A 193,288-nucleotide genomic window follows, 5' to 3' on the forward strand; every position below is an offset into this window, starting at 1 on the left:
CACCCGCACCGTCGCGCTGCACCATGCACACCGTCCGCACGAGGCGCTCGCCAGCCTGGCCCACGTCGCTCGCCTGCGCCCGACCAGCGCCGAAACCGCCGACCTCGGCCGCTTCATCCGCACCCCGCTGCGTTCCAGCGCGACCGTCGGCGCAGCCTACAGCGCCGGCTCCGACGACGTCAGCCTGCGCCGCTTCGGCGCGCGCGGGGAATACGTGATCAATCCGGACACGCGCCTGTTCGGCGGCGGCGACCGGCAGTGGCTGCACGCCGACGCCGGCAGCGGCTTCGAAAAACCGGGCGGCGGCACCACACTCGGCTATAACCGGGCCTGGCTGGGCGTTCAGCACCGGCTGTCGCCCATGCTGTCGATCGACGGCCAGGTCGGCCACGGCCGCACCGAAGGCGACGGCAATTTCATCTACCAGGTCGGGGCGGACCTGCAGCCCGCGGACGAACTCGCCCTGCGCGTGTCGCGCCGGCAGGACCTGCACACGGTGTCGCCGCGCGCCGCCGCGCTCGGCATCGAGCGGCGCGCCAACACCCTCGACGCGAACTGGACCCCCGACCTGCGCCATACTGTCGCCGCCCGCCTCGCCTACGACACCTTCTCCGACGGCAACGACCGCTGGGAAGCCCAGCTCGGTCCGCGCCGCGCGTTCGTGCGCAGCCAGCGTTTCAATCTGGACCTCGGCATCAGCGGTGTCTGGTTCGGCTACGACCGCGACCCCGGCAATGGCTACTACGCGCCGTCGCGTTACCAGCGCTATGCGCTGACCGCCTTTACCTACTGGAAGCTCAGCGACGACGACGGCATCAGCGTGGCGTTCGGTATCGGCCCCTACAAGGACAACACCATGGGCGGCTACCGTACTGGCGGCGACATTTCGGCCGAGGGCTTCTTCGGGATCTACCGCGACTGGTATCTCAACGTGAAAGCGGCGTATTCCGACTACGGTGGCGGCTATACCGGTGCCTACCGCTCGCACCTGTTCGAATTGAACCTGACGCGCCGGTTCTGACCCGGGCGGGGTCGGGGTTGAATCCATCTGAATATATGGTGCCGGGAGGGGGACTCGAACCCCCACACTGTTACCAGCGGCGGATTTTGAATCCGCTGCGTCTACCGATTCCGCCATCCCGGCAAAGGGGCCGCACACGAACGCGTGCGGCGACAGAAGCCGCGCATTATCGCCGAATCGGCCAGCCTGCCGCAAGGCGGAAGCTATAATCGCGCCCCATGCGCGTCGCTGACTTCGACTTCGAACTGCCTCCCGAACTGATTGCCCAGTTTCCCACCGCCGAGCGCGGCGGCAGCCGGCTGCTGCACGTCGACGCTGCGGGTGCGCTGCACGACCGCCGCTTTGCCGATCTGCCCACCCTGCTGCGGCCGGATGACCTGCTGGTCATGAACGACACGCGCGTGATCAAGGCGCGGCTGTTCGGCGCCAAGGATTCCGGCGGCAAGGTGGAGCTTCTGGTGGAGCGGGTGACCGGCGAATTCGAGGCGCTGGCCTTCATCCGCGCGAGCCATGCGCCGAAGCCGGGGTCGCGCATCCTGCTAGGCGAAGACTGCGTCCTCGACGTGCTGGCGCGACAGGACGATCTGACGCTGCTGCGTTTTGCGCAGCCGGTGCTCGACGTGCTCGACCGGCTTGGCCGACTGCCGCTGCCGCCCTATATCGACCATGTGCCGACTGCCGCCGACGAGGCGCGCTACCAGACTGTGTACGCCAACGAACCCGGCGCGGTGGCGGCGCCCACGGCCGGCCTGCACTTCGACGACGCGATGCTCGACACGCTGCGCGCGCAAGGCATCCGCACCGCGCGTGTCACGCTGCACGTCGGCGCCGGCACCTTCCAGCCGGTGCGAGTGGACGACGTCGCCGAGCACAAAATGCACAGCGAGCGCTACACGATTCCGCAGGCGACGGTCGACGCGATCGCCGAGACGCGCACCCGCGGCGGCCGCGTCGTGGCGGTGGGCACGACCAGCCTCCGCGCCTTGGAGGCGGCGGCGCGCCATGGCAGCCTGCGCGCCGGCTCGGACGAAACCGACATCTTCATCACGCCCGGCTATGCGTTCAAGGTCATCGACGCGCTGATCACCAACTTCCATCTGCCGAAATCCACGCTCTTGATGCTGGTCTCCGCTTTTGCAGGCACGGACACCATCCGCGCGGCCTACGCCCACGCCATCGCCGAGCGCTATCGCTTCTTCAGCTACGGTGACGCGATGTTTTTAGAAAAGTCTGCTCCCGCATGAAATTCGACCTCCTTACCACCGATGGCGGCGCGCGCCGCGGCCAGCTTCACCTCGCGCACGGCACCGTGCAGACGCCGGTGTTCATGCCGGTCGGCACCTATGGCACGGTGAAGGCAATGGCGCCCTATGAACTCGTCGAAACGGGGTTCGAGATGGTGCTGTCCAACACCTTCCACCTGTGGCTGCGCCCGGGACTGGAAGTGATCGAAAAATTCGGCGGGCTGCACCGCTTCATGGGCTGGGACAAACCCATCCTCACCGACTCGGGCGGCTTCCAGGTGTTCAGCCTCGGCAAGTTGCGCAAGATCACCGAGGAAGGCGTGAAGTTCGCTTCACCAATCAACGGCGACAAGCTGTTCCTGACACCGGAAATCTCGATGCAGATCCAGCGCACGCTGAATTCCGACATCGTGATGATCTTCGACGAATGCACGCCCTACCCCGCCACCGAGCGCGAGGCGGCCGATTCGATGCGGATGAGCCTGCGCTGGGCCGAGCGCTCCAAGGCGGCGCATGCCGGTAATCCCAACGCGCTGTATGGCATCGTGCAGGGCGGCATGTTCGAGGATCTGCGCGACGAATCCGCGCGCGAACTGATCGGCATGGAGTTCGACGGCTATGCGATCGGCGGACTGAGCGTGGGCGAGCCGAAGGAGGACATGAAGCGCATCCTCGCCCACACCGCGCCACAACTGCCGGCCGACAAGCCGCGCTATTTGATGGGCGTCGGCACGCCGTCCGACCTGGTTGCGGCGGTGGCCCAAGGCATCGACCAGTTCGACTGCGTACTGCCGACGCGCAACGCGCGCCACGGGATCCTCTTCACCCGGCGCGGCGAAATGCGCATCCGCAACGCACGCTGGAAAACCGACACCGCCCCGATCGACAACGCCTGCGACTGCCACACCTGCACGCATTTTTCCCGCGCCTACGTGCACCATCTGATCCGCGCCAACGAAATCCTGGGCGCGCGGCTGGCGACGATCCACAACCTGCACTATTACCACCGCTTGATGGCCGGCATGCGCGCCGCGATCGAGGCCCACCGCTTTGCCGATTTTGTGGCCGAATTCCACGCCATGCAGGCGCAGGGATGGTGACCTGACCCCATCCCTTCTGCGTGGAGCTTCGTGTGTAGAATGGCGCCGCGGAGTCTCGATTACATAACAAGAACACGCACACCCAGGGAGAGACCATGACACCTACCAAGCACTATCCGATGCAGTTCACCGGTCGCGGCGGCGAGTATTTCGTCATCTGGATCGTCAACATCGCGCTCACGCTCGTCACCCTCGGCATCTATTCCGCCTGGGCCAAGGTGCGCACGCTGCGCTGGTTCTACGGCCACACGCTGCTCGACAACCAGGCGTTTTCCTACCTCGCCTCGCCGATCCAGATTCTGAAGGGCCGGCTGATCGCGCTGGCCGCGCTGGTGACGTATTACGCCGCCACCTATTTCGCGCCGATGCTGGCGGGGCTGTTTCTGCTGGCCCTGCTGATCGTGATGCCGTGGATCGTGGTGATGAGCCTGCGCTTTCGCGCACGGATGAGCGCCTACCGCGGCCTGCGCTTCGATTTCACCGGCCGGCTGGGCGAGGCCGCGGTGATCTACGTGCTGCTGCCGCTGCTGATGCTGCCTACGCTCGGTCTGATCTTGCCTTACATGGCCTATCGCCAGGTCCGCTTTATCGCCAGCAACACGGTGTACGGGCAAACCGCCGCGCGCTACCAGGGCACGCTGAAGCCGTTCTGGGGTGTCTACCTGCTGGCCTTTGTGTTGATGCTGCTGCCGCTTGCGGTAGTCGCCTACGGCTTCTTCCAGCTTTTTCAGCTGAAGACCGCCGGGATACCGGCAGAAGCGGCAGGCGCTGGTGTCGCAGGCAGCATCGGCCTCGGCATGCTGTTCTTCTACCTGATGCTGCCGGTCGTCGGTGCCATGATCATGGCGCGCACGGCCAATCTGTTCTACAACGGCACGGCGCTGGGGCCGGTGGGCTTCCAGTCCAGCCAGCGCGCACGCAGCCTGGTCTGGATTTATCTCAGCAACCTGATCCTGATCGCACTCACGCTGGGCCTCTTCATCCCCTGGGCCAAGGTGCGGCTGGCGCGCTATCGTGCGGACCGGCTCACCGTCACCGGCCCGGACGATCTGGGGCTGTTCATCGCCGGCCAGCATCAGACCAGCACCGCCACCGGTTCCGAAATGGCCGACCTGTTCGACCTCAATATCGGGCTGACGTGACGCGCTTTTCGGGCGATCTGTTCGACGGCGTCACTTCGCGCGCGCACCCGGTCACCGCCTGGATCGAGGCCGGCCGGCTGCATATCGAGGGCGACGGCATTGCGCTGACCTTGCCGCTCGACGCCATCGGCCTCGCACCGCCGGTGGGCGCCGCGCGCGGCGTGGTGCACCTGCCCGACGCGCGCGAACTGCACAGTACCGACCTGGCCGCGCTCGCCGCGCTGGCGCAGGCGCTGCCCTCACGCGACCCGGAACGCTGGGCGCGGCGCCTCGAAAGCCGGCTGGGCTATGCGCTGGCCGCGCTGCTCGTCTCGGTCCTCGTTATGTTCGCCGGGCTGCGCTGGGGCGTGCCGGCGGCGGCGCAGCTGGCCGCGCACACCCTGCCGGCCGGGCTGGACAGCCGTATCGGCAGGGAATCACTGGCGCTGATGGAAAAAATCAGCTTCCAGCCCAGCGCGCTGCCGGCCGCGCGCCAGCAGGCGCTGGCGCAGCAACTGGCTGCGCGCTGCCGCCAGCAGGCTTGCCCGCCTTACCGGCTGCTGTTTCGCCACAGCCCGATGTTTGGCGCCAACGCCCTGACGCTGCCGGGCGGCACCGTGGTGGTGACCGACGCCCTGGTCGACCTGGCACAGCACGACGAGGAAATCCTCGCCGTCCTCGCCCACGAGCTGGGCCATGTGCAGCACCGCCACAGTTTGCGGCTGGCACTGCAAGGCATCGGCGCCGGGGCCATCCTGGTGGCCGTCACCGGCGACATCGGCAGCGTCACCGACCTGGCCGCCGGTCTGCCCAGCCTGCTGCTGCAAAGCGGCTATTCGCGCGACATGGAGCGCGAGGCCGACGCCTACGCGCTGGCCTGGCTGAATGCCGCCTGTATCCCGCCGCAGCGCTTTGCCGATCTGCTCGGCCGGCTCGACAAAAAATCCTCCGGCACCCCCAGCCTGCTCGGCAGCCATCCCGGCACGCAGGAGCGGACCGGGCCTTTCCAGGTCGCCGGCGACTGTACCTGAGCCATCACGCCGGCATGCTAGAATCGTCTGGTTTTTGACTCTACGCCCGCCACCATGATTTCGCTCGCTCACGCCCAAACCGCCGCTGCCGCCACCCCAGGCATCACCGACTTCCTGCCGCTCATCATCATCTTCATCCTGTTCTGGTTCATGCTCATCCGTCCGCAGATGAAGCGTGCCAAGGAACAGCGCAAGATGTTGGGCGAACTGCAAAAAGGCGACGAAGTCGTCACCGCCAGTGGCCAGGTCGGCAAGATCGCCAAGCTGGGCGATCAATACGTGGCACTGGAAATCGCCGACGGCGTCACCACCCACGTGCAAAAACAATCGATCCAGACTCTGCTGCCCAAGGGCACCATCAAGGGCCTGTGACCACGAGGGAATAGGAACTAGGATCTAGGGGCTAGGGTTTTGCTGCCTCATGCTTGCAATACCCAGCCCTCTGTCCCCCGAATTCCCTAGCCCCTAACTCCTAACTCCTAGCCCCTAACAATGAACCGCTTCCCGCTCTGGAAATACATACTCATCGGCTTCACGCTGGTGGTCGCCTTCCTGTACACGCTGCCGAACTTTTTCGGCGAAGTGCCTGCGGTACAGGTGTCGCCGGTGCGTACCACCGAACAGGCCGACCCCGCCCTGCTGGCGCGCATGGAAGGCTTGCTGCGAGACGCCAATGTGGCATATGGCGGCATCGAGATGGCGGGCAACAGCATCAAGGCGCGCTTCGCCAGCACCGACCTGCAGATCAAGGCCAAGGACGTGCTGGAGAAAGGTCTCGGCGAGCGTTACACGGTGGCGCTGAACCTGGTGTCCGCCTCGCCGGCCTGGCTGAGCTCGATCAACGCACTGCCGATGTATCTCGGCCTCGACTTGCGCGGTGGCGTGCATTTCCTGCTTGAGGTGGACATGGCGGCAGCGCTGGAAAAATCCGCCATCCGCTACCAGAACGATTTCCGCAGCGAGCTGCGCAGCGCCAAGATCCGCTACAGCCGCATCAGCCGCGAAGGCAATGCGGTGAGCGTGCATTTCGCCACCCGCGACCAGCGCGACGCGGCCGTCGACAAGCTGGGCTCACTGTTCGGCGACCTCACCTTCGCCACGGCGGACCAGGACGAAAGCTTCAGCCTGACCGCGCGTCTCAAGCCGGAAGCCGAAACCCAGGTGCAGTCTTTTGCGCTGCAGCAGAACATCACCACGCTCCGCAACCGCGTCAACGAACTCGGTGTCGCCGAGCCGGTGATCACGCAGCAGGGCGCCAGCCGCGTCGTGGTGCAGCTGCCGGGCGTGCAGGACACCGCCAAGGCAAAGGACATCCTCGGCCGCACCGCCACGCTGGAAATCCGCATGGTCGACGAACTGGCCGACCCCGCCGCGCTGGAACGGGGCCAGGCGCCGTTCGGCACCGACATCGTGGCCAGCCGCGACGGTGGCCTGATCGCGGTGAAGAAGGACGTGGTGCTGACCGGCGATTCGATCACCAACGCCGCCCCCGGCTTTGACCAGACCAGCGCGCAGGCGGCGGTCCACATCAACCTCGACGGCAAGGGCGCGCGCATCTTCAAGGACGTGACGCGCGAAAACGTCAACAAGCGCATGGCCATCCTGCTGATCGAGAAAGGCCGTGCCGAAGCCATCACCGCGCCGGTCATCCGCGAGGAAATCGGCGGCGGCCGGGTGCAGATCACCGGCATGGAAACCGCGCAGGAAGCGTCCGACGTGGCGCTGTTGTTGCGCGCCGGTGCGCTCGCCGCGCCGATGCAGATTATCGAGGAGCGCACCGTCGGTCCCAGCATGGGCGCCGAGAACATCGAAAAGGGCTTCAACGCCAACATCTGGGGCTTCTTCGCTGTGGTGATCTTCATGGTCATCTACTACCGCGTGTTCGGCCTGTTCTCGTCGATTGCGCTCGCCATCAACGGCTTCTTCCTGATCGCGCTGCTGTCGATGATGCAGGCGACGCTGACCCTGCCCGGCATGGCGGCGATTGCGCTGACGCTGGGCATGGCGATCGACGCCAACGTGCTGATCAACGAACGCATTCGAGAAGAATTGCGCAACGGCGCCACCCCGCAGGCGGCGATCAGCGCCGGCTACGATCGCGCCTGGGGCACCATTCTGGATGCCAACATCACCACCCTGATCGCCGGCATTTCGCTGTTCTGGCTCGGCTCGGGCCCGGTGCGCGGCTTTGCGGTGGTGTTGTGCCTGGGCATTCTCACTTCGATGTTCAGTGCCGTGACGGTGTCGCGCGCGATGGCCAACCTCACGTACGGCCGCCAGGCGCGCCTGACGAAACTCTCGATTTAAGGCCTCACCATGCTTGAACTCTTCCCCTTCAGGAAAACCATCCCCTTCATGAGCTGGGGAAAGGCGACCACCGCCATTTCCCTGCTCACCTTCCTGTTCTCGGTATGGGCGCTGTGGGATCGTGGCCTCAACCTCGGTGTCGACTTCACCGGCGGCACCGTGATTGAAGTCAGCTACCCCCAGGCCGCCAACCTGCCGGCGATTCGTGCCGCGCTGGAAAAAACCGGCCTGCCAGAAATCTCGGTGCAAAATTTTGGCACCAGTCACGACGTATTGATCCGCCTGCCGGTCCGCGGCGACGCTACTGCCGCGCAGACCAGCAACCAGGTGATGGCCGCATTGACGGCAGCCGACGCCAGCGTGGAACTGCGGCGCATCGACTTCGTCGGCCCGCAGGTCGGCGAGGAACTCTACGACAGCGGTGCCCTCGCCTTGCTGGTGGTGTCTTTCGGCATCATGGCTTATCTGGCGATCCGTTTCGAATGGCGCTTCGCCGTGGCCGGCATGCTCGCCAACCTGCACGACATCGTCATCATCCTCGGCGTGTTTGCCTTCTTCCAGTGGGAGTTCACGCTCACCGTGCTAGCCGGCGTGCTGGCGGTGCTGGGCTACTCGGTCAACGAGTCAGTGGTGATCTTCGACCGCATCCGCGAAAACATCCGCAAGATGCGCGGTGAAACCATCCCCCACATCATTGATGACGCCATTACCCGCACCATGAGCCGCACCATCATCACCCACGGCTCGACCCAGATCATGGTGCTGTCGATGCTGTTCTTCGGCGGCGAAGCGCTGCACAACTTCGCGCTGGCGCTCACCATCGGCATCATGTTCGGCATCTATTCGTCGGTTCTGGTCGCCAGCCCCCTGCTGCTGATGTTCGGCGTCAAGCGCGAACACTTCATCAAACCGGTGGAGAAGAAGGAAGAGGCAGTCGTTTAGTCAGGGATCAGGATTCAGGGGCCAGGGATCAGGGATTTTTGTGCTCCGCACCTATTCTCATCACCTACGCGGCGAAGCCGCTCATCCCCTGAATCCCGAATCCTGAATCCTGACCCCTAAAAACCATGCTCCACGACGCCATTCAATTCATCGTAGAAACCGTCGGTGCCTGGGGCTACACCGGGATTTTCCTGATGATGGCGCTGGAGTCGAGCTTCTTCCCCTTCCCCAGCGAAGTGGTGATGATTCCGGCGGGCTACCTCGCCTACAAGGGCGAGATGAACCTGTGGCTGGCCATCCTCTCAGGCATCGGCGGCAGCCTTGCGGGGGCGCTTTTCAACTACTGGCTGGCGCTGAAACTCGGCCGACCCTTCCTGCTGCGCTACGGCAAATACGTGCTGTTCAAGGAACACTCGCTGCAACGAATGGAAGACTTCTTCGCGCGCCACGGCCACATCTCCACTTTCACTGGGCGGCTGATTCCCGCGGTGCGGCAGTACATCTCGCTGCCCGCCGGCCTCGCGCGCATGAATCTCGCCGTCTTCAGCTTTTACACCAGTCTCGGCGCCGGCATCTGGGTCACGATCCTCGCCGTCCTCGGCTACACCATCGGCCACAACGAAGCCGCCCTCCGCGACAACCTGAAGCTGATCACGCTCATCACCCTGGGCGCGGTCGCGGTGATCATCCTGCTCTACGTACGCATCAAGCTGAAGAAAAAAATCATACGCTGACCACGTCTGGGATCGCTGCGGCGTGCCCCAGAGCGGACACCGCGCGGCCAAACGAATCTCGGTGAGGTTGACCCATGCGGGTCAGGACCGCGCTCATGGGAGAGCTTCGAGCGCGGTCTGGCCTTATGGCTTGCGTGTGGCGATCAGGCTCGCGATGACGCTGGCGCCGATCAGCACTGAGACGACCACAAGCGAGATCACCACCGGCAGGTGAATCCAGGGCGCGATCAGCATCTTGGTGCCGATGAAGGTGAGTACCATGGCAAAGCCATATTTCAGCAGATGGAAGCGGTCCGCCACATCGGCGAGCAGGAAATGCAGCGCCCGCAGACCCAGGATGGCGAAGATGTTGGACGTGAAGACAATGAACGGGTCGGTGGTGATGGCGAAAATAGCCGGGATGGAATCCACTGCGAACACCACGTCTGACACCTCGATCAGGATCAGCACCAGGAACAGCGGCTGAAATAGCGCACGCCGTCCTTCACCACGGTAAATTTCTCGCCGTGATAGTCCTTGTGGATTCTCAGATGCCGGTGCGCGAGCCTGAGCACCGGGTTTTTTTCCAGGTCCGGCGCCTTCTCCGCCATGACCAGCATGCGGATGCCGGTAACGACCGGGAATACGCCGAATAGATGGAGTACCCTCTGACTGAGCCCGGCCAGGGCGGCGATGATTCTGTAAATTCGCACGGCGTTGTCCAGCCCAGGCCGGCGGCCGCGAAGTTTGAACTTGCTACAGCGCGTTGCTCACAGAGGTTTTCAGGCAAAATGCCGGCTTCACCACACCAGAGTCGCGTGCCCACGGGCAAGGGGCGACTTGCATATGGACATAGCGTTACTCCTGTTCCTCATTCTGCTCAACGGCGTTTTCGCCATGTCGGAAATCGCCGTGGTGTCCTCGCGCAAGGCCCGCCTGCAGCGGCTGGCGGACGACGGCAGCCCCGGGGCGCACTCGGCGCTGGCCCTCCACGCCGACCCTTCGACTTTCCTCTCCACCATTCAGGTAGGCATCACCTCCATCGGGATTCTCAGCGGCGCCATCGGCGAAGCCGCGCTGGCCGACCCTCTGGCGGTCTGGCTGGCGCAGTTCACCCTGTTCGAACCCTATGCCCGCGGCATCGCGCTCACGATCGTGGTATTCGGCCTGACCTATTTTGCCGTTGTAGTCGGCGAACTGGTTCCCAAACGTCTGGCCCTGCTGGCACCGGAAGGCACCGCCTCGCTGATCGCACGGCCCATGAACATGTTGTCGCGCCTCACGCGGCCCGTGGTGTGGCTGCTGTCGGCGTCCTCCAGTGTGCTGTTGCGCATGATGGGCGCACGCCGCAAGGAAGAGCCGCCGGTGACCGACGATGAAATCAACGTGCTGATGGGCCAGGGCGCCGAAGCCGGGGTATTCCATCAAAGCGAACAGGAGATCGTTTTCAATGTGTTGCGCCTGGACGAGCAGCGCCTCGGCGCGATCATGACCCATCGCACCGATATTTATCTGATCGATCTCGACGATCCGGAAGACGAGATCCGCCATCTGATTGCAGAAAGTCCCTATGAGCGCATTGTGGTCTGCCGCGACGGTCTCGACCATGTCGCCGGGATCCTGCGCACGTCCGACCTGCTCAAGCCCGCGCTGACCGGCGGCCCGCTGAATATCGAAGCCGCCTTGCGCGCGCCCCTGTATGTGCCGGATAGCGTCAGCACCACCCAACTGCTCGAAAGCTTTCGCAAGGCGCGCATGCAGTTCGCGCTGATCGTTGATGAATACGGTGATCTGGAAGGCCTGGTGACCTTAACCGACGTGCTGACCTCCATCGTGGGTGATTTACCTTCCTACGATTCGCCCGACGAGCAGGACGTGGTCGAACGCGAAGATGGTTCCTGGCTCGTGGATGGCAGCGTGACCATCGAACGGCTCAAGTCGGTCCTGGAGTTCGACGATGAACTGCCGGGCGAGGAAGAGAATGCGTTCAACACCCTGGGCGGGTTCGTCATGCACATGCTGGGACATATCCCAGCCGTGGCCGATCATTTCGAATGGGAAGATTGGCGTTTCGAAGTGATGGACATGGACCGGAACCGGGTGGACAAGATGCTGATCGCGCGCCTCGCAGCGGCTCAGAATTCGGCGGAGGCCAAATCATGACGGCGGCCGTCGAGCTTCGCTAAGCGCCGATCAGCCAACTCCGCCGGCTGGGTGCGCAGCACGCCAACATCCTGCCGGCAGTTTACCCGGAGGCCGCTTCCACCATCAGCCGCTTCATCTCCGCCACCGCCTCTTTCATGCCGACGAACAGCGCCTGCGCGACGATCGCGTGGCCGATGTTGAGCTCGTGGATCCCGGGTAGCGCGGCGATCGGCTGGACGTTGTGATAAGTGAGGCCGTGGCCGGCGTTGACGGTGAGGCCCAGACTGCGGCCGTAAGCGACGGCGGTGCGGATACGCTCGAACTCGACGATGCGGGCAGCATCGGTTTCAGCGTCGGCGTAGGCGCCGGTGTGGATTTCGACCACCGGCGCGCCGGCCGCGAGCGCGGCGTCGAGCTGCGCGAAGTCGGGGTCGATGAAGAGCGAGACGCGGATGCCGGCCCCGGCGAGACGCTTGCAGGCGTCGGCGATTTTCGGCGCCTGGCCTTTGACGTCGAGCCCGCCTTCGGTGGTGAGTTCCTCGCGCTTTTCTGGCACCAGGCAGACGTCCTGCGGCCGGGTGGCGAGGGCGATGTCGAGCATCTCCCCGGTCACCGCCATTTCGAGGTTCATCTTGGTCTTCAGCACCTGGCGCAGGATCGCAACGTCGGCGTCCTGGATGTGGCGACGGTCTTCGCGCAGATGCAGCGTGATCGAATCGGCACCGGCGGTTTCCGCCAGCAGCGCGGCTTCCACCGGGCTGGGATAGCGGGTCTTGCGCACCTGGCGCAGGGTGGCGATGTGGTCGATGTTGACGCCGAGATAAATGCTCATTCCATTTCCAAATTAAAAAGATCGCGAAGGTGAGCCGCAGACAGTACGAACAGTACGGCAAGGCGAAACCGACAAAGAGATTTTTGATTTGGGGATGGAATCATGGATTCAGTTCTGTAAGTTCGCGTAACAGCTGGCGAGTATAAAGCGGCTTGGCGCCGAGGGTGTGGTTGATCAGGCTGCGCATCAGGGCCTTGGCTTCGGCCAGCGTGGCGGCCATCTCGAAGCGGTCGGCGGCCAGATCGATCAGGGTCTGGCCCGAGACCGGACAACCCGGCTGGCCGATGGCACGTAACGCACCCCGTTCGGGCTGGAATACATAGCGGCCGGCGGGATCAATCGGCGCACCGCTGTCCGCCTCGATATCGAAGGTGGCGCCATAGCCGATTTCGGACAGCAGGTTTTTTTCGAAGCGGCGCAATATCCGCTCGAAATACGTGGCGCGTTCGAAATCGGTGGCGCCGGTCTCGCCCGCCAGCAGGTCGAGGGTGGCGACGTAGCGGTCGTACAGCAGTTCGTGCGCGTCGCCGCGCGCCATCAGGCGCAGCAGCAGCTCATTGAGATAAAACCCGCACATCAGCGCGCGCCCCTGCGGCGGGGTCAGTCCACCCAGCCATTCGGCGCCATGCAGGGTTTTCAGATCGGATTTGCCGAACCACGACAGCGAGAGCGGGGTGAACGGCTGCATCAGCCCGCGCAGCGCGGAGGCGGGACGCCGCGCGCCGCGCGCGATCAGCGACACGCGGCCGTGGCCGCGGGTGAAGACTTCTGCCACCACGCTGGTTTCCTTGAACGGATAGGTGTGGAGGATGAAGCCGGGTTCGTTGTTGATGCGAGCGTCGCCGGACATGCTTTAGGGATCCACGAAGTGGACGGACCACACCTCAGTCGATTCCCAGCGACTTCAGCATGCGCACGTCGTCGGCCCAGCCGCCCTTTACCTTGACCCAGACTTCCAGGTAGACCTTGCTGTCGAATGCACGCTCCATGTCGAGCCGAGCCTGGGTGGAGATGGTCTTGAGTTTTTCACCACCTTTGCCGATCAGTATCGGCTTGTGGCTGTCACGGTCGACCAGGATGGTGGCGAAGATGCGGCGCAGATTGCCTTCTTCCTCGAATTTGTCGATCTGGACAGCGACCGCGTAGGGAATTTCCTCGCCGCACAGACGGAACACCTTCTCGCGGATCAGTTCGGCCGCGAGCTGGCGTTCGGTCTGGTCGGTGACGTCGTCTTCCTCGAACAGCGGCGCGTTTTCCGGCAGGTGGGTTTGCAGGGTTTTCAGCAGCTCGTCGAGGTTGCTGCCCTGCTTGGCCGACACGGGAACGATCTCGGTGAAGCCATGGGCCGCCGAAACTTCCTGCAGATACGCCATCAGCTCGCCGCGGTCCTTGACCTGGTCGATCTTGTTCACCACCAGGATCAGCGGGCGATCCTTGGGCAACAGCTCCATCACCTGACGGTCTTCCTTCTTCAGGCGGCCCGCTTCGACCAGCATCATCACCAGGTCGGTGTCCGACAGGGTTTCGCGCACGCGCTTGTTCATCGCGCGGTTCATGGTGCTGGCGTGGCGCGTCTGGAAGCCTGGCGTGTCGACAAACACGAACTGCGCTTCGTCGGTGGTGTGGATGCCCATCACCCGGTGGCGCGTGGTTTGCGCCTTGCGCGAAGTAATGCTGACCTTCTGCCCGACGATGCGGTTGAGCAGCGTCGACTTGCCGACGTTGGGGCGGCCGACAATGGCGATGAGGCCACACTTGAACTGGCTCATATTGATAGTTGGCTCATTTTTGCAATGCGGCGCACGCCTGGCGTGCGGCCTCCTGTTCGGCGGCGCGGCGGCTCTTGCCGATGCCGCGCGTATTGAGTGCGGGCTTCGCCAGCACGCACTCGACGATAAAGCTCTGGTCGTGCGCTTCGCCCTGGGTGTCGACCAGCCGGTAGTCCGGTAGCGGCAAGCGGCGCGACTGCAGGATTTCCTGCAATTGCGTCTTCGGGTCCTTGCCCGAGGCGGAGGGGTCGATTTGCGCCACCAGCGGGTCGAACAGGCCGCGCACCACGCGTTGCGCGGCGTCGAAGCCGGCGTCGAGAAAAACCGCGCCGAACAGCGATTCGAGCGCGTCGGCCAGGATCGAGGGGCGGCGGAAGCCGCCGCTCTTGAGTTCGCCCTCACCCAGGCGCAGGCTCTCGCCCAGCTTCAGTTCAACCGCGATGTCGGCCAGGGTTTCCTGCCGCACCAGGTTGGCGCGCAGGCGCGACAGGCTGCCTTCCGGCAAATCGGGAAACGCGTCGTACAACGCGCGTGCAACCGAGCAGTTGAGCACCGAGTCGCCCAGAAATTCGAGCCGCTCGTTGTTCAGCGCAGCGTAGCTGCGGTGCGTCAGCGCCTGGGTCAAGAGCTCGGGGCGGGTGAAGGTATAGCCCAGCGCCTGCTGCAGGCGCTGGTTCAGCAGGGCATTATTCAATCCGGGGGGGCGCGGCGTTGGGGTCGGAGCTGGCGCTGAAGTCGACCACCAGGCTGACATTGCCGACCAGCTTGGTGCGGAAAGCGTAATCGGCGGAAATCACCGGAACACCGCCGCGACGGTCGATGCTGAGGTCCTCCGGCTTGACCTCGGTGACATAGGCCACGCCGGCACGGCGTGAAAAATCGTTGCGGATTTCAGCATTGCTTTTCGATCTGAGATCGGATTCCTGCCCCATCGTCGACAGGACCTTCTTCACCGAGAAGAATTCGATATAGGCCGGGACCAGTTTCATCGCCAACATGGCCAGCATGATCGCGATCACGGCAAAGAACAGGAAACCGATCATGGAAACGCCGCGCTGTCTGGATTGGATGGTGCGTGCAAAGTTCATGCTGTCTCCTTATCGAATGGTGTTGCCGATGCGTCCGAAATCGTCGAAGTTCATCCAGATGAAAAAGGCCTTGCCGACGATGTTCTGGTCCGGGACGAAGCCCCAGTAACGGCTGTCGTTGCTGGCGTCGCGGTTGTCGCCCATCGTGAAGTAATGGCCCGCCGGCACCTTGCAGGCAAAACCCTCACCTTCGGCATTGTATGAGCAGTTTTCACGGTAGGGGAAGTCCATCACCTGGGGCGGGTATACCGAGGGCTTGCCCGGCTCGGCCATCATGGTGTGGCCGACGCCATTGAGGTGTTCCTGGTAGACCATCGCGGTGACATAGCTGAGGCCGTTGCCGACGTAGCTGTAGGTGCCGGCATTGTCGAGCCGGACCGGCTGGCCGTTGACGCTGAGCTTCTTGTCGCGGTATTCGATCAGGTCGCCCGGCACGCCAATGACCCGCTTGATGTAGTCCAGCCCCGGGTCGGCCGGGTAGCGGAACACCATGACGTCGCCGCGCGCCGGGCTGTTCAGCTCGACCACTTTCTTGTTGATGACCGGCAGGCGGATGCCGTAGGTGTACTTGTTGACCAGGATGAAGTCCCCGATCAGCAGCGTCGGCATCATCGAGCCTGACGGAATCTTGAACGGCTCGACCAGGAAGGAGCGCAGGCCGAACACGATCAGGATGACCGGGAAGAAGCTCTTGGCGTATTCGACCAGCAAGGGTTCGCGGACATCCTTGTCGCGGAAGCGCCGGAACACCAGCACGTCGAGCAGCCAAATGCCGCCGGTGACGACCAGCGCAATGAAAAGGATGAGGGCAAAGTTCATGGTTACTTGTCCGAGACTTGGAGGATCGCAAGAAAGGCTTCCTGCGGGATTTCGACGTTGCCGACCTGCTTCATGCGACGCTTGCCGGCTTTCTGCTTTTCCAGCAGCTTTTTCTTGCGGGTGATATCGCCGCCGTAGCACTTGGCGAGCACGTTCTTGCGCAACGCCTTGACGTTCTCGCGCGCGATGATGTTGGCGCCGATCGCCGCCTGCACCGCGACATCGAACATCTGGCGCGGGATCAGTTCGCGCATCTTGGAGGCGAGCTCGCGTCCGCGGTACACGCTGGTGGCACGGTGCACGATCAGCGATAGCGCGTCGACCTTCTCGTTGTTGACCAGGATGTCGAGCTTGACCAGGTCGCCGGCGCGGTACTCCTTGAATTCGTAGTCGAGCGAGGCGTAGCCGCGGCTGGTCGACTTCAGCTTGTCGAAGAAGTCCATCACCACTTCGTTCATCGGCAGGTCGTAGCGCAACATGACCTGGCGGCCGTGGTACTGCATGTCGAGCTGCATACCACGCTTCTGATTGCACAGCGTGATGACGTTGCCGACGAATTCTTCCGGAACGAAAATCGTCGCGGTAATGATGGGCTCACGGATTTCCTCGATCTTCGACAGTTCGGGCAGCTTGAACGGGTTCTCGACGTTGATCAGCGTCCCGTCCTTCATCAGCACCTCGTACACCACCGTCGGCGCGGTGGTGATCAGGTCCATGTCGTACTCGCGCTCCAGCCGCTCCTGCACGATGTCCATGTGCAACAGCCCGAGGAAGCCGCAGCGGAAGCCGAAGCCCAGCGCTTGCGACACCTCGGGCTCGAACTGCAGCGCCGCGTCGTTCAGCTGCAGCTTGGTCAGCGCATCCCGCAGGTTCTCGAAATCGTGCGACTCGACCGGATAGAGGCCGGCAAACACCTGCGACTGCACTTTCTTGAAGCCCGGCAGCGCCTCGCTGGCGGGGCGGTCGAGCAGCGTGATGGTGTCGCCCACCTGCGCCGCCTTGAGTTCCTTGATGCCGGCGATCACAAAACCCACCTCGCCCGCCGACAGCTGCGGCCGATCGACCGATTTCGGCGTAAACACGCCGACATGCTCGGTCAGGTGCTGCGCGCCGCTGGCCATGAAACGGATCTTGTCCTTGGGTTTCAGCACGCCGTCGACCACCCGCACCAGCATCACGACGCCGACGTAGTTGTCGAACCACGAGTCGATGATCAAGGCCTTCAGCGGCGCACTTTCGTCACCGCGCGGCGGCGGCACCTGTTTCACCACCACTTCGAGGATTTCGGGGATGCCGATGCCGGACTTGGCCGAGGCGCGCACCGCGTCGGTCGCGTCGAGCCCGACAATGTCCTCGATTTCCTCCGCGACCCGGTCCGGGTCGGCCGCCGGCAGGTCGATCTTGTTCAGTACCGGAATGACCTCGACGCCAAGGTCGATCGCGGTGTAGCAGTTGGCCACGGTCTGCGCTTCCACCCCCTGCGAGGCGTCGACCACCAGGAGCGCACCTTCGCAGGCAGAGAGCGAGCGGCTGACTTCGTAGGAGAAGTCGACGTGGCCGGGCGTGTCGATCAGGTTCAGGCGGTAGATCTTGCCATCCTGCGCCTTGTAGGTCAGCGCGGCGGTCTGCGCCTTGATGGTGATGCCGCGCTCCTTCTCCAGGTCCATCGAGTCGAGCACCTGCGCTTCCATCTCGCGCTCGGACAGGCCGCCGCAAAACTGGATCAGGCGGTCGGCGAGCGTGGACTTGCCGTGGTCGATATGGGCAATGATGGAGAAATTGCGGATCAGGTTCTGGGACACAGCAAAACGGGCACGCTTCCGTGCCCGGTCAGGGATTCGATAAGACCCCGAATTTTAACGGATTTTGCTGTCAGCTGGGTCCTGAATTCCGGTGCAGCCAATCGCGTAGCGCCGGCAGGTTGAGCTCGTGGCGGCAGATTTCGACGTCAGCGTCGAACAACAGCGGCACATCCCAGCCATAGCGGGCCTTGAGCGCCGGATCGGCATCCACATCCACCGCCTGCAGGCGATGGCCACCCGCCTCGGCCAACGGCCGCACCGCATCGGCCATGTCCTCGCACAGCGGGCAGCCCGCCCGGGTATAGAACGTGAGGGTTCTACTCACCCGAAATTTTCAGCGGGATATACAGCGAGCCCTCGCCACGCCGCACCAGGATGGCCGCACTCTTGCCCTTGGGCACCGCCGCGATGGCCTTGCGGAAGGTCTCGACCGTGGCAACCTTGCCATTGTTGACCGCCAGGATCACGTCGCCGACGCGGATGCCCGCGCGCGCAGCGTCGCCGGTCACCTCTTCCACCAGCAGGCCGTGATCGATCCTGAGCTCGCGCCGCTGTTCGGGCGTCAGTTCGGACAGCGCCAGCCCGCCGCGTGAATAGGTCTTGCCGGCCTTGCCGGCGACCTCCTCTTCGCCCGGCAACTCCTGCAGTTCCACCGTGACGGTCTGCATCTTGCCTTTGCGCCAGACCTGCAGCGGAATCTTCGTCCCGGGCTTGGTCACGCCGACCATGCGCGGCAGGTCGCCGGAATTCTCCACCGGGCGGCCGCCGAACTGGAGGATCACGTCGGAGGCCTGCAGACCGGCACGCGCAGCCGGGCCGTCGGCCTGCACCTGCGACACCAGCGCACCGCGCGGGCGATCCAGCCCGAAGGACTCGGCCAGATCGGCCGTCACTTCCTGGATCACCACGCCCAGCCAGCCGCGTGACACCTTGCCGCCGGCTTTCAGTTGCTCGACCACTTCCATCGCCACGTCGATCGGAATCGCGAACGAGACGCCCTGGTAGCCGCCGCTGCGGCTGTAGATCTGCGAATTGATGCCGACTACTTCGCCGCGCATGTTGAACAGCGGTCCGCCCGAGTTGCCGGGGTTGATCGGCACGTCGGTCTGGATATAGGGCACATAGCTTTCCGACGGCAGCGAGCGGCCCTTGGCTGAGACGATGCCGGCGGTGACCGAATTTTCGAAGCCGAACGGTGAACCGATCGCCGCCACCGCCTCGCCGACGCGCAGTTTGGCGGGGTCGCCCAGTTTGACCCGGGGCAGATTGCTGGCGGTGATCTTGATCACGGCCACGTCGGTCCGGCTGTCGGCGCCGATCACCTTGGCGCTGAACGTGCGCTTGTCGATCAGCTTGACCTCGACCTCGTCGGCGCCGCGCACCACGTGGGCGTTGGTCAGGATATAACCGTCGTTGCTGACGATGAAGCCCGAGCCGGCGCCGCGCGCGGGGATTTCCTGCGCGGGTCCGCGCGCGCCGGGCGCACCGGGTATACCCGGGAAAAAGCGGCGGAAGAACTCCTGCATCTCTTCGTCATTGGGCACGGCAAACGGGAAATTCTCTGCGCCGCGCTTGACCAGCTTGGTGGTACTGATGTTGACCACCGCCGGGCCATGCTGCTCGACCAGGTCGGCCACATCCATCACCTCACGGGCCGACGCCGGCGCCGACAGCGCAAACACCAGCACGGTCGTAGCCAAAGCTGTTCTCATCATGATCATCCTTTCCTCATGTGAATCGTGTTGTCGTTTTCGCGCCGCAGCACCACCGGCCGCGCCGCACGTCCGCCCCGGGCGATGAGCCAGGCCACCGCGCCGCCGATCAGCAGACCGCCGAGCGCCGCGGCGTCGCCGGGCACAAGGGCCTGCGCCAGCAAGGCGCCCGCAAGCATCAGGCCCAGCGGCAGGCCATAGGCACGCGCGGCACTCCGGAGCACACTGCCGCGCGCGATGCCGATCACGACGCGGTCGCCCGGGGACAGGGACAGGTCGCAATCGACCAGAAACTGACGGGGTTTGCGCTGGAACAGTTCGGCGATGCGGCGCGAGGCGCATCCATGGCCGCCGCAAGTGCCGCAGCCCGAGGGCTCGACCGCACGCACCCAGATGCCGTCGGCGGCACTTCTGACGACTTCGGCGGTTTGTTCCAGCATGGATGGACTGCCTATTTCTGCTTCACCGAGTTGCCGGCCTCGATCAGGGCCATGCTCGGCACTTCGCCCAGAGTGGTTACGGTATAACCATCGACCTCACGCGCATAGACGCCGATCACCCCTTCGGCCGACAGCCCCTGCAAGCGTTGCGCTTGGGGGTCGATCGGTTCGATGAACATCGACAGCACGCTCAGGCCATCGGTAAAGACCAGATGGGTTACCGGGGCAGCCTTGCCCGGCAGCGAACGCTTCGCTTCCTGCACCCGTGCATAACCCGGCGGTGGCGTCACGTTCCAGGTGCTTTCGGCCGCCTGGTCGAGGCTGGCCTTCTGGATCAGCTTGCCCTTCAGGTCATTGCGGAAGAGCTGGACATCGGGGACCTTGCCGATCTGGATTTCGGAAAAGACATACATCGACACCACGGTGCCGCTCTCGTTGACCATCCGTGACTTGAGCGGCAGGCCGGTCCGTTTGTCCAACCACAGGTTGTAGGCATGGCGGTAGCCGTCGCGCGGCTGCAGCGTTACCACCTGGCACAGCCGTCCCGCCACGCGCTCGGTACCACCGAGCCGGGCGTCGTAATGATCGAGCAGGCTGGCCGGTTGCGCGGGCAGCAGGGCCGGGAAGAAGCGGCGCAGCGTATTGCGTTCCAGCCGCACGTTCTTGCCGTCCGGCAGATGGCAGTACACGTCGTTGTTGACGCGCAGGAACTGGCGCGGTGCGCCGTCCAGCACCTCGACCTTTTCCAGTTCGCCGTTGGCATCGGTACGGTGCATGACCCGCAACACCTCGACATGCTCGCCGTGGTGATAGACATATACGCCACTGTAGTTCTGCTGTTTGGCGGCGGCGACGGCCCGGTTGAGCCATTCAAGCGCGGCCGTATCGGCACGCGCCACGCCTGAGGCCAGCATCAGCCCGGCAAATCCGAACGCCCACCGCCCCATCCAGCCGCCCGACAGCGCCTGCATCAGCGGGGCTCCGCGGAAACCGCCATCACACGCTGGTAGGGCGACGCCACCGCCATCGGGGCGAATTCCTGGTGCACCACCATATAGGCCGCATAGCGGGCGTCGTCGCGCGCTTCATCCGCCGCCAGCACCGCCGGCTGGAAGCCCGGCGCCACCGCCAGCGGCGCGGTGACCGGTGCCTCCGACATCAGGCCGGTCAGGGAAACCATGCCCCATACCGCCAGCGAGGCAAACGAGGCCACGGCCACGCGCTGTGGCCACACGCTGCGACGCGGCGCGAGCACGGTCGGTTCGTCCGCCAGCTGTGCCGAGAAGCGTGACATGAAGTCATCCTGCAGCGGCGCCACACCGCGCATCAGGTCGCCGACCAGATGGTAGTCTGACCAGGTCTGGCGCAGACTGCTGTCCTGCTTCAGGGCCGCCATGCAGGCTTCGGTCTCGGTTTGTGTCGTCTCGCCGTCGAGCGCAGCAGACAACATCTGCAGACCGTCGTCAGGTTGAACCGGGGAATGGGGGTCGGGTTTGCGAAGCGCTGACATGATTACCACCTTTTATCCAGACTGGTGCCCAGCATCGGGCGAATTTTTTCCGCAATGGCCTCGCGCGCACGAAAAATCCGCGAGCGCACGGTACCGATCGGACATTCCATCATCTGCGCGATTTCTTCGTAGCTCATGCCTTCGATTTCGCGCAGCGTGATGGCTGTCCGTAACTCCTCGGGCAGCGCGTCGACCGCCTCGTTGACTGCTTTGGCGATCTGCTTGCTCTGGAGTTCCGCTTCCGGCGTCGCGATATCGCGCAGCAGGTCGCCTTCTTCATAATTCTCCGCGTCTTCCGCCTGCACGTCGCTCGACACTGGCTGGCGCTTGTGCGCCACCAGATAGTTCTTCGCTGTGTTGACGGCAATTCGATACAGCCAGGTGTAGAACGCACTCTCGCCACGAAAGCCGGGCAACGCACGATAGGCCTTGATGAACGCTTCCTGCGTAATGTCTTCCACCTCCGCCGCATCGCGCACCATGCGCGACAGCAGCCGCCCGAGCTTGCGGTGATATTTGATCACCAACAGCTCGAACGCACGTTTGTCGCCCTGTTGGGCGCGTTCGACCAATACCTGATCCAGTTCGCGGTCCGACATAACTCCCTGCAGCTTCTTATTGATTGTCGAAAGTATACGTGACCGCAACTTCCTGGCTATGGGAGCCAGCCCCGGACAAAAAGTTCACCCGGGGGCGGCCCCGGATGAGCGCACTATATTCGGGCCTGCTATTATCGCCGGCGACCATGCACAGACACGACGTCCTCATCCTCGGCAGCGGCCTCGCCGCGCTGACCACCGCGCTCAGGCTTGCCGACCAGCGCCGCGTCGCCATCGTCACCAAGCGCGAGATGACCGATGGCGCCAGCGACTGGGCGCAGGGCGGCATCGCGGCGGCGGTCGACAGCGGCGATTCGATCGAGGCCCACGTCCACGACACCCTGGTTGCCGGCGCCGGCCTGTGCGACGAGGCCGTCACCCGCCTGGTGGCCAGCCGCGCGAGCGAGATGATCGCCTGGCTGACCGCCAGCGGCGTCACTTTCACCCCCGATCCTCAGGCGCCCGGCGGCCTGCATCTGGCGCGCGAAGGCGGGCATTCCCGCCGCCGGGTGGTGCACGCGGCCGATGCCACCGGCCATGCGGTGCAGACCAGCCTGCTCGACCGGGTGCGCGCCCACCCCAATATCGACACCTTCGAGCAGCACGTCGCCATCGACCTCATTACCGGCAAGCGCGCCGGCGGCAAGGCACGGCAGATTCACGGCGCCTATGCGTTGAACAAGGGCAGCGGCGAGGTCGAGACCTTCGCCGCCGGCCACACCGTGCTCGCCACCGGCGGCGCCGGCAAGGTCTACCTCTACACCACCAACCCGGACACCTCAACCGGCGACGGCATCGCGATGGCGTGGCGCGCCGGCTGCCGCGTGGCCAACCTGGAGTTCGTGCAGTTCCACCCGACCTGCCTGTACCACCCGCACGCCAAGTCCTTCCTGATCAGCGAAGCGGTGCGCGGCGAAGGCGGCCACCTGCTGCTGCCCGACGGCAGCCGCTTCATGCAATACCACGACCCGCGCGCCGAACTCGCGCCGCGCGACGTGGTAGCGCGTGCGATCGACTTCGAAATGAAAAAGCGCGGTATCGACTGCGTCTATCTCGACATCAGCCACAAGCCGGCCGACTTCATTCGCGAGCATTTCCCGACCATCCACCGCCGCTGCCTCGAGCTGGGCATCGACATCACCACGCAGCCGATTCCGGTGGTGCCGGCCGCGCACTACACCTGCGGCGGCGTGGTCACCGATCTGAACGCACGCACCGACCTGTGCAACCTGCATGCGGTGGGCGAGGTCACGTTTACCGGCCTGCACGGTGCCAACCGGCTGGCGTCGAACTCGCTGCTCGAATGCCTGGTGTTCGGCCACGCTGCCGCCGCCGACATCCTCGCCACCCCGCCTGCGCCGTCGCTCGATCTGCCGGACTGGGACGCCTCGCGCGTCACCGATCCGGATGAGGAAGTGGTGATCTCGCACAACTGGGACGAGCTGCGCCGCTTCATGTGGGACTACGTCGGCATCGTGCGCACCAACAAGCGGCTGACCCGGGCGGCGCACCGCATCCGTCTGCTGCGCGCCGAAATCGACGAGTTCTACCGCCATTTTCGCGTCAGCAACGACCTGATCGAGCTGCGCAACCTGGTGCTCAGCGCCGACCTGATCATCCGCAGCGCGCAGTTGCGGCAGGAAAGCCGTGGACTGCACTACAGCCGCGACTACCCCGACACGCTGCCGATCGCCGGCAACACCGTGCTCAACCCGCACCCGGGGCTGTTGTGTCCGAGCGTGTGTGGCGCGCCCAGCGAAGCGACACCCTGAGGCGCCGCAGGTCGTCGGCCGGCGCGCTGTCCGGCAGCAGGGTGCGCGTCCGCACCGCGCCGTCGTCGTCCCGATAACGCAGGACGATCAGCGCCGGTGACACAAAACTGTCGCCCAGCACCGCCATCGCCCGCCATTCGCCTGCCGCGTCCTGACATTGCAGTTCGCCGTCCGCGCCGATCCGCAGGCGGATGACGGGTGCGGCACGGCGTGCCGAGCCCACCGCCAGCCCAATTACCCCCGCGCCCAGCGCCAGTTGCCAGCCTGCCGGCAGCGCCGCCAGGCCCACGGCCAAGAGCGCAAGCGCGGCCATACCCGTCTGCAACCACCCCAGTCGCCGTGAGGGTTTGAGCTCAATCTCGCGCATCAGCGTGTACACTTTTGGGCTTCATCGCAGCCTCTCTAACTGGACCGTATCGTGATCGAATCCTGGAAAACCTTTCTGCAATCGCAAGGCGCGGTCATCGACCACGCCACCGTGCTGAATTATGGCGACGCGGCCGCCGAACGCGCCGCCGCGGCCAGCGGCACTATTGTCGCGGATCTGTCGCAACTTGGCGTCATCGCGTTTCGCGGCGAGGAAGCCGCCACCTTCCTGCAGGGCCAGCTGACCAACGACGTGCGCAGCCTGCACGCCGATGCCGCGCAGTGGAACGGCTACTGCAGCCCCAAGGGGCGTCTGCTCGGCAACTTCCTGCTGTGGCGTCAGGGTGAGGACTATTGCCTGCAGTTGTCGGGCGACATCCTGCCCAGCGTGCTGAAGCGCCTGTCCATGTTCATCCTGCGCGCCAAGGTGCAGGGCCGCGACGCCAGCGACGAAAGCGTGCGTCTGGTGGTGGCCGGCAAGCAGGCGTTGGCAGCGGTCAGCGACGCGATGGGCGTGATGCCGGACGCAGCGATGCGCTCAGCCGCTGGCGAAGCCGGCCAGGTCATCCGCGTCGGTGACGACAAGTTCGTGCTGGCGATCGTCCCCGAGCGCGCCGCTGCGGTGTGGCAGACGCTGCGGCAGACGGCCACCCCGGTCGGCGCCCCGGTGTGGGACTGGCTCAGGCTCAACGCCGGCATTCCGATGATCGTCGCCGCCACCCAGGAGCAGTTCGTGCCGCAGATGGTCAACCTCGAAGTCATCGGCGGCGTCAGCTTCCAGAAGGGCTGCTACCCTGGCCAGGAAATCGTCGCGCGCAGCCAGTACCTGGGCAAGCTCAAGCGGCGCATGTTCCTCGCACACGTGGATGCCGAGGCCGCGCCGGGCGACAGTCTGTACAGCGCCGACATCGAAGGCCAGGCCACCGGCACCGTGGTCAACGCTGCGCCGGCGCCGGCCGGCGGCTTTGACGTGCTGGCGGTGGCGCAGGTCGAGAGCGCGAAGTCGCATACCCTGCACCTGAAAACCGCCGACGGCGCCGCGCTGCAGCTGAAGCCTCTGCCCTACGCGCTGCCCGAATAGGTGACGTCGGCCTACGTCTACTACCGCATTGACCCAGCGCAGACCATGCTGGCCGCCGCGCGGATCGATGCGCTGCTGGCCGTGATGGCGGCGCACTGCAACGCGCCCCCGCGGCGGCTGCAGCGCTGCGACGACGCGTCGACCTGGATGGAAGTGTATGAAGGCATTGCCGACAGGGCGGCGTTTGCCGCGGCCCTAGATGCCGCGGCGGCAGCGCAGGACTGCGCGGCTTTCATTCAGGGCGAGCGTCGCCTGGAGTGTTTTGCCGCAGCCGCTTCCACGCCATGACATTCCAGCCATGAAAAAGCCGGGGGAGTCCGGCTTTTTCATGCCCACCCTGCCTGTTTCCGGATCATGACCCGCTTGGTTTTCAGGCGCGGGCGTCCTATAAAAAAAGCCCTTCACGCTGGAGACTGCCATGCTGGACATCAACAAAATGATGGCACAGGCGCATGCCGATCCCGCGATGCGCGGCCACCTCGTCGAGCTGGATCACTGGACGGAACAACAGGCCATTGAAATGGCCCGTGCCGACGGTCTGGAGCTGACCGACGCGCACCTTGGCATGATCCGCTATCTGCGCGACTGCTATGCTGACCACGGCGGCACGATCAATGCGCGCATGCTGATGCAGTCGCTGGAAACGGAGTTCGCCGGCATGGGCGGGCACCGTTTTCTGTACACGCTGTTCCCGCACGGGCCGATCGCCCAGGCCAGCCGCTATGCCGGGCTGCCGATGCCGCCGGGCACCCGCGACCCCTCGTTCGGCACCACCCACTGACCGCGTCTAGTCGGTCTCTACGACCGGCACCCGCGCCGCCAGCGCGCACAGCAGTTCATAGCTGCTGGTGCCGGCGGCCGCAGCCACCGCGTCCACCGGCACACCGTCACCCCACAGCACCACCGGACTTCCAACCCCGGCGTCCGCGCATTCGCTCAGATCCACACACAGCATGTCCATCGACACCCGTCCGAGGGTTTGACTGGGGCGGCCATCGACGCGCACCGGCGTGCCTGTCGGTGCGTGGCGCGGGTAGCCGTCCGCATAGCCGCAGGCGACGACGCCGACCCGCATCGTGCGCTCGGCCCGGAACAGCTGACCATAGCCCACGCCCTCGCCCGGCTGCACGGTCTGCACGCTGATGATTTCCGACTGCAGCGTCATCGCCGGGCGCAAGCCCAGCGTCTCGGCCGGCACGTCGGCAAACGGCGAGGCACCATACAGCATGATGCCCGGCCGTACCCAGGCGCCACAGCTGGCCGGATGGCGCAGCAGCGCCGCCGAATTGGCGCTGCTCCACGGCAGGCCGTGGCCGGCCAGCTCGCGCAGGAAAGGCTGCAGTTGCCAGTCCACCCCGGCAGCTTCGTCCGCTTGGGCAAAGTGCGTCATCAGCATGACGCCCGCTACGCCGGGCAGGCTTTGGACCCGCGCAACGATGGCCGCATGGTCGGCCAGCGGAAAGCCGAGCCGGTGCATACCGCTGTCGAACTTGAGAAAGACCCGAATCGGACGCGCGGGCGGCTGCTGGGCCAGCCAGTCGAGCTGCCCCGCATGGTGCAGCACGGGCCACAGGTCGAGTTCGGCGCAGGTGGCAATTTCGTCCGCGCCGAACATGCCCTCCAGCAGCAGGATGGGCTGTTCCACGCCCATCAGCCGCAGGTTGGCCGCCTCCTCCAGCGTCAGCACGGCAAAGCCATCGGCCGCAGCCAGCGCACGCCGCGCACGCGACAGCCCGTGGCCATAGGCATTGGCCTTGACCACGGCGAACACGTGCGCCTCGCCTGCGTGCGCGCGCGCCACGCGCAGGTTGTGCGCCATCGCGCCAATGGAGATTCGCGCCTGGATGGGCCGCATGGGCAGGGCTTAGTACGAGCCTGGCTGGGCCAGGGATTCGAAGCGCGTGTATTCGCCGATGAAGGCCAGGCGCACGGTGCCGATGGGACCGTTACGCTGCTTGCTGATGATGATTTCGGCCGTGCCCTTGTCCTGCGTGTCGGGGTTGTAGACCTCGTCGCGGTAGATGAACAGGATGACGTCGGCATCCTGCTCGATGGCGCCGGATTCACGCAGGTCGGACATCACCGGACGCTTGTTGGGACGCTGTTCCAGGCCGCGGTTCAACTGCGACAGCGCGACCACCGGCACGTGCAGTTCCTTGGCCAGACCTTTCAAGGCACGCGAGATCTCGGAAATTTCAGTGGCGCGGTTTTCGCCCGAACTGCTGGCCGACATCAACTGGATGTAGTCAATCACGATGAGGCCGAGCTTGCCGCACTGGCGCATCAGCCGGCGCGCGCGGGCGCGCAGTTCGAGCACGTTAAGCCCGGGGGTTTCATCGATGAAGACCGGCGCGTCGTTGAGCTTGCCCAGTGCGTAGGTCAGGCGTTGCCAGTCGTCCTCGCCCAGTTTGCCGGTGCGCAGGCGGTGCTGATCGAGCTTGCCAACCGAACCGATCATCCGCATCACCAGCTGGGCGCCACCCATTTCCATCGAGAACACCGCGACCGGCAGGCCGGTATCAAGCGCGACGTTTTCGGCCATGTTGAGCGAGAACGCGGTCTTGCCCATCGACGGCCGGCCTGCGACGATGACGAGGTCTCCCGGCTGCAGGCCCGAGGTCTTCTGGTCGAGGTCGTGGAAGCCGGTGGGCACGCCCGTGATGCCGGAATCGTTGTCACGGTGATACAGCTCGTCGATGCGCTCGACCACTTCCTTCAACAGCGGCTTGATTTCAGTGAAGCCCGCCTGCCCGCGGCTGCCGGATTCGGCGATCTCGAACACCTTGGCTTCGGCCTCGTCGAGCAGCTGCGAGGCGCTGCGCCCGGCCGGCGAATAGGCGGTGTCGGCAATCCCGGTGGCGACGTCGGCCAGCCGGCGCATCACCGAGCGCTCGCGCACGATTTCGGCATAGCGGCGGATGTTGGCCGCCGACGGCGTATTGCTCGCCAGTGCGACGATATAGGCCAGGCCGCCGACGCCTTCGAGCTGGCCCATCGACTGCAGCGCCTCGGAGACCGTCACCGCGTCCGCCGGGCGGTTTTCGGCAATCTGTCGCACAATCGCGCGCAGAATCTGGCGATGGTCCTGGCGATAGAAATCGCTTTCCGCCACCACATCGCCGATACGGTCCCACGCGCTGTTGTCCAGCAGCAGGCCGCCCAGCACGGCCTGTTCGGCTTCGAGCGAATGCGGCGGCAGGCGCATCTGCGCAAGCTGGGGATCGGTTTGGGTGTTGAGCGGGTGGATAGCGGCCATGGCGGGATTCTAGTCCTGCACTCCCCTGCTACCAAGGGATAAGCTTGTGGATAATGACTGTACAGACGGGTATAAAAAAGGGAGCCGCGAGGCTCCCTTTTCATTGCGGCAGCGGAACGGCTTACTGCTCGCCAGCCACCATCACCGTGATATTGGCCACGGCATCATGGTGCAGACCCAGGACCACCGGATATTCGCCAATGGCCTTGAATGGGCCATCGGGCAGACGAACATCTGCCTTCGCCACGTCATGGCCCTGCGCCTTCAGCGCATCGGCAATGTCGGCGTTGGTGATCGAGCCGAACAGGCGACCGTCGACACCGGCCTTCTGGCGGATCGTCACGCTTGTGCCTTCCAGCTTTTCGGCGCGACGCTGGGCGTCGGCCAGCTTTTCGGCGGCAACGCGCTCCAGCTCGGCCTTCTGCGCTGCGAACGCTTCCATGTTGGCTTGCGTAGCGCGACGCGCACGGCCGGTGGGGATCAGAAAGTTGCGGGCATAGCCGTCTTTCACCTTGACCACGTCACCCAGATTGCCCAGGTTGACGACTTTGTCCATCAGAATGATTTGCATGGTCGTCTCCTTTTAATGCAGGTCGGTGTAGGGCATCAGCGCCAGGAAGCGCGCGCGCTTGATGGCGGTGGAGAGCTGGCGCTGGTAATGCGCCTTGGTGCCGGTGATGCGGGCCGGGATGATGCGGCCGTTTTCGGCGATGAATTCCTTCAGCACGTCGACATCCTTGTAGTCGACCTCAACCACCTTCTCGGCGGTGAAGCGACAGAACTTGCGACGCTTGAAGAGACCCCGGTTGCCGCTGTCGCGACCGCCTTTTTTGGCGAACTTGCCGCCGGATTTGCCACCCATGGGACGTGCCATGATTTATTCCTTTTCGATTCGATTCAATATCAATATCAGTTGCCGGCTGTTCACGCTGCGTCGGTTCAACGCGCCTTCCAGTTTGACCTGTGTTCCGGTGGCCAGCTGTGCCAGTTGGGCGGCAAGCGATCCACTCGCCTGCACCGTCAACTCGCATTCAACCTGCCGGGCCTGCGTGGCGACTGTCTGGCTGCTGCGATGGTGAATCACCGCTTCGGCAATCGGCACGCCGGCCGGACTGTAACGCACAGGATCAACCTGGATGAGGACTCCGCTGATGAGCAGCCTATTCAAACTCGGCACTCATTCAACCCGGCACTCACTCAGGCTGCAGCAGGCGCCTCGGCAGCCACTTCCGGCTTGGCGCCTTCGGGCTTGGCACTGTCCAGCATGTCGCGCGACTTTTCTTCCTTCATCATCGGCGAGGCCGTGGTCACGGCGTCGTCGCGCTTGACGGTCAGATGACGCAGCACGGCATCGTTGAACTTGAAGCCATGCTCGAGCTCGTCCAGCGCTTCCTGGTCGCACTCGATGTTCATCAGAACGTAGTGGGCCTTGTGGACCTTCTGGATCGGGTAGGCCATCTGGCGGCGGCCCCAGTCTTCCAAACGGTGGACGCTGCCGCCGCGCGTGGTGATATTGCTTTTGTAACGCTCGATCATCGCGGGCACCTGCTCGCTCTGATCGGGATGGACGATAAATACGATTTCGTAATGCCGCATCAAGTTTCCTTTCGGTTCAGCCCCCCGCTGCGGTGCGGTGGAGCAAGGTGGATATCGACCCCAGCCGCAAAGCCGGGGCCAAAAAACAATCCCCGGCAAACCGGGGACTGCAAATCATACGCTTTTTGCCTGACAAATCAAGCTGGTTGCCGCCCCACGGCGTCGGCTCACATCACGCAATCGACGAAATATTTGGACTTGCCGTCGACCACGTCCTCGACCAGGCCGTGCACATCGGTTTCGAAGCCGGGGAAGCGCTCGTTGAATTCGCGGGTGAACTGCAGGTAGCGCACGATGGTGCTGTTGAAGCGCTCACCCGGAATCAGCAGCGGAATGCCCGGCGGATAAGGCGTCACCAGCATCGCGGTGATACGGCCTTCAAGCTTGTCGATCTCGACCCGCTCGATTTCGCGGTGCGCCATCTTGGCGAAGGCGTCGGCCGGTTTCATCGCCGGTGCCATTTCCGACAAATACATCTCGGTCGTCAAACGCGCGACGTCGTTGGCCTTGTAGATGGCGTGGATCTGGTCGCACAGGTCCTTCAGGCCGGTTTTTTCGTAGCGCGGATGCTTCTCGATGAATTCGGGCAGCACGCGCCACAACGGCTGGTTCTCGTCGTAGTCGGCCTTGAACTGCTGCAGCGCGGTGACCAGCGTGTTCCAGCGCCCCTTGGTGATGCCGATGGTGAACATGATGAAAAAGGAATACAGTCCGGTCTTTTCCACAATGACGCCGTGCTCGGCCAGGTATTTGGTGACGATCGCCGCCGGCAGGCCCCAGTCGGCGAACGCGCCGTCCATGTCCAGCCCCGGGGTGATGACCGTGGCCTTGATCGGGTCGAGCAGGTTGAAACCGGGCGCGAGGTTGCCGAACTCGTGCCAGCGCTCGCCGGCCGCGAGCATCCAGTCCTCGCGATCGCCCACGCCCTCCTCGGCCAGCTTCTGCGGGCCCCACACCTTGAACCACCAGGAGTCGCCGAATTCCTCGTCGACCTTGCGCATGGCACGGCGGAAATCGAGCGCTTCCTTGATCGATTCCTCGACCAGCGCGGGGCCGCCGGGCGGCTCCATCATCGCCGCCGCCACATCGCACGAGGCGATGATCGCGTACTGCGGCGAAGTCGAGGTGTGCATCAGATAGGCCTCGTTGAAGCGGGTGAAATCGAGCTTGCGCGTCTCCGAGTCCTGCACCAGGATCTGCGAGGCCTGCGAGAGACCGGCCAGCAGCTTGTGCGTCGATTGGGTCGCGAACACCAGCGCATCCTTGGCGCGCGGGCGATCCTTGCCGATGGCGTGCATGCCGCGATAGAAATCATGGAAGGTCGCGTGCGGCAGCCAGGCTTCGTCAAAATGCAGGGTATCGATGTAGTCGCCCAGCAGCTCCTTGATCATATCGACGTTGTAGAGGATGCCGTCGTAGGTCGACTGGGTGATGGTGAGGATGCGCGGCTTGCGCTTCACGTCCTTGGCGAACGGATGCGCGGCGATCTTCTTCTCGATGTTTTCCGGCCGGAACTCGTCCAGCGGAATCGGCCCGATGATGCCGTAGTGGTTGCGCGTCGGCGTCAGGAAAATCGGAATCGCGCCGCACATGATGATCGCGTGCAGGATCGACTTGTGGCAGTTGCGGTCGACCACGACGATGTCGCCCGGCGCGACGGTGGCATGCCACACCATCTTGTTAGACGACGAGGTACCGTTGGTGACGAAGAACAGGTGGTCGCAGTTGAAGATGCGCGCCGCATTGCGCTCCGACGCGCCCACCGGACCGGTGTGGTCGAGCAACTGGCCGAGTTCGTCGACCGCATTGCAGACGTCGGCACGCAGCAGGTTCTCGCCGAAGAACTGGTGGAACATCTGGCCGATCGGCGACTTCAGAAAGGCCACGCCGCCGGAGTGGCCGGGGCAGTGCCAGGAATACGAGCCGTCTGCCGCGTAATGGGTCAGCGCGCGGAAGAACGGCGGCACCAGCGAATCGAGGTAGGCGCGCGCCTCGCGGCCGATATAGCGGGCGAGAAATTCCGGCGTGTCTTCCAGCATGTGGATGAAGCCGTTCAGCTCACGCAGGATGTCGTTCGGGATATGCCGCGCGGTGCGGGTTTCGCCGTGCAGGAAGATCGGGATCTCGGCGTTGCGGAAGCGCACTTCCTCAACGAAAGCGCGCAGCTTTTGCAGCGCCTTGCTCGTATCCTCGTCGCTGCCCGCCAGTTCCTCGTCGTCGATCGACAGCACGAAGGCCGAGGCACGCGCCTGCTGCTGAGCGAATGAAGTCAGGTCGCCGAAGTTGGTGACGCCCAGCACCTCCATGCCTTCCTTTTCGATCGCCTCGGCGAGCGTGCGGATGCCCAGCCCCGAAGCGTTCTCGGAACGGAAGTCTTCGTCAATGATGACAACGGGAAAACGGAAGCGCATGGCGGCTCCTGAGGCTGAGCGTGGGAAAAACGCGGATTGTACGTCGACCGGGAGACGGTGGCGTTAAATTTTAGGCAGGGTCACGCCGATCTGGCCCTGGTATTTGCCGCCGCGGTCGCGGTATGAGATTTCGCACACTTCGTCGGACTCGAGAAACAGCATCTGCGCCACGCCTTCGTTGGCGTAGATCCGCGCCGGAAGCGGCGTGGTGTTGGAAAACTCCAGCGTCACGTGGCCTTCCCACTCGGGTTCCAGCGGGGTCACGTTGACGATGATGCCGCAGCGCGCGTAGGTGCTTTTGCCAAGGCAGATGGTCAGCACATTGCGCGGAATGCGGAAATATTCCACGGTGCGCGCCAGCGCAAAGGAATTCGGCGGGATGATGCAGGAATCGCCCTTCACCTCGACGAAGGAGTTCGGGTCGAATGCCTTGGGGTCGACGATGGTCGAGTTGATGTTGGTAAACAGCTTGAATTCGTCAGCACAGCGCACGTCGTAGCCGTAGCTCGACGTGCCGTACGACACGATGGAGCGGCCGTTGGCCTGTTTGATCTGCCCCGGTTCGAACGGCTCGATCATGTTCTGCTCAGCCGCCATGCGGCGGATCCATCGGTCGGACTTGATGCTCATCAGGTATTGGAAATGACGATGTTGGGGAATTTGTTGGAATGATCCACCGCGGTTTCGCCAATCTTGACTGCCACCCGGCGCGCGATCTGCTTGTAGATGTCCGTCACGCGGCCATCCGGATCGGACACCACCGAGGGCTTGCCGGAATCGGTGTCGGCACGGATCGCGCCGTCGAGCGGCAGCGCGCCGAGAAACTCGACGTTGTAGTCCTTGCACATGCGCTCGCCGCCGCCTTCGCCAAAGATGCGTTCTTCATGGCCGCAGTTCGAGCAGATATGCAGGCTCATGTTCTCGACCACGCCGATGATGGGGATGCCGACCTTCTCGAACATCTTGAGACCCTTGCGCGCGTCGATCAGCGCGATGTCCTGCGGCGTGGTGACGATCACCGCGCCGGTCACCGGCACACGTTGCGCCAGCGTCAACTGGATGTCGCCGGTACCCGGCGGCAGGTCCACTACCAGGTAGTCGAGCTCGCTCCAGTTGGTGTTGTTGAGCAGCTGCTCCAGCGCCTGCGTGACCATCGGGCCACGCCACACCATCGGGGTTTCGACGTCAATCAGGAAGCCGATCGACATCGCCTGGATGCCGTGGCCGATCAGCGGCTCGAGATTCTTGCCGTCGGTCGATTCGGGCTTGTCGGTGATGCCGAGCATGGTCGGCTGCGACGGGCCATAAATGTCGGCGTCCAGCATGCCGACGCGCGCGCCTTCGGCGGCCAGCGCCAGCGCCAGGTTGACGGCAGTGGTGGACTTGCCGACGCCACCCTTGCCAGACGCGACGGCGATGATGTTCTTGACGTTGGGGATCAGCTTGACACCGCGCTGCACGCTGTGCGAGACGATCTTGAAGCTGACGTTGGCGGTGGCGGCGGTGACGCCGTCGATGCCTTTCAGCGCGGTCTCGACTTGTTGCTTGATGGCGTCGAGCTGGCTCTGCGCCGGGTAGCTCAGCAGGATGTCGACCGACACGGCACCGCCGTCGATCTTGATGTTGCGAGCGGATTTGGTCGAGACGTAATCCTTGTGCGTGTTGGGGTCGACCAACGCTTTCAGTGCGGTTTGCACCTGAAGTTCAGAAACGGCCATGGTTGCTCCAGCAGGTTGATTGGCAATCGCGCATTTTAACGAAGTCTGGCGCTTTTCGCGAACGCCGGGACAAGAAAAGACGCGGGTTTCCATGCAATTTGCAGGGCTATTTGCCCGGGCCCGGGACAGGCCCGGCAGGCAGCCCTTATCGAAGGTCGGTGTGATGACCCACCAGCACCGCCTCGGGTACGCGCAGGCGAATCGCTGCAACCAGTTCGCTGATCGCGCCCGGGCGTGGACGTAGCGAGACCCAGAGCAGGTTCAACTTCAGGTTGAGGTCGGCAAACACCACATCCTGATGCAGCGACAGCACCGTCTGGATCTCGTGCGAAGTGCGCTCGATCTCGGTCGACGGCCGCGAGCGCAGGCGTGGGATCAGCATCATGAAGTCCGTCAGCAAATGTCCGCTGGCATCGTGCGTGGGCGCCAGCTGCCACAACGGCACACCGGGTGCCGCGCCAGCGGTCAGCGTGGTCGAAGCATGAATGCGGATCTTCATCACGCCTCCCGCAGTCCGGATTCAGGTTTTCAAGCGCAGGTCGGCCAGTCCGCTACGCCGCTCGCACTGGAGCCGCGTGCGTTGCCGGATGGACTGCCCATCCTTGTGCAGATAGCGTTCAAGCTCTTCGAGCGCCAGTCGGTAGACCTCGCGCTTGAAGTCGACCACCGCCTCCATCGACACCCAGTACTCGTTCCAGCGCCAGGCGTCGAACTCGGGGTGACCGCTGGCGCGCAGCGACACATCGCAGTCGCGCCCGGTGAGCCGCAGCAAAAACCAGATCTGCTTCTGGCCGCGATACAGGCCACGGCTGTCGCGTCGCGTCCAGTGCGCGGGCACGTCGTAGCGCAGCCATTCGCGCGTGCGCCCAAGAATTCGCACATGCGCGGGTTGCAGGCCCACTTCTTCTTCCAGTTCCCGGAACATGGCCTGTTCCGGCGTTTCCCCCGCATTGATTCCGCCCTGAGGAAACTGCCAGGCGTGCTGGTTGACGCGCTTTCCCCAGAAGACCTGGTTGTGCGCGTTGCACAATATAATGCCTACGTTCGGGCGGTACCCTTCTCGGTCGATCATGGCCGCCACCATCAATAAAGTTCGATTGCCTGCATTCTTTCACACCCACTGGAAATTGCAAACCTGCCGTGGCCAGAAATCTTCTGTTAAGCATTGTTTTAATTAATTTTTTGTCGGGGTGTTCGAGTCTGATGACGGCCGAGCGGCCGGATCATGTGCTGGCGGAAATCCATGAATTCGGCACCACCGCCCTCGCCTACACCACGGATGGGCAGCGTTTCATCAGCGGAGGCTTCCTGGGCGACATCCGGGTGTGGGATGCCGTCACCCGAACACCGCGCGCCGAAATGCAAGGCCACCGTCGCGCCGTGCGCGCCCTCCTGCCCCTGCCCTCCGGCGATTTTGTCAGCGGCAGCGACGATGGCCGGCTGATCCTGTGGCATAACGGCCGCATCCAGGCGCAGCATGATGGCGCCGCCGTGACGGCGCTGGCGCTGTTTCAGGGCCAGGTGGTCAGCGGCCATGCCGACGGCCGCGTGCTGATCTGGTCTCAGAACACGCTGGACCCGCTGCGTGAACTTGCGCTGGACACCGGCGTGGTCGCGCTCAGCGCGCACGGCGCCTACCTGGCGGTCGGACTCGAGGACCGCATCCTGGTGCTGGATGCGATATTGACACCACGCCAAACCCTGGCCACTCCGCACGCGCCGCACGACCTGCAATTCAGCCCGGACGGCCGCATGCTGGCGGCCGGCAGCTGGTTTCGCCTGAGCGTGTGGGATGTGGTGAGCGGCAGCCGGCGTTCCATTCCGACCGAGCACAATGGCTTGCTGACCTCGCTTGCCTTCAGCCCGGACGGCCGCCATCTGGCCACGCTGGGCCGTCACACCGATTCCGCGATCCGCGTCCTCGACACCACCAATTTCAGCATGGTGAAACGCTATCAGGCACACGCTTTGTGCGGCGCGGTCATTCGCTTCAGTCCCGATGGGCGTACGCTGGCCTCCGGCTCGGACGATGAAAGCGTGCGCCTGCACCGCCTCGACAAGGCGCCTTATTCCAGCAGCGGCGCGATGCCCTCCGCCCACTGAAAGGTGTGCGCAAAGGCGCGCAGATCAAGCCCCCAGCGCTTCGATATATCTGCCAGCTGCGGCCGCGCGGCATCGAGCCGCGCGGGGCCGCCCGGCTCGGCAAACGCAAACACGATGACATTGGTCTTGTCCTGCACCGAGATCCAGCCGACCTCGCCGTCGAAGGCGCGCGTCAGCCGCGCAAAATACTCGGCAAAGTCGCTGTCGCGGCCCCACAGGTTCACCACCAGCACGCCGCCCGGCTTCAGCACGCGTCGGCAGGCGGTATAGAAAGTCTGCGTCGCAAGTTCGGCAACCTGATTGCCGGCATCGAAGCCATCGAGCAGGATGACGTCGGCGCTGCCGGGATGCTGCCGCACATACAGCGCGCCGTCGGCCTCGATCACGTCGAGGGTGGCGTCGTCCGGCGGCAGGTCGAAATGGGTGCGCGCGGCGGCAATCACCCGCGGGTCGATTTCCACCGCGGTGATATGCGTCTGCGGGCGCTGCTTGCGGATGTATTTGGCGAGCGAGCCGCCGCCGAGGCCGATCATCAGCACGTTCTGCGGCGCCGAATTGAAAAGCAGGAAGCCCATCATCGCGCGAGTGTAGGCCAGTTCCAGGTCCCACGGCCGCGACACCCGCATCCGGCTCTGGATCGCCTGGCTACCCAGGTGCAGCGTGCGCACCCCGCGTTCCTCGGTCACTTCCAGCCCGTCGTCGGCTGCCCGGCGTTTACCAAATTTCAGGCGCATTGCCATTTCACTCCAAAATCGAGCGCGAAAGATTACCTGTCCGCACGCTAAAATGCGCGTTTTCGTCCCGATTATTCCACCATGCGCGCCAGCCAGTTTTTCATTTCCACCACCAAGGAAGCCCCGTCCGAAGCCGAACTCGTCAGCCACCAGCTGATGCTGCGCGCCGGCCTGATCAAGCGCCTGGGCTCCGGACTCTACACCTGGATGCCGCTGGGCCTGCGGGTGCTGCGCCGGGTCGAGGCCGTGGTGCGCGAGGAAATGAACCGCGCCGGTGCGATCGAACTGCTGATGCCAGCGGTGCAGCCGGCTGAACTGTGGCAGGAAACCGGGCGCTGGGCGGTGTTCGGCCCGCAGATGCTGAAAATCAAGGACCGCCACCAGCGCGACTTCTGCTTCGGCCCGACCCACGAGGAAGTCATCACCGACGTGGCGCGCCGAGAAATCAAGAGCTACCGCCAGCTGCCGCTGAACTTTTATCAGATCCAGATGAAATTCCGCGACGAGATCCGGCCGCGCTTCGGCGTCATGCGCGCGCGCGAATTCCTGATGAAGGACGCCTATTCCTTCCACGCCAGCCGTGACAGCCTGGCCGACACCTACCAGACCATGTACGACGCCTATGGGCGTATTTTCAGCCGGCTGGGGCTGACTTTCCGCCCGGTGGCGGCCGATACCGGCGCCATCGGCGGCTCCGCCTCGCACGAATTCCACGTGCTGGCCGACTCCGGCGAGGACCTGATCGCCTACTGCCCGGATTCCGGCTACGCCGCCAACGTCGAGCTGGCCGAGGCGCTCGCCCCCGCGACGCCGCGCGCCGCGCCGCAGGAAACCCTGCGCGAGGTGGACACGCCGAAGCAGACCACCTGCGAGGATGTCGCCGCCCTGCTGGATATTCCACTCGAACGCACCGTCAAGCTCATCGCCGTGATGGCCGGCGACGCGCTGGTCGTCCTGCTGCTGCGCGGCGACCACATGCTGAACGAAGTCAAGCTCGGCAAGCTCGACGGCCTGGCCGATTTCCGCCTGGCGAATGAAGCCGAAATCCGCGCCGCCTTCGACTGCCCGCCCGGCTTCCTCGGACCGGTCGGGATCGACCGCGCCAAAATCCGGGTGATCGCCGACCGCGCGGTCGCCGCGATGAGCGATTTCGTCTGCGGCGCCAACAAGCCCAAGCTGCATCTGGCCGGGGTGAATTTCGGCCGCGACCTGCAGGAACCGGATGTTGTGGCCGATATAAGGAATGTCAGCCCGGGCGATCCCAGCCCGGACGGCCACGGCACCCTGTTACTGTGCCGCGGCATCGAGGTCGGCCACGTGTTCCAGCTCGGCAACAAGTATTCCCAGGCGATGAACGCCACCTACCTGGACGAAGCGGGCAAGACGCAGGCGCTGGAAATGGGCTGCTACGGCATCGGCGTGTCGCGCATCGTGGCCTCGGCCATCGAGCAGAACCACGACGAACGCGGCATCATCTGGCCGGCGACGATGGCACCGTTCTTGCTTGTAATTGTGGCAATCGGATACGGCAAGAGCGAAATGGTTAAAACGGCCGCTGATACGTTGTATGCTGAACTTTCTGCCGCCGGGGTCGACGTCCTGCTGGACGACCGCGACGAACGCCCCGGCGTGATGTTCGCCGACGCCGAGCTGATCGGCATTCCGCACCGCGTGACGGTCGGCGAACGCGGCCTCAAGGACGGCGAGATCGAATACCAGCCGCGCCGGGCCCCAGCCGGACAAAGCGGCGACGCGCAAAAGATCGCGCTGGCCGGCGCAACGCAATTTTTGAAAGGTTTGCTGGAAAACTGACATGAACACACGCACGCACATCGGTCTTTTGCTCGCCGCCCTGCTGCTGGCCCTGCCTGTTCAGGCGGGTAACCAGCGCGAGGAAGCAATGTCGGCCAACGTGCGTGCCTCGCTGCAGCGGGCGCTGGCCGACAACGCGGTCACCCGCACTGCGTTCCGCAATGTCGCCGATGAAGCGGCCTGGCTGAAGGACATGTCGCGCCGGCTCGCCAAGCGCATGCCCGATGAAGCCGAGCGGCTGGAATTTCTGACCACCCTGCACTGGGAAGCCGCGCGCGCCGGGGTCGATCCGCAACTGATGCTGGGCCTGATCCAGGTCGAAAGCGGCTTCCGCAAATATGCGGTGTCGCCGGTGGGCGCACGCGGCTACACGCAGGTGATGCCGTTCTGGGTCAAGACCATCGGCAGTCCCGACCACAACCTATTCCAGCTGCGCACCAATCTGCGCTATGGCGCGCTGATCCTGCGCCACTATATCGACATCGAGCGCGGCGACCTCTACCGCGCACTGGGCCGCTACAACGGCAGCCTGGGCCGCCCGGAATACCCCAACCTGGTGGTCGGCGCCTGGAAGCGCCACTGGGACTACACCCCCAGCACCAAATCGGCCGACGCCACCGCCGCACCCCGCAGCTGACTCGCCGGCCGGGCGCGCGCCCGCCGGAACCTACTTGCCTTTCTCGCCCAGTCGCCCATCTTTAAAGAAGGCGCGGCATTCTGCCATGCGCATTTTTAGGAAGCCCCCCATGAAAACGCCTGTTCTCACGCTGCTTGCCCTGGTTGCCCTGGCAGGGGTGGCCGGCTGCGAAACCCAACCCCGGTATGGCGAAGTGCGCGTATACGATCGCGATCTCGACGTGCGCGTGGTGTTCTCGGACCACGACCGCCGGATCCTGCGCGACTATTACCGGGTCGACTACCGCGCGCTGCCGCCCGGTCTCGCCAAAAAAGGCAAGGTGCCGCCCGGCCATGCGCTGCGGGCACGCCAGCCGCTGCCGCCCGATGCCTACTGGCACTATCTTCCCCAGAACGTGGAACGGCAGTTGAGTCGTATGCCGGATGGCTACGTGCGCGTGATCGTCGGTTCCAGCATCGCGATCATGAATGTGCGGACCCGTGTCATTTTCGATGTGATCGAGAACGTCCACGACTGAACGCCATAGTTTTTTGTCGAGAACTCATCCGTGCGTCGTCCGTTCAACAGGTTTGCGGCACTGATGCGCTGAGCGTGTGTCGATAAACCGCGTCTATTGGTCGGTCTGCCCCTTGTCCCGGTTGGCACGAACCCTGCAGAAGTAAAAGCGGGGTACCTACGTGCCACCCAACGATACTTAGGAGGCGACCATGGAAATGACCATGCATTTGTCCCGGACGGCCAAGGGACAGGAGGAAATCTTCAACCACGGCCATACCCTGCGACCCAAGCAGCGGCAGATTCTGTTCAGTCTCGGCAACGGCATTTCGTTCGCCGAACTGCGCAGCAAGCTGCCCAACTGCGCTGAACTGGAAAGCATGGTGAACGACCTGTTGCAAAGCGGTTTCATCCAGGCCCTGCGCGATATGGCGTCAGGCACCGGAAAACCGGCTGTCGCGCCGGCCGCATCCGCTGCACCAGGCTTTGCAGCGCCGATGAACAGCGCGCTGGCAGACTGCCGCAGCTATGTGCTGGACTTCATGTCGGCACTGGTGGGCACCAAGTCACCCGCTTACCGGCAGATGAGCGAAGTGCAAGACATCGACGGATTCAATGCCGTGCTGCCGACGTGCCGCAGGGTGGTGGCCGCGGTGGCGTCACCCCACCAGGCGGCTGAAATGGAAGCGGAAGTCGCCCGGCGCCTCGGGCGATGAACCACGCGTGACGGCACGCCGCCGTGGCGGCGTGCCGTTCAGGGCGTGCCGTTGCTCAGGATCACCAGCGTTCTGGGCTGGCATTCCGCGGTCACCACCGTACCGGGCCCGCCCGGCACCGCGCTAACCACGCCGGCAAACGGCGCTTTCAGCTCGGCATCATTGAGATTCTTTTGCGCAATCGTGCGCCGCGCCATCGCGGACGCCAGCGCGGCTTTCGCCCGCGTGTGGCGCAGCGTGGCGGCTTCGAGCTCGCTGGTCGACGACACAGTGCGGTTGAACAACTCCTCCGCCCGCTCGAATTCGCGCTTGGCATCTTCCTCATCGGCATCCGCGCGCGCATGCTCCGCGTTCGCCTCGTCGAGCAGGGCCTGCAGCACGGTCCTGTCGAGGCGCAGCAGCACCGCCCCTTTCTTCACGCGTTGCCCGGGCTTCACCAGCACCTGTTCGACCACGCCGGATACCCGGGTGGTGAGTTCGACCCGTTCCGCCGCCTGGAGCGGACCAACCGCCCCCACGCAAACTCCGGCCAGTGCGATCGCCACGATGCCTTGCTTCATTGCTGTGCTCCCTGCTGTGCTTCCTTAACAAAGGGCGGCAGGCTGCCGCCGGACAATGCTTCCAGCCGGGCCAGCGCCAGCGCCAGCCGGTATTCCATCTGCGTGCGCCGCAACTGCGCCGCCTGGGTTTCCGCCATGCTGCTGCCCAGCGTGGTTTTCAGTTCGAGCTCGTACTCGGCGCGTGCGCGTTCCAGCGCCCAGTCGCGATATTCCACCTGCTTGTCGGCCGCCGTGATGCCGCTGTCACGCAACCACTGAATCTCCTGCAGGGTGTCGAGCAGGGTGTCGGCCAGATCGAGCCTGAGTTTTTCCAGTTCGGCGGCGCGACGGTCCTTCTGCGCGAGCTCGCGCGCCACCCGCGCATCCACGCGCGCGCCCTGATAGAGGGGGATATTGAAGACCAGCCCGGCGCTCAGTTCATCGCGGGTGGTCGATTCGCGGCTGTAGCCGCCGCCGATCACTTCGGCATCCAGCACCGGATTGCGCTCGGCGCGTATCGACGCGAGCCGCGCATCCGCCGCCGCCAGCTGCGCCTGCAGGATCTGTACACGCGGATTGTGCTGCATCACCCACGGCAGCAAGGTATCGTAGTCGGGCACCGGCCGCGCGTTGCCCGGCAGCGCCGGCACCGCAAGTTCGGTCGGCAGCGTGTCGGGGCGATGGATGGCGTGCGCAAGCTTCTGGCGGGCGCTGCGCATGCGCTGCTGGCTGGCATTGCGGCGTTCGCGCCAGTCCTGGAAGAAGGCCTCCAGCCGCAGCAGCTCGGGGCGGCTTCCGACCCCCAGCTCAAAGCGCTCGCGCGCCTTGTCCCAGTCGAGAAAGGCCACCGTCATGAACTCGTTTTCGGCGACGTATTGCTGGTCGGCGAGCAGCACATCGAAGTAACGCGCCATGATGTCGATGCGACGCAGGCTTTCGACATTGAGCAATGCCGCCTGGCGTGCAGCGATTTCCTGGTCGGCGGCGACAACGGCCTGGCCGGTTCGGCCGAAATCCAGCAAGGGCTTGCGGGCGACGATACGGCCGACGTTGTCGGGTTTCCAGTCGCCGTCCGGGCGCCGTCCGGTGCGCACGGCGCCATCCAGAAACAGGCTGAAATCCTGCCGGCTGGACGCAAGTTCGCGGTCGGCGCGCGACAGCGCCAGATCGCTTTCGGCCAGGCGCCGGTCAGGGTGGGCGGCTGACACCGTCGCCAGCGCTTCGTCCAGCGTCAGACGCGCCGCGCCCGCCGGGGCGGACAGGGCGCACGCCAGCACCACGCTCCAGGCGACGCGCCTCATTTACCTTGCTTGTATTTGATGAAGGGCTGGGTGGCATAGGCGCCTTCGCTGACATAGCGGCCCAGCAACAGGAACTCGGCCTTGTCCTTGACCGGCCCGGTATGACGCGCCAACACCTTGCCGTCGAGATCGAAGAACATCATTACCGGCGTGGCGCGCACGCGGTGGCCAAAGGCGAATGCCTTTTCGGTGGTGACCTTGCCCTGAAAATCGGTGAGTTCGGTATCGCCGTTGACGTCGATCGGGTAGAGCAGGAATTTCGCGCGGAAATCGTCCTGCACCTCGGCCTGGTTGAGGATGGTGGTTTTCATGCGCTCGCAGAACGGACATTCGTCCATTTCGAAGAACAGGAAAATGCCTTTCTTCCCTTGTTTCTTCGCTTCCTGCAAATCGGCCTGCAGGTCGCCGAACTTGGGCTGGAAGAAATGGGTCATCGGGTCGCGCGTTTCCGCCCAGGCGGGCACGGACAGCAGCAGGAACAGTGCAATCAAGAACGAGCGCATGGGTTCTCCTCGGTAAGCAGATTATTTCTTCGGGCGGGGGGCCTTGGCGATATAGCTTTCCACCGCAGCCCGCGTGATCGCCCCCACCTGCTGGGCAACCATTTTACCCTCCGGGTTATACAAATAGGTGGTCGGCAGGCCCTGCATCGGGCCGATCTGGCTCACCACCTTGGCATTGCCCAACACGATCGGGTAATTAACGAGCAGCCCTTCGGCAAAATCGATCACCTGCTTGGGATCGCGATAATCCAACGCCACGCCGATGACCACGAGATTGTTTTTCTTGTCCTCGTGCAGGGCGATCAGGTCGGGAATTTCCTCCAGGCAAGGCGGGCACCAGGTTGCCCAGTAGTTCACCAGCACCCACTTGCCCTTGTAGCCGGACAGCGTGTGGACCTTGCCCTTGGTATCGGTCACCCTGAAATCGGCCGCCTGCGCCCACGTCACCGTCAAGGCCAACAGCAGCCCGGCCAGCCACATCGGATAAACTTGCCTACCTTGTTCTATCTGCATTGGTTTTTTCCATTATGAAAGCATTCCGCACTGAGAAAGACTCGCTCGGCGAGGTCCAGGTTCCCGCAACCGCGTGGTATGGCGCACAGACCGTGCGTGCCGTGGCCAATTTTCCCATTTCGGGACGTCTTCCGGATAAGGATTTCGTACTAGCGCACGTGCGCATCAAACTCGCCGCCGCACACGCCAACTGCCAGCCGGGCTGGCTGCCTGAAGAAAAACGCGACGCCATCGCCGCCGCCTGCGAAAAAATCCTCGCCGGCGAATACAGTGACCAGTTCGTGGTCGACCGCTTTCAGGCCGGCGCCGGCACCAGCCACAACATGAACAGCAACGAGGTGATCGCCAACCTCGCCAACGTCGCACTCGTCGGCGAAAAGGGCACGTACAAGCCGATCAACCCCAACGACGACGTCAACATGGGGCAGTCGACCAACGACACCATCCCCACCGCGATCCGGCTGGCCGTGCTGGCCAAGCTGCCGCGCCTGACCGCTGCCGTGCATGCGATGGCGTCGGAATTCTCGCGGCTGGCCGAACGCGAAAAAGACACGGTGAAATCCGGCCGTACCCATTTGCAGGACGCCGTGCCGACCACGCTGGGGCAGGAGTTCGCCGGCTATGCGTGGACCCTGACACGCTGCGCGTCGAGCCTCGACGCGGTGCGGCCGGCACTGTGCGAAATCGGGCTCGGCGGCTCGGCCGCCGGCACCGGCCTCAACACCTCGCCCGATTACCCGGCACGCGCCGCCGCCGAACTCGCCAAGCTCACCGGCGAACCGATCAAGGTCGGCCAGCTGGTCGCGCAGATGCAGTCGATGAACGACCTCGCGCGGCTGTCCGGCGAGATCCGCAACCTCGCGCTCGAACTCACCCGCATTTCCAACGACCTGCGCCTGTTGGCTTCGGGCCCACGCACCGGTCTTGGCGAAATCCAGTTGCCGCCGGTGCAGCCGGGCTCTTCCATCATGCCCGGCAAGGTCAATCCGGTGATGTTCGAAATGCTGAATCAGGTCTGCTTTCAGGTACTGGGGCAGGACGCCGCCGTGTCCTACATGGTTCAGGCCGGACAGATGGAACTCAACGTGATGATGCCGGCGTTAGGCAGCGCGCTGTTCGACGCGATGGACTGGCTGACCAACGCGATGAACGCCGCCACCGAGAAGAATCTCAAGGGCATTGTCGTCAACCGCGAACGCTGTGCCTTCTTCATCCACCAGAGCGTCGCGCTCGCCACCCTGCTCAACACGCAGATCGGCTACAACCAGGCCGCCGGAGTCGCCAAGGAATCGGAAAAGTCCGGCCGCCCGGTGCGCGACATCGTCGCCGAACGCGGCCTGATGAGCGCCGGCGATTTCGACGCGCTGGTGTTGCAGGCGGCGCATGGCGTGGGGAGCGGGGGTGGCGCGGGTTAAGGCTATTGGGCGAGCAAAAGGCAAGCCCCAACCGCACGGTGTCCTTGCTGACTACTGAAATGAAAAAAGCGCAGTCCCCTGCGCTTTTTTGTTGGTGGTCAGTAATTCAAGACCGCGCTTGTTTACGGCGGCGGCGCGTAACCATTGCCCCAACTAGGCCCAAGCCAGACAACATCATGCCGTAGGTGGAAGCCTCAGGCACAGTGGTGACGGTGCCTTCCAGCACCCACTGAGTAGTAAAGGCAGAGTAACTAAGCGAAGGGTCGTCAGCCGACGTTATGTCATGGCTGAATGACATACGATAGGCATAGGTGTTGGCGCCCGTCTTGATGAGGTTCTGCACAACCGGAGCGACATCGGGCGACAGAGCGAAGTTGAGAAATCCGCCGTAGTAACCAGCCCATTCCATGTCTGTAATGATCAGATCAGCGCCATTAAGAACCGTACCGATTGCTGCCGCATCAGCCGCAGCGCTGGTGGCCCAGGTGATATCGCCCGACCCCGCCACGACGGCACCGCCGACAACTTTCGCATTGAAAGGCTGGAAAGGAGCACCGCCGAATATAAACCCGGTAGTAAATTCCAGGGGCGCGCCGCCAGCCATGTTGATAAAGCCGCCGTTCAGGTCGCCCGACCACAGGCTGGAACCACTATAAGTACCCAGATCGATCGGGCTCTGGCTGAAACGGAAAGCCCCCGACTTACCGTCAGTACCCACGGTGTCATCGCCCAAAGCAGCGGTACCTGCATTGTTGATAGTGTCAGCAATTTGCACACTTGCCACAGTCAATGCATAAGCGCAATTTGTGGCCATCGCCAGCGTGACTGCAACGGCAATTTTTGATTTATTGAATTTCATTTTTCCACCCTCCCTATCAAAGATGATTAAACAACATGACTCCGCAAGGTGTTTGTTATAGAGAAAATTTATAGCATACAAGTTTGTGCATCGCATCATTCGAATGCCTTAGCGAACCTAGACGACACCCTATGCAACCGGTGGGATAATGCCCGCCTTTACCAGACACACACACGCCATGCCAATCCAGTGGTTCCCCGGTCACATGACCACCGCGCGCAAGAAAGCCGCGGAGACGATGGCGCAGATCGACGTGGTGGTCGAGGTGCTCGACGCGCGCCTGCCGGAAGCCGGCAGCAACCCGATGATCCACGAGCTGCGCCTGCATCGCCAGCGCTCGTGCCTCAAGCTTTTGAACAAGGCCGATCTGGCCGACCCCGAGGCGACCCGTGCCTGGCTCGACTACTTCAATAAGCAGCCCGGCGTGCTGGCGGTGGCGATCTCGGCCAAGAAAGCATCCGACGTGGCGAAGCTGCCGGCGCTGGCGCAAAAGCTGGCGCCACACCGCGACGACACCTTCAAGCCGCTGCGGCTGATGATCATGGGCATTCCCAACGTCGGCAAATCGACGCTGATGAACACCTGGGTCAAGCGCCGTGTCGCGGCGGTTGGCGACGAACCCGCCGTGACCAAGTCGCAGCAGCGCATCAACCTGTCGCCGCGGCTGATCCTGGTCGACACGCCGGGCATGACCTGGCCGAAGATCGAGCACGATGCCGACGGCTTCATGCTGGCGGCGAGCCACGCGATCGGCCGCAACGCGGTGATCGACGAGGAAGTGGCGGTGTTTCTGGCGGGCATCCTGCTTGAACGCTACCCGGCGCTGCTGAAGGCACGTTATGGATTTTCGCTCGAAGGGCTGGATGCCACCGGGGTACTGGAAGCGGTGGCAAAAAAACGCGGCTGCATTTTGAAGGGCCGCAGCGGCGAACTCGATCTGGAAAAAGCCGCGATGATCCTGTTGACCGACTATCGCAGCGGCACGCTCGGCCGCATCAGCCTGGAAACCCCGGCGACGCGCCAGGCGATGCTGGCGTCCGCTGCAGGCAAACCCGGCAAAACCGACAGGGCTCAGCTGGACGCGGCCGAGTAATCAGGCGCCGCGCCACGCGGCGACATCGAGCCAGGCGACGGTTTCCGCTTTTCCGTGCACCGCACTCACCGGCAGCCGCTCACCGTGTTGCCAGCGCACCAGCGCTGCGTGCTTGCTCGCGCCGGTGATCACGAACCAGAGCCTGGCGCTGCGTTTCAGGCGTGCCGCCGACAGGCTCACGCGCTCGGAAGGCGGCTTGGGCGCGTCGTACACGGCAAGCACATCCGGGCTTTCCGGCTGCGTGCCCCAATCGTGTCCGGGAAACAGGCTCGCAGTGTGGCCATCCTCGCCCATCCCGAGCAGCACGACGTCAAAATCAGCGACACGCTCGAGCCAATCCGCATAGACCGCTGCGGCTTCAGCCGCGCCGTACTCGGCGGGCATCGGCCAGCGCTGCGCTTCCGGAATGGCCGACTTCCCAAGCCAGGCGGCCTCGGCCATGGCGCTGTTGCGCTCGGGGTGGTCGGCAGCCAGGCAGCGTTCGTCGCCATACCACACGTGCCAGGCGGCATCGCCGACGCCACGGCGCGCAAGTTCGGCGTACAGCGCGCGCGGCGTACTGCCGCCCGCCAGTACAAGGTGAAACGCACCCCGCGCCGCGATGGCGGCAGCGGCTTCGGCGCACAGCGCGTCGGCGAGTGCCCGCACCAGCGCGTCGCTGTCCATGAAAATCCGTGTCTGCACCCGCGTCACAGTTCGTTGCGCCAGATCTGGTCGTCGTTGTCGAACAGGCGATTGGCATCCGCCGAGCCCCAGCTGCCGGCGGGATAGGTCGGGATGTATTCGCGCTCGACCGCCCAGTGCTTGAGGATGGGATCGACCACCCGCCACGCCCATTCGATTTCGTCGAAGCGCAGGAACAGCGATCGGTCGCCTTCGATGACGTCGAGCAGCAGCGTCTCGTAGGCGTCGAGCGTCTGCTCGTCGGTCTTCAGAAAACTCGCGTTCATCTGCATCAGCCGCGTGTCCATGTCGAGGCCGGGCTGCTTGACGTGGATTTCCATGCGCATCGATTCGTCCGGCTGGATCGACAGCAGGATCCAGTTGGGGTCGATCGTCTCGAGCGGGGTTTCGCGGAACAGCTGCTGCGGCGGATGGCGGAAACGGATCGCGATCATCGAGGTCTGGTGCGGCATGCGCTTGCCAGTGCGTAGATAGAACGGCACGCCACGCCAGCGCCAGTTGTCGATGTAGAACTTGGCCGCGACAAAGGTTTCGGTGATGGAATTCGGCTCGACATCCTCTTCCTGCTGGTAACCCACCACGGGTTTTCCGGCGATGGTGCCGCGGGTGTATTGCGCGCGCAGTGCATGCGCGTGCACCGCACGCTTGGCAATCGGCCGGATCGAGCGCAGCACTTTCACTTTCTCGTCCTGCAACGCGTCGGCCTCGAGCGCGGCGGGCGGTTCCATTGCGACCACGGTCAGCAACTGCATCAGGTGGTTCTGCAGCATGTCGCGCAGCGCGCCGGCATGATCGTAATAATCGGCGCGGTTCTCGATGCCGATCGATTCGGCCACGGTGATCTGCACGTGATCGATGAAATTGCGGTTCCACAAAGGCTCGATCAGCGTGTTGGCGAAGCGGAAGACGAGCAGGTTCTGCACCGTTTCCTTACCGAGAAAGTGATCGATGCGGTAGACCTGTTCTTCGTCGAAATGCTGGTGCAGCAGGCGATTGAGCATCTGTGCCGACTCAAGATCCTCGCCAAAGGGCTTTTCGATCACCACGCGGTTCAGGCCACGCGGCTTGTTGAGTCCGGCGGCTTCGAGGTTCTGGATCACCGCGCCGAATTCCGCCGGCTTGATGGCGAGATAAAACACCGCGCTCGAACATGCCGACTCGGGCGGCAGCCGTTCGGCCAGCGCCTGGTAGGAGGCAGGGACGTTGAGGTCGCCCTTGAAATAGCTGAAGCGCGCGATGAAGCGCTCGAACACCGGCGTGTCGAGCGAGCCCTTGATCTTGTCCTTGAGGACTTCGCGCATGTGCTCGCGCCAGGCTTCCGTCGTCCAGTCACGCCGCGAAAACGCGATGATCGTCAGCGACTCAGCCAGACGCGAAGCCGCTTCCAGGTGATACAACGCGGGCAGGAGCTTGTTGGACGCGAGGTTGCCGGTCGCACCGAAAATCACGAACGAACACGGCAGATTGTCGGTTGCCGCGTTTTTTCCCAGATTCATCTCAGGCCTCCTTGACGGCGTGGCCGCCAAAGCCCTGGCGCATTTTCGCCAGCATTTTGTTCGCGTAATCGCCTTTGCCCTGGCTGGCAAAACGCATCATCAGGGACAGTGTCATGACCGGCGCAGGGATGCCCTGTTCGATGGCTTCCAGTGCGGTCCAGCGGCCTTCGCCGGAGTCGCCGACAAAGGGCTGAATAGTCTCGAGCGTCTGGTCCTGCTTTAGGAAGTCCGCCGACAAGTCCAGCAGCCACGATTGCACCACGCTGCTGTGGCGCCACAGTTCGGCAATGTTGCTGACATCCAGCTCGAACCCGGGCTTGTTTTTCATCAACGCGAAGCCTTCTGCCAGCGCCTGCATCATGCCGTATTCGATTCCGTTGTGGACCATCTTGACGAAATGCCCGGAACCGACCATCCCGCAATGCAGCCAGCCGCGGTCTTCAGCGGGTGCGAGCTTTTCCATATAGGGCTTGAGCCGGGTCGCGGCCTCCTCGCTTGCGCCGAACATCAGGCAGTAACCGTTTTCCAGCCCCCACACGCCCCCGGACACCCCGACGTCGGAAAACTCGATCTGACGTTCAGCCAGCCAGGCGGTACGACGCTGCACATCCTTGTAAAACGAGTTGCCGCCATCCACCACCAGATCGCCCGGCGCCAGCATCGGCCGCAAGGTTTGCAGCGCGGCCTCCGTTGCATCGCCGGCAGGCAGCATCAACCACACGATGCGCGGCGTGGCGAGTGCATCGACCAGCGCCTGCAAGCTGTCACAGGCAAGATGACCTGTTTCTTCAGACAGCTCTTGCGTCACATCAAAACTGCGGTTGAACAGCGCAATCTGCGCGCCCTTGCGTGCCAGGCGCCGCGCCATATTGCCGCCCATGCGACCCAGTCCGACGATGCCAAATTCCATGCTTGACTCCTTATATTGTGTTTAGGATGTAGGGATGACCGGCGCAGCAATCGTGCCAGCAATGAACCCATGATAGAACGTGAGAATGAAGGGTGCGTGGTGCAAAGCGTGCGCCCTATCGGTGCACCCTGCACGCTAATCAGGCCAACAAACCCGGGAACAGCTTGCCCAGACCGGTTGCGATCATCTCGACCGAAATCGCCGCGATGATCAGGCCCATCAGGCGGGTGACGACGTGAATGCCCGTTTTTCCGAGCCGGCGCGCGATCATCGGCGCGGCGCGAAACGCCAGCCACACCGACAGCGCCACCAGCGCCACCGGGATCAGCAGCAGGCCCTGGTGCAATACATCGCCCTGCGCCGCGCCGGCCGCGACGATGACATGGGTGATTGCGCCCGGCCCGGCCAGCAGCGGAATGCCGAGCGGCACCACACCGACCGCGTCCTTTTCCTCGGCTTCCACGGCCTCGTCCTGCGTCTGTCGCTGCGGGCTGACGTGGGCCTGCACCATCGACAATGCCAGTAGCAACAGCAGCAGCCCGCCCGCCACCGTGAAGGCCTCGAGGCGAATGCCGAAAAACGCCAGCATGGGCTCGCCGAGAAATGTGAACAGCGTCAGCACGCCCAGTACGGTCAGCGCGGCAATCCGCGCCGCAGCGCGGCTTTGTGCCAGGCTGTAGCCCTGGGTGGCGAGGAGGAAAATCGGAATGACGCCGACCGGGTCGACGATGGCAAACAGCGCGAAGGCCGCCTTGACGAGTTCGAGGATGTCCATGCGCACATCATAGCCGCATGGCAGCGCGAATCAGGTGCGGCGGAACACCAGATCCCATACGCCATGCCCGAGGCGGAGGCCGCGCTGCTCGAACTTGGTCAGCGGACGGGTATCGGGGCGCGGCGCGTAATCCATCACGGTATTTTCCAGCAGCGGCTCGGCAACCAGCACCGCGAGCATCTGCTCGGCGTAGTCCTGCCAGTCGGTGGCGAGGTGGACATAGCCGCCGGCTTGCAGACGGCTCGCCAGCAGGCTCACCAGCGGCGGCTGGATCAGCCGGCGCTTGTGGTGGCGCTTCTTGTGCCAGGGGTCGGGAAAGAAGATGTGGATGCCGGCGAGGCTGGCAGGCGCCAGCATGCGGGTCAGCACCTCGACCGCGTCGTGTTGGATCACACGCACGTTGGTGAGCCCGCGCTCGCCGAGCTGCTTCAGCAGCGCGCCCACGCCTGGCGTATGCACTTCGACGCCGAGGTAGTCGTTTTCGGGATGGGCCGCGGCGATCTCGGCCAGGCCCTCGCCCATGCCGAAGCCGATTTCGAGAATGCGCGGCGCCGGGTTTGAATTTGACCCAGCACGGCCGAACGCCGCATCGAGATCAAGCACGGTGGACTGATACGGCAGCATGAACTGCGGCCCGAGTTCGGCCAGCGCACGCGCCTGGCCGGAGCCGACGCGACCGGCGCGCAGCACATAGGAACGGATGCGCGGATGCGCGCCGGTTTCAGTCGTCATGATTTATTTGGCCGCCTTAATTTTTACTGGTAATGAGGCCGCCGGTGGGCGAACTCGGGCTGGCCTGGTAAACCTTCTTCGGCATGCGGCCGGCGAGGAAAGCTTCGCGACCGGCCTCCACCGCCTTCTTCATCGCCGAGGCCATCAGCACCGGATTGCCGGCGCCGGCAATCGCGGTATTCATCAGCACCGCATCGCAGCCGAGCTCCATCGCAATGGTCGCGTCGCTCGCGGTACCGACGCCGGCGTCGACGATCACCGGCACCGAGAGGCGGTCGATGATGATTTGCAGGTTCCACGGATTGAGGATGCCCATGCCGGAGCCGATCAGGCTCGCCAGCGGCATCACCTCGACGCAGCCGATGTCTTCCAGCTGCTTGGCCACGATCGGGTCGTCCGACGTGTAGACCATCACCTGGAAGCCATCCTTCACCAGCACCTCGGCTGCCCGCACGGTTTCAGCCACGTTGGGATACAGCGATTCGGCGTCGCCCAGCACTTCGAGCTTGACCAAAGAATGTCCATCCAGCAGCTCGCGCGCCAGGCGCAGCGTGCGGATCGCGTCGTCGGCCGTGTAGCAGCCCGCGGTGTTGGGCAGGTAGGTGTATTTCGACGGCGGCAGCGCATCGAGCAGGCTGGGTTGGCCGGCGTCCTGGCCGATGTTGGTGCGGCGGATCGCGACGGTGACGATTTCCGCACCCGAGGCTTCGACCGCGAGGCGGGTCTGTTCGAAGTCCTTGTACTTGCCGGTGCCTACCAGCAGGCGGGAGGCATAGGATTTATCGGCGATGATGAGTGGTTCCATATTCAAAGGGGCCAGGAGCTGGGATCTAGGGGCTAGGGGAAAACCGGATCAGCCGCCGCCGACCGCGACGACGATCTCGAGGCGGTCGCCACTGGCAAGCGGCGTGTCGGCATGCTGGCTGCGCGGTACGATTTCACCGTTTTTTTCGATGGCGATGCGTTTCCCCGCCAGATCCAGCGACTCGATCAGTTGGGCAAGGGTGAGCGGTGCAGGGAAGACGCGGGTTTCGCCGTTGATGGCCAGTTCAATCACAACTTCTATCCGGGCATGAGTTTCAGTATGATGCCGAATTCTACCCTGAAGGGCGCAGCGATCGGGCGGGCGTCGTATAGTGGCATTACCTGAGCTTCCCAAGCTCATGAGGAGGGTTCGATTCCCTTCGCCCGCTCCAGTAAACGCAAGACGCGCCTACGCGCGGCACCCGTGTTATCCGACCCTTGTAGCGCACAACCCATGAACACTCCCTCAGCGTCGCCTGCTCCGGCCGAACTGCTGCACGAAACCGACGCACGCATGGCCCAGGCGCTGGAAAACTTCTTTCAGCGCAGCCACGGGCCGATTCAGGATGCCATTCTGCGCGTCATTTCGACCCGGATCACGCCGGAAGCACTCACCGCCGGGCAAGTCTGCCTGGACTGGATCAACGCCTATCCGGAAACGCTCTCCGCCGCCTTTGCCGAGCAGTTCCGTCACCATCTCGAACATCCCGACACGTTTGCACAGACCCAGGACCCCTATCCGGCCGAGCTGCAACTGGTCGACGATGAAGCGCTGCGCCGCCAGCTGGCTGCGGACAAAATCGCCACCCAGCTGACCGAAAACCTGCGTGCCGACATGCTGCTGCTGTTCGGCCGCATGCAGTCGCTGCGGCGGGCTGCGCTGGAAGACGAGACGCAGGCCAATGCCTATGGACCCCAGCCCGTGGTGCGTGCGCTGTCGCATGCCCTGGACACGCTCGACCTCGACACCGCAGCCGGCACGCTGCTTTTGCAGTGTGCACGCGTACCGCTGCAGGACACGCTGAAGCAGACCTACGCCGCAATCAGCCAGTTTCTGGCCGCGCAGGACATTCCCGTCCTGCCGGTCGAGCACATTTTGCCGGCGGCGGCGCCCCGAAAAACGGAAGCTGACGCGGGTCATGACATCCTGGCGCACATCCAGTCCGTCGCTGCGCACGCAACAGCCGGTGGCAGTGGCGCCGCTATGGGAAATGGCGCCGGCGCCGCAGGGATGGCGTCCCGGCCCCTGCTCGACCGCCTGACAGACTGGCCCATCCGTCAGGCGGTCGACCTGGTGACCGACGCGCCGGCACGCCTGCTGCGCCAGCTGCAGAGCGAAGCCCGCAAGGCCGGCACCGGCGCATTCGACCTCGCCGTGCTGGATGCCGTGGCCGGTCTGTTCGATTTCATCCTCGACGACCCGGATGTCTCGCCGCGCTACAAAGCCGCGATTGCGCACCTGCAGATCCCGGCGCTGCGGGTCGCCCTGGTCGCGACCGATTTCTTCAGTGACGACCAGCATCCGGCACGCCAGCTGATCGACCTGACGGGTGCGTTTTCACGGCGCTTTCCCGAGCATGCGCCATCGCACGACGATGCGCTCGGGCAGGTCGAGTCCGCCTGTGCCGCCATCCTCGGCGACCCGGGTCATCCGGTGGATGCGTTTGCCCGCGCCCACCGCGCGCTCGCCGCTTGGCTGGGAGACGAGGAGGCGCGAGCCGAGGCCCGTCTTGCGGCCGAAGTCGCCCAGCTGGAACATATCGAGCGCCAGGAACTGGGCACGCTGCTGGCGCTGGAAAACTTGCAGGACCTGACCGCACGCTATCCCGCGCCGGAATCGGTATTGCGGCGCCTAGAGGCAGCCTGGGTGTCGCACATGGCCGCGCTGTACATGGCCGAATCGGGTGAGGGACCGGCTTGGCGCATAGCCTGCTCGACACTGCTGCAGCTGTTTCAGAGCCTGCAGCCGCCGGACACCGACACGCTGCGCGAATCCCGTCTGCAATCGATTCCACGCATCAACGCGGCCCTGCGCGAAGGGCTGCTGGCGCAAGGTGCCGAGCCGGCGCAATTGAAAAACTTTTTCAGCGCCATCACCGCCACCCAGGAAGCCTGGATCCGCCCTGCGGTGGGACAGCGCGAAGCCACGACCAGCTGTTTCACACCGCGGCAGGTCACGCCCGAGCAGATCGAATCGCTCGCCCGCCAGCGGGAAGACACGCCCGACGACGACGCCCTGCACCAGGCGCAACAGTTGCTGGAAGGTGACTGGGTGGATTTTTCCCCGCCCTATGAAGGCCTGCCGACGGCGCGCGTGGCCTGGGTCGGGGTGCGTGGCTATCTGCTGTTTTGCGACAGTGAGGGCGAGCAGCGCTTTTCCTTCGATTGCGAGCGTCTCGCAGCCGAAATTCGCGCCGGCAGGGCCTCAATTCCGGAGCACTCACTTACCCGAAAAGCCTTTCTGCGTCTGAAGTCCAGCATGGAATCCGTCCCAGACTGAAATATGCCGCGGGCACCGCTCAAGTTTTTTTTCTCAGGGCCGATAGAACAGTTGTGCGGTTGAGTGTCGATTTTCCGGCACGATCGCCGACTACCGAACAGGGCAAACCCGCCGCGAGGCGGGGACGCAAAGTTACCGGTCTCTACCCCTGATGCTGGGCGGCCGAGACAGCGGGACCGCCGGCAGAGCCTCTGTCATGCGCAGCACCCCGTTCCCACGTCGGCCAACCCGCGATACCGCGAGGTGATTCCCATGGAGCGCGAGATGCCAGAAAATTCAGTCGTAGTGAACCTCAACCAGTTTGAGCGTTCCCGCCGTACGCAGCTTTCCGCGGAAATCCTGGCGACCCTGCACGGTTGCCGCGACCTGCTGATCGAAGGCGCTGCCCGCGTGCTGACCCGCCATGCCGAAGGCATGGAAAACGCACTGCTGTCCATGGCCGACCGCTCACCGCTGCTGGAGACGCGCAACAGCTACTACGACGCCCAGCGCGTACTCAACCGACAGGCCAATGAATTGCTCAGCGCCTGCAAGGACGCCTACTGCAAGGGCTTCGACGATTTTGCCCACAACCGCGAGACCCCTGCTGCTGCGGATTCGTTGCTCGAACTGTCGCTGGTGGACGATCACGACTTCGAAATCACCCTCGCAGTCGACAAGGCCACTTCACGCATGCGCTTCAACTGCGCCGAAGAACTGGTCGCACTGGATGCCCGCATCGCGCACCTGCTGGGCCGCTCCGATCTTGCCGAGAACGAAAATCCGCTCGGCCCGCGCGCCCTGTGTCAGGCGCTGCTGGACGGCATCACCCGCATGCAGCTGGACCAGAACGTTCGCGTCGTCCTGCTGAACCAGTTCGATCTGGTGCTGACCACCGAACTCGCGCACATCTATCAGTCCATCAACACGCACCTGATCGATCGCGGCATCAAGCCCGACCTCAAGGTCGGTGCGAAAAGCCGCGGCCAATCCGCCGCGGCCTCCCAGTCCGGTGCAGGCGGCACGGCACAGTCGCTCGCCGGCCAGCCTGCCAATGACCTGTTCAAGCTGTTCGAGCAACTGGCACACGGCACAGGCACAGGCACAGGCACAGGTAGCGGGGGCGGTATGGTGGGCGGGGGCGGAGGGGCGGGCGGCATGGCCGCGGGAGGAATGCCCGGCTTCAGCCTGGTCGATTCGCTCGGTCAGTTGCAATCCGGCTCGGCCATGATGCTGCCCGGCGGGGTGCGCTACGAGTTGCCCCTGCTGGAAGCGGCCACGATGCAGAACGTGCTCCGCAACCTGCAGCAGAGCCCGGTCATGCAGGCCGCCAGCCCGCTCGATGCCGTGCTGGTGGACGCGGTGGCCATGCTGTTCGACGTGGTATTCGACGAGAACAGCATCCCGGATCACCTCAAGGCGCAAATCGGACGCTTGCAGATCCCGGTCCTGAAGGCCGCGATGCTGGATCGCAACTTCTTCCTGCAGCCGAACCACCCGGTCCGCCGGATGCTCGACGCGATCGCCAAGCTGTCCGTCCACCTGCCCGACAACGAAGCCGGCCATGCCCGCCTGGAAGCGATCTCGCACGTGATCACCCGGGTTCTCGACTCCTTCGAAAAGGACATCGCCGTCTTCGGTGATGCCGCGAAGGAGCTCGAAGCCATGGGCGCCGAGCTGGAAGAAACCCTGGAAGAGACGATCGATGTCAGCCTGCAGGAGGACATCGCCCAGATCAAGCAGGCCGAGCGCGCCGAACTCGCGCCGGTGATCGTGCATGACTTCATCAACCGCGCGCTCAAGGAACAACCGGTGGACGAGATCGTGCGTGAATTCCTGCGGCGCGACTGGGCCCAGCTGCTGACCATGGACTTCGTCAATGAAGGCGAACAGGGCGCGCATTTCAACAGTCATGTCGAAACCATGCGCGAGCTGGTGTGGAGCGTACAGCCCAAGTCGGACATGGATGCGCGGCTGATGCTGGTACGCATTCTCCCGGGACTGCTGAAGCGCCTGCGCGAAGGTGTCACGGAAATCGACCTGCCTCAAAAACTCAGCGACCGCTTCTTCGCCACGCTGGTAATTCTGCACGCCAACGCGGTGCGTCCCAATGCCCAGCCGGTGCCGCTGCCGGAGATCACGCCCGAGGAAATCGGCGAATACACCACCCCGCTTGCTGCCGAAGTCGCCGCCCCCGCCGCCGAGGTCGAACCTGCCGCACCCGAAGTTGAGGACGAATTCACGATGCGCGCGCGCGAACTCAACAAGGGCGACTGGGTGGAATTCCACTACGACGACGGCACCTTCCGCTGGGCACGCCTCGGCTGGGCCAGCAGCATCAAGAGCACCTACCTGTTCTCGGACCAGGACGGCATGAACAGCTTCTCCATCAGCGTGAACCGCCTGGCCAGCAAGCTGCGCAGTGGTGAAGCAGTGATCGTGGAACGCAAGTCCATCACCGAGTCTGCGTTCGGCAAGCTGGTCAACCTGTTCCGCCAGAAGCTCGGCCACGCCTGACGAGCGCCCGCGGGCAGCACCGCCGCGCCATTGATTCACCCCTTCACCCCGGTTACCCTGCCGGGGTGAATTCATTTGCATCCCGCATCGTCCGCTGGCAACGGCAGCACGGCCGCCACGCCCTGCCCTGGCAGCACGCGGTAGTCGACGCTGGCGGGCAGGCCACGCGCGACCCCTACCGCATCTGGCTGTCGGAAATCATGCTGCAGCAGACCCAGGTCGCTACGGTCATTCCCTACTTCGAACGCTTTGTCGCGCGCTTTCCCGATCTGCACCGCCTGGCTGCCGCGCATGAGGACGCAGTGCTCGCGCTGTGGAGTGGACTCGGCTACTACAGCCGTGCACGCAACCTGCATGCCGCCGCGCGCGTCATCGTTTCAGCGCATGGCGGAGAATTTCCGGCCGCCCCCGGACAAATCGCGCAACTGCCCGGCATCGGCCGTTCGACCGCCGCCGCCATTGCCGCGCTGGCGTTCGGCCAGCGCGCCGCGATTCTCGACGGCAACGTCAAGCGGGTGCTGGCGCGTCACGGCGGCGTTGCTGGCTGGGCTGGAGACAAGAAAGTCGAGACCGCGCTGTGGCAACTGGCGGAATCGCATCTGCCGCACACCGCCATCGAGGCGTACACGCAGGGCATGATGGACCTCGGCGCGCTCGTCTGCCGACGCAGCCAGCCAGCCTGTTCAAGCTGCCCGGTGCGCACGGATTGCATCGCGTTCACGCAGCAGCGAACCACCGAACTGCCCACGCCCCGTCCGCGAAAAACCCTGCCCGAAAGACAGGTCCAGATGCTGATACTGCTCGACCGCGGCGAACTGATGCTGGAAAAGCGCCCGTCGCGCGGCGTATGGGGTGGCATGTGGAGCCTGCCCGAACTCGCCATGGAAGACGACCCCGCCCGCCACTGCCGCGACCGTTTTGGTTTCACTGCGCAGTCGCAGCAGGCCTGGCCGCAACTCAGCCACAGCTTCACCCATTTCAAGCTGCATATCCTGCCGGTGCGGATGGAGCTTGCGCCGCGTCGCACGACGCTGCCCGGGCAGATCTGGCTGACGCCGGCCGACGCGCTCGATGCCGCCCTGCCGGCGCCGGTGCGCACGCTGGTGAGTCGGCTTGAATACGCCTGATCGCATCCACACGCAGCGACGCGCATGAAAACCGGACATACAAATACGAGCCTGGCTGATTTCGGATGGGGTGCTATACCTAGCCTAAGCGAAGCTTTCCCAGGAAAAGCCATGAACCCCGGTACCGCTATTTTCGACCCCGACGGTTTTCTGATCGACCCCGCCATGTGGAGCGAGAGCCTTGCCGGCCAGGTCGCGCTGAATGACGGACTCGGACAACTCAATCAAGAACAGCTGACCCTGCTGCACACCTTGCGGCGCGCCTATGCGCGACACGGCAGTGTCACCGCGCTAAGCCATGTCTGCCATCTGGCCGGACACAGTGCCGACTGCATGCAGCATCTGTTTCCAGGCGCGCGCGAGGCGTGGCGGATTGCAGGGCTGCCCAATCCGGGCGAGGAAGCCAAGGCGTATCTGTAAGCCCGCCCGCCGCGGTCAATCCAGCGGCGTATCGATGTAGGCCCTGCCCTGCGGACACCCTGAGTTGTAATGCCGCACACCCGCCCGGGTGTAGGCGATCGGCTGTCCCGGCGCGCCGGTTGCCGGATCGCGCTCAAAGTAAATCCGCACTTCGCGCAGCATCGGCCGACGCTTGGCGGGGTCGGGGGTACGCGGCGTTCTGCAGTCGAAACTTACCGCATCCTTCAGTGCCGGATCGGCTTTGGCCAGGGTTTCTCGCAGAAGGGCCAGGCTGACTTCGCGTCCCGAGTGTCGCGCAATTTCGCCGCCGATGGCGCGGTTGACGCGTTCGGCCAACGCCGCCGACGCAGCAAAGTAGCCGGCCTCGTCGAGCCCCGAACAGCTGCCGTGCTTGGCCCACTGGTAGCGGTCCAGGCAATCGGCCGCGGCCGGCATCGTGCGCGCCAGTTGCGCACGTGTGGCCGCCGGCAGCCTGAGCGGCGGCAGGCTGCAGAACGCGCCGCGCGTCTCGCCGCCACACCAGGCGGGATGTTTGCGGTCGAGACGATTCGGCCACAGCCCGTGCAGGGTCAGCGGCATCGCGATAAAACCGGCTTCGGACAGCGCCCGGCATTGCGCATAGCCCTGCTTGCGCTGCGGCGCGTCCTCACAGAATGCCGGCGCCACCGCGAGCGCCAGCAGGTAATAGTCGTAATCGACGCGTGCCGGCTCGGCGCAGCCGGCCAACGGCGTCAGCAACAGTGCTGCCAGCCATCCTTTCCATTGCATGTTCAGTCCCCCCCGTACAGCCCGATCGTGCCATAAACCGGGGGCCGCGACGCTGCCGGATTCCGGTAAAATCGGTGTTTTCCATTCGTTAAGAGATTTTTCACCATGTCCATGGCCGACCGCGATGGCGTCATCTGGTACGACGGCAAGCTCGTACCCTGGCGCGACGCCACCACCCACGTCCTCACCCATACCCTGCACTACGGCATGGGCGTCTTCGAGGGCGTGCGCGCCTACAAGGCCGAACAGGGCACGGCGATCTTCCGCTTGCAGGAACACACCGACCGGCTGTTCCGCTCCGCCCACATCCTCGGCATGAAACTGCCGTTCGACAAGGCGACGATTTCCGAAGCGCAGCGCACCGTGGTGCGCGAAAACAAGCTCGAATCCGGCTACCTGCGCCCGATGGCTTTCTACGGTGCGGAAGCGATGGGCATTTCGGCCAAGAACCTGTCGGTACACATCATCGTCGCCGCCTGGCCGTGGGGCGCGTATCTGGGGCAGGAAGCACTGGACAATGGCATCCGCGTCAAGACCAGCTCGTTCTCCCGCCACCACGTCAACATCACCATGTGCAAGGCCAAGGCCAACGGCAACTACATGAACTCCATCCTCGCGCACAAGGAAGCCGAGATGGACGGCTACGACGAGGCACTCTTGCTCGACGTCGACGGCTTTGTCGCCGAAGGCTCGGGCGAAAACGTGTTCATCATCCGAAACGGCAAGCTCTACACGCCCGACCTGACCAGCGCGCTCGAAGGCATCACCCGCGACACCATCGTGCAGCTGGCCGGTGAAATCGGCCTGCAGGTGGTCGAGAAGCGCATCACCCGCGACGAGGTGTATTCCGCCGACGAGGCCTTCTTCACCGGCACCGCGGCCGAAGTGACGCCGATCCGCGAGCTCGACAACCGCGCGATCGGCGAAGGCACGCGGGGCCCGCTCACGGCCAAATTGCAGGCGATGTATTTCGACTGCGTGCATGGCCGCGCCGCAGCCCACACCGACTGGCTCACCCCGGTCAAGTAAGCGAGACCCGCATGAGCGAACGGCCCGACAACACCCAGCGCGTCATCGAAGTCAACGAAGGCGATCTGCCCCTGCACTGCCCGATGCCGCAGCACGCCGACTGGAATGCGCACCCGCGCGTCTACCTGCCGATCGAATCGCGCGGCGATGCGCTGTGCCCGTATTGCGGCACGCTCTATCGGCTGAAGGGCAAGCCCAGCGGCAGGCATCACTGACCCCCCAGGCCCCGAGCGGGCCGAGTGGATCCACGACATTGCCTGCCCCGCGAAATGCGGGGCCCTTCAACCCACGCAAGCGCCAAGTCCGAATACTCCATGTCTGAACCCGCCACGTCCGCGCCCGCCTTTCCCACACCCGAAGCTGCAGAAGCCGCGTTCTATGCCGCTTTCGAGGCGCGCTCGCTCGACGCCATGATGGCGGTCTGGGGCGACGACGACAGCATTGCCTGCATCCATCCGATGGCCGCGCCGTTGAACGGACGCGCCGCCGTGTCCCTCGGCTGGCACAGCATGTTCGAAGCGGCCGAGCAGTTTCGCGTGCAGGTCGAACTCGCGCATGCGCTGCGCGCGACAGACCAGGTGATCCGCATCGTTCGCGAACACCTGATCATCGGTCAGGAAACCGAGCCGCGCCCGCCGATCCTGGCGACCAATGTCTATCGCAGGGACGCCGACGGCTGGCGCATGGTGCTGCACCATGCCTCGCCGCTCCACGTCGGTGGCACGCCGCCGGCGCGCACCCCGCCCGTCGTGCTGCATTGAGCAGCCGTTGACGCACGCCGCCGCCCCCGCCGACTACCGCGCGCCCGCCTGGCTGCCCGGCGGCAACCTGCAGACCATCTACGCCAACCTGTTGATCCGCGTCCCGCAAGTCGCCTACCGGCGCGAGCGACTGGAATTGCCGGATGGCGATTTCCTCGACTTCGACTGGGCCGACGGCGCGCCCAACACCCCGCAGGACGCCGATCCACTGCGCACCGAAATGCGTGGGACAGCTACCCCCGTGGTGGTGCTGATCCACGGTCTGGAGGGCAGTGCCAAAAGCCACTACGCGCGCGGCCTCATGTCCCATGTCGGCACGCGCGGCTGGCACGGCGTGGTGGCGCATTTTCGCGGCTGCTCGGGCGAAGACAACCGGCTGCCGCGCGCCTATTTCGCCGGCGACAGCGAAGACGTCAAACGCATGCTGCGTCACGTCAAGTCCCGCCATCCCGACGCGCCGCTGTATGCCGTTGGCGTCTCGCTCGGCGGCAACGCGCTGCTGAGATGGCTGGGCGAACAGGGCGATGCCGCGTGCGCGCTGGTCGACCGCGCAGCCGGCGTGTCCGCGCCGCTCGATCTGACGGCGGCCGGCAGCGTGCTTGACCGCGGTTTCAATCGCCGCTTCTACACTGCACGCTTTCTTTACACGCTGCGGGCCAAGTCCTTGCGCAAGGCCGCGCGCTTTCCCGGTCTGCTGGATGCGAAGGCCATCGCAGCGGCCACCACCTTCCGCGAATTCGACACCCTGGTCACCGCGCGGCTGCATGGATTCCGCGATGCCGACGATTACTGGCTCAAGGTCTCGTCCAAGCCCGTACTCAAATCCATCGCCGTGCCCACCCTCGTCCTCAATGCGAAAAACGACCCCTTCCTGCCGGCGTGGGCCTTGCCGACCGCGGCCGACGTCTCGCCCGCCGTGACCCTCGACCAGCCCGATACGGGCGGCCATGTCGGCTTTCCGTCCGGACCCTTCCCGGGCCGCCTCGACTGGCTGTCGCAACGGCTGTTGCAGCACTTCTCCATCCAGCACGGTTAGAATCCGGACATCACATACAGGGAGTACGTTGTGGAATACCCCAAGGAAATTTTCAAGGCCTACGATATCCGTGGCATCGTCGGCAAGACCTTCACCGCCGAGATCGTCGAGGCCATCGGCCACGCCATCGGCTCCGAAGCCGTCGCACGCGGACAGAAGGAAATCTGTATCGGCCGTGACGGCCGCCTGTCCGGACCCGACATGGCTGCGGCACTCGCGCGCGGCATCCAGAAGGCCGGCATCGGCGTGGTCGACCTTGGCATGGTTGCCACCCCGATGACCTATTTCGCGGCGTATCAACTGAACACCAACAGCGCGGTGATGGTCACCGGCAGCCACAACCCGCCCGACTACAACGGCCTGAAAATGGTGCTCGGCGGCGAAACCCTGTCGGGAGACACCATCCAGAAGCTGCGCGAGCGACTGCTCAACAACGACCTCGCGCATGGCAACGGTGGCTACCGCAAGCATGACATCGCCGGCGAATACCTCACCCGCATCGTCTCCGACGTCAAGCTCACGCGTCCGATGAAAATCATCGTCGACTGCGGCAACGGCGTGGCCGGCGCGTTCGCACCCAAGCTGTATCGCGACATGGGCTGCCAGGTCGAGGAATTGTTCTGCGAAGTGGACGGCAACTTCCCCAATCACCATCCCGACCCCTCGCAGCCGAAGAACCTGCAGGACCTGATCGCCGCGCTGAAAACCAGCGACGCCGAAATCGGCCTGGCCTTCGATGGCGACGGTGACCGTCTCGGCGTCGTCACCAAGGACGGCAGCATCATCTTCCCCGACCGCCAGCTGATGCTGTTCGCCGACGACGTGCTCTCTCGCAACCCCGGCGCCGAAATCATTTTCGACGTCAAGTCGACGCGCAAGCTGTTCGGCTGGATTCGCGAGCGCGGCGGCCGCCCGCTGTTGTGGAAGACCGGCCACAGCTTCATCAAGGCGAAGATGAAGGAGACCGGCGCATTGTTGGCGGGCGAAATGTCCGGCCACGTGTTCTTCAAGGAACGCTGGTTCGGCTTCGACGACGGCCTCTATGCCGGCGCGCGCCTGCTCGAATACCTGTCCAAACAGGCCGACATCAACGCCACCCTGCACGGCCTGCCCGACACGCTCAACACGCCCGAGCTCAACATCAAGATGGCCGAGGGCGAGCATTACACGCTGATGGATACGCTGCAGAAAAACGCGCGCTTTCCCGACGCGCAGGAAATCATCACGCTCGACGGCTTGCGCGTCGAATACGCCGACGGCTTCGGGCTTGCGCGCCCGTCCAACACCACGCCGGTGATCGTGCTGCGCTTCGAGGCCGACACCGCCGAGGCGCTGGAACGCATCCAGGCCGACTTCCGCCGCGTGATCCACCAGTCCGCACCCGAGCTCAAGCTGCCGTTCTGAGCGTCATGAGCGAGGCGCCGCGCAGCCTGCATGTGATCGGGGGCAAGGGCCTGGGGGGTGCGGAAGGCTTCTTCATCCGCCTGGTGAATGCGCTGGCGCGCCGCGGCGAACCCGTCGCCGCCGTCACAGTGGGCAGTGGCGCAATCGCCCGCGCAATCGATCCGGCCGTGCGTCATTACCACGCGCCTATGCTCGGCAGCTGGGACCTGTACTCGCGCTGGAAAATCAATCGCTGCATCGCCGACTTCCGACCCGACGTGGTGCAGACCTACATGGGCCGCGCGACCCGTATCGTGCGCCTGCCCCGTGGGCGCGCACCGGTGCATCTGGCGCGCCTGGGCGGCTTCTACAATCTCAAGGGCTACCGCCACGCCCACGCCTGGGTGGGCAACACGCGCGGGATACACGACTATCTGTTAGCGCGTGGTCTGCCTGCCGGGCAGGTCCATCAGATCGGCAACTTCGTGGATGCCCCGCCGCGTCTTGAATCATCCGCGCTCGACGTGCTGCGCGAGCAACTGGGTTTGCACGGCTGCCGCATCGTTCTCGGCCTGGGCCGCCTGCACGTCAACAAGGGCTGGGCCGATCTGCTGCGGGCGTTTGCGCGCCTGCCTGCCGCACTCGATACCGAACCGCTACATCTTCTGATGGTGGGTGACGGTCCATTGCGCAGGGAACTGGAAGCCCTGTCCGCCGAACTCGGCATCGCCGCGCGCGTTCACTGGGCCGGCTGGAAGCACGATCCGGCGCCCTACTACCAGCTGGCCGATGTCTTTGTCTGCGCTTCGGTGCACGAGCCACTCGGCAATGTCATCCTGGAGGCCTGGGCGAACCGCGCGCTGGTGGTATCGACCCGCGCCCAGGGGCCGCAGGAGCTGATGCAGGATGGCGTGAATGGCCTGCTGGCGCCGCTCGCCGATGCAGCCGGGCTGGCGGCGGTCCTGCAGCATGCGCTGGCGCTCGATGCCGGGCAACGCGAACGCCTGATCGAAGCGGGCGCCGACGAAGTGGAGCGCCGCTATTCCGAAACCGCGATCGTATCCGCCTACACGGCCCTGTACGCGCGCCTGAGAAACGCCGTTCGCGCCGCTTAGTCCACCGGCAGCGGCGCCGGCCGGTGCAGCAGAAAGCCCTGCACGTAATCCAGCCCCATCGCTTTGAGGCAAGCCAGCTCTTCCTCGGTCTCGACCTGTTCAGCGATGGTCTGTTTACCCAGTTCCTGCCCCAGCGTGTGCATCGCTTTGACGATTGCGAGTTTTTCGCGGTCGAGATTCATGCCGCGCACGAATTCGCCGTCGATCTTGAGGCTGGTAACCGGCAGACGTTTCAGGTAGCCGAACGAAGACTGGCCTTTGCCGAAATCGTCCAGCGCAAACTGGATGCCGTGCGCCTGCAGCGTCAGGATCAGCCGCTCGCAGGCATCCAGGCTGTCGATCGCCGCGGTCTCGGTGACCTCGAAGCTGATCCGCGCGGGGTCGAAGTGGTACTGGCCGATCTGGTCGAGAATGAACTCGGCCGTGCCGGGGTCGCTGAGGCTGCGACCGGACAGGTTGATCGCGTAGTGGGCTTCGTCATCAGGATGGGTATCGAGGTAGGCAAAGAAGTTGCGGATGACCCAGCGGTCGAAGCTGGGCGCCAGCCCGTAGCGCTCGGCGGCCGGCAGGAACTCGCCCGGTGAAATGATGGTGCCGTCCTCGCCGCGCAGACGCAACAGGATTTCATAATGCTGCGTCGTGACGGCAGAGGACAGCGCCACTTTCAGCTGGCGATACAGCACGAAGCGGTGCGCTTCGAATGCCTTGGTGATCGCGCCCACCCACTGCATTTCGTCGTTGATTTTCTGCAGCGCGGGGTGCGCCTCCTCGTATACCTGGATCGCGCCGCCGCCAAACGACTTGGCGTGATAGCAGGCAGTATCCGCCTGCGCCAGTATCTCGCCGATGTCGGTCATGCTGCTGTTCAGCTCAGTCACGCCGAAGCTCACCCCCAGCCGGAACACCTTGTCTTCCCATTCGAAACGGAAACGGGCGATTTCGTCCCGTAGCGCCTGGATATGCTCGAGCGCCTGCGGCAGGCTGACATCGACGAATAGCAGGCCGAATTCGTCGCCGCCCAGCCGCGCCAGATAATGGTTCGCGTTTTCCGTACGGTGCACCATCAGCGCCGCCAGCCGCTGCAGCAGCGCGTCGCCCGCACGGTGGCCGCAGGTGTCGTTGACCAGCTTGAAGCGATCGAGATCGATGTAGCAGAAAATGAAACGCTGCACTTTGTGTTGCACTGCGTTCAGTGCGCAGGCCAGCCGTTCCTCCATCGCCCGCCGGTTCCACAGTCCGGTCAGATGATCGCGTTCGGCCTGCCAGGCCAGCCGCTGCATCAGACCGCGCCGTTCGCTCTCGTCCTGGAACACCAGCACACCGCCCTGCACCTTGCCGTCGGCGGAGCGAATCGGCGCGGCGGAATCGCTGATCGCGATGGTCACGCCGTCGCGGCGGCGTATCACCGCATGGTTTCCCAGGGCGACCACGGTGTTGCGCTCAAGCGCCTGCTCCAGCGGATTCTGGACGGGTTCGCCGCTGCTCTCGTCGATCAGCGGCAGCACATCGCCCACCCGACGGCCCCGCGCCTGCTGGCTGCTGAAGCCGGTCAACGTTTCCGCGGTGGGGTTGAGAAACTCGATCAGGCCGTCGGCATCGGTCACCACAACGGCATCGCCGATCGATTCGATAGTCACGCGCAGGCGTTCCTTTTCCACCAGCAGGTCCGCATGTTTGCGCTCGAGGGCGCTGATCAGGCGGCTCACATGGTCGGCCATGTGGTTGAAGGCCAGCTTGGTCTCGCACACTTCGGGCGGCGAGCTGTAGGCCAGGCTGACGCGCGCGCTGAAATCGCCGCTTTCGATGACGCGCGCGGTCTCGCGCAAGGCATACAGGCCGCGCAGGCTCACTCGCAGATGCCAGTGCAGCAGCAGCATGATGCCGACCAGACTGCCAATGGCCAGCAGGGTGAAGCGCGCCGCCAGCACCCACAGTTCCTGCAGCGTGGGGCCGGCATCGAGCTCGACGCCCAGCGCGCCGTAGGTCGACCCGCCGATCACCAGATCGGACTGCGCGTGCGGCGCATGAATGGCCAGCAGCGCGGCAAACCAGGCCGGATGCGCCGTAGGTTCTGCCGGTACGCGCGTCTCCAGCGTGACTTTTGGCGACTCGAAGCGCACAGCGTGAACATGTGCCGTGTGCGCGCGCGCCTTGATCACCTGCTCGATGGCCGGGTAATCACGCAACAGCACATGATCCTGAATCGCCGCCATCATCGCGCCCAGTTCGCGTTCGGCACCGCCATCCAGATTCTGTTGTGCGCGCTGCACCAGCGGCACGCCCAGCACCGCCAGCGTCGCCAGATACATCGCCAGCACAAGAACGAATACCGCCCCCAGGATGCGCGCCTGCAGGCTATAGCGCGCACTGCGCGCTACCTGCGGCTCACTCATTGACCGGCACCTGGGTTCGTTTGAAAAACACCCGGTAATTGCGATAGTCCGCGTCGTCCGCCGCGACGAATCCCCGCCCGTGTGCCAGGCCGAGCGACTGCGCCGCCCGTTGCAGCACGCGCTGACCCTCCGGGTCCTGCGTCATGCCGACGAAGGCCTGGCGGACCTTGTCGCCGTCGGCTGCGCTGATGCGAGGCGATGCCATCACGGCCAGATCGAAGTAGGGTTCCGATTCCGCCAGCACCCGGTATTTCAGCTGGCGGCGCTGGGCAAAGTCCGCCATCACCTGATGGTTCACGCCGGCAGCGGCCACTCGGCCGGACATGAGCTGTCCCATCGCGGCTTCCTGGTTGCCGGAGAACTCTGGCGTCACCTGCACTCCGGCGCGCAGCAGCATGTCCATCGGCACATAAAAACCCGCGAAGGCATAGGGATTGGCAAAGCTCACCGGCTTTCCGGCCAGGTCCTGTAGCGTGCGGACCGGCGAATCCTCGAGCACCACCAACTGCCCCCGAATGCCTTCGGAATCCTGCCGCGCCAGTACCCGCCAGCCCAGCTGATCGCGCTTCGGCGTGAACAGGTGATTGGTGTAGGCGAAATCCAGCCTGCCTGCTACCACCCGGTCGGTCGTTTCGTTGGCAGTGCGGCCGATATGCAATTCGAGCGACACGCCCGAGCGGGCGGACACATAGTTCAATATGGGATTCCAGTATGCCGCGGTCGCCTGCAGGCTGCGCTGATTGAGTACGCCAAAGGCGTAGGGAGCGGCACTCGCAAGCGGGGCCGCCGTGCCCAGCACGAGCGCCAGGCACAACCAGATTCTCCTCATGGTGGCTCCGTGTAGTTTGTTTGGTATGTAGGGAGGCATTGTTTTTATGCCGGGAGTGTACCGTGACGCCCCGCTGTTTTCCAAGCGTCACTGCCCGTTTCTCCCTGTTCCCGGGTCCCCGCGCATGCGCGGATCGGCATCCGCTCGGCGTTGCGCATACGGGCTAGAATTCAGCTTCTCCTCCACTTTGCTGCCAGGGATCATCATCGACTGCCTGCTCTTTCGCGACTCGACCTACCAGGCGATTGAATTCGAAGACATCAGCGACCATGTCGGCCAGCCTGATCGTTTTGTCTGGGTCGAACTCAAATCCCCCGATACCCACACCATCACGCGTCTGGGCGACGAACTCGGCCTGCATGCGCTGGCGCTGGAAGATGCCATCTCCATCCATCAACGTTCCAAGCTCGAGGAATACGACAAACACGTTTTCATCGCCACGCGCACCGTACAGATGTGGGAATCGCGGATGGAACTCGGCGAGACGCACCTGTTTGTCGGCAGCAATTACGTCATCGCCATCCGCCACGACAACGGCGCGAGTTACCAGCGGGTGGTCGACCGTCTGCAGCGCCGTCCCGGCGGCGTCCAGGCGGCCACGCCGTACGCGCTGTATCTGGTGCTCGACCTCATCGTCGACCTGTTCAGGCCGGTGATCGAAAGCATGCAGGATCGCTTCCAGTTTCTCGAAAGCCAGCTGATGGGCGGGGAACAGTCCGGCCGCGAAATCCTGGAGCGGCTGTACGAAATGAAACGCGACCTGACCTTGTTGCGCGACGTCGCCGAACCGATGCAGGACATCACCCAGGACCTGATCCGCCTGCATCCCGCGCTGTCCCCCAAGGAACTCAGGGCGTACTACCGCGACATCCACGACCATGCGGTGCGTGTGTCGGCTGCGATCGATCGCCTGCGGATGTCGGCCTCGGACGCGATGCAGTTCCATCTCGCCTCGCTGTCGCTGAAGCAGAACGAATCGGTGCAGAAGCTGGCCGGCTGGGGTGCGCTGCTAGCGCTGCCCACGGTGGTGTTCAGCCTGTATGGAATGAACTTCGAATTCATGCCGGAACTGGAATGGCCTTGGGCCTACCCGACCCTGCTGCTGACCACCGGTGCAGCGATGCTGGTGCTGTATCGGCGGCTGAAACGGCGTGGCTGGCTCTAGTGTCGAAATAACTTACTTGCGCACGGCCCGCGCGTAACGGACGCGCGTGCCGGCCACCTCGTCGCGGTCGAGCCACACCACATGCAGCGCACCGCCGGCATCCAGCGCGGCCACCGGGTCGGAGTGCGCGCCCGGGCCATGCGCCGACGGAACGGTAAAGTCGTCGCCAAACGCCTCTCCATTCCATTCGGACAGCCACACGTCCGGCGTGCCGTCGCGGGCGTCGTCCCACAACACCACCAGACGGCCGCTGGCGTCGCTGACGACCCCTGCATGCCATTGCGCCATGTTGTCGCCGAAATTGTCCTGCACCCGGATGTTCTTGCCGAAGCGACGCGTGCCGGGGTCGAATGCGGCAAAGACGTCATAGCCGGACAGGAAATCACGCTTGTCGAGCCACACCGCGACGACGCCCCGTTCGCCCCAGGGCGCCAGCGTCGGTCGCATCGCGCCGGTGCCTGCGCCCAGTCCATCCACACTACCGCTGCGGTGATCGGTCAGCCGCGCAGGTGCCGCAAAGCTGCGGCCGTCGCTGCTGTGACTCACCATCGGCACAGTATGGCGATAGCGACGGTCCTCCCACGCCACCGTCAGGGTGCCATCGCCCGCCACCGCCAGCGCCGGCCAGCCCTGTTCGTCGATCGGCTGCGCCGCTTCGACCGGTTGAACCGACTTCACGGAGAGCGTGTCACCCCGCAGCGCCAGATTGGCGACGACGATGCGCTTGAAGCGGCCCGCCTGCTCGGCCCAGGCTGCATACATGGCATTGCCACGGCCGCCCAGCGTCACCTGCGCCGCGGCGGCCTTCGACAGATGCAGCGGCGTGCCGCCGGGCAGCAGCTGCACCTGTATCACGCCGGCCTCTTCCCACGCCGCCACAAAGCGGCCGCCGCCGAGCGCCAGCACTACCGGCTCATAGCATTCCTTTTGGCTCAACTGGATTTCGGGCTGGAATTGCGCCGCCGTGGCGGGCTTCAGTGCCAGATAGCACTGCGGGCTGCCGCTGCGGTTGTCTTCCCACACCACGCCGACAGTGTCGCCCGAGACAGCAATGCCCTGGCGGTTGGCCGACTCGATATGCGGGAAAATCGCTGCGCCCTGCGCCGAGTTGACCGTCAGCGGCGCGCTCCATTCCCACGTGGCGTGCGCCGGCCACGCCAGCACCGCCAGCAGCAGCGCTGCCGCCCTCACGATTTGCTGCCCAGGAATTCGAGCAGAGTCTTCTGCTTGTAATGCCCGCCCCGCACGTAGCTGTCGTAATCCTGGAAATCCTTCACTGTCTTGAAGCCGGGCGCCTGGAAAATCTTCTCGCCCTGCGGCGTCAGGTAGACGAACAGCGGCGTGGCGAAAGCCTGCAGCCGCACACCCAGCTCCGCCTCGGTGATGCGCTCGCCGGAAGGCAGCGTCAGCCGCTTGCCCGACTCGGCATCGACATACACCAGCGCATAGTTGTCGCTGTACAGCTTTTTCAGTCCGGCGTCGGAGAAGGTTTTCTTGTTGGTGTGGTCGCACCACGCGCAGCCGTAGCGCCCGAAGTACAGAAAGATCGGTTTGCCGCTTGCCTTCGCAGCTTTCAGACCGGCGTCGAAGTCGACAAACGGATAGCCCTTCGGCGGATCGGCCAGGGCCGTGCCCGCCCACAACAAGCTCGCGGCCAGCAGGGTTTGAATCAGTTTCATGTGCATGTCTCCAGTCAGCTGCTTCTCATTCTGATAAATTGGGCCATTCGTGCAAGCCCATTTTCCAACTACTTTTCCGAACATATGAACTATGACACCGTTCGCATCGGCCTGGTTTCGATCAGCGACCGCGCCAGCACAGGTATATACGAGGACAAGGGCCTGCCGGCGCTCGAAGCCTGGTTCGGCGAAGTTCTGGCCAATCCCGTGACGTTCGTCAGCCGGCTGATTCCCGACGAGCAGGCGCAGATCGAGGCGACGCTGATCGAACTGGCCGACGCCGAGCACTGTTCGCTGATCCTCACCACCGGCGGAACCGGCCCGGCGCCGCGCGATGTCACGCCCGAGGCGACGCTGGCGGTGGCGCACAAGGTGCTGCCCGGCTTCGGCGAGCAGATGCGCGCGGTGTCGCTGCAATACGTGCCGACCGCGATCCTGTCGCGCCAGGTCGGCGTCACCCGCGGCGCCAGCCTGATTCTCAATCTTCCGGGCCAGCCCAAGGCGATCAAGGAAACGCTCGACGGCATTTTCGCTGCCGTGCCCTATTGCATCGACCTCATAGGCGGGCCCTATCTCGAAGCGCTGCCCGGCACGATCGCCGTGTTCCGCCCCAAATCCGCGCTGAGGATCCGCACATGAGCGCGATCATCGACGCCGTTGCACGGGCCCTGCGCGATCTGTTCAGCCTGCGCGTGCTGTGGGTCGTGGTGTGGCCGATGCTGGTGGCGATCCTGCTGTGGCTGGTATTGGGGGTAACGTTCTGGAGCACCTTCTCCGGCTGGCTCACGCAGGGGCTCGACGCGATCGGCATCCAGACCTGGCTGGCCGAGATCGAGCCGGTGTGGATCGCGAACGGCATCCAGCTGCTGCTGCACCTGATGCTGTTCGTGCCGGCGGTGATGCTGACCGCGCTCGTCATTACCGCGCTGTTCGGCATGCCTGCTCTGATCCGCGTGGTGGCCGAGCGCGACTATCCCGACCTCGGCCGCGAAAACGGCGGTGGCATGATCGGCAGCGTGTGGAATGCGGGCATCGCGATCATCGTGTTCATCGTGTTGTGGGTGGTGACCCTGCCGCTGTGGCTGATCGGGGTCGGCGTCCTCGTACCCTTCGTGGCCGCCGCCTACCTGAACCAGCGCCTGTTCCGCTACGACGCCATCGCAGAACACGCCAGCGCCGATGAAATGCAGCGGCTGTTCAAGCAGGAACGCGGGGGCTGGTGGGGACTGGGCGTGCTGACAGGACTGCTGCAGTTCGTCCCGTTGCTTAACCTGCTGGCGCCGGTCATCGCCGCGCTGGCCTTCATCCATTTCGGCCTTGCGCGCCTGGCGCGGCTACGCGCCGTTTAAATTCAGCGCGGTTACGCGCCGTTTAATTCAGCGCGGCTGCGCGGTTTAATCGCCCCCACCAAAACGCCGGCGGAAGCCTTCGTCGAAATTGAGTTCGTGGGCGGTCATCGAACCGATCACGCATTCCTCAAGACTCGGCGGCATCACCAGCCGTCCGGCGGCATTCACCAGCCGCCCCGCCATGATTTCAGCTGCGCGGCGCGGCATCAGCTGCGGCAACTCGGGATCGGCATAACCCTGTGGATAGACCGGCCGGCCTTCGGCATCGTATTTGTCGGTCGCCCCCAGCGTATGCAGCAACTCGTGCGCAATGACGATGTTGTTCTGCCGCGTTTGCCGCGGGTCGGCAAACGCGTGCACCACGCCGATCAGGCCTTTCTGCAGCCCCAGCGAATGTTCCAGCGCCACGCCATCCTGCGGCGCGTGATACAGCACGAACAGTTTGACCGTTCCCAGCTGCGGCAACAGCTGGCCCGATTGTTGGTATACCCACCAGCGCAGCTGCAGGCTCCAGTAAATGGTTTTCAGCACGCTGCCGTCGCGCGGCGGCGCGGGCGGCTGCTCATCCAGCGCCGGCAACAGCGTCAACTGCATCGCGGGCGACAGCTTCAATCCGTAGCGCGCTGCCTCACGTTCCAGAAACGCATTGATGTCGTCGAAATCGCTTTCATGCAAGGTGCGAATTGTCTCGGCTGCCTGCTGCGAGCCATCGCCGTTGATCGGGATCACAGCCACATCCAGCGGTGCGCGCCAGCTGCGTACCAGCGACTGTTCCAGCCAGGTCAAACTCACAGCGGCGGCCAGCACGCCCAGCAGGAGCAGGATGCGAATTCGGCGAAAAGTCATGGCTATCCGGCGGCGAAGAAAGGGGTGCGTCATTATCGTCGAGGCGGGCAGCGACTTGAAAGGACGCCGGACAGGGCCAGTAGGACCAAAGTCCACTATTTCAAGTGTGATACCCGGCGTATGGTGAGCCCGTAAAGCTGCCCACAGGGCAGTGCTCCACTGACGAAGCTTGCGCCAACCGACTTGCTGAATGATGGAAGAATCCGGGAGATTTGATAATTTTTCGCTGCTCGGTGGCCCGCTTCACCGGCTGGGGCACCGCGTGGGCCTGGTCCGCGACGAAACCAACACCGTCAGGTTGGGGCTGGCGCTCGGCGTGATTCCCTGGCTCATCCTGATGGTGCTGGCACTCATCGAGGGCGCTGGTCATCAGATATTTTCCCCCTCGGTGATCGGCGTACATGCGCGCCTGCTGCTGGCCATTCCCCTGTTCTTCCTGTGCGAATCGCTGCTGGCCCCGAGATTGGACATGTTTGTCCGCACGATTATCCGTTCCGAAGTCGTGCCTCTCCATGCGCAACCAGCCCTGGAAGCCGAGATCGCCCGCATCCATCGATGGAAGGATTCCTGGGTGCCGGATACGGTGAGTTTGCTGGCAGCCATCGTGTTTTCGGTGTTCGCCTCGCAGCTACACATTTCCGGCACGACAGCCGCCTACGACCCGAGCCGCGCCGCGCCCGAGATGATGCTGGCGGCCCAGTGGTATCTGATCGTCTGTCTGACCCTGTTCCGCTTCCTGATGCTTCGCTGGCTCTGGCGGCTGGGCCTCTGGTGTTTTTTCCTCTGGCGCGTATCCAGACTCGATCTTCAGCTCACGCCGACCCATCCCGATGGAACCGCCGGCCTCGGCTACCTGGAAGTGGTGCATGCGCATTTCACGCCCTTGATCCTGGCGATCTCGCTGGTTCAGGCCGCCATGCTGGCGGAGGAACTGTCCAGTGGCATGGCGAGTTTCGAAGCCATTTACCCCGCTTTCGCGCTAGTTCTGATGGCCGTCGCAGTGCTGTTCCTCGGCCCCATGTTCATTCTCACGCCCAGGCTCTGGGCCAGCCGGGTGAAGGGCCTGAGCGACTACATGGTGTTCGGCTCGAGTTACGTGAATGGCTTCAACAGCAAATGGCTGGGCAAGGGCGAGCCCGACCGGGAACCCCTGCTGGGCACATCCGACCTGCAGTCCCTGGCCGATCTGGGCAACAGCATCAGTGTTGTCAGAGAGATGCGCGTCGTTCCGATCAGCCTGTTTTTAGTGAAGGACTATGTGCTCGTTGCGCTGCTGCCATTTCTGCCGCTGCTCCTGTTCAAGTATCCGGTTGCCGATCTGGCCGAGAAGTTCTTCGCGAGATTGACCGGTTTATGAGCGCAGTAGCAAGCAGACTTGCTGCAGCGTGCGATCGGGAGCGCCCCGGCCGGGAATGCGTACGCAATCCCGTTTGTTCAAACATTCCAACAGGAGGTTTTCATGGGTACCCAGACGCCGGAATCGCCTGAGCAAGTAACGAAAGAGCAAACCGACCTCGGCGACGGGCATGCCGTTCAGGTCAAGGTCACGACCAAGGTCGTGAAGTCGTCCAGCGAACTGGCGGCAGACCGGACCGACCTCGCGACGGGACGCACCCTGATGGCCATGGACCGCTCCCTGATGGCGTGGATCCGGACCTCGCTTTCCATGATCAGTTTCGGTTTCACCATCTACAAGGTCCTTCAGGGTTTTCAGGAAAGCGGAGACGTCATCCCGCATGGCTACAGCCCCCGCACGGTCGGCCTGTTCCTGACCGGGCTGGGCACGGTCGCGATGGTGGCCGGCACCGTCGAGTATTTCGAGCGGCTCAAAATCCTCCGCGAATATCACACCGTCAAAACCTGGCGGGCCAGCCTCGTCATGGCCGTGATCATGTCCGCCGTGGGCCTGTTAGTGTTTCTGAGCATCATCGCCAAGCTGCTCTGAACATGGCTGTGGAATCTGGCGCGATCATCGAAACCGGCTTGGCGGCGCTGCTGTTCGCCGCCACCTTCCTGGTAGGCGGTCGCGTTCATCCCTTCCGCTCGCTGGTGCGCGACCGCCGTAGCGTCGTGTCCTTCGGCGCCGGCATGTCCGCCGCCTACGTGTTCGTGCATCTGCTGCCGGAATTGAGCGAGGTGCGTCACCACTTTGTAGAATCGGTCGATGCGCCCCTGCGCTTCGAGGGTATGGGTGTCTACTTTCTCGCACTGGTCGGATTCCTGGTGTTCTACGGCCTCGACCACCTGCGTGCGCAGTTGCGCAAACCGCTCGCAGGCGAACATTCCGCGCTGAGCTTCAGGCTGCATGTCGGCGGCTTTGCCGCGTATGCCGGGCTGGTGTCCTACCTGCTCGTGAACAGCCTGGGCGAAACGTCGACCTCCACCGCTCTGTATGCGGTCGCGATCGCCTTCCATTTTCTGTCGGTGGAGTACGCCCTGCGGCGCGAATACGGCGCTGCGTTCGAACGCTCCGGACGCTTCGTGCTCGCCGGCATGTCCATCCTCGGCTGGGCCGTCGGGCTGCTGTTCGCGATGCCGCCCTATGTCCTGGCCTTGCTCGTCGCCTTCCTCTCGGGGGCCATCATCATGAACAGCCTCATCATGGAATTGCCCTCCGATCAGGACGGGCGCTTTCTGCCATTCGTCGCCGGCGGAGTCGCGTACGGCTTGCTTTTGTTGCCATTGAGTTGAAAGGGAGAGTTAGAGATGGAAGAAATCTGGATGCGTATCGTGGAGAATCTCAATGACCGGGTCAGCGGACCGATGAAGTTCCGGCTGCTGCTGCAGCCGGCCATGGCCGCATTCTTTGCCGTCCGTTCGGGATTGCTGGATGCCAGGACGGGCAAGCCTCCCTATTTCTGGTCCCTCGTGACCGATCCGGCCCATCGGACCGACATGCTCAAGGACGGCTGGAAGAGCGTCAGCAAGGTCTTCCTCATCGCGCTGGCGCTCGATGTCATCTACCAGGTCATCGTGCTCAAGTTCGTGTATCCGGGCGAGGCGATCTTCGTCGCGTTCGTGCTGGCGATCCTGCCCTACCTGATCCTGCGCGGCCTGGTCACGCGCATTGCCCGCAAGAAATGAATTCAGCGGCGCAACAATGGAACCTGCGCACGACATAAGCAGCATGCCTGGAAGAATCCCCGTCGCCAGCTGGCTGTTCGCCTACCGGCGCGACTGGCTGCGCGCCGATGTCATCGCCGGCCTCACCGTCGCGGCCGTGGTGATCCCCAAGGCGATGGCCTATGCCGTCATCGCCGGCCTGTCGGTCGAGGTGGGCCTGTACACCGCGCTGGCCGCGATGTGCGTCTATCCGCTGCTGGGCAGTTCGCGCCCATTGAGCGTCACCACCACTTCCGCCATCGCGATGCTGGTGGCGGCGCAAATCGCGGCCTCCGTCGCGCAAACCGGCGCCGCGCCTACTGAGGTGGCCGCCACCCTCGCCCTGCTGGTGGGCGGTTTCCTGATCCTGGCTAGAGTGCTGCGGCTGGGATTTCTGGCGAATTTCATTTCGCTGCCGGTACTGGTCGGTTTCGAGGCTGGCGTCGGCGTCGTCATCATCATCGGGCAATTGAAATCGGTGCTGGGCATCCATCTCACGAGCATGACGACCATCGACATTCTGCTGGAGCTGCCCGGAAAACTTTCCGAGGCGCATGGGACGACGATGTTGGTGGCGCTCGCCGGTCTCGCGCTATTGCTCGCCTTGCCACGCGTCTTCCCCCGGTTGTCCGCGCCGCTGGCATGGGTGGCCCTGAGCATCGCAGCTTCTGCGGCTTTCGGTCTCGATGCGCTGGGCGTCAAATCGGTAGGCAGCGTACCGCCCGGCTTGCCCGCGCTGGTCTTGCCCGACGTATCGCTCGCCGCGCAGTTGTGGCCGGCGGCGCTGGGCATCGCGCTGATGTCGTTTACCGAATCGGTCGCGGCGGCGCGCACCTTCTGCCAGCGCAACGACCCGCCGATCAACGCCAACCGGGAACTGCTCGCACTGGGCGCGGCGAACGTGGCATCGGCCATGGTGGGCGGGCTGCCCGCCGGCGGCGGCGCGTCGCAGACGGCCGTTGCCGACGGGGCGGGCGCGCGCAGCCAGATGGCGCAATGGGTCAACGCAGCCGTGGTGGTGCTGTGCCTGCTGCTGCTTTCGCGCGTAATCGGCTTGCTGCCGCAGGCGGCCCTGGGCGCGCTGATCCTGGTCGCGTCCCTCTCGATGATCAAGCCGCAAGCCTTCCGCGCCATCGCCCGGGTTCGCCGCCTCGAACTCACGTGGGCGCTGGCGACGCTGGCCGGCGTCGTCTTCATCGGCACGCTCGAAGGCATCCTGATCGCGGTGGCGATCTCCATCCTGACGCTCTTCTATCAGGCGAATCATCCGCCGGTGTACGCCATTGCCTACAACCGTGCGAAGGACATTTTCCGCCGGGTGGGCGAGCATGCGGACGACGAGACCTTTCCCGGCTTGCTGATGCTGCGCGCCGAGGGCCGCCTGACCTTTGCCAACGCCGCCAACGCAGGGGACAAGATGAAGGCGCTGGTGGCGGAAACCGCGCCCAAGGTGATCGTGCTGGAATGCAGCGCGATCCCGGACATCGAATACACCGCACTGACCATGCTGACCGAAGCCGAGCAGACCCTGCGTGCGCGTGGCATCAGCCTGTGGCTGGCCGGCGTCAATCCCGACCTGCTGAAAACCCTCTCGCGCTCGCCACTTGGGGCGGCGCTGGGACACGAGCGCATGTTCTTCAACCTGCACAAGGTGCTGGAAGCCTGGCAGGTGCAATCCGCTACTGCACTGAAAGAAGCTCGTCATGTATGAAAACATGACCATCCTGGCGCTGTTCGTGTTCGTCTACAGCCTGGTGGGCGGGCGCCTCGCCAGGTCTCCGATCAGCGGCGCGATTATCTTCACCGCCTTCGGCCTGGCGCTTGGCCCGCTGGGTTTCGGGTTCCTCAAGCTGAACGCTGACACCGAGCAGATCCGCCTGCTGGCCGAACTGACGCTTGCCCTTGTCCTGTTTACCGACGCCGCCAACTCGAATCTTGGCGTGCTCAGAACCCACGCCAGCCTGCCCCTCCGGCTGCTGCTGATCGGGCTGCCGCTGACCCTGCTGCTCGGTTTCGGCGTCGGCGTGCTCGTGTTCGATGGCCTGACCCTGCTGGAGCTGGCCATCCTCGCGGTCATGCTGGCGCCGACCGACGCCGCGCTGGGCAAGGCGGTGGTCACGAACAAATCCGTCCCCGCCGGCATTCGCGAGGGCCTGAATCAGGAAAGCGGCCTGAACGACGGCATCTGCGTGCCGGTCCTGCTCCTGCTGCTCGCCGTGGCCGTGCATCCGGGCGCGGGCGGCGTTTCCGGAATGGCGCTCGAACTGGTCGCCAGCCAGATCGGGATCGGCATGGTCGTCGGCCTCGCCCTGACCCTGTTCGGCGCCTGGCTGTTCAGGCTATGCAAGCGGCGGGAATGGATCAGCGACAGCTGGCGCCAGGTTGCCGTTCCAGCGCTGGCAGTTGCCTGCTTTGCCTTGGCACAATGGTTCGAGGGCAGCGGTTTCATCGCCGCCTTCTCCGGCGGACTCCTGTTCGGCTGGCTGGCGAAGCATCAAAAGCACACGCTCCTGCTCGCCGCCGAAGGCACCGGCGATACGCTGGCGCTGATCACCTGGGTCGTCTTCGGTGCGGTCGTGATCGCCCGCGCGATCGACCACATCACCTGGGAGATCGTGCTTTATGCCGTGCTCAGCCTCACCTTGATCCGCATGCTGCCGGTTTTCCTGGTGCTTCCCGGCCTCGGCCTCAGTGCAAACGAGAAACTCTTCGTCGGGTGGTTCGGCCCGCGAGGGCTCGCCAGCATCGTGTTCGGCGTGATCGTGCTGGAAGCGCACCTGCCCGGTGGAACGACACTTGTCGCCACCGTGGTCTGCACCATCCTGCTCAGCATCGTCGCCCACGGACTCAGCGCGGGACCGCTTGCGGCAGTCCTCAAGAGGAAATCCTGATGGATAAACTGTCAACCCGGGAGAGCGTGCCCGCGAAAAAGCCTGTTGGCGCCAACCGGGCAGCCACGAAGAAACTGGCCTCGGCACTGCGCATCCTCACCATTCCGCTGGTGATGGTGTTCTATCTTGCCGTTTTGGTTTACAACCTGCACGAAAGCGATCGTCGCTCCCTGACATTAAAGCAGGACAGCCCCGCCGCCGATGCCGTGCATGTGAGCCTCAAGATCGTGAACCTGGATGTCGCTCGCGGAGAAATCACCGCACGCATGCGGATACGCCTGACAGGAAAAATCGCGAAGGACGAGTTCACCCCGGCCGTAAACGTGCGCTTTCTGGTCAACGCGTTCCAGGGCCCGCAGCGCTTCGATCTGGAACGGGGCGAACGCGTGAGCCCGCTCACGGTGGTGTTTCCCCTTGTGGGGGAGCCAAGCCTGTATCCGTTCGACACCCATGAGGCCATCCTCGCATTCGTAGCCACGAAGCCTGGCCAGGTAGCGCCGCCGCCGCCCGCGCCACCTCCCGCTTCTGAAAAACCCACCTCCCTCTTCGAGCGACTGAAGAAGGCTGGCGAAAGGGAAACCGGCGAAACGCCGCCGAGCCAGGTCAAGCTCGTCGGCAAAAGCGAACTGGCAAGCCGTACGCAGCTACCGGTGTCCTTCGACCTGTCCGCGTCCATTCCCGGTTTCAAGTTCGACGGGGAAGTCATTGAAACCGGTCAGGAGCAGGTGACAGGCATTCAATTGAAGCTGAGGCGCGCCAACAACGTGATCGTCGCCTCGCTGGGCATCCAGCTGATGATGATCCTGCTGGCACTGAGCATGCTGGCCATGGTGCTGTTTGGAACGATGAAGGGCAAGGGGTCTGCCATCGATCCGCTTTACATCGCACCGGTCCTCATCTTCGGCTTGCCCGCGCTACGCGATACACAACCTGGCGTCCCGCCGCTGGGCGCATTCAGCGATTACCTGTCCTACCTCTGGGCCGAAGCCATCGTCGCCGGGTGCACCATCATTGCCATCTGGACCTGGATCGCCCGGCACCGCTCGGACAACGAGCCGCCGGCCCCCGATCTGGAAACATCAAATGGAAAGAAAACGCCCCCAGGCACTTAAGCGTGGCGCCGGCAATGTGGATACTCCCTTTCAAAAGGCCCAAGGAGCAATCATGCGCACCCTCTCCATGAAACCCGTCAAGCTGCTGGGCACCCTGGCCGTGCTGGCATTGTCCGGCTGCGTTAGTGTGCCCCCCGAGCGGATCACCACGGATCGCATGGATTACGGACAGGTGATCGCGGAATCCTGGAAACGTCAGACCCTGCTCAACGTGGTGCGGCTGCATTACGCCGACGTGCCGGTGTTCCTCGACGTGGGATCGATCATCAACAGCTACTCCTTCGCCGGCAAGGCAAGCGCGTCGGCAGAGCTTCCGAGTCGGGCCGACCCGAACGTGTTCAATCTTGGCACCGAGCGGACCTGGTCCAACACGCCGACCGTGACCTATCAGCCGCTGATGGGCGATCGCTTCACCCGGTCCCTGCTACAGCCGGTGCCGCCGGCGTCCGTGTTCCAGTTGATGCAGGGCGGCTGGTCAGTGGACCTCGTGCTGCGAACCGTGGTCAGCTCGATCAATGGTCTGCACAACAATTCGGTGGGAGTGGGCGCCGACCCCCGGTTCAACGAGCTGGTCGACACGCTGTCGCGCATCCAGCGGACAGGCGGTCTGGGCATTCGGGTCGAGCCGAGAGCAGGCGGCAGCGCCGTCGTCATCGTGCTGCCCCGGAGCGACGCCAGCCCCGCGCTGATCGAGGACAGCCGCCGCGTGCAGCAACTGCTCGGACTGGAAGGCAACGGCAGCGAATTCGAGATCGCCTATGGCCTGCACCCGCGCAGCGGCAGCGAAGTGGCCATGCTCAGCCGATCGATGCTGGAACTCATGCTGGAACTCGGTTTCGGCATCGAGGTGCCCGAGGCGCACGTCAAGGCCGGTCGCGTGATTCCCGGTCGCCGTCAAGCGGACAGCGCGACCTATACCCCGCTCACGCGCATCCGTTCGGGTGCCGAGGCGCCGGCCGACGCCTACGTCGCAGTGCCCTACCGCGGCCACTGGTACTGGATCGACGACAGCGACGTCGCCAGCAAGAGCACCTTCACCTTCCTGCTGATCCTGTTCTCGCTCGCCGAAACCGGCCAGAGCGCAGCCGCCCCGGTCGTGACGGTGCCGTCGCGGTGACGCGGGCCGCTCGACGCCAGCCCTCAACCCCTTTTTGCCCAAATAGGCCCTACGCATGCAAACACCCCTGACGCCTTACCATCTTCTCGCCAAGCCCGCGGGTGCAGCGTGCAACCTGGGCTGCCAGTACTGCTTCTTCCTGTCCAAGGAAAACCTTTACACGGGCGAGAGCCACCTGATGGACGAGGCCACGCTGGAGACCTACATCAGGCAGCTGATGGAATCGTCGCCCGGCCCGCAGGTCGACGTCGCCTGGCAGGGCGGCGAGCCCATGCTGCGCGGCCTGAATTTCTACAAGCGCTCGGTGCAACTGGCTGAAAAATACCGCAAGCCGCATCAGCGCATCCTCCACACCCTGCAGACCAACGGCACGCTGATCACCGACGAGTGGGCAGCCTTCTTCAAGCAGAACAACTACCTCGTCGGACTCAGCATCGACGGGCCGCGCGCCATGCACGACGCCTACCGCGTCAGCAAGAAAGGCGAAGGCAGCTTCGACGACGTGATCCGCGGCTGGACCTGCCTGAAGCAGCACCAGGTCGACGTCAACATCCTCTGCACCGTCAACGCCGCCAACGCCGACCATCCGCTCGAGGTGTACCGCTTCTTTCGCGACGAGCTGCAGGCGGAATACATCCAGCTCATTCCCATCGTCGAGCGCGCCACCGTCGAGACGATCGGGTTCGCCAACCAGGGCTGGGGCGGCCTGAAGGGAACGGACCGTCCGCTGTACAAGCAGGAAGGGAATCTGGTCACCGGACGCACGGTGACGGCCGAGCAATTCGGCCAATTTCTCATCGGCATCTTCGACGAATGGGTGCAGCGCGACGTCGGCAGGATCTATGTCACGACCTTTGACGTGGCGCTGGGCAGCTGGCTGGGCCAGCACAATGCTTGCATCGTGGCGCCCACCTGCGGGAATGCCCTGGTGCTGGAGCACAACGGCGACGTGTATTCCTGCGACCACTTCGTCGAGCCGGACTACCGGCTCGGCAACATCAGGGACACGCCGCTGCAGGCGCTGGTCGCCTCGGAAAAACAGCGACGCTTCGGGCAAAACAAGTATGACACGCTGCCCAAATATTGCAGGGAATGCCCGGTGCTGTTCGCCTGCTACGGCGAATGCCCACGCAACCGCTTCATCAGGACGCCGGACGGCGAGGACGGCCTCAATTACCTGTGCGCCGGCTACAAAGCGTTCTTTACCCACATCGATACGCCGATGAAGACGATGGCCGACCTGCTCCGCCAAGGTCGCTACGCCGACGAGATCATGCAGCAACCGGACATCGCCTGAGCTGACCCGCTTCGGCTGCCCGCCGCCGGATCGCCCATGAGACCAAAGTCCAATAGAGACTGACTGGCCAGGCTCCTAACATGACCTAATGTGAAACCGCCCAGCCGGTTTTTAGCGTTTGTCAGCAAACCATGACACAGGAGCCTGAGACATGAGCACCGAAGACAAGAAACACCGTTCCCATCTCCCCATGCGCAACACCACACCGGCACGCTTCGTTCCGTACGACGCCAAGGATCCGGACATGAAGACGACGCCGATCGATCAGCTGCGGCCACCGGCGGGCGCGCCCAATGTGCTCGTTATCCTGATCGACGACTGCGGCTTCGGCGCGCCCAGCGCCTTCGGTGGCCCTTGCGCCACGCCGGTGGCGGAAAAACTGGCGGCGGGCGGACTCAAATACAACCGCTTCCACACCACGGCGATCTGCTCGGCGACGCGCCAGGCGCTGCTGACCGGGCGCAACCACCACAACGCCGGCATGGCCGGCATCACCGAGATCGCCACCGGCCAGCCGGGCTACTCTTCGGTGCTGCCCAATACCATGTCACCGCTGGCGAAGACGCTCAAGCTGAACGGCTACAACACCGCCCAGTTCGGCAAGTGCCATGAGGTGCCGGTGTGGCAGTCCAGCCCGGTCGGGCCGTTCGACCAGTGGCCCACCGGCGGCGGCGGCTTCGAGTACTTCTACGGCTTCATCGGCGGCGAGGCGCACCAGTGGTACCCCTCGCTATACGAAGGCACCACGCCGATCGAGGCACCGAAGTCGCCCGAAGAGGGCTACCACCTGATGGAGGACATGACCGACAAGGCGATCGGCTGGATCTCCCAGCAGAAGTCGCTCGCACCGGACAAGCCCTTCTTCGCCTACTTCGCGCCCGGCGCCACCCACGCGCCGCACCACGTGCCCAAGGAATGGGCCGACAAGTACAAGGGCAAGTTCGACGCCGGCTGGGACAAGTTGCGCGAGGAGACCTTCGCCCGCCAGAAGAAGCTGGGCGTGATCCCGGCCGATTGCGAACTCACCCCGCGTCCCAAGGACGTCCCCGGCTGGGACGACATGCCGGAGGAGTTCAAACCGGTGCTGCGCCGGCAGATGGAGGTCTACGCGGGCTTCCTGGAGTTCACCGACCACCACGTGGGGCGGCTCATCGAGACGCTCGACAGCATGGGCCTGACCGACGACACGCTGATCTACTACATCATCGGCGACAACGGTGCGTCCGCCGAGGGTTCGTTCAACGGCTGCTACAACGAGATGAGCTACTTCAACGGCCTGCAGTCGCTCGAGACGGCCGAGTACCTCACGGAGCGGATCGACAAGCTCGGCGGACCCGAGTCGTACAACCACTTCGCCGTGGGCTGGGCGCACGCGCTGAACACCCCCTACCAGTGGACCAAGCAGGTCGCCTCGCACTTCGGCGGCACGCGCAACGGCACCATCGTCCACTGGCCCAAGGGCATCAAGGCCAAGGGCGAGCTGCGCACCCAGTTCGCCCACGTCATCGACGTTGCGCCCACCATTCTTGAGGCAGCGGGCATTCCCGAGCCGGTCGCGGTCGACGGCATCCAGCAGGATCCGATCGACGGCGTCAGCATGCTTCCCACGTTCAACGACGCCAAGGCGCCGGAACACCGCGAGACGCAGTACTTCGAGGTCATGGGCAACCGCGCGATCTACCACAAGGGCTGGACCGCGGTGACCAAGCACTACACGCCGTGGATCCCGGACAAGAAGCCCGCGCTCGACGACGACGTCTGGGAGCTCTACGACACCAGCAAGGACTGGACCCAGGCGAAGGACCTGTCGAAGGAGATGCCGGACAAGCTGCGCGAAATGCAGCGGCTGTTCCTCATCGAGGCGACGCGCTACAAGGTGCTGCCGCTCGATGACCGGATGTTCGAGAAAATCAACCCGGACACCGCCGGCCGCCCCACGCTGATCAAGGGCAAGACCCAGCTCCTGGCCGGCGGCATGGGCCACCTGTCGGAGAACTGCGTCCTCAGCATCAAGAACAAGTCGCACTCGGTAACCGCCCAGATCGTGGTGCCGCAGGGCGGCGCCGAGGGCGTCATCATCGCCCAGGGCGCCGACATCGGCGGCTGGAGCCTCTACGCCCTGGGCGGCAAGGTTCGGTACTGCTACAACTGGGGCGGCTTCAAGCACTTCATCATCGAAGGCGCGACCAAGCTGGCGCCGGGCGAGCATCAGGTGCGCATGGAATTCGCCTATGCCGGCGGCGGCCTCGGCAAGGGCGGCAAGGTGACGCTGTACCTGGACGGCCAGAAGGACGGCGAGGGCGAGGTCGGCGCGACGCTGGCGATGATCTTCTCCGCCGACGACGGCTGCGACGTCGGCAAGGACGGCGGCTCGGCGGTCTCGCCCGACTACAAGCCCGGCGACAATGCGTTCAACGGCAAGGTCAAGGGCGTGCAGCTCTCGATCGCCGAGGACGACGGCAAGCACGTGGTCGACCCCGCCGACGCGATCCGCATGGCGATGGCGCGGCAGTGAATGCGCCAGTGCCGGCAGCCGCAACCGGGCTGCCGGTACACGACGCCCTCAAAGCGACTCAACCCAAAGGAATCCCATGAAACACCCCATGGCTTCGGCCTCTGTCCTCGTCCTCGCGCTGCTTCTGTCTGCCTGCGCCACGCAGGGGGATCAAGCCCGGACCGACACGTCTTCGTCACAACAGGCTGCTCCGAATACGCAGGGCGATGCTGCAGCGACGGTGACCGTCAGCCAAGTGACCGCCACGGTGGAAGCCGTCGACCTGGCGACCCGGATGGTGACGCTTGCCCGGCCGGATGGTAAAAGCGTCGTCGTGCAGGCGGGCGAACAGGTCAGGAATCTCGCGCAGGTCAAGGTCGGCGACAAGGTGACGGTCGAATACTACGAAGGGCTTGCCGCTGAAATCGCGCCGCCTGGCGCCGCGCTGGATGAAGTGGAAGTGACCGGCGTCGTGGCCAGGTCGCCGCGGGGTGAGCGCCCGGCCGGCACCGTGGGCGAGGCGATCAAGGCAACGGTCGTCATCGAATATGTCGACACCCTGCGCAACGTGGTCCACTTCACGGGCCCGCTCGGCAAGACGCGCATCGTCAAGGTCGTGCAGCCGCAATTTAGGGCGATGCTGAAGACGCTGAAACCCGGCGACCAGGTCACCCTGACCTATTTCGAGGCCGTGGCGGTCAACGTCCGGCCGGCGAGCGACTGATGCCTGCCCCGCGGGCAATCAGCCCGTTGCCGCGACGACTCATCTGATTTTCTGGATCACCTCATGAACACGATACGAAATCTGCTCGCCTGGAGCATGCTGGCCGCGATGGCCGGCTGCAGCACTGTGCCCGAGGCGAACGCGCCGCCCGCCGAACTCGCGATCGCGCAGTCCTGGAGCGGTGACTATCCCGTTGCCGAACTGAAGCTGCTGCCGGAAGGGCAACAGCAGTCCACGGCAGGCTATCTGGGCAGCGCCGCAGCCTTCGCATCCGTCTGGGCTGCCTTCAGGCCGGGCGAGGCCGTCCCGGCGGTGAATTTCCACAAGCAGATGGTGGTCTTCCACCGCAATGTGAGTTTCTACAACCGCACCCGCATCTTCAAGGTCACGCTCAAGGAAGGGGTCGCGGACGTGCTGGCCGCCGAGACGATGTCGGCCATCCCCGTCACGGACAAGGTGGCGATGGCGATGGCGTTGATTCCGCGCGCCGGCGTACAGTCCATCCAGGCCGGCACGGTGCGCATCCCGGTGCGCACGGAATAGCGGAATGCTGGAACGACGCCCTGCCATGCCGCCCCGATAGGACCAAAGTCTAATTTTTCTTCTGCCCTGCACGACGTATCGTTACCCAAGTAGCTGAACGTTCACACTCAGGAGAAGAACATGAAAAAAGCAGTCAGGCTCGTATCCATGGGCGCTTTGCTGGCCTCATTCGCATTGACTTCAGCCGGCACTGCACTGGCGGAGGACTCTGGCTATCTCGGTGATTACGCCGCATTGAAAGAGGTCAAGGATGCAGCGGGCGACAAAGTGATGCGCTACGTGAACCCCAAGCTCAAGCCCGGGACGTATCAGGCCGTGATGATCGACCCGACCCAGTACTACCCCGCCCCCAAACCCAGCGCGCAAATCAGTTCGCATGCGCTCACCGATATCAGCAATTATCTGGACAAGGGGCTGCGCGACAAGCTCGGCGCAAAGCTCACGATCGTGTCCGAGCCGGGGCCGGGCGTGCTCCGGATACGGCCCGCGATCACGGCGGTCGCCCCGAAGACCGTCGGACTGAAACCCTATCAGGTCATACCTATTGCATTCGTGGTGTCGTCGGTGAAGGGACGCGGCAAGGAGGCGGCGATCCAGATCGAAGTCGAGGTCGTGGACAGCGTGACCGGCGAACGCATGGGGGCATCGGTGCGCAAAGGGGTGGGGGCCAAGCTGGCAAGCGACAATGCGGCGCTGACGCTGACCGATGTGCTGCCTTTGCTGAACCAGTGGATCGACACCGGCGCGTCGTTCGTTACCGAACAGGTGAAGTAAACCTGTCATGACCCGGCCCATGAGACTGCTTGGCCATCTGCTCATAGGGGTCGTTCTGCTGGCTGCCGCAGCCTGGGGCAGCGCAGCCTTGTGGTTCGACGGCCCCGCTGCGCGGCCGCTGGCTGGCCTGCTCGTTGCGGCCTACATCCTGGCCACCCTGGCGGTGCTGATCAGGATACGGCCCATGCGCCACGCCTATGCCGGCGCCCTGATCCTGTTCGCAGTACTGCTCGGCTGGTGGTTGAGCATCGCGCCGAGCAACGACCGCGACTGGCAGCCGGAAGTCGCACGCCTGGCCTATGCCGAGATCGACGGCGACCGGGTGACGGTGCGCAACATCCGCAATTTCGATTACCGCAGCGAGACCGACTTCACCCCCGCCTGGTACGACAAGACCTTCGACGTCAGCAAGCTCGAGTCGGCCGACCTGGTTGCGGTGTACTGGATGGGCCCCGCCATTGCCCACACCATCCTGAGCTTCGGTTTCGAGGGCGGCGACCACATCGCCTTCTCCATCGAGACGCGCAAGGAGGCGGGCGAGGCCTATTCCACGGTCAAGGGATTTTTCAAGCAGTACGAGCTTTACTACGTGGTGGCGGACGAGCGTGATGTCATCCGCGTCCGCAGCAACTACCGCAAGGATCCGCCCGAGGATGTCTACGTCTACCGCCTCCATGGCTCCATCGAGAACGGCCGCCGGCTGTTTCTCGAATACATCAACCGGATCAACCAGCTGAAGGGCAAGCCGGCGTTCTACAACACGCTGACCGACAACTGCACCACCGGCATCTGGATGAACACGCGGGTCAACCCCGGCCATCCGCCTCTGTCGTGGAAGATCCTGGCCAGCGGCTACGTGCCGGAGTACCTGCACGAGGTCGGCAGGCTCGCACCCGGCACACCGTTCGATGAACTGCAGCGCAAGGCGCATATCAATGCGCGCGCACACGCGGCGGATCAGTCAGCGGATTTTTCGCGCCACATCCGCATCGGGGTGCCGGGCATGCAACTGGATGCGGATTGAGCCACGACTTCATTTGCGATGGGGCGCGAAGGCGTTAGCTGGCCAAAAGACCGTCACGGGAATGCCATGCCTGAAGATGGCAATTCGTTGAAACAAGAAACTGAAAGGTGATCCCATGAAAACCCAAGACACACAAGATAGCTGCACCCCCGCCGAAGCCCGCGTCATCGCCAGGGAGGCTTATATTTACGCTAACCCGATGGTGGATGGCTACCGCATCCAGCACGCTTACTTCGTCGATCAAGAGGACCCTGAATACAAGGCGCCTTGGAACCGGATCAGCAACATCGCGCGTGTTTACACGCCTGACGACAAGGCGGTGCAGACGCCCAACTCGGATACACCTTACTCCATGGCAGGTCTGGATTTGAGGGTTGAGCCCATGGTGCTCACGGTGCCTCCCATGGAGAAGGAGCGTTATTTCAGCATTCAGCTCGTGGATTTCTACACGCACAATTTCGACTATATCGGCAGCCGCACCACCGGCAACAGCGGCGGCAACTACCTGATCGCCGGGCCGAACTGGAAGGATGCAACACCTGAGGGCATGGACAAGGTGCTTCGATCGGAAACCGAGCTGGCTGTCGCCATCTACCGCACTCAGCTTTTTAATCCGGGTGACCTCGACAACGTGAAGAAAATTCAGGCCGGTTACAGCATTCGGCCGCTCTCGGAATTTCTCGGCCAGCCGGCGCCGAAAGCCGCACCGGCGATTGATTTCATCAAACCGCTCTCGCCTGCAGAAGTGAAGGCATCGCTCGATGTGTTTGGCCAGCTGAACTTTCTGTTGCGGTTCTGCCCGACCCATCCGTCTGAAAAAGCGCTGATGGAGCGCTTCGCCAGGATTGGCGTCGGTGCGGGCAAGACCTTTGATGTGAGCACGCTGTCGCCGGAAATGAAGGCGGCCCTTGAAGGCGGTATCGCCGATGCTTGGGCCGAGTTCGCGACTCTGGAAAATCAGATCAATACGGGCATGGTGACCTCCGGCGACGTCTTCGGCGCGCGGGAATATCTGAAAAACAACTATCTCTACCGTATGGCCGCAGCCGTGTTGGGCATCTACGGCAATTCAAAGCAGGAAGCGATGTACCCGGTTTATGCCGTCGATGGTGAGGGTCGGAAACTGGATGGCGCCAATTGCTACGCCTTGCGTTTTGCGCCCGGTCAGCTGCCGCCGGTCAATGCCTTCTGGTCGCTGACCATGTACGAGCTGCCGGCAAGCCTGCTGGTGGCCAACCCGATCAATCGCTACCTGCTTAACTCGCCGATGCTGCCGCAGTTCAAGCACGATGCCGACGGCGGCATAACGCTCTACATCCAGAACGAGTCGCCCGGGGCGGACAGGGAAGCCAACTGGCTGCCCGCGCCCCGGGGGCCATTCCTCGCGGTTATGCGCCTCTACTGGCCGAAGGAAGAGGCCCTGAACGGGACTTGGACGGCGCCGGCGCTGAAGCTAGTGCCATAGAACAAAGAACCGCACCAGGGTGTGGCGTGGGCCAGCTAACAACCGGTTGCTGCGGTGGCGCTGAAGCGGAGCAATAGGGGGATTGGGTGATGAATGAATATCAACCTGTAGCACAAGGGTTCCGACATTTGGTGCTGGCCATCGCCATGATGGCATCGATGGCCGCGCTGCCATTGAGCGATGCCTATGGGTCACAGTCAACCGGCGAAGTCCGGAAAAACCCTGACAGACCGAAAATTGGCCTGGTGTTGGCAGGCGGCGGGGCCAAGGGTGCGGCCCACGTGGGCGTGCTTAAGGTTCTGGAAGAAATGAAAATCCCCATCGATTACGTGGCGGGCACCAGCATGGGATCCATCATCGGCGGCCTCTATGCCGCCGGTATGAGCCCGCAGGAAATCGAACGCGAAATCCAGAATATCGACTGGAAGGACGTGTTCAGAGACGAGCCGAACCGGGAAGACCGCTCCTTCCGCCGCAAGCAGGACGACGCGCTGTATGTGTTCAAGGCCAAGCCCGGCTTCAGGGAAGGTTCGATCCAGTTGCCGCTGGCCTACGTCCATGGCCAGAAGTTCGACCTGCAGCTGAACCGCCTGACCGCGGGGGTCAGCAACGTCAAGGATTTCGACCAGCTTCCCATCCCCTTTCGCGCCGTCGCGACCGACCTGGAAACCGGCAGGGAAGTCATCCTCAAATCCGGCAACCTCGCCCGCTCGCTGCGCGCGAGCATGGCGGTGCCGGGCGCCTTCGACCCGGTCGAGATCGACGGCAGGCTGCTGGTGGACGGCGGCATCAGCAACAACGTGCCAGTCAGCGTGGCGCGGGCGATGGGCGCGGACATCGTGATCGTGTCGGACCTCGGCAGCGACATGCTCACGCGCGACCAGATCACCTCGGCGCTCAGCGTGGCCGGGCAGATGGTCAACTTCCTGTTCGCGCTCAATTCACAGGAACAACTGAAGAGCCTGGGTCCAAAAGATGTGCTCATCAACTCCCGGCTGGGCGACATCGGCGCCGGCAGCTTCGACCGCATCAGCGAGGCCATGCCCATCGGCGACAAGGCCGCGCGGCAGGCCACCGAGTCGCTGCGCCGCTATTCGGTCAGCCAGGCTGATTACGACCGTCACCTGGCCGCGCGCGCGCAACCTGCGGTGCAGATTGGCAGGCTGGCGTTCGTGCGGATCGAGAACCAGTCCAAGGTCAGCGACGCAGTCATCGCCAGCTATATCAGCGCGAAAGCGGGCGAGCCGTTGAACGTCGCCCGACTGGAACAGGATATCCAGCAGATCTACGGCCTGGAGATATTCGAGTCCGTGCGCTACGAACTGATCGAGGAAAACGGCCAGACCGGCGTGGTCGTCCGGACCCGGGAAAAACCTTGGGGCCCCGGCTATCTGCAGACCGGCCTGATCACCTCCAGCAATTTCGAGGGCGATGTGGCATTCCGGCTGGGCCTGACCTACACCCTCACGCAGATCAACGCGCTCAATGGGGAATTCCGCATCGGCGCCCAGATCGGCGACGAGCCGGCGCTCTTCGGCGAAATCTTCCAGCCGCTCGATCCGGGTGCGCGCTATTTCGTCACGGGCAAGCTCGGCTATCTGACCAAAACCATCAATCTGTTCGACAACGCCGGCAACAACATCGCCCAGGCCCGCGCGCGCGGATATGGACTGGAACTGGGGGCCGGCCGGCAATTCGGCACCTGGGGCGAGGCGCGGCTGGGATACCGCCGCGAGACCGGCGAAATCGATATCGGCATCGGCGCGCCCGAACCCAGCCGGGATTTCGATACCGGCCAGTTTTTCGTGCGCCTGACCGACGACAAACTGGACAGCGCCTACTTTCCGACCAAGGGGCATGTCGGCCGCGTGGAATGGCGTAGTTCCCGCGAAGCCTTCGGTGCCGACACCGATTTTGACCAGGCGACGCTTTCTTATAGCCACGCCTACAGTTGGGGCCGCAACACCCTGTTCGGTGGTGTGCTGGCGAATATCACGCCGGGGGAAGGCGCCCCGATCCAGAGCCTCTATCGGCTGGGCGGCTTCCTCAAGCTGTCGGGCCTCGCCCAGGACGAGCTGACTGGCCAGCAAGCCGGCCTGGCGCGGCTGGTCTATATGCGCCGCATCAACGATATCCAGTTCTTCAAGGCCTATGCGGGTGCCAGCGTGGAACTCGGCAACGTCTGGCAGACAACGGACGACCTGTTCGACAGCCCGATCGTCGCCGGCAGCGCCTTCATCGGTGCCGACACCCCCATTGGCCCGGTCTATCTCGGCTATGGCCACAGCGAAGGCGGGAACAGCAGCCTGTACCTGTTCCTCGGGCCGCTGTTCAGCTTCTAAGTAAGCACAGGAAACGGAGGGGCACACGGTGCCCTCCGCAACGGGCGGTCGAGCGCATCAGGATTCATTTTTTGGGCACCACGTGCGTCCGGACTCGCTTCACCCCGGACCTATTTCGCACAGCGCCGCAGCGGCAGTCCATGCAGTGGAAAACGCTGCTTCAGACTGTCATCCTTGACACTGATCCGGGTCACGTCCAGTACCTTGTCGGCATTCAGGCGCACGATGAAAGGCGATGGCCGCGCCGTGCCGAACTCGGGGATCAGCCAGATCTCGATGCCGTCGGACTTCGAACCCCCGACGCACGCGTGGCAGACATCGATGTCCTGGAAAGTCCGCGTCTCGGTTCCGTTCTTCAGCACCAGGCGATCGCGCTCGACGACCAGCCCCAGCTGCGCGTCACAGCTCTGCGCCTGAGGCACCCAGTAGCCGCGAAACGCTATCGGCACTTCGTCATTTACGGGCAGTGCCGCACAAGCTGCCAGCAGAAGGCTTGCCATCCAGTGCATGCTTGGTTCACTCCACGATCAAGCAGACAGAATCACCACGTTTCGGCCAGCGTGGCCGGACCTTCCACCCGGCTTCCGCACGGAGGCGGCCCGCATTCAGCACAGCTGCGACGAGGAGGATAGTCCAGTCTGAGACGCTCACTCACTCAGGGGTGACCGGCTTCAGACATCAGGGTCGGGGCGCGCCGAAAGGTTCCGGGGTCGCAGGTGCTGGCACGGCCCCTGCGCCGCCAAGATAGGCGGTGACACTGCGAACCTTGCCGTAGCCGTCCATGACTGTCATCGACAGCATGCCTCCCGACTGCGCGATCGCATTCCGCAGGTCATCGGTCGACCGGGTCGAGAACTGTCCTGCGGTAAGAAGCGTTTCACCCGGCCTGAGTCCGGCGCGCGCGGCCGGCGATCCAGGCGTGACGGAGGTGATCCGCAGCGCCGGTCTGGTCGGCCGGGCGGATGGCGGGAATCCCGGGGGCGCCGCGGCGGCCACGCCCGGAGTGTTCACCTGCACCGTCACCGCCATGATCCCGAGCGACATCCCCGGGACAGGTCCGCCTCCGACGCCTGCGTCCGGGGGCGGCAAATATGCCCAGCGCGTTTTAATCTGGCCTGTGCGGACATTCACGAAAGTCACTGAGGTCTGCGAGTGGTGCTGTTCGAGTTGGAGGGCGCTGGACAGAGGAACACCGTCGAGATGGGTGATCGTATCGCCGGCTTTGAGATTGATCTGCGGCTGGCCCAGGGGCGAGCCGGGGAACGGGTCTTGGGTAAGCCGGGCACCGTAGTGGGTTCCGTAAGGCGTCAGGTTGAAATAGATCCCCATCCTCGGTGAATACTGCACCGCGGCCGGCGGGGCGGCGGGGGCAACGCGAGGGGCCGCACGGGGCGCATCCTGGGCCACGGCAGCGTGTTGCCAGCCTGCGAGCAGAAGCAACGCGACGGAAGCCAGTAGCCAGGCCTTTGTGGGAATTGTCTTCATTGAAATGTTCCCCTACAGAATTTCTTGCTTCAGGCAGACGTTCACGATGCGAGCGTTCAACTCGCATGACCTTTGTACAGAAATCCCGATGTTCGCGGATTGCGGGTTAAGGACAGGAAACCCAACCGAGTAACCAAAGAAATCAGACCAGGCAACAAGCTCGGTCAAGCGTGGACTTGACCACCCCGCCCCCGAAAACCGCGTCAATCGACCCTTCCGCAGCAAGTCATCTCGAGCGACTTCAGTTTGCCGCCATACCCGAACCACGGCACGAGCGCCCTTGGGCGAGCGGTCCGGCTCGTCTCACCAGCCCAACCTGACAAGCGATGCACGGATTGAACCAAAAGTCCGGTGCGGGTTGCGCCTGCGGGTCGAATTCCCATGCGTCGACATCGTGCCTATCCGATAGCGCAGATGGGCCAGGCTCACATTGCGCTCATCCACCTGTTGAATCTGCCATCGCATGGCAGACCACGTTGGCAGTACCCGGCGTCCGCAATGGCCGATGACCTGCCTGCCATAGCTGGATTGACAACTATCGTGTCCACGGCCTTCTCGGCCAGTCAGTGGCTCAACCCGCCGCGCCACCGCGTCGGGGCGCTGCCCTGATCCACAGTGAGACCGCATGCGGCGTTCGGTCAGTTCACATTGACGACCACGTACTGGTTGCCAGAGGACTGATAGTAGGTCCCGCCGCACATATGCAGACTGGTGCCTTCGACTACGACGACCGTACAGGCGGGTGGCAGCGTGGCCACGTAAATGGTCGTCGCGTAGATCATGCGCCGTGTGGTGCGCCGGGCAACGCCGGCGTAGCTGATGGGCGTCGCAGGACGGCCAACGATGGCGTGCGCCTCCTTGACCACTGACAGCCCCACGAGGCCGCTGCCCGGCTGGTAATCCGCAAAGGCGAAAACCAGCCCGAGCGCCATCATTGCAAGTGTCGATTGTTTCATCATTTGCCCTCCTGCTTGTCCATGATCTCGCCCGTCTCGTCGACCGGGAGCACCTCCACGCTGACCGCTCCCTTGGGTGGAACGAATTTGAACGTGGCGGGGGTGATGACCGGTTTGGTATTCCAGTTGCTCAGCTGCACGCTGTATTGCGGCGCGCCGGTCATCCATTTGGTGGTGATCACGTATTTCATGGGAAGCGGCTCGTTGCCCGCCTTCACCCAGATCTGCCAGTCGACCTTGGGGGTGCGGAAGCCGAGGTGGTGCGTCTCGACCCCGCCGACGAAGGCCCGGCCGTAATAGCCGCTGCTGACCACGCTCGACGTGAGCGCTGCGTAGGAATCTGACAGCAGCAGGTCGGCCCCCGGCAGGGTCAGGCCGGTGCCCTGCTCGATGGCGCGGATGGCATCGTCGATGCTGCCTTTCATGTCCTTTTGCACGTAGGCGTTCAGGTTCTTGCCATGCAAGCTCAGCTTGGCGCCGTCGTAGGTCATCACCGCGTCGGCAAACCGGCCCTGCCGCGTCGCATGGAAACGCGACGGGCGGTCGATCAGCAGGTCAGACCGGGCGTTGAACTGCAATTTCTGTCCTTCGGTGGTAATGATCTCGTTGCTGATGTCCGCCGACACGCTGAAGGCCTTGAGGCCAGCCAGGTGCTTGGACATGGCGCGCAGAATCTCATCCGCATCGGCATTGAGCGCCCCGGCGGCGAGCGCCGGCCCGGCCGATAGCGCGAACGCGGCGGTCAGCGACGCTGCCAGCAGGCCGCGCTTCCATAATGATTCACGTTTCATACTTTCTCCTTGCCGCATGGGCGGTTGATTAACAACGGATGCGAATTCCAGAACGCGGGTCGAGCCGCGCATGTCTGTCCGGAATCTAGTCCGATCAAGGTCTAATGGAAATGCGACTTTGGTCCAATCGATCAAGCCGATGCGGCCGCGTGCCCACCAAACCAGACTGATGCCTTGCAGCTACCGACGCACCGAACGACGGGCCGGGCCTGTGTTGCCGATGACGCCCGGCTGGTTGAAGCCGGGATCCCGCACGCCGGCTCCGGGCGCACCGACACCCACCCCCGGCGTGCCGACGTTGCCGATCGCACCCGGCTGGTTGATGCCCGGATCCCACACACCGGCTCCGGGCGCACCGACGCCGACGTTGCCCATGGCGCCGGGCTGGTTGATGCCCGGATCCCAAGTCCCGACCCCGGGTGCGCCCACGCCGGCGGTCCCGCCTCTGACGCCGGGCTGGTTGATGCCGGGGTCAACGGCATGAAGCGCGCCCGAAAGCATGGCCGTCGCCACGCCGATCGCCAGTCCGCCTATCCACTTGTTGCGTTTGATATTCATCTTTCTGACTCCTTGCATGAGGGGTGAAGAGCCGCTACGTTTCATCACGACCACACTGCCGATTGGTGTCGGATGCGTTCGGTTGATACGCAGGGCGCCATCGAATTCCGCCCGCTCAATTGGCCTTGGGCTCGCCGGTGTTCTTCAGCACGAATTCGACTTTCTGCAGGCTTCGAGGCGGCTTGAAGCTGAAGGTCCTGGCGTTGAATTTTGGCTTGAGGTTCCAGTTATTCATGACGACCGTGAACTGGGGCGCGTTGAGCTTGTCTCGCGTGGTGATCACCAGCTTCCGCACCAGGGGATGCTTGCCGTCCTCGATCCAGATCTGCCAGTCGACGTGCGGCGCACGGAAAGCGAGGTGGTCGCAGCGCACGCCGCCCACCACGCCCTTGCCAACCACGAAGCCCGAGGTCACATCCTGCATCAGGATGTCGTAGGCATTCTTGTAGAGGAGATCGCCTGCGGGCGCGACGACATCAAGCCTCTCGCGCGCGAAGTCCAGCATCTCCTCAAGCGTTCCAGGTGCGGCGATCGTGGCGTAGTAGTTGCCGTCGGGGTTGTGCAGGGTCAGCGATTTGCCGTCGTAGTAGAAGACCTGGTCGACCAGGTCGCCGGTGCGTTCCGCACGCAATTTGTTGGGGCGCTCGATCGTTGCCCTGGCAGTATGGTCGAACTGGATCTTCTGTCCCGAGGCGAGCACAACATCGATGCTGCTTTCCGTGTCCACGCTGAACCGCTGCTGGCGGGCGAGAAAATCGGTCGACGCTTTCAGCAGCTGCCGGGCCTCCGGAGCGGCTCCGGTCGGCTGCGACAGGGCCGCCTGGGGCAGCGCCGCGGCCAGGAGCAGCGCAACGGCAGCTGCGCCCCCCCTGCTGAGTCGTGCCAGGTGCTTCATTACGGTCAGTGCCATCACTCCCCCTACGCGAGAAAATCGACAATCATCGCGGCCCCGACACAGCCGCGCGCTTTTGTTGAATATAGCGGTCCCGGTGTGCGCTGCGAATTGGACTTTGGTCTCATACAGACCATGCCGAAGCGGCTGACAGGTTCCCGAGTTCAGTCCCTGGCTGGCGGTGTCGTGAAAAAAAAGCGCGGGCTGATGCCCGCGCTTCTTCACCCCAAGAGCGGGGGAACGATCACTTGCCTGACGTCACGCCACGCAGGTCGGCGAAGCGCTGCGCCACCAGCATCGACCATTGGTCGAATGCGTTTTTCGCGTAGGACCAGGACTGGAACGAACCCATGTAGCCGCTCGCCCAGGTGCTGACCGCATTGCCATCCATCTCCGCCGCGTACTTGCGGCCGACTGTAGTGTCGCGGCACTCGCCGAGCACCGCGCCCGAGGTGGCATCGAGGAACTGCATTTCCATGCCCGTTTCGCCGAGGTAGGGCGTCGAGCCTGCAGGGCCACCCTTCGCCACGCCCGAACCCGCCTCGGCAACGAAGCCGTAGGGGATCAGCGTGCCGGCTACGCTGCGTTTGACATCGGTCGGCTTCAGGCTGGTGAGCGCAACGGCAATCATGATCGTCCCGGGTTCGGGCGCGGCGACCACCTTCATCTGCGGCTTGAGGGCATTGACCAGCGCATCCTGGAAATAATCGGTCAGCTTTTTCAGGTCGGACGGATCGACAAGAGTTTCCTTGCCATCGCTGGGCTTGAGCGACACGACAATGCGGGAAATCATCGCCTTGTCGTATTGCCTGGCATTTACGCCTTCGTCACGCCAGCATTCGACCCCATCGCCCCAGTCGGTCTTCCTGAGACGATCATAGTTCGACAGAAAGCCTGAGCGCGTCAAAAACCTGGGGTCGGTCACCGTCACCGCCGCGCCGTTGCTCTTCGCTGCGGTGACGCCGCTTTGGGACCAGGCGGGTGCCGCCAGCAACATCGCGCCCAGCAGGCCTGCTCCCACGACAAAGGCCAGGCTACATGAGCGTACTGAATGATTCATGAAGTTTCCTTTTGTGATGAATGTTGCGTTTACAGCGGCGTGCATGAACCGAACAGCACGTAGGCGCCATCCCGGCTGCTGAAGGTGATGACCATCTTGCCGTTCGCAGTGTCGAGCGCCATGCTCCAGGCCAGGCCGAGTTCGGTGCCCTGCAGCAGAATCTGGTGTGGCTCCTTCTCCATCGCATTGATTGGCGAGCTGTGCTTCGGCCCGATGATGACCTTCTTGGCGAAATCGATGCGCATGAAGGCCGGCGCGCCGACATCGTCCGGTATCCCCTTCTCGCACCCTCCGCCGGCAATACAGTCCATCGCCTCGACCGGCGCGCAGACCAGGGGCCTGGAACCGTCGAAATCGCCGGCCGTTGCCGTGCTGCCGAACGCCAGAACCAATCCCGCCAGGGGCAGGCGCATCATCTTTTTCATGTCCGTCATCCTTATTTGATCGTGTAGCCACGGCCTTCCATGCAGGCGCCATAGGCCCGGTAGAAAGTGTTCATCTGCTGCTGGCGCTGGGCCTGGGCCTGCTGGTTCTCAGCCTGCTGTTTCTGGCGCGCCCTGCTGCCGCCGCCCATGGTCCCGACGACCGCGCCGATCGCAGCGCCCTTCCCCGCATCGCCGGCGATGCCGCCGATGAGCGCACCGCCCGCCGCGCCCATCAGGGCGCCGCCCACGCGCTCGCCGCCGCCGACGGCCGGTCCCGTGTTCTGGGCCGGCGGCGTCTGCGCCAGGACGGCCGGGTCGATGCCTGTGTTCTGCTTGGCCCAGGCATGGCACTCGCCGTCGTCCTTGCCCTGCTGTTTCGTGCTCTGCCCTTTCGCCGGATAGACGACGGGCTGCTGCGCCATGGCAGAGACGGCCACGCACAAGGCCACCATGCCAAGACTGGTTCGAATCAAATTGCGCATCTTCAAGTTCTCCAATGGGTATGGTTGGTAAGCTGAGGCCGTCCGCTATGCAACCGTTCGCCGGTTCGATGCGTGGTGGCCGCGCTCATTTCGGGAACAGCAAGGTCACGGCCAATCGGAACCCCCAGCCTTCCGGACCGGCCCCGTCCGGGCTGTCCGCCCAGTAGCGCGCACCGGCCTGAAGGGTGAGCGGCTGGTTGCCCACCTTGAGCATCTGGCTGACCATGAAGTTGATCGGCACGGACCACTGTTCCGCTTTCCAGTCGTAGGTGGATTCCGTGTTCAGGGTAAAACTGGTGAGCGTCTTGGTGGTGTAGGACACGAAGGGCTGCAGGAAGGTGGCGCTGATGTCACGGCGGTCGTCGTCGCCGGCCACCGACCAGATGTGGTTCGCCAGCGCGCCGTAGGTCCAGCCGTTTTCCTGCCTGAGCACCACGGCGGTGGGGCCGAGGCCCCACTTGTCGGCAGTCAGGCGGTCTTCGCTGCCGGTGGGCAGCAGCAGCACCGGCCCGGCGCCCCAGATCCAGCCGCCCGCGGTCGGCTTTTTGGGCGAGAAGAACAGGCTTTGCGTGATGTCGCCGACCCCGGAATCCGTGCCGGCACCGGGGACGACGTCTTCCTGACTGACCAGCGGGACGATGGTGCGCGAGATCAGATTCCAGTCCGCGCCGATCGAGAACGGGATCACCGGCTGGACGTTCAACTGCCACTTTTCGCCCCGCTCGGCCGGGCCGATGTTCTCGTCGTAGTTGAGCTGCATGGGCAGGCTGATGAGGGCGGCGATCGGGTTCAGTGCCTGCTTGGCAAGCTCGGCATCGCTTGCCGCAGCCGGCAGGACCGCAAGACCGGCCGACAGGGCAGCCAGGCGAAGGGCCAACAAAGGGGTTCTATTCATGATCGACTCCAGCCGTAACTCAAGAAGGTGGCGCGAACTGTAATGCGCGCGCCTGTTGCGGGAAATTGGACCTTGGTCCCATAGGCTCAGCGGCGGATTCCGCGAGGCCACCCATCCCGACTCGCCTCCGCGCGATTACTCGATCACTTATTCAGATTCAGCTTGGTGAATTTCGTGCCCTTGCCCGACCAGCCGCCCATCAGGCCTTCCTTGCCGAAGGCGAAGGCGACGACCGCGGATTTCGATTTCAGGGTGTCCGCAGACATGGTGGGGGTCGATGCGTCCACCACCGTGATGCCGGCGTCCACGCCCGCGCCCCAGCCGCTGCTGGCGCGGAAGCTGTCGAGCGCTTCCTGGGTCAGGAACAGGAACACGAAGCTGGCCTTCTGGTAACCGGCCTGGAAGCCTGCGGAGCCCACCTCCATCTTGTAGTAGTCGATGCTCTTGCCACCGACCCTGAGCGCGCCTTCGCCCCATTGCGCGCCGACGACGAAACCGACTTTCTTGACGTCGGGCATCACGAGCACGCCCTTGGCGGCGGCCAGATACTCCTCGGCCCCCTTCACTTCTTTCTTGAAGCTCTGCAGCGCGGCATCGACGCTCGCATCGATGTCCTTGGCACTGCCTGCGTGCGCCGCCACGGGCAACAGGCAGCACGACAGCGCCAGGGCGGCGAAAAAGGCACGGAACGGGGTGAGGGCATGTTCGATCATGATCGGGATCTCCAAATGAAAGTGAGGCGCATGCCCCGGACGGGGCACGATGGGCCGGAACTCGGCTGCACGGAACAAGCGTAGGGTTTGGGCGCAGCCGGGTCTATTGGGCTTTGGTCCCATTCCTGCCCGAAAACCTTGTGGATGACGTTATTGGGTAAACTGGCCGGGTTCCAAACCGACGCACGCCAATACACGCAATGAGCGCCCTCCTCGTCCCCAGCCTGTACGCCATGAGCGGCGTCTGCGCCTACGCGGCGCTGCACCATGGCCTCGCCGTGATGCAGCGCCGTGTGAGCCAGACCCATCTCCTGTTCGCCGCGCTGTGCGGGGCGGTCATGGCCTACATTCTGGTCAGGGCGGGCGCATACCAGGCGCAAACGGTCGAGGCACTGGTTGCGCTGCGCAAGTGGGAGGTCGTCGGGGTCTGCCTGATTTACATCATTTTTCCCTGGTTCATCGCCGGCTTCACCGGCGTTCGGCCGCGCCGGTTTCTGATTGCGCTGAGCGTTTTATGGAGCCTGATTCTTGCCGCCAATTGGATCCTCCCCTACGGCGCCCAGTTTGCCGACTTGCCGACGCTCACCCATTTCGACCTGCCCTGGGGCGAGCGTGTGGTCGATCTGCGCGTCTTCCAGCCCAGCCTCGTGCACAAGATCGCCTTGCTGGCCATTCTTGCCATCATGGCCTTCGGCGTCCATGCGTGCATTGACCAGTACCGGCGCGGTCTGAAGACGCGGGCCCGTTCGCTGGCCTGGGCGCTGGGCCTGTTTTTCAGCTTCATCCTGTTCAACTGGGCCGCCAACTGGGGGCTCATCGATTTCATCCATTTGAGCGAGTTCGGCTTCCTCGCCCTGGTGGTGATGATGGACCTGGAAATGATGCGGGAGTCGCGCAATGACAAGCGGCGGATGCGTGACGTGCTGGATCACCTGCCGGTGGCGATCTGCCTGAAGGATTTGCGGGGGCGCTTCCAGCTGATCAACCGCGGCTTCGAGACGCTGTTCCATGTCGACGACGACAACCTTCTGGGCAAGACCGCTTACGACACACTCCCCCCGGAACTGGCGCGACGCTTCCATACCGATGAAAAAGAGGCGATCGAAACCGGCAAGGATGTCGAACGTGAGCACGTTCTGGACGGGAGCGGCACGCCGCATATCTATGAAACCCACCAGTTTCCGCTGCTGCGCCAGGATGGCAATGCCTACGCGGTGTGCGGCGTGTATTTCGATGTCACCGAAGCGCGGCAGAAGGACGAGGCGCTGCACAAGTTTCGCCAACAGATCTGGCACACCGACCGCGTAGCGAGCACCGGCGCCATCTCCGCTTCGCTCGCCCACGAGATCTGCCAGCCGCTGGCCGCCATCCTCAACAATGCCCAGGCAGGTCTGCGCTTCCTCGATCATGACCGGGTCGACCTCGAGGAGATACGCGAGATCTTTCAGGATGTCGTGCGCGACGATAAACGCGCCGGGACCATCATCAACGGCTTGCGCGCCATGTTGCAGCAGCAGGAAACCCCCTATGCCGACGTCGATCTGGCCCAGTGCATCGAGGAAGTCCTCGAACTGCTGCACAGCGAAGTGATCCGCTACGACGTGGATATCGAGCGCATGCTGGAAACGCACCTCACCGTGCGGGCCAACAAGACGCAACTCCAGCAGGTGATCCTCAACCTGACGGTCAACGCCCTCGAGGCCATGGCGGAACAACCGGCAAGCGAACGCAAGCTGCGGATCAGGGTGACCCGCGCCGACGGCAAGGCTGTGGTCTCATTCAGCGACACCGGCATCGGCATTGCGGAAGACATGCTGGACCGGGTATTCGAAGGTTTCTACACGACCAAGCCGCAGGGCCTGGGGGTGGGCCTGGAAGTGTGCCGCTCGATCATGGAATCGCACCACGGTTCCATCCGGGCCGAACGCAACCCGGACCGCGGCGCCACGTTCCGCTTCAGCCTGCCGCTTGCCGGGGGCGACGCCGCACAGGCAGGGACGGCCGGCGCGTGAACGTCAGGGCCGCGCTGGCCCAGGCATTCTCTTACGCTCTGGCGTCTTCCTGCACGACCCAGGAGATCGCATCCAGCAAGGCCTGATCGTCGACGGGTTTGCGCAGAAAAAACCTCACGCCCAGGTCGCGGGCCAGCTGGCGCGTGTCGTCGTCGTCACGCGCCGAGATTGCGATCACCGGCAGGGTAATGCCTCTCTCCCTGAGCCGTGCGCTCAGTTCCAGACCGTTCATGCGCGGCATCGTGATATCCATCAGGATGCAGGCATGGTCTTCGTTGTGCGCTTCCGCCAGAAAGCTTTCCGGGCTGTCGTAGGCCTCGCTCTCGATTCCCGCCGAACGCATCAGACGCGACAAGCCCTTGCGCACCGAGTCGTCGTCGTCGACGATGCTTACATGCAATTTTTGGGTCTGGGCTCTGTATGACACAACCAGTGCTCCGCTCGTGCGTAAGGAAGCCTGAAGTTAGCCGCATGGGCCACGCGGAACAATTAGACCTTGGTCTCATTCACCTCCGATCCGGCATCCACCTCGACGTCCCTCACCCACCGTCGCCGCCCCAGCCGCACGCCCCGGCGCAAATTCCGCCTGACACGCCATAGGGGGATGCATGCCAATAAGACCAAAGTCCAATTCCCCAGCCCCGGCTTCTGGCTTACCTTGGCATTGAATCGAGTGCGCCGTGGCCGTGCCATGCGTACCTCATGAAGCGATCAATCTGGGAGACGGAAGTCATGGCAAACGACAATCGGACAGCGGGCGGACCCTACAACATCGTGTTCATCCTGACTGACCAGGAGCGCCATTTCCGCGCGGAGGAACTCCCCAAGGACTACCGCCTGCCGGCCCACGAACGGCTGGCGAAGAACGGCGTGGTATTCGAGAATCATCGCATCAACTCCTGCGTGTGCACGTCCTCGCGTTCGGTGATCTATACCGGCCGTCACATCCAGCAGACCGGGATGTTCGACAACGCGAACTTCCCCTGGTCGAGGAGCCTTTCCACCGACATCAAGACACTCGGGCACTTGCTGCGGGAAGCGGGCTACTACACCGCCTACAAGGGCAAGTGGCACCTCACCAAGGAGTTCGAGACCGAGAACAAGCTGTCCGCGCCGACGGAGATGAAGATCTTCACCAAGGAGATGGAGGCCTACGGCTTCTCGGACTACCTCGGCGTCGGCGACATCATCGCGCACACCCAGGGCGGCTACCTGCACGACGGCATGATCGCCGCCGCCGCGGCGAACTGGCTGCGCGGCAAGGCCGCGGAGCTGGCGAAGGAGAACAAACCCTGGTTCCTCACGGTGAACCTGGTCAACCCGCACGATGTGATGTTCTACGACACGGACGAACCGGGACAGCCGGTGCAGAGCAAGAACGCCCTGACCCACCTCGCCGGCGATCCGGCGCATGCGATGTACGCGAAGCAGTGGGACTTCGAGCTGCCGGTCAGCTTCTCGCAGGCCGTCGACGCGCCCGGACGCCCCGCCGCGCACACAGACTTCAGCATCGCGGACAGCGTGATGACCGGCCCCACCCCGGTGAACGAGACATGGCGCTGGCGCAAGCGGCACAACTTCTACCTCAACGCGCTGCGCGACGTCGACCGCCACATCATGACGGTGCTCGACGAACTGGAGGACCGCGGGCTTGCCTCCAACACGATCGTCATCCTGACCTCGGACCACGGCGAACTCGACGGCGCGCACCAGATGACCGGCAAGGGCGCCACCTCCTACCGCGAGCAGAACAACGTGCCGCTGATCGTGGCGCACCCGGCCTTTGCCGGCGGCAAGCGCTGCAAGGCCGTGACCACGCACCTCGACCTTGCGCCGACCCTGGTCTCGCTCACCAACGCGAGCCCGGAGACGAAGGCGGCGATCGCCAAGGATCTTCCGGGCAAGGACTTCTCGCCGGTGCTCGCCGCGCCGGAACAGGCCGGCCATGACGCGGTGCGTGACGGCCAGCTGTTCTGCTTCAACATGTTCGCCACGCTGGACGGCGGCTTCCTGCAAAAGGCCAGTGCATTGCTGAATCAGCCGGGCGGCGCGGCAAAGATCAAGGAAGCCGGCCTGCATCCGGACATGCGGAAGCGCGGTGCTATTCGCAGCGTGTTCGACGGCCGCTACCAGTTCACGCGCTACTACTCCCCCAAGCAGCACAACCGGCCCACCTCGATCGAGGCATTGTTCGAACTCAACGACGTCGAGTTGTTCGACCACCTGAACGACCCGGACGAAGTCGACAACCTCGCGCTGGACCCGAAGAAGAACGCCGATCTCCTCATGGCCATGAATGCCAAGCTGAACAGGCTGATCGACGAGGAAGTCGGCGAGGACGTCGGCCAGATGCTGCCAGGCGGGGTGGATGGCGGCTGGGTGGCGACCCCCGCCGTCCACGACCTGTGACTTTGGGCATGACTGGCACGTACCCCCAGCCCCCGATTAACGAAACCCAAGGAAAGACCGAGACCATGAAAAACCTGTTCAGACTGACCGCCCTGCTGTCCGCACTCGGCACCGCCCTGCCGCTCCATGCCATGCCCTACGCCACTCCCGACACCTGGGGCGGCGACCTGTCGTCGCGCGCCCGGCTCACCGGCGACTGGGGCGGGGCACGGGACGACATGGCCAAGAAGGGCGTGGTGCTCGACCTCGACCTCTACTGGATGCCGCAGGGGATCATCAGCGGCGGCAAGGACGAGGAAAGCGGGTCCTGGGGCAACGCGATCGCCACGCTCAACGTGGATACGCAAAAGGCGGGCTTCTGGCCGGGCGGCTTCTTCAAGGTCCAGACCGTCACCAGCTTCGGGGATAACATCATGCGGGATACCGGCGCCATGGTGCCCGCCAACCTCTCCTGGATGCTGCCCACGCCCACCGACACGGATACCGGCCTGCAGGAATTCACCTACACGCAGTTTCTCAGCCAGCATTTCGGGGTGTTCCTGGGCAAGATCAACTCGATCGCACCGACCAACGTACTCCATGGCGACTACACCACCGGCTTTCTGAATACCTCGGTCAACATGCCCCTGGCGCTCGCCATGGTGCCGCTCTCGGCCTACGGTGCGGGCGCCCTCTACCTGCCTTCGCACGACGTCACCCTGGCGGCCATGGTGCTGGACCCGAATGGCACCATCATGAACGACGATCTGGGCGATGCCTTCGATGATGGCGTGATGGCGCTCGTCAGCGCAGACCTGAAGATCAAGCCGGGCGGGCTACCCGGCCATCAGAACCTGACACTCGCCTGGAGCAACAAGGACCGCACCTCGCTGATTCAGGATCCGGCGAACGTTGCACGCCTGCTCCTGAACTCGCACTATCCCCTGCTCGGAAACCCCGGCCCGGTCCTGATCGAGATCTTCGACAAGCTTGGCTTGCCGGCAACCGCCGCACCATTGAACCAGGAGAGCGAAACCTGGGCGGCCGTCTACAGTTTCGAGCAGTTTGTCTGGCAGCCTGCCGGCGACCCCAAGCGCGGCATCGGAATGTTCTTCAGTGCCGGCGTGAGCGACGGCAAAGCGAATCCGATCAAGTACAGCTATTCCCTGGGACTGGTCGGCAAGGGCGTGGTACCGGGCCGGCCGCGCGACGATTTCGGGATCGGCTGGGCGCGCACGGAATTCAGCGACGACTTCCTTCCCCACCTGCGCACCGCGCTCGATCTCGGCCTCGACCACGAGGACGCGGTCGAGCTGTATTACAACGCCGCGGTCACGCCCTGGCTGAACGTCAGCCCCAGCCTGCAGATCATCTCGCCCGCGCTGAACAAGGCGCTCGACGCGAATGGCAATTTCCAGAACCTGGACACCACCTACATTGCAGGGGTGCGCGTGGGCATCCGGTTCTGAGCGTTCAATCGGCTACGGGCACCCGTTCGCCGCGACAAGCGGCGAACGGATAAGTGGGCGCGTGGGTGTGCCCCCTCCCGTGTGCCACAACGGGTATCAGGCAACGAGCCGGGTTGAATCGATGCCCACCATGTCGCACAGATGGACGAGCTCTGCAATGGTGTGCGCCTCCATCTTTTCCATGATGCGTCCACGGTGCGCCTTCACGGTTTTTTCCACGATGCCCAGGTCATAGGCGATCTGCTTGTTGAGCCGCCCCTGGATCACCCGTTCGAGCACTTCGCGCTCGCGATCGGACAGCAGGGTCAGCCGCGCGAGGATGCTGTCGCGCTGACGCCGGCCGTCCGCCTCGGCGGCCTGGCGTCTGATGGCCAGTTCCAAGGCCTGAAACAGTGCCTCTTGTTCCACGGGCTTGACCAGAAAGTCGACCGCGCCATGCTTCATGGCCCGCACGCTCATGGGAATGTCGGCCTTGCCGGTGAGAAACACCACCGGCAGCGTGATGCCGGCCCCAGCCATGCGATCCTGCAATTCGAGACCGGTCATGCCGGGCATGTTGACGTCGAGCACTACGCAGCCCGGCCCGGTGAGGGGCGCCTGTTCAAGCAGATCGCCCGCTGATGCGAAGGCTTCGGCGTTCCAGCCCGCCGAACGTAGCAGACGCGTCAAACTGCGCCGCACCGAGGCATCGTCATCCACCACGTAAACGGTCGGGGCAGTTCCCTTCATGGGCTGAACATCCTGGGCGGGTTGTAGATGCATGTAATCACCAATCGATTCTGGACGGACGACAGATTCAATCTAGACCATCGCCTGCGTCATCCAGGCAGCTACGGCCTGGCCACGACAAACGTATCAAGGATATTTATATCCTAATTCATGCTGATCCGTCCACCTCCAGTCAAAACCGACTGCCCGGGCCGCACCTTGCGACCCCGTGTTCACGGTCCGTCGAGCTGAACGTCCAGGGGCGCAACGGCTTGCGGCTCTCCCTGTTTACTTTTTATCCACGCAGGCACGAAAAAGACGCTTGAGCGGGTCTTTGTGCACTACGCGTCCTGCATGGGTCAATCCGGTTTCTGCATCGCCTCGCGGATCACCCGGAAAATCTCGCGAAACGCCTTGGGCGGCTTGTTGCGTGCAGCTTCATCGCGCGCATTGCGGATGATCTGCCGCAGGTGGGTGGCATCGGTGTCGGGGTACTGGTTCAGAAACAGCGTCAGCGCCTCATTGTCGGCGATCAACTTCTCGCGCCATTTCTCGGCCTGGTGCAGCTTGGCGTTTTCAGCCGCCGACACGCCCTTGAAGGCATCAAGCTGAGCCTGGATCGGCGCCGGGTCGACCGAACGCATCAGCTTGCCGATGAACTGCTTTTGCCGCCTGAGCGCGCCGTTCTGGGTGATCTTGCGGCAGGCGGCCACGGCCTGCTTCAACTCTTCCGGCAGCTCGATGCGCTTGAACTGCGCGTCGGGCAGCTTCACCAGTTCGTCGCCCATATCCTGCAGGGCTTCGACGTCGCGCTTCTTCTGGCTCTTGCTGGGGCCGTCGTAGACGTCATCGGGGTCAAATTCCAGTTCGGCATCGGGGTCGATCAGGCGCACGGCAGGGCTTTCGGTTGCTGTTATGATCGTCATTGTAGTTTCTGACGCTCAAACATGCCCAGTTCACCCCTCAGACGCCGTTCTTTCTTTAGATAAGCCGACATGTCCCGCTCCCAATTCAGCTATACCCGCGACCAGCTCATGGCCCTGTCCCGGCTCGTCATCGAACACGCCGCCAAGCAGGGCGCCACCGCCGCCGACACCGAAATCTCCGAAGGCGTCGGCCAGAGCGTCAGCGTGCGCCAGGGCGAAATCGAGACCATCGAATACAACAAGGACAAGGGCGCCGGCGTCACCGTCTACATCGGCCAGCGGCGCGGCCATGCCTCGACCTCGGATTTGTCGGAAGCGGCGCTGAAAAGCGCGGTGGAAAAGGCGCTGACGATCGCGCGCTACACCGCCGAGGACGAAGCCGCCGGCCTGCCCGACGCCGACCGGTTGGCGAAAAACGTGCCCGACCTCGACCTCTACCATCCCTGGGATCTCAGCGTGGAAGAAGCCGCCGAGCGCGCCAAGGCGTGCGAAGCGGCGGCGCTGGCAGTCGACAAGCGGCTGACCAATTCCGAAGGCGCCGGCGTCAGCCTGCACACCTCGCAGTTCATCTACGCCAACAGCCTCGGCTTCTGCAACGGCTATGCCGGCTCGCGCCACGGCATATCGGTCGCGGTAATCGGCGAGGAGAAAGGCGCGATGCAGCGCGACTACTGGTACACCAGCGCGCGCAATGCCAATGACCTCGACTCCGCCGAAAGCGTCGGCCGCATCGCCGGCACCCGCACCGTGCGCCGTTTGAACGGCAAGAAGCTCGACACCCGCACCTGCCCGGTGATTTTCGAGGCGCAGATTGCCACCGGCCTGATCGGCAACTTCGTCGCCGCGGTCTCCGGCGGCAGCCTTTACCGCAAGTCGTCGTTCCTGCTCGACAGCCTAGGCCAGCAGGTGTTCGCGTCGCAGGTGACTATCCGCGAGCAACCCCTGATTCCAGGCGGCCTCGGCAGCGCACCGTTCGACAGCGAGGGCGTTGCCTGTCTCGACCGCGATGTCGTCAAGGACGGCGTGCTGCAGGGCTACTTCCTGTCGACTTATTCGGCGAAGAAGCTCGGCATGAAAACCACCGGCAATGCCGGCGGCAGCCACAACTTGATCGTCACCCCCGGCGAACACGACCTCGACGGCCTGCTCAAACAAATGGGCACCGGCCTGCTGGTCACCGAACTGCTTGGCCACGGCGCCAACATGGTCACCGGCGACTACTCGCGCGGCGCCGCCGGCTTCTGGGTGGAAAACGGCGAAATCCAGTATCCGGTCGAGGAAATCACCATCGCCGGCAACCTCGCCGACATGTTCAAGGGCATCGTCGGCATCGGCCGCGACATTGAGCGCCGCGGCTCCAAGCAGGTCGGCTCGATCCTGATCGACAAGATGACGGTGGCAGGCAACTAAATGCGGGCATCCCGGCGCTTTGTTTTTGCGCTCGTTGCCGTATTTTTTCTCGCCGCGTGCGAGCGCGCGCCGACGCTGCCGAAGCTCAGCCCGCACGACGTCATCGTCGCCTTCGGCGACAGCCTCACCCACGGCACCGGCGCGAGCCGCGACACCGCCTATCCCGCCGTGCTGGCAAGCCTGACCGGACGCACCGTGATCAACGCCGGCGTGCCCGGCGACACCACCGCCTCAGCCCTGCAGCGCCTGCCCGTCGTGCTGACCGAACACCGGCCGCGCCTGGTGCTGCTGTGCCTAGGCGGCAACGACATGCTGAGAAAGCACCCACAGGCGACCACCGAAAACAACCTGCGCCTGCTGGTGCAGACCATCCGTGCAAGCGGCGCCGAGGTCATGCTGATCGCCGTGCCCCAACCCACCCTGTTCGGCGGTGCGCCGGATTTCTATGGCCGCATCGCCCAGGACATGCAGCTGCCGCTGGAAGCCGACATCTTCAACGACGTGCTGAAGGACAACCGCCTCAAGGCCGACCCGATCCACGCCAACGCCGCCGGCTACCGCGTGGTCGCCGAGCGGCTGGCCGAATTCCTGCGCGAGACCGGCGCACTGTGAACGCCCTGCTCGCGCTGGCCCGCCTGATCGACGCGCTGACCGAGCGCGTCGGCCGCGTCGCCATCTGGCTGGTGCTGATCGCCACGCTGATTTCGGCGGGCAACGCGCTCTCGCGTTATCTGCTCGGCGAAAGCTCCAACGCCTGGCTGGAAATCCAGTGGTACCTGTTCGGCGGCATGTTCCTGCTGGCGGCGGGCTATACGCTGAAGCACAACGGCCACGTGCGCATCGACATCTTCTACAACCGCTTCGGCCCGCGCGGACAGGCCTGGATCGATCTCGCCGGCGGCCTGCTGTTCCTGCTGCCGATGGCGCTGCTGCTGATGTGGCTGTCGTGGCCGATGTTCCATGAGGCTTGGATCACCCACGAAATGTCACCCGACGCCGGCGGCCTGCTGCGCTGGCCGGTGAAGCTGCTGCTGCCGGCAGGGTTCGCGCTACTTGCGCTGCAGGGCGTGGCCGAAGTCATCAAGCGCATCGGCGTGCTGAGCGGCCATCTGGTGCTGCCGCGCGAGAAACCGGAAGAGGGCGTCTGATGGACGCCGCGTCGCTGGGCTTTCTGGCGCCCCTGATGTTCGCGGGCCTGGTGGTCTTCCTGCTGCTGGGCTATCCGGTGGCGTTCGCGCTCGCCGCCAACGGCCTGCTGTTCGCAGGCATTGGCATCGCAGCCGGACTGTTCGACATCTCGCTGCTGCACGCGCTGCCCGAGCGGGTCTACGGCATCGTCGCCAACCCGACGCTGCTCGCCATCCCCTTCTTCGCCTTCATGGGGCTGATTCTCGAACGCTCCGGCATGGCCGAGGACCTGCTCGACACCATCGGCCAGCTGTTCGGCTCATTAAAAGGGGGCCTGGCCTACGCGGTGATCCTGGTCGGCGGCCTCCTGGCCGCGACCACCGGCGTCGTCGCCGCCACGGTGATTGCGATGGGCCTGATCTCGCTGCCGGTGATGCTGCGCTACGGCTACGACAAACGGCTGGCCTCCGGCGTCATCGCCGCCTCCGGCACGCTGGCGCAGATCATTCCGCCTTCGCTGGTGCTGATCGTGCTGGCCGACCAACTCGGCGCCTCGGTCGGCGACATGTACAAGGGCGCGCTCGTCCCCGGGCTGGCGCTGGTCGGGCTGTACCTGCTCTATGTGTTCGGCGTCACGCTGTTCAGGCCGCACGCCGCGCCTGCCATGCCGGCGTCCGCACGCACGCTGCACGGCTCGGCGCTGCTGCTGCGCGTGCTGACCACGCTGGTGCCGCCGCTGGTGCTGATCTTTTTGGTACTCGGCACCATCTTCCTCGGCGTCGCCACCCCCACCGAAGGCGGCGCCATGGGCGCGACCGGCGCGCTGCTGCTGGCGTGGGCGCGCGGGCGGCTCTCCCGCCTGCGGTTGACGCAAGCGATGGACAGCACCACCAAGCTCACCACCTTCGTCATCTTCATCCTGATCGGCTCGACCATCTTCACCCTGGTGTTCCGCGGGCTCGATGGCGATGTCTGGGTGGAGCACCTGTTCGACCAGCTGCCCGGCGGTGTGCTCGGCTTCCTGATCGTCGTCAACCTGATGGTGTTCATCCTGGCGTTCTTCCTCGACTTCTTCGAGATCGCCTTCATCGTCGTGCCGCTGCTGGCGCCCATCGCCTACAAGCTCGGCATCGACCCGATCTGGTTCGGCGTCATGCTCGCGGTCAACATGCAGACCGCCTTCATGCACCCGCCCTTCGGCTTCGCGCTGTTCTACCTGAAGAGCGTCGCGCCGAAGTCGATCCGCACCGCCGACATCTACTGGGGCGCGATCCCCTTCCTCGTCATCCAGCTGATCATGGTCGCGGTGGTGCTGGCCTTCCCGCAGGTCGTGCTGCGCGACGCCCCGCCGGACGCCAGCAGCGTCACCGAAATCCCCATCGAGGTCGATCCCGACGCCAATTACCTGCCGGCCGAATGGCGCTAACCCTGGGGCCGGAAACATGAGAAAATGCGCCATTCCGTGCACGCCGGTCCGGCGTGTGCCCGCGCAAACCTCACTCCAGGGACTGAATCCATGAGCGAACTCATCATCGAAGACCTCGTCGCCGGCAGCGGCGACACCGCGACCGCCGGACAATCCGTGTCGGTGCACTACACCGGCTGGCTCACCGACGGCACCAAGTTCGATTCCAGCGTCGATCGCAACGATCCGTTCGAATTCCGCCTCGGCGCGGGCCAGGTCATTCCCGGCTGGGACCAAGGCGTGGCCGGCATGCAGGTCGGCGGCAAGCGCAAGCTGACCATTCCGCCCGAGCTGGGCTATGGCGCGCGCGGCGCCGGTGGCGTGATCCCGCCGAATGCCACGCTGGTATTCGAAGTGGAACTGCTGGGCGTTCGCTGAGTCAACTCTTCAGTCTCCAGGCAGGAGGGAACGGGGGCGGCCCCGTTCCCTCCTGTGCATTTATACAAGCGTAAACTCTCCCCATGACCCCAGCCCTGTTTTCCCACCGCAAGCACTGGGCGGCGCGCTTCGGCACCGCTCCGTTCCTGCCGATGTCGCGCGCAGAAATGACCGCGCTCGGCTGGGACGCGTGCGACGTGATTCTTGTCACCGGCGATGCCTACATCGACCATCCCAGCTTCGGCATGGCGCTGGTCGGGCGGCTGCTGGAGGCGCAGGGCTGCCGGGTCGGCATCATCAGCCAGCCCGACTGGCATTCGGCCGAGCCTTTTCGCGCGCTGGGCCAGCCGACGCTGTATTTCGGCGTCACCGCGGGCAACATGGACTCGATGGTCAACCGCTACACCTCGGACAAGAAAATCCGCTCCGACGATGCCTACACGGCCAACGCCGCGCCGAACAAGCGCCCCGACCGTGCGGTCACGGTCTACGCGCAACGCTGCCGCGAGGCCTTCCCCGGCACCCCGGTGATCATCGGTTCGATCGAGGCATCCTTGCGCCGCATCGCGCACTACGACTACTGGTCCGACACCGTGCGCCGCTCGGTGCTGCCGGATTCCAAGGCCGACCTCTTGATCTTTGGCAATGCCGAGCGCGCACTGCTGGAGATCACCCATCGTCTCGCCAAGGGCGAAAAGATCGGTGACATCCGCGACGTGCGCGGCACCGGCTTCATGGTGACGCCCGACTGGAAGCCCGCCGAGAATTGGCTGGAAGTGATGTCGACCGAACTCGACACCCCCGGCGCGATCGATGCCCACGTCGACCCCTACGCGATGACGCCGACCGGCCCCACTGCGCAGACGCCCGAAGGTACGGCGCCCGTGCGCCTGATCCCGAAGGCCGCACGCCTCGCCGCCAAGCAGGAAATCCGCGAGCGCACCGTGATCCGCCTGCCCGACTACGACCAGGTGAAAAACAACCCGGCGTTCTACGCCCACGCCTCGCGCGTGTTCCACCTCGAATCCAACCCGGGCAACGCGCGCGCGCTGCGGCAGGCGCACGGCGAGCGCGATGTCTGGCTGAATCCGCCGCCGATCCCGCTTTCCACGCAGGAGATGGACGCGGTCTACGACCTGCCCTACGCGCGCGCGCCGCACCCGAGCTACGGCGACGCCAAGATTCCGGCGTGGGAAATGATTCGCTTCTCGGTCAACATCATGCGCGGCTGCTTCGGCGGCTGCACCTTCTGTTCGATCACCGAGCACGAGGGCCGCATCATCCAGAGCCGCAGCGAAGATTCGGTGATCAAGGAAATCGAGGCGATTCGCGACAAGACGCCCGGCTTTACCGGCATCATTTCCGACCTCGGCGGCCCCACCGCCAACATGTACCGCATGGCGTGCAAGTCGGAAAAAATCGAGAAAGCCTGCCGGCGTTTGAGCTGCGTGTTCCCCGACATCTGCGACAACCTCAACACCGACCACACGCCGCTGATCCACATGTACCGCCGCGCCCGCGCACTGCCGGGGATCAAGAAAATCCTCATCAGCTCGGGCCTCAGATACGACCTCGCGGTGCGCTCGCCCGAATACGTCAAGGAACTGGTGCAGCACCACGTCGGCGGCTATCTCAAGATTGCGCCGGAGCACACCGAAGCCGGCCCGCTGTCGAAGATGATGAAGCCCGGCATGGGCGCCTACGACCGCTTCAAGGACATGTTCGAAGCAGCGTCGAAGGCGGTCGGCAAGAAGCAGTACCTGATCCCCTACTTCATCGCGGCGCATCCCGGTACCACCGACGAGGACATGCTGAATCTCGCGCTGTGGTTGAAAAAGCACGACTTCCGTCTCGACCAGGTACAGACCTTCCTGCCGACGCCGATGGCACTGGCGACGGCCATGTACCACACCGAAAAGAACCCGCTGAAGAAGGTGCTCGGTGGCAAGGCCGAGGCGGTGTCGGTCGTCAAGCAGGGCCGCACGCGTCGGCTGCATAAAGCGTTTTTGCGCTACCACGACGCCGACAACTGGCCGCTCTTGCGCGAAGCGCTGAAGGACATGGGCCGCGAAGACCTGATCGGCAACAGCAAGAAACACCTGATCCCACTGTTCCAGCCTGCCGGCACCGGCAAGCAGCCGGAAGGCACACGCACCCCGCGCGCCGAAGACAAGCGCGCCAGAACCGGCGCGGGCAAACCCGGTTCAGCCAGACCCCATGCGGCCAAGCCCGCGTCAACCAAGCCGGGCCAGTCAAAGCCGAAAGTGGCCAAGCCGGACCAAACCAAGTCAGCCCAGCCCAAACCCGGCGCCCGGCCCGCTGCGGGCAAGCCCGCGCCAACCGACCGGGGCCGCCCCCCTCAGGTGCCCAAGCATCCGCTCAGCCAGCGCCGGGGTGGCGGCAAGACGCGCTGATTTTTCTAGTCTCTTGCATCTGAAATGACTTCCCCCAGCGACCTCCTCCGCGCCAAGCTCAATCTCGAAACCGCCCAGCTCGCTTGGCCCGAACTCGAACGCCACTTCGCGCGCGGCGACGTCATCAAGGTCGCCACCGGCATGGACCTGATCGACGCCGCCCTCAACATTGCCGAGAACAATGCCGCCACCGTGCAGGAATGGCTGGCCGAGGGCCGCATCGCCCGCGCTCAGCTCAGCGACGCCGAAGACTGGCATGCGCGCAAGCCGATGTTCTGGGCCGTGGTGGTGGCGCCGTGGGTGCTGGTGCAAGAAGTTGCCGGGCAACTGGAAGCGGATTGAACCCAGCTTCAGACATGCACCTGATCCAGCTCCTCATTCCCATCTACGACAATGAAGGCCGCCCGTTTCAACGGGACAAGTTCGACGGCATCAGAGCGCAACTCATCGAGCGCTTCGGCGGCTTGACAGCGTTTGTGCAGTCTCCTGCGCTGGGCCTGTGGAAGGACACGGAGAATGGAACGACCGCGCGCGACGACATGATCCTGATCGAAGTGATGGTTGAAACCCTGGAGCGGGAGTGGTGGTCTGCCTACCGGACGGAGCTGGAGCGCATTTTTCGTCAGGATGAAGTGGTTGTGCGGGCGATCGCCTGCGAACGGATCTGATCACCGGAATTCGCTGCTCGGGCCGGCGAAGGGTGTAAATTGTTCATTTGAGGAGACCTGCATGCTGGTGACTTTTACGACCGATGCGTACGCGGACATCACCATGTTTGGCGATGTCGCACTTGCGATGCTGAAAATGATGGGGCACAGCGGCACCGTGCCCGGTGCGATTTTGGCCGAAGACGTTCCGCTTGCACTCGACCGCCTGAAAGCCGCGATCGAGAAAGAAACCGCCCCGCCCCCGGCTGACGACAAGGACGACGATGAACCGGTGGTCAGCATGGCGCATCGCGCGCTGCCGCTGATCAACCTGCTTGCTGCCGCAGCCAAGGCGGAATCCAACGTCATGTGGAAGTAACAACAGCAGACCACAAAGTAAAAAGCCCGCCGAAGCGGGCTTTTTTTACGTCCACCGGGTCGATCAGCCGGCCAGGCTGTCTTTCACCCGCATCAAACGCGCACGCGCTTCATTGGCGACACCGTGCACGGCGGTGTTGGACACCAGCTTGACCATGATGCCGGGGTCGAGGAAGGACACGGTCACCTTGCCGTCGGCTTCCTCGCGCACCACCACGTTGCACGGTAGCAGCATGCCGACGTCGGGCTCGGCGCCGATGGCCTGGTTGGCCAGCGGCGGGTTGCAGGCGCCGAGGATGCGGTAGGGGCGCATGTCGACGTCGATCTTGGCCTTCATCGTGGCTTTCACATCGATGTCGGTCAGCACGCCGAAGCCTTCGGTCTTCAGTGCGGCGGTGACCTTGTCCACGGCGGCGTCGAAGGGGCCGCTGATCTGGGTGTCAAATCCGTATTCGCTCATGTTGTTGCTCCTAGTCTGGATAAATACAATGGGGAAATTCAGTTAGATAATTCAATCCTGCCATTTTACCCGCCGATCCCGCAGGCGGCGGAAACGCGCTCAGTCTTCCAGCGATTGCTTCTCCATCTTCCACCACAACTGGTAGACCTCGTCCGACCACAGCGACTTGATGTAGGCCACCGAATCCTGCATCTGCGCCTCACTCAACTTGCCCTTCCAGGCCGGCATGTTGCCCTGCCCACCCGGGCTGCCTTCGCGGATCATCTCCAGCAGGTCGGCCGTCGGGTGATGCCAGGCGTGGGCGCTGTCGTCAAGCGGCGGCGGCGGAAAACGGCCGTCGGCGTCGCGGATGCGCCAGTCGCCGGGTGGGCCCTTGCCGTCGGTGCCGTGGCACTCCATGCAGTTGGCCTGGTAGACCGCCTTGCCGCGCGCGATCTGCTGCGGGTCGGCGTAGCGGTCGGGCGGCGTGTCGCCGGGCAACGCGACGGCGGCTTGCTCGCAGGCGCTCAAAAACAGCACGCCCAGCGCGGCCGCTGCGATTCGCAAGGGGATTTTTTTCATGGCTTGTTCCTTGTGATGATGAAGGCAGAGCGCAAAAACGCGCTCAGGTTCCCGCGCCGGCGGGCAACAACGCGTCCAGCTGGCGACGCATGCTGCGCCAGTGCGAGCCCTCCCAGTACACGCGGCCGCAGGCGTCGCAGGTGGAAAACCGGTCATGGATTTCGCGCACCCGGGGCGGCAGGCGGTCGATCACCTCGGCCTTGTCCGCCGCGCGCAGCGGCGCGTTGCAGTGCAGGCACAGGGTGAACGGCCGGACGCTGCGCGCAAGATCGAACCGCGCGACGACCTCAAGCAGCTGGGCCTCCGGTTTCAACGCGTGCACATAGCAGCCGCGGGTCACCGCTCGCCGCTTCAGCAGCTCGCGGTCGCGCGTCAGCACGATGCGGCCGTCGTTCGCGCAGATCGACACAATATCGTCGTCATGAAAGTGGTTGTCGTACAGCGTATCGAAGCCCAGCATGCGCAGCAGGCGGGCCAGCCCGCCCTGGTGCGCATCGGCAACAAACCCGGGGCGCCGCAACGGCGCTTCGCCCAGTGGCGGCGTCGCATCCATCGCCTCGGCGCGCGGATACACCGCCACCCGGTCGCCGTCCTGCATCAGGCGATCCAGGCGCGCCGGTTCGCCGTTGATCAGGAGCCGCGCCACCTCGGTGTGCGCCACGCCCAGCGCCTCGATCATGTGCTTGGTCGTCGCCGCCTGCGCGCACGGCACGCTGAATTCCTGCCTGCGCCGCTTGGGCGCGAGGAAATCATTCAGTTCGTCATGGAAGCGGAAGGTGGCGGTGACCATATGCCGGCTATTGTCGCCATTTGCCGGCCTGCGGAAAACCGCCCCGCTTACCGAAGCCCGGACGTGAAAACGCCACCTCGACGGTGGCGTTTTTCCAAGCCGTCCAGCACTCAGTGCTGGGTCTTGATCGGCTTGGTGGCAGCCTTGGGCGGGGTGATGAACGATCCCACCGGAACGACAGCCTGTTTCGGTTTCTTGGGTTTCTTTGCTTCCTTGTTTCCACGTATCTGGCCTTTTGCCATGGTGACTCTCCTTGCAGTGACTTGAATGTGTCGGCCGGGTTTCGCGACCCCTGTAAACACGACACTTGCTGATCATAGGCGCTTCAACGGCAAAGGGTGGCTTTATATTCCGCCGGCCCGGTATGCGCCGCGCACCGACTGCACCTCGCGCGGCAGATGCCCCAGCGCAAATGCGGTGTAAGCCGCCACTTCGCGTGCCTGCCAGGCGGCGTCGCGGCCCAGGGCATCGGCCAGCAGAGCGGCCACGCGGGGTGCGATCTCGATGCTGGCACGCGCGTCCAGCAGCAGTGCGCGGGTGCGCCGTGCGAGCACGTCCTGCACGCTGCGCGCCATGTCCTGGCGCGCTGCCCACACCACTTCGGCGCCGATGTACGGCAGCCGTGGGTGCAGGCGGGCCGCCCACTCCGGTCGCGCCTGCGCCAGTGCCTGCAGCGCGGCGGCGTCCGAACCGTAGGCGCGCAGCGACGGTACAAGTTCGGTGGTCGCGCCGTGCAGCGGCAGGTCCGCGGTGCGGCAGGGGCGGTCGGGCAGCTGCGCCACCCGCGCAGCCAGGTCGACCGCCTGTTCGGCCATTTCGCGATACGTCGTCCACTTGCCGCCGGTGATGCTGACCAGGCCGGATTCCTCGCGCAACAAATGGTCGCGCGCCAGCGCAGACGTGCTGTGCCCGCTGCCGGCCCGCACCAGCGGCCGCAGCCCGGCAAACACGCTCAGCACATCCTGCAGGCGCGGCGCGTCCCGCAGATAGCGCCCGGCGTGTTCGAGCAGGAAATCGATTTCTTCCGGCAGCGCGCGCGGTTCGGCTTCGGCATCCTCGACCGGCACATCGGTGGTGCCGACCAGCAGCCGGTCCTGCCAGGGAATCGCGAACAGCACGCGGCCGTCGTCGGTCTTCGGCACCATCAGCGCGGTGCGGCCGGGCAAAAAGCGCCGGTCGAGCACGATGTGCGCGCCCTGACTGGGCGCCACCCAGGCGGCCGCGCCCGGCTCGGCCATGCGGCGGATCGAATCGCAGAACACGCCGGTGGCGTTGACCATGACGCGCGCCGCGATCTCGTGCTCGGCGCCGGTTTCGCGGTCGCGCGCCACCACGCCGGTGACCGGTGTGCCCGCACCGCCGGCGCGCAGCAGGCCCGCCACCGAGCAATAGTTGATCAAGGTGGCGCCATGGTCCCAGGCGCTGGCGGCCAGGCTCACCGCAAGGCGGGCGTCGTCGAACTGGCCGTCGTGATACAGCACGCCGCCGCGCAGCTTCTCGCTGCGCAGTCCCGGCAGCTCGCGGCAGGTGGCGGCCGCGTCGAGCCGGCGCGAACGCCCCAGGCTGGCGCGCCCAGCCAGGCGTTCGTAGACGCCGAGGCCGAACCCGTAATACAGGCTTTCGCCGCGCTTGTAGGTGGGGATGATGAAGGGCTGTTCGCTCGCCAGGTGCGGCGCATTGGCCAGCACGCGCCCGCGTTCGCGCAGCGCGCCCATCACCAGTTTGAGGTTGCCCTGGCGCAGGTAGCGCACGCCGCCGTGCAGCAGCTTGGTGCTGCGGCTGGAAGTGGCCTGGGCGAAATCGTCGCGTTCCAGCAGCAAGGTTTCGTAGCCGCGCGTGGCGGCGTCGAGCGCGATGCCAAGACCGGTGGCGCCGCCGCCGATCACGACCATGTCCCACGGGGTGCGCCTATCACGCAGGCGCGCAAGGGCTTCGTCGCGATTCATGCGGGACCCGCTTCCGCCTGCGCCCAGCCCTTGGAACGTTCCACCGCGCGCGCCCAGTCGCCGCGCAGCGCGTCGACCTGCTCGCGTCCCATCGCCGGCTCGAACACGCGGTCGACCTGCCATTGCGCGGCAATCTCGTCGAGCCCGCTCCAGTAACCGACCGCCAAGCCAGCGAGATACGCAGCGCCCAGCGCGGTAGTCTCGGTGACCTTGGGACGCAGCACCGGCACCCCCAGCAGGTCGGCCTGAAACTGCATCAGCGTGTCGTTGGCGGTGGCGCCGCCGTCGACGCGCAGCTCGGTCAGCGTGAGGCCGGCGTCGCCCTGCATCGCGGCGATGAGGTCGCTCACCTGATAGGCGATCGATTCCAGCGCGGCCCGCGCCAGATGGCCCCCGGTGGTGCCGCGCGTAAGGCCGTGGATCGAACCGCGCGCATACGGGTCCCAATGCGGCGCGCCGAGGCCGACGAAGGCCGGCACCAGATAGACGCCGCCGTTGTCGGGCACGCTCGCCGCCAGCGTCTCCACCTCGGCTGCGCTGCGGATGATGCCGAGCCCGTCGCGCAGCCACTGCACCACCGCGCCGGCGATGAAGATGCTGCCTTCGAGCGCATAGCTCGGGCGCCCGTCGATGCGCCACGCAGTGGTGGTGATCAGGCGGTTGTGCGAGGGGATCGGCGTCTCGCCGGTGTTCATCAGCATGAAGCAGCCGGTGCCGTAGGTGTTCTTCACCATGCCGCGTCGGGTGCATGCCTGCCCGAGCAACGCGGCGTGCTGGTCGCCCGCCACGCCGGCGATCGGGATGCGGCCGCCGCCGAGCAGGTCGGTGTCGCCATACACGCTGCTGGAGTCGCGCACCTCGGGCAGCAACGCGCGCGGCACGTCCATCACTGCCAGCAGCTCGTCGTCCCACGCCTGCCGCGTGATGTCGAACAGCAGCGTGCGCGACGCGTTGGTTGCATCGGTGACGTGTAGCGCGCCGCCGCTCAGCTTCCACAACAGCCAGCAGTCGATGGTGCCGAACGCGAGTTCGCCCGCCTCGGCGCGGCGCCGCGCGTCGGGCACGTTGTCGAGGATCCAGCGTAGCTTGGTGCCCGCAAGGTAGGCGTCGAGCACGAGGCCGGTCTTGCGCTGAAACAGGGCTTCGTGGCCCGCCGCGCGCAGCGCGTCGCACAGGCCGGCGGTGCGCCGGTCCTGCCAGACAATGGCGTTGTAAATGGGCAGGCCGGTGCGGCGATCCCACACCACCGTGGTTTCGCGCTGGTTGGTGATGCCGATCGCGGCGATGTCGCGTCCCGACAAACCGGCACTGGTGATCGCCTCGGCGGCGACGCCGATTTGCGACGACCAGATCTCGTTGGGATCGTGTTCCACCCAGCCCGGCTGCGGGAAAATCTGCCGGAATTCCTTTTGCGCGATGGTTTTGATCTGGCCCGCGTGATCGAACACGATCGCGCGCGAACTGGTGGTGCCCTGGTCGAGGGCAAGCACGTATTTCATTTTCATCTCCGGTTGTGAGCCGTGAGCGACCCTGGTTCCAATCAAGTCTGGCTAATCCAGTGCGGCGCGGCGCAGGTGCCGTGATTTCAGGCAAATGCCGCCGGATTCAGCGCCGCCGCGACCCGTGGACAGGCCGCTGCCCGGGCTGCCGTCGTTGCAGGTCATGCTAACACGCAGGTATTCAGGCCCCTGGGGCCCCACCGCCGCCGCGCGCCAATCCGGGTGCTGGCTGCATTGGCGGGTACTATCTGCCTTCGTCCATCCACAGAAACACCCGCCGCATGCAAAGTGAAGCCAAAGACCCTCCCCAGTACGCCGTCGTGGCGGCCGTGCAACTGCCGAACGTGAGCGACATCGAGTTCGAGGCATCGCTAACCGAACTGCGCGAACTCGCCAAGACGCTGGGGTTCACGGTCACCCGCACCTTCACACAAAAACGCGCCGGATTCGACTCGACCGCCTACCTGGGCGTCGGCAAGCGCGAGGAGATCCGCCACTTCGTCCACGGCGCGGCTGGGGACGAAACCGAACCCGAACGCGCGCCGCAGAATCCCTTGTATCGGCTCCCGCTCGCCGAAGCATCGAGCGACCCGGCCATGGTCTCGCCCGAGCCGATCGACGCTCTCTTCGTCGATCACGAAATCTCGCCGTCACAGGCGCGCAACCTCGAAAACGAAGTCGGCTGCCAGGTGATGGACCGCACCATGGTCATCCTCGAAATCTTCCACCGCAACGCGCGCTCCCCCGCCGCGCGCGCGCAGGTGGAAATCGCGCGCCTCGGCTACATGGCGCCCCGCCTGCGCGAAGCGGCCAAGCTGGCCGGCCCGCAGGGGCGGCAGCGCAGCGGCGTCGGCGGCCGCGGCGCCGGCGAATCGCACACCGAACTCGACAAGCGCAAGATCCGCGACCGCATTGCCGAACTGCAAAAGGAAATTACCGCGATGGACGCGGACCGCAAGACGCAGCGCGCGCGCCGGCAGGCGCACCAGGGCCTCGCCAGCGTGGCGCTGGTCGGCTACACCAACGCCGGCAAGTCCACGCTGATGCGCGCCCTCACCGGCAGCGAAGTGCTGGTCGCCAACAAACTCTTTGCCACGCTCGACACCACCGTGCGCACCCTCTACCCCGAGAGCGTCCCGCGCGTGCTGGTCAGCGACACCGTCGGCTTCATCAAGAACCTGCCTCACGGGCTGGTCGCGTCGTTCAAATCCACGCTCGAAGAAGCGCTCGACGCCTCGCTGCTGCTCCACGTCATCGACGCCAGCGACCCCGGCTTCGAGCGGCAGATCGAAACCACCGACGAAGTGCTCAGGGAAATCGACGCGCAGGACGTGCCGCGCCTGCGCATCTTCAACAAGATCGACCACGTCGGCGACGCCGCCGCACAAGCCGAGCGCGAAGCCGCACTGCGCACCGACTATCCCGGCTGCATCGTCATGAGCGCCCGCCGCCCCGCCGACGTCGCCAAGCTGCACCAGGCGATCGTTGTGTTCTTCCAGAAGGACCTGATCGAGGCTGAGCTGTTTCTGCCGTGGTCGGCGCAGCAACTACGCGGCGAAATCTTCGCACGCTGCGAAGTGCTGGAGGAGCGCGCCGACGAAGAGGGTGCGTTCTTCCGCGTGCGCGGTGAGCTGGATACTCTGAATGGCCTGCAGGAGCAGTTAAGCCAAAAGTGATGAGCGGATCACTTGTAGCCAGAGTTAGCTTTCCTGCTCTGCCAGACCTTGTGACACGCCTCGCTTGACGCCTTATATTCCTTACAATAAAGTAAGGAGGCATGAAAAGGAGGCCGCCATGTCAACCGCAACCATGACCACCAAAGGGCAGATCACCATTCCCGCCGCTGTGCGGGCCGCGCTCGGCGTTGAAGCCGGGGATCGCGTCGAGTTTGTCCAGGTTGAGCCTGGGCGTTTCGAACTGGTGCCTGCAACGAGTCCGGTCACGGCGCTCAAGGGGCTTGTGCGCAAGCCCACCTCGCCAGTAACAGTCGAGGACATGAACAAGGCGATCGCGGCCCAAGGGGCAAAGGCAAAATGATTGGCCTGGATACCAACGTCCTCGTCCGCTACATCGCGCAGGACGACCCGAAGCAGTCAGCAAAGGCGACGAAGCTGATCGAGTCCTTGACGACGGACGCGCCAGGCTATGTAGGCGTCGTATCCGTTGTCGAGTTGGTGTGGGTGTTGACCGGGTGCTACGCGTCCACCAAAAACGAGATTTGCGACGTACTGGAAACGCTGCTGCGCACCCGGGAAATTGTCGTGGCGCAGTCCGACACCGTTTGGAAGGCGATACAACTATTCAAGGGCGGCAAAGCCGACTTTGCCGACTGCCTGATCGAACGCTCAGCCGCCGAAGCCGGATGCAGCCACACGGCAACCTTCGACCGCAATGCCGCGATGGACTGCGGCATGCGCTTGATTGATTAACCGGGAGCAACCACGGCCGGTGACCGAACCAAAGCGGGAAGTCAAGCCGCACGGCAGACCGCGTGTGAACTAAATCCGGCTCGCCGTCTGCCGCATCACATCCGCAGCAAAGCGCATCGCCATTTTCACCGGCATCGGTAGCGGCGCGCCACCGTGGTCGATGGCGGTCTGGGCGTGCTGGGCTTCGTCGGTTTTCATTTGTTCGACGACGGCGCGGCTTTTGGCGTCGGCTTCGGGCAGCTTTTGCAGGTGGCCGTCGAGGTGCGCTTCGACCTGACGTTCGGTTTCGGCGAGAAAGCCGAGGTTCCATTTGTCGCCCAGCATGCCGGCGACGACGCCCATGCTGAAGGCGCCGCCGAACCACAGCGGGTTCAACAGGCTCTTGCGGCCGCCCAGTTCGTTGATGCGCGTTTCGCACCAGGCGAGGTGGTCGGTTTCTTCGCGCGCGGCGCGTTCGAGTTCGGCGCGGACCTGGTCGTTTTTCGTGGTGAGCGCCTGGCCGGCGTAGAGCGCCTGGGCGCAGACTTCGCCGACGTGGTTGACGCGCATCAGCGCGGCGGCCTGGGCGCGCTCGGTTTCGCTCAACTCGGCTTCGGGGCCGGTGCCGGGATAGGGGCGCGCGGCGTGGGGGCTGGCGAAGATGGTGCGCAGGCCGAGGTCGAAGGTGGTGATGAGCTGGTCGAGGCGGTTCATGGTGTTGCTCCTGTATCAGGGTGGCTTACTTGGGTGGAAGGCGGGCCCTCTCCCCCAGTCCCTCTCCCGCTTGCGCGCGAGGGGTGAAGGGCATCATTTCACGTAGTAGTTGAAGTTGCTATAGGCGGCTTCGGCAACCTTGAACCACTGGAACTGGGTGTCGCGGAACAGTTTCCAGGAACGGTAGATGGTGGCGAAGTCGGGATTGGTTTTCGCTTCGGCTTCGTAGAGCTCGAAGGTGGCGCGGCGCGCGGCGAGCATCACGTCTTTGGGGAAGGGATGCAGCTTGACGCCCTGCCCGGCCAGGCGCAGCAGTGCGGGCGGGTTCTTGGCGTCGTATTGCGCCAGCATCAATTGATTCGCTTCGGCGGTGGCGACTTCGAACGCCTGGCGATAGGCCTCGGGCAGCGCTTTCCACGCGGCCTGGTTGACGTAGAAACTCAGTTGCGGTCCGCCTTCCCACCAGCCAGGGTAGTAGTAGTGCTTGGCGATTTTGTGGAAGCCGAGCTTCTCGTCGTCGTAGGGGCCGACCCATTCAGCGGCGTCGAGTGCGCCGCGTTCGAGCGCAGGATAGATGTCGCCACCGGGCAGGGTTTGCGGCACGGCGCCGAGCTTGGCCATGATTTGGCCGCCGATGCCGGGGATGCGCATTTTGAGGCCCTTGAGATCGGCCATCGACTTGATCGGCTTTCTGAACCAGCCGCCCATCTGGGTGCCGGTGTTGCCGCCGGGAAACTGCACGACGTTGTATTTGGCGTAGAGCTTACGCAGCGCCTCGATGCCGCCGCCGGCATACATCCAGGCATTTTGCTGGCGCGCGGTGAGGCCGAAGGGCACGGCGGTGTCGAACGCGAGTGCGAGGTTCTTGCCGACGTAGTAATAGCCGGCGGAGTGGCCGCATTCGGCGGTGCCGTTGCCGACTGCGTCGAGCACCTGCAGACCGGGAACCAGTTCGCCGCCGGCGAAGACGCGGATCTGGAACTTGCCGCCGGTGAGCGCGGCCACGCGTTTGGACAAGGTTTCGGATGCGCCGTAAATGGTGTCGAGGCTCTTGGGAAAGCTCGACGCCAGCCGCCAGCGGATGGCGGGCAACGCGGTCGATTCCCCGGGCGCGGCCTGCGCCGCGGACAGCGGCAGCAGGGCGGCGACGCCGGCGCCGCTCAGAAAGTCTCGTCTTTGCATGGAGGTGCTCCGTTTTGGCCGATTATACGAGGCCGCCGCTCCAGGCGGAGGCCCAAGCGCCGCATGTTAAAATTGCCGCCTTTTCCAGCCCGCCCATTTGCCATGTTCAACCGCCAAGACACCCTCGCCAAGACCGACCCCGACCTGTGGGCCGCGATCCAGAAAGAAGACCAGCGCCAGCAGGACCACATCGAGCTGATCGCTTCGGAAAACTACACCAGCCCGGCGGTGATGCAGGCGCAGGGTTCGCAGCTCACCAATAAGTACGCCGAGGGCTATCCCGGCAAGCGCTACTACGGCGGCTGCGAATACGTGGACATCGTCGAGCAGCTGGCGATCGACCGGGTGAAGGCGCTGTTCGGCGCCGAGGCCGCCAACGTGCAAGCCAACTCCGGCTCGCAGGCCAACCAGGCGGTGTTTCTGGCCTTCCTCAAGCCCGGCGACACCATCATGGGCATGAGCCTCGCCGAAGGCGGCCACCTCACCCACGGCATGGCGCTCAACATGAGCGGCAAGTGGTTCAACGTCGTCGCCTACGGCCTCAACGAAAAAGAGGAAATCGACTACCCGAAGATGGAAGCGCTGGCGCGCGAACACAAGCCCAAGCTGATCATCGCCGGCGCCTCGGCCTACGCGCTCCGGATCGACTTCGAGCGCTTCGCCAAGATCGCAAAAGAGATCGGCGCAATCTTCATGGTTGATATGGCGCACTACGCCGGCCTGATCGCCGCGGGCGTGTACCCCAACCCGGTGCCGCATGCCGACGTGGTGACCTCGACCACCCACAAGACCCTGCGCGGTCCGCGCGGCGGCATCATTTTGATGAAGGCCGAACATGAGAAGGCGATCAACTCGGCGATCTTCCCCGGCCTGCAGGGCGGCCCGCTGATGCACGTGATCGCCGGCAAGGCGGTGGCGTTCAAGGAAGCGTCGAGCAAGGAATTCAAGCACTACCAGGAGCAGGTGATCGCCAACGCGCTGGTGATGTGCAAGGTGCTGGTCGAGCGTGGCCTCAGGATCATCTCCGGCCGCACCGAGAGCCACGTCTTCCTGGTCGACCTGCAGCCGAAGAAGCTCACCGGCAAGGAAGCCGAAGCGCTGCTGGGTCGCGCCCACATCACGGTCAACAAGAACTCGATTCCGAACGACCCGCAGAAGCCCTTCGTCACCAGCGGCATCCGCATCGGCACCCCGGCGATGACCACGCGCGGCTTCAAGGAACTGGAAGCCGAACAGCTCGCCCACCTGATCGCCGACGTGCTCGACGCACCGACCGACGAGGCCGTGATCGAGCGGGTGAAGGGCGATGTGGCTAAGTTGGTGGCGAAGTTTCCGGTGTATGGGTGATGTATATAGGAGATAGGATCTAGGTGCTAGGAATTAGGGGATGAGCGGCCTTTGGCCGCGCGATTTTGAAATTTCAAATAGCCGCGAAGCGACATTCCCTAACCCCTATCTCCTAGTTCCTAAATCCTAACGAGCTCCTAGATCCCAGCCCCTAAAAAATGAAATGCCCCTTCTGCGGCTCCCTCGACACCCAGGTCATCGACTCCCGCGTCAATGAGGCGGGCGACGCGATTCGTCGTCGTCGTCGCTGCACGGCGTGCGACAAGCGTTTCACCACCTGGGAAACCGCCGAGCTGCGGCCGCCGCAGATCGTCAAGACCAACGGCACGCGTGAGGATTTTTCCGAAACCAAGCTGATGGAAGGTTTTCGGCGTGCGCTGCATAAGCGCCCGGTGCCGACCGAGCTGGTGGACGCGGCGGTCGCGCGTATCCGCCAGCGCCTGCTGACGCGCGGCGCGCGCGAAATCCCGGCGCGCGAAGTCGGCGAGCTGGTGATGATCGAGCTGAAGAAGCTCGACAAGGTCGCGTATATCCGCTTTGCGTCGGTGTACAAGAGCTTCCAGGACCCGGACGATTTCCGCGACGTGCTGCAGGATCTGGAACGTACGCCGCCGCATGGTGTGGACGACCTGTTCGAGTAAATCTTCTTGAGCGCCGCCACCGCCTTTTCCGCTGCCGACCACGCCCATATGGCGCGCGCGCTGCAACTGGCGGCGCGCGGGCTGTTCACCACCAGCCCCAATCCGCGCGTCGGCTGCGTCATCGTCAAGGACGGTCAGGTCATCGGCGAAGGCTGGCACCAGCGCGCCGGCACGCCGCACGCCGAAATCCATGCGCTGGGCCAGGCCGGCGACGCGGCGCGCGGGGCGACGGTCTACGTCACGCTCGAACCCTGTTCGCATCACGGCCGCACGCCGCCGTGCGCCGAGGCGCTGGTCAACGCCGGCGTGGCACGCGTGGTGGCGGCGATGCGCGACCCCAACCCGCTGGTGGCGGGCGGCGGCATCGACATGCTGACGCTGGCTGGCATCCACGCCGAAGTCGGCCTGATGGAAGCCGAGGCGCACGCGCTCAACCCGGGCTTCATTTCACGCATGACGCGGCAGCGCCCATGGGTGCGGCTTAAAACCGCCGCGACCCTGGACGGCAAGACAGCGCTCGCCAACGGCGCCTCGCAGTGGATTACTGGCGAGGCCGCGCGTGCCGACGTGCAGCAGTTGCGCGCGCGCGCCTGCGCGATCCTCACCGGCAGCGGCACCGTGCTGGCCGACAACCCGCGCATGACCGTGCGTGAGCTCGACATCGGCCGCCAGCCGCTGCGCGTCATCGTCGATTCCGGATTGCGCACGCCGGCCGCTGCGGCCATCCTGCCCGCGCTCGTCGCCTGCCATCACGCGCCCCCGACGGCGCGCGCTGCACTCGAACAGACGGGCGCGGACGTGATCGAGTTACCCGGCATCGACGGCCGCGTCGACCTGGCTGCCCTGTTGACGCTGCTGGCGCAGCGCGGCGTCAACGAACTGCATGTCGAAGCCGGCGCCGCGCTGAACGGCGCGCTGCTCGCGGCGGGGCTGGTGGACGAATGGGTCGCCTATGTGGCGCCGATGGCCGTTGGCGACGACGCGCGCGGCCTGTTTGCAATGCCGGCGCTGACGACGCTGGCCGATGCCGCGCGCTTCCGGCTCGCCGACGTGCGCCAGATCGGCGGCGATCTGCGGCTGATGCTGCTGCCTGCGTGAACGGCTGTCCGGCGCTACTAGGCCGAACGCGGCGACGATCCCCTTACGGAACTGCGTGCGCAGCTGGCGGCTGCGTGGGGCGATCCTGCGGCGCCGCGGCGCTTGCAGTGCCCGCTGTTTGTGCGGGTCGAACGCCGGTCATGAAATAGTCGATCAGGTCCTGCACCGGGCGGATTTCGCTGCCAAATGGCAGCGTCTCGGAGCCGCGAAAGAACAGGCCCTTGTTGACTTCGCCCTTCAGCGCGGCAACCAGTTGCGAGTCGATGCAGAACTGCCCCGCCTTGGCGATGCCGTCGCGCAGGCCGCATTGCGTCAGGCAGTGCAGGCCGATGGCGCAGCGGTTGGGATCGGCCTTGGCGCAGGCCTGCAATTTCGCCTCGCGCTTGAGATAGTTGGCAAGCCACGGAGTTTTGACGGCGCGCGCGGGCAAGCCGGCCACGCTCATGAAGGTGACGATGTCTTCGGGTCGGGCTTCGGCCAGCACGCGCTTGAATTCGGGATGGGCGTCGCCTTCGACGGTGACGGCGAACGGCGTGCCGATCTGCACCGCCGATGCGCCCAGCGCCAGCGCGGCCTTGAGTTTTTCGTGGCTGTTGATGCCGCCGCCGACGATGATCGGAATCTGCCCGCGCGCGATGCCCAGGTCGTCGAATGTCTTGAAAATGCCGGGCAGCACTTCGGCGATATCGAAACGCACATGGGCAAGCTCGTCCGGATTCGGCGCGCCGAGGTGGCCGCCGGCATACAGCGGATGCTCGATCACGATGGCGTCCGGCAGGCGGCCGCCCGGTCCGAATTTTTTCAGGCGCGACCACTTCTTCAGCACGATGGCGACGCCGCGCGCATCCGACAGGATCGGGATCAGCGCGACGTCGGGATAGTCTTCGGTCAGTTCCGGCAGGTCGAGCGGCAGCCCCGCCCCCATGACGATGGCCTGCGCGCCCGAAGCGCACGCCTGCTTGACATAGGCCGGATGCGCGTCGACCGCCTTCATCACGTTGACGGCGATGAGTCCGTTGCCCGCCGCCAGCGCAAGCGCAGCCTTGATCTCGCGGTCGAGCGCGATCAGGTTCAGGCGGTTGAGCTCATCGCGGTCGCGGCAATGCAGGGCCTGCGCCGACAGGTCGGCGTGATGGTGCCGCAGGTCGATGCTCGCGATGGTGCCGACGCCGCCCGCCCGCGCCACCGTGCCGGCCAGCCGATGCGCGGAAATGCCCACGCCCATGCCGCCCTGAACGATGGGCAGTAGCGTGTGGCCACGAATGGAAAACGAGGGGGAGGTCTCCATGTCGATCCTTCCAGCGATGCAAAACCACCATTATAGTCATTGCGGATGTCTTTATCCTGTTAATGGCCGGGACGGCCCGGATGCGCCGTTGTCGGGGTTCACCCACCGGGCCTAAACGCCTACAATGCGTGGTCCAGCAGGCAGGTCTCTCGCGCATGTTCACCGGCATCATCCAATCCATAGGCCGCATTCACGACTACGAAGCCCGCGGCGCCGATGCGCGCATGGTCATTACCGGCGGCGGGCTGGACTTTTCCGACGTCGCGATTGGCGACAGCATCGCGGTCAACGGCGTCTGCCTGACTGCGGTGGCGCTCGCGGCCGACCGCTTCACCGTCGACGTCTCGGCCGAGACGCTGCGCTGCACGGAGGGCTTCGTGCCGGGTGCCGAAGTCAACCTGGAAAAGGCCTTGCGGCTGGTCGACCGCCTTGGCGGCCATCTGGTGTCGGGCCATGTCGACGGCGTCGGCACGGTACACCGTTTTGCGCCGGTCGGCGAATCGCATCTGCTGGAAATCGACGCGCCGGGCGAACTCGCGCGCTACACCATTCGCAAGGGCTCGATCACGGTGAACGGCGTCTCGCTGACGGTCAACGCGGTGGAGGGCGCACGCTTCGCGCTCAACCTGATTCCGCACACGCTGGAAATGACGACGCTCAAGCAGCTGAAAGCAGGCAGCCGCGTCAACCTGGAAGTCGACATGATCGCGCGCTACGTCGAGCGCCTGGCTCAATTCACGAACACCACAGACAAAGATTAAGGAACACGCACTGATGAGCCTCGCCTCCACCCTGGAAATTATCGAAGAGCTGAAAGCCGGCCGCATGGTTGTGCTGGTTGACGAGGAAGACCGCGAAAACGAAGGCGACCTCGTGATGGCCGCCGAGCACGTCACGCCCGACGCGATCAACTTCATGGCCAAGTACGGCCGCGGCCTGATCTGCCTGACGCTGACCGACGACCGCTGCCGCCAGCTGGGGCTGAAGCAGATGGTGAGCGACAACCAGACGCCGCACGGCACCGCGTTCACGATCTCGATCGAAGCGGCCGCGGGCGTGACCACCGGCATTTCGGCCGCCGACCGCGCGGTGACGATCCAGGCCGCGGTGAAGAAGGACGCCAAGGCCACCGACATCATCCAGCCCGGCCATATTTTCCCGCTGCGCGCGCAGCCCGGCGGCGTGCTGGTGCGCGCGGGCCACACCGAAGCCGGCTGCGATCTGGCGGGACTCGCGGGTCTGGTGCCCGCCTCGGTGATTTGCGAAATCCTCAAGGACGACGGCACCATGGCGCGGCTGCCCGACCTGGTGCCGTTCGCCCAGGAGCACGGCCTGAAGATCGGCGCCATCGCCGACCTGATCCACTACCGCAACCAGACCGAAAGCCTGGTCGAGCGCGCGGCCGACCGCCTGATCCAGACCGTCTACGGCGCCTTCCGCCTGATTGCCTACCGCGACAAGTGCGCCGGCGAAACCCACCTCGCGCTCGTCAAGGGCGAGATTCATGCGGACAAGGAAACCCTAGTGCGCGTGCACGAACCCTTGAGCGTGATGGATTTTCTCGACGTCACCGGCGGCGGCCACTCGTGGCCGATCCTCGGCGCGATGGAGCGCATCGCCGAATCGCAGTCGGGCGTGGTGGTGCTGCTGCATCGTCCGGAAACCGCCGACGCGCTGCTGAACCGAATCAACCCGCCACCGGTCGACAACCGCAAGTACGACCTGCGCGACTACGGCATCGGCGCACAGATCCTGCGCGATCTCGGCGTCGGCAAAATGCGGCTGCTGGCCAGCCCGCGCAAGATGCCGGCAATGGATGGTTTCGGGCTGGAAGTCACCGGCTATTCTGAAAAAGCTTGATCCTCTGAGAAGAAAGGGACACACCACATGGGCACCACCGACAACATCTCCGAACTCGATCCCGTCTACCAGGGCGCCGGCCTGAAGGTCGGCATCGTCATGAGCCGCTTCAACAGGGACATTTGCGAGGGCCTGCTGTCGGCCTGCGAGATCGAGCTGGCCCGCCTCGGCGTCGCCAAGGACGACATCCTGCTGGTCGACGTGCCCGGCGCACTCGAGCATCCGCTCGCGCTGCAGAAAATGGCGCAGTCCGGCAAGTTCGATACGCTGGTTGCGATCGGCGCCGTGGTGCGCGGCGACACCTATCATTTCGAAGTGGTGTCGAACGAATCCGCACGCGGCATTCTCGACGTGCAGCTGGAAACCGGCGTGCCGATCGCCAATGCGATACTCACCGTCGACACCGAGGAGCAGGGCCACCAGCGCATGGCCGAGAAAGGCCGCGACGCCGCACGCGTGGCGATCGAAATGGCCAACCTGTTGAAACGACTCTGACATGGCCGGTTCCCGCAAGGTCGCGCGCGAGTTCACCCTGCAGGGCGTTTACGCCTGGCTGGTGGGCGGCGCCGACGTCACGCTGATCGCCGCCAACCTCAAGGACGACGAGCAGTTCAAGCGCGCCGACGAGGACTACTTCCGCACCCTGCTCTACGGCGTGCTGAAGGAGGAAGACCTGCTGAGCACGCACATCACCCCCCTGCTCGACCGCCCGCTCGCCGAGCTTTCGCCGGTCGAGCGCGGCATTCTGCTGATCGGCGCCTACGAGCTGCTGCACTGCCCCGACGTGCCCTGGCGCGTCGCCATCAACGAAAGCGTCGAACTCGCCAAGAAATTCGGCGGCACCGACGGACACAAATACATCAACGGCGTGCTCGACAAGCTGGCGCAGGATGTGCGCGCGGTGGAAATTGCGGCAGCGAAAGGAAGGAGCTAGGAATTAGGGACTGGGAATCAGGGGCGGTGCGGCTTTGCCGCGCCACATTCCCTAGCCCCTAGCCCCTAGTTCCTCGCCCCTAGAAAATGGAATTCGACCTCATCGCCCGCCACTTCACGCGCGCCACGCCCGGCGCGGTGCTCGGCGTGGGCGACGACTGCGCGCTGCTGGCGCCGTCGCCGGGCAGGCAACTGGCGGTGTCGACCGACATGCTGCTCGAAGGCCGCCACTTTTCGCCGCAGGACAGCCCCGCCGGGCTCGGCCACAAGTCGCTGGCGGTGAACCTGTCCGACCTCGCCGCGATGGGCGCGACGCCGCGCTGGGTGACGCTCGCGATTGCGCTGCCGGAAGCCAACGACGCGTGGCTTACCGCGTTTGCGCGCGGCTTTTTCCGCATGGCCGACCAGCACGGCATCGAGCTGGTCGGCGGCGACACGACACGCGGCGCGCTCACCATCAGCATCACGGTGATTGGCGAAGTACCGCCCGGGCAGGCACTGCGCCGCGATGGCGCCGGACCCGGCGATGACGTCTGGGTGTCCGGCACGCTCGGCGCCGCCGCGATGGCGCTGGCCTACCGCCAGGGCCGCCTCTTCATGGAACAGATCGACGCCGCCAAGGTGCTGCCCGCGTTGTATCTGCCGACGCCGCGCATCGAACTCGGGATTGCGCTGCGCGGCATTGCCAGCAGCGCGATCGACATCTCGGACGGTCTGCTGGGCGATCTGGGTCACATCCTCGAACGCTCGCAGGTAGGCGCCGTCGTCGAATTCGCCGCACTACCGACGCTACCGGTGGCGCAGACCTACCTGCACGAAAAAGTCGCACGCGACTGCGTGCTGGCCGGTGGCGATGACTATGAGCTCTGCTTTACCGCGCCGGCAGCGCGACGCGACGCAGTGCAAGCCGCAGCCGAATCCGCCGGCGTGGCGGTGGCGCGCATCGGCCGCATCACCGCCGAATCGGGGCTGGCGGTGATCGATGCCGACGGCCAGCCGATCCCCATCGATCACACCGGCTATGACCACTTTGCAGCCTGATTTCAAATTCGTGTTCGCGCATCCGGCGCACCTGATTGCGTTCGGCTTCGGCAGCGGACTCGTGCCGAAAGCGCCCGGCACCGCCGGCACCTTGCTGGGGCTGCCGCTGTACTGGGCGATCATCAGCATCGCATCCGATCTGCCGAACCAGATCATTCTGCTGATCGCCACGTTTGTGCTCGGCATCTGGGCCTGCGGCCGCAGCGGCCGCGCGCTGGGTGTGGCCGACCATGGCGGCATGGTGTGGGACGAGATCGTTGCCTTCGCCCTGGTGTTGCTGTTCACCCCCGCCGGCGGCGCGTGGCTCGTGCTGGCATTTGCACTCTTTCGCCTATTCGATATCCTGAAACCCTGGCCGATCCGGCTGGCCGATACGCGCCTCAAGGGCGGGTTCGGGGTGATGTTCGACGATCTTCTGGCGGCGCTGTACGCGATCGCCGTCATCAAAGGAGTGCAATGGCTCGTGTAAGCGACGAAGAACTGCATCAGCTCGCCACCGAACTCGGCGACAAGCTGCGCGCGCGCGGCTGGATGCTGGCCACCGCAGAATCCTGTACCGGCGGCTGGGTCGGGCAACTGCTGACCGCGCTGCCCGGCTGTTCGCAGTGGTACGAGCGTGGTTTCATCACCTATGCCAACGCCGCCAAGGTCGAGATGCTCGACGTGCCGCAAGTGACGCTGGAAACCTACGGTGCCGTGTCCGAGGAAACCGCAATGGCGATGGCCAGAGGCGCGCTGAAGCACAGCCACGCCCATGCCGCACTCGCCATTTCCGGCATCGCCGGCCCCGGCGGCGGCACCCCGCAAAAGCCGGTCGGCCTCGTCTGCTACGGCTGGGCGCTGGCGGACGGCACCGTCATGTCATCCATCTGCCGCCTCGACGGCGACCGCGAGGAAATCCGCTCGCGCGCAGTGGCGGCGGCGCTGCGGGGGTTGATTGAGCTGGTTGGCTAGCTAGGGGCTAGCCCCTAGCCCCTAACCCCTAACCCCTAAATCCTACCGAAACGCCCACGCCGCAAACGGCTCAATCTCGTCACGATTCAGCAGCATCAACTGGTAGGCGTTCGGGTTCAGCGCATGGTCCGGCGTGGTGTCGACGTTGAGGCGCTGCAGCACATAGCCGAGCAACGCACGCCGCACGTTCACCTCGATGACCGCTCCGCTCGCGCCGTAATCCAGCAGCAGGCTCTCGCGCCGGTCCGCATCGAGTCCGGCATGCGGTGCCAGGACGAGGCTGACCGATTCCACCCAGTCGTCGTCGTACTGCTCGCCGGAGTCGGCGGGCGTCTCCAGACAGTGCGCCTCGGTGATGCGAGACAGCACGAAATCGCGGAAATCGCAGGTGTCCTCGCTATACGCCCGCACATGCCAGCGCAGCCCGGTATTGACCAGGGTGTGCGGCTCGAGCACGCGCGCCGCGCCGCGCTCGCGGCTGGACAGTGAGCGGTAGCTGACCCGCAGCTTGCGCCGGCCGTGGATGGCGCGGGTGATCTGCGCCAGCGTGTGCGGGCCCGGCAGGCGCGCCGGCAGCGGCAGCGACGCGGTGGGCAGGCCGTAGATCAGTTCGTTACCGTAGGGGCCGTTGGCCACCGCCAGGTTGGCAGCGATGACGGGCAGCGCGGCCTCGGGCGCCAGGTCAGCAAACACGGCGGCAAACCCCTCGCCCGGCACGAAGCCGAACACGCTGTGGTTGTAGACGAGGTTGCCGGGCGCCAGATCGCCGTACAGCTTGAGGTCCTTGGTTGCGGCCGGATCGGACTGGCCGAAGGCGCGGGCGACGTCACTGCGCGTGACCACCCCGGTGTACCAGGCCATCAGCTCGATGTATTGCAGCCGCTGGCGCGTCGCCCATTTCACGTCTAGGCGCATTTTTTCCTTTGAAATCATCGCTCGCTCCACTCGAGCTAGTGTTGCCGCATTATAGGGTGGGCCGTGTCAAATACAATCTATCAACTGTTACTTTATATGTAGGTGATATTTTTTATTGACATTGAAAGAAATACATCCTACAGTTCGGCCATCGCAACCCTGAGGAGAGACACCATGGCCACCGCCGCCGCACTGACCGAAGACAAGAACAAGGCGCTCGCCGCCGCGCTTTCGCAAATCGAGAAACAGTTCGGCAAGGGCTCGGTAATGCGCCTGGGCGACCACGACGTCTCGCGCGACATCCAGTCTGTTTCCACCGGCTCGCTCGGGCTCGATATCGCGCTCGGCGTCGGCGGCCTGCCGCGCGGCCGCGTGGTCGAAATCTACGGACCGGAATCCAGCGGCAAGACCACGCTGACGCTGCAGGTGATCGCCGAAATGCAGAAAATGGGCGGCACCGCCGCCTTCATCGACGCCGAACACGCGCTCGATCCCAACTATGCCGGCAAGCTTGGCGTCGATGTCGACAACCTGCTGGTGTCGCAGCCCGACACCGGCGAGCAGGCACTGGAAATCGCCGACATGCTGGTGCGCTCCGGCAGCGTCGACGTGGTGGTGATCGACTCGGTCGCCGCGCTGACGCCCAAGGCCGAAATCGAAGGTGAGATGGGCGACTCGCACATGGGCCTTCAAGCACGATTGATGAGCCAGGCGCTGAGGAAGCTCACCGCCAACATCAAGCGCACCAACACCCTGGTCATCTTCATCAACCAGATCCGCATGAAGATCGGCGTCATGTTCGGCAGCCCCGAAACCACCACCGGCGGCAACGCGCTCAAGTTCTACGCCAGCGTGCGGCTCGACATCCGCCGCATTGGCGCGATCAAGAAAGGCGACGAGATCGTCGGCAACGAAACCAAGGTCAAGGTCGTCAAGAACAAGGTCTCGCCGCCGTTCAAGGAAGCCTTCTTCGACATCCTGTATGGCCAGGGCATCTCGCGCGAAGGCGAAATCATCGAGCTCGGCGTTCTCCACAAGTTCGTCGACAAGTCCGGCGCCTGGTACGCCTACAACGGCGAGAAGATCGGCCAGGGCAAGGACAACGCGCGCGAATACCTGAAGGAGCACCCGGAAATCGCCCACGAAATCGAGGCGAAGATCCGTGCCGCCGTCGGCGTCAACAACCCCACCGCGGTGATCGAGGATGAAATCGAGGCCTGAGCCCGGCGCTGAACCCAGCGCCGCAGACCTGCGCGCCCGCGCACTGGCCCTGCTGGCGCGACGCGAACACAGCCGCGCCGAACTCACCCGCAAACTGGAGCGCGCCGGCTTCGCCCGCGAGGACATCGCCGCCCTGCTGGATGAATTCGAAACCAAGAACTGGCTGTCCGACCGCCGTTTCGCCGAAAGCTACGTCGCCGACCACCGCGCCCGCGCAGGCAGCATCAAGTTGGCCTACGACCTGCGCCACCGTGGCGTGGCGGACGACGTCATCGAAGCGGTATTGGGTGAAAACCGTGACAGCGAACTCGAGCGTGCGCGCGAAGTGTGGAAGAAAAAATTCAAGTCTGCGCCCGCCGATGCTGCCGAGAAAGCCAAACAGATGCGGTTCTTGCAGAGCCGCGGCTTCACACCTGAAACAATACGACAAACATTGAGCAACTCTGACTGAGGCCTTCAAACTGTTTGAGCCGCCGAGCATAGCGCACCCAATCCTCAATACAACCTCAGGGAATCCAGCCCACTCCCCAATATCGCGGTGGAATCAGCTTTCCGGCGTCAACATAGGCTTGGGTAACTTCAGCGCGGTTCAACACCTCGGGGAATACGCCATACAATAGTGCGGCGAACGCGAGAATAGATAAAACGGGTATCGCAATGCGCATCATGTGCGAATCAGGAACGACAGTCGTCAGGGGGGTATCGCGCAAATACACACCGAGCGCCCACCCGGCAACCAAAGCCAGCAGAGTTTGCGTATAAGGAATCACAATCACCCCATCGACCATGGACTGGGCACCAGCCGCCAGCAAACTGGCCGCCAGACACACCAGCAAGACGTTTGGCGCGGCTTCATTTTGCCGCAATCTTCCCAGCAAACGTAGCATGCCTGCAGCCGCAGGTAAGACAAACGCCAGCGTAGCGGGCACACCCCACTCTGCCGCCAGTTGCAAGACTGAATTGTGGGGATGCGCTCCGAAATCATTGCGGACAGCTGCTAAGTGCATCGGCCCAATCCCCAACCAAGGATGTGCCTGAATCTGCGCCCAGGCCAACGTCCATAATTCGGCACGTCCATTCAGGGCGGAAAGATTGGATAAACGACCCTCAATACTCGCGTCTTGCCCCACAAACCAAGGCAGCCAAACGAACAAGACCAGAAACAATAAAGCACCCAACGAAAAGGCGGCAAACTGCAGCTTCAACCACGGCCAAACCACCCTCCAGGCCCACAACACCAGCACCCCCGATGCCAGCAATAGCGCCGCCCATGTGCCGCGAGTACCCGACACGATCACCAGCATCCACCACACGGCCAAAAGCGCAAACAAAGCAACCTGCGCGCGCCCCGATAAACCGCCGCGTAGCAAGGGATAGGCCAACAGCGGTACCAACATGCTCGCCACCTGGCCAAAAAAACGCCGGTTCGAGAATGTGCCCTCAAACAGCATGATCGAATCCAGGCGCCCCATTACAACCATGCTCGCCAGATAAGCCGTCATGATTTTCAGAGCAATCACTAGAGCCAACGCCACCACCAGCCGGATCGACCATTCATCAAAACGGGCATTGCTCCGCCTAGATTGATCACCCAACAAAAAAACCAATCCAACCAGCAGCAACAAGGTTGCCCACTCCATCCAAGCAAATCGTGGGTGAGCGGAAAACCCGGTAGACACACCTCCAAGCAAAAAAGCGATACTCAAAGCCCAACGACAAGAAATCGGTAGGCTTGCCAACGAAATCAGCAAATTTTTTCGACAAACCGAAGCAACAGTTAACGCGGTCACCAGCAACAAGATGAGTTGTTCAATGCGCTGCTGATCATGCCAAGAAATTTCTGGGGAAAAATCTATTGCAACACCTGCGACCAGCGTTAGACCCAGCAGCGGCAATGCTCTCAACACCCCTAGAGGCGTTAGTCCCATGAGATTCCTCATGCAGTTAAAAAATGAAAAAAGCCCCTCTACCGAGGGGCCCTGACTTCAGCTACAAGCTAGACTTTAGGTGCCAAAACCAGTTTTAGCTTTAGTACAGTTAGCACCGCTCACTGCCGAATTCCACACAATGTTGCCTGTGCCAATTGCAGGAATAATCTGCACGGTACATGCGCCCAACTCGTTGTTAGTGGAGGCAATCTGAATTGCCCCGTTACCAGCGAGCACAGTTACAGTCGTGTTAGCAAATTTGGTGGTCGGCATCGTGCCGCCGCCAAAAGGCGTCAACAACGTTGGCGTATCGCAAGTACCAGCAATCACGTTATTGTTATTTTGAGCACATTCTGCAATGGACACCTTCAAGCTTCCAACCGAGGTAACCACATCAGCCCACTTCGCTCGTGTAATGTAGTTTTGGTATTGGGGAATCGCAATCGCGGCCAAAATACCAATGATCGCGACGACGATCATCAGTTCGATCAGGGTAAAACCTTGTTGTACTTTACGCATTTTAAATCTCCTTGAGTTGGGCATATTGAACACGAGCCTCCCGTGTCTGCACATTAACGTGCAGGGTCTGTGCCAACTTTAGATCCCGCCCCAAGAATTCATGCACTCTACAAACAAGCCATTGATTTATATTGGTTTATGTAAAGGTGCACAGCAGTGCATAGGCCGCTGCCCAGCTATCCGCCCATGCCCCTGTGCGACACGGGATGACAATTTACGTCACGTCCCGGCCAAAAAACAAAAGCCACGGCTTCCCGTGGCTTTTTGTAAATCTGGTGGGTCGGGCGAGATTCGAACTCGCGACCAACGGATTAAAAGTCCGCTGCTCTACCAGCTGAGCTACCGACCCGTGGACAGGGCTGGGCCCTATCCGCGAAAGCCCGAGATTATAGCCGAAGCCGCGTGTCGGGGTAAAGAGGCGAGGCGCTTTTTGCTGGCGTGGCAGACGCCGGGGCCGTTGCGGCAACGTGTGTGCGGCCCGCGTTTGCTTCTATTGATACGGGGTCGGATCCGCAACGCCGGCCTGCTCGAAGCCCTGACGGCGCAGGCGGCAGGCGTCGCAGCGGCCGCAGGCGCGGCCGTCGGTGTCGGCCTGGTAGCAGCTGACGGTTTGCGCGTAGTCGACGCCGAGTTCGATGCCGCGGCGGATGATCTCGGCCTTGGACAGGTGCTGCAGCGGAGCGTGGATCTTGAGCGCCGCGCCTTCGACGCCGGCGCGGGTGGCGAGGTTGGCCATGCGCTCGAAGGCGGCGATGAATTCGGGCCGGCAGTCGGGGTAGCCGGAATAGTCGACGGCGTTGACGCCGATGAAAATATCGCGCGATCCCAGCACCTCGGACCAGGCCAGCGCCAGCGCCAGCATCACGGTGTTACGCGCGGGGACGTAGGTGACGGGAATGCCTTCGGTGGGGCTTTCGGGCACGGCGATGGCATCGTCGGTCAGCGCCGAGCCGCCGATGTCGCCCAGGCCGAGGCGCATCACCCGGTGTTCGACCGCGCCCAGGCTTTTCGCCACGCGCGCGGCGGCGGCGAGTTCGGCGGTGTGGCGCTGGCCGTAGTCGAGGCTCAGCGCGTGGCAGACGTAGCCGGCTTCGCGCGCGATGGCGAGCACGGTGGCGGAATCGAGACCGCCGGAAAGCAGGATGACCGCGCGCTTCATGTGCCGGGGGTGTTGCCCCACAGGATCTTGTGCAGCTGCACCTGCATCCGCACCGGCAGGCGGTCGGCCAACACCCACTCGGCCAGTTGCGCCGGCGGCAGTTCGCCCTGCACCGGCGAGAACAGCACCGGGCAGACGCGGTCGAGCTTTTGCGCGCGCAGCACCTCGCGCGCCCACTTGTAGTCGGCGCGGTCGGCGAGCACGAACTTGATTTCGTCGTGCGGCCCGAGATGGGCGAGGTTTTCCCAGCGGTTGCGCGCTTCTTCGCCGGAGCCGGGCGGCTTGAGGTCGACAATGCGCGACACCCGCGGGTCGACCGCGCTGACATCGAGCGCGCCGCTGGTTTCCAGCGACACCGAATAACCGGCGTCGCATAGCGCGGTTAACAGCGGCAGGCAGTTTTTCTGCGCCAGCGGCTCGCCGCCAGTGACGCACACGGTCGGCACGCCGTAGTCAGCGATGCGCGCGAGCAAGGCGTTCAGCGTGACGGTTTCGCCGCCCTGAAAGCTGTAGGTCGTGTCGCACCAACGGCAGCGCAGCGGGCAGCCGGTCAGACGGACGAACACCGTCGGCAGCCCGGCACGGCTGGTTTCGCCCTGCAGGGAAAGAAACACCTCCGTCAAACGGAGCGTGGGCGAAGCGGACATGCGGGTTTACTTGAGTGTGGACAGCCGGCGGGCAGCAAGGGTGGCAGCCGGTGTGCCGGGATGCTTCGCGACGATCTCCTCGAGCGTCTTGCGGGCGGCGGCCGTCTGCTCCAGTGCGATCTGGTTGGTGGCGATGTTGAACAGCGCATCGGGCACCTTGGGATTGCCGGGATAGGTGGCGACCAGTTTTTGCTGCTGCGCCAGTGCGGTCTTGTAATCCTTCAGCGCGTAATACGAATAGCCGATCCAGTATTGCGCGTTGGCGGCGAGTTCGCTGTCAGGATGGGCCTTGAGAAAGCTGCCAAAGCCGGCGATGGCGCCCGGGTAATTGGCTTCGCGAAACAGCGCGAGCGCGGTTTCATAGTTGCGCGACGCCGTCGAGGCATCGGCGGGCGGCGTGCCTGCCGGAACGGCGACTCCATCGGCAGTCGCCGCAGGCTGGGCGGCTTTGGTGAGGTCGGCAAGGCGCTGGTCGAGGTCGGCATAGAGATCGTTCTGCCGTTTGCCGAGCGTCTCCAGCTGGTGCTGCTGCATTTCGGCCAGGCCGCGCAGCCGCGCGTTTTCAGCCTTGAGCGTTTCGACTTCCTGCAGCAGGTCGAGCAGCTTGCGATTGTCCTGCAGCGCGGCCTCGATCTTGCCGAGCCGCGCATCAACCGCATCCGCCCGCTGCTGCAGCGCCTGCGTCTGCCGGGTCAGCTCGGCGTTGCCGAACAGCGCCCAGGCCGGCTGCGCCAGCGCGAACGCGCCGACGAGCACCAGGCCACCTCGCCGCAGCAGGCGCTTACTCGTCGCCATACACCACATCGGTGCGACGGTTCTCGGCATGCGCCTCTTCGGTGCTACCGGTTTTGCGCAGCTTTTCCTCGCCGAAGCTGACCGCTTCCATCTGCGACTCGGTCACGCCCAGCACGGACAGCGCACGGCGCACGGCTTCGGCACGCTTTTGTCCCAGCGCCAGGTTGTATTCGCGGCTGCCGCGTTCGTCGGCATTGCCTTGCAGGATCACACGGGCATTGCGGTTGGCATTGAGGTAGCTGGCATGGGCCTGGATCATCGCGCTGTATTCATCCTTGATCACGAAGCTGTCGAAATCGAAGAAGACGCTGCGCTTGGACAACACGTTGGCGGGGTCCTTGCGCGGATCGACGCCGGTGGCGTCGCCCGGCAATGCGCTGCCGGAGACGGAATCGCTGCTGGTGCCGGTGCTGGCGGCGCCGGTCGCTGGGGCCGTTGTGGCGGTGCCGGTACCGGTGCGGTCCTCGACCTGGGCGGGCGTCGTGCCCTTGGTGCCGCATGCGGACACGGTCAGGGCAAGCAATACGGGCCAGAAAATCTTGTTCATCTATCTCTCCTTTATGAATGAAAACGAATCAGCATGGGCCACCCGGACTACCGGGCCACCCGCTCCCTACTTCTGCTGCTACGGCCCCCAGGCCGGTTCGCGGGCATCCACCCCCGACTCCGACAGTCGCGCACGGGTCTGGCCGTCCAGGCTCACCGTGCCAAGGATACCGCGTCCGCCCTGCACGGTGGCATACAGCACCACCTGGCCGTTGGGCGCAAAACTGGGCGACTCGTCGCGCGCGCTGTCGGTCAGCACCCGAGTCTGGCCGGTGGACAGCTCGTGCAGCACCACCCTGAAGCGGCCTTCGTCGCGACTGATGTAGGCAAGACGCCGGCCATCCTTGCTGATCGACGGAGACACATTGTAACTGCCATTGAAAGTCACCCGCCGCGCATCGCCGCCGCTCGCCGGCATCTGGTAGATCTGCGCACTGCCGCCACGATCCGAGGTGAAATAAATCGTTGTGCCATCGGGCGAGAACACCGGCTCGGTATCGATGCTGGCGCTGCGCGTGATTCGCACAAGCCCGCTGCCGTCGGCGTTGATCAGGTAAACCTGCGAGCCGGCGTCGCGCGTCAGCACCACCGCTAGGCGCTTGCCGTCCGGTGCCCAGGCGGGCGCGGAGTTGGAGCCCTTGAAGGCGGCGACCTTGGTGCGCCGGCCATCCTTCAGCGACTGCACGTAGACCACGGGCTTCTTGTCCTCGAACGACACATACGCAATGCGCGTGCCGTCCGGCGAAAAGCGCGGCGAAATCACCGGTTCGGCGGAACGCACCACGGTGTGCGGATTATGTCCGTCGGCATCGGCCACGCGCAGTTCATAGCGCGTGCCCTGCTTCTGCACATAGGCGATGCGGGTGCTGAACGCGCCCGGTGTGCCGGTCAGTTTTTCGTAGACGATGTCGGCGATCTGGTGGGCAGTGGCGCGCCACTGCCTGGCCGGGATGGTGTAGGCGAATGCCGCCAGTTGGGTGCGCTTGATCACGTCCATCAGATAGAACCGGACTTCGAAGCGGCCGCCCGGCAGCGCGCTCACCTGGCCGATGACGACGGCATCGGCGCCGCGGCCGCGCCAGAATGCATGGTCCACCTGCGCCGGCGCTACCGGCCGGGCCGCGCCGCCGAGGTCGACCCGCCTGAACTGGCCACTGCGCTCCAGATCGTCGCCGGCGATCTGCGACAGGTCCGGTACCGGCTGGCCCGGCGCTGCCTGAAACGGCACCATCGCCACTGCGATCTTGTTGGCGGCGCCACCGATCACCTGGATTTCAAGCGCGGCGCGCGCGGAAAACGGCGCACACAGCAGGGCGAGGAAAAGCATGGGGTAAAACAGAACAGCGCGCGGCATGGGCTCGTAAATCTCGATCGAAGGTGCCTGATTTGCAGGGCAGTTTAGCATGGCGCGCCGGAGGCGCAGGGTGCGACGCCGCATCGGCTGGCGTCGCGCTCAGGGTTTGGGGCGATGAACGAAAGAAAGTTCCGGAACGAATTGCGCGCGCGCATCGCGATCCTCCGGTAGCGGAAACGGCGACGATTTCTCGATGGCACGCACCACCGCATCGTCGTACGCCGCGTTGCCGCTCGATCGCGTCACCCGCACGCTCTGCACTTCGCCGGTCGGCAGCAGCCGCACCAGGCAGCGCACTTCGGGATTGCCGACGAGGTTGTCGGGCAGGCGGGTGTTGCCGCGCACCTTGGCGCTGATCTGGTCGCGAAACTGGCCGACGACGCTGGCGACCGCCGCCTCGCGCCTGCTGGCCGCCGCGCGCGCTTCCGCCTGGCTGGCCTGTTGCGCGGCCTGCGCCGCCTCCGCGTCTGCCATGCGCCGCACCTGCTCGTCTTCCTCGACCTGCCGCTGCTGCTCGCGCTTTTTCTGTTCGGCCAGCTGCTTCTGCTGCGCCGACTTTGCTGCTTCTGCGCGCGCTTTCTCCTCCGCCACCTGCTGTTTTTTCAGGCGCTCGGCCTCGATCTTTTTTTGCTCGAGCGCGATGTCGGGCGCTTTCGGTGGCGGCGGCGTCTTCACCACAGGCTCGGGGGGCAGCGGTCGCACGGGTTCTGGTTTCGGACGCGGCGCGGGAGGGGGCGGCGTGGACGCGGGCGGCTTCACCGCCACCGAGGGCGGCAGCGAGGTCCAGACGTCGACCATCACCGGCGCGGCCTCGCGGGTCTGCCACGACACACCGAATACCAGCAGCAGCACAAAGGCTGCGTGCACACCCAGCGCCATCGCAGCGGCAGCGAGTCGGGGTGCAGCAGGGCGAGCGAGGAACGGGGTGTCGGCCGGCGGGTTCATCTGGCCGGGCGGGCGAGCAGGCCGATGCGGGTGATCTGCGCCTGCTGCAGTACCGTCATCGTGTGCATCACTTCTTCGTAGCGGACGTTCTTGTCCGCTGCGATGACCACGGCCTGATCGGGCGCGGCGCCGTGCAGCGCGGCCACCTCGGCCGCCAGCGCCGACTTGGGGATCACCCGCTCGACCCCCCCGGCTGCGCGGTCGCGCAATCGGTATTCACCGGAGTCCTTGATGATGATTTCCAGCGGCTGCGACGGCGGCTGCGCGGTCTGGCCGACGCTCGGCAGCTCGACCTGGCCGGGGTTGATGAAGGGCGCGGTCACCATGAAGATGACGAGCAGCACCAGCATCACGTCGATCATCGGCACGACGTTGATCTGGGCGACCTGTTTACGGGTGCGTGCCACCGGTCTAGGCCGCCTTGGAGGTCTGCCGCTGCAGGATGTTGGAAAACTCTTCCATGAAGCTTTCCATGCGGTTGGACAGACGATCGATGTCGTGGGTGTAGCGGTTGTAGCCGACCACCGCGGGGATGGCAGCGAACAGGCCCATGGCGGTGGCGATCAGCGCTTCGGCGATGCCCGGCGCAACCTGCGCCAGCGTGGCCTGGGCCACGCTCGACAGCCCCAGGAAGGCGATCATGATGCCCCACACGGTGCCAAACAGACCGACGTAGGGCGACACCGAACCGACCGTGGCAAGAAACGACAGGTGCGATTCGAGGTTGTCCAGCTCGCGCTGATACGTGGCACGCATCGCGCGGCGGGTGCCGTCGATGATGACATTGAGCGACAGCCCGGCCTGCTGCCGCAGCTTCATGAATTCGCTGAAGCCGGCCGCGAAGATGCGTTCCATTTCCCCCGCGGTTTCACGCTGCCCCGACACCCGCTTGTACATGACATTGATGTCGCCGCCCGCCCAAAATTCGCGCTCGAAGCGGTCGGTTTCTCGCAGGGCGCGCTTCAACGTGAACAGCTTGATGAAAATGAACCACCACGACAGCAGCGACGCACCGAGCAGCAGCAGCATCACGAGCTGCACCGGCAACGAGGCATGGATGATCAGGTGGAACAGCGAAAGATCCTGGTTGAGTTCTGGATTCACGGGGTCGGGAACAGTGCCTGAAGTAGGGTTGAGGGCATTTTAACGGGTTTGAAATTCGCCGCGTCGACGCAGGCCAGCGTCACCACCGCTTCTGCCAGACAGACGTCACCCCGCAGGAGTTCCTGCTGCACGACCAGGCTGGCACGCCCGGCTTCGCGCAGATGGACGGTCACGTCGAGCGCATCGTTGAAGCGCGCCGGCGAACGGTAGTCAATTTCTACCCGCCGCACCACGAACACCACGCCGGTTTCGTCGCGCAGCACGTCCTGCTCGAAGCCGCGTGCGCGCAGCCATTCGCTGCGTGCGCGCTCCATGAATTTGAGGTAGTTGGCGTAGTACACCACGCCGCCGGCGTCGGTGTCTTCCCAGTAGACGCGGACCGGCCAGTGAAACGGCGCGCTCAAAACAGGTCGGCGCCTGGGGCGGAGGGCGTGGCGATGCCCAGATGACGGTAGGCCAGCGGCGTGGCGATACGGCCGCGCGGGGTGCGCTGCAGGTAGCCCTGCTGGATCAGGAAGGGTTCGAGCACATCCTCGATGGTGTCGCGTTCCTCGCCGATCGCGGCGGCGAGGTTGTCGAGGCCGACCGGGCCGCCCATGAATTTCTCGATCACCGCGGACAGGAGCTTCCTGTCCATCACGTCGAGCCCGGCGCGGTCGACATCCAGCATCACCAGCGCCGCATCGGCCACCGCACCGGTGGCCTGGCCGTCCGCCTTCACTTCGGCATAGTCGCGCACGCGACGCAACAGGCGGTTGGCGATGCGCGGGGTGCCGCGCGAACGGCGGGCGATTTCCAGCGCGCCGGCCTCGTCCAGGTTCATCTGCAGCAGGCCGGCCGAGCGGTGCACGATAAAGCCGAGTTCTTCCGCCGAGTAGAACTCCAGTCGCGCAACGATGCCGAAGCGGTCACGCAGCGGGTTGGTCAGCATGCCGGCGCGGGTGGTGGCGCCGACCAGCGTGAACGGCGGCAGGTCGAGCTTGACCGAGCGCGCGGCCGGGCCTTCGCCGATCATGATGTCGATCTGAAAATCCTCCAGCGCGGGATAGAGCACTTCCTCGACCACCGGAGAGAGACGATGAATCTCGTCAATGAACAGCACGTCGTGCGGTTCCAGGTTTGTGAGCAAGGCCGCGAGGTCGCCGGCGCGTTCGAGCACCGGGCCCGAGGTCTGGCGCAGGTTGACGCCCATCTCGCGCGCGATGATGTGGGCCAGCGTGGTCTTGCCCAGGCCGGGCGGGCCGAACAACAGCACGTGGTCGAGCGCCTCGCTGCGGTTGCGGGCGGCGCTGATGAAGATTTCGAGCTGTTCGCGCGCCTTTGCCTGGCCGACGTATTCAGCCAGCGTGCGCGGCCGCAGCGCGCGCTCGATCTGCTCCTCGACGGGACTGACGGCGGCGGGGGCGATGAGGCGGTCGGTTTCGATCATGGATGAATCTTACCCCTTGGACAGCAACTTCAGCGCCTGGCGGATCGCGTCCGATACCGGCAGGTCGGCGGGCAGCTTCTGCATCGCCAGCCCCGCTTCCTTTTCGTTGTAACCCAATGCCAGCAAGGCCTGGCGCACGTCGTCCGACACGCTGCTCTCGCCTGCCACCGCGGAGATTGCGCCGGCGAACACCGGCCGTCCCTTCAGCTCAAGCAGCAGGCGTTCGGCGGTTTTCTTGCCGATGCCGGGGACCTTGACGATGCGGCCGACCTCCTGCGCGGATATCGCCGCCGCCAGATCGTTGACCGACAGGCCGGACAATACCGACAGCGCGGTCTTGGCGCCGATGCCGGACACCTTGAGCAGTTCACGAAACGCCGCGCGCTCGATCTCGCTGCCGAAGCCGTACAACAAATGCGCATCCTCGCGGATGGCCAGATGGGTCAGCAGGCTGACTTTTTCGCCTAGCGCAGGCAGGTTGTAGAAGGTGCTCATCGGCACGTCGATTTCGTAGCCGATGCCGTTGCAGTCGACCAGAACCTGGGGGGGCTGCTTGGCGGCCAGCGTGCCGGTGACTCTGCCGATCATGAGGGTTCCTTGTTCATACGAGACGCCCGCCTTTGACGCGATAGCCCGCTGTGGAGTGCGCGCCGAGCCGGCTGCCATGCGCGTGGGCGATGGCGCAGGCCAGCGCGTCGGCGGCGTCTGCAGTCGGCGCGACGGGCAGCGCCAGCAGCCGCTTGACCATTTCCTGCACCTGTTCCTTGGCGGCCTTGCCGTGGCCGACCACGGCCTGCTTGATCTGCAATGCCGTGTATTCCGCCACCACCAGCTCGCGCGACACGGCCGCGCAGATCGCGGCGCCGCGCGCCTGCCCGAGCAGCAGGGTGGACTGCGGGTTGACGTTGACGAAAACGATTTCCACCGCGCAGGTATCGGGCTGCCAGGTGGCGATCACCTCGTTGATGCCGGCGAACAGCACGCCGAGACGCTGCGGCAGGCTGCCCTCGCCGCTCTTGATCACGCCGCTGGCGACATAGGCCAGCTTCTGGCCGGTCTGCTCGATCACGCCGAAACCGGTGAGTCTGAGACCAGGATCAATGCCGAGGATGCGCAAGAGAAGGTTTACTCGGGCAGCACGGCGTTGGTGTAGACATCCTGCACGTCGTCGAGCGAATCAAGCGCGTCGAGAATTTTTTGCATTTTGACCGCATCGTCGCCAGTCAGCTCAGTCTCAACTTCCGGACGCATTGTGATTTCGGCGACTGCCGGCTTGAAGCCGGCTTTTTCAAGCGCGTCCTTTACCGACTCAAAGGCCTTGGGGTCGGGCGAGGTCAGCACTTCGATCGAACCGTCCTCGTTGGTGAGGATGTCCTCGGCGCCGGCGTCGAGCGCGGCTTCCATCACCGCCTCTTCGCTCGCGCCGGGTTCCAGGATGATCTGGCCACAATGCTTGAACTGGAATGCGACGCAGCCGTCGGTGCCCATGTTGCCACCGTGCTTGACGAAGGCGTGGCGCACGTCGGCGACGGTGCGGACCTTGTTGTCGGTCAGGCAGTCGACGATGACCGCGACGCCGCCGATGCCGTAGCCTTCGTAGCGCGCTTCTTCGTAGTTCACGCCTTCGAGCTGGCCGCTGCCGCGCTTGACCGCGTTTTCAATGTTGTCCTTGGGCATCGACTCGGCCTTGGCCTTCTCAATCGCCAGCCGCAGACGCGGGTTCATGCCGACGTCGCCGCCGCCCATTTTGGCGGCCACGGTGATTTCCTTGATAAGCTTGGTGAAGATTTTGCCGCGCTTGGCATCCTGGCGCCCCTTGCGGTGCTGGATGTTGGCCCACTTCGAATGTCCTGCCATGTTGATTCCAACGCAAATTGAATAGCCGGAGATTTTACACCGTGGCCCCTACTCTACGTTTCGGCATCGACCTCGGCGGCACCAAAATCGAGCTGATTGCGCTCGACGCCTGCGGCCAGGAAATCCTGCGCCGCCGCGTGTCCACCCCGCAAAACGATTACCTCGCCACCGTGGCGGCGGTGGCCGCGCTGGTGCACCAGGCCGAAGTCGAACTCGGACAAAGCGGCACGATCGGCATCTGCACCCCCGGCGCGATCTCGCCCGCCAGCGGCCTGATGAAGAACTGCAACTCGACCTGCCTCAACGGCCGGCCCCTGCATCAAGACCTCGAACGCGCGCTCAACCGCGAAGTGCGGCTCGCCAACGACGCCGACTGCTTTGCGCTGTCGGAAGCCAGCGACGGCGCGGCCGCCGGGGCCGACACCGTGTTCGGCGTGATCCTCGGCACCGGCGTCGGCGGCGGCGTGGTAGTGCGCGGGCAGTTGCTGCGCGGCGCCAACGCCATCGCCGGCGAATGGGGACATTCACCCCTGCCCTACTTCCAGTTCGCCCACGCCCAGGCCGACCGTTCCGGCACCGGCCAGCACCCCGCCACCGGCGAAGCCATCCTGCACCCGTGGCCGAGCCCGCGCGAACTCGAGGCCGCACCCCCCTGCTACTGCGGCAAGAAGGGCTGCATCGAAACCTGGCTCTCGGGCCCCGCGCTCGCGGCCGACCACGTACGCTACGGCGGCGAGGACCTGCCCACGCACGAAATCGTGCAGCTGGCGAACGCTGGCTACGGTCCCTGCAGCGCGACGCTGGCGCGCTATGAAGAACGGCTGGCGCGCGCACTGGCCGGCGTCATCAACCTGATCGATCCTGATGTGATTGTATTGGGCGGCGGGGTCTCTAACGTCGAGCGCCTGTACGACACGGTGCCGCGGCTGTGGCCGCGCTATGTGTTTTCCGATCGCGTCGACACCCGGCTGGTGCCGCCTAAGTACGGCGACTCCAGTGGCGTGCGCGGGGCTGCATGGCTGTGGCGCACAGACCCAGCGCAGCGGCTTTAACGTCTCAAGATTCCGCGTGTCGTTCTAGCCGCCGCCTAGCGGCGCCTCCCACCAACACCAATCCCGTCAGTAGCAAAGCCCATGTGTCGGCCTCCGGTACGGGCGCGACATCGCCATCCCGAACGGCCCAAGCGTAGCCCTCGTAGTAATCGGGGTACCCGCCCTGAAAACCGTCCCCCGTATTGAACGCCCACGCGGTACCCAAATTCGAATCATATTCCGACCCCGACCAGTACCAGAACGACTCGAGGTTTATAAACGGGCCGGCATTTTGGAGGCAATTCCCTGGAAAGCACGCACTAACAAACGGTTGGCCCTTGTAAAGATACTCATAGCCCGGATTGCCCAGGTTCACAAAAAACATATAGGCCAGCTCACTTGCTGTGGTACCTGCATTGACACTGTAGTCGGGGTCGGTGTTGCCGATATAGGTGTCGCCATTCAGCAATGTGACAGTGGGAAGGCGCCAGTCCGAATAGGTGACGTCACGCACACTGTCGTAGTAGTTGAGATCAGTTGCCCAATTTTTGGCGCTTTGCCAATTCATCAAGCCGTCTGTACTGCTTCCACACACACCACCATCGCAATAATCATAACTGGAGCCGGCACCGTAGTTGGCGTCTTGTAGCCAGGTAACATTGAGTACGTCGTCGTATATCAATCCCCCACCACGGTCATGCAAGGCTGCTTGGGCCGTCCCTGAAGCCAGACTGACTAACAATATTATTTTCAATCTCTGCGTCGACATCATGATCTCCTCCTCAAGGTTAGGTTTGTGTTCGCCGCAGGTATTAATTGTTATCAAATAATATTACTCGCCATTGGATCGAAAAAGTATGTGCCCCCCTTGATCAGTGCAGCTTGATCCGCGCCCGCGTCGGCGTGCTGATGAAGTGCGCGTACGTGGTCAGCGAAGTCTTGAACCAACCATGCAGCGCGATCTCGTGCATCTTGTGCAGCGACCAGTACACCAGCCGCGCCATCGCGCCCTCGATCATAATGCTGCCGCCGGACAGCCCGCCCATCAGGTTGCCGACGGTGGAGAAGCGGCCGAGTGCGACCAGCGAACCATAGTCGCGATAGACATACTCGGGCAGGGACTGGCCGCGAAAACGGCGGCAGATCGACTTCGCCAGCATGCTGGCCTGCTGGTGCGCAGCCTGCGCACGCGGCGGCACGAAGCCCTTGCCATCCGGCATCGCGCAGGCGGCGCAATCGCCGAACGCGAAAATGTTGTCGTCGCGCGTCGTCTGCAGCGTCGGACGCACCACCAGTTGATTGATCCGGTTGGTTTCCAGACCATCGATGTCCTTCAGGAAATCGGGCGCCTTGATGCCGGCCGACCACACCATCATGCTGGCAGGGATGAATTTGCCATCGGCGGTCAGCATGCCGTCTGCACGCACTTCAACGATGCGCTCGTTGGTGTGCATTTCCACCCCCAGCTCGGCCAGGCGCTCCGCAGCAGCGGCCGACAGGCGCGGCGGCAGGCCCGGCAGGATGCGGTCGGAGGCTTCGACGATCAGCAGTTTCAGGTTCTTGTCGGGCTCGATGTTGTCCATGCCGTAGGCCGACAGTTCGCGCGTGGTGTCGTGCAGTTCGGCCGCCAGCTCGACGCCGGTGGCACCGGCACCGACGATGCCGACAGTGAGCTGGCCGGGCGCGACCGCCGCGGCCTGGGTATTGGCGCGCAGGCAGGCGTTGATGTGGCGGCGATGGAATTCGCGTGCCTGCTCGGGGGTGTCGAGCATGATGCAGTGTTCCTTCACGCCCGGCACGCCAAAATCGTTGCCAACCGAGCCGATCGCGAGGATCAGCGTGTCGTAGTGAAATCGGCGACGCGGGATGATTTCGACGCCGTCTTCGTCCAGCGTCGGCGCGACGCTGATTTCCTGGCGCGCACGGTCGAGACCGTCCATGCGGCCGAGACGGAAGGTGAAGTCGTGCCAGTGTCCCTGCGCCAGGTATTCCAGCCGCTCGGCGTAAGAGTCGAGACTGCCCGCCGCGACTTCATACAGCAGCGGTTTCCATATATGCGAAGGCGATGCGTCGATCAGCGTGATGCGCGCGCGCTTCTTTTTGCCCAGCTTGTCGCCCAGCCGGGTGGCGAGCTCCAGCCCGCCGGCGCCGCCGCCGACGATGACGATTTCATGTACCTGCTGCGCTGTTGCCACTGCCATCCCCTGGTTCGCCTTACCGCGATGATAGCCTGAACATTAGCATTTGCTTCTTTTCCAGCGCGATCGTCGCGTCCGCAAACTCGTTAAAATTCCTGCATCCCCCTCAGGAGCCACCATGACCGACCCCCTGCTCATCGCCCGCAACGCCACGGCGGACCTGCACCTGCTGCCGCAGATGGCCAACCGCCACGGCCTCATCACCGGCGCCACCGGCACCGGCAAGACCGTGACCCTGCAGACGCTGGCCGAGCACTTCTCCAGCATCGGCGTGCCCTGCTTCATGTCGGACGTGAAGGGCGACCTGTCGGGCATTTCGCAGCCGGGCGGCGGCAATGCCAAGGTGGCCGAGCGGGTCGAGATGCTGAAGATCGAGGGCTTCGAGCACAGGGGCTATCCGGTCACGCTGTGGGATCCGTTCGGCGGGGCCGGTCATCCGGTGCGCGCGACCGTCTCCGACATGGGGCCGCTGCTGCTCTCACGCATGCTCGATCTCAACGACACCCAGAGCGGTGTGCTCAATCTGGTGTTCAAGGTGGCCGACGACAACGGGCTCTTGCTGCTCGACCTGAAAGATCTGCGCACCATGCTCGCGTTTGTCGGCGACAACGCGAAGCAGTTCACCACCGAATACGGCAACGTCTCGTCCGCGTCGATTGGCGCGATCCAGCGCGGCTTGCTGTCGCTGGAATCGCAGGGCGGCGAGCAGATCTTCGGTGAGCCGATGCTCAATATCGATGATCTGATCCAGACCGACCACGGCCTCGGCGTCATCAACATCCTCGCAGCCGACAAGCTGATGCAGTCGCCCAAGCTCTACGCGACGCTGCTCTTGTGGCTGCTGGCCGAGCTGTTCGAAAACCTGCCCGAGGCGGGCGACCTCGACAAGCCGAAGCTGGTGTTCTTCTTCGACGAGGCGCATCTGCTGTTTTCCGATGCGCCCACCGCGCTGGTGGAAAAGATCGAGCAGGTAGTGCGGCTGATCCGCTCCAAAGGGGTCGGCGTGTATTTCGTCACCCAGAACCCGGCCGACGTCCCGGACAAGGTGCTGTCACAGCTCGGCAACCGGGTGCAGCACGCTTTGCGCGCGTTTTCCCCGCGCGACCAGAAGGCGGTCCGCGCCGCCGCGGAAACCATGCGCGACAACCCCAATCTGGACGAAGCGGCCGTCATCACCGAACTCGGTGTCGGCGAGGCGCTGGTGTCCTTTCTCGATGCCAAGGGCCGCCCCGGCGTGGTGGAGCGCGCCTACATCGTGCCGCCGCAGGGGCAGATCGGCCCGATCACCGACGCGCAGCGGCAGCGGCTGGTGCAGACCTCGCTGGTGGCCGGGGTCTACGACAAGACCATCGACCGCGAGTCCGCTCATGAAGTGCTGAAGGCGCGCGCCGAGCAGGCGACCCAAGCGGCGGCGGCCGAAGCCGAAGCGAAGCAACAGGCCAAGGCTGCTGCGAAACCCACGGCGGGCGGAGGCGGCGTGCTGGGTGACATTCTGGGCGGGGGCGGCGGACGTCGTGAGGGCGCGGTCGAGGCCTTGGCGAAATCGGCCGCCCGCTCGATGGGCAGCCAGGTCGGCCGCGCCATCATGCGTGGCGTGCTGGGTAGTCTGTTCGGCGGCAAGCGCTGACGCGCAGCTGCGCTGCGCGAGGTTCAAGATTCAAGGAAAACCTTGTCTCTTGCAACTTGAATCTTGAATCTCGTCAGGCAAAAAGCCTGGCCAGTTCGGCGCCCGGATCGTCGGCGCGCATGAAGGCTTCGCCGACCAGGAAGCTGTTGACCTGATGGCTGCGCATGTGCGCGACGTCGGCCGGCGACTGGATGCCGGATTCGGTGATGACGATGCGCTCGGGTCCGATACGCGGCAGCAAGGCCAGCGTGGTGTCGAGGCTCACCTCGAAGGTCCGCAGGTTGCGGTTGTTGATGCCCATCAACGGCGTCGCCAGTTGCAGCGCGGCGTCGAGCTCTTCGGCATTATGTGATTCCACCAGCACCGCCATGCCGAGCTCATGGGCCAGCGCCTCCAGCGCCTGCATCGCCGGCAACGCGAGTGCAGCGACGATCAGCAGGATGCAATCCGCTCCCATCGCGCGCGCTTCATAGACCTGATAGGGATCGACGATGAAATCCTTGCGCAGCACCGGCAGGCTGCAGGCGGCGCGCGCCTGCATCAGGTACTTGGGGCTGCCCTGAAAATAGTCGCGGTCGGTCAGCACCGACAGGCAGGTCGCGCCGCCTGCTTCGTAACTGGCGGCGATCTCGGCCGGCCGGAAATCGGCGCGGATCACACCTTTCGACGGGCTGGCCTTCTTGATTTCGGCAATCACCGCCGGCTGGCCGACCGTCAGGCGGGTGCGCAACGCGCCGACGAAATCGCGCGGCTTCGGCGCAGCCTCGGCGCGCGCCCGCATCTCGCCGAGCGGCACCGTATCCATGCCTTCGTCGATCTCGCTGCGCTTGGTCGCGAGGATTTTTTCCAGGATGTCGCTCATGCTTGGCGCCCGCTCATGACTGGCTGAAGCGGCGATAGTGTTCCAGAACGTCGCGCGCCGCCAGGCTGGTGATCGCGTGTTGCGCCTGGGCGACGCCATCGGCCAGGCTGGCAGCGCGGCCCGCCACATAGACCGCCGCGCCCGCGTTGAGCGCAACCATCGCGGCCGCGCCGGCGTGGCGGTTTTCCAGCGCCGCCAGCAGCATCTCGACCGCTTCGTCGGTGCCGTTCACCACCAGTTCGCTCGCCGCCACCTGCGGCAAGCCGAACACGCCGGGTTCGAGTTCGTATTCGGACACATGGCCGTCCTTCAGCTCGGCCACGTAGGTGGGCGACGCCAGGCTGATCTCGTCCAGCCCCTCTTCCGCATGGACGACCAGCACGTGGCGGCTGCCCAGCGTCTGCAGCACCCGCGCCAGCGTGCCGGTCAGCTCGCGGCTGAACACGCCCAGCACCTGGTTCGGCGCGCCGGCCGGGTTGGTCATCGGACCGAGCAGGTTGAACAGGGTGCGTACGCCGAGCTCGCGCCGGACCGGTGCGGCGTGCTTCATCGCGCTGTGGTGGTTGGGCGCAAACATGAAGCCGACGCCGATTTTTTTCACTGCGTCGGCGACCTGCTCCGGCGCCAGGTTGACGTTCACCCCCAGCGCCTCCAGCACGTCGGCGCTGCCCGAAGTGGACGACACCGAGCGCCCCCCGTGCTTGGCCACGCGCGCGCCGCAGGCGGCCGCGACGAAGGCCGCGGCGGTCGAGATATTGAAGGTGTGCGCGCCGTCACCGCCGGTGCCGCAAGTATCGACCAGATGACCGACGCCGGCGAGCGGCACCTTGGTCGACAGCTCGCGCATGACGTCGGCGGCCGCTGCGATCTCGGTCACGGTCTCGCCCTTCATCCGTAGTGCGATCAGAAAGCCGGCAATCTGCGCCGGCGTCCATTCGCCGCCCATCAGCGCACGCATCGCCCCGAGCATGGTGTCGTGCGGCAGGTCATGGCGCTCGATCAGCAGGGTGAGGAGGTCCTTGTACTGCATCACACGCGCTCCTTCAGGAAGTTGGCGAGCATGGCATGGCCGTGTTCGGTGAGGATGGATTCGGGATGGAACTGCACGCCTTCCACCATCAGCGTCTTGTGGCGCACGCCCATGATTTCGCCGTCGTCGGTCCATGCGGTGATGTCGAGGCAATCCGGCAGCGTGGCGCGCTCGATCACCAGCGAGTGGTAGCGGGTGGCGCGAAAGGGATTCGGCAGGCCCTTGAACACGCCAGTGTCGGTGTGATGGATCATCGAGGTCTTGCCGTGCATCAGTTCCTTCGCTCGCACGATGTTGCCGCCAAAGGCCTGGCCGATGCTCTGGTGGCCCAGACAGACTCCGAGGATGGGCACCTTGCCGGCGAATTCGCGGATCAGCGGCACCGACACGCCGGCTTCGTTCGGCGTGCACGGGCCGGGCGAGACGACGATGTGGTCGGGTTTGAGCGCGGCGATGCCGGCGAGGTCGATCTCGTCGTTGCGCACGACGCGGACGTCCTCACCCAGCTCGCCAAAATACTGCACCAGGTTGTAGGTGAAGCTGTCGTAGTTGTCGATCATCAGCAGCATGATTACGCCACCTCCCCGCCAAAGCGCGCCTGCGCGAGCTCAGCCGCGCGCACCACGGCGCGCGCCTTGTTCAGCGTTTCCATCCATTCATTGTCGGGCACCGAATCGGCGACGATGCCGGCGCCTGCCTGCGCGTAGAGCATGCCGTCCTTGACCACCGCGGTGCGGATCGCGATCGCCAGGTCCATGTCGCCGTTGAAACCGAGATAGCCGACCGCGCCGGCGTAGATGCCGCGCTTGCTGGGCTCGAGTTCGTCGATGATTTCCATCGCCCGCACCTTGGGGGCACCGGACACGGTGCCGGCCGGGAAGCTGGCGCGCAGCACGTCGAGCGCGGCGAGACCGGGCTTCAACCGGCCCTCGACGTTGGAGACGATGTGCATGACGTGCGAGTAGCGCTCGATCTGCATGTTCTCGGTGACGCGGACAGAGCCGGTCACCGCGACGCGGCCGGTGTCGTTGCGCCCCAGATCCAGCAGTTGCAGATGCTCGGCGCACTCCTTGGGATCGGCCATCAGTTCCTCGGCCAGGCGCTGGTCGTCCTCGCGCGTGAGGCCGCGTGGCCGGGTGCCGGCAATCGGCCGCAGGGTGACGGTGTCGCCCTCCAGCCGCACCAGGATTTCGGGCGAGGAACCAACCACGTGGAAGCCGCCGAAATCGTAATAGAACATGTAGGGCGACGGGTTGAGGCTGCGCAGCGCCCGATACAGCGACAGCGGCGTGGCGCTGAACGGCCGCGCCATGCGCTGGGACAGCACCACCTGCATGACGTCGCCAGCGGCGATGTAGTCCTTGGCCTTCTGCACTGCCGATTTGAATGCGGCCTCGCCAAACTCGGAAGCGGGTTCGGCCTCGCTCACTACCGGTTCGGGCGGCAGTTGCACCGGCGCATTCAGCTGTTCGGCCAGCGCCCGCAGGCGCAGGTGGCCCTGCGCATAGGCATCGGGCTGCATCGGGTCGGCGTGGGTGATCAGATAAAGCTTGCCGGCCAGGTTGTCGAACACTGCCAGTTCTTCGGTCAGCATCAGCAGGATGTCCGGCGTGTGCAGCACGTCGTCTTTGCGCGGCTGATTTTTCTTGAACTCCGGGGCCAGCCGCTTCTCGATGTAACGGATGGTGTCGTAGCCGAAGTAGCCGGCCAGGCCCCCGGTAAAACGCGGCAGTCCCGCCACCGGCGCCGCCTTGAAGCGCGCCTGAAACTCGGCGATGAAGGCCAGCGGATCGGGCAGATTGTGCTCCTCGACCACGCGGCCGTCGGTTTCCACCGTCAGCAGATGGGCACGCACGCGTAATACTGTCCGCGCCGGCAGGCCGATGAAGGAATAGCGGCCGAAGCGCTCGCCGCCCACCACCGATTCGAGCAGATAGGTATACGGCGCGTTGGCCAGCTTGAGGTACACCGACAGCGGTGTTTCCAGGTCGCCGGGCAACTCGCGCACCAGTGGGATGCGGTTGTAGCCCTGGCGGACGCGGTCGAAGAAGTCTTGTTCAGTCATTTTTGGCTAAGAGCTAGGGGCTAGGAATTAGGGGCTAGGGATAAAGCGACGCGCAGCGTCACCATCGCGCCCATTGGGCGCGTTCCCTAGATCCTAGATCCCAATTCCTGGCCCCTAAACTCACGCCTTCACCACCATCTTCGCCGCTTCAGCCAGCGTCGGCACGACGGCATCCAGGTCGAGCTCGGCGACCGGACGGCCGCGGTTGTAGCCGTAGGGCACGCAGAACACCGGGCTGCCGGCGGCGCGCGCGGCCTGGGTATCGTTGAGCGAATCGCCGATCAGCAGCAGTTCGGCCGGCTTCACCTTGAACACCTCGCAGGCGTGCAGCAGCGGCAGCGGGTCGGGCTTGCGCTTCGGCAGCGTGTCGCCGGACAGGATCAGCTCGAAATAATCGAACAGGCCGGTGTCCTTCAGCAGCGGGATGGTGAATAGCTCGGCCTTGTTGGTGATACAGGCGATATGCACGCCCATCGCCTTGAAGGCATCGAGGCCCTCGACCACGCCGGGAAAAGGGCGTGAATGCAGCGATACGTGTTCGCCGTAGTGCTTCTGATACAGGGCGATGGCCTGCGCGAACAGCGCCGCATCGGGCTCGGCATCCATTTCGCCGGTGAGCACGCGCTTGACCAGCCGCGACACGCCATTGCCGATGTAGGTGGAAATCGTTTCCAGCGACGGGCAGGGACGACCAAGGTCGGCCATCATCAGCTCGGCGGCATGGGCGAGATCGGGTGCAGTGTGAATAAGCGTGCCGTCCAGATCGATGACGACGGCTTTGATTTTGAGAGGGAAGTTCATTTTTTTAGGATTCAGGAATTAGGGGCTAAGGGTTAGGGGACGTGCGGCCTTCGGCCGCGCTAATAAAGAGGTGCGAAGCACAAGACCCCCCTAGCCCCCAGATCCTATCTCCTAGCCCCTAGAAATCAGACCTTCGCCAGTTCCGCGCGCATCGCAGCGATGATGCTGTTGTAGCGCTGCGGATCGCTGTCCTTGGCGGCGCCGAACACGGCGGAGCCGGCAACGAAGGTGTCGACGCCGGCGCGCGCGACGTCGGCGATGTTGGCCGGACCGACACCGCCGTCGATCTCGATGTTCACCTTGAGGCCGCGGTCATCGATCATCTTGCGCACCGCGCGCGCCTTGTCGAGCACGTAGGGGATGAACTTCTGGCCGCCGAAACCGGGGTTCACGCTCATCAGCAGGACCATGTCGATCTTGTCGAGCGTATATTCCAGCACGTCGAGCGGGGTGGCCGGGTTGAACACCAGGCCGGCCTTGCAGCCGTTCTCCTTGATCAAACCAATCGTCCGGTCGATATGCTCGGAGGCTTCCGGGTGAAAGGTGATGTAGGTGGCGCCCGCCTTGGCGAAATCGGGAATGATGCGGTCGACCGGCTTCACCATCAGGTGGACGTCGATCGGCGCGGTGACGCCATGCTTGCGCAAGGCCTCGCACACCAGCGGGCCGATGGTCAGGTTGGGCACGTAGTGGTTGTCCATCACGTCGAAGTGGACAATATCGGCGCCGGAAGCGAGCACATTGTCGACTTCCTCGCCCAGCCGGGCAAAGTTGGCGGACAGGATGGACGGGGCGATGCGGTAAGTCATGGGAAGCTCCGGGAATGTAGGGAAAACCCGGGCATTTTAACAGTCTGACACGCCCTTGCGTTACACTCCGCGGATTCCATTCCGTCGAGCAGAGCCGTGGCCGAAGGCAAGAAATATCAAATCAGCATCACTGTCAATACGACGTATCTGGCCGAGCAGAGCGATCCCTCGGCCGACCGCTACGTGTTCGCCTACACCATCACCATCGCCAACTCCGGCACCGTGGCGGCGCAGCTGATCTCGCGCCACTGGATCATCACCGATGCCGAAAACGTCACCCAGGAAGTCAAGGGGCTGGGCGTGGTGGGTGAACAGCCGCTGCTGCGCCCGGGCGAGAGCTTCGAGTACACCAGCGGCACCGCGATGGCGACGCCGGTAGGCACCATGCGTGGCACCTACCAGATGGTGGCGGAAGACGGCAACAAGTTCGACGCCGAAATTCCCGTCTTCACGCTGTCGATGCCGCGCGTGCTGCACTAAAACGCCGGACTGCTAATCGTCGGCCGGCGCCAGCCGGATCGTGTATTGCCCGGCCTTTTCGTCCCGCACCATCGCCAGCAGCTTGTGCTGCTGCGCGTCCTCCACCAGCTCCCTGAACGAACGATAGCCATAGGCCGATTCGGTGAATCCCGGACGACGGCGCTGCATGGTGCTTTTCACCATCGAGCCCCAGATTTTCTCGTCCGAGCCGCGTTCGGCAATCAGCGCTTCCACCGTTTCGACGAGGAAATCGAGTGCGCCCTGACGACGGTCTTCCTCGGTCCGGGGTGCGGCGTTTTTGGCTGAACTGGCCGCCGGCTTCGTAGCCGGCGCCTTTTTCTCGGTGCGCTTCTTCTTGGCTTCCTGCGCGCGCACCAGATCGTCGTAGAAAATGAACTCGTCGCAGTTGGCGCTGAGCAGGTCTGAGGTCGAGTCCTTCACCCCGATGCCGATCACGTGCTTGTTGTTCTCGCGCAGTTTCGATACCAGCGGGGAAAAATCCGAATCGCCGCTGATGATGACGAAGGTGTCGACGTGCGACTTGGTATAGCAGAGATCGAGTGCGTCGACGACCATGCGGATGTCGGCCGAATTCTTGCCGGACTGGCGCACATGCGGGATCTCGATCAGCTCGAACGCCGCCTCATGCATGGTCGCCTTGAATTCCTTGTAACGGTCCCAGTCGCAGTACGCCTTCTTGACCACGATGCTGCCCTTGAGCAGCAGGCGTTCCAGCACTTTCTTGATGTCGAACTGCGCGTACTTGGCGTCGCGCACGCCGAGCGCGATGTTCTCGAAATCGCAGAACAGCGCCATGTTGGTGATTTCAGGTTGTCCGGCCATGGGGGAACCTCGGATTGATTTCAGGTGCGATGCGAAGGACAGGACACGATCCTGGTCAGCCTACTTTTTCATTGTCCACCACACGATGAACACGAACAGTCCCAGCGCGATGCCGGCCTCCAGCAGCAACCAGCCCAGTCCCTGGCTTTCCATTCGATTTCCCTCCCGTTGTTATACTCGACGCGTCATTCTGATTTGGGTCATCTTCACCTGTGATGCTGTTGCGTGCAAGTCCGTGGTTGTTCGTCCTGTTGTTGTCGGCCTGTTCGGCGCTGCCGCCTGCGGCGCGCCCCGAGCGTGCGCCCGCGCCCGTCCCGGCGCCTATCCCGGCGCCGCGACCTGCGCCCACACCAGGTCCTGCGCAGCCGTCTGCGCCCCTCCCCACACCCGTGGGCAACTACCCGCTGCTCAAGCCGGTGGCCTGGGCGGACGTCGCCTTCTGGCAGGACGACGCAGTCGGCGAGAACTGGGCGTCTTTTCTGCAAAGCTGCAGCACGCTGGTCAAGCGCAGCGCGTGGCAGGCCGTCTGTACCGAGGCAAGAGCGATGCCGGCGCCTAACGACGCCAACGCGCGTGCATTTTTCGAGCAGCGTTTTCAGCCGTATCGGGCCACCACCGAAGACGGCGGCGAGGAAGGCCTGGTCACCGGCTACTACGAACCGCTGCTGAAGGGCAACCGCGTGCGCACCGATCGCGCGCGCCATCCGCTTTACGCCACGCCGGACGATCTGATCAGCGTGGACCTGGCGGCCGTCTATCCCGAGTTGAAGAATCTGCGGCTGCGCGGACGGTTGTCCGGCAACAAGGTGGTGCCCTACCCCGCGCGCAAAGACATCGAGGCCGGCAACGGCTTCAAGGGCAAGCCCATCGCCTGGGCGGAGGACCCGGTCGACCTGTTCTTCCTGCAGATCCAGGGCTCGGGCCGCATCGAGTTGCCCGATGGCACCCACCTGCGTGTCGGCTATGCGGAGCAGAACGGCCATCCCTACCTGTCGATCGGCAAACTGCTGGTCGAGCGCGGTGAGCTGCTGCTCGAGCAGGCATCGATGCAGGGCATCAAGGACTGGGGGGCGCGCAACCCCGACAAGCTGGCCGACCTGCTCGCCAGCAACCCGAGCTATGTGTTTTTCCGTGAGCTACCCAATGGCCTCAGCGGTCCGCTCGGCGCGCTCGGCGTGCCGCTCACCGGCGGCCGCTCGATCGCCGTCGACCCGCGCTTCATCCCGCTGGGCGCACCGGTCTTTCTTGCCACCACCCAGCCCAACTCGCCAGAACCGCTGAACCGGCTGGTCATGGCGCAGGACACCGGCAGCGCCATCCGCGGCGGCGTGCGCGCGGATTTCTTCTGGGGATTTGGCGAAGCGGCTGGCGAGCTCGCCGGCCGCATGAAGCAGTCCGGCCGCATGTGGGTGCTGCTGCCGAAGGATTACCCGCTCGCCCGGCAGCAGCCGAAGCCAAACGGCGTCAACGCGCGGCGCTGACGCGGGCGGACACGGTCAGAAACAAACGGCACAGCGCCCATTACGAGCGCTGTGCCGTTTGCCCTACAAAAAACGATTACAGTTTTCGCTGGACGTCCCTGGCAATGTCCTGGACTTTCTCACCACCGCGTTCGATATCCTTGCCTACGCCCGCCACCGTATTGCAGCCTGCCAACACGATGAAAGCGGAAGACATTAACAAGGTGAAAAACGTCTTCATGATGTTCTCCTGATATTCAAGATTCCGGATTGCCCGTCCGGCTGCCGTTGGCAGCGCTGCAGGGTAAGGATATCGCAGGGTGCGGGGCATCACGGGTCTGTCAGACAGCGCGGATTGGCTTGTCGGATGATTCCTGCATTCAAGTCCCGGGAAATCTTGCATACTGCTGGAAACCCAGGCGAAACCTCAACATGTCAACAGCGTCCCCTCCTCCTTCACGTCCACGTCCACGTCGTCTCACATCGCGCTGGCACGACGGCTCGAACATCAGTACCCATCTTTTCCTGTCGGCAGGCATGGCTTTGCTGATCAGCATCCTGGTCGCGAGCTACATGCAGGCCTCGGCGGGTCTGGAAGCGCTGAACCAGTTCGGGATATCGAGCGAACATGCCCATCAGCTGGACGACCTCAATGTGCTTCTGGTCGACACCCAATCCAGGGCACGCGGCTATGCCTTGACGCGCGCCGCCGACGATCTCGCCGTGTATCGCGAGCTTGCGGCAAAGATCAATGACACCTTGCGGTCCATCGAGGAGCAAAACAAGGACACTCCCCGCACGGCCGAACTCATCATCAAGGCCCATATGGTTTCCAGGCGCATCGATCTCACGGTACAGCAAGCCGAAAAGGGCATCGTGCTGGGCAAGTCCTGGGTCGATACGTCCAATCGGATCATGGATGACTACAAGCGCCAGCACAACCTGATCAAGACGCAACTGCTCACGCAAAGCCTGGAGGATGTCCGGCGCTCGGTGAATGGCTTCGAGAACGCGCGGATCAGCACGGTGCTGCTGGCCATCGCCTCGCTGTTGCTGCTGGTGCTTTCGATTGCCCAGCGGCAGAAGCAGCAGGAACTGCTGGAGAAAATCCAGCAGCTGCTGACGGCCAAGAACGATCGGCTGGAGCGCGAAGTCCATGCGCGCACCGCGGAGTTGACCAATCTTGCGACCTATCTGACCGATGTGCGCGAAGCCGAGAAACTGCACCTGGCGCGCGAGATGCACGATGAGCTCGGTGCGCTGCTGACAGCTGCCAAACTGGATGCCGACTGGATTGAACGCACGCTGCCGCCCGAAACGCAGGCGCTGGTTGCGCAGCGCCTGACGCGCCTGCGCCAGAACCTGGTGGGCGGCATCACGCTCAAGCGCAGGTTCACCAACGACCTGCGGCCCGCGCTGCTGTATGACCTGGGCCTGATCGAGGCGCTCAGGGCGCTGATCGAGGAATTCCGGAAGATCGACGAAATCGAGGTGGACCTGGACCTGCCCGAGACCGAACCCGAGCTCACCGAAGCGGTTTCGCTCAGTCTGTTCCGCATCGTTCAGGAAGCCTTCACCAACATCCGCAAGTACGCCCAGGCCCAGCGGGTGACCGTGTCGCTTCGCACCACCGCGAACACCATCGAGCTGACCATCGAGGATGACGGGATCGGCTTCGACGCGGATTCACCCCGGCTGTCACGACATGGACTGGCGGGCATCAAGCACCGGGTCTTCACCCACGGCGGACAACTCGACATCCACACCGCCCCGGGTGCCGGCGTCAAGATCCATGTGACCCTGCCTGTCTGACCCCCGCAGAACCCCTGCCGGAACCCGCAGTCAGGACGCGCGTTTTTCACGCGCCGCGTCGACCACGTAGTCGATCAGCTGGTTGATCTGCAGCGACTTGTCAAAGAAGGCGTCCATGCCGATGCGCTCGCATCGCTTGCGCATGGTGGAATGGGAGTAGTTGGTCAGCACCGCCTTGCGCGGCCGGCCATAGAGCCCAGAATCGGTCTGCAATGCATCCAGCACGCCGATGCCGCTGCCCTGCTTGAGTTCGATATCGATGATCACCAGATCGACCGGATTTTGGGCCATCCGGGTGAGCGCCTCGCTCTCGCCGTCGGCGCATCCGCAGAACTCGACACCATCCAGCTCAGCCAGCATGCCGGAGAGCAGTTCCTGCAACAGCGCAGAGTCTTCGATTAAAAATACTTTCAACATGGAAGCGTCATGGCGCGTTCCTTTTTGGAAATTCGCCGCAGTGTGGTTCTTGGATGAAAGGGAAGACTTATTCCGTGATGAGTCCGTGTCGTAAGGCATACGTTGCCAATTCTGCATTGCTGGTGATACCGAGCTTCTCGGTCACCCGCGAGCGATAGGTACTGATGGTCTTGACGCTCAGGTGCAGCTGTTCGGCAATATCCGAAACCGACTCACCGCGTGCCAGTCGCAAAAATACCTGAAGCTCGCGGTCCGACAAGGTTTCATGCAGCACGCCGCTGCGCTCGCCGCTCATTTCATCGGCCAGGAGCTCGGCGGTTCGCGCCGATACATAGCGGCGTCCGGTCGAGACCATGTGGATCGCCCGCAGCAACTCGTCCTTCTCACAGTCCTTGCACAGATAGCCATTGGCGCCGTTCTTGATCATCGCAAGCGCATAGCTTTCCTCGGGGAAGCCGCTCAGCACCAGCACCCGGGTATCGGGGTGGCGCTGGCGCACCATGCGCAGCACGTCGACGCCGCTCTTGCCCGGCAGCGAAATGTCGAGCAGGAGGACGTCGCACTGCGAGGTGCGCAATTTATCGAGCGCCTCGTCGCCATTGGACGCCTCGAAGCCGATATTGATGGAAGAATCTTCGCTCAACAACTCTCGAAAACCGGTTCGGACGATCTCATGATCGTCCACGATAGCAACCTGAATCATGTGCATCTCAATCCAATCCGGTGGGGTTTGATTCTAGCACCGGGACGCCTAACGTCCCTTGAGTAGGTTCACGGCGAACGTGGCAATCGCAATCACCAGAAACACCACAAACAGGATCTTGGCGATGCCGGCAGCGCCTGCTGCCAGGCCGGAGAAACCCAGCACGGCGGCAATAATGGCGATGATGAAAAAAACAAGCGCGTAGTACAGCATGCAGATCTCCTTGAAATAATGGCCCCGGTGAATAAATACGCAACGGGTGAAGCGCAAATGCTGACACGACACAAGACAAACACGACATGGCAGCGATTACTTGCAGGTTAAACACCGGGCATTCCGTCGCCATCAGTCGCCGACGAGTTTTTTGTCGGATATTCCCTACAGCCTTACTGCGTATTTCGCGCCAAGTACAACGGCATCTTCTCGCAAACCGAGTCGTATTTATGTAGGACAGCGCCGCAAATCGTATCGGCCTAACCTGCATGAGGTGCAGGCATTGTCCCGGCCGGACCGTCATTCCCTGTCGTGTCAGAGGCCGCCTACATGCGCTTAACGTATTTGCGGACAGCGTGATGCGTCTTCGTCCCCTACAGCCGATGAATTGTCCTGGCTAAGCTTGTTTCCATGCTGGCGGCGCTCGCTGCCAGCACTAAACCCTGTCATTTTTGGAGAATCTCAAATGGAAACGATGCCCAATACAAAATACTCCTCCCCGACCGGTAGCGAGAGCACGGTGGCCGAGCATGCACGCCGGTCGCTCGAAGAAGCCCGCGCTGGTGCCGAAGACCTCGCCGCCCAAGGCAGCGAGGCGATTCACAAAGGCACAGACCGGGCGCGCGAGGCCATTTCCCATACGACCGATCAAGCGGCGCATTACGTCCAGGAACAGCCGCTGAAATCGCTGATGATGGCGGCGGCTGCAGGTGCGGCGATCGCGATTCTGGCCGGCGCGATTGGCAAGCACCGTCATCATTGAACACGCCATTCAAGACGCGGCGTCCCACGCAATGCTGCCCCCACTGCTCCGTGTGCTGCTGACCGAACCCGGTCTGCTGCATACCTACGTCAGCGCCTATGCCGAACTCATTCGACAGGATGCGTCCGGCTGGTGGGCGTTAAAACTGCGGCGGTTCAGCTACACGCTGGTGTCGGTGGGCCTCGCCTTGCTGGCCATCCTGTTTGTCGGGATCGCGCTGATGCTGCATGCAGTCACCGATATCGGTCACTGGTTGCTGTGGGCCGTGCCGGCGCTGCCGCTGGCGGGGTCATTGTTTGCGCTGGGACTGCTGATGCGCATACCACGTGAACGTGCTTCGTTCCTGCGCGTGCGTGCGCAGGCCATCCAGGACATGCAGCTACTGGAAATGGATTTGCGGAGATCAGAACGATGAATACAGAACAACAACCCGAAATACCCACCAATACTCTCGCAGCGGATCACGCCACTGCGGACACGGCAGCCGATGCCGAGACCCGGCTGCAACTGAAGCGCGAGGCCGTGCGCCTGCGGCTGGCACAGCAGAAGGACGACGCGCTCGGGCAAGTCGGCGTGATCGCGCGCATGGCAGTGCCGTTGGCGCGCCAGATGGTGCGCCAGCACCCTTATGCCACGCTTTCTAGCGCAGCGCTGGTCGGGATCTGGATGATCCGCGGCAAACCCTGGCGCGCGCTGGGCGGCTCCGTTCTGGCGGGGCTGCTGGCGCGCCAGGCGCTTGCCTATTCGCTGTCTTCCGGAAGCCAACTGGTCAAGCACCTGATCGCCAGCGACCGCGCCAAGTCGGCGTCGGGTCGCCCGCTGTAGTCCGCAGGCGTTGTCACCCATGCAGAGCGCATGCGTCACCGCGAACGCTTTCTCCCTCTACGTCGGCCCGACGGGCAGTCGAACGCTGAACTTCGCCGGCGTGTTGAGATTCCTAGCCGCGTGCGGGATCCTCCCGCTGACGGCCTGCGCCACGCTGCCCGATACCAGCCGGATCGATCAGCCTGCACGCGTCGAGCCGGTGAAATTCGAAACCATGCGCGGACCCGTTCCGCAAGGCACCAGCACCGCGATCCTGAAGAACCTAAAAAGCGAATCCGGCTCGCGCGACATCCTACAGAAGCACCTTGCGCTGGAAGAAGCGATCAATCGCGACAGTCCGCTGGTGCTGGGCAACCGGGCGGTGCTGCTGCAGGACGGCCCTGCCACCTACGAAGCGATGTTTGCCGCGATCCGAAAAGCGCGCGATCACATCAACCTGGAAACCTACATCTTCGAGGACGGCGAAATCGGTTCCCGCTTCGCCGCGCTGCTGCTCGAAAAGCAGGCGGCGGGGGTTCAGGTGAACCTGATCTACGACAGCGTGGGCAACCTCACCACCCCGACGGAATTCTTTGAGCGCCTGCGCGCCGGCGGCATCCAGCTGCTTGAGTTCAACCCGATCAACCCGGCCAAGCTCCGCAAGAAAGAGGAATGGCTGCTGAATAACCGCGACCACCGGAAATTGCTGATCATCGACGGCAAAACTGCTTTTCTGGGCGGCATCAACATCAGCGAGTCGTACTCGAGCGGTTCCCTCTCCAGCCCGCGCAAAAGCCGCAAAGGCGCCCCACAGGAGGCCGGCTGGCGCGACACCCACCTGCAGATCGAGGGGCCGGTGGTGGCCGAACTCCAGAAGTACTTCCTCGATACCTGGGCGCGACAACACGGGCCCGAACCGGCCAGCCGGATCTATTTTCCTCCGCTTGTCCAGCGCGGCGACGAAATCATCCGCGCCATCGGCAGCACGGCCGAGGATGACGACAGCCCTATTTACCTGACGCTGCTGTCGGCCATCGACCACGCGGAACGCAACATCCACATCACCAATGCCTATTTCGTGCCCGACCCGCAGTTGCGACAGGCGCTGGCCGGCGCCGCCCAGCGTGGCGTCGACGTGCAGATCGTGCTACCCGGAAGAACCGATTCGTGGGCCGTGTTCCACGCCGGCCGCTCGCATTACGACGAATTGCTCGATGCCGGCGTCAAGCTCTACGAGCGAGGCGACACGATCCTGCATGCCAAGACGGCGTCGGTCGACGGTGTCTGGTCCACCGTCGGTTCGACCAATCTGGACTGGCGCAGTTTTCTGCACAACGACGAGCTGAACGCCATCATCCTGAGCGCCGATTTTGCGCGCCAGATGGATGCCATGTTCGCCCGCGACCGCGCTGCCGCCAAAGCCATCGAGCCCGAGGAATGGAAACGCCGCTCGCCGCTGTTGCGGATTCAGGAATGGCTGGCGCGGCGTTTTGAATACTGGCTCTAGCGTGCACGCACGCAAATTCAAGGCAGTGCCTTTTCACCCGAAACACTAACCCGAAACAGGAGAGTGAGTATGAAAACGCTGATAGTCGGTCACTACGATCTGCAGGATGAGGCGGAAATCGCGGCACGGGATGTATTGCGTGCCGGATTCTCCGTCAACGAGACGAGCCTGTTCTACCTCAATCCGCAAGGGCAGCACGCGCTGCACCCGGTGGGCGGCGATGAGGACGAGTCGGCGGGGACGCACGATGCCCAGTCCGGCGCCGTGCGCGGTGCGGCCGGCGGCGCGGGCGCCGGTGTCCTGGTCGGCGCGGCCACGATCCCCGTTCTGGGCCCGGCCGGCCCCCTGCTGGGCGCTGCCGTAGGCGCTTACGCCGGTTCGCTGGTCGGCGCGCTGAACAAGATGGAAGAACCCCCCGAGACGGGCGCCGACACTATGCACGATAGTGACCACAACACGGCCGACGCCGAGAACGAGGCGCGCAAGTCGGGCTACCTGCTGGCGGTGGCCGTCAACACGCCGACGGAACGCAAGTACGCGATCGAGATTCTGGGTGAACGTGCCCATCTGCTGGAAGAAGCGGAAGGCAATCTTCAAAACGGGGATTGGACCGACTTCGATCCGCTGGCGCCCGGCAAAGTCATCCGCTGATGTCCCAGCCGTAGCGTCGATCGGTTGAATCCGCACGATCGTCCGGACAGCGCGCGCCCTGTCCCCTTGTCTTCGGACGTGTCCTACACCCGATTGGAGTCAGGGCTGACTGCGCGCCGCGGTTCGCCGGCCTACGATTGAATACATCACACTGGCCAAGACAAGGCGGAATGCATTTTCGATCCAATGCCATGAGGATGTCATGAAGACCCCACTTCCCCGTTCCAGACCCTGCATCAATTGGTCGCTCATGCTGGGAATCCTCCTGATTGCCTGTGCCAGTCTGGGGCTGAATCCGGCGCATGCAGACAGCCGTGCCGGCGCCACACTCGCGCAGCAAGGCGGGTCCGGCATCAGCGCGTGCGTGTCGTGCCATGGCGCACGCGGCGAAGGGCAAGCGGCAACGGGCTTTCCACGGCTGGCCGGCCAGCCGCAGGCCTACCTGCTCAGGCAAATGCAGGCGTTTGCCGATGGCACACGCAAGAACCCGATGATGGAACCGATCGCCCGCGCACTCAGCGCGCAGCAGATGCGCGATCTCGCTGATCACTATGCCGGCCTGCCGGGTTGGAGCGCACCCGTGAAAACCGGCTCGCCCGATCCGGCCGCTGCGCCCGGGCCGCGGCTGGCCACGGCAGGCAACTGGGACAAGGAGATTCCCGCCTGCTTTGCCTGCCATGGTCCGGGCGGGGCTGGCATCGCCCCGCATTTCCCCGCCATCACCGGGCAGCCGCGCGCCTATACCCGAACACAATTGAAAGCCTGGCAGGCGGGCACCCGCAGCAACGATTCCCAGGGGCTGATGAAGTCCGTCGCAGACAGGATGACGGATGCGGACATTGAGGCCGTCAGCCTGTATCTCGAAAACCCCGCCGCCACCGGAAGGAGCGAATGATGCCCATCTGGTTAAGGACATGGATTCAAGGCATGAAGCAGACCGGCCGATTCCATCCTTCGTGGATACTGCTGGTGGTCCTGACCACGCTGGTGGTGGCCGGCATCGTCTGGATTCCCACCCAGATGGTTTCGAAGACACAACCGGAGTCCCTAGCGGATGCCCGGGCCGTGCCCGCCTCCAACACGCCTGCGTCCGCGACGGAAGAAGAATCCGCAGCCGCCAAAAAAACCCACGCGCCTGCCGGGGCGTCCCTTGCCTCGGCCACGGCCGACTTCACGCCACCTGACATCGATGACCTGCCGGACGGCGACTTCGGCGATGCGGTGCGGCTGGGCCGGAATATTTTCAATGACACGCAAACCTATGCGCGTGCGTATGTCGGCAACGGCCTCAATTGCGTCAACTGTCACCTCGATGCCGGCCGCAAGGCCGATTCGGGCCCCTTGTGGGCGGCCTTCGGCATGTTCCCGACGTATCGCGAAAAGAACAGCCAGGTGAATACCTACGAGGACCGCCTCGCGGGCTGCTTCCGTTTCAGCATGAACGGCAAGGAGCCGCCGCGGGGCAGCAAGGAACTCGTCGCCCTGATGAGCTACAGCTACTGGATGTCCCGCGGCGCGCCGATCGGCGTCGAACTCAAGGGACGCGGCTATCCCAAGCTGGCGGCGCCGGCGCAGCCAGCCGATACAGCACGCGGCAAAAAAATCTACGAAGCCAACTGCGCAATCTGCCACGGCGCCGATGGGCTGGGCACACGCTTGAGCGATGGGCGCTATGCCTTTCCGCCGCTGTGGGGCGACGATTCCTTCAATGCCGGCGCCGGCATGACCCAGGTTCACAATGCGGCCGCATTCATCCGGGCCAACATGCCGCTGGGCCAGGGCAATACGCTGACGGAACAGGAAGCCTGGGACGTGGCGAAATTCATGAACAGCCACCCCCGCCCCGCCGATCCTCGGCGAGCGAAATCCTGACGCCAATACAGGTCTGAACCCATGGCAACTCAACCCCGTACCCTGTGGAAAGGCGCAATCAGCTTTGGGCTGGTGCATATTCCGGTTGCGCTCTATTCCGCCACCTCCGAGCTGAGCCTCGACTTTGACTGGCTGGACAAGCGCAGCATGGACCCGGTCGGCTACAAGCGCATCAACAAACGAACCGGCAAGGAAATCGCCAAGGAAAATATCGTCAAGGGCATCGAGCACGAGGATGGTCAGTATGTCGTGCTGTCGCCTGATGAGATCGAAGCGGCCTATCCGAAAACGACGCAGTCGATCGAAATCGAGACCTTCATTCCGGCCGCGGACATTCCCTTCATTTATCTTGATCGGCCCTACTACGTCGGACCGATCAACAAGGGCGCCAAGGTGTATGCCCTGTTGCGGGAAATCCTGCGCAAGCAACACAAGGTCGCCATCGCTCGCGTGGTCATCCAGACCCGGCAGCATCTCGCCGCGCTGATTCCCTACGGTCCCGTGCTGGTGTTGAACCTGTTGCGCTGGGGCGATGAAATCCGCAGCTTCGAGTCTCTGACGCTGCCCGACGAAGGGGTGAAGGCCGCCGGGCTGAGCGACAAAGAGATGCGGATGGGCGAGCAGCTGGTCGAGGACATGAGCGAAGCGTGGGACCCCGAGGCGTCGCGCGATTCGTTCAAGACCCAGATCCTTCAGCTGGTGGAAGCGAAGGCGAAGGCCGGCGAGCTGGAATCCATCACCCAGATCGAGCCTGCCGAAAGCGAGCCGGCGGGCGCCACGATCTATGATCTGACCGAACTGCTGCAGCGCAGTCTCGACAACAAGGCGAAGGCGAAGCCGGCATCCCGGACCAAGGCAGCGTCCGCCAAGGCAAAGACCGCGTCCAAACCGCCGGCCAAGGCGCCGGGAAAACGAAAAGCCGCGTGAGCGATGTCGACCTCCGACCCGCTGGCCGCCTACAAATCCAAGCGCAATTTCTCGATCAGCCAGGAACCCGAGGCGGGGGGGCAGGCCAACGCGGCGGCACGCACCTTTGTGATCCAGAAGCATTGGGCGACACGCCTGCACTACGACTTCAGGCTCGAGCTGGATGGCAGCATGAAAAGCTGGGCCATCCCCAAAGGGCCCAGTCTCGATCCGCGTGAGAAGCGCATGGCCGTCCAGGTGGAAGACCATCCCATTGCGTACAACGCATTTGAAGGCGAGATCCCGCCGAAGCAGTATGGCGCCGGTCGGGTCATCATCTGGGACCGCGGCATCTGGGTGCCGCTGGGGGATCCCCGCCAGTCGTACAAACAGGGCAACCTGAAGTTCGAGTTGCACGGCCACAAGCTCCACGGCAGATGGGCGCTGATCCGCATGAAGGCCAAAGGCGAAAAGAAGGAATCGTGGCTGCTGATCAAGGAAAAGGACGCCCATGCGAGGCCTGCCCAGGAATACACCATCGTCGATGCCCTGCCCGACAGTGTCGCCAGCCTGCCGCCGCCGTCAGCGCAGGAGAACAAGTCCTCTGCCGCCCGCTCGCGTGCCCGGTCGTCATCGCCGCAACTTCCGGCAGGCGCGGTCAAGGCCCGGCTTCCCGCCACACTCACCCCTCAGCTCGCCACGCTGGCGGACTCGCCGCCCGGCAACCCGGATGCATGGATCCACGAAATCAAATTCGACGGCTACCGCCTGCTTGCCCGCATCGGAAAACAGAGCATTCGTCTATTCACGCGCAATGGGCATGACTGGAGCCACAAGCTGCAGCCGCTGGTCGCGGCCCTGAAGACCATGGACCTGGCACCCGGCTGGCTCGATGGCGAGATTGTGGTGCAGGATGCTCACGGCAAGCCTGATTTCCAGGCGCTTCAGAATGCGTTTGAAGAGGCCCGGCCGGACGCCATCATCTATTACCTGTTCGATGTGCCGTTCTATGCGGGCTTTGATCTTCGCAGCGTGCCGCTGATCGAGCGCAAGAACTTCCTTGCTGCGCTCCTGGGCCCGTCCCGTTCCGGTGCCATACGCTACAGCGAAACCCACGTTGCACCTGCGCGCGACATGCTGGCGTCGGCCTGTCAAATGGGCCTCGAAGGGATCATCGCGAAGCGGCGCGATTCGGCCTATGTGTCCCGCAGGTCGAGCGACTGGCTCAAGCTCAAATGCACGCAGCGGCAAGAATTCGTGATCGGCGGCTATACGGATCCGCAAGGCAGCCGCAGCGGAATCGGCGCGCTGCTGCTCGGGGTGTACGACAACGACGGCGGCCTGTCCTATGCCGGCAAAGTGGGCACCGGCTTCGATCGAAAAACCCTGAATGATCTGAAGCAGCGGCTCACTGCCCTGGTGCGCGCCACCAGCCCGTTTTCCGGGCACACGTCGATGGACGGCAAGGCGCACTGGGTCAGCCCGAAGCTGGTCGCTGAAGTGTCGTTCGGGGAATGGACCCGGACCGGGCACGTTCGACATTCGGTTTTTCAGGGGCTGCGGCTCGACAAGGCGGCGCAATCCGTCGTACGGGAATCGCCCCAGACCGTGGCGCCTGCGAACCCGCTGCCGCGGAGTGTCAAGATCTCCCACCCCGATCGCGTCATCGATGCCTCAACGGCCGCCACCAAGCGGGGCGTGGTCGAGTTTTATCAGCGGGTGTCGGGATTGCTGATGGACCATCTCAAGGGACGGCCCGTGTCGCTGGTCAGAGCACCGGATGGTATTGCGGGCCAGCTGTTCTTTCAGAAGCATCTAGAATCGGCGCAAATGCCGGGGATCAAGCCACTGGATCCCGCCCTCGATCCGGGTCATGCACCTTTGCTCGAGGTCGCCCGGCCCGAAGGCCTGCTCGCGGCCGCGCAGATGAACGTGCTCGAATTCCATACCTGGAATGCCCATCGGACGAACATCGGCAAACCCGATCGCATGACGTTCGACCTCGACCCCGGCGAGGGCACGGCGTGGACGCTGGTGCAGGAAGCCGCCCATCTGTTGCGCGCGTTCCTGGACCAGCTCGGGCTGGTGTCGTTCATCAAGACCAGCGGCGGCAAGGGACTGCATATCGTTGTGCCGCTCAAGCGCCTGCACGACTGGGATACCGTCAAGGGATTTTCCCAGGCCATCGTCCAGCATATGGCCGCCACGCTGCCGCAACGCTTCACGTCCAAAAGTGGGCCGCGCAATCGTGTCGGCCGGATTTTCATCGACTACCTACGCAATGGCTTCGGCGCGACCACCGTGTCGGCGTGGTCGCTGCGCGCGCGCCCCGGCCTCGGGGTTTCGGTGCCGGTCGAATGGGCGGAACTCGACACGCTGACCCACGCCGCACACTGGACCCTTGCCAATATCGATTCGCGACTGGCGATCGGCAACGCCCCCTGGAAAGCCTACCCGGCATCGATCCAGAGTCTGCGGGGCGCCATCAAGGTCCTCGGCTACGCACCCCCAAAAACATAGGCGTTGTCTGACACCAAGTTGAGACAAACGCCATTGAGATAGACCACCGCACGCAGTCAAATAGCCGGACGACCCCTGGCTTCCAGCCTAGGGTTGTCGACCCTCCGTAAACCTGCCATTCGAAAGGAATGACCATGACCACAGCAAAACAGAAAGACGCCTGCGACCTGCTTGATGCCGATCACAAGGCCGTCAAGAAGATGTTCAACGAATTCGAGGAACTGACCGAGTCGCGCGGCAATACCCGTGAAAAGAAGCGCCAGCTGGCTGAAAAAATCTGCCTGGAACTGACGGTGCACGCGCAGATCGAGGAGGAGATTTTTTATCCCGCGATCCGCAAGGCCATCAAGGACGAGCTGATGATGAACGAAGCGGAAGTCGAACACATGAGCGCCAAGGATCTGATCGCCCAGATCCAGGAAATGGATGCGGCAGACCCCATGTTTGATGCCAAGGTGACGGTGCTGGGCGAATACATCGACCACCACGTCAAGGAGGAGCGCAACGAGATGTTCCCGAAAGCCCGTGCAACCAAGGTGGACCTGGTCAAGATGCGCGACGCGCTCCAGTCGCGCAAGGAAGAACTGATGGGCGGCCTCGAGCAGGCCGCGGCCTGACGAGCGGGAGGAGTAGAGGCCCGTGCCTCTACCCCTTCACGCGCGCTACTTCGAGCCCCATTGGATCACGCTGATGCGGCCGTTTCCTTCCAGGAAGCACTGCTTCACGTCTTCCACGCCATCGACGCCTTTCTCACGCAATTGCGCCAGCAGTTCCTCTTCCTGGATTTTTTCCCGCTGCATGTTCCGCTTCTGCAAGCGACCGTCCCTGATCAACAGCAGAGGCGCTGGACGGAGCAGCCTCCGCAGCGCAGGCACCCTGTAACTGAGCCAACCCACTAAGTAATCCCACAAAACTATTGTGGTGACGAGGACCGCCCCCTCGGTGAACGAGCGATATTCGCTGGACATCGCGTTCCCTGCGGCATCGGCGATCAGGACCACGACCAGAAGATCGGAAATGCCGATATCCCCAGCCTCGCGCCGGAGAATCCGCAACAGTAAGAAAAGAAACAGGTAAACCAAAGTGCCGCGCAATACCACCTCGCCGAGGGGCAGGGTCGGCACGAAGAGTGCATTCCAGTCAATGTCGCTGCCCATGGCTGGATGCCCCGCGTCGTTTACAGACTGCGCACCACGCGCACGCTGCGCGCGCGCAATTCACGCATCGCCACGTCGATCTGGCGCTGCGTGAGCGGGTGGATGACCAGCGCCCAGCGTCCACGCCGCACGGCCCGGCGTACCGCGGAAATCACCCGATAGTGATCGGGACGCGCAGTCATCAAACCGCCGAAAAGCAGTCCGCCAATGCCGCCAAAAAACAGCATGGCCACCAGGCTCATCCCCGGCGTGCTCTCGACCGCGACGTTGCCCATGGCGCGAAAGACCAGGTAAAGCAGCGCGCCGGCAATGACCCCGGCAATGCCGAACACCACATGTGCGCGGATCAGGGTGCGCCAGATGCCGGCCTGCTCAGGTTCCAGCTTGCGGGAAAACGCAGGGCTGCTGCTCGCAGCGCCGTCAGGCGGCCCGACCAGATACACCTGCGGGTCATCCAGGCCCGCAGCCTGCTTGAGCTTGTCCGCGACGGACTCCGCCAGGCTCTTACTGGCAAAAACGCCCGCGATCTTGGTCAATGATCGTTCGCCGAATATCAGTTGTTTGATTCTCATGGTATGTCCTTTCCAAATACGGCATCCACTGCAAAGCCGCGGCACCGACCCATGTCGATGCCGCGGCTGGCGGTCACACTGCTCGAATTGTCCGAGTCCGCCTCAGCCGCGCTGGGCCGGTAACTTAATGAAACCAGTCGTCACGGGCATTTTTCTGCCATTTTTCGATCTGTTCTTCAGCCTCGTCCTTGGACAGGCCATAGCGTTCCTGGATCTTGCCGTTGAGCTGATCGCGCCGACCACCGATCGTGTCGAAATCGTCGTCCGTGAGCTTGCCCCACTGTTCCTTGATCTTGCCCTTGGCCTGCTTCCAGTTGCCTTCGATGATGTCCCAGTTCATGTTTCTCTCCTTTTCAGATTGACACTGCACACATGCGCACCGGACAGGCGTCCGGCGTGCGAAAAATTACGGCTTGATGATGATGTCGTTCTTGACGGATTTGACGTTCGGCACCTGGCGCGCGATCGATTCCGCCGTGGTCCGCTCGCTGGCGCTCTTGGCAAATCCAGACAGCTGGACGACGCCATGGACCGTCTGCACGTTGATTGCCAGCGCACTCACCACAGGGCTTTCGGCGAAACGCGCCTTGACCTGGGTCGTGATGGCCGAGTCGTCGACCGCCTGGCCGACCGTGGATTGACCACGAAATACCGTGCAGCCGCCCATGGTCAGCAGACTGGCCGTCAGCAGGCTCACGCCAAAAAATTGAGTTGTATTCATCTGGATTCCTTTTCGGGTTGATTAGCTACTATGCGGCGTCGTAAAGCGGCGACGCTTGATTTTCCAACCGATCAATCCGAGGCCGGCGAGCATCAAGCCGTAGGTGTGTGCCTCGGGAACCGGGGAAATTGGAATGGCAGTCGGGGTCAGGCCCACAAACTTCTTGTCGAGAAAGGCGAGCGAGGACGCGTCACGGGTCGATGCCAGCAAAAGGTTTTGCACGGTCACATTCACGGCCTGTGTGTCGGTCCATGCGGACAGGTCGATCACTGCGCCTGCTTCCCAATTGGTGGTGGGCAGGCCGATGTGGTCGAGGACAGCGGTGGTCTGGATGCTGGCCGTCATGTCATCGAGAACCGCCGAAAGATCACGCACGCGCATCTGGCCCGCGACATCGGCCGTGCTCGCACCGCCGAGCAGCATGTAGTCGCCTTTTTCGATAAGCGACATGTTGGATAAAGCCCAGCCCTCTTGCGCACTGACCTGGATATTCATGGTGCTGTTGGTCAGCGAATAGCCGTCGCCATTCAGCGACTCGGCCTGAAAGGTGACCGGGGTGAAATAAAGCGTGTCGCCTGACAGGCTGGCAGGACCGAACAGTCCGAGCAGCGTATCGTCAAAGGTGTAGTCGACCGTATCGCCGCTCAGGGTCACCGAGGCGGCGAACACAGACCCGGAAAGCAGCTGGCCAATTACGACGGCGCTTGCTGCCACTGTCTTCAATTGTTTCATGAGTACTCCTCCTGCTCGTCATGTTCTGGAATGCGAGGCTGAAAAACGAAGCGGCATGGCTGCAAAACCGGTTCAAGTTCGGCCTGCGTGTATGACTGGGAAAGGCGCAACAGCAGCGTCTGCAGCCATGTTGAAACTGTAAGCGGCAGCACGCGGCGCGGGTATAAGAAGGACCCGCTTCTGTGTGTAGGAATTGAGGAAGATCGACGCGCGGCGGACATAACCCCGCACCGCAATGCGTGCAGCGGCCACAGCGGCTCGTAAGCCCGGCCGCTGCGGAATTCAGACGCCCATCAGTTCGCCGACCGAATTGAATTCGTCGACGTGATCGCAGACCGCTTTGACCGCCATCATGATCGGCATGCCGAGCAGCAGGCCCCAGGCGCCCCACAGCCATCCCCAGAACAGGATGCCCACGAACACCACCACCGGATTCATGCGACTGGCACGACCGGTCAGCCAGGGGGTCAGCAGAAAGCCTTCGAGGCCGTTGATGATGACCGAGATGCCGGCAACCGTAAGCGCCATGCTCATGCTGCCGAACTGCAGAAACGCGACCAGCGCCGTACCGCCGGTGATCAGGATCGGCCCCAGATAGGGGACAAGGTTAAGGATGGCGGCCGCCACGCCCCACACAGCGGCGTGTTCCAGCCCGATCCACAGGAAGGCCAGCCAGATCGCAATACCGACGAACACACTGGTCATCACCTGCACCAGCAGGTAACGCTGCACCTGCGCGCTGATTTCGTTCAGCATCTGCACGGTGTCTTTTTTCCGGCCCAGCGTGGGGCCGGACAGCTTGACCAGCTTGCGCCGGAAGGTGTCGCCCGACACCATCAAAAAATAGGTCAGAAACAGCACCATCACCGCGAGCGTCATGAAGGACAGTACGCCGATCGTGCCATCCCACAGATAGTCGCGGATTTTGAGTCTGGGCTCCTCGATCTGCACCCGCGTCACGCCGCGCGGCACGACCGTTGTGGGCGCGGCCGTCTCGCTTGCCGCATGCTCGATCTGTTCGGCCGCTTTCTGCACCTTCTCCATCGCGCCCTGGGGCGTGCCCCATTCCTTGCGCACCGCCTCGCGGAGCTTCTGCGCGGCATCGGGCAGGGTTTCGATCATGCCGGTGGCTTGGTCCTGCAGCGAATAGCCCAGCGCACCCACGCCGCCCACAATCCCCAGTAGCAAAAGGGCCGCGCCGATGGCGCGCGGGACATGCCATTTTTGCAGCTGCCTGACCAGCGGCGAGAGGGCATAGCTCACGACCAGTCCGAGCACCAGAGGGATGAAAACCGTCTGCGCCCAGTCGAGCACGAAAATGACCGCGAGCACGGTCAACACGATCAGCGGCAGATTGTGCGCATCGGTTGGAATCCGCGCCACGGCCAACTCGCCGGGATTGACCGGTTCGTCCTCACGGCTGGCGCTGCCTTCATGATTAGCGCTGCGGAAAACCTGCCCGTCCCTGATTTCCATGCTGCGCTCCCGCTATGGCTGCTTATTGGCTGCTTATCGATTACCCCACTGCAGATCATCCGGCTGGTGGCAATGACCTCAGGGGATCAAGCCTACACGCTCAGCGCAGCATTCTCATTCTGGCAATGCCAAGCGGAACGCGCTGTTCGCCCCGTATGGGTTTGATGGCAGACGCGGCCGCCCGTGCAGGCCGCAGCCGACGTTTTTCCGCCACAGCCTGCGCTGCCGACTTCAGAATGTGGTACCGAAGCCTTCGTCCGATTCCAACTGCAGCGGGGGCAGACCGGCGAGCTCGTGGATCGGTTGCAGCACGCCGCGGGTACCCGGAACCGCATCAAACAGCATGTACAGGTAGCGGCTACCGCCCTTGAATTCGTAGGCTTCCTCGAGGAACCGCATATGCTCGTGAGCGGCCAGGCAATCGCGCGTCTTGCAGTCGTTCTTGTAATGTTCGATCAGCGAATTGATTACGCTCATGTGCTCGTCGTTGAGGTCGAACTGCATGGCTTGCGCATTCTTCCGGACAGTTTTCTCGATCTCGTCCTTGGTCAGATATTTGACCGTTTCATAAATCGGGGTTTCGCCTTCTGCCTGTATTGCACGTTCAGTGTTGTTCATGATGGTTCCCTTCAGGTTTCGTGATGTGACGGGCCAGGCCTCAGGCGAGGTTGCTGGCCGCAAATTTCCAGTTGAGCAGATCGTTGATCACGCCGTCGACATGATCCTTGCGCCGATTCTGGTAATCGATGTAGTACGCGTGCTCCCACACGTCGATGGCCAGCAGCGGGGTCATGCCGCGAGTCAGCGGATTGTCCGCATTGTCGGTTTTCAGCACGACGATCTTCTTTCCCTCCTGCGCCAGCCAAGCCCAGCCCGATCCGAACTGGGTTGTAGCGGCCTTGGTCAGCGCGTTCCTGCAGGCGTCGACGCTGCCGAATGAGGCCTCGATCATCCGCTTGAGCACGGGCGGCGGCTCGCCACCCCCCTCGGGAGTGAGGCTGTCCCAGTAGAACGCGTGGTTCCAGGCCTGGGCCGCATTGTTGAAGATCGCGGATTGCCCTGGTTTTCCGGCGGTGGCCAGGATCAAGGCCTTCAGCGGCATGGCTTCATATTCCGTATCGCCGATCGCCTTGTTGAGTGCCTCGATATAGGTCTTGTGATGCGCACCGTGATGGCAGCGCAGCGTGCGTTCGGAAATGCTGGGGCTCAATGCGCCCATCGAATACGGCAGCGCCGGCAAGTCATAGGGATAGGCCATGCTCTCCAGCATGGCGGTGCTGATACCCTGATGCTCGGCCGCGAATTCATCCTCGGGCATTGAGCCGGTCTGTCGCTGGGCGCGTACGGGATTCATGCTGTACTCCGTTTGAACCAGGTGAGTGGAATACGACAGCCGTCGGGCCGTCGTGTGCTCATGCCTTGATGACCTTCGCACGCGGCCAGAATCGGCCCTCTTTGGCGGCCTCGACATAGGCGGCCGCATCAGCGCGGCTGTCCATTTCGATGACTGCGTCGTCGACGGCGATTCCCGCTGCTTCCAGCAAGGGCATCGAGGTGGCGGTAAAGCCGATGAACTTCAGGTGGGCGTAGGCATCACGGAGAAAATTCAGTGCCGCCGCTTGCCCCTTCAGGGCCTCGATATCGGGCCCGCAGACCGCCACCGCAACCGTGTCGAACAGCACCGACGGCGCCGCTGCGATGGCGTGGTCGGGCGTGACCGTCTCCTTGCCGCTCGATTTCACCTTGCCGATGGTCGGTCCGATCACTTGCAGCACGGCGCCCTCGGCTTCTGCCGACGCCTGCAGCTGCTCCAGCAGTGCCATCTCGAAGCCATCGCTGACCAGCACGCCGATCTTGCGTCCAACCAGCGTCGGCTGGGCCTTGGCCAGCAGGCTGAGTGCCGGCGAAGGTGCCATGTCGATCGGCTCCCTGGCGGGCGGAATGGTGTAGGCCTGCCCGGGCATGCCCAGCGCCTGTTCAACCCGGTCGCACAGTTCAGCGTCCACATTCTTCACGTGGCCCAGCACCCGGCAGCGCACGTCCGGTGTTTCCACCTTGCCGAGTTCGAAGGCGAAGGCGTTGACGATATGGTCCTGTTCCGGCGCCGTCATCGAACGGAAGAACAGTCGCGCCTGGCTGTAGTGGTCCATGAAGGTTTCCGAGCGGACCCGCACTTTGTCCCCGCTGTCAGTGTCGGGATAGGTGACAAAGCCGGCATCCGGGTTTTCGCGCGGCGAGTCGGGCGCGAGCGAATTGGGCTCGTAATTGACGCGGCCCTTCGGCACCTCCATCTGCATCAGCGCATCGCGCTGGAAGTTGTGCATCGGGCAGCGCGGCCGGTTGACCGGAATCTGATGGAAATTGGGCCCGCCCAGACGCGACAGCTGCGTGTCGGTGTACGAAAACAGCCGCCCCTGCAAGAGGGGGTCGTCGCTGAAATCGATGCCGGGCACCACATGGCCGGGGTGGAACGCCACCTGCTCGGTTTCGGCAAAGAAATTGTCCGGATTGCGGTTCAGCACCATCCGGCCGATCGGCTTCAAGGGCACCATTTCTTCCGGAATCAGCTTGGTCGCATCCAGCACGTCGAACGGAAAGCTGTCGGCGGTCGCCTGGTCGAAAGCCTGCACCGACAACTCCCATTCCGGGAAGTCGCCCCGTTCGATGGCCTCGAACAGGTCACGCCGGTGAAAATCCGGGTCGGCGCCGCTGATCTTGACCGCCTCGTCCCATAGCACCGACGCGCTGCCAATCCTGGGACGCCAGTGGAATTTCACGAACGTCGACGTCCCCTCCGCATTGATGAAGCGGAAAGTGTGCACGCCGAAGCCTTCGATCATCCGCAGCGAGCGCGGAATGGCACGATCGGACATGAGCCACAGGATCATGTGCAGGCTCTCGGGCATTAGCGACACGAAATCCCAGAAGGTATCGTGCGCGCTCGCTGCCTGCGGATAGCCGCGGTCGGGCTCCATTTTTACCGCATGCACCAGATCCGGAAACTTGATCGCGTCCTGGATGAAGAACACCGGAATGTTGTTGCCAACCAGGTCGAACGTGCCTTGCTGGGTATAGAACTTGACCGCAAAGCCGCGCACGTCGCGCGGCAGGTCGACCGAGCCGGCGCCGCCCGCCACGGTGGAGAAGCGGGCGAACACCGGCGTCTGGATGCCAGGATCGCACAGGAAGGCCGCGCGGGTGAGGTCGCTCAGGTCTCCGTACGCCTCGAAATAGCCATGCGCGCCCGACCCGCGCGCATGCACGATGCGCTCGGGGATGCGCTCATGGTCGAAATGGGTGATCTTTTCCCGCAGGACAAAATCTTCCAGCAGGGTCGGGCCGCGCGTGCCGCTTCGCAGCGAATTCTGGTTGTCCGAAATCGCGATGCCCTGGTTGGTCGTCAGCGTGCTGTCACGCGCATCGGTGGTCTGGTGCAGTTCGCCAGCGGTGCCGGCATGGAATGCACCGTCCGCCGGGCGCGCCGATTTGTTCTTCTGCTTGGCCATGGGTGTTTCTCCTTCATGCAGCACCCGGCGGCATGATTGGCAACGGGTGCTGAAACGGCTGGTGCCCGGCGGCTATCCGGCCGCCGGGGTGATGCGACCTTCGGATTACTGGCGATACTTCAGCTTCGCCTCGGAGATGCACGCATCCTTGGCGTTGCCGGAAAGGGCATCACACTTTTCTTTCGCGGCCTTGTACTCGGCCTTCATCTGATCGTCGGTAGCCTCGGCCTGGGTCCTGGCGGATTTCTTTTCAACCTTGGCTTGTGACTTGGCCTTCACGTATTCCGACTCCGCTTCCTTCATGCAGACGTCCTTGGCGTTGCCGGACATGTTCTTGCAGTTCTCTTTGGCCATTTCGTAGTTTTGCTTGGCCACATCCTTGGTGGCGTCATATTTGGAATCGGCGCGATCTTTCATCGTGTCCTTGACGTCGGCCGCGTGGATCGGGCTCATGGCTGCCAAGGTCAATGCAGCTAAAAACAGGCTGGTACGAAATTTCATTTGGTCACTCCTTGGTTGATGTCGGGTCACTGCCTACGCTGAAAAATTCAGCATGTGTGCAATGTAGCGAGCCGTCTTTGAGGGCGGTATCCGCCGCCACTGAGAAACATGTAGGCGCGTGGGAGTGATCCTGTAGGCCGATACTGACGTGCAGTTCGGCAAGGCTTTGATCGCGCCACCCTACCCTCGAGCAGCGGCCGGGTGCACGCCGATTAAGTCCGCTCAGGGTTTCCCGGAAGGCGGGGTTGCACGGACCAGTTTGGGCTTGTCCACGGCGGGGCGGCTCAGTTGCTGCTTCTTGGTCGGCCGCTCACGCTTTTGCATGCGGGAGAGCTTGACGACCCGCCGCGTCTCGGCCGAACGATAAAGCGCATTGATGATGCGCACGTCGATCAGGCCTTCGTCACCCGAGGGCTCCGGTGTCCTGTCATGCAAAATACAGTCAGCAAAATACACAAGCTGCGGCGCGAACTGGTCGCCGCGTGAAAACCGGCGCTCACGCGACTTGCCGTCGACCGTAATGGTGTGTTTCAACGCCTCGGAATAGCTGTAGGCCGGCGCGACGCGCAATGCGCCTTGGGTGCCGACGATCTCATAGGCGGAGGCCTTGGCGGTGCCAAAGCTGCAGGTAAAGCTTGCAAGCCGGTCGCCGGGAAAGCGCATGATGGCGCTGCTCATTTCCTCGACCTCGGCAAACCGCTTCTCGCCATTGCGGGCGGTGACGGCGAACACTTCAGTCGGCTCGTCGCGGAACAGATAACGCGCCGCGTTGATGCAATAGACCCCGATATCGTAGAGCGTGCCCCCGCCCGTTTCCTCGATCAGGCGAATGTTGTCGGGGTCGTTCACCTGCATCGTGAATGTCGAATTGAATAGTCGCGGCTCGCCCAATTTGCCCGACTTCACGAGCTCCACTGCGGCCAGGTTGGCTTTCTCCAGATGCAGCCGGTAGGCGATCATCAATTTCACACCATGCTTCTTGCATTCGCGCTGCATCTTCCGGCACTCCGCCTCGGTGACGGCCATCGGTTTTTCACACAGCACATGGACCCCGGCGCGGGCGGCGCGCACGGTATAGTCGAGATGCAGGTGGTTGGGCAGCGCAATGTAGACCGCGTCGATTTCACCGCTCGCCATCAAGGTGTCGTAATCGTCGTAGGTCGCGACCCGCGCTACGCCATACTCTTTCGACAGCTTTTTCAGCTTGACCGGATCGTCCGAAATCAGGGCAGCGAGTTCAGTGTTCTTCTTGGCGTGGGCAAATGCCGGCAACACGGCGCCCTGGGCGATATAGCCCTGGCCGATGACGGCGTAGCGAATTTTTCTTCCACGCCCGGCCGGCCGAGTGGACCGGGCGGCCCCGGATGGGCCGCGCGCGGCCGGTTTTTTCTGTGAACCCATTCAAGCCTCCAGGTTTGGTCGGCCCAGCAAGCGTTGCCGTTCAGGTAGCCATGCTGGCCTTCCGGTTTGCCGCATTGCGGGCGCGGGTCTGTGCGGCCTTCTTGGCCGAGGCACTGCGCTCGGCTGCGGTGCGCGATGCGGAGGCTGCGCCCCCTGCCCTGCCACCTTTGCGAGCAGGCGCCGGGTTGACCGCCTTGCCGCGGCCTGAGCCGCTTTTCTTGCCGCCCCCCGTCATTTTGTTGACAGTGGCCCAGGCGCGCGCCTCGGCTTTGTCCTCGGGTACGCCCTGGTCGATATAGCCTTCCTCGATATGCTGCGCCTGGCGTTTCTGCTTGTCCGTGTAGGCCGATTTGTCTCCTCTTGGCATGATGGATGTCCTCCTCAAGGTTGAGCGGAAGCGCTCGGGCTGCGTGTTCCACCGCCGAGATCGGTCACGCCCGGAATCGGCCGCGTCGGGCGCGGAAATTTTCCGTGCAGCACGTCGACGCCGCTTTGCGGCTTGGCCAGTGGCGCCAGGTCGGCCCGCTTGCGGCGTGTCTCCGCACTGTCGATTCCGATAGCCCGATCGCGCCCCTCGACCAGACCCGGCATGGCCTCGCCGTCCCGATTAAAGGACCAGGCCAGCTCCGGATCGCCGTACGGCAGTGGGTCGCCTTTCATATGGGGCATGGCCGTTTTCCACACATGCCAGGTCTTTCCGTAACTGTTGATCTTGCCTCTCATCAGCGCTTTCTCGGCCACGTCGGGCAACCCGGGAGCGACCAGCTGACCGGACAGGATTTCGTAGTTGTGCGGATGCCAGTACTGCTTTTCCGCGGGCGGGAGCTGATTGAACAGCTTCTCCGAAATGATGTACTCGATGCCATTGAGGTTGGCATCACGCGTATTGCCATCGAACAGCACGCACTGCGCGAAGTCTTCGTTCACCTGCGTGCAGAAATGGTGGGCGACCATCTGATGCGCCGGATCGTGCTTCATGGCATGCAAGCCATTCAGGTACACATTCATCGGCTCAAGCGGATTATCGGTTTGCAGAACGGCGGCCCCCGCCTTGAGCACGGAGGTCTTGGGCGACGTCTTGTCGCCGGGCGGACGTGTCAGCGGCGCCACGTCTGCCGCAAGCACATGAAGCGGCAGGGCCAGCGCGGCCAAGGTCATTATTCTGTTTCGCATGAAGTCCTCCTGTTGTCTGCTTTCATCAATCTGCCCGGTCAACGAAAACCGCAAAGCAGTACTTGCTTTGGGCTGAAAACTCATCGGGATTCATCGATGAACACGCGCCAGATGCGTTGCTCAACCGGCTCAGCGGGTCGGCGCAGCCGTCGGCGGGCTGTCGCCCGAGCCCTTGGCGTGTGCCGGCTCGCCCTCGAGAAACAGGCCGCAGCCGCTGCCACCGGAAACGCGTAGCAGATAGGGCTGCATACTTTGCTCGATACACAGGCCATGCGTGCTGCTGGCCAGGGCCGCGTCGGGTTCGATCTGCCACCATTTACATTTGATGCACAGGCCCCAGTTGGAGGTGTTAGCCATGTGTTGCTCCTTTATGTCCGCCGCGTTACAGCGGCGGGTTTGCCAGCGGCTGGCCGTATTTCATCCGGGCTTCATCAACGCAGGTATCCCCGGCTTTGCCGCGGTACATCGCGCAGCGCGACCTGGCGTCGTTGTAATACGCCGCGTAGCGTGCCTGGCTGACCCGCACATAGACCAGCGTGTTGTTATCGTCCGCCAGCGCGTTCAGTACACCGGGGGCGCGCGACAGGGCGGTTGTGCTGAACCCGCCCGACGCCTGCCGCTCGCCTTGCGCTGCATTGCCCGACTGCGCGCGCTCGGTCACCCACGGGTCCATCGCGTTCACGGACGTGAGCGTGACGGCAGTCAGCGCGGCAGCCACCAAGGGGATGCGCATGAAGTGCATGATCGGCTCCTTAAAATCAGCAACGGCCCCGTTTGCGGAGCCGTTCGGCTTACTCCCAGTACGGGCGAACGCCGTAGTGGGAATGCACCTGGGAACCCCAGACGCGGTCAGAGAAGTTCGGCCAGTGGTCCTTGTCGAAGCCCGGCGCATTCTGCAGGCTTTCCTTGTCCTGATCGAAGATGAAGCGATGGTTTTCCGGATCGATTTCCATCGCCGAAAGCGGGACGGCGAACAGCTTGCTGCCCAGGCCGAGGAAGCCGCCGAATTCCAGCACCGCATAGGCGACGCGGCCCTGGTCGACATCGATCATCAAGTCCTTGATGTCGCCGAGGTTCTCGCCCTCACGGTTGACGACCTTGTCGCCAGCAATCGTGCTGGAAGACAACATGGGGTGGGAAATTGTGGTCATGAGATGCTCCTGATTCAAAGGGTTAAAAATGTCGTGCTGCTTGCGCTGTCTAGCGTCCGGGAAGTTTTTCCGGGGTAGGGTTGCGTCCTTGCGGGTGCTTTCCCGGTGCCTTCTTCTCCGGCTTCGGGCGGCCGGGCGAACTTCCATCGCCTTGGCCGGACAGGGCTTGGCCGCCTTTAGCATGAGAGCGCCCTTCGGCTTCGGCCTTGCGCATATCGGCCTGCTCCTGCGCATTGCGCGGCGCAGCTTCCTGCGCCGCCTGCTCGACCTTGCCCGATTTGGCAAAGGCCTGTGTTTTCTCGTTGTATTTGCGTGCGGAGGCGTAATCGCCCTCGCCCTGGACCGTGGATTTAGCGTTGCTTGATTTCATCTGACTTTCTCCTGTCATCAAAGACGCCGCAAGGCGGATGCCTTGCGTGGCAGGCACGTCCCGCGGGGGGCGCTCCAGTCGAAGACCGGGCCTGTGAGAAACATTGTGGTTGTCCGGCCGACTGGATACAGTCGGAGTCAGCGGCAGATGTGTGTAGGAATCAACCGAAAAACGGTCGGAATGGGCTTACAGGCAGGAGAACTACGGCTCCAGGTCGAATGTCGGCAACATGCCGGCAAGCAAGGCTATGGCCTGCGCACCGCGGGCCTGTTCGAAACGATCCAGGCTGTCATCGTAGCTGAGGGCATAGACGAGGCTCTTTCCGCCCAGCCGTAGCGGGATGACAGCCTCGCCCTGATGCAACACCGTGAAATCCGTACGCCGCACGTCCGTCCGGATGCAGTCAGCCAAGGTGCCCACCGCCGTGTCCGTGCCTTCGATACATTCGCAGAACCGCCAGCCATCGAACACGAGCAGACTATTGATCCCGTGTTCGGCGTTGCGCTGGCGCGCAGCGCGAACAATCTCGGCGACGTAGGTGGGCGACGTGCCTGGGGCAAGACGGCTCAGATAAAATAACTGGTAGCGCTCCTTCATGGTTTAACGATCTTCAGGAACTTGTTGGTCTTTTACGATAGTCGGCAGGAAAAAGGAGGGCAATGTAGTAAGACATAGCCGCGACCGGATGCCCTGTAATCCTATTAACTGGCCTGATCACATGACCCACATGAGCCCAAAAATACCCTGCAAGCAGTGCCCCTTGCGCGCCACCGGCGCTTTTTCAGCCAACACCGATTCGGAAATCGAATTCATCGAGCACATGAAAAAGCGCGAGATCAGCGTAGGGGCCGGCAGCAGCATTCTGCGCGAGGGCGACGACCGCAAAGAGCTTTTCACGCTTCTGTCCGGCTGGGCATTTCGGTATCGAACGCTCAGCGACGGGCGGCGTCAGATTTTCAATTTTCTGCTCCCGGGCGACTTCATCGGACTTCAGCACCAGCTCGATGCGCGCCATCCACACGGCGTCGAGACGCTGACCGAATCCACGCTGTGCGTGTTTCCGTCCGACCGCCTGTGGGATCTGTACCGCACTCACCCCGCCCTGGGGTTCGACATCACCTGGCTGACCGCCAACGAGGAACTGATCGTCGACGAGAACCTGCTGTCGGTGGGCCGGCGTTCGGCCACCGAACGCATCGCCATGCTGATGATTCACCTATACAAGCGCGCCGAGCGCCTCGGTATGGTCGAGCCGGATGGCCTGCGCCTGCCGCTCAACCAGCAGCACATCGCCGATGCGCTCGGCCTGTCGCTGGTGCATACCAACAAGACCCTGAAGCGCCTGAACGCGGCCGGGCTCTATACGCTGAAAGACGGCCGGCTGAAGCTGGTGAACCCCGCCGCGATGGCGCGCCTGGCCGACTACTATGCGCTGCCGCTGCGCCCGCGGCCGCTGATTTGACGGCCGAACGGAAACCCCTTGACCTTTCCATGATGGGAAGGTTTATGGTGCAATCTCCATGAACCAGGAGCACGCCATGAACACCTCGTCCTCATCCACGCTTTCCGTCGGTATCCAGGGCATGACCTGCGCCAGCTGCTCGACGCGGGTGGAAAAAGTCCTCAAGCAATTGCCCGGCGTCACCGACGCCACGGTCAACCTGGCAACCGAAACGGCCACCGTGTCCGGCGATACCGACCTCGAATCGGTGCAGCGCGCAATCGAGAAAGCCGGCTTCAGCGTGCCGACCGACTCCGTCAAGCTCGACATCAGCGGCATGACCTGCGCCACCTGCTCGGCGCGGGTGGAAAAAGCGCTCGCCAAGGTGCCCGGCGTGTTCGAGGCGAGCGTCAACCTCGCCACCGAACAGGCCAGCGTGAAGCTGGCGCACGGTATTTCTGCCGCGGCGCTGATTGCCGCGGTGGAGCGCGCCGGTTACGGCGCACAGCTGCCGGCGCCGTCCGGCGAAGCCGCGGCCGCGCCGGTGCGCACGCTGCCCGACTGGTGGCCGGTGGCGCTGGCGATGGTGTTGTCGCTGCCGCTGGTGCTGCCCATGTTAGGCAGCCTGTTCGGCGCGCACTGGATGCTGCCGGGCTGGCTGCAATGGCTGCTCGCCACCCCGGTGCAGTTCTGGCTCGGCGCGCGCTTCTACCGCGCCGGCTGGAAGGCGCTGCGCGCCGGCAGCGGCAACATGGACCTGCTGGTGGCGGTGGGCACCAGCGCGGCCTATGGATTGAGCGTGTATCTGCTGCTGACCGATCCCGGCACCATGCATCTGTATTTCGAGGCGTCGGCCGTGGTGATCAGCCTGGTGCTGCTCGGCAAATGGCTGGAGACGCGCGCCAAGCGCCAGACCACGGCGGCGATCCGCGCGCTGCAGGCGCTGCGCCCGGCGACCGCGCGGGTGCGCCACGACGGTATCGACCGCGACCTACCGATCGAAGCGATCCGCGTCGGCGACGTGGTGGTGATCCGCCCCGGCGAACGGGTGCCGGTGGACGGTGAAATCATCGAAGGCACAAGCCAGATCGACGAGTCCATGCTCACCGGTGAATCGCTGCCGGTCGACAAGCAGCCGGGCGACACGGTGACCGGCGGCGCGATCAACGCACACGGGCTGCTGCTGGCACGCACCACCGCGATCGGTACCGAGACCACGCTGGCACGCATCATCCGGCTGGTGGAAAACGCGCAGGCCGCCAAGGCACCGATCCAGCGTCTGGTCGACAAGGTGAGCGCGGTGTTCGTGCCGGTGGTGATGGTCATCGCGCTCGTCACCTTCATCGGCTGGTGGGCCGTCGGCGGCAACATCGAAATCGCCATCCTCAACGCGGTCGCGGTGCTGGTGATCGCCTGCCCGTGCGCGCTGGGGCTCGCCACCCCCACCGCGATCATGGCCGGCACCGGCGTCGCCGCGCGCCACGGCATTTTGATCAAGGACGCTGAAGCACTGGAACTCGCGCACCGGATCCAGACCGTGGTGTTCGACAAGACCGGCACGCTCACCGACGGCACGCCGCACGTGGCCGCCTGCGTGGCCGCGGATGGCCACGACCGTACCGAACTGCTGGCGCTTGCCGCCGGCCTGCAGGCCGGCAGCGAGCACCCGCTGGCGCGCGCCGTGCTCGCCGAAGCGGCCGCGGGCGGGATCGCACCGCAGGCCGCGCATGCGCAGCAGGCGCTGCCTGGACGCGGGATTTCCGGCGAGGCCGCCGATCAGACCTGGTGGCTCGGCAACCGCCGCCTGATGCAGGAAAACGGTGTCGACACCGCCTTGCTCGACGCTGCAGCAAGCGAACAGGAAGCCGCCGGCCGCAGCGTGTCGTGGCTGGCGCGCGCGGCGGATCGCCACGTGCTCGGCCTGCTGGCCTTTGGCGATGCGATCAAGCCGAGCGCCGCGCGCGCGGTGGCCGGACTGAAAGCGCTCGGCATCACCCCGGTGATGCTGTCGGGCGACAACCGCGGCGCGGCTGGCGCCGCGGCCGCCACGCTCGGCATCGAGCGCGTGTTCGCCGAAGTGCTGCCGGCCGACAAGGCCACGCACGTCGGCGCGCTCAAGGCCGAGGGTCGCACGGTGGCAATGGTCGGCGACGGCATCAACGATGCGCCGGCGCTGGCCGCTGCCGACGTCGGCATCGCGATGAGCAGCGGCAGCGACGTCGCGATGCACACCGCCGGCATCACGCTGATGCGCGGCGACCCGGCACTGGTGGCCGACGCGATCGACATTTCCAAACGCACCTACGCCAAGATCCGGCAGAACCTGTTCTGGGCCTTCATCTACAACGTGGTGGGGATTCCGCTCGCGGCCCTAGGATTCCTTAACCCGGTGATCGCCGGCGCGGCGATGGCCTTCTCCAGCGTCAGCGTGGTGACCAACGCGCTGCTGCTGAAACGCTGGCGGCCGGCAGGAGATGAGCATGAACATCGGTGAAGTCGCCCGCACCAGCGGCGTGTCGGCCAAGATGATCCGGCATTACGAAAGCATCGGCCTGATTCGCGCAAGCAGCCGCACGCAGGCGGGCTACCGGCAGTATCAGGCGCGAGACGCGCATCTGCTGCGCTTCATCCGCCGCGCGCGCGATCTGGGTTTTTCGCTGGGGCAGATCCGGCACCTGTTGTCGCTGTGGGACGATCCCGCGCGCGCCAGCGCCGACGTCAAGCGGCTGGCCGCCGCGCACATCGCCGACCTCGACGCGCGCATTGCCGCGCTGACGGACATGCGCGCCACACTGATGACGCTGGCGCAGGCCTGCCATGGCGACCACCGCCCCGACTGCCCGATCCTGCAGGGGCTGGCCGAGCCACCGTCAGCGTCCTGAAGCCGCGCTACTCGGGCTGGTTTTCCAGGCCATACTCCACCTCGATCATCATCTGCACGCGCACCGGTTTGCCACCCCGATAGGCCGGTGAAAAACGCGCCGCGGCAAACGCCGCGCGCGCCGATTCCTCGAACAGGCCGGGCGGATCGGCGCCGATCACCTCGACGTCGCTGACGCGCCCGTCCACGTCCAGCTTCAGGTGCAGGCGCACCTTGCCGGACAGGGCCTCACGCTCGGCCGCTTCCGGATAGTCCGGCACGATGTCATGCAGGGCGCGCGGCGGCACATCGACTTCGCGCGTGCTGTAGTAGGTGAGGTCGACCGGGCTGCTGATCGCAGCGGGCGATGCCGCGGGCGTCCCTGCCGGCCCAGGGGCCTCCGTTTCAGTGACGACAGGCGGCGCGGCAGGTGGCACGACCTCGGTGGCCGGCAGCGCCGTGTCGGCTTCGGCCGGCGCCAGCGTCGATGTGGCCGCAACAGGCGGTGCGGCCTCCACTTGCTCCAGCCGCGCCTCGATGACCGTTCCCCCGCCACCCTGCGTTCCCGGCGACGCCACCTGCACCAGCGCAATCAACGCGGCATGCAGGCCGAACGAAATCCAGATGGCCGCCAGCGGACGCCTGAGTCCGCTGGGAATCGTCGGTTCGTCGAAGGGCGCGTTCACGCGTCGGGGGTCCCTCAAGCTTGCAAGCCGTCCGCCTCGCGCAGCGGATGGGTATTTAATGACCGTCAGGAAAAGAGGCGCCTGGGCCTAAAATGGAGGTCGCCCAAATTCCAGGAAACGCACCATGAAACGACTCGCCATTGCGGGCGCAATCTTAGCATCGGCGTTGCTTGCGCCCACCATTGCCCAGGCGGTTGAACTCAGCCGCACCCAGATCAAGGCCGCCGACGGTTCCCCGGTGCCGGTCGAAATCGCCACCCCGGCAGGCAAAGGCCCCTTCCCACCCGTGCTGTTCATCCATGCCAAGCGCGGCTACGAAGGCGATGAACAGGCCCACGTGCGCGAACTCGCCGAACAGGGTTTTCTCGTCGTCGCGCCCGACTGGCAGAGCGGCCGTTTCATCGAGCGCTGGCCGTCGGCGCACAATCCCGACACCGAGCTCGATGTGGAAGCCGGACTGGATTACCTGAAATCGCTGCCCAACGTCTGCAAGGGCAAGGTCGGCATCGTCGGCCTGTCACGCGGGCCGTATTACGCGATCCGGCTCGCCGACAAGCGCGGCGGCGACATCGCCGCCATCGTCAGCTACTACGGCCACATGCAGAACCCCAACGCACCCGAGCCCGAGCAGCTGTTCAGCGTCGCCCCCGAAATCGCCCGCATCACCACCCCCATCCTGTTCCTGATCGGCGAGCAGGACTATGAACTGCGCCGCACCAACGGCGGACGGGCGTTCTACGCCCTGCTGGAGCGCGGCGTGCCGGCGGAGTACCAGGTCTACCCGATCGCACGACGCGCCTTCGACTTTCGTCCCGATCAGTGGCCGGAAGAAAAGATCGCCGCGCGGCATGCGCGTGAACGGGCGAAGGCCTGGCTGGTGGAGTGGATGAAACTAACGCCTGAGATGAAGTGCAAGTGACGGCTGAGTTTTTAGAGTGTTGCGGTAGGTGAGGTCCGTTGGCCGGGGGTAGCCCGGCAGCTAGTCACTTTCTTTTGTCTCGCCAAAAGAAAGTAACCAAAGAAAAAAAAAGCGACCCCGACAGCCCTGAATTCCCGAAGATCAAGCGCGTCGGGTGGGCGGCAAAGAACTCGCCCCGCCTTCGATGTTATTAATTGGATTTTTGTGGGCGGGGCTCAAACACCTTTGCC

Annotated in this window: 213 protein-coding genes, 3 tRNA genes and 1 riboswitch (1 of these 217 cut by a window edge); of the genes, 97 read left to right on the forward strand and 119 right to left on the reverse strand. The window is 63.9% G+C overall.

Features of this window, described 5'->3' with window-relative positions:
- On the forward strand, window positions 1-1,021 hold the 3' portion of the coding sequence (locus Q8R61_RS06055) for a lipopolysaccharide assembly protein LapB (RefSeq protein ID WP_305535263.1). The gene continues 782 nt to the left of window position 1, outside the view; only the last 1,021 of its 1,803 coding nucleotides appear in the window; its start codon lies off the left edge, out of view; the stop codon is at window positions 1,019-1,021.
- A 36-nt stretch (window positions 1,022-1,057) separates the two neighbouring features.
- Here Q8R61_RS06055 and Q8R61_RS06060 read toward each other — a convergent pair.
- Window positions 1,058-1,144: transfer RNA gene (locus Q8R61_RS06060), tRNA-Leu, on the reverse strand.
- Window positions 1,145-1,239: 95 nt separating this feature from the next.
- On the opposite strand from Q8R61_RS06060, the gene queA reads away from it, so the two are divergent.
- The 8 genes from queA (at window position 1,240) to Q8R61_RS06100 (ending at window position 9,500) form a co-directional block, all read left to right on the forward strand.
- Entirely contained in the window at window positions 1,240-2,265 is a 1,026-nt protein-coding gene (gene queA, locus Q8R61_RS06065; RefSeq protein ID WP_305535265.1) for a tRNA preQ1(34) S-adenosylmethionine ribosyltransferase-isomerase QueA, read from the forward strand.
- Window positions 2,262-3,365: a tRNA guanosine(34) transglycosylase Tgt gene (tgt, locus tag Q8R61_RS06070; protein ID WP_305535267.1), complete on the forward strand. Its 1,104-nt coding sequence runs from the start codon at window positions 2,262-2,264 to the stop codon at window positions 3,363-3,365. The genes queA and tgt overlap by 4 nt, the downstream gene beginning before the upstream one ends.
- A 95-nt stretch (window positions 3,366-3,460) precedes the next feature.
- Window positions 3,461-4,507 (forward strand): YjgN family protein, encoded by a 1,047-nt coding sequence (locus Q8R61_RS06075; RefSeq protein WP_305535269.1) that lies wholly within the window; start codon window positions 3,461-3,463, stop codon window positions 4,505-4,507.
- The gene (locus Q8R61_RS06080) at window positions 4,504-5,517 is read left to right on the forward strand and encodes a M48 family metallopeptidase (RefSeq protein WP_305535271.1); all 1,014 of its coding nucleotides are present in this window, start codon (window positions 4,504-4,506) and stop codon (window positions 5,515-5,517) included. Before Q8R61_RS06075 ends, Q8R61_RS06080 begins: the two co-directional genes overlap by 4 nt.
- Window positions 5,518-5,571: 54 nt before the next feature.
- On the forward strand, window positions 5,572-5,889 hold the full coding sequence (yajC, locus tag Q8R61_RS06085) for a preprotein translocase subunit YajC (RefSeq protein ID WP_305535273.1): 318 nt from the start codon (window positions 5,572-5,574) through the stop codon (window positions 5,887-5,889).
- 120 nt (window positions 5,890-6,009) lie between these two features.
- A complete protein-coding gene (gene secD, locus Q8R61_RS06090) occupies window positions 6,010-7,824 on the forward strand; it encodes a protein translocase subunit SecD (RefSeq protein ID WP_305535275.1) in 1,815 nt (604 codons plus the stop codon).
- A gap of 9 nt (window positions 7,825-7,833) precedes the next feature.
- The gene (gene secF / locus Q8R61_RS06095; protein WP_305535277.1) at window positions 7,834-8,766 is read left to right on the forward strand and encodes a protein translocase subunit SecF; all 933 of its coding nucleotides are present in this window, start codon (window positions 7,834-7,836) and stop codon (window positions 8,764-8,766) included.
- 125 nt (window positions 8,767-8,891) lie between these two features.
- Complete coding sequence (locus tag Q8R61_RS06100; RefSeq protein WP_305535279.1) at window positions 8,892-9,500, forward strand: DedA family protein; 609 nt, start codon at window positions 8,892-8,894, stop codon at window positions 9,498-9,500.
- 123 nt (window positions 9,501-9,623) lie between these two features.
- On the opposite strand, the gene Q8R61_RS14935 is transcribed toward Q8R61_RS06100, so the two are convergent.
- Both Q8R61_RS14935 and Q8R61_RS14940 read right to left on the reverse strand, forming a co-directional pair.
- Window positions 9,624-9,950 (reverse strand): hypothetical protein, encoded by a 327-nt coding sequence (locus tag Q8R61_RS14935; RefSeq protein WP_371133562.1) that lies wholly within the window; start codon window positions 9,948-9,950, stop codon window positions 9,624-9,626.
- Entirely contained in the window at window positions 9,944-10,192 is a 249-nt protein-coding gene (locus tag Q8R61_RS14940; protein WP_371133563.1) for a hypothetical protein, read from the reverse strand. Before Q8R61_RS14940 ends, Q8R61_RS14935 begins: the two co-directional genes overlap by 7 nt.
- A gap of 133 nt (window positions 10,193-10,325) precedes the next feature.
- Between Q8R61_RS14940 and Q8R61_RS06110 the strand changes: the two genes are divergently transcribed.
- A complete protein-coding gene (locus Q8R61_RS06110) occupies window positions 10,326-11,642 on the forward strand; it encodes a hemolysin family protein (RefSeq protein WP_305535280.1) in 1,317 nt (438 codons plus the stop codon).
- Window positions 11,643-11,724: 82 nt separating this feature from the next.
- Here Q8R61_RS06110 and pdxJ read toward each other — a convergent pair whose 3' ends face one another.
- The 13 genes from pdxJ to rpoE form a co-directional block, all read right to left on the reverse strand.
- Window positions 11,725-12,456 (reverse strand): pyridoxine 5'-phosphate synthase, encoded by a 732-nt coding sequence (gene pdxJ, locus Q8R61_RS06115; RefSeq protein ID WP_305535281.1) that lies wholly within the window; start codon window positions 12,454-12,456, stop codon window positions 11,725-11,727.
- A 100-nt stretch (window positions 12,457-12,556) separates the two neighbouring features.
- On the reverse strand, window positions 12,557-13,306 hold the full coding sequence (recO, locus tag Q8R61_RS06120; RefSeq protein WP_305535283.1) for a DNA repair protein RecO: 750 nt from the start codon (window positions 13,304-13,306) through the stop codon (window positions 12,557-12,559).
- 34 nt (window positions 13,307-13,340) lie between these two features.
- Window positions 13,341-14,225 (reverse strand): GTPase Era, encoded by an 885-nt coding sequence (era, locus tag Q8R61_RS06125; protein ID WP_305535285.1) that lies wholly within the window; start codon window positions 14,223-14,225, stop codon window positions 13,341-13,343.
- Window positions 14,226-14,238: 13 nt separating this feature from the next.
- A complete protein-coding gene (gene rnc / locus Q8R61_RS06130; RefSeq protein WP_305535287.1) occupies window positions 14,239-14,919 on the reverse strand; it encodes a ribonuclease III in 681 nt (226 codons plus the stop codon).
- Complete coding sequence (locus Q8R61_RS06135) at window positions 14,912-15,313, reverse strand: DUF4845 domain-containing protein (RefSeq protein ID WP_305535289.1); 402 nt, start codon at window positions 15,311-15,313, stop codon at window positions 14,912-14,914. The genes rnc and Q8R61_RS06135 overlap by 8 nt, the downstream gene beginning before the upstream one ends.
- Before the next feature lie 9 nt (window positions 15,314-15,322).
- Window positions 15,323-16,132 (reverse strand): signal peptidase I, encoded by an 810-nt coding sequence (lepB, locus tag Q8R61_RS06140; protein ID WP_305535290.1) that lies wholly within the window; start codon window positions 16,130-16,132, stop codon window positions 15,323-15,325.
- Between the two features lie 2 nt (window positions 16,133-16,134).
- Window positions 16,135-17,934, reverse strand: coding sequence for a translation elongation factor 4 (lepA, locus tag Q8R61_RS06145; protein WP_305535291.1), 1,800 nt, complete (start codon window positions 17,932-17,934; stop codon window positions 16,135-16,137).
- A gap of 70 nt (window positions 17,935-18,004) precedes the next feature.
- On the reverse strand, window positions 18,005-18,259 hold the full coding sequence (locus Q8R61_RS06150; RefSeq protein ID WP_305535293.1) for a glutaredoxin family protein: 255 nt from the start codon (window positions 18,257-18,259) through the stop codon (window positions 18,005-18,007).
- A complete protein-coding gene (locus Q8R61_RS06155) occupies window positions 18,252-19,649 on the reverse strand; it encodes a DegQ family serine endoprotease (protein ID WP_305535295.1) in 1,398 nt (465 codons plus the stop codon). Before Q8R61_RS06155 ends, Q8R61_RS06150 begins: the two co-directional genes overlap by 8 nt.
- A gap of 2 nt (window positions 19,650-19,651) precedes the next feature.
- Window positions 19,652-20,086 (reverse strand): SoxR reducing system RseC family protein, encoded by a 435-nt coding sequence (locus tag Q8R61_RS06160; protein ID WP_305535297.1) that lies wholly within the window; start codon window positions 20,084-20,086, stop codon window positions 19,652-19,654.
- An 11-nt stretch (window positions 20,087-20,097) separates the two neighbouring features.
- Complete coding sequence (locus Q8R61_RS06165) at window positions 20,098-21,057, reverse strand: MucB/RseB C-terminal domain-containing protein (protein ID WP_305535299.1); 960 nt, start codon at window positions 21,055-21,057, stop codon at window positions 20,098-20,100.
- Entirely contained in the window at window positions 21,057-21,596 is a 540-nt protein-coding gene (locus tag Q8R61_RS06170) for a sigma-E factor negative regulatory protein (RefSeq protein WP_305535301.1), read from the reverse strand. Before Q8R61_RS06170 ends, Q8R61_RS06165 begins: the two co-directional genes overlap by 1 nt.
- Window positions 21,597-21,598: 2 nt before the next feature.
- On the reverse strand, window positions 21,599-22,195 hold the full coding sequence (gene rpoE, locus Q8R61_RS06175) for an RNA polymerase sigma factor RpoE (RefSeq protein WP_305535303.1): 597 nt from the start codon (window positions 22,193-22,195) through the stop codon (window positions 21,599-21,601).
- A 146-nt stretch (window positions 22,196-22,341) separates the two neighbouring features.
- Here rpoE and nadB point away from each other — a divergent pair, with 146 nt between their 5' ends.
- Complete coding sequence (nadB, locus tag Q8R61_RS06180; protein ID WP_305535305.1) at window positions 22,342-23,967, forward strand: L-aspartate oxidase; 1,626 nt, start codon at window positions 22,342-22,344, stop codon at window positions 23,965-23,967.
- Here nadB and Q8R61_RS06185 read toward each other — a convergent pair.
- Complete coding sequence (locus tag Q8R61_RS06185; protein ID WP_305535307.1) at window positions 23,903-24,334, reverse strand: protein YgfX; 432 nt, start codon at window positions 24,332-24,334, stop codon at window positions 23,903-23,905. The two genes, nadB and Q8R61_RS06185, sit on opposite strands and share 65 nt — an antisense overlap.
- Window positions 24,335-24,385: 51 nt before the next feature.
- On the opposite strand from Q8R61_RS06185, the gene Q8R61_RS06190 reads away from it, so the two are divergent.
- The 3 genes from Q8R61_RS06190 (at window position 24,386) to Q8R61_RS06200 (ending at window position 26,195) form a co-directional block, all read left to right on the forward strand.
- A complete protein-coding gene (locus tag Q8R61_RS06190; protein WP_305535309.1) occupies window positions 24,386-25,414 on the forward strand; it encodes a folate-binding protein YgfZ in 1,029 nt (342 codons plus the stop codon).
- On the forward strand, window positions 25,415-25,702 hold the full coding sequence (locus Q8R61_RS06195; RefSeq protein ID WP_305535311.1) for a DUF4936 family protein: 288 nt from the start codon (window positions 25,415-25,417) through the stop codon (window positions 25,700-25,702).
- A 130-nt stretch (window positions 25,703-25,832) separates the two neighbouring features.
- Entirely contained in the window at window positions 25,833-26,195 is a 363-nt protein-coding gene (locus tag Q8R61_RS06200) for a TusE/DsrC/DsvC family sulfur relay protein (RefSeq protein ID WP_305535313.1), read from the forward strand.
- Between the two features lie 6 nt (window positions 26,196-26,201).
- On the opposite strand, the gene alr is transcribed toward Q8R61_RS06200, so the two are convergent.
- The 11 genes from alr to Q8R61_RS06255 all read right to left on the reverse strand — a co-directional run bounded on the left by alr (window position 26,202) and on the right by Q8R61_RS06255 (window position 35,467).
- On the reverse strand, window positions 26,202-27,269 hold the full coding sequence (gene alr, locus Q8R61_RS06205) for an alanine racemase (RefSeq protein ID WP_305535315.1): 1,068 nt from the start codon (window positions 27,267-27,269) through the stop codon (window positions 26,202-26,204).
- A 9-nt stretch (window positions 27,270-27,278) separates the two neighbouring features.
- Window positions 27,279-28,670 carry a replicative DNA helicase gene (gene dnaB, locus Q8R61_RS06210; protein WP_305535317.1) on the reverse strand — a complete coding sequence of 464 codons (1,392 nt, stop codon included), beginning with the start codon at window positions 28,668-28,670 and terminating at the stop codon, window positions 27,279-27,281.
- Window positions 28,671-28,791: 121 nt separating this feature from the next.
- Window positions 28,792-29,241 carry a 50S ribosomal protein L9 gene (gene rplI / locus Q8R61_RS06215; protein WP_305535319.1) on the reverse strand — a complete coding sequence of 150 codons (450 nt, stop codon included), beginning with the start codon at window positions 29,239-29,241 and terminating at the stop codon, window positions 28,792-28,794.
- A 12-nt stretch (window positions 29,242-29,253) separates the two neighbouring features.
- Window positions 29,254-29,544: a 30S ribosomal protein S18 gene (gene rpsR, locus Q8R61_RS06220; protein WP_371133566.1), complete on the reverse strand. Its 291-nt coding sequence runs from the start codon at window positions 29,542-29,544 to the stop codon at window positions 29,254-29,256.
- 3 nt (window positions 29,545-29,547) lie between these two features.
- On the reverse strand, window positions 29,548-29,838 hold the full coding sequence (gene priB, locus Q8R61_RS06225) for a primosomal replication protein N (RefSeq protein ID WP_305535321.1): 291 nt from the start codon (window positions 29,836-29,838) through the stop codon (window positions 29,548-29,550).
- A 29-nt stretch (window positions 29,839-29,867) separates the two neighbouring features.
- Window positions 29,868-30,266, reverse strand: coding sequence for a 30S ribosomal protein S6 (rpsF, locus tag Q8R61_RS06230; protein ID WP_305535323.1), 399 nt, complete (start codon window positions 30,264-30,266; stop codon window positions 29,868-29,870).
- A 167-nt stretch (window positions 30,267-30,433) separates the two neighbouring features.
- Window positions 30,434-32,677, reverse strand: a complete 2,244-nt coding sequence (locus Q8R61_RS06235) for an arginine/lysine/ornithine decarboxylase (protein ID WP_305535325.1) — start codon at window positions 32,675-32,677, stop codon at window positions 30,434-30,436.
- Window positions 32,678-32,740: 63 nt separating this feature from the next.
- Window positions 32,741-33,307, reverse strand: coding sequence for a dCTP deaminase (gene dcd, locus Q8R61_RS06240; protein ID WP_305535327.1), 567 nt, complete (start codon window positions 33,305-33,307; stop codon window positions 32,741-32,743).
- Window positions 33,307-34,395 (reverse strand): iron-sulfur cluster carrier protein ApbC, encoded by a 1,089-nt coding sequence (apbC, locus tag Q8R61_RS06245; RefSeq protein ID WP_305535329.1) that lies wholly within the window; start codon window positions 34,393-34,395, stop codon window positions 33,307-33,309. Before apbC ends, dcd begins: the two co-directional genes overlap by 1 nt.
- Window positions 34,396-34,540: 145 nt before the next feature.
- Window positions 34,541-34,894: a hypothetical protein gene (locus Q8R61_RS06250; protein WP_305535331.1), complete on the reverse strand. Its 354-nt coding sequence runs from the start codon at window positions 34,892-34,894 to the stop codon at window positions 34,541-34,543.
- 21 nt (window positions 34,895-34,915) lie between these two features.
- Complete coding sequence (locus Q8R61_RS06255) at window positions 34,916-35,467, reverse strand: RNA pyrophosphohydrolase (RefSeq protein ID WP_305535333.1); 552 nt, start codon at window positions 35,465-35,467, stop codon at window positions 34,916-34,918.
- A gap of 131 nt (window positions 35,468-35,598) precedes the next feature.
- Between Q8R61_RS06255 and Q8R61_RS06260 the strand changes: the two genes are divergently transcribed.
- A complete protein-coding gene (locus tag Q8R61_RS06260; RefSeq protein ID WP_305535335.1) occupies window positions 35,599-36,498 on the forward strand; it encodes a WD40 repeat domain-containing protein in 900 nt (299 codons plus the stop codon).
- Here Q8R61_RS06260 and Q8R61_RS06265 read toward each other — a convergent pair.
- Entirely contained in the window at window positions 36,462-37,232 is a 771-nt protein-coding gene (locus tag Q8R61_RS06265) for a polyamine aminopropyltransferase (protein ID WP_305535337.1), read from the reverse strand. The two genes, Q8R61_RS06260 and Q8R61_RS06265, sit on opposite strands and share 37 nt — an antisense overlap.
- Before the next feature lie 81 nt (window positions 37,233-37,313).
- Here Q8R61_RS06265 and Q8R61_RS06270 point away from each other — a divergent pair, with 81 nt between their 5' ends.
- The 4 genes from Q8R61_RS06270 (at window position 37,314) to Q8R61_RS06285 (ending at window position 40,892) form a co-directional block, all read left to right on the forward strand.
- Entirely contained in the window at window positions 37,314-39,044 is a 1,731-nt protein-coding gene (locus tag Q8R61_RS06270; protein WP_305535339.1) for a proline--tRNA ligase, read from the forward strand.
- 1 nt (window position 39,045) lies between these two features.
- A complete protein-coding gene (locus Q8R61_RS06275) occupies window positions 39,046-39,681 on the forward strand; it encodes a lytic transglycosylase domain-containing protein (protein WP_305535341.1) in 636 nt (211 codons plus the stop codon).
- Between the two features lie 109 nt (window positions 39,682-39,790).
- Window positions 39,791-40,198, forward strand: a complete 408-nt coding sequence (locus Q8R61_RS06280; RefSeq protein ID WP_305535343.1) for a hypothetical protein — start codon at window positions 39,791-39,793, stop codon at window positions 40,196-40,198.
- A gap of 190 nt (window positions 40,199-40,388) precedes the next feature.
- Entirely contained in the window at window positions 40,389-40,892 is a 504-nt protein-coding gene (locus tag Q8R61_RS06285) for a hypothetical protein (RefSeq protein WP_305535345.1), read from the forward strand.
- Window positions 40,893-40,930: 38 nt separating this feature from the next.
- Here the strand turns inward: Q8R61_RS06285 and Q8R61_RS06290 are convergent, their stop codons facing one another.
- Genes Q8R61_RS06290 through Q8R61_RS06305 form a run of 4 tightly spaced genes read right to left on the reverse strand, consistent with a single transcriptional unit; the run spans window position 40,931 to window position 43,748 of the window.
- Window positions 40,931-41,452 (reverse strand): efflux RND transporter periplasmic adaptor subunit, encoded by a 522-nt coding sequence (locus Q8R61_RS06290; protein WP_305535347.1) that lies wholly within the window; start codon window positions 41,450-41,452, stop codon window positions 40,931-40,933.
- On the reverse strand, window positions 41,449-42,732 hold the full coding sequence (locus Q8R61_RS06295) for a TolC family protein (RefSeq protein ID WP_305535349.1): 1,284 nt from the start codon (window positions 42,730-42,732) through the stop codon (window positions 41,449-41,451). Before Q8R61_RS06295 ends, Q8R61_RS06290 begins: the two co-directional genes overlap by 4 nt.
- Window positions 42,729-43,235 carry a thioredoxin family protein gene (locus tag Q8R61_RS06300; RefSeq protein ID WP_305535351.1) on the reverse strand — a complete coding sequence of 169 codons (507 nt, stop codon included), beginning with the start codon at window positions 43,233-43,235 and terminating at the stop codon, window positions 42,729-42,731. Before Q8R61_RS06300 ends, Q8R61_RS06295 begins: the two co-directional genes overlap by 4 nt.
- Before the next feature lie 21 nt (window positions 43,236-43,256).
- Entirely contained in the window at window positions 43,257-43,748 is a 492-nt protein-coding gene (locus Q8R61_RS06305) for a TlpA disulfide reductase family protein (RefSeq protein ID WP_305535353.1), read from the reverse strand.
- 14 nt (window positions 43,749-43,762) lie between these two features.
- Here Q8R61_RS06305 and Q8R61_RS06310 point away from each other — a divergent pair, with 14 nt between their 5' ends.
- Complete coding sequence (locus Q8R61_RS06310) at window positions 43,763-45,163, forward strand: aspartate ammonia-lyase (RefSeq protein ID WP_305535355.1); 1,401 nt, start codon at window positions 43,763-43,765, stop codon at window positions 45,161-45,163.
- A 106-nt stretch (window positions 45,164-45,269) separates the two neighbouring features.
- Here Q8R61_RS06310 and Q8R61_RS06315 read toward each other — a convergent pair whose 3' ends face one another.
- On the reverse strand, window positions 45,270-46,022 hold the full coding sequence (locus Q8R61_RS06315; protein WP_305535357.1) for a PEP-CTERM sorting domain-containing protein: 753 nt from the start codon (window positions 46,020-46,022) through the stop codon (window positions 45,270-45,272).
- Window positions 46,023-46,200: 178 nt separating this feature from the next.
- Between Q8R61_RS06315 and ylqF the strand changes: the two genes are divergently transcribed.
- Complete coding sequence (ylqF, locus tag Q8R61_RS06320; protein ID WP_305535359.1) at window positions 46,201-47,115, forward strand: ribosome biogenesis GTPase YlqF; 915 nt, start codon at window positions 46,201-46,203, stop codon at window positions 47,113-47,115.
- Here ylqF and pgl read toward each other — a convergent pair whose 3' ends face one another.
- From pgl to thiS, 7 genes are all read right to left on the reverse strand, one after another.
- Entirely contained in the window at window positions 47,116-47,781 is a 666-nt protein-coding gene (gene pgl, locus Q8R61_RS06325; RefSeq protein WP_305535361.1) for a 6-phosphogluconolactonase, read from the reverse strand.
- 23 nt (window positions 47,782-47,804) lie between these two features.
- Entirely contained in the window at window positions 47,805-49,295 is a 1,491-nt protein-coding gene (gene zwf, locus Q8R61_RS06330; RefSeq protein WP_305535363.1) for a glucose-6-phosphate dehydrogenase, read from the reverse strand.
- A 1-nt stretch (window position 49,296) separates the two neighbouring features.
- Window positions 49,297-50,205 (reverse strand): phosphogluconate dehydrogenase (NAD(+)-dependent, decarboxylating), encoded by a 909-nt coding sequence (gnd, locus tag Q8R61_RS06335; RefSeq protein WP_305535365.1) that lies wholly within the window; start codon window positions 50,203-50,205, stop codon window positions 49,297-49,299.
- A 139-nt stretch (window positions 50,206-50,344) separates the two neighbouring features.
- Entirely contained in the window at window positions 50,345-50,980 is a 636-nt protein-coding gene (locus Q8R61_RS06340; protein ID WP_305535367.1) for a MarC family protein, read from the reverse strand.
- A 30-nt stretch (window positions 50,981-51,010) separates the two neighbouring features.
- Window positions 51,011-51,712, reverse strand: coding sequence for a tRNA (guanosine(46)-N7)-methyltransferase TrmB (gene trmB, locus Q8R61_RS06345; protein WP_305535369.1), 702 nt, complete (start codon window positions 51,710-51,712; stop codon window positions 51,011-51,013).
- A gap of 16 nt (window positions 51,713-51,728) precedes the next feature.
- Window positions 51,729-52,517, reverse strand: coding sequence for a thiazole synthase (locus Q8R61_RS06350; RefSeq protein WP_305535371.1), 789 nt, complete (start codon window positions 52,515-52,517; stop codon window positions 51,729-51,731).
- A gap of 48 nt (window positions 52,518-52,565) precedes the next feature.
- The gene (gene thiS, locus Q8R61_RS06355; RefSeq protein ID WP_305535373.1) at window positions 52,566-52,769 is read right to left on the reverse strand and encodes a sulfur carrier protein ThiS; all 204 of its coding nucleotides are present in this window, start codon (window positions 52,767-52,769) and stop codon (window positions 52,566-52,568) included.
- Window positions 52,770-52,834: 65 nt separating this feature from the next.
- Here thiS and Q8R61_RS06360 point away from each other — a divergent pair.
- The 5 genes from Q8R61_RS06360 to Q8R61_RS06380 all read left to right on the forward strand — a co-directional run bounded on the left by Q8R61_RS06360 (window position 52,835) and on the right by Q8R61_RS06380 (window position 59,059).
- Window positions 52,835-52,908, forward strand: a tRNA-Gly gene (locus tag Q8R61_RS06360).
- 62 nt (window positions 52,909-52,970) lie between these two features.
- Window positions 52,971-55,016 carry a DUF1631 family protein gene (locus Q8R61_RS06365; RefSeq protein ID WP_305535375.1) on the forward strand — a complete coding sequence of 682 codons (2,046 nt, stop codon included), beginning with the start codon at window positions 52,971-52,973 and terminating at the stop codon, window positions 55,014-55,016.
- Between the two features lie 91 nt (window positions 55,017-55,107).
- A riboswitch (cyclic di-GMP riboswitch) is annotated at window positions 55,108-55,200 on the forward strand.
- 80 nt (window positions 55,201-55,280) lie between these two features.
- On the forward strand, window positions 55,281-57,512 hold the full coding sequence (locus Q8R61_RS06370; RefSeq protein ID WP_305535377.1) for a DUF1631 domain-containing protein: 2,232 nt from the start codon (window positions 55,281-55,283) through the stop codon (window positions 57,510-57,512).
- Between the two features lie 65 nt (window positions 57,513-57,577).
- Complete coding sequence (gene mutY, locus Q8R61_RS06375) at window positions 57,578-58,639, forward strand: A/G-specific adenine glycosylase (protein ID WP_305535379.1); 1,062 nt, start codon at window positions 57,578-57,580, stop codon at window positions 58,637-58,639.
- Window positions 58,640-58,750: 111 nt separating this feature from the next.
- Window positions 58,751-59,059: a TusE/DsrC/DsvC family sulfur relay protein gene (locus tag Q8R61_RS06380; protein WP_305535381.1), complete on the forward strand. Its 309-nt coding sequence runs from the start codon at window positions 58,751-58,753 to the stop codon at window positions 59,057-59,059.
- 15 nt (window positions 59,060-59,074) lie between these two features.
- Here the strand turns inward: Q8R61_RS06380 and Q8R61_RS06385 are convergent, their stop codons facing one another.
- Window positions 59,075-59,827 (reverse strand): ribonuclease I, encoded by a 753-nt coding sequence (locus Q8R61_RS06385; protein ID WP_305535383.1) that lies wholly within the window; start codon window positions 59,825-59,827, stop codon window positions 59,075-59,077.
- Window positions 59,828-59,932: 105 nt separating this feature from the next.
- Here Q8R61_RS06385 and Q8R61_RS06390 point away from each other — a divergent pair, with 105 nt between their 5' ends.
- The 6 genes from Q8R61_RS06390 to Q8R61_RS06415 all read left to right on the forward strand — a co-directional run bounded on the left by Q8R61_RS06390 (window position 59,933) and on the right by Q8R61_RS06415 (window position 65,151).
- Window positions 59,933-60,856: a branched-chain amino acid transaminase gene (locus Q8R61_RS06390; protein WP_305535385.1), complete on the forward strand. Its 924-nt coding sequence runs from the start codon at window positions 59,933-59,935 to the stop codon at window positions 60,854-60,856.
- Between the two features lie 11 nt (window positions 60,857-60,867).
- Window positions 60,868-61,071 carry a zinc-finger domain-containing protein gene (locus Q8R61_RS06395; protein WP_305535387.1) on the forward strand — a complete coding sequence of 68 codons (204 nt, stop codon included), beginning with the start codon at window positions 60,868-60,870 and terminating at the stop codon, window positions 61,069-61,071.
- Between the two features lie 99 nt (window positions 61,072-61,170).
- The gene (locus Q8R61_RS06400; RefSeq protein ID WP_305535389.1) at window positions 61,171-61,617 is read left to right on the forward strand and encodes a nuclear transport factor 2 family protein; all 447 of its coding nucleotides are present in this window, start codon (window positions 61,171-61,173) and stop codon (window positions 61,615-61,617) included.
- Window positions 61,618-61,624: 7 nt separating this feature from the next.
- The gene (locus Q8R61_RS06405; RefSeq protein ID WP_305535390.1) at window positions 61,625-62,653 is read left to right on the forward strand and encodes a YheT family hydrolase; all 1,029 of its coding nucleotides are present in this window, start codon (window positions 61,625-61,627) and stop codon (window positions 62,651-62,653) included.
- A 30-nt stretch (window positions 62,654-62,683) separates the two neighbouring features.
- Window positions 62,684-64,057 carry a phosphomannomutase/phosphoglucomutase gene (locus Q8R61_RS06410; protein WP_305535391.1) on the forward strand — a complete coding sequence of 458 codons (1,374 nt, stop codon included), beginning with the start codon at window positions 62,684-62,686 and terminating at the stop codon, window positions 64,055-64,057.
- Window positions 64,058-64,062: 5 nt separating this feature from the next.
- Window positions 64,063-65,151 (forward strand): glycosyltransferase, encoded by a 1,089-nt coding sequence (locus Q8R61_RS06415; protein ID WP_305535393.1) that lies wholly within the window; start codon window positions 64,063-64,065, stop codon window positions 65,149-65,151.
- Here Q8R61_RS06415 and Q8R61_RS06420 read toward each other — a convergent pair.
- On the reverse strand, window positions 65,148-67,544 hold the full coding sequence (locus Q8R61_RS06420) for an EAL domain-containing protein (RefSeq protein ID WP_305535395.1): 2,397 nt from the start codon (window positions 67,542-67,544) through the stop codon (window positions 65,148-65,150). The two genes, Q8R61_RS06415 and Q8R61_RS06420, sit on opposite strands and share 4 nt — an antisense overlap.
- Window positions 67,537-68,373, reverse strand: a complete 837-nt coding sequence (locus Q8R61_RS06425) for a phosphate/phosphite/phosphonate ABC transporter substrate-binding protein (RefSeq protein ID WP_305535396.1) — start codon at window positions 68,371-68,373, stop codon at window positions 67,537-67,539. Before Q8R61_RS06425 ends, Q8R61_RS06420 begins: the two co-directional genes overlap by 8 nt.
- 187 nt (window positions 68,374-68,560) lie before the next feature.
- Here Q8R61_RS06425 and Q8R61_RS06430 point away from each other — a divergent pair, with 187 nt between their 5' ends.
- Window positions 68,561-69,538 (forward strand): magnesium and cobalt transport protein CorA, encoded by a 978-nt coding sequence (locus tag Q8R61_RS06430; RefSeq protein ID WP_305535398.1) that lies wholly within the window; start codon window positions 68,561-68,563, stop codon window positions 69,536-69,538.
- A 12-nt stretch (window positions 69,539-69,550) separates the two neighbouring features.
- Here Q8R61_RS06430 and Q8R61_RS06435 read toward each other — a convergent pair whose 3' ends face one another.
- Together Q8R61_RS06435 and Q8R61_RS06440 are read right to left on the reverse strand one after the other, a co-directional pair.
- Window positions 69,551-70,729 carry a hypothetical protein gene (locus tag Q8R61_RS06435; RefSeq protein WP_305535400.1) on the reverse strand — a complete coding sequence of 393 codons (1,179 nt, stop codon included), beginning with the start codon at window positions 70,727-70,729 and terminating at the stop codon, window positions 69,551-69,553.
- Window positions 70,726-71,217, reverse strand: coding sequence for a thioredoxin fold domain-containing protein (locus tag Q8R61_RS06440; protein WP_305535402.1), 492 nt, complete (start codon window positions 71,215-71,217; stop codon window positions 70,726-70,728). The genes Q8R61_RS06435 and Q8R61_RS06440 overlap by 4 nt, the downstream gene beginning before the upstream one ends.
- A gap of 84 nt (window positions 71,218-71,301) precedes the next feature.
- Here Q8R61_RS06440 and mog point away from each other — a divergent pair, with 84 nt between their 5' ends.
- Together mog and Q8R61_RS06450 are read left to right on the forward strand one after the other, a co-directional pair.
- Window positions 71,302-71,856: a molybdopterin adenylyltransferase gene (mog, locus tag Q8R61_RS06445; protein ID WP_305535404.1), complete on the forward strand. Its 555-nt coding sequence runs from the start codon at window positions 71,302-71,304 to the stop codon at window positions 71,854-71,856.
- Window positions 71,853-72,566 carry an EI24 domain-containing protein gene (locus tag Q8R61_RS06450; RefSeq protein ID WP_305535406.1) on the forward strand — a complete coding sequence of 238 codons (714 nt, stop codon included), beginning with the start codon at window positions 71,853-71,855 and terminating at the stop codon, window positions 72,564-72,566. Before mog ends, Q8R61_RS06450 begins: the two co-directional genes overlap by 4 nt.
- A 45-nt stretch (window positions 72,567-72,611) precedes the next feature.
- On the opposite strand, the gene Q8R61_RS06455 is transcribed toward Q8R61_RS06450, so the two are convergent.
- Window positions 72,612-73,412 carry a hypothetical protein gene (locus Q8R61_RS06455; RefSeq protein WP_305535408.1) on the reverse strand — a complete coding sequence of 267 codons (801 nt, stop codon included), beginning with the start codon at window positions 73,410-73,412 and terminating at the stop codon, window positions 72,612-72,614.
- A 190-nt stretch (window positions 73,413-73,602) separates the two neighbouring features.
- On the opposite strand from Q8R61_RS06455, the gene Q8R61_RS06460 reads away from it, so the two are divergent.
- The 16 genes from Q8R61_RS06460 (at window position 73,603) to Q8R61_RS06535 (ending at window position 92,297) form a co-directional block, all read left to right on the forward strand.
- Window positions 73,603-74,769 carry a hypothetical protein gene (locus Q8R61_RS06460; protein WP_305535410.1) on the forward strand — a complete coding sequence of 389 codons (1,167 nt, stop codon included), beginning with the start codon at window positions 73,603-73,605 and terminating at the stop codon, window positions 74,767-74,769.
- 102 nt (window positions 74,770-74,871) lie between these two features.
- Window positions 74,872-75,357 (forward strand): YidH family protein, encoded by a 486-nt coding sequence (locus tag Q8R61_RS06465; RefSeq protein WP_305535412.1) that lies wholly within the window; start codon window positions 74,872-74,874, stop codon window positions 75,355-75,357.
- A 2-nt stretch (window positions 75,358-75,359) separates the two neighbouring features.
- The gene (locus Q8R61_RS06470) at window positions 75,360-76,103 is read left to right on the forward strand and encodes a hypothetical protein (protein WP_305535414.1); all 744 of its coding nucleotides are present in this window, start codon (window positions 75,360-75,362) and stop codon (window positions 76,101-76,103) included.
- 15 nt (window positions 76,104-76,118) lie between these two features.
- Entirely contained in the window at window positions 76,119-76,496 is a 378-nt protein-coding gene (locus Q8R61_RS06475; protein ID WP_305535416.1) for a hypothetical protein, read from the forward strand.
- A gap of 43 nt (window positions 76,497-76,539) precedes the next feature.
- On the forward strand, window positions 76,540-78,225 hold the full coding sequence (locus Q8R61_RS06480) for a SulP family inorganic anion transporter (RefSeq protein WP_305535418.1): 1,686 nt from the start codon (window positions 76,540-76,542) through the stop codon (window positions 78,223-78,225).
- 4 nt (window positions 78,226-78,229) lie between these two features.
- A complete protein-coding gene (locus tag Q8R61_RS06485) occupies window positions 78,230-79,405 on the forward strand; it encodes a sodium:proton antiporter (RefSeq protein WP_305535420.1) in 1,176 nt (391 codons plus the stop codon).
- Window positions 79,405-80,517, forward strand: coding sequence for a DUF4436 family protein (locus Q8R61_RS06490; RefSeq protein WP_305535422.1), 1,113 nt, complete (start codon window positions 79,405-79,407; stop codon window positions 80,515-80,517). The genes Q8R61_RS06485 and Q8R61_RS06490 overlap by 1 nt, the downstream gene beginning before the upstream one ends.
- Window positions 80,518-80,569: 52 nt before the next feature.
- On the forward strand, window positions 80,570-81,634 hold the full coding sequence (locus tag Q8R61_RS06495) for a hypothetical protein (RefSeq protein ID WP_305535424.1): 1,065 nt from the start codon (window positions 80,570-80,572) through the stop codon (window positions 81,632-81,634).
- 55 nt (window positions 81,635-81,689) lie between these two features.
- Entirely contained in the window at window positions 81,690-82,931 is a 1,242-nt protein-coding gene (locus tag Q8R61_RS06500) for an anaerobic sulfatase maturase (RefSeq protein WP_305535426.1), read from the forward strand.
- 151 nt (window positions 82,932-83,082) lie between these two features.
- Window positions 83,083-85,446 carry an arylsulfatase gene (locus Q8R61_RS06505; RefSeq protein WP_305535428.1) on the forward strand — a complete coding sequence of 788 codons (2,364 nt, stop codon included), beginning with the start codon at window positions 83,083-83,085 and terminating at the stop codon, window positions 85,444-85,446.
- Between the two features lie 76 nt (window positions 85,447-85,522).
- Complete coding sequence (locus tag Q8R61_RS06510) at window positions 85,523-86,149, forward strand: hypothetical protein (protein WP_305535430.1); 627 nt, start codon at window positions 85,523-85,525, stop codon at window positions 86,147-86,149.
- A 63-nt stretch (window positions 86,150-86,212) separates the two neighbouring features.
- On the forward strand, window positions 86,213-86,692 hold the full coding sequence (locus Q8R61_RS06515; protein ID WP_305535432.1) for a hypothetical protein: 480 nt from the start codon (window positions 86,213-86,215) through the stop codon (window positions 86,690-86,692).
- Window positions 86,693-86,812: 120 nt separating this feature from the next.
- Window positions 86,813-87,466 (forward strand): DUF3313 domain-containing protein, encoded by a 654-nt coding sequence (locus tag Q8R61_RS06520; RefSeq protein WP_305535434.1) that lies wholly within the window; start codon window positions 86,813-86,815, stop codon window positions 87,464-87,466.
- Window positions 87,467-87,485: 19 nt separating this feature from the next.
- On the forward strand, window positions 87,486-88,490 hold the full coding sequence (locus Q8R61_RS06525; protein WP_305535436.1) for a DUF4105 domain-containing protein: 1,005 nt from the start codon (window positions 87,486-87,488) through the stop codon (window positions 88,488-88,490).
- 115 nt (window positions 88,491-88,605) lie between these two features.
- Window positions 88,606-89,955: a DUF1254 domain-containing protein gene (locus tag Q8R61_RS06530; RefSeq protein ID WP_305535438.1), complete on the forward strand. Its 1,350-nt coding sequence runs from the start codon at window positions 88,606-88,608 to the stop codon at window positions 89,953-89,955.
- A 158-nt stretch (window positions 89,956-90,113) separates the two neighbouring features.
- Window positions 90,114-92,297 (forward strand): patatin-like phospholipase family protein, encoded by a 2,184-nt coding sequence (locus Q8R61_RS06535; protein WP_305535675.1) that lies wholly within the window; start codon window positions 90,114-90,116, stop codon window positions 92,295-92,297.
- 110 nt (window positions 92,298-92,407) lie between these two features.
- On the opposite strand, the gene Q8R61_RS06540 is transcribed toward Q8R61_RS06535, so the two are convergent.
- The 11 genes from Q8R61_RS06540 to Q8R61_RS06590 form a co-directional block, all read right to left on the reverse strand.
- Window positions 92,408-92,806, reverse strand: coding sequence for a hypothetical protein (locus Q8R61_RS06540; RefSeq protein ID WP_305535440.1), 399 nt, complete (start codon window positions 92,804-92,806; stop codon window positions 92,408-92,410).
- A gap of 169 nt (window positions 92,807-92,975) precedes the next feature.
- On the reverse strand, window positions 92,976-93,782 hold the full coding sequence (locus tag Q8R61_RS06545) for a PDZ domain-containing protein (protein WP_305535442.1): 807 nt from the start codon (window positions 93,780-93,782) through the stop codon (window positions 92,976-92,978).
- Window positions 93,783-94,420: 638 nt separating this feature from the next.
- Window positions 94,421-94,738 carry a DUF6515 family protein gene (locus tag Q8R61_RS06550; protein ID WP_305535444.1) on the reverse strand — a complete coding sequence of 106 codons (318 nt, stop codon included), beginning with the start codon at window positions 94,736-94,738 and terminating at the stop codon, window positions 94,421-94,423.
- Entirely contained in the window at window positions 94,738-95,529 is a 792-nt protein-coding gene (locus Q8R61_RS06555; protein ID WP_305535446.1) for a DUF2092 domain-containing protein, read from the reverse strand. Before Q8R61_RS06555 ends, Q8R61_RS06550 begins: the two co-directional genes overlap by 1 nt.
- Before the next feature lie 180 nt (window positions 95,530-95,709).
- Window positions 95,710-96,087: a hypothetical protein gene (locus Q8R61_RS06560; protein WP_305535448.1), complete on the reverse strand. Its 378-nt coding sequence runs from the start codon at window positions 96,085-96,087 to the stop codon at window positions 95,710-95,712.
- 115 nt (window positions 96,088-96,202) lie between these two features.
- Window positions 96,203-96,997: a DUF2092 domain-containing protein gene (locus tag Q8R61_RS06565; RefSeq protein WP_305535450.1), complete on the reverse strand. Its 795-nt coding sequence runs from the start codon at window positions 96,995-96,997 to the stop codon at window positions 96,203-96,205.
- A gap of 226 nt (window positions 96,998-97,223) precedes the next feature.
- The gene (locus Q8R61_RS06570) at window positions 97,224-98,039 is read right to left on the reverse strand and encodes a DUF3313 domain-containing protein (RefSeq protein ID WP_305535452.1); all 816 of its coding nucleotides are present in this window, start codon (window positions 98,037-98,039) and stop codon (window positions 97,224-97,226) included.
- A 29-nt stretch (window positions 98,040-98,068) separates the two neighbouring features.
- Window positions 98,069-98,464, reverse strand: a complete 396-nt coding sequence (locus Q8R61_RS06575) for a hypothetical protein (protein ID WP_305535454.1) — start codon at window positions 98,462-98,464, stop codon at window positions 98,069-98,071.
- A gap of 11 nt (window positions 98,465-98,475) precedes the next feature.
- Window positions 98,476-98,946, reverse strand: coding sequence for a glycine zipper domain-containing protein (locus Q8R61_RS06580; protein ID WP_305535456.1), 471 nt, complete (start codon window positions 98,944-98,946; stop codon window positions 98,476-98,478).
- 85 nt (window positions 98,947-99,031) lie between these two features.
- Complete coding sequence (locus Q8R61_RS06585) at window positions 99,032-99,841, reverse strand: transporter (RefSeq protein ID WP_305535458.1); 810 nt, start codon at window positions 99,839-99,841, stop codon at window positions 99,032-99,034.
- 143 nt (window positions 99,842-99,984) lie between these two features.
- Window positions 99,985-100,554 (reverse strand): YSC84-related protein, encoded by a 570-nt coding sequence (locus Q8R61_RS06590; RefSeq protein WP_305535460.1) that lies wholly within the window; start codon window positions 100,552-100,554, stop codon window positions 99,985-99,987.
- A 200-nt stretch (window positions 100,555-100,754) separates the two neighbouring features.
- Between Q8R61_RS06590 and Q8R61_RS06595 the strand changes: the two genes are divergently transcribed.
- Window positions 100,755-102,566 carry an ATP-binding protein gene (locus tag Q8R61_RS06595; RefSeq protein ID WP_305535462.1) on the forward strand — a complete coding sequence of 604 codons (1,812 nt, stop codon included), beginning with the start codon at window positions 100,755-100,757 and terminating at the stop codon, window positions 102,564-102,566.
- Window positions 102,567-102,597: 31 nt separating this feature from the next.
- Here Q8R61_RS06595 and Q8R61_RS06600 read toward each other — a convergent pair whose 3' ends face one another.
- The gene (locus Q8R61_RS06600; protein WP_305535464.1) at window positions 102,598-102,993 is read right to left on the reverse strand and encodes a response regulator transcription factor; all 396 of its coding nucleotides are present in this window, start codon (window positions 102,991-102,993) and stop codon (window positions 102,598-102,600) included.
- Window positions 102,994-103,298: 305 nt separating this feature from the next.
- On the opposite strand from Q8R61_RS06600, the gene Q8R61_RS06605 reads away from it, so the two are divergent.
- Both Q8R61_RS06605 and Q8R61_RS06610 read left to right on the forward strand, forming a co-directional pair.
- Window positions 103,299-104,975 carry a sulfatase-like hydrolase/transferase gene (locus tag Q8R61_RS06605; protein WP_305535466.1) on the forward strand — a complete coding sequence of 559 codons (1,677 nt, stop codon included), beginning with the start codon at window positions 103,299-103,301 and terminating at the stop codon, window positions 104,973-104,975.
- 65 nt (window positions 104,976-105,040) lie between these two features.
- Window positions 105,041-106,423 carry a carbohydrate porin gene (locus tag Q8R61_RS06610; protein ID WP_305535468.1) on the forward strand — a complete coding sequence of 461 codons (1,383 nt, stop codon included), beginning with the start codon at window positions 105,041-105,043 and terminating at the stop codon, window positions 106,421-106,423.
- Window positions 106,424-106,519: 96 nt separating this feature from the next.
- On the opposite strand, the gene Q8R61_RS06615 is transcribed toward Q8R61_RS06610, so the two are convergent.
- On the reverse strand, window positions 106,520-107,152 hold the full coding sequence (locus Q8R61_RS06615) for a response regulator transcription factor (RefSeq protein WP_305535470.1): 633 nt from the start codon (window positions 107,150-107,152) through the stop codon (window positions 106,520-106,522).
- 338 nt (window positions 107,153-107,490) lie between these two features.
- Window positions 107,491-108,057 carry a ribosome biogenesis factor YjgA gene (yjgA, locus tag Q8R61_RS06620; protein ID WP_305535472.1) on the reverse strand — a complete coding sequence of 189 codons (567 nt, stop codon included), beginning with the start codon at window positions 108,055-108,057 and terminating at the stop codon, window positions 107,491-107,493.
- A 69-nt stretch (window positions 108,058-108,126) separates the two neighbouring features.
- On the opposite strand from yjgA, the gene pmbA reads away from it, so the two are divergent.
- The 9 genes from pmbA to Q8R61_RS06665 all read left to right on the forward strand — a co-directional run bounded on the left by pmbA (window position 108,127) and on the right by Q8R61_RS06665 (window position 115,878).
- Window positions 108,127-109,467 carry a metalloprotease PmbA gene (gene pmbA, locus Q8R61_RS06625; RefSeq protein WP_305535474.1) on the forward strand — a complete coding sequence of 447 codons (1,341 nt, stop codon included), beginning with the start codon at window positions 108,127-108,129 and terminating at the stop codon, window positions 109,465-109,467.
- Entirely contained in the window at window positions 109,468-110,079 is a 612-nt protein-coding gene (locus Q8R61_RS06630) for an arylesterase (protein WP_305535476.1), read from the forward strand.
- A complete protein-coding gene (locus Q8R61_RS06635) occupies window positions 110,076-110,615 on the forward strand; it encodes a TRAP transporter small permease subunit (RefSeq protein ID WP_305535478.1) in 540 nt (179 codons plus the stop codon). Before Q8R61_RS06630 ends, Q8R61_RS06635 begins: the two co-directional genes overlap by 4 nt.
- Window positions 110,615-112,021, forward strand: coding sequence for a TRAP transporter large permease subunit (locus Q8R61_RS06640; RefSeq protein ID WP_305535479.1), 1,407 nt, complete (start codon window positions 110,615-110,617; stop codon window positions 112,019-112,021). Before Q8R61_RS06635 ends, Q8R61_RS06640 begins: the two co-directional genes overlap by 1 nt.
- A 90-nt stretch (window positions 112,022-112,111) precedes the next feature.
- On the forward strand, window positions 112,112-112,438 hold the full coding sequence (locus Q8R61_RS06645) for an FKBP-type peptidyl-prolyl cis-trans isomerase (RefSeq protein ID WP_305535481.1): 327 nt from the start codon (window positions 112,112-112,114) through the stop codon (window positions 112,436-112,438).
- Window positions 112,439-112,521: 83 nt separating this feature from the next.
- Window positions 112,522-114,852 (forward strand): YgiQ family radical SAM protein, encoded by a 2,331-nt coding sequence (locus Q8R61_RS06650; protein WP_305535483.1) that lies wholly within the window; start codon window positions 112,522-112,524, stop codon window positions 114,850-114,852.
- 24 nt (window positions 114,853-114,876) lie between these two features.
- The gene (locus Q8R61_RS06655) at window positions 114,877-115,194 is read left to right on the forward strand and encodes a DUF2288 domain-containing protein (RefSeq protein ID WP_305535485.1); all 318 of its coding nucleotides are present in this window, start codon (window positions 114,877-114,879) and stop codon (window positions 115,192-115,194) included.
- Window positions 115,195-115,208: 14 nt separating this feature from the next.
- Window positions 115,209-115,520, forward strand: coding sequence for a hypothetical protein (locus tag Q8R61_RS06660; RefSeq protein WP_305535487.1), 312 nt, complete (start codon window positions 115,209-115,211; stop codon window positions 115,518-115,520).
- 61 nt (window positions 115,521-115,581) lie between these two features.
- Window positions 115,582-115,878 carry a DUF1840 domain-containing protein gene (locus Q8R61_RS06665; RefSeq protein WP_305535489.1) on the forward strand — a complete coding sequence of 99 codons (297 nt, stop codon included), beginning with the start codon at window positions 115,582-115,584 and terminating at the stop codon, window positions 115,876-115,878.
- A gap of 63 nt (window positions 115,879-115,941) precedes the next feature.
- Here Q8R61_RS06665 and Q8R61_RS06670 read toward each other — a convergent pair whose 3' ends face one another.
- From Q8R61_RS06670 to glpK, 6 genes are all read right to left on the reverse strand, one after another.
- Window positions 115,942-116,337 (reverse strand): DUF302 domain-containing protein, encoded by a 396-nt coding sequence (locus Q8R61_RS06670; protein ID WP_305535491.1) that lies wholly within the window; start codon window positions 116,335-116,337, stop codon window positions 115,942-115,944.
- A gap of 99 nt (window positions 116,338-116,436) precedes the next feature.
- On the reverse strand, window positions 116,437-116,898 hold the full coding sequence (locus Q8R61_RS06675) for a cytochrome c (RefSeq protein ID WP_305535494.1): 462 nt from the start codon (window positions 116,896-116,898) through the stop codon (window positions 116,437-116,439).
- Window positions 116,899-116,941: 43 nt separating this feature from the next.
- Entirely contained in the window at window positions 116,942-117,688 is a 747-nt protein-coding gene (locus Q8R61_RS06680; RefSeq protein ID WP_305535496.1) for a Mut7-C RNAse domain-containing protein, read from the reverse strand.
- A 110-nt stretch (window positions 117,689-117,798) separates the two neighbouring features.
- The gene (locus tag Q8R61_RS06685; protein WP_305535498.1) at window positions 117,799-117,930 is read right to left on the reverse strand and encodes a hypothetical protein; all 132 of its coding nucleotides are present in this window, start codon (window positions 117,928-117,930) and stop codon (window positions 117,799-117,801) included.
- A 102-nt stretch (window positions 117,931-118,032) separates the two neighbouring features.
- A complete protein-coding gene (locus Q8R61_RS06690; RefSeq protein WP_305535500.1) occupies window positions 118,033-119,634 on the reverse strand; it encodes a glycerol-3-phosphate dehydrogenase/oxidase in 1,602 nt (533 codons plus the stop codon).
- On the reverse strand, window positions 119,631-121,133 hold the full coding sequence (gene glpK / locus Q8R61_RS06695) for a glycerol kinase GlpK (protein ID WP_305535502.1): 1,503 nt from the start codon (window positions 121,131-121,133) through the stop codon (window positions 119,631-119,633). The genes Q8R61_RS06690 and glpK overlap by 4 nt, the downstream gene beginning before the upstream one ends.
- Before the next feature lie 281 nt (window positions 121,134-121,414).
- On the opposite strand from glpK, the gene hflX reads away from it, so the two are divergent.
- The 3 genes from hflX to Q8R61_RS06710 all read left to right on the forward strand — a co-directional run bounded on the left by hflX (window position 121,415) and on the right by Q8R61_RS06710 (window position 123,562).
- Window positions 121,415-122,809: a GTPase HflX gene (gene hflX, locus Q8R61_RS06700; protein ID WP_305535504.1), complete on the forward strand. Its 1,395-nt coding sequence runs from the start codon at window positions 121,415-121,417 to the stop codon at window positions 122,807-122,809.
- A gap of 118 nt (window positions 122,810-122,927) precedes the next feature.
- Window positions 122,928-123,170 (forward strand): AbrB/MazE/SpoVT family DNA-binding domain-containing protein, encoded by a 243-nt coding sequence (locus Q8R61_RS06705; protein WP_305535506.1) that lies wholly within the window; start codon window positions 122,928-122,930, stop codon window positions 123,168-123,170.
- Window positions 123,167-123,562, forward strand: coding sequence for a PIN domain-containing protein (locus Q8R61_RS06710; RefSeq protein WP_305535508.1), 396 nt, complete (start codon window positions 123,167-123,169; stop codon window positions 123,560-123,562). Before Q8R61_RS06705 ends, Q8R61_RS06710 begins: the two co-directional genes overlap by 4 nt.
- Before the next feature lie 69 nt (window positions 123,563-123,631).
- Here Q8R61_RS06710 and coq7 read toward each other — a convergent pair whose 3' ends face one another.
- Window positions 123,632-124,255 (reverse strand): 2-polyprenyl-3-methyl-6-methoxy-1,4-benzoquinone monooxygenase, encoded by a 624-nt coding sequence (coq7, locus tag Q8R61_RS06715; protein WP_305535510.1) that lies wholly within the window; start codon window positions 124,253-124,255, stop codon window positions 123,632-123,634.
- Window positions 124,256-124,348: 93 nt separating this feature from the next.
- Entirely contained in the window at window positions 124,349-125,437 is a 1,089-nt protein-coding gene (locus Q8R61_RS06720; protein ID WP_305535512.1) for a TRAP transporter substrate-binding protein, read from the reverse strand.
- Between the two features lie 102 nt (window positions 125,438-125,539).
- Here Q8R61_RS06720 and glyA point away from each other — a divergent pair, with 102 nt between their 5' ends.
- From glyA to ribD, 3 genes are all read left to right on the forward strand, one after another.
- Window positions 125,540-126,784 carry a serine hydroxymethyltransferase gene (glyA, locus tag Q8R61_RS06725; protein ID WP_305535514.1) on the forward strand — a complete coding sequence of 415 codons (1,245 nt, stop codon included), beginning with the start codon at window positions 125,540-125,542 and terminating at the stop codon, window positions 126,782-126,784.
- A 158-nt stretch (window positions 126,785-126,942) separates the two neighbouring features.
- On the forward strand, window positions 126,943-127,425 hold the full coding sequence (nrdR, locus tag Q8R61_RS06730) for a transcriptional regulator NrdR (RefSeq protein WP_305535516.1): 483 nt from the start codon (window positions 126,943-126,945) through the stop codon (window positions 127,423-127,425).
- A 48-nt stretch (window positions 127,426-127,473) separates the two neighbouring features.
- The gene (gene ribD, locus Q8R61_RS06735; protein WP_305535677.1) at window positions 127,474-128,523 is read left to right on the forward strand and encodes a bifunctional diaminohydroxyphosphoribosylaminopyrimidine deaminase/5-amino-6-(5-phosphoribosylamino)uracil reductase RibD; all 1,050 of its coding nucleotides are present in this window, start codon (window positions 127,474-127,476) and stop codon (window positions 128,521-128,523) included.
- Between the two features lie 43 nt (window positions 128,524-128,566).
- Here ribD and Q8R61_RS06740 read toward each other — a convergent pair whose 3' ends face one another.
- Window positions 128,567-129,811, reverse strand: a complete 1,245-nt coding sequence (locus Q8R61_RS06740; RefSeq protein WP_305535518.1) for a nitronate monooxygenase family protein — start codon at window positions 129,809-129,811, stop codon at window positions 128,567-128,569.
- Window positions 129,812-129,966: 155 nt separating this feature from the next.
- On the opposite strand from Q8R61_RS06740, the gene Q8R61_RS06745 reads away from it, so the two are divergent.
- From Q8R61_RS06745 to Q8R61_RS06775, 7 genes are all read left to right on the forward strand, one after another.
- On the forward strand, window positions 129,967-130,572 hold the full coding sequence (locus tag Q8R61_RS06745; RefSeq protein WP_305535520.1) for a riboflavin synthase: 606 nt from the start codon (window positions 129,967-129,969) through the stop codon (window positions 130,570-130,572).
- Window positions 130,573-130,585: 13 nt separating this feature from the next.
- The gene (ribBA, locus tag Q8R61_RS06750) at window positions 130,586-131,671 is read left to right on the forward strand and encodes a bifunctional 3,4-dihydroxy-2-butanone-4-phosphate synthase/GTP cyclohydrolase II (RefSeq protein WP_305535522.1); all 1,086 of its coding nucleotides are present in this window, start codon (window positions 130,586-130,588) and stop codon (window positions 131,669-131,671) included.
- Between the two features lie 27 nt (window positions 131,672-131,698).
- Window positions 131,699-132,166 (forward strand): 6,7-dimethyl-8-ribityllumazine synthase, encoded by a 468-nt coding sequence (gene ribH, locus Q8R61_RS06755; RefSeq protein ID WP_305535524.1) that lies wholly within the window; start codon window positions 131,699-131,701, stop codon window positions 132,164-132,166.
- Between the two features lies 1 nt (window position 132,167).
- Window positions 132,168-132,605: a transcription antitermination factor NusB gene (gene nusB / locus Q8R61_RS06760; protein WP_305535526.1), complete on the forward strand. Its 438-nt coding sequence runs from the start codon at window positions 132,168-132,170 to the stop codon at window positions 132,603-132,605.
- A gap of 86 nt (window positions 132,606-132,691) precedes the next feature.
- Window positions 132,692-133,645, forward strand: a complete 954-nt coding sequence (gene thiL / locus Q8R61_RS06765; RefSeq protein ID WP_305535528.1) for a thiamine-phosphate kinase — start codon at window positions 132,692-132,694, stop codon at window positions 133,643-133,645.
- Complete coding sequence (locus Q8R61_RS06770) at window positions 133,626-134,114, forward strand: phosphatidylglycerophosphatase A (RefSeq protein ID WP_305535530.1); 489 nt, start codon at window positions 133,626-133,628, stop codon at window positions 134,112-134,114. The genes thiL and Q8R61_RS06770 overlap by 20 nt, the downstream gene beginning before the upstream one ends.
- The gene (locus Q8R61_RS06775) at window positions 134,102-134,599 is read left to right on the forward strand and encodes a CinA family protein (protein WP_305535532.1); all 498 of its coding nucleotides are present in this window, start codon (window positions 134,102-134,104) and stop codon (window positions 134,597-134,599) included. The genes Q8R61_RS06770 and Q8R61_RS06775 overlap by 13 nt, the downstream gene beginning before the upstream one ends.
- A 42-nt stretch (window positions 134,600-134,641) precedes the next feature.
- On the opposite strand, the gene Q8R61_RS06780 is transcribed toward Q8R61_RS06775, so the two are convergent.
- Window positions 134,642-135,532 carry a YafY family protein gene (locus tag Q8R61_RS06780; protein WP_305535534.1) on the reverse strand — a complete coding sequence of 297 codons (891 nt, stop codon included), beginning with the start codon at window positions 135,530-135,532 and terminating at the stop codon, window positions 134,642-134,644.
- A gap of 156 nt (window positions 135,533-135,688) precedes the next feature.
- Here Q8R61_RS06780 and recA point away from each other — a divergent pair, with 156 nt between their 5' ends.
- Window positions 135,689-136,735, forward strand: coding sequence for a recombinase RecA (gene recA / locus Q8R61_RS06785; RefSeq protein ID WP_371133569.1), 1,047 nt, complete (start codon window positions 135,689-135,691; stop codon window positions 136,733-136,735).
- Complete coding sequence (recX, locus tag Q8R61_RS06790; protein WP_305535536.1) at window positions 136,719-137,186, forward strand: recombination regulator RecX; 468 nt, start codon at window positions 136,719-136,721, stop codon at window positions 137,184-137,186. Before recA ends, recX begins: the two co-directional genes overlap by 17 nt.
- A 55-nt stretch (window positions 137,187-137,241) precedes the next feature.
- Here the strand turns inward: recX and Q8R61_RS06795 are convergent, their stop codons facing one another.
- The 16 genes from Q8R61_RS06795 to Q8R61_RS06870 form a co-directional block, all read right to left on the reverse strand.
- Complete coding sequence (locus tag Q8R61_RS06795) at window positions 137,242-138,663, reverse strand: O-antigen ligase (RefSeq protein ID WP_305535538.1); 1,422 nt, start codon at window positions 138,661-138,663, stop codon at window positions 137,242-137,244.
- Between the two features lie 75 nt (window positions 138,664-138,738).
- A complete protein-coding gene (locus Q8R61_RS06800) occupies window positions 138,739-139,182 on the reverse strand; it encodes a prepilin-type N-terminal cleavage/methylation domain-containing protein (protein WP_305535540.1) in 444 nt (147 codons plus the stop codon).
- A 273-nt stretch (window positions 139,183-139,455) separates the two neighbouring features.
- Window positions 139,456-139,531 (reverse strand) — tRNA-Lys (locus Q8R61_RS06805).
- Window positions 139,532-139,672: 141 nt separating this feature from the next.
- The gene (gene queC, locus Q8R61_RS06810) at window positions 139,673-140,341 is read right to left on the reverse strand and encodes a 7-cyano-7-deazaguanine synthase QueC (protein ID WP_305535542.1); all 669 of its coding nucleotides are present in this window, start codon (window positions 140,339-140,341) and stop codon (window positions 139,673-139,675) included.
- Window positions 140,338-140,988 (reverse strand): 7-carboxy-7-deazaguanine synthase QueE, encoded by a 651-nt coding sequence (gene queE / locus Q8R61_RS06815; RefSeq protein ID WP_305535544.1) that lies wholly within the window; start codon window positions 140,986-140,988, stop codon window positions 140,338-140,340. Before queE ends, queC begins: the two co-directional genes overlap by 4 nt.
- A gap of 6 nt (window positions 140,989-140,994) precedes the next feature.
- Entirely contained in the window at window positions 140,995-141,783 is a 789-nt protein-coding gene (ybgF, locus tag Q8R61_RS06820; protein ID WP_305535546.1) for a tol-pal system protein YbgF, read from the reverse strand.
- Window positions 141,770-142,330 carry a peptidoglycan-associated lipoprotein Pal gene (gene pal, locus Q8R61_RS06825; protein ID WP_305535548.1) on the reverse strand — a complete coding sequence of 187 codons (561 nt, stop codon included), beginning with the start codon at window positions 142,328-142,330 and terminating at the stop codon, window positions 141,770-141,772. Before pal ends, ybgF begins: the two co-directional genes overlap by 14 nt.
- 78 nt (window positions 142,331-142,408) lie before the next feature.
- Window positions 142,409-143,683 carry a Tol-Pal system beta propeller repeat protein TolB gene (gene tolB, locus Q8R61_RS06830; protein WP_305535550.1) on the reverse strand — a complete coding sequence of 425 codons (1,275 nt, stop codon included), beginning with the start codon at window positions 143,681-143,683 and terminating at the stop codon, window positions 142,409-142,411.
- A gap of 99 nt (window positions 143,684-143,782) precedes the next feature.
- Window positions 143,783-144,628, reverse strand: a complete 846-nt coding sequence (locus Q8R61_RS06835) for a cell envelope integrity protein TolA (protein WP_305535552.1) — start codon at window positions 144,626-144,628, stop codon at window positions 143,783-143,785.
- Window positions 144,625-145,035: a protein TolR gene (gene tolR, locus Q8R61_RS06840; protein ID WP_305535554.1), complete on the reverse strand. Its 411-nt coding sequence runs from the start codon at window positions 145,033-145,035 to the stop codon at window positions 144,625-144,627. Before tolR ends, Q8R61_RS06835 begins: the two co-directional genes overlap by 4 nt.
- Before the next feature lie 4 nt (window positions 145,036-145,039).
- Window positions 145,040-145,732 carry a protein TolQ gene (gene tolQ, locus Q8R61_RS06845; protein ID WP_305535556.1) on the reverse strand — a complete coding sequence of 231 codons (693 nt, stop codon included), beginning with the start codon at window positions 145,730-145,732 and terminating at the stop codon, window positions 145,040-145,042.
- Window positions 145,729-146,136 (reverse strand): tol-pal system-associated acyl-CoA thioesterase, encoded by a 408-nt coding sequence (ybgC, locus tag Q8R61_RS06850; RefSeq protein ID WP_305535558.1) that lies wholly within the window; start codon window positions 146,134-146,136, stop codon window positions 145,729-145,731. The genes tolQ and ybgC overlap by 4 nt, the downstream gene beginning before the upstream one ends.
- On the reverse strand, window positions 146,133-147,161 hold the full coding sequence (ruvB, locus tag Q8R61_RS06855; protein ID WP_305535560.1) for a Holliday junction branch migration DNA helicase RuvB: 1,029 nt from the start codon (window positions 147,159-147,161) through the stop codon (window positions 146,133-146,135). The genes ybgC and ruvB overlap by 4 nt, the downstream gene beginning before the upstream one ends.
- Before the next feature lie 9 nt (window positions 147,162-147,170).
- Window positions 147,171-147,749 carry a Holliday junction branch migration protein RuvA gene (gene ruvA / locus Q8R61_RS06860; protein ID WP_305535562.1) on the reverse strand — a complete coding sequence of 193 codons (579 nt, stop codon included), beginning with the start codon at window positions 147,747-147,749 and terminating at the stop codon, window positions 147,171-147,173.
- Window positions 147,750-147,762: 13 nt separating this feature from the next.
- The gene (gene ruvC, locus Q8R61_RS06865) at window positions 147,763-148,278 is read right to left on the reverse strand and encodes a crossover junction endodeoxyribonuclease RuvC (protein ID WP_305535564.1); all 516 of its coding nucleotides are present in this window, start codon (window positions 148,276-148,278) and stop codon (window positions 147,763-147,765) included.
- An 8-nt stretch (window positions 148,279-148,286) separates the two neighbouring features.
- On the reverse strand, window positions 148,287-149,018 hold the full coding sequence (locus tag Q8R61_RS06870) for a YebC/PmpR family DNA-binding transcriptional regulator (protein WP_305535566.1): 732 nt from the start codon (window positions 149,016-149,018) through the stop codon (window positions 148,287-148,289).
- Between the two features lie 41 nt (window positions 149,019-149,059).
- On the opposite strand from Q8R61_RS06870, the gene Q8R61_RS06875 reads away from it, so the two are divergent.
- Window positions 149,060-150,070, forward strand: coding sequence for an ROK family protein (locus Q8R61_RS06875; protein ID WP_305535568.1), 1,011 nt, complete (start codon window positions 149,060-149,062; stop codon window positions 150,068-150,070).
- A 4-nt stretch (window positions 150,071-150,074) separates the two neighbouring features.
- Here Q8R61_RS06875 and Q8R61_RS06880 read toward each other — a convergent pair whose 3' ends face one another.
- Both Q8R61_RS06880 and Q8R61_RS06885 read right to left on the reverse strand, forming a co-directional pair.
- Window positions 150,075-150,821, reverse strand: a complete 747-nt coding sequence (locus Q8R61_RS06880) for a DUF1566 domain-containing protein (RefSeq protein WP_305535570.1) — start codon at window positions 150,819-150,821, stop codon at window positions 150,075-150,077.
- A 100-nt stretch (window positions 150,822-150,921) separates the two neighbouring features.
- A complete protein-coding gene (locus Q8R61_RS06885; protein WP_305535572.1) occupies window positions 150,922-152,250 on the reverse strand; it encodes an NAD(P)/FAD-dependent oxidoreductase in 1,329 nt (442 codons plus the stop codon).
- A 115-nt stretch (window positions 152,251-152,365) separates the two neighbouring features.
- Here Q8R61_RS06885 and Q8R61_RS06890 point away from each other — a divergent pair, with 115 nt between their 5' ends.
- Complete coding sequence (locus tag Q8R61_RS06890; protein ID WP_305535574.1) at window positions 152,366-153,874, forward strand: helicase HerA-like domain-containing protein; 1,509 nt, start codon at window positions 152,366-152,368, stop codon at window positions 153,872-153,874.
- Between the two features lie 73 nt (window positions 153,875-153,947).
- Here the strand turns inward: Q8R61_RS06890 and trpC are convergent, their stop codons facing one another.
- The 6 genes from trpC to rpe form a co-directional block, all read right to left on the reverse strand.
- Entirely contained in the window at window positions 153,948-154,736 is a 789-nt protein-coding gene (gene trpC, locus Q8R61_RS06895) for an indole-3-glycerol phosphate synthase TrpC (protein ID WP_305535576.1), read from the reverse strand.
- Between the two features lie 13 nt (window positions 154,737-154,749).
- On the reverse strand, window positions 154,750-155,766 hold the full coding sequence (gene trpD, locus Q8R61_RS06900) for an anthranilate phosphoribosyltransferase (RefSeq protein ID WP_305535578.1): 1,017 nt from the start codon (window positions 155,764-155,766) through the stop codon (window positions 154,750-154,752).
- Window positions 155,766-156,335 (reverse strand): aminodeoxychorismate/anthranilate synthase component II, encoded by a 570-nt coding sequence (locus Q8R61_RS06905; RefSeq protein WP_305535580.1) that lies wholly within the window; start codon window positions 156,333-156,335, stop codon window positions 155,766-155,768. The genes trpD and Q8R61_RS06905 overlap by 1 nt, the downstream gene beginning before the upstream one ends.
- Before the next feature lie 2 nt (window positions 156,336-156,337).
- Window positions 156,338-157,831: an anthranilate synthase component I gene (trpE, locus tag Q8R61_RS06910; protein WP_305535582.1), complete on the reverse strand. Its 1,494-nt coding sequence runs from the start codon at window positions 157,829-157,831 to the stop codon at window positions 156,338-156,340.
- A 120-nt stretch (window positions 157,832-157,951) separates the two neighbouring features.
- Window positions 157,952-158,632: a phosphoglycolate phosphatase gene (locus tag Q8R61_RS06915; protein ID WP_305535584.1), complete on the reverse strand. Its 681-nt coding sequence runs from the start codon at window positions 158,630-158,632 to the stop codon at window positions 157,952-157,954.
- A gap of 125 nt (window positions 158,633-158,757) precedes the next feature.
- Entirely contained in the window at window positions 158,758-159,441 is a 684-nt protein-coding gene (rpe, locus tag Q8R61_RS06920) for a ribulose-phosphate 3-epimerase (RefSeq protein WP_305535586.1), read from the reverse strand.
- Window positions 159,442-159,537: 96 nt separating this feature from the next.
- Here rpe and apaG point away from each other — a divergent pair, with 96 nt between their 5' ends.
- Window positions 159,538-159,921, forward strand: a complete 384-nt coding sequence (gene apaG, locus Q8R61_RS06925) for a Co2+/Mg2+ efflux protein ApaG (protein WP_305535588.1) — start codon at window positions 159,538-159,540, stop codon at window positions 159,919-159,921.
- Between the two features lie 12 nt (window positions 159,922-159,933).
- Here the strand turns inward: apaG and Q8R61_RS06930 are convergent, their stop codons facing one another.
- Window positions 159,934-160,764, reverse strand: a complete 831-nt coding sequence (locus tag Q8R61_RS06930; RefSeq protein WP_305535590.1) for an NYN domain-containing protein — start codon at window positions 160,762-160,764, stop codon at window positions 159,934-159,936.
- A 215-nt stretch (window positions 160,765-160,979) separates the two neighbouring features.
- Between Q8R61_RS06930 and Q8R61_RS06935 the strand changes: the two genes are divergently transcribed.
- Window positions 160,980-162,245 carry a murein transglycosylase A gene (locus Q8R61_RS06935; RefSeq protein WP_305535592.1) on the forward strand — a complete coding sequence of 422 codons (1,266 nt, stop codon included), beginning with the start codon at window positions 160,980-160,982 and terminating at the stop codon, window positions 162,243-162,245.
- A gap of 76 nt (window positions 162,246-162,321) precedes the next feature.
- On the opposite strand, the gene Q8R61_RS06940 is transcribed toward Q8R61_RS06935, so the two are convergent.
- A complete protein-coding gene (locus Q8R61_RS06940; RefSeq protein ID WP_305535595.1) occupies window positions 162,322-162,465 on the reverse strand; it encodes an entericidin A/B family lipoprotein in 144 nt (47 codons plus the stop codon).
- 296 nt (window positions 162,466-162,761) lie between these two features.
- Here Q8R61_RS06940 and Q8R61_RS06945 point away from each other — a divergent pair, with 296 nt between their 5' ends.
- Window positions 162,762-164,036 (forward strand): ATP-binding protein, encoded by a 1,275-nt coding sequence (locus Q8R61_RS06945; RefSeq protein ID WP_305535597.1) that lies wholly within the window; start codon window positions 162,762-162,764, stop codon window positions 164,034-164,036.
- A gap of 30 nt (window positions 164,037-164,066) precedes the next feature.
- On the opposite strand, the gene Q8R61_RS06950 is transcribed toward Q8R61_RS06945, so the two are convergent.
- From Q8R61_RS06950 to Q8R61_RS06960, 3 genes are all read right to left on the reverse strand, one after another.
- Window positions 164,067-164,453, reverse strand: a complete 387-nt coding sequence (locus tag Q8R61_RS06950) for a response regulator (protein ID WP_305535599.1) — start codon at window positions 164,451-164,453, stop codon at window positions 164,067-164,069.
- A gap of 67 nt (window positions 164,454-164,520) precedes the next feature.
- The gene (locus Q8R61_RS06955) at window positions 164,521-165,162 is read right to left on the reverse strand and encodes a response regulator transcription factor (RefSeq protein ID WP_305535601.1); all 642 of its coding nucleotides are present in this window, start codon (window positions 165,160-165,162) and stop codon (window positions 164,521-164,523) included.
- 42 nt (window positions 165,163-165,204) lie between these two features.
- Window positions 165,205-165,369 carry a DUF1328 domain-containing protein gene (locus Q8R61_RS06960; RefSeq protein ID WP_305535603.1) on the reverse strand — a complete coding sequence of 55 codons (165 nt, stop codon included), beginning with the start codon at window positions 165,367-165,369 and terminating at the stop codon, window positions 165,205-165,207.
- A gap of 466 nt (window positions 165,370-165,835) precedes the next feature.
- Between Q8R61_RS06960 and Q8R61_RS06965 the strand changes: the two genes are divergently transcribed.
- The 10 genes from Q8R61_RS06965 (at window position 165,836) to Q8R61_RS07010 (ending at window position 175,009) form a co-directional block, all read left to right on the forward strand.
- Window positions 165,836-166,132 (forward strand): hypothetical protein, encoded by a 297-nt coding sequence (locus Q8R61_RS06965; RefSeq protein WP_305535605.1) that lies wholly within the window; start codon window positions 165,836-165,838, stop codon window positions 166,130-166,132.
- 31 nt (window positions 166,133-166,163) lie between these two features.
- Window positions 166,164-166,547, forward strand: a complete 384-nt coding sequence (locus tag Q8R61_RS06970; RefSeq protein ID WP_305535607.1) for a hypothetical protein — start codon at window positions 166,164-166,166, stop codon at window positions 166,545-166,547.
- Entirely contained in the window at window positions 166,544-166,957 is a 414-nt protein-coding gene (locus Q8R61_RS06975; RefSeq protein ID WP_305535609.1) for a hypothetical protein, read from the forward strand. The genes Q8R61_RS06970 and Q8R61_RS06975 overlap by 4 nt, the downstream gene beginning before the upstream one ends.
- A gap of 19 nt (window positions 166,958-166,976) precedes the next feature.
- A complete protein-coding gene (locus Q8R61_RS06980) occupies window positions 166,977-168,443 on the forward strand; it encodes a phosphatidylserine/phosphatidylglycerophosphate/cardiolipin synthase family protein (protein WP_305535611.1) in 1,467 nt (488 codons plus the stop codon).
- Window positions 168,444-168,512: 69 nt separating this feature from the next.
- Window positions 168,513-169,094: a hypothetical protein gene (locus Q8R61_RS06985; RefSeq protein WP_305535613.1), complete on the forward strand. Its 582-nt coding sequence runs from the start codon at window positions 168,513-168,515 to the stop codon at window positions 169,092-169,094.
- A 250-nt stretch (window positions 169,095-169,344) separates the two neighbouring features.
- On the forward strand, window positions 169,345-169,989 hold the full coding sequence (locus Q8R61_RS06990; RefSeq protein WP_305535615.1) for a cytochrome c: 645 nt from the start codon (window positions 169,345-169,347) through the stop codon (window positions 169,987-169,989).
- Window positions 169,990-170,021: 32 nt separating this feature from the next.
- Window positions 170,022-170,966 (forward strand): c-type cytochrome, encoded by a 945-nt coding sequence (locus Q8R61_RS06995; RefSeq protein ID WP_305535617.1) that lies wholly within the window; start codon window positions 170,022-170,024, stop codon window positions 170,964-170,966.
- 21 nt (window positions 170,967-170,987) lie between these two features.
- Window positions 170,988-171,893 (forward strand): Ku protein, encoded by a 906-nt coding sequence (locus Q8R61_RS07000; RefSeq protein ID WP_305535619.1) that lies wholly within the window; start codon window positions 170,988-170,990, stop codon window positions 171,891-171,893.
- Window positions 171,894-171,896: 3 nt separating this feature from the next.
- On the forward strand, window positions 171,897-174,392 hold the full coding sequence (gene ligD / locus Q8R61_RS07005) for a DNA ligase D (protein WP_305535621.1): 2,496 nt from the start codon (window positions 171,897-171,899) through the stop codon (window positions 174,390-174,392).
- 134 nt (window positions 174,393-174,526) lie between these two features.
- Window positions 174,527-175,009 carry a hemerythrin domain-containing protein gene (locus Q8R61_RS07010; protein ID WP_305535623.1) on the forward strand — a complete coding sequence of 161 codons (483 nt, stop codon included), beginning with the start codon at window positions 174,527-174,529 and terminating at the stop codon, window positions 175,007-175,009.
- 45 nt (window positions 175,010-175,054) lie between these two features.
- Here the strand turns inward: Q8R61_RS07010 and Q8R61_RS07015 are convergent, their stop codons facing one another.
- The 18 genes from Q8R61_RS07015 to Q8R61_RS07100 form a co-directional block, all read right to left on the reverse strand.
- A complete protein-coding gene (locus Q8R61_RS07015) occupies window positions 175,055-175,549 on the reverse strand; it encodes a DUF421 domain-containing protein (protein ID WP_305535625.1) in 495 nt (164 codons plus the stop codon).
- A 20-nt stretch (window positions 175,550-175,569) separates the two neighbouring features.
- Window positions 175,570-176,121 carry a hypothetical protein gene (locus Q8R61_RS07020; RefSeq protein ID WP_305535627.1) on the reverse strand — a complete coding sequence of 184 codons (552 nt, stop codon included), beginning with the start codon at window positions 176,119-176,121 and terminating at the stop codon, window positions 175,570-175,572.
- A 124-nt stretch (window positions 176,122-176,245) separates the two neighbouring features.
- Complete coding sequence (locus Q8R61_RS07025; RefSeq protein ID WP_305535629.1) at window positions 176,246-176,461, reverse strand: CsbD family protein; 216 nt, start codon at window positions 176,459-176,461, stop codon at window positions 176,246-176,248.
- Between the two features lie 66 nt (window positions 176,462-176,527).
- Window positions 176,528-176,842 (reverse strand): BON domain-containing protein, encoded by a 315-nt coding sequence (locus Q8R61_RS07030; protein WP_305535631.1) that lies wholly within the window; start codon window positions 176,840-176,842, stop codon window positions 176,528-176,530.
- Between the two features lie 21 nt (window positions 176,843-176,863).
- Window positions 176,864-177,574, reverse strand: coding sequence for a PEP-CTERM sorting domain-containing protein (locus Q8R61_RS07035; RefSeq protein ID WP_305535633.1), 711 nt, complete (start codon window positions 177,572-177,574; stop codon window positions 176,864-176,866).
- A gap of 282 nt (window positions 177,575-177,856) precedes the next feature.
- The gene (locus Q8R61_RS07040) at window positions 177,857-179,050 is read right to left on the reverse strand and encodes an AI-2E family transporter (RefSeq protein WP_305535635.1); all 1,194 of its coding nucleotides are present in this window, start codon (window positions 179,048-179,050) and stop codon (window positions 177,857-177,859) included.
- Window positions 179,051-179,281: 231 nt separating this feature from the next.
- The gene (locus Q8R61_RS07045; RefSeq protein ID WP_305535637.1) at window positions 179,282-179,668 is read right to left on the reverse strand and encodes a hypothetical protein; all 387 of its coding nucleotides are present in this window, start codon (window positions 179,666-179,668) and stop codon (window positions 179,282-179,284) included.
- 40 nt (window positions 179,669-179,708) lie between these two features.
- On the reverse strand, window positions 179,709-180,404 hold the full coding sequence (locus Q8R61_RS07050; protein ID WP_305535639.1) for a superoxide dismutase: 696 nt from the start codon (window positions 180,402-180,404) through the stop codon (window positions 179,709-179,711).
- Window positions 180,405-180,462: 58 nt separating this feature from the next.
- Complete coding sequence (locus Q8R61_RS07055; RefSeq protein ID WP_305535641.1) at window positions 180,463-182,556, reverse strand: catalase; 2,094 nt, start codon at window positions 182,554-182,556, stop codon at window positions 180,463-180,465.
- A gap of 105 nt (window positions 182,557-182,661) precedes the next feature.
- Window positions 182,662-183,057 (reverse strand): hypothetical protein, encoded by a 396-nt coding sequence (locus Q8R61_RS07060; RefSeq protein ID WP_305535643.1) that lies wholly within the window; start codon window positions 183,055-183,057, stop codon window positions 182,662-182,664.
- 222 nt (window positions 183,058-183,279) lie between these two features.
- Window positions 183,280-184,458, reverse strand: a complete 1,179-nt coding sequence (locus Q8R61_RS07065; protein WP_305535645.1) for a Gfo/Idh/MocA family protein — start codon at window positions 184,456-184,458, stop codon at window positions 183,280-183,282.
- A gap of 40 nt (window positions 184,459-184,498) precedes the next feature.
- On the reverse strand, window positions 184,499-184,825 hold the full coding sequence (locus Q8R61_RS07070) for a plasmid stabilization protein (protein WP_305535647.1): 327 nt from the start codon (window positions 184,823-184,825) through the stop codon (window positions 184,499-184,501).
- A gap of 14 nt (window positions 184,826-184,839) precedes the next feature.
- Window positions 184,840-185,715, reverse strand: coding sequence for an OBAP family protein (locus Q8R61_RS07075; protein WP_305535649.1), 876 nt, complete (start codon window positions 185,713-185,715; stop codon window positions 184,840-184,842).
- Between the two features lie 45 nt (window positions 185,716-185,760).
- Window positions 185,761-185,988: a hypothetical protein gene (locus Q8R61_RS07080; RefSeq protein WP_305535651.1), complete on the reverse strand. Its 228-nt coding sequence runs from the start codon at window positions 185,986-185,988 to the stop codon at window positions 185,761-185,763.
- Window positions 185,989-186,013: 25 nt separating this feature from the next.
- Window positions 186,014-186,373 (reverse strand): hypothetical protein, encoded by a 360-nt coding sequence (locus Q8R61_RS07085; protein WP_305535653.1) that lies wholly within the window; start codon window positions 186,371-186,373, stop codon window positions 186,014-186,016.
- Window positions 186,374-186,422: 49 nt separating this feature from the next.
- A complete protein-coding gene (locus tag Q8R61_RS07090; protein WP_305535655.1) occupies window positions 186,423-186,782 on the reverse strand; it encodes a PRC-barrel domain-containing protein in 360 nt (119 codons plus the stop codon).
- A gap of 49 nt (window positions 186,783-186,831) precedes the next feature.
- Complete coding sequence (locus tag Q8R61_RS07095; RefSeq protein WP_305535657.1) at window positions 186,832-187,209, reverse strand: hypothetical protein; 378 nt, start codon at window positions 187,207-187,209, stop codon at window positions 186,832-186,834.
- A gap of 144 nt (window positions 187,210-187,353) precedes the next feature.
- Window positions 187,354-187,749, reverse strand: a complete 396-nt coding sequence (locus Q8R61_RS07100) for a BLUF domain-containing protein (protein ID WP_305535659.1) — start codon at window positions 187,747-187,749, stop codon at window positions 187,354-187,356.
- A gap of 163 nt (window positions 187,750-187,912) precedes the next feature.
- On the opposite strand from Q8R61_RS07100, the gene Q8R61_RS07105 reads away from it, so the two are divergent.
- The 3 genes from Q8R61_RS07105 to cueR all read left to right on the forward strand — a co-directional run bounded on the left by Q8R61_RS07105 (window position 187,913) and on the right by cueR (window position 191,475).
- Entirely contained in the window at window positions 187,913-188,614 is a 702-nt protein-coding gene (locus Q8R61_RS07105; protein WP_305535661.1) for a Crp/Fnr family transcriptional regulator, read from the forward strand.
- Window positions 188,615-188,690: 76 nt separating this feature from the next.
- A complete protein-coding gene (locus Q8R61_RS07110; RefSeq protein ID WP_305535663.1) occupies window positions 188,691-191,087 on the forward strand; it encodes a heavy metal translocating P-type ATPase in 2,397 nt (798 codons plus the stop codon).
- On the forward strand, window positions 191,074-191,475 hold the full coding sequence (cueR, locus tag Q8R61_RS07115) for a Cu(I)-responsive transcriptional regulator (protein WP_305535665.1): 402 nt from the start codon (window positions 191,074-191,076) through the stop codon (window positions 191,473-191,475). The genes Q8R61_RS07110 and cueR overlap by 14 nt, the downstream gene beginning before the upstream one ends.
- A 7-nt stretch (window positions 191,476-191,482) precedes the next feature.
- Here the strand turns inward: cueR and Q8R61_RS07120 are convergent, their stop codons facing one another.
- Window positions 191,483-192,139, reverse strand: coding sequence for a TonB family protein (locus tag Q8R61_RS07120; protein ID WP_305535667.1), 657 nt, complete (start codon window positions 192,137-192,139; stop codon window positions 191,483-191,485).
- Between the two features lie 124 nt (window positions 192,140-192,263).
- On the opposite strand from Q8R61_RS07120, the gene Q8R61_RS07125 reads away from it, so the two are divergent.
- A complete protein-coding gene (locus Q8R61_RS07125) occupies window positions 192,264-193,058 on the forward strand; it encodes a dienelactone hydrolase family protein (RefSeq protein ID WP_305535669.1) in 795 nt (264 codons plus the stop codon).
- Window positions 193,059-193,288 lie beyond the last annotated feature (230 nt).

The organism is Thiobacillus sp., assembly GCF_030696885.1.
GTDB lineage: Bacteria > Pseudomonadota > Gammaproteobacteria > Burkholderiales > Thiobacillaceae > Thiobacillus.

Excerpts from the sequence above, each read along its gene's own strand:
- queA (WP_305535265.1), top strand. The coding sequence starts at position 1,240 with ATGCGCGTCGCTGACTTCGACTTCGAACTGCCTCCCGAACTGATTGCC.
- tgt (WP_305535267.1), top strand. The coding sequence starts at position 2,262 with ATGAAATTCGACCTCCTTACCACCGATGGCGGCGCGCGCCGCGGCCAG.
- Q8R61_RS06075 (WP_305535269.1), top strand. The coding sequence starts at position 3,461 with ATGACACCTACCAAGCACTATCCGATGCAGTTCACCGGTCGCGGCGGC.
- yajC (WP_305535273.1), top strand. The coding sequence starts at position 5,572 with ATGATTTCGCTCGCTCACGCCCAAACCGCCGCTGCCGCCACCCCAGGC.
- secD (WP_305535275.1), top strand. The coding sequence starts at position 6,010 with ATGAACCGCTTCCCGCTCTGGAAATACATACTCATCGGCTTCACGCTG.
- secF (WP_305535277.1), top strand. The coding sequence starts at position 7,834 with ATGCTTGAACTCTTCCCCTTCAGGAAAACCATCCCCTTCATGAGCTGG.
- Q8R61_RS06100 (WP_305535279.1), top strand. The coding sequence starts at position 8,892 with ATGCTCCACGACGCCATTCAATTCATCGTAGAAACCGTCGGTGCCTGG.
- Q8R61_RS06110 (WP_305535280.1), top strand. The coding sequence starts at position 10,326 with ATGGACATAGCGTTACTCCTGTTCCTCATTCTGCTCAACGGCGTTTTC.
- pdxJ (WP_305535281.1), bottom strand. The coding sequence starts at position 12,456 with ATGAGCATTTATCTCGGCGTCAACATCGACCACATCGCCACCCTGCGC.
- recO (WP_305535283.1), bottom strand. The coding sequence starts at position 13,306 with ATGTCCGGCGACGCTCGCATCAACAACGAACCCGGCTTCATCCTCCAC.
- era (WP_305535285.1), bottom strand. The coding sequence starts at position 14,225 with ATGAGCCAGTTCAAGTGTGGCCTCATCGCCATTGTCGGCCGCCCCAAC.
- Q8R61_RS06135 (WP_305535289.1), bottom strand. The coding sequence starts at position 15,313 with ATGAACTTTGCACGCACCATCCAATCCAGACAGCGCGGCGTTTCCATG.
- lepB (WP_305535290.1), bottom strand. The coding sequence starts at position 16,132 with ATGAACTTTGCCCTCATCCTTTTCATTGCGCTGGTCGTCACCGGCGGC.
- Q8R61_RS06155 (WP_305535295.1), bottom strand. The coding sequence starts at position 19,649 with ATGATGAGAACAGCTTTGGCTACGACCGTGCTGGTGTTTGCGCTGTCG.
- Q8R61_RS06160 (WP_305535297.1), bottom strand. The coding sequence starts at position 20,086 with ATGCTGGAACAAACCGCCGAAGTCGTCAGAAGTGCCGCCGACGGCATC.
- Q8R61_RS06165 (WP_305535299.1), bottom strand. The coding sequence starts at position 21,057 with ATGCAGGCGCTGTCGGGCGGCTGGATGGGGCGGTGGGCGTTCGGATTT.
- Q8R61_RS06170 (WP_305535301.1), bottom strand. The coding sequence starts at position 21,596 with ATGTCAGCGCTTCGCAAACCCGACCCCCATTCCCCGGTTCAACCTGAC.
- rpoE (WP_305535303.1), bottom strand. The coding sequence starts at position 22,195 with ATGTCGGACCGCGAACTGGATCAGGTATTGGTCGAACGCGCCCAACAG.
- nadB (WP_305535305.1), top strand. The coding sequence starts at position 22,342 with ATGCACAGACACGACGTCCTCATCCTCGGCAGCGGCCTCGCCGCGCTG.
- Q8R61_RS06185 (WP_305535307.1), bottom strand. The coding sequence starts at position 24,334 with ATGCGCGAGATTGAGCTCAAACCCTCACGGCGACTGGGGTGGTTGCAG.
- Q8R61_RS06200 (WP_305535313.1), top strand. The coding sequence starts at position 25,833 with ATGCTGGACATCAACAAAATGATGGCACAGGCGCATGCCGATCCCGCG.
- alr (WP_305535315.1), bottom strand. The coding sequence starts at position 27,269 with ATGCGGCCCATCCAGGCGCGAATCTCCATTGGCGCGATGGCGCACAAC.
- dnaB (WP_305535317.1), bottom strand. The coding sequence starts at position 28,670 with ATGGCCGCTATCCACCCGCTCAACACCCAAACCGATCCCCAGCTTGCG.
- rplI (WP_305535319.1), bottom strand. The coding sequence starts at position 29,241 with ATGCAAATCATTCTGATGGACAAAGTCGTCAACCTGGGCAATCTGGGT.
- rpsR (WP_371133566.1), bottom strand. The coding sequence starts at position 29,544 with ATGGCACGTCCCATGGGTGGCAAATCCGGCGGCAAGTTCGCCAAAAAA.
- rpsF (WP_305535323.1), bottom strand. The coding sequence starts at position 30,266 with ATGCGGCATTACGAAATCGTATTTATCGTCCATCCCGATCAGAGCGAG.
- Q8R61_RS06235 (WP_305535325.1), bottom strand. The coding sequence starts at position 32,677 with ATGCGCTTCCGTTTTCCCGTTGTCATCATTGACGAAGACTTCCGTTCC.
- dcd (WP_305535327.1), bottom strand. The coding sequence starts at position 33,307 with ATGAGCATCAAGTCCGACCGATGGATCCGCCGCATGGCGGCTGAGCAG.
- apbC (WP_305535329.1), bottom strand. The coding sequence starts at position 34,395 with ATGGCCGTTTCTGAACTTCAGGTGCAAACCGCACTGAAAGCGTTGGTC.
- Q8R61_RS06250 (WP_305535331.1), bottom strand. The coding sequence starts at position 34,894 with ATGAAGATCCGCATTCATGCTTCGACCACGCTGACCGCTGGCGCGGCA.
- Q8R61_RS06255 (WP_305535333.1), bottom strand. The coding sequence starts at position 35,467 with ATGATCGACCGAGAAGGGTACCGCCCGAACGTAGGCATTATATTGTGC.
- Q8R61_RS06260 (WP_305535335.1), top strand. The coding sequence starts at position 35,599 with ATGACGGCCGAGCGGCCGGATCATGTGCTGGCGGAAATCCATGAATTC.
- Q8R61_RS06265 (WP_305535337.1), bottom strand. The coding sequence starts at position 37,232 with ATGCGCCTGAAATTTGGTAAACGCCGGGCAGCCGACGACGGGCTGGAA.
- Q8R61_RS06270 (WP_305535339.1), top strand. The coding sequence starts at position 37,314 with ATGCGCGCCAGCCAGTTTTTCATTTCCACCACCAAGGAAGCCCCGTCC.
- Q8R61_RS06275 (WP_305535341.1), top strand. The coding sequence starts at position 39,046 with ATGAACACACGCACGCACATCGGTCTTTTGCTCGCCGCCCTGCTGCTG.
- Q8R61_RS06280 (WP_305535343.1), top strand. The coding sequence starts at position 39,791 with ATGAAAACGCCTGTTCTCACGCTGCTTGCCCTGGTTGCCCTGGCAGGG.
- Q8R61_RS06285 (WP_305535345.1), top strand. The coding sequence starts at position 40,389 with ATGGAAATGACCATGCATTTGTCCCGGACGGCCAAGGGACAGGAGGAA.
- Q8R61_RS06290 (WP_305535347.1), bottom strand. The coding sequence starts at position 41,452 with ATGAAGCAAGGCATCGTGGCGATCGCACTGGCCGGAGTTTGCGTGGGG.
- Q8R61_RS06295 (WP_305535349.1), bottom strand. The coding sequence starts at position 42,732 with ATGAGGCGCGTCGCCTGGAGCGTGGTGCTGGCGTGCGCCCTGTCCGCC.
- Q8R61_RS06300 (WP_305535351.1), bottom strand. The coding sequence starts at position 43,235 with ATGCGCTCGTTCTTGATTGCACTGTTCCTGCTGCTGTCCGTGCCCGCC.
- Q8R61_RS06305 (WP_305535353.1), bottom strand. The coding sequence starts at position 43,748 with ATGCAGATAGAACAAGGTAGGCAAGTTTATCCGATGTGGCTGGCCGGG.
- Q8R61_RS06310 (WP_305535355.1), top strand. The coding sequence starts at position 43,763 with ATGAAAGCATTCCGCACTGAGAAAGACTCGCTCGGCGAGGTCCAGGTT.
- Q8R61_RS06315 (WP_305535357.1), bottom strand. The coding sequence starts at position 46,022 with ATGAAATTCAATAAATCAAAAATTGCCGTTGCAGTCACGCTGGCGATG.
- ylqF (WP_305535359.1), top strand. The coding sequence starts at position 46,201 with ATGCCAATCCAGTGGTTCCCCGGTCACATGACCACCGCGCGCAAGAAA.
- pgl (WP_305535361.1), bottom strand. The coding sequence starts at position 47,781 with ATGGACAGCGACGCGCTGGTGCGGGCACTCGCCGACGCGCTGTGCGCC.
- zwf (WP_305535363.1), bottom strand. The coding sequence starts at position 49,295 with ATGAATCTGGGAAAAAACGCGGCAACCGACAATCTGCCGTGTTCGTTC.
- gnd (WP_305535365.1), bottom strand. The coding sequence starts at position 50,205 with ATGGAATTTGGCATCGTCGGACTGGGTCGCATGGGCGGCAATATGGCG.
- Q8R61_RS06340 (WP_305535367.1), bottom strand. The coding sequence starts at position 50,980 with ATGGACATCCTCGAACTCGTCAAGGCGGCCTTCGCGCTGTTTGCCATC.
- trmB (WP_305535369.1), bottom strand. The coding sequence starts at position 51,712 with ATGACGACTGAAACCGGCGCGCATCCGCGCATCCGTTCCTATGTGCTG.
- Q8R61_RS06350 (WP_305535371.1), bottom strand. The coding sequence starts at position 52,517 with ATGGAACCACTCATCATCGCCGATAAATCCTATGCCTCCCGCCTGCTG.
- Q8R61_RS06365 (WP_305535375.1), top strand. The coding sequence starts at position 52,971 with ATGAACACTCCCTCAGCGTCGCCTGCTCCGGCCGAACTGCTGCACGAA.
- Q8R61_RS06370 (WP_305535377.1), top strand. The coding sequence starts at position 55,281 with ATGCCAGAAAATTCAGTCGTAGTGAACCTCAACCAGTTTGAGCGTTCC.
- Q8R61_RS06380 (WP_305535381.1), top strand. The coding sequence starts at position 58,751 with ATGAACCCCGGTACCGCTATTTTCGACCCCGACGGTTTTCTGATCGAC.
- Q8R61_RS06385 (WP_305535383.1), bottom strand. The coding sequence starts at position 59,827 with ATGCAATGGAAAGGATGGCTGGCAGCACTGTTGCTGACGCCGTTGGCC.
- Q8R61_RS06390 (WP_305535385.1), top strand. The coding sequence starts at position 59,933 with ATGTCCATGGCCGACCGCGATGGCGTCATCTGGTACGACGGCAAGCTC.
- Q8R61_RS06395 (WP_305535387.1), top strand. The coding sequence starts at position 60,868 with ATGAGCGAACGGCCCGACAACACCCAGCGCGTCATCGAAGTCAACGAA.
- Q8R61_RS06400 (WP_305535389.1), top strand. The coding sequence starts at position 61,171 with ATGTCTGAACCCGCCACGTCCGCGCCCGCCTTTCCCACACCCGAAGCT.
- Q8R61_RS06415 (WP_305535393.1), top strand. The coding sequence starts at position 64,063 with ATGAGCGAGGCGCCGCGCAGCCTGCATGTGATCGGGGGCAAGGGCCTG.
- Q8R61_RS06420 (WP_305535395.1), bottom strand. The coding sequence starts at position 67,544 with ATGAGTGAGCCGCAGGTAGCGCGCAGTGCGCGCTATAGCCTGCAGGCG.
- Q8R61_RS06425 (WP_305535396.1), bottom strand. The coding sequence starts at position 68,373 with ATGAGGAGAATCTGGTTGTGCCTGGCGCTCGTGCTGGGCACGGCGGCC.
- Q8R61_RS06440 (WP_305535402.1), bottom strand. The coding sequence starts at position 71,217 with ATGAAACTGATTCAAACCCTGCTGGCCGCGAGCTTGTTGTGGGCGGGC.
- mog (WP_305535404.1), top strand. The coding sequence starts at position 71,302 with ATGAACTATGACACCGTTCGCATCGGCCTGGTTTCGATCAGCGACCGC.
- Q8R61_RS06450 (WP_305535406.1), top strand. The coding sequence starts at position 71,853 with ATGAGCGCGATCATCGACGCCGTTGCACGGGCCCTGCGCGATCTGTTC.
- Q8R61_RS06455 (WP_305535408.1), bottom strand. The coding sequence starts at position 73,412 with ATGACTTTTCGCCGAATTCGCATCCTGCTCCTGCTGGGCGTGCTGGCC.
- Q8R61_RS06460 (WP_305535410.1), top strand. The coding sequence starts at position 73,603 with ATGATGGAAGAATCCGGGAGATTTGATAATTTTTCGCTGCTCGGTGGC.
- Q8R61_RS06465 (WP_305535412.1), top strand. The coding sequence starts at position 74,872 with ATGGGTACCCAGACGCCGGAATCGCCTGAGCAAGTAACGAAAGAGCAA.
- Q8R61_RS06470 (WP_305535414.1), top strand. The coding sequence starts at position 75,360 with ATGGCTGTGGAATCTGGCGCGATCATCGAAACCGGCTTGGCGGCGCTG.
- Q8R61_RS06475 (WP_305535416.1), top strand. The coding sequence starts at position 76,119 with ATGGAAGAAATCTGGATGCGTATCGTGGAGAATCTCAATGACCGGGTC.
- Q8R61_RS06480 (WP_305535418.1), top strand. The coding sequence starts at position 76,540 with ATGCCTGGAAGAATCCCCGTCGCCAGCTGGCTGTTCGCCTACCGGCGC.
- Q8R61_RS06485 (WP_305535420.1), top strand. The coding sequence starts at position 78,230 with ATGACCATCCTGGCGCTGTTCGTGTTCGTCTACAGCCTGGTGGGCGGG.
- Q8R61_RS06490 (WP_305535422.1), top strand. The coding sequence starts at position 79,405 with ATGGATAAACTGTCAACCCGGGAGAGCGTGCCCGCGAAAAAGCCTGTT.
- Q8R61_RS06495 (WP_305535424.1), top strand. The coding sequence starts at position 80,570 with ATGCGCACCCTCTCCATGAAACCCGTCAAGCTGCTGGGCACCCTGGCC.
- Q8R61_RS06500 (WP_305535426.1), top strand. The coding sequence starts at position 81,690 with ATGCAAACACCCCTGACGCCTTACCATCTTCTCGCCAAGCCCGCGGGT.
- Q8R61_RS06505 (WP_305535428.1), top strand. The coding sequence starts at position 83,083 with ATGAGCACCGAAGACAAGAAACACCGTTCCCATCTCCCCATGCGCAAC.
- Q8R61_RS06510 (WP_305535430.1), top strand. The coding sequence starts at position 85,523 with ATGAAACACCCCATGGCTTCGGCCTCTGTCCTCGTCCTCGCGCTGCTT.
- Q8R61_RS06515 (WP_305535432.1), top strand. The coding sequence starts at position 86,213 with ATGAACACGATACGAAATCTGCTCGCCTGGAGCATGCTGGCCGCGATG.
- Q8R61_RS06520 (WP_305535434.1), top strand. The coding sequence starts at position 86,813 with ATGAAAAAAGCAGTCAGGCTCGTATCCATGGGCGCTTTGCTGGCCTCA.
- Q8R61_RS06525 (WP_305535436.1), top strand. The coding sequence starts at position 87,486 with ATGAGACTGCTTGGCCATCTGCTCATAGGGGTCGTTCTGCTGGCTGCC.
- Q8R61_RS06530 (WP_305535438.1), top strand. The coding sequence starts at position 88,606 with ATGAAAACCCAAGACACACAAGATAGCTGCACCCCCGCCGAAGCCCGC.
- Q8R61_RS06535 (WP_305535675.1), top strand. The coding sequence starts at position 90,114 with ATGGCCGCGCTGCCATTGAGCGATGCCTATGGGTCACAGTCAACCGGC.
- Q8R61_RS06540 (WP_305535440.1), bottom strand. The coding sequence starts at position 92,806 with ATGCACTGGATGGCAAGCCTTCTGCTGGCAGCTTGTGCGGCACTGCCC.
- Q8R61_RS06545 (WP_305535442.1), bottom strand. The coding sequence starts at position 93,782 with ATGAAGACAATTCCCACAAAGGCCTGGCTACTGGCTTCCGTCGCGTTG.
- Q8R61_RS06550 (WP_305535444.1), bottom strand. The coding sequence starts at position 94,738 with ATGAAACAATCGACACTTGCAATGATGGCGCTCGGGCTGGTTTTCGCC.
- Q8R61_RS06555 (WP_305535446.1), bottom strand. The coding sequence starts at position 95,529 with ATGAAACGTGAATCATTATGGAAGCGCGGCCTGCTGGCAGCGTCGCTG.
- Q8R61_RS06560 (WP_305535448.1), bottom strand. The coding sequence starts at position 96,087 with ATGAATATCAAACGCAACAAGTGGATAGGCGGACTGGCGATCGGCGTG.
- Q8R61_RS06565 (WP_305535450.1), bottom strand. The coding sequence starts at position 96,997 with ATGGCACTGACCGTAATGAAGCACCTGGCACGACTCAGCAGGGGGGGC.
- Q8R61_RS06570 (WP_305535452.1), bottom strand. The coding sequence starts at position 98,039 with ATGAATCATTCAGTACGCTCATGTAGCCTGGCCTTTGTCGTGGGAGCA.
- Q8R61_RS06575 (WP_305535454.1), bottom strand. The coding sequence starts at position 98,464 with ATGAAAAAGATGATGCGCCTGCCCCTGGCGGGATTGGTTCTGGCGTTC.
- Q8R61_RS06580 (WP_305535456.1), bottom strand. The coding sequence starts at position 98,946 with ATGCGCAATTTGATTCGAACCAGTCTTGGCATGGTGGCCTTGTGCGTG.
- Q8R61_RS06585 (WP_305535458.1), bottom strand. The coding sequence starts at position 99,841 with ATGAATAGAACCCCTTTGTTGGCCCTTCGCCTGGCTGCCCTGTCGGCC.
- Q8R61_RS06590 (WP_305535460.1), bottom strand. The coding sequence starts at position 100,554 with ATGATCGAACATGCCCTCACCCCGTTCCGTGCCTTTTTCGCCGCCCTG.
- Q8R61_RS06595 (WP_305535462.1), top strand. The coding sequence starts at position 100,755 with ATGAGCGCCCTCCTCGTCCCCAGCCTGTACGCCATGAGCGGCGTCTGC.
- Q8R61_RS06605 (WP_305535466.1), top strand. The coding sequence starts at position 103,299 with ATGGCAAACGACAATCGGACAGCGGGCGGACCCTACAACATCGTGTTC.
- Q8R61_RS06610 (WP_305535468.1), top strand. The coding sequence starts at position 105,041 with ATGAAAAACCTGTTCAGACTGACCGCCCTGCTGTCCGCACTCGGCACC.
- Q8R61_RS06615 (WP_305535470.1), bottom strand. The coding sequence starts at position 107,152 with ATGAAGGGAACTGCCCCGACCGTTTACGTGGTGGATGACGATGCCTCG.
- yjgA (WP_305535472.1), bottom strand. The coding sequence starts at position 108,057 with ATGACGATCATAACAGCAACCGAAAGCCCTGCCGTGCGCCTGATCGAC.
- pmbA (WP_305535474.1), top strand. The coding sequence starts at position 108,127 with ATGTCCCGCTCCCAATTCAGCTATACCCGCGACCAGCTCATGGCCCTG.
- Q8R61_RS06630 (WP_305535476.1), top strand. The coding sequence starts at position 109,468 with ATGCGGGCATCCCGGCGCTTTGTTTTTGCGCTCGTTGCCGTATTTTTT.
- Q8R61_RS06640 (WP_305535479.1), top strand. The coding sequence starts at position 110,615 with ATGGACGCCGCGTCGCTGGGCTTTCTGGCGCCCCTGATGTTCGCGGGC.
- Q8R61_RS06645 (WP_305535481.1), top strand. The coding sequence starts at position 112,112 with ATGAGCGAACTCATCATCGAAGACCTCGTCGCCGGCAGCGGCGACACC.
- Q8R61_RS06650 (WP_305535483.1), top strand. The coding sequence starts at position 112,522 with ATGACCCCAGCCCTGTTTTCCCACCGCAAGCACTGGGCGGCGCGCTTC.
- Q8R61_RS06655 (WP_305535485.1), top strand. The coding sequence starts at position 114,877 with ATGACTTCCCCCAGCGACCTCCTCCGCGCCAAGCTCAATCTCGAAACC.
- Q8R61_RS06660 (WP_305535487.1), top strand. The coding sequence starts at position 115,209 with ATGCACCTGATCCAGCTCCTCATTCCCATCTACGACAATGAAGGCCGC.
- Q8R61_RS06665 (WP_305535489.1), top strand. The coding sequence starts at position 115,582 with ATGCTGGTGACTTTTACGACCGATGCGTACGCGGACATCACCATGTTT.
- Q8R61_RS06670 (WP_305535491.1), bottom strand. The coding sequence starts at position 116,337 with ATGAGCGAATACGGATTTGACACCCAGATCAGCGGCCCCTTCGACGCC.
- Q8R61_RS06675 (WP_305535494.1), bottom strand. The coding sequence starts at position 116,898 with ATGAAAAAAATCCCCTTGCGAATCGCAGCGGCCGCGCTGGGCGTGCTG.
- Q8R61_RS06680 (WP_305535496.1), bottom strand. The coding sequence starts at position 117,688 with ATGGTCACCGCCACCTTCCGCTTCCATGACGAACTGAATGATTTCCTC.
- Q8R61_RS06685 (WP_305535498.1), bottom strand. The coding sequence starts at position 117,930 with ATGGCAAAAGGCCAGATACGTGGAAACAAGGAAGCAAAGAAACCCAAG.
- Q8R61_RS06690 (WP_305535500.1), bottom strand. The coding sequence starts at position 119,634 with ATGAATCGCGACGAAGCCCTTGCGCGCCTGCGTGATAGGCGCACCCCG.
- glpK (WP_305535502.1), bottom strand. The coding sequence starts at position 121,133 with ATGAAATACGTGCTTGCCCTCGACCAGGGCACCACCAGTTCGCGCGCG.
- hflX (WP_305535504.1), top strand. The coding sequence starts at position 121,415 with ATGCAAAGTGAAGCCAAAGACCCTCCCCAGTACGCCGTCGTGGCGGCC.
- Q8R61_RS06705 (WP_305535506.1), top strand. The coding sequence starts at position 122,928 with ATGTCAACCGCAACCATGACCACCAAAGGGCAGATCACCATTCCCGCC.
- Q8R61_RS06710 (WP_305535508.1), top strand. The coding sequence starts at position 123,167 with ATGATTGGCCTGGATACCAACGTCCTCGTCCGCTACATCGCGCAGGAC.
- coq7 (WP_305535510.1), bottom strand. The coding sequence starts at position 124,255 with ATGAACCGCCTCGACCAGCTCATCACCACCTTCGACCTCGGCCTGCGC.
- Q8R61_RS06720 (WP_305535512.1), bottom strand. The coding sequence starts at position 125,437 with ATGCAAAGACGAGACTTTCTGAGCGGCGCCGGCGTCGCCGCCCTGCTG.
- glyA (WP_305535514.1), top strand. The coding sequence starts at position 125,540 with ATGTTCAACCGCCAAGACACCCTCGCCAAGACCGACCCCGACCTGTGG.
- nrdR (WP_305535516.1), top strand. The coding sequence starts at position 126,943 with ATGAAATGCCCCTTCTGCGGCTCCCTCGACACCCAGGTCATCGACTCC.
- ribD (WP_305535677.1), top strand. The coding sequence starts at position 127,474 with ATGGCGCGCGCGCTGCAACTGGCGGCGCGCGGGCTGTTCACCACCAGC.
- Q8R61_RS06740 (WP_305535518.1), bottom strand. The coding sequence starts at position 129,811 with ATGGAGACCTCCCCCTCGTTTTCCATTCGTGGCCACACGCTACTGCCC.
- Q8R61_RS06745 (WP_305535520.1), top strand. The coding sequence starts at position 129,967 with ATGTTCACCGGCATCATCCAATCCATAGGCCGCATTCACGACTACGAA.
- ribBA (WP_305535522.1), top strand. The coding sequence starts at position 130,586 with ATGAGCCTCGCCTCCACCCTGGAAATTATCGAAGAGCTGAAAGCCGGC.
- ribH (WP_305535524.1), top strand. The coding sequence starts at position 131,699 with ATGGGCACCACCGACAACATCTCCGAACTCGATCCCGTCTACCAGGGC.
- nusB (WP_305535526.1), top strand. The coding sequence starts at position 132,168 with ATGGCCGGTTCCCGCAAGGTCGCGCGCGAGTTCACCCTGCAGGGCGTT.
- thiL (WP_305535528.1), top strand. The coding sequence starts at position 132,692 with ATGGAATTCGACCTCATCGCCCGCCACTTCACGCGCGCCACGCCCGGC.
- Q8R61_RS06770 (WP_305535530.1), top strand. The coding sequence starts at position 133,626 with ATGACCACTTTGCAGCCTGATTTCAAATTCGTGTTCGCGCATCCGGCG.
- Q8R61_RS06775 (WP_305535532.1), top strand. The coding sequence starts at position 134,102 with ATGGCTCGTGTAAGCGACGAAGAACTGCATCAGCTCGCCACCGAACTC.
- Q8R61_RS06780 (WP_305535534.1), bottom strand. The coding sequence starts at position 135,532 with ATGATTTCAAAGGAAAAAATGCGCCTAGACGTGAAATGGGCGACGCGC.
- recA (WP_371133569.1), top strand. The coding sequence starts at position 135,689 with ATGGCCACCGCCGCCGCACTGACCGAAGACAAGAACAAGGCGCTCGCC.
- recX (WP_305535536.1), top strand. The coding sequence starts at position 136,719 with ATGAAATCGAGGCCTGAGCCCGGCGCTGAACCCAGCGCCGCAGACCTG.
- Q8R61_RS06795 (WP_305535538.1), bottom strand. The coding sequence starts at position 138,663 with ATGGGACTAACGCCTCTAGGGGTGTTGAGAGCATTGCCGCTGCTGGGT.
- Q8R61_RS06800 (WP_305535540.1), bottom strand. The coding sequence starts at position 139,182 with ATGCGTAAAGTACAACAAGGTTTTACCCTGATCGAACTGATGATCGTC.
- queC (WP_305535542.1), bottom strand. The coding sequence starts at position 140,341 with ATGAAGCGCGCGGTCATCCTGCTTTCCGGCGGTCTCGATTCCGCCACC.
- queE (WP_305535544.1), bottom strand. The coding sequence starts at position 140,988 with ATGTCCGCTTCGCCCACGCTCCGTTTGACGGAGGTGTTTCTTTCCCTG.
- ybgF (WP_305535546.1), bottom strand. The coding sequence starts at position 141,783 with ATGGCGACGAGTAAGCGCCTGCTGCGGCGAGGTGGCCTGGTGCTCGTC.
- pal (WP_305535548.1), bottom strand. The coding sequence starts at position 142,330 with ATGAACAAGATTTTCTGGCCCGTATTGCTTGCCCTGACCGTGTCCGCA.
- tolB (WP_305535550.1), bottom strand. The coding sequence starts at position 143,683 with ATGCCGCGCGCTGTTCTGTTTTACCCCATGCTTTTCCTCGCCCTGCTG.
- Q8R61_RS06835 (WP_305535552.1), bottom strand. The coding sequence starts at position 144,628 with ATGAACCCGCCGGCCGACACCCCGTTCCTCGCTCGCCCTGCTGCACCC.
- ruvB (WP_305535560.1), bottom strand. The coding sequence starts at position 147,161 with ATGATCGAAACCGACCGCCTCATCGCCCCCGCCGCCGTCAGTCCCGTC.
- ruvA (WP_305535562.1), bottom strand. The coding sequence starts at position 147,749 with ATGATCGGCAGAGTCACCGGCACGCTGGCCGCCAAGCAGCCCCCCCAG.
- Q8R61_RS06870 (WP_305535566.1), bottom strand. The coding sequence starts at position 149,018 with ATGGCAGGACATTCGAAGTGGGCCAACATCCAGCACCGCAAGGGGCGC.
- Q8R61_RS06880 (WP_305535570.1), bottom strand. The coding sequence starts at position 150,821 with ATGATGTCGACGCAGAGATTGAAAATAATATTGTTAGTCAGTCTGGCT.
- Q8R61_RS06885 (WP_305535572.1), bottom strand. The coding sequence starts at position 152,250 with ATGGCAGTGGCAACAGCGCAGCAGGTACATGAAATCGTCATCGTCGGC.
- Q8R61_RS06890 (WP_305535574.1), top strand. The coding sequence starts at position 152,366 with ATGACCGACCCCCTGCTCATCGCCCGCAACGCCACGGCGGACCTGCAC.
- trpC (WP_305535576.1), bottom strand. The coding sequence starts at position 154,736 with ATGAGCGACATCCTGGAAAAAATCCTCGCGACCAAGCGCAGCGAGATC.
- trpD (WP_305535578.1), bottom strand. The coding sequence starts at position 155,766 with ATGCAGTACAAGGACCTCCTCACCCTGCTGATCGAGCGCCATGACCTG.
- Q8R61_RS06905 (WP_305535580.1), bottom strand. The coding sequence starts at position 156,335 with ATGCTGCTGATGATCGACAACTACGACAGCTTCACCTACAACCTGGTG.
- trpE (WP_305535582.1), bottom strand. The coding sequence starts at position 157,831 with ATGACTGAACAAGACTTCTTCGACCGCGTCCGCCAGGGCTACAACCGC.
- Q8R61_RS06915 (WP_305535584.1), bottom strand. The coding sequence starts at position 158,632 with ATGAACTTCCCTCTCAAAATCAAAGCCGTCGTCATCGATCTGGACGGC.
- rpe (WP_305535586.1), bottom strand. The coding sequence starts at position 159,441 with ATGACTTACCGCATCGCCCCGTCCATCCTGTCCGCCAACTTTGCCCGG.
- Q8R61_RS06930 (WP_305535590.1), bottom strand. The coding sequence starts at position 160,764 with ATGGCCGGACAACCTGAAATCACCAACATGGCGCTGTTCTGCGATTTC.
- Q8R61_RS06935 (WP_305535592.1), top strand. The coding sequence starts at position 160,980 with ATGCTGTTGCGTGCAAGTCCGTGGTTGTTCGTCCTGTTGTTGTCGGCC.
- Q8R61_RS06940 (WP_305535595.1), bottom strand. The coding sequence starts at position 162,465 with ATGAAGACGTTTTTCACCTTGTTAATGTCTTCCGCTTTCATCGTGTTG.
- Q8R61_RS06945 (WP_305535597.1), top strand. The coding sequence starts at position 162,762 with ATGGCTTTGCTGATCAGCATCCTGGTCGCGAGCTACATGCAGGCCTCG.
- Q8R61_RS06950 (WP_305535599.1), bottom strand. The coding sequence starts at position 164,453 with ATGTTGAAAGTATTTTTAATCGAAGACTCTGCGCTGTTGCAGGAACTG.
- Q8R61_RS06955 (WP_305535601.1), bottom strand. The coding sequence starts at position 165,162 with ATGCACATGATTCAGGTTGCTATCGTGGACGATCATGAGATCGTCCGA.
- Q8R61_RS06960 (WP_305535603.1), bottom strand. The coding sequence starts at position 165,369 with ATGCTGTACTACGCGCTTGTTTTTTTCATCATCGCCATTATTGCCGCC.
- Q8R61_RS06965 (WP_305535605.1), top strand. The coding sequence starts at position 165,836 with ATGGAAACGATGCCCAATACAAAATACTCCTCCCCGACCGGTAGCGAG.
- Q8R61_RS06970 (WP_305535607.1), top strand. The coding sequence starts at position 166,164 with ATGCTGCCCCCACTGCTCCGTGTGCTGCTGACCGAACCCGGTCTGCTG.
- Q8R61_RS06975 (WP_305535609.1), top strand. The coding sequence starts at position 166,544 with ATGAATACAGAACAACAACCCGAAATACCCACCAATACTCTCGCAGCG.
- Q8R61_RS06980 (WP_305535611.1), top strand. The coding sequence starts at position 166,977 with ATGCAGAGCGCATGCGTCACCGCGAACGCTTTCTCCCTCTACGTCGGC.
- Q8R61_RS06985 (WP_305535613.1), top strand. The coding sequence starts at position 168,513 with ATGAAAACGCTGATAGTCGGTCACTACGATCTGCAGGATGAGGCGGAA.
- Q8R61_RS06990 (WP_305535615.1), top strand. The coding sequence starts at position 169,345 with ATGCTGGGAATCCTCCTGATTGCCTGTGCCAGTCTGGGGCTGAATCCG.
- Q8R61_RS06995 (WP_305535617.1), top strand. The coding sequence starts at position 170,022 with ATGAAGCAGACCGGCCGATTCCATCCTTCGTGGATACTGCTGGTGGTC.
- Q8R61_RS07000 (WP_305535619.1), top strand. The coding sequence starts at position 170,988 with ATGGCAACTCAACCCCGTACCCTGTGGAAAGGCGCAATCAGCTTTGGG.
- ligD (WP_305535621.1), top strand. The coding sequence starts at position 171,897 with ATGTCGACCTCCGACCCGCTGGCCGCCTACAAATCCAAGCGCAATTTC.
- Q8R61_RS07010 (WP_305535623.1), top strand. The coding sequence starts at position 174,527 with ATGACCACAGCAAAACAGAAAGACGCCTGCGACCTGCTTGATGCCGAT.
- Q8R61_RS07015 (WP_305535625.1), bottom strand. The coding sequence starts at position 175,549 with ATGGGCAGCGACATTGACTGGAATGCACTCTTCGTGCCGACCCTGCCC.
- Q8R61_RS07020 (WP_305535627.1), bottom strand. The coding sequence starts at position 176,121 with ATGAGAATCAAACAACTGATATTCGGCGAACGATCATTGACCAAGATC.
- Q8R61_RS07025 (WP_305535629.1), bottom strand. The coding sequence starts at position 176,461 with ATGAACTGGGACATCATCGAAGGCAACTGGAAGCAGGCCAAGGGCAAG.
- Q8R61_RS07030 (WP_305535631.1), bottom strand. The coding sequence starts at position 176,842 with ATGAATACAACTCAATTTTTTGGCGTGAGCCTGCTGACGGCCAGTCTG.
- Q8R61_RS07035 (WP_305535633.1), bottom strand. The coding sequence starts at position 177,574 with ATGAAACAATTGAAGACAGTGGCAGCAAGCGCCGTCGTAATTGGCCAG.
- Q8R61_RS07040 (WP_305535635.1), bottom strand. The coding sequence starts at position 179,050 with ATGGAAATCAGGGACGGGCAGGTTTTCCGCAGCGCTAATCATGAAGGC.
- Q8R61_RS07045 (WP_305535637.1), bottom strand. The coding sequence starts at position 179,668 with ATGAACAACACTGAACGTGCAATACAGGCAGAAGGCGAAACCCCGATT.
- Q8R61_RS07050 (WP_305535639.1), bottom strand. The coding sequence starts at position 180,404 with ATGAATCCCGTACGCGCCCAGCGACAGACCGGCTCAATGCCCGAGGAT.
- Q8R61_RS07055 (WP_305535641.1), bottom strand. The coding sequence starts at position 182,556 with ATGGCCAAGCAGAAGAACAAATCGGCGCGCCCGGCGGACGGTGCATTC.
- Q8R61_RS07060 (WP_305535643.1), bottom strand. The coding sequence starts at position 183,057 with ATGAAATTTCGTACCAGCCTGTTTTTAGCTGCATTGACCTTGGCAGCC.
- Q8R61_RS07065 (WP_305535645.1), bottom strand. The coding sequence starts at position 184,458 with ATGGGTTCACAGAAAAAACCGGCCGCGCGCGGCCCATCCGGGGCCGCC.
- Q8R61_RS07070 (WP_305535647.1), bottom strand. The coding sequence starts at position 184,825 with ATGCCAAGAGGAGACAAATCGGCCTACACGGACAAGCAGAAACGCCAG.
- Q8R61_RS07075 (WP_305535649.1), bottom strand. The coding sequence starts at position 185,715 with ATGAGTTTTCAGCCCAAAGCAAGTACTGCTTTGCGGTTTTCGTTGACC.
- Q8R61_RS07080 (WP_305535651.1), bottom strand. The coding sequence starts at position 185,988 with ATGGCTAACACCTCCAACTGGGGCCTGTGCATCAAATGTAAATGGTGG.
- Q8R61_RS07085 (WP_305535653.1), bottom strand. The coding sequence starts at position 186,373 with ATGCACTTCATGCGCATCCCCTTGGTGGCTGCCGCGCTGACTGCCGTC.
- Q8R61_RS07090 (WP_305535655.1), bottom strand. The coding sequence starts at position 186,782 with ATGACCACAATTTCCCACCCCATGTTGTCTTCCAGCACGATTGCTGGC.
- Q8R61_RS07100 (WP_305535659.1), bottom strand. The coding sequence starts at position 187,749 with ATGAAGGAGCGCTACCAGTTATTTTATCTGAGCCGTCTTGCCCCAGGC.
- Q8R61_RS07110 (WP_305535663.1), top strand. The coding sequence starts at position 188,691 with ATGAACACCTCGTCCTCATCCACGCTTTCCGTCGGTATCCAGGGCATG.
- cueR (WP_305535665.1), top strand. The coding sequence starts at position 191,074 with ATGAACATCGGTGAAGTCGCCCGCACCAGCGGCGTGTCGGCCAAGATG.
- Q8R61_RS07125 (WP_305535669.1), top strand. The coding sequence starts at position 192,264 with ATGAAACGACTCGCCATTGCGGGCGCAATCTTAGCATCGGCGTTGCTT.